The organism is Cognatilysobacter tabacisoli (assembly GCF_003586305.1).
Classification (GTDB): domain Bacteria; phylum Pseudomonadota; class Gammaproteobacteria; order Xanthomonadales; family Xanthomonadaceae; genus Cognatilysobacter_A; species Cognatilysobacter_A tabacisoli.
On sequence record NZ_QXJI01000001.1, the window covers coordinates 328,263 to 554,920 of the forward strand.

The 226,658-nt window shown below is 71.1% G+C and carries 205 protein-coding genes and 3 tRNA genes (1 of these 208 only partly in view); 133 read left to right on the forward strand and 75 right to left on the reverse strand.

The window, feature by feature from the left end:
- The first annotated feature begins 64 nt into the window (after nt 1-64).
- Nucleotides 65-1,882, forward strand: a complete 1,818-nt coding sequence (locus tag D3A60_RS06155; RefSeq protein ID WP_407062773.1) for a formylglycine-generating enzyme family protein — start codon at nt 65-67, stop codon at nt 1,880-1,882.
- A gap of 37 nt (nt 1,883-1,919) precedes the next feature.
- On the forward strand, nt 1,920-2,852 hold the full coding sequence (locus D3A60_RS06160; protein ID WP_119717849.1) for a M48 family metallopeptidase: 933 nt from the start codon (nt 1,920-1,922) through the stop codon (nt 2,850-2,852).
- A gap of 21 nt (nt 2,853-2,873) precedes the next feature.
- Here the strand turns inward: D3A60_RS06160 and phbB (D3A60_RS06165) are convergent, their stop codons facing one another.
- From phbB (D3A60_RS06165) to gluQRS, 4 genes are all read right to left on the reverse strand, one after another.
- Nucleotides 2,874-3,614, reverse strand: coding sequence for an acetoacetyl-CoA reductase (gene phbB, locus D3A60_RS06165; RefSeq protein WP_119717850.1), 741 nt, complete (start codon nt 3,612-3,614; stop codon nt 2,874-2,876).
- An 86-nt stretch (nt 3,615-3,700) separates the two neighbouring features.
- Nucleotides 3,701-4,204, reverse strand: coding sequence for a polyhydroxyalkanoate synthesis repressor PhaR (gene phaR, locus D3A60_RS06170; protein ID WP_119717851.1), 504 nt, complete (start codon nt 4,202-4,204; stop codon nt 3,701-3,703).
- Between the two features lie 140 nt (nt 4,205-4,344).
- Entirely contained in the window at nt 4,345-5,085 is a 741-nt protein-coding gene (gene phbB / locus D3A60_RS06175) for an acetoacetyl-CoA reductase (protein WP_119717852.1), read from the reverse strand.
- Between the two features lie 37 nt (nt 5,086-5,122).
- Nucleotides 5,123-6,037 carry a tRNA glutamyl-Q(34) synthetase GluQRS gene (gene gluQRS / locus D3A60_RS06180; protein ID WP_119717853.1) on the reverse strand — a complete coding sequence of 305 codons (915 nt, stop codon included), beginning with the start codon at nt 6,035-6,037 and terminating at the stop codon, nt 5,123-5,125.
- Nucleotides 6,038-6,136: 99 nt separating this feature from the next.
- On the opposite strand from gluQRS, the gene htpX reads away from it, so the two are divergent.
- On the forward strand, nt 6,137-7,045 hold the full coding sequence (gene htpX, locus D3A60_RS06185; RefSeq protein WP_119717854.1) for a protease HtpX: 909 nt from the start codon (nt 6,137-6,139) through the stop codon (nt 7,043-7,045).
- Between the two features lie 145 nt (nt 7,046-7,190).
- On the opposite strand, the gene D3A60_RS06190 is transcribed toward htpX, so the two are convergent.
- Nucleotides 7,191-9,266 carry an EAL domain-containing protein gene (locus D3A60_RS06190; RefSeq protein ID WP_119717855.1) on the reverse strand — a complete coding sequence of 692 codons (2,076 nt, stop codon included), beginning with the start codon at nt 9,264-9,266 and terminating at the stop codon, nt 7,191-7,193.
- Nucleotides 9,267-9,330: 64 nt separating this feature from the next.
- Nucleotides 9,331-10,347, reverse strand: a complete 1,017-nt coding sequence (gene epmB / locus D3A60_RS06195) for an EF-P beta-lysylation protein EpmB (protein WP_119717856.1) — start codon at nt 10,345-10,347, stop codon at nt 9,331-9,333.
- A 121-nt stretch (nt 10,348-10,468) separates the two neighbouring features.
- Between epmB and efp the strand changes: the two genes are divergently transcribed.
- From efp to D3A60_RS06230, 7 genes are all read left to right on the forward strand, one after another.
- On the forward strand, nt 10,469-11,035 hold the full coding sequence (efp, locus tag D3A60_RS06200; RefSeq protein WP_119717857.1) for an elongation factor P: 567 nt from the start codon (nt 10,469-10,471) through the stop codon (nt 11,033-11,035).
- 153 nt (nt 11,036-11,188) lie between these two features.
- Nucleotides 11,189-12,532: a TRZ/ATZ family hydrolase gene (locus tag D3A60_RS06205; protein WP_119717858.1), complete on the forward strand. Its 1,344-nt coding sequence runs from the start codon at nt 11,189-11,191 to the stop codon at nt 12,530-12,532.
- 21 nt (nt 12,533-12,553) lie between these two features.
- A complete protein-coding gene (gene ubiG / locus D3A60_RS06210; protein ID WP_119717859.1) occupies nt 12,554-13,279 on the forward strand; it encodes a bifunctional 2-polyprenyl-6-hydroxyphenol methylase/3-demethylubiquinol 3-O-methyltransferase UbiG in 726 nt (241 codons plus the stop codon).
- Nucleotides 13,276-13,959 (forward strand): phosphoglycolate phosphatase, encoded by a 684-nt coding sequence (locus D3A60_RS06215; protein ID WP_119717860.1) that lies wholly within the window; start codon nt 13,276-13,278, stop codon nt 13,957-13,959. Before ubiG ends, D3A60_RS06215 begins: the two co-directional genes overlap by 4 nt.
- Nucleotides 13,956-14,678, forward strand: coding sequence for an isoprenoid biosynthesis enzyme family protein (locus D3A60_RS06220; protein WP_157981410.1), 723 nt, complete (start codon nt 13,956-13,958; stop codon nt 14,676-14,678). Before D3A60_RS06215 ends, D3A60_RS06220 begins: the two co-directional genes overlap by 4 nt.
- Nucleotides 14,679-14,766: 88 nt before the next feature.
- Entirely contained in the window at nt 14,767-15,696 is a 930-nt protein-coding gene (gene folE2 / locus D3A60_RS06225) for a GTP cyclohydrolase FolE2 (RefSeq protein ID WP_231120424.1), read from the forward strand.
- 97 nt (nt 15,697-15,793) lie between these two features.
- Entirely contained in the window at nt 15,794-17,482 is a 1,689-nt protein-coding gene (locus D3A60_RS06230; protein ID WP_196778667.1) for a sensor domain-containing diguanylate cyclase, read from the forward strand.
- A 549-nt stretch (nt 17,483-18,031) separates the two neighbouring features.
- On the opposite strand, the gene D3A60_RS06235 is transcribed toward D3A60_RS06230, so the two are convergent.
- Genes D3A60_RS06235 through yidD form a run of 3 tightly spaced genes read right to left on the reverse strand, consistent with a single transcriptional unit; the run spans nt 18,032 to nt 20,501 of the window.
- A complete protein-coding gene (locus D3A60_RS06235) occupies nt 18,032-18,913 on the reverse strand; it encodes a M23 family metallopeptidase (protein ID WP_119717864.1) in 882 nt (293 codons plus the stop codon).
- Nucleotides 18,910-20,268 carry a dihydroorotase gene (locus D3A60_RS06240; protein ID WP_119717865.1) on the reverse strand — a complete coding sequence of 453 codons (1,359 nt, stop codon included), beginning with the start codon at nt 20,266-20,268 and terminating at the stop codon, nt 18,910-18,912. The genes D3A60_RS06235 and D3A60_RS06240 overlap by 4 nt, the downstream gene beginning before the upstream one ends.
- Nucleotides 20,265-20,501 carry a membrane protein insertion efficiency factor YidD gene (yidD, locus tag D3A60_RS06245; protein WP_231120425.1) on the reverse strand — a complete coding sequence of 79 codons (237 nt, stop codon included), beginning with the start codon at nt 20,499-20,501 and terminating at the stop codon, nt 20,265-20,267. The genes D3A60_RS06240 and yidD overlap by 4 nt, the downstream gene beginning before the upstream one ends.
- Nucleotides 20,502-20,762: 261 nt before the next feature.
- Between yidD and dksA the strand changes: the two genes are divergently transcribed.
- Complete coding sequence (gene dksA, locus D3A60_RS06250) at nt 20,763-21,812, forward strand: RNA polymerase-binding protein DksA (RefSeq protein ID WP_119718995.1); 1,050 nt, start codon at nt 20,763-20,765, stop codon at nt 21,810-21,812.
- Between the two features lie 218 nt (nt 21,813-22,030).
- Here the strand turns inward: dksA and D3A60_RS06255 are convergent, their stop codons facing one another.
- From D3A60_RS06255 to cysS, 3 genes are read right to left on the reverse strand one after another with little or no spacing between them, the layout of a single operon-like run.
- Nucleotides 22,031-23,290 (reverse strand): MFS transporter, encoded by a 1,260-nt coding sequence (locus tag D3A60_RS06255; RefSeq protein ID WP_119717866.1) that lies wholly within the window; start codon nt 23,288-23,290, stop codon nt 22,031-22,033.
- Complete coding sequence (locus tag D3A60_RS06260; protein ID WP_196778668.1) at nt 23,287-23,727, reverse strand: SufE family protein; 441 nt, start codon at nt 23,725-23,727, stop codon at nt 23,287-23,289. The genes D3A60_RS06255 and D3A60_RS06260 overlap by 4 nt, the downstream gene beginning before the upstream one ends.
- A gap of 22 nt (nt 23,728-23,749) precedes the next feature.
- The gene (gene cysS, locus D3A60_RS06265; protein WP_119717868.1) at nt 23,750-25,129 is read right to left on the reverse strand and encodes a cysteine--tRNA ligase; all 1,380 of its coding nucleotides are present in this window, start codon (nt 25,127-25,129) and stop codon (nt 23,750-23,752) included.
- A 117-nt stretch (nt 25,130-25,246) separates the two neighbouring features.
- Between cysS and D3A60_RS06270 the strand changes: the two genes are divergently transcribed.
- From D3A60_RS06270 to D3A60_RS06310, 9 genes are all read left to right on the forward strand, one after another.
- Nucleotides 25,247-25,735: a hypothetical protein gene (locus D3A60_RS06270; RefSeq protein ID WP_119717869.1), complete on the forward strand. Its 489-nt coding sequence runs from the start codon at nt 25,247-25,249 to the stop codon at nt 25,733-25,735.
- Between the two features lie 268 nt (nt 25,736-26,003).
- Entirely contained in the window at nt 26,004-27,026 is a 1,023-nt protein-coding gene (locus D3A60_RS06275; protein ID WP_119718996.1) for an N-acetylornithine carbamoyltransferase, read from the forward strand.
- 49 nt (nt 27,027-27,075) lie between these two features.
- Complete coding sequence (locus D3A60_RS06280) at nt 27,076-28,287, forward strand: argininosuccinate synthase (protein WP_119717870.1); 1,212 nt, start codon at nt 27,076-27,078, stop codon at nt 28,285-28,287.
- A 1-nt stretch (nt 28,288) separates the two neighbouring features.
- Nucleotides 28,289-29,377, forward strand: coding sequence for an acetylornithine deacetylase (locus D3A60_RS06285; RefSeq protein WP_119717871.1), 1,089 nt, complete (start codon nt 28,289-28,291; stop codon nt 29,375-29,377).
- A 5-nt stretch (nt 29,378-29,382) separates the two neighbouring features.
- Complete coding sequence (locus D3A60_RS06290) at nt 29,383-30,720, forward strand: acetylglutamate kinase (protein WP_119718997.1); 1,338 nt, start codon at nt 29,383-29,385, stop codon at nt 30,718-30,720.
- 32 nt (nt 30,721-30,752) lie between these two features.
- Nucleotides 30,753-31,697 carry an N-acetyl-gamma-glutamyl-phosphate reductase gene (gene argC, locus D3A60_RS06295; protein WP_119717872.1) on the forward strand — a complete coding sequence of 315 codons (945 nt, stop codon included), beginning with the start codon at nt 30,753-30,755 and terminating at the stop codon, nt 31,695-31,697.
- A 165-nt stretch (nt 31,698-31,862) separates the two neighbouring features.
- Nucleotides 31,863-33,152, forward strand: coding sequence for an argininosuccinate lyase (gene argH / locus D3A60_RS06300; RefSeq protein ID WP_119718998.1), 1,290 nt, complete (start codon nt 31,863-31,865; stop codon nt 33,150-33,152).
- Nucleotides 33,152-34,306 carry a glutamate 5-kinase gene (gene proB, locus D3A60_RS06305; RefSeq protein WP_119717873.1) on the forward strand — a complete coding sequence of 385 codons (1,155 nt, stop codon included), beginning with the start codon at nt 33,152-33,154 and terminating at the stop codon, nt 34,304-34,306. The genes argH and proB overlap by 1 nt, the downstream gene beginning before the upstream one ends.
- 8 nt (nt 34,307-34,314) lie before the next feature.
- On the forward strand, nt 34,315-35,595 hold the full coding sequence (locus D3A60_RS06310) for a glutamate-5-semialdehyde dehydrogenase (protein WP_269203661.1): 1,281 nt from the start codon (nt 34,315-34,317) through the stop codon (nt 35,593-35,595).
- A 72-nt stretch (nt 35,596-35,667) separates the two neighbouring features.
- Here D3A60_RS06310 and D3A60_RS06315 read toward each other — a convergent pair.
- Nucleotides 35,668-35,744: transfer RNA gene (locus tag D3A60_RS06315), tRNA-Pro, on the reverse strand.
- A gap of 145 nt (nt 35,745-35,889) precedes the next feature.
- Between D3A60_RS06315 and hisS the strand changes: the two genes are divergently transcribed.
- Entirely contained in the window at nt 35,890-37,281 is a 1,392-nt protein-coding gene (gene hisS, locus D3A60_RS06320; protein ID WP_119717875.1) for a histidine--tRNA ligase, read from the forward strand.
- Nucleotides 37,278-39,176 carry an HAL/PAL/TAL family ammonia-lyase gene (locus D3A60_RS06325; RefSeq protein WP_119717876.1) on the forward strand — a complete coding sequence of 633 codons (1,899 nt, stop codon included), beginning with the start codon at nt 37,278-37,280 and terminating at the stop codon, nt 39,174-39,176. The genes hisS and D3A60_RS06325 overlap by 4 nt, the downstream gene beginning before the upstream one ends.
- Before the next feature lie 61 nt (nt 39,177-39,237).
- Here the strand turns inward: D3A60_RS06325 and D3A60_RS06330 are convergent, their stop codons facing one another.
- The gene (locus D3A60_RS06330; protein WP_119717877.1) at nt 39,238-41,064 is read right to left on the reverse strand and encodes a sensor domain-containing diguanylate cyclase; all 1,827 of its coding nucleotides are present in this window, start codon (nt 41,062-41,064) and stop codon (nt 39,238-39,240) included.
- A 250-nt stretch (nt 41,065-41,314) separates the two neighbouring features.
- On the opposite strand from D3A60_RS06330, the gene D3A60_RS06335 reads away from it, so the two are divergent.
- The 11 genes from D3A60_RS06335 (at nt 41,315) to D3A60_RS06385 (ending at nt 51,247) form a co-directional block, all read left to right on the forward strand.
- The gene (locus D3A60_RS06335; RefSeq protein ID WP_119717878.1) at nt 41,315-41,626 is read left to right on the forward strand and encodes a YerC/YecD family TrpR-related protein; all 312 of its coding nucleotides are present in this window, start codon (nt 41,315-41,317) and stop codon (nt 41,624-41,626) included.
- A gap of 55 nt (nt 41,627-41,681) precedes the next feature.
- On the forward strand, nt 41,682-42,596 hold the full coding sequence (gene hisG, locus D3A60_RS06340; RefSeq protein WP_119717879.1) for an ATP phosphoribosyltransferase: 915 nt from the start codon (nt 41,682-41,684) through the stop codon (nt 42,594-42,596).
- Nucleotides 42,593-43,894: a histidinol dehydrogenase gene (hisD, locus tag D3A60_RS06345; protein ID WP_119717880.1), complete on the forward strand. Its 1,302-nt coding sequence runs from the start codon at nt 42,593-42,595 to the stop codon at nt 43,892-43,894. The genes hisG and hisD overlap by 4 nt, the downstream gene beginning before the upstream one ends.
- Nucleotides 43,891-44,988 carry a histidinol-phosphate transaminase gene (gene hisC / locus D3A60_RS06350; RefSeq protein WP_119717881.1) on the forward strand — a complete coding sequence of 366 codons (1,098 nt, stop codon included), beginning with the start codon at nt 43,891-43,893 and terminating at the stop codon, nt 44,986-44,988. Before hisD ends, hisC begins: the two co-directional genes overlap by 4 nt.
- Before the next feature lie 20 nt (nt 44,989-45,008).
- Entirely contained in the window at nt 45,009-46,082 is a 1,074-nt protein-coding gene (gene hisB / locus D3A60_RS06355) for a bifunctional histidinol-phosphatase/imidazoleglycerol-phosphate dehydratase HisB (protein ID WP_119718999.1), read from the forward strand.
- Nucleotides 46,083-46,158: 76 nt separating this feature from the next.
- Entirely contained in the window at nt 46,159-46,758 is a 600-nt protein-coding gene (hisH, locus tag D3A60_RS06360; protein WP_119717882.1) for an imidazole glycerol phosphate synthase subunit HisH, read from the forward strand.
- Entirely contained in the window at nt 46,755-47,519 is a 765-nt protein-coding gene (gene hisA, locus D3A60_RS06365; RefSeq protein ID WP_119717883.1) for a 1-(5-phosphoribosyl)-5-[(5-phosphoribosylamino)methylideneamino]imidazole-4-carboxamide isomerase, read from the forward strand. The genes hisH and hisA overlap by 4 nt, the downstream gene beginning before the upstream one ends.
- Nucleotides 47,513-48,289: an imidazole glycerol phosphate synthase subunit HisF gene (gene hisF, locus D3A60_RS06370; protein WP_119717884.1), complete on the forward strand. Its 777-nt coding sequence runs from the start codon at nt 47,513-47,515 to the stop codon at nt 48,287-48,289. Before hisA ends, hisF begins: the two co-directional genes overlap by 7 nt.
- Nucleotides 48,279-48,908 (forward strand): bifunctional phosphoribosyl-AMP cyclohydrolase/phosphoribosyl-ATP diphosphatase HisIE, encoded by a 630-nt coding sequence (gene hisIE / locus D3A60_RS06375; RefSeq protein ID WP_119717885.1) that lies wholly within the window; start codon nt 48,279-48,281, stop codon nt 48,906-48,908. The genes hisF and hisIE overlap by 11 nt, the downstream gene beginning before the upstream one ends.
- A gap of 82 nt (nt 48,909-48,990) precedes the next feature.
- A complete protein-coding gene (locus D3A60_RS06380) occupies nt 48,991-50,640 on the forward strand; it encodes a calcineurin-like phosphoesterase C-terminal domain-containing protein (RefSeq protein ID WP_119717886.1) in 1,650 nt (549 codons plus the stop codon).
- A gap of 4 nt (nt 50,641-50,644) precedes the next feature.
- Complete coding sequence (locus D3A60_RS06385) at nt 50,645-51,247, forward strand: YdeI/OmpD-associated family protein (protein WP_119717887.1); 603 nt, start codon at nt 50,645-50,647, stop codon at nt 51,245-51,247.
- A gap of 19 nt (nt 51,248-51,266) precedes the next feature.
- Here the strand turns inward: D3A60_RS06385 and mtnC are convergent, their stop codons facing one another.
- The 4 genes from mtnC to D3A60_RS06405 all read right to left on the reverse strand — a co-directional run bounded on the left by mtnC (nt 51,267) and on the right by D3A60_RS06405 (nt 54,870).
- Nucleotides 51,267-51,974, reverse strand: a complete 708-nt coding sequence (mtnC, locus tag D3A60_RS06390) for an acireductone synthase (RefSeq protein WP_119717888.1) — start codon at nt 51,972-51,974, stop codon at nt 51,267-51,269.
- Nucleotides 51,974-52,531, reverse strand: coding sequence for a 1,2-dihydroxy-3-keto-5-methylthiopentene dioxygenase (locus D3A60_RS06395; protein WP_119717889.1), 558 nt, complete (start codon nt 52,529-52,531; stop codon nt 51,974-51,976). The genes mtnC and D3A60_RS06395 overlap by 1 nt, the downstream gene beginning before the upstream one ends.
- Nucleotides 52,528-53,166: a methylthioribulose 1-phosphate dehydratase gene (locus tag D3A60_RS06400; RefSeq protein WP_119717890.1), complete on the reverse strand. Its 639-nt coding sequence runs from the start codon at nt 53,164-53,166 to the stop codon at nt 52,528-52,530. Before D3A60_RS06400 ends, D3A60_RS06395 begins: the two co-directional genes overlap by 4 nt.
- 138 nt (nt 53,167-53,304) lie before the next feature.
- Nucleotides 53,305-54,870 carry an amino acid permease gene (locus D3A60_RS06405; protein WP_196778669.1) on the reverse strand — a complete coding sequence of 522 codons (1,566 nt, stop codon included), beginning with the start codon at nt 54,868-54,870 and terminating at the stop codon, nt 53,305-53,307.
- Between the two features lie 171 nt (nt 54,871-55,041).
- Here D3A60_RS06405 and D3A60_RS06410 point away from each other — a divergent pair, with 171 nt between their 5' ends.
- Nucleotides 55,042-55,605 (forward strand): NUDIX hydrolase, encoded by a 564-nt coding sequence (locus D3A60_RS06410; RefSeq protein WP_119717892.1) that lies wholly within the window; start codon nt 55,042-55,044, stop codon nt 55,603-55,605.
- A gap of 9 nt (nt 55,606-55,614) precedes the next feature.
- On the opposite strand, the gene serA is transcribed toward D3A60_RS06410, so the two are convergent.
- Complete coding sequence (gene serA, locus D3A60_RS06415) at nt 55,615-56,853, reverse strand: phosphoglycerate dehydrogenase (protein ID WP_231120493.1); 1,239 nt, start codon at nt 56,851-56,853, stop codon at nt 55,615-55,617.
- Nucleotides 56,854-57,103: 250 nt separating this feature from the next.
- Between serA and D3A60_RS06420 the strand changes: the two genes are divergently transcribed.
- Nucleotides 57,104-58,489: an FAD-binding oxidoreductase gene (locus tag D3A60_RS06420; RefSeq protein WP_119717894.1), complete on the forward strand. Its 1,386-nt coding sequence runs from the start codon at nt 57,104-57,106 to the stop codon at nt 58,487-58,489.
- 73 nt (nt 58,490-58,562) lie between these two features.
- Here D3A60_RS06420 and yeiP read toward each other — a convergent pair whose 3' ends face one another.
- The 7 genes from yeiP to D3A60_RS06455 form a co-directional block, all read right to left on the reverse strand.
- On the reverse strand, nt 58,563-59,129 hold the full coding sequence (gene yeiP / locus D3A60_RS06425) for an elongation factor P-like protein YeiP (protein ID WP_119717895.1): 567 nt from the start codon (nt 59,127-59,129) through the stop codon (nt 58,563-58,565).
- Nucleotides 59,130-59,242: 113 nt separating this feature from the next.
- Nucleotides 59,243-60,013, reverse strand: a complete 771-nt coding sequence (locus D3A60_RS06430) for an SDR family NAD(P)-dependent oxidoreductase (protein WP_119717896.1) — start codon at nt 60,011-60,013, stop codon at nt 59,243-59,245.
- A 68-nt stretch (nt 60,014-60,081) separates the two neighbouring features.
- Nucleotides 60,082-60,570 carry a GNAT family N-acetyltransferase gene (locus D3A60_RS06435; protein WP_119717897.1) on the reverse strand — a complete coding sequence of 163 codons (489 nt, stop codon included), beginning with the start codon at nt 60,568-60,570 and terminating at the stop codon, nt 60,082-60,084.
- Between the two features lie 34 nt (nt 60,571-60,604).
- Nucleotides 60,605-63,124, reverse strand: coding sequence for a sensor domain-containing protein (locus D3A60_RS06440; RefSeq protein ID WP_119717898.1), 2,520 nt, complete (start codon nt 63,122-63,124; stop codon nt 60,605-60,607).
- Nucleotides 63,125-63,186: 62 nt separating this feature from the next.
- A complete protein-coding gene (locus D3A60_RS06445) occupies nt 63,187-64,080 on the reverse strand; it encodes a hydroxymethylglutaryl-CoA lyase (RefSeq protein WP_119717899.1) in 894 nt (297 codons plus the stop codon).
- Nucleotides 64,077-66,086, reverse strand: coding sequence for an acetyl/propionyl/methylcrotonyl-CoA carboxylase subunit alpha (locus D3A60_RS06450; RefSeq protein ID WP_119717900.1), 2,010 nt, complete (start codon nt 66,084-66,086; stop codon nt 64,077-64,079). Before D3A60_RS06450 ends, D3A60_RS06445 begins: the two co-directional genes overlap by 4 nt.
- Nucleotides 66,086-66,871 carry an enoyl-CoA hydratase-related protein gene (locus D3A60_RS06455; protein ID WP_119717901.1) on the reverse strand — a complete coding sequence of 262 codons (786 nt, stop codon included), beginning with the start codon at nt 66,869-66,871 and terminating at the stop codon, nt 66,086-66,088. Before D3A60_RS06455 ends, D3A60_RS06450 begins: the two co-directional genes overlap by 1 nt.
- 132 nt (nt 66,872-67,003) lie before the next feature.
- Between D3A60_RS06455 and D3A60_RS06460 the strand changes: the two genes are divergently transcribed.
- The 3 genes from D3A60_RS06460 to D3A60_RS06470 are packed head-to-tail and all read left to right on the forward strand — an operon-like array spanning nt 67,004 to nt 69,352.
- Nucleotides 67,004-67,261, forward strand: coding sequence for a FeoA family protein (locus D3A60_RS06460; RefSeq protein ID WP_119717902.1), 258 nt, complete (start codon nt 67,004-67,006; stop codon nt 67,259-67,261).
- Nucleotides 67,258-69,108, forward strand: a complete 1,851-nt coding sequence (gene feoB, locus D3A60_RS06465; RefSeq protein ID WP_119717903.1) for a ferrous iron transporter B — start codon at nt 67,258-67,260, stop codon at nt 69,106-69,108. Before D3A60_RS06460 ends, feoB begins: the two co-directional genes overlap by 4 nt.
- A gap of 1 nt (nt 69,109) precedes the next feature.
- A complete protein-coding gene (locus D3A60_RS06470; protein WP_119717904.1) occupies nt 69,110-69,352 on the forward strand; it encodes a DUF6587 family protein in 243 nt (80 codons plus the stop codon).
- Between the two features lie 93 nt (nt 69,353-69,445).
- On the opposite strand, the gene D3A60_RS06475 is transcribed toward D3A60_RS06470, so the two are convergent.
- From D3A60_RS06475 to D3A60_RS06510, 8 genes are all read right to left on the reverse strand, one after another.
- Nucleotides 69,446-69,817 carry a hypothetical protein gene (locus tag D3A60_RS06475; protein ID WP_119717905.1) on the reverse strand — a complete coding sequence of 124 codons (372 nt, stop codon included), beginning with the start codon at nt 69,815-69,817 and terminating at the stop codon, nt 69,446-69,448.
- A complete protein-coding gene (locus D3A60_RS06480; protein WP_119717906.1) occupies nt 69,814-70,368 on the reverse strand; it encodes a bactofilin family protein in 555 nt (184 codons plus the stop codon). The genes D3A60_RS06475 and D3A60_RS06480 overlap by 4 nt, the downstream gene beginning before the upstream one ends.
- A gap of 166 nt (nt 70,369-70,534) precedes the next feature.
- Nucleotides 70,535-72,145 carry a carboxyl transferase domain-containing protein gene (locus D3A60_RS06485; protein ID WP_119717907.1) on the reverse strand — a complete coding sequence of 537 codons (1,611 nt, stop codon included), beginning with the start codon at nt 72,143-72,145 and terminating at the stop codon, nt 70,535-70,537.
- A gap of 151 nt (nt 72,146-72,296) precedes the next feature.
- A complete protein-coding gene (locus D3A60_RS06490; protein ID WP_119717908.1) occupies nt 72,297-72,674 on the reverse strand; it encodes a hypothetical protein in 378 nt (125 codons plus the stop codon).
- A 160-nt stretch (nt 72,675-72,834) separates the two neighbouring features.
- Nucleotides 72,835-73,188, reverse strand: a complete 354-nt coding sequence (locus D3A60_RS06495; RefSeq protein ID WP_231120426.1) for a hypothetical protein — start codon at nt 73,186-73,188, stop codon at nt 72,835-72,837.
- A 129-nt stretch (nt 73,189-73,317) separates the two neighbouring features.
- The gene (locus D3A60_RS06500; RefSeq protein ID WP_119717910.1) at nt 73,318-74,493 is read right to left on the reverse strand and encodes a thiolase family protein; all 1,176 of its coding nucleotides are present in this window, start codon (nt 74,491-74,493) and stop codon (nt 73,318-73,320) included.
- A gap of 213 nt (nt 74,494-74,706) precedes the next feature.
- Entirely contained in the window at nt 74,707-75,864 is a 1,158-nt protein-coding gene (locus D3A60_RS06505) for an isovaleryl-CoA dehydrogenase (RefSeq protein ID WP_119717911.1), read from the reverse strand.
- A gap of 285 nt (nt 75,865-76,149) precedes the next feature.
- On the reverse strand, nt 76,150-77,253 hold the full coding sequence (locus tag D3A60_RS06510; protein WP_119717912.1) for a Glu/Leu/Phe/Val dehydrogenase dimerization domain-containing protein: 1,104 nt from the start codon (nt 77,251-77,253) through the stop codon (nt 76,150-76,152).
- A 291-nt stretch (nt 77,254-77,544) separates the two neighbouring features.
- Between D3A60_RS06510 and D3A60_RS06515 the strand changes: the two genes are divergently transcribed.
- From D3A60_RS06515 to D3A60_RS06535, 5 genes are all read left to right on the forward strand, one after another.
- Nucleotides 77,545-78,213, forward strand: coding sequence for a cupredoxin domain-containing protein (locus D3A60_RS06515; protein WP_119717913.1), 669 nt, complete (start codon nt 77,545-77,547; stop codon nt 78,211-78,213).
- The gene (locus tag D3A60_RS06520) at nt 78,210-79,337 is read left to right on the forward strand and encodes a hypothetical protein (RefSeq protein WP_119717914.1); all 1,128 of its coding nucleotides are present in this window, start codon (nt 78,210-78,212) and stop codon (nt 79,335-79,337) included. The genes D3A60_RS06515 and D3A60_RS06520 overlap by 4 nt, the downstream gene beginning before the upstream one ends.
- 120 nt (nt 79,338-79,457) lie before the next feature.
- Nucleotides 79,458-79,838 carry a COG4315 family predicted lipoprotein gene (locus D3A60_RS06525; RefSeq protein ID WP_119717915.1) on the forward strand — a complete coding sequence of 127 codons (381 nt, stop codon included), beginning with the start codon at nt 79,458-79,460 and terminating at the stop codon, nt 79,836-79,838.
- A gap of 136 nt (nt 79,839-79,974) precedes the next feature.
- Nucleotides 79,975-80,922 carry a DUF3034 family protein gene (locus D3A60_RS06530; RefSeq protein ID WP_119717916.1) on the forward strand — a complete coding sequence of 316 codons (948 nt, stop codon included), beginning with the start codon at nt 79,975-79,977 and terminating at the stop codon, nt 80,920-80,922.
- 20 nt (nt 80,923-80,942) lie between these two features.
- Nucleotides 80,943-81,443 (forward strand): group I truncated hemoglobin, encoded by a 501-nt coding sequence (locus tag D3A60_RS06535; RefSeq protein WP_119717917.1) that lies wholly within the window; start codon nt 80,943-80,945, stop codon nt 81,441-81,443.
- 111 nt (nt 81,444-81,554) lie between these two features.
- Here the strand turns inward: D3A60_RS06535 and D3A60_RS06540 are convergent, their stop codons facing one another.
- Both D3A60_RS06540 and D3A60_RS14480 read right to left on the reverse strand, forming a co-directional pair.
- Nucleotides 81,555-82,823 (reverse strand): 2OG-Fe(II) oxygenase, encoded by a 1,269-nt coding sequence (locus tag D3A60_RS06540; RefSeq protein ID WP_231120427.1) that lies wholly within the window; start codon nt 82,821-82,823, stop codon nt 81,555-81,557.
- 49 nt (nt 82,824-82,872) lie between these two features.
- Nucleotides 82,873-83,022, reverse strand: a complete 150-nt coding sequence (locus D3A60_RS14480) for a hypothetical protein (RefSeq protein WP_157981411.1) — start codon at nt 83,020-83,022, stop codon at nt 82,873-82,875.
- A 353-nt stretch (nt 83,023-83,375) separates the two neighbouring features.
- On the opposite strand from D3A60_RS14480, the gene D3A60_RS06550 reads away from it, so the two are divergent.
- From D3A60_RS06550 to D3A60_RS06570, 5 genes are all read left to right on the forward strand, one after another.
- On the forward strand, nt 83,376-86,900 hold the full coding sequence (locus tag D3A60_RS06550) for a methylmalonyl-CoA mutase family protein (protein ID WP_119717919.1): 3,525 nt from the start codon (nt 83,376-83,378) through the stop codon (nt 86,898-86,900).
- Nucleotides 86,901-86,982: 82 nt separating this feature from the next.
- On the forward strand, nt 86,983-88,770 hold the full coding sequence (locus D3A60_RS06555; RefSeq protein ID WP_157981412.1) for a CPBP family intramembrane glutamic endopeptidase: 1,788 nt from the start codon (nt 86,983-86,985) through the stop codon (nt 88,768-88,770).
- Between the two features lie 346 nt (nt 88,771-89,116).
- Nucleotides 89,117-90,322 (forward strand): DUF262 domain-containing protein, encoded by a 1,206-nt coding sequence (locus tag D3A60_RS06560; RefSeq protein WP_157981413.1) that lies wholly within the window; start codon nt 89,117-89,119, stop codon nt 90,320-90,322.
- Nucleotides 90,319-91,773, forward strand: coding sequence for an ATP-dependent nuclease (locus tag D3A60_RS06565; protein WP_119717922.1), 1,455 nt, complete (start codon nt 90,319-90,321; stop codon nt 91,771-91,773). Before D3A60_RS06560 ends, D3A60_RS06565 begins: the two co-directional genes overlap by 4 nt.
- Nucleotides 91,774-92,079: 306 nt before the next feature.
- A complete protein-coding gene (locus D3A60_RS06570) occupies nt 92,080-92,565 on the forward strand; it encodes a hypothetical protein (RefSeq protein ID WP_119717923.1) in 486 nt (161 codons plus the stop codon).
- Between the two features lie 485 nt (nt 92,566-93,050).
- Here D3A60_RS06570 and D3A60_RS06575 read toward each other — a convergent pair whose 3' ends face one another.
- Together D3A60_RS06575 and D3A60_RS06580 are read right to left on the reverse strand one after the other, a co-directional pair.
- Nucleotides 93,051-94,436 (reverse strand): hypothetical protein, encoded by a 1,386-nt coding sequence (locus D3A60_RS06575; RefSeq protein WP_119717924.1) that lies wholly within the window; start codon nt 94,434-94,436, stop codon nt 93,051-93,053.
- Between the two features lie 14 nt (nt 94,437-94,450).
- Nucleotides 94,451-95,035 (reverse strand): hypothetical protein, encoded by a 585-nt coding sequence (locus D3A60_RS06580; RefSeq protein WP_196778670.1) that lies wholly within the window; start codon nt 95,033-95,035, stop codon nt 94,451-94,453.
- 520 nt (nt 95,036-95,555) lie between these two features.
- Between D3A60_RS06580 and D3A60_RS06585 the strand changes: the two genes are divergently transcribed.
- Nucleotides 95,556-96,500: a hypothetical protein gene (locus D3A60_RS06585; protein ID WP_157981414.1), complete on the forward strand. Its 945-nt coding sequence runs from the start codon at nt 95,556-95,558 to the stop codon at nt 96,498-96,500.
- A 148-nt stretch (nt 96,501-96,648) separates the two neighbouring features.
- The gene (locus tag D3A60_RS06590; protein WP_119717927.1) at nt 96,649-97,221 is read left to right on the forward strand and encodes a CIA30 family protein; all 573 of its coding nucleotides are present in this window, start codon (nt 96,649-96,651) and stop codon (nt 97,219-97,221) included.
- 304 nt (nt 97,222-97,525) lie between these two features.
- On the opposite strand, the gene D3A60_RS06595 is transcribed toward D3A60_RS06590, so the two are convergent.
- Complete coding sequence (locus D3A60_RS06595; RefSeq protein WP_157981415.1) at nt 97,526-98,872, reverse strand: alpha/beta fold hydrolase; 1,347 nt, start codon at nt 98,870-98,872, stop codon at nt 97,526-97,528.
- A gap of 286 nt (nt 98,873-99,158) precedes the next feature.
- Between D3A60_RS06595 and D3A60_RS06600 the strand changes: the two genes are divergently transcribed.
- Nucleotides 99,159-100,766, forward strand: a complete 1,608-nt coding sequence (locus D3A60_RS06600) for an amidohydrolase family protein (protein WP_119717929.1) — start codon at nt 99,159-99,161, stop codon at nt 100,764-100,766.
- A 163-nt stretch (nt 100,767-100,929) separates the two neighbouring features.
- On the opposite strand, the gene D3A60_RS06605 is transcribed toward D3A60_RS06600, so the two are convergent.
- From D3A60_RS06605 to D3A60_RS06615, 3 genes are all read right to left on the reverse strand, one after another.
- Nucleotides 100,930-101,424, reverse strand: a complete 495-nt coding sequence (locus tag D3A60_RS06605; RefSeq protein ID WP_157981416.1) for a cupredoxin domain-containing protein — start codon at nt 101,422-101,424, stop codon at nt 100,930-100,932.
- Between the two features lie 285 nt (nt 101,425-101,709).
- Complete coding sequence (locus tag D3A60_RS06610) at nt 101,710-103,020, reverse strand: APC family permease (protein WP_196778671.1); 1,311 nt, start codon at nt 103,018-103,020, stop codon at nt 101,710-101,712.
- Between the two features lie 54 nt (nt 103,021-103,074).
- Nucleotides 103,075-103,461 carry a VOC family protein gene (locus D3A60_RS06615; RefSeq protein ID WP_119717931.1) on the reverse strand — a complete coding sequence of 129 codons (387 nt, stop codon included), beginning with the start codon at nt 103,459-103,461 and terminating at the stop codon, nt 103,075-103,077.
- 211 nt (nt 103,462-103,672) lie between these two features.
- Between D3A60_RS06615 and D3A60_RS06620 the strand changes: the two genes are divergently transcribed.
- Entirely contained in the window at nt 103,673-104,125 is a 453-nt protein-coding gene (locus D3A60_RS06620; protein ID WP_119717932.1) for a hypothetical protein, read from the forward strand.
- A 156-nt stretch (nt 104,126-104,281) separates the two neighbouring features.
- On the forward strand, nt 104,282-104,710 hold the full coding sequence (locus D3A60_RS06625) for a VOC family protein (protein ID WP_119717933.1): 429 nt from the start codon (nt 104,282-104,284) through the stop codon (nt 104,708-104,710).
- Nucleotides 104,711-104,749: 39 nt separating this feature from the next.
- Here D3A60_RS06625 and D3A60_RS06630 read toward each other — a convergent pair whose 3' ends face one another.
- A complete protein-coding gene (locus D3A60_RS06630; protein ID WP_119717934.1) occupies nt 104,750-105,070 on the reverse strand; it encodes a hypothetical protein in 321 nt (106 codons plus the stop codon).
- Nucleotides 105,071-105,270: 200 nt separating this feature from the next.
- Here D3A60_RS06630 and D3A60_RS06635 point away from each other — a divergent pair, with 200 nt between their 5' ends.
- From D3A60_RS06635 to D3A60_RS06655, 5 genes are all read left to right on the forward strand, one after another.
- On the forward strand, nt 105,271-105,870 hold the full coding sequence (locus tag D3A60_RS06635; RefSeq protein ID WP_196778672.1) for a hypothetical protein: 600 nt from the start codon (nt 105,271-105,273) through the stop codon (nt 105,868-105,870).
- Nucleotides 105,867-106,184, forward strand: coding sequence for a hypothetical protein (locus D3A60_RS06640; protein WP_196778673.1), 318 nt, complete (start codon nt 105,867-105,869; stop codon nt 106,182-106,184). Before D3A60_RS06635 ends, D3A60_RS06640 begins: the two co-directional genes overlap by 4 nt.
- A 364-nt stretch (nt 106,185-106,548) precedes the next feature.
- Nucleotides 106,549-107,790 carry an FG-GAP repeat domain-containing protein gene (locus D3A60_RS06645; RefSeq protein WP_157981417.1) on the forward strand — a complete coding sequence of 414 codons (1,242 nt, stop codon included), beginning with the start codon at nt 106,549-106,551 and terminating at the stop codon, nt 107,788-107,790.
- A 79-nt stretch (nt 107,791-107,869) separates the two neighbouring features.
- Entirely contained in the window at nt 107,870-110,539 is a 2,670-nt protein-coding gene (locus D3A60_RS06650; protein WP_119717936.1) for an excinuclease ABC subunit UvrA, read from the forward strand.
- 103 nt (nt 110,540-110,642) lie between these two features.
- Nucleotides 110,643-110,933 carry a hypothetical protein gene (locus tag D3A60_RS06655; RefSeq protein WP_119717937.1) on the forward strand — a complete coding sequence of 97 codons (291 nt, stop codon included), beginning with the start codon at nt 110,643-110,645 and terminating at the stop codon, nt 110,931-110,933.
- Nucleotides 110,934-110,983: 50 nt separating this feature from the next.
- On the opposite strand, the gene D3A60_RS06660 is transcribed toward D3A60_RS06655, so the two are convergent.
- Complete coding sequence (locus D3A60_RS06660; RefSeq protein WP_119717938.1) at nt 110,984-111,727, reverse strand: DNA-formamidopyrimidine glycosylase family protein; 744 nt, start codon at nt 111,725-111,727, stop codon at nt 110,984-110,986.
- A 202-nt stretch (nt 111,728-111,929) separates the two neighbouring features.
- Here D3A60_RS06660 and D3A60_RS06665 point away from each other — a divergent pair, with 202 nt between their 5' ends.
- Together D3A60_RS06665 and D3A60_RS06670 are read left to right on the forward strand one after the other, a co-directional pair.
- The gene (locus D3A60_RS06665) at nt 111,930-113,159 is read left to right on the forward strand and encodes a dipeptidase (protein ID WP_157981418.1); all 1,230 of its coding nucleotides are present in this window, start codon (nt 111,930-111,932) and stop codon (nt 113,157-113,159) included.
- Between the two features lie 72 nt (nt 113,160-113,231).
- Nucleotides 113,232-113,597: a DUF6164 family protein gene (locus D3A60_RS06670; protein ID WP_119717940.1), complete on the forward strand. Its 366-nt coding sequence runs from the start codon at nt 113,232-113,234 to the stop codon at nt 113,595-113,597.
- A 331-nt stretch (nt 113,598-113,928) separates the two neighbouring features.
- Here D3A60_RS06670 and D3A60_RS06675 read toward each other — a convergent pair whose 3' ends face one another.
- Nucleotides 113,929-116,478: a DUF305 domain-containing protein gene (locus D3A60_RS06675; protein ID WP_196778674.1), complete on the reverse strand. Its 2,550-nt coding sequence runs from the start codon at nt 116,476-116,478 to the stop codon at nt 113,929-113,931.
- 416 nt (nt 116,479-116,894) lie between these two features.
- On the opposite strand from D3A60_RS06675, the gene D3A60_RS06680 reads away from it, so the two are divergent.
- Nucleotides 116,895-117,743, forward strand: coding sequence for an amidohydrolase family protein (locus D3A60_RS06680; protein ID WP_119717941.1), 849 nt, complete (start codon nt 116,895-116,897; stop codon nt 117,741-117,743).
- 165 nt (nt 117,744-117,908) lie between these two features.
- Here D3A60_RS06680 and D3A60_RS06685 read toward each other — a convergent pair whose 3' ends face one another.
- Complete coding sequence (locus D3A60_RS06685) at nt 117,909-118,601, reverse strand: hypothetical protein (protein ID WP_119717942.1); 693 nt, start codon at nt 118,599-118,601, stop codon at nt 117,909-117,911.
- Nucleotides 118,602-118,788: 187 nt separating this feature from the next.
- On the opposite strand from D3A60_RS06685, the gene D3A60_RS06690 reads away from it, so the two are divergent.
- Both D3A60_RS06690 and D3A60_RS06695 read left to right on the forward strand, forming a co-directional pair.
- Complete coding sequence (locus D3A60_RS06690) at nt 118,789-119,475, forward strand: DUF5666 domain-containing protein (RefSeq protein WP_157981419.1); 687 nt, start codon at nt 118,789-118,791, stop codon at nt 119,473-119,475.
- 470 nt (nt 119,476-119,945) lie between these two features.
- Nucleotides 119,946-120,128 carry a YgaP family membrane protein gene (locus tag D3A60_RS06695; RefSeq protein WP_119717944.1) on the forward strand — a complete coding sequence of 61 codons (183 nt, stop codon included), beginning with the start codon at nt 119,946-119,948 and terminating at the stop codon, nt 120,126-120,128.
- An 85-nt stretch (nt 120,129-120,213) separates the two neighbouring features.
- Here the strand turns inward: D3A60_RS06695 and D3A60_RS06700 are convergent, their stop codons facing one another.
- Nucleotides 120,214-121,362, reverse strand: a complete 1,149-nt coding sequence (locus tag D3A60_RS06700; RefSeq protein WP_157981420.1) for a serine hydrolase domain-containing protein — start codon at nt 121,360-121,362, stop codon at nt 120,214-120,216.
- Nucleotides 121,363-121,560: 198 nt separating this feature from the next.
- Between D3A60_RS06700 and D3A60_RS06705 the strand changes: the two genes are divergently transcribed.
- The 3 genes from D3A60_RS06705 (at nt 121,561) to D3A60_RS06715 (ending at nt 123,750) form a co-directional block, all read left to right on the forward strand.
- Nucleotides 121,561-122,142, forward strand: a complete 582-nt coding sequence (locus D3A60_RS06705; RefSeq protein WP_119717946.1) for a DUF6151 family protein — start codon at nt 121,561-121,563, stop codon at nt 122,140-122,142.
- Between the two features lie 157 nt (nt 122,143-122,299).
- Nucleotides 122,300-123,178: an acyltransferase gene (locus D3A60_RS06710; protein ID WP_119717947.1), complete on the forward strand. Its 879-nt coding sequence runs from the start codon at nt 122,300-122,302 to the stop codon at nt 123,176-123,178.
- Between the two features lie 86 nt (nt 123,179-123,264).
- Complete coding sequence (locus D3A60_RS06715; RefSeq protein ID WP_119717948.1) at nt 123,265-123,750, forward strand: VOC family protein; 486 nt, start codon at nt 123,265-123,267, stop codon at nt 123,748-123,750.
- Between the two features lie 61 nt (nt 123,751-123,811).
- Here the strand turns inward: D3A60_RS06715 and D3A60_RS06720 are convergent, their stop codons facing one another.
- Nucleotides 123,812-124,543 (reverse strand): ABC transporter permease, encoded by a 732-nt coding sequence (locus D3A60_RS06720; protein ID WP_119717949.1) that lies wholly within the window; start codon nt 124,541-124,543, stop codon nt 123,812-123,814.
- Entirely contained in the window at nt 124,540-125,472 is a 933-nt protein-coding gene (locus tag D3A60_RS06725; protein ID WP_119717950.1) for an ABC transporter ATP-binding protein, read from the reverse strand. Before D3A60_RS06725 ends, D3A60_RS06720 begins: the two co-directional genes overlap by 4 nt.
- 334 nt (nt 125,473-125,806) lie before the next feature.
- On the opposite strand from D3A60_RS06725, the gene D3A60_RS06730 reads away from it, so the two are divergent.
- Nucleotides 125,807-126,625 (forward strand): CPBP family intramembrane glutamic endopeptidase, encoded by an 819-nt coding sequence (locus D3A60_RS06730; protein ID WP_157981421.1) that lies wholly within the window; start codon nt 125,807-125,809, stop codon nt 126,623-126,625.
- Between the two features lie 71 nt (nt 126,626-126,696).
- Here D3A60_RS06730 and D3A60_RS06735 read toward each other — a convergent pair whose 3' ends face one another.
- The gene (locus tag D3A60_RS06735; protein ID WP_119717952.1) at nt 126,697-127,905 is read right to left on the reverse strand and encodes a PQQ-dependent sugar dehydrogenase; all 1,209 of its coding nucleotides are present in this window, start codon (nt 127,903-127,905) and stop codon (nt 126,697-126,699) included.
- Nucleotides 127,906-128,293: 388 nt separating this feature from the next.
- Between D3A60_RS06735 and D3A60_RS06740 the strand changes: the two genes are divergently transcribed.
- From D3A60_RS06740 to D3A60_RS06750, 3 genes are all read left to right on the forward strand, one after another.
- On the forward strand, nt 128,294-128,812 hold the full coding sequence (locus tag D3A60_RS06740; RefSeq protein WP_119717953.1) for a cytochrome b: 519 nt from the start codon (nt 128,294-128,296) through the stop codon (nt 128,810-128,812).
- A 307-nt stretch (nt 128,813-129,119) separates the two neighbouring features.
- Nucleotides 129,120-130,004, forward strand: coding sequence for an ABC transporter ATP-binding protein (locus D3A60_RS06745; protein ID WP_196778675.1), 885 nt, complete (start codon nt 129,120-129,122; stop codon nt 130,002-130,004).
- Complete coding sequence (locus D3A60_RS06750; protein ID WP_119717954.1) at nt 130,001-131,530, forward strand: hypothetical protein; 1,530 nt, start codon at nt 130,001-130,003, stop codon at nt 131,528-131,530. The genes D3A60_RS06745 and D3A60_RS06750 overlap by 4 nt, the downstream gene beginning before the upstream one ends.
- Before the next feature lie 78 nt (nt 131,531-131,608).
- On the opposite strand, the gene D3A60_RS06755 is transcribed toward D3A60_RS06750, so the two are convergent.
- Nucleotides 131,609-132,208 carry a short chain dehydrogenase gene (locus D3A60_RS06755; protein ID WP_119717955.1) on the reverse strand — a complete coding sequence of 200 codons (600 nt, stop codon included), beginning with the start codon at nt 132,206-132,208 and terminating at the stop codon, nt 131,609-131,611.
- 98 nt (nt 132,209-132,306) lie between these two features.
- Between D3A60_RS06755 and D3A60_RS06760 the strand changes: the two genes are divergently transcribed.
- Entirely contained in the window at nt 132,307-133,233 is a 927-nt protein-coding gene (locus tag D3A60_RS06760; protein ID WP_119717956.1) for a LysR family transcriptional regulator, read from the forward strand.
- 132 nt (nt 133,234-133,365) lie between these two features.
- The gene (locus D3A60_RS06765; RefSeq protein WP_119717957.1) at nt 133,366-133,923 is read left to right on the forward strand and encodes a DUF3228 family protein; all 558 of its coding nucleotides are present in this window, start codon (nt 133,366-133,368) and stop codon (nt 133,921-133,923) included.
- Nucleotides 133,924-134,025: 102 nt separating this feature from the next.
- On the opposite strand, the gene D3A60_RS06770 is transcribed toward D3A60_RS06765, so the two are convergent.
- Nucleotides 134,026-134,208: a hypothetical protein gene (locus D3A60_RS06770; protein ID WP_119717958.1), complete on the reverse strand. Its 183-nt coding sequence runs from the start codon at nt 134,206-134,208 to the stop codon at nt 134,026-134,028.
- A 334-nt stretch (nt 134,209-134,542) separates the two neighbouring features.
- Between D3A60_RS06770 and D3A60_RS06775 the strand changes: the two genes are divergently transcribed.
- The 3 genes from D3A60_RS06775 (at nt 134,543) to D3A60_RS06785 (ending at nt 136,583) form a co-directional block, all read left to right on the forward strand.
- On the forward strand, nt 134,543-135,475 hold the full coding sequence (locus D3A60_RS06775) for a VOC family protein (RefSeq protein WP_119717959.1): 933 nt from the start codon (nt 134,543-134,545) through the stop codon (nt 135,473-135,475).
- A gap of 69 nt (nt 135,476-135,544) precedes the next feature.
- Nucleotides 135,545-136,078: a riboflavin biosynthesis protein RibA gene (locus D3A60_RS06780; RefSeq protein ID WP_119717960.1), complete on the forward strand. Its 534-nt coding sequence runs from the start codon at nt 135,545-135,547 to the stop codon at nt 136,076-136,078.
- A 121-nt stretch (nt 136,079-136,199) separates the two neighbouring features.
- Nucleotides 136,200-136,583, forward strand: a complete 384-nt coding sequence (locus D3A60_RS06785; RefSeq protein WP_119717961.1) for a VOC family protein — start codon at nt 136,200-136,202, stop codon at nt 136,581-136,583.
- A 45-nt stretch (nt 136,584-136,628) separates the two neighbouring features.
- Here D3A60_RS06785 and D3A60_RS06790 read toward each other — a convergent pair whose 3' ends face one another.
- A complete protein-coding gene (locus D3A60_RS06790; protein ID WP_119717962.1) occupies nt 136,629-137,504 on the reverse strand; it encodes a sensor domain-containing diguanylate cyclase in 876 nt (291 codons plus the stop codon).
- Nucleotides 137,505-137,532: 28 nt separating this feature from the next.
- Entirely contained in the window at nt 137,533-139,395 is a 1,863-nt protein-coding gene (locus D3A60_RS06795; RefSeq protein ID WP_119717963.1) for a DUF885 domain-containing protein, read from the reverse strand.
- A 211-nt stretch (nt 139,396-139,606) separates the two neighbouring features.
- On the opposite strand from D3A60_RS06795, the gene D3A60_RS06800 reads away from it, so the two are divergent.
- On the forward strand, nt 139,607-140,602 hold the full coding sequence (locus D3A60_RS06800; RefSeq protein WP_119717964.1) for a YihY/virulence factor BrkB family protein: 996 nt from the start codon (nt 139,607-139,609) through the stop codon (nt 140,600-140,602).
- Entirely contained in the window at nt 140,602-141,354 is a 753-nt protein-coding gene (locus D3A60_RS06805) for a DUF72 domain-containing protein (RefSeq protein WP_119717965.1), read from the forward strand. The genes D3A60_RS06800 and D3A60_RS06805 overlap by 1 nt, the downstream gene beginning before the upstream one ends.
- 30 nt (nt 141,355-141,384) lie before the next feature.
- Here D3A60_RS06805 and D3A60_RS14635 read toward each other — a convergent pair whose 3' ends face one another.
- Nucleotides 141,385-141,705, reverse strand: a complete 321-nt coding sequence (locus tag D3A60_RS14635) for a hypothetical protein (RefSeq protein ID WP_119717966.1) — start codon at nt 141,703-141,705, stop codon at nt 141,385-141,387.
- 427 nt (nt 141,706-142,132) lie between these two features.
- Here D3A60_RS14635 and D3A60_RS06815 point away from each other — a divergent pair, with 427 nt between their 5' ends.
- From D3A60_RS06815 to lnt, 5 genes are all read left to right on the forward strand, one after another.
- Nucleotides 142,133-142,756: a trimeric intracellular cation channel family protein gene (locus tag D3A60_RS06815; protein ID WP_119717967.1), complete on the forward strand. Its 624-nt coding sequence runs from the start codon at nt 142,133-142,135 to the stop codon at nt 142,754-142,756.
- Between the two features lie 84 nt (nt 142,757-142,840).
- Complete coding sequence (locus D3A60_RS06820) at nt 142,841-144,157, forward strand: aminotransferase class V-fold PLP-dependent enzyme (protein ID WP_196778676.1); 1,317 nt, start codon at nt 142,841-142,843, stop codon at nt 144,155-144,157.
- A gap of 219 nt (nt 144,158-144,376) precedes the next feature.
- Nucleotides 144,377-145,465: an SGNH/GDSL hydrolase family protein gene (locus D3A60_RS06825; protein ID WP_119717968.1), complete on the forward strand. Its 1,089-nt coding sequence runs from the start codon at nt 144,377-144,379 to the stop codon at nt 145,463-145,465.
- A gap of 23 nt (nt 145,466-145,488) precedes the next feature.
- Nucleotides 145,489-146,154, forward strand: a complete 666-nt coding sequence (locus tag D3A60_RS06830) for a hypothetical protein (RefSeq protein WP_196778677.1) — start codon at nt 145,489-145,491, stop codon at nt 146,152-146,154.
- Nucleotides 146,155-146,191: 37 nt separating this feature from the next.
- Entirely contained in the window at nt 146,192-148,645 is a 2,454-nt protein-coding gene (lnt, locus tag D3A60_RS06835; RefSeq protein ID WP_196778678.1) for an apolipoprotein N-acyltransferase, read from the forward strand.
- Between the two features lie 311 nt (nt 148,646-148,956).
- Here lnt and D3A60_RS06845 read toward each other — a convergent pair whose 3' ends face one another.
- Nucleotides 148,957-149,799, reverse strand: a complete 843-nt coding sequence (locus D3A60_RS06845; RefSeq protein WP_119717970.1) for a class I SAM-dependent methyltransferase — start codon at nt 149,797-149,799, stop codon at nt 148,957-148,959.
- A gap of 221 nt (nt 149,800-150,020) precedes the next feature.
- Here D3A60_RS06845 and D3A60_RS06850 point away from each other — a divergent pair, with 221 nt between their 5' ends.
- From D3A60_RS06850 to D3A60_RS06870, 5 genes are all read left to right on the forward strand, one after another.
- Complete coding sequence (locus D3A60_RS06850; protein ID WP_119717971.1) at nt 150,021-150,572, forward strand: CHRD domain-containing protein; 552 nt, start codon at nt 150,021-150,023, stop codon at nt 150,570-150,572.
- Between the two features lie 229 nt (nt 150,573-150,801).
- Nucleotides 150,802-151,359, forward strand: coding sequence for a hypothetical protein (locus D3A60_RS06855; protein WP_119717972.1), 558 nt, complete (start codon nt 150,802-150,804; stop codon nt 151,357-151,359).
- 68 nt (nt 151,360-151,427) lie between these two features.
- On the forward strand, nt 151,428-152,366 hold the full coding sequence (locus tag D3A60_RS06860; RefSeq protein ID WP_119717973.1) for a M14 family metallopeptidase: 939 nt from the start codon (nt 151,428-151,430) through the stop codon (nt 152,364-152,366).
- 27 nt (nt 152,367-152,393) lie between these two features.
- Nucleotides 152,394-153,311 (forward strand): 2-hydroxyacid dehydrogenase, encoded by a 918-nt coding sequence (locus D3A60_RS06865; RefSeq protein WP_119717974.1) that lies wholly within the window; start codon nt 152,394-152,396, stop codon nt 153,309-153,311.
- Between the two features lie 99 nt (nt 153,312-153,410).
- Entirely contained in the window at nt 153,411-154,013 is a 603-nt protein-coding gene (locus D3A60_RS06870; RefSeq protein WP_119717975.1) for a DUF6445 family protein, read from the forward strand.
- Between the two features lie 131 nt (nt 154,014-154,144).
- Here D3A60_RS06870 and D3A60_RS06875 read toward each other — a convergent pair whose 3' ends face one another.
- Together D3A60_RS06875 and D3A60_RS06880 are read right to left on the reverse strand one after the other, a co-directional pair.
- Nucleotides 154,145-154,594, reverse strand: coding sequence for a DUF2147 domain-containing protein (locus D3A60_RS06875; protein ID WP_119717976.1), 450 nt, complete (start codon nt 154,592-154,594; stop codon nt 154,145-154,147).
- Nucleotides 154,595-154,764: 170 nt separating this feature from the next.
- Entirely contained in the window at nt 154,765-157,689 is a 2,925-nt protein-coding gene (locus D3A60_RS06880) for a TonB-dependent receptor domain-containing protein (protein ID WP_196778679.1), read from the reverse strand.
- A gap of 242 nt (nt 157,690-157,931) precedes the next feature.
- On the opposite strand from D3A60_RS06880, the gene apbC reads away from it, so the two are divergent.
- The 3 genes from apbC (at nt 157,932) to dcd (ending at nt 161,243) form a co-directional block, all read left to right on the forward strand.
- Nucleotides 157,932-159,017, forward strand: a complete 1,086-nt coding sequence (apbC, locus tag D3A60_RS06885) for an iron-sulfur cluster carrier protein ApbC (RefSeq protein WP_231120428.1) — start codon at nt 157,932-157,934, stop codon at nt 159,015-159,017.
- A 115-nt stretch (nt 159,018-159,132) separates the two neighbouring features.
- The gene (locus tag D3A60_RS06890; protein WP_119717978.1) at nt 159,133-160,488 is read left to right on the forward strand and encodes a S8 family peptidase; all 1,356 of its coding nucleotides are present in this window, start codon (nt 159,133-159,135) and stop codon (nt 160,486-160,488) included.
- Nucleotides 160,489-160,673: 185 nt separating this feature from the next.
- On the forward strand, nt 160,674-161,243 hold the full coding sequence (dcd, locus tag D3A60_RS06895; RefSeq protein ID WP_119717979.1) for a dCTP deaminase: 570 nt from the start codon (nt 160,674-160,676) through the stop codon (nt 161,241-161,243).
- Nucleotides 161,244-161,309: 66 nt separating this feature from the next.
- Here dcd and pcp read toward each other — a convergent pair whose 3' ends face one another.
- The 8 genes from pcp to D3A60_RS06935 all read right to left on the reverse strand — a co-directional run bounded on the left by pcp (nt 161,310) and on the right by D3A60_RS06935 (nt 167,298).
- Complete coding sequence (pcp, locus tag D3A60_RS06900) at nt 161,310-161,945, reverse strand: pyroglutamyl-peptidase I (RefSeq protein ID WP_231120429.1); 636 nt, start codon at nt 161,943-161,945, stop codon at nt 161,310-161,312.
- Nucleotides 161,946-162,011: 66 nt separating this feature from the next.
- The gene (locus D3A60_RS06905; RefSeq protein ID WP_119717981.1) at nt 162,012-162,965 is read right to left on the reverse strand and encodes a DUF979 domain-containing protein; all 954 of its coding nucleotides are present in this window, start codon (nt 162,963-162,965) and stop codon (nt 162,012-162,014) included.
- Nucleotides 162,962-163,666, reverse strand: a complete 705-nt coding sequence (locus D3A60_RS06910; RefSeq protein ID WP_119717982.1) for a DUF969 domain-containing protein — start codon at nt 163,664-163,666, stop codon at nt 162,962-162,964. Before D3A60_RS06910 ends, D3A60_RS06905 begins: the two co-directional genes overlap by 4 nt.
- The gene (locus D3A60_RS06915) at nt 163,663-164,466 is read right to left on the reverse strand and encodes a 5-oxoprolinase subunit PxpA (protein WP_119717983.1); all 804 of its coding nucleotides are present in this window, start codon (nt 164,464-164,466) and stop codon (nt 163,663-163,665) included. The genes D3A60_RS06910 and D3A60_RS06915 overlap by 4 nt, the downstream gene beginning before the upstream one ends.
- A 50-nt stretch (nt 164,467-164,516) precedes the next feature.
- Entirely contained in the window at nt 164,517-165,470 is a 954-nt protein-coding gene (locus D3A60_RS06920; RefSeq protein ID WP_196778680.1) for a 5-oxoprolinase subunit C family protein, read from the reverse strand.
- Nucleotides 165,467-166,192, reverse strand: coding sequence for a 5-oxoprolinase subunit PxpB (gene pxpB / locus D3A60_RS06925; RefSeq protein WP_119717984.1), 726 nt, complete (start codon nt 166,190-166,192; stop codon nt 165,467-165,469). The genes D3A60_RS06920 and pxpB overlap by 4 nt, the downstream gene beginning before the upstream one ends.
- Entirely contained in the window at nt 166,192-166,620 is a 429-nt protein-coding gene (locus tag D3A60_RS06930) for an HIT family protein (protein ID WP_196778681.1), read from the reverse strand. The genes pxpB and D3A60_RS06930 overlap by 1 nt, the downstream gene beginning before the upstream one ends.
- Before the next feature lie 9 nt (nt 166,621-166,629).
- On the reverse strand, nt 166,630-167,298 hold the full coding sequence (locus D3A60_RS06935; RefSeq protein WP_119717985.1) for a dienelactone hydrolase family protein: 669 nt from the start codon (nt 167,296-167,298) through the stop codon (nt 166,630-166,632).
- A 190-nt stretch (nt 167,299-167,488) separates the two neighbouring features.
- On the opposite strand from D3A60_RS06935, the gene rimO reads away from it, so the two are divergent.
- The 5 genes from rimO (at nt 167,489) to D3A60_RS06960 (ending at nt 176,074) form a co-directional block, all read left to right on the forward strand.
- On the forward strand, nt 167,489-168,859 hold the full coding sequence (rimO, locus tag D3A60_RS06940; RefSeq protein ID WP_119717986.1) for a 30S ribosomal protein S12 methylthiotransferase RimO: 1,371 nt from the start codon (nt 167,489-167,491) through the stop codon (nt 168,857-168,859).
- Nucleotides 168,860-168,929: 70 nt separating this feature from the next.
- A complete protein-coding gene (locus tag D3A60_RS06945; protein WP_119717987.1) occupies nt 168,930-172,178 on the forward strand; it encodes a sensor histidine kinase in 3,249 nt (1,082 codons plus the stop codon).
- Complete coding sequence (locus D3A60_RS06950; protein ID WP_119717988.1) at nt 172,159-172,812, forward strand: response regulator; 654 nt, start codon at nt 172,159-172,161, stop codon at nt 172,810-172,812. The genes D3A60_RS06945 and D3A60_RS06950 overlap by 20 nt, the downstream gene beginning before the upstream one ends.
- Before the next feature lie 170 nt (nt 172,813-172,982).
- Nucleotides 172,983-173,624 (forward strand): hypothetical protein, encoded by a 642-nt coding sequence (locus D3A60_RS06955; protein ID WP_119717989.1) that lies wholly within the window; start codon nt 172,983-172,985, stop codon nt 173,622-173,624.
- Entirely contained in the window at nt 173,624-176,074 is a 2,451-nt protein-coding gene (locus D3A60_RS06960; RefSeq protein WP_196778682.1) for a matrixin family metalloprotease, read from the forward strand. Before D3A60_RS06955 ends, D3A60_RS06960 begins: the two co-directional genes overlap by 1 nt.
- A gap of 108 nt (nt 176,075-176,182) precedes the next feature.
- Here the strand turns inward: D3A60_RS06960 and D3A60_RS06965 are convergent, their stop codons facing one another.
- The 5 genes from D3A60_RS06965 to D3A60_RS06985 all read right to left on the reverse strand — a co-directional run bounded on the left by D3A60_RS06965 (nt 176,183) and on the right by D3A60_RS06985 (nt 179,987).
- Nucleotides 176,183-176,710 carry a GNAT family N-acetyltransferase gene (locus D3A60_RS06965; RefSeq protein ID WP_119717990.1) on the reverse strand — a complete coding sequence of 176 codons (528 nt, stop codon included), beginning with the start codon at nt 176,708-176,710 and terminating at the stop codon, nt 176,183-176,185.
- Complete coding sequence (gene greB, locus D3A60_RS06970; RefSeq protein WP_119717991.1) at nt 176,700-177,203, reverse strand: transcription elongation factor GreB; 504 nt, start codon at nt 177,201-177,203, stop codon at nt 176,700-176,702. The genes D3A60_RS06965 and greB overlap by 11 nt, the downstream gene beginning before the upstream one ends.
- Before the next feature lie 156 nt (nt 177,204-177,359).
- On the reverse strand, nt 177,360-177,869 hold the full coding sequence (locus tag D3A60_RS06975) for a copper resistance protein NlpE (protein ID WP_119717992.1): 510 nt from the start codon (nt 177,867-177,869) through the stop codon (nt 177,360-177,362).
- Between the two features lie 31 nt (nt 177,870-177,900).
- Nucleotides 177,901-178,446 (reverse strand): GNAT family N-acetyltransferase, encoded by a 546-nt coding sequence (locus D3A60_RS06980; RefSeq protein WP_231120430.1) that lies wholly within the window; start codon nt 178,444-178,446, stop codon nt 177,901-177,903.
- Nucleotides 178,447-178,457: 11 nt separating this feature from the next.
- Nucleotides 178,458-179,987: a helicase HerA-like domain-containing protein gene (locus tag D3A60_RS06985; RefSeq protein WP_119717993.1), complete on the reverse strand. Its 1,530-nt coding sequence runs from the start codon at nt 179,985-179,987 to the stop codon at nt 178,458-178,460.
- Nucleotides 179,988-180,126: 139 nt separating this feature from the next.
- Between D3A60_RS06985 and D3A60_RS06990 the strand changes: the two genes are divergently transcribed.
- Complete coding sequence (locus tag D3A60_RS06990; protein WP_119717994.1) at nt 180,127-181,671, forward strand: transglycosylase SLT domain-containing protein; 1,545 nt, start codon at nt 180,127-180,129, stop codon at nt 181,669-181,671.
- A 112-nt stretch (nt 181,672-181,783) separates the two neighbouring features.
- Here D3A60_RS06990 and asd read toward each other — a convergent pair whose 3' ends face one another.
- Nucleotides 181,784-182,641 (reverse strand): archaetidylserine decarboxylase, encoded by an 858-nt coding sequence (gene asd / locus D3A60_RS06995; protein WP_119717995.1) that lies wholly within the window; start codon nt 182,639-182,641, stop codon nt 181,784-181,786.
- Entirely contained in the window at nt 182,638-183,288 is a 651-nt protein-coding gene (locus tag D3A60_RS07000) for an SCO family protein (RefSeq protein ID WP_119717996.1), read from the reverse strand. The genes asd and D3A60_RS07000 overlap by 4 nt, the downstream gene beginning before the upstream one ends.
- Before the next feature lie 96 nt (nt 183,289-183,384).
- On the opposite strand from D3A60_RS07000, the gene prmB reads away from it, so the two are divergent.
- From prmB to D3A60_RS07055, 11 genes are all read left to right on the forward strand, one after another.
- Nucleotides 183,385-184,323 (forward strand): 50S ribosomal protein L3 N(5)-glutamine methyltransferase, encoded by a 939-nt coding sequence (gene prmB, locus D3A60_RS07005; RefSeq protein ID WP_119717997.1) that lies wholly within the window; start codon nt 183,385-183,387, stop codon nt 184,321-184,323.
- 152 nt (nt 184,324-184,475) lie between these two features.
- Nucleotides 184,476-185,600, forward strand: coding sequence for a chorismate synthase (gene aroC / locus D3A60_RS07010; RefSeq protein ID WP_119717998.1), 1,125 nt, complete (start codon nt 184,476-184,478; stop codon nt 185,598-185,600).
- A gap of 141 nt (nt 185,601-185,741) precedes the next feature.
- On the forward strand, nt 185,742-186,758 hold the full coding sequence (locus tag D3A60_RS07015) for an aspartate-semialdehyde dehydrogenase (RefSeq protein WP_119717999.1): 1,017 nt from the start codon (nt 185,742-185,744) through the stop codon (nt 186,756-186,758).
- Nucleotides 186,759-186,852: 94 nt separating this feature from the next.
- Nucleotides 186,853-188,757 (forward strand): motility hub landmark protein FimV, encoded by a 1,905-nt coding sequence (locus D3A60_RS07020; RefSeq protein ID WP_231120431.1) that lies wholly within the window; start codon nt 186,853-186,855, stop codon nt 188,755-188,757.
- Nucleotides 188,758-188,826: 69 nt separating this feature from the next.
- The gene (truA, locus tag D3A60_RS07025; RefSeq protein ID WP_119719015.1) at nt 188,827-189,606 is read left to right on the forward strand and encodes a tRNA pseudouridine(38-40) synthase TruA; all 780 of its coding nucleotides are present in this window, start codon (nt 188,827-188,829) and stop codon (nt 189,604-189,606) included.
- Nucleotides 189,607-189,613: 7 nt separating this feature from the next.
- On the forward strand, nt 189,614-190,270 hold the full coding sequence (locus D3A60_RS07030) for a phosphoribosylanthranilate isomerase (protein ID WP_119718000.1): 657 nt from the start codon (nt 189,614-189,616) through the stop codon (nt 190,268-190,270).
- Nucleotides 190,271-190,408: 138 nt separating this feature from the next.
- Nucleotides 190,409-191,653 (forward strand): tryptophan synthase subunit beta, encoded by a 1,245-nt coding sequence (trpB, locus tag D3A60_RS07035; protein ID WP_119718001.1) that lies wholly within the window; start codon nt 190,409-190,411, stop codon nt 191,651-191,653.
- A 112-nt stretch (nt 191,654-191,765) separates the two neighbouring features.
- Nucleotides 191,766-192,566 (forward strand): tryptophan synthase subunit alpha, encoded by an 801-nt coding sequence (gene trpA, locus D3A60_RS07040; RefSeq protein WP_119718002.1) that lies wholly within the window; start codon nt 191,766-191,768, stop codon nt 192,564-192,566.
- 109 nt (nt 192,567-192,675) lie between these two features.
- Complete coding sequence (gene accD / locus D3A60_RS07045) at nt 192,676-193,578, forward strand: acetyl-CoA carboxylase, carboxyltransferase subunit beta (RefSeq protein ID WP_119718003.1); 903 nt, start codon at nt 192,676-192,678, stop codon at nt 193,576-193,578.
- A complete protein-coding gene (gene glmM, locus D3A60_RS07050; protein WP_119718004.1) occupies nt 193,575-194,930 on the forward strand; it encodes a phosphoglucosamine mutase in 1,356 nt (451 codons plus the stop codon). The genes accD and glmM overlap by 4 nt, the downstream gene beginning before the upstream one ends.
- 68 nt (nt 194,931-194,998) lie before the next feature.
- Nucleotides 194,999-195,940: an isopenicillin N synthase family dioxygenase gene (locus tag D3A60_RS07055; RefSeq protein ID WP_119718005.1), complete on the forward strand. Its 942-nt coding sequence runs from the start codon at nt 194,999-195,001 to the stop codon at nt 195,938-195,940.
- 6 nt (nt 195,941-195,946) lie between these two features.
- On the opposite strand, the gene D3A60_RS07060 is transcribed toward D3A60_RS07055, so the two are convergent.
- Nucleotides 195,947-196,456, reverse strand: a complete 510-nt coding sequence (locus D3A60_RS07060) for a DNA-deoxyinosine glycosylase (RefSeq protein ID WP_231120432.1) — start codon at nt 196,454-196,456, stop codon at nt 195,947-195,949.
- A 20-nt stretch (nt 196,457-196,476) separates the two neighbouring features.
- Nucleotides 196,477-197,304, reverse strand: coding sequence for an SDR family NAD(P)-dependent oxidoreductase (locus D3A60_RS07065; RefSeq protein WP_119718007.1), 828 nt, complete (start codon nt 197,302-197,304; stop codon nt 196,477-196,479).
- Between the two features lie 71 nt (nt 197,305-197,375).
- Between D3A60_RS07065 and tpiA the strand changes: the two genes are divergently transcribed.
- From tpiA to D3A60_RS07195, 26 genes are all read left to right on the forward strand, one after another.
- The gene (gene tpiA, locus D3A60_RS07070) at nt 197,376-198,128 is read left to right on the forward strand and encodes a triose-phosphate isomerase (RefSeq protein ID WP_119718008.1); all 753 of its coding nucleotides are present in this window, start codon (nt 197,376-197,378) and stop codon (nt 198,126-198,128) included.
- Between the two features lie 20 nt (nt 198,129-198,148).
- On the forward strand, nt 198,149-198,589 hold the full coding sequence (gene secG / locus D3A60_RS07075) for a preprotein translocase subunit SecG (RefSeq protein WP_119718009.1): 441 nt from the start codon (nt 198,149-198,151) through the stop codon (nt 198,587-198,589).
- 136 nt (nt 198,590-198,725) lie between these two features.
- A tRNA-Leu gene (locus D3A60_RS07080) sits at nt 198,726-198,810 on the forward strand.
- Nucleotides 198,811-198,938: 128 nt separating this feature from the next.
- A complete protein-coding gene (locus D3A60_RS07085) occupies nt 198,939-199,295 on the forward strand; it encodes an NADH-quinone oxidoreductase subunit A (RefSeq protein WP_119718010.1) in 357 nt (118 codons plus the stop codon).
- 34 nt (nt 199,296-199,329) lie between these two features.
- Complete coding sequence (locus tag D3A60_RS07090; protein WP_407062774.1) at nt 199,330-199,872, forward strand: NuoB/complex I 20 kDa subunit family protein; 543 nt, start codon at nt 199,330-199,332, stop codon at nt 199,870-199,872.
- 1 nt (nt 199,873) lies between these two features.
- Nucleotides 199,874-200,620 (forward strand): NADH-quinone oxidoreductase subunit C, encoded by a 747-nt coding sequence (locus D3A60_RS07095; RefSeq protein WP_119718012.1) that lies wholly within the window; start codon nt 199,874-199,876, stop codon nt 200,618-200,620.
- Complete coding sequence (locus tag D3A60_RS07100; protein ID WP_119718013.1) at nt 200,617-201,918, forward strand: NADH-quinone oxidoreductase subunit D; 1,302 nt, start codon at nt 200,617-200,619, stop codon at nt 201,916-201,918. Before D3A60_RS07095 ends, D3A60_RS07100 begins: the two co-directional genes overlap by 4 nt.
- 48 nt (nt 201,919-201,966) lie before the next feature.
- On the forward strand, nt 201,967-202,494 hold the full coding sequence (gene nuoE, locus D3A60_RS07105; RefSeq protein ID WP_119718014.1) for an NADH-quinone oxidoreductase subunit NuoE: 528 nt from the start codon (nt 201,967-201,969) through the stop codon (nt 202,492-202,494).
- 13 nt (nt 202,495-202,507) lie between these two features.
- A complete protein-coding gene (nuoF, locus tag D3A60_RS07110; protein WP_119718015.1) occupies nt 202,508-203,872 on the forward strand; it encodes an NADH-quinone oxidoreductase subunit NuoF in 1,365 nt (454 codons plus the stop codon).
- Complete coding sequence (nuoG, locus tag D3A60_RS07115; protein WP_119718016.1) at nt 203,869-206,109, forward strand: NADH-quinone oxidoreductase subunit NuoG; 2,241 nt, start codon at nt 203,869-203,871, stop codon at nt 206,107-206,109. Before nuoF ends, nuoG begins: the two co-directional genes overlap by 4 nt.
- Nucleotides 206,110-206,156: 47 nt before the next feature.
- Entirely contained in the window at nt 206,157-207,221 is a 1,065-nt protein-coding gene (gene nuoH / locus D3A60_RS07120) for an NADH-quinone oxidoreductase subunit NuoH (protein ID WP_119719016.1), read from the forward strand.
- A 20-nt stretch (nt 207,222-207,241) separates the two neighbouring features.
- Complete coding sequence (gene nuoI, locus D3A60_RS07125) at nt 207,242-207,745, forward strand: NADH-quinone oxidoreductase subunit NuoI (RefSeq protein WP_119718017.1); 504 nt, start codon at nt 207,242-207,244, stop codon at nt 207,743-207,745.
- Nucleotides 207,746-207,752: 7 nt separating this feature from the next.
- Nucleotides 207,753-208,394 (forward strand): NADH-quinone oxidoreductase subunit J, encoded by a 642-nt coding sequence (locus tag D3A60_RS07130; protein WP_119718018.1) that lies wholly within the window; start codon nt 207,753-207,755, stop codon nt 208,392-208,394.
- Nucleotides 208,395-208,399: 5 nt separating this feature from the next.
- Nucleotides 208,400-208,711, forward strand: a complete 312-nt coding sequence (gene nuoK, locus D3A60_RS07135; protein WP_119719017.1) for an NADH-quinone oxidoreductase subunit NuoK — start codon at nt 208,400-208,402, stop codon at nt 208,709-208,711.
- A gap of 13 nt (nt 208,712-208,724) precedes the next feature.
- Entirely contained in the window at nt 208,725-210,845 is a 2,121-nt protein-coding gene (gene nuoL, locus D3A60_RS07140; RefSeq protein WP_119718019.1) for an NADH-quinone oxidoreductase subunit L, read from the forward strand.
- 18 nt (nt 210,846-210,863) lie between these two features.
- Nucleotides 210,864-212,375 carry an NADH-quinone oxidoreductase subunit M gene (locus D3A60_RS07145; RefSeq protein WP_119718020.1) on the forward strand — a complete coding sequence of 504 codons (1,512 nt, stop codon included), beginning with the start codon at nt 210,864-210,866 and terminating at the stop codon, nt 212,373-212,375.
- A 78-nt stretch (nt 212,376-212,453) separates the two neighbouring features.
- Nucleotides 212,454-213,899 (forward strand): NADH-quinone oxidoreductase subunit NuoN, encoded by a 1,446-nt coding sequence (nuoN, locus tag D3A60_RS07150; protein ID WP_119718021.1) that lies wholly within the window; start codon nt 212,454-212,456, stop codon nt 213,897-213,899.
- A gap of 98 nt (nt 213,900-213,997) precedes the next feature.
- Nucleotides 213,998-214,074: transfer RNA gene (locus tag D3A60_RS07155), tRNA-Met, on the forward strand.
- Between the two features lie 279 nt (nt 214,075-214,353).
- The gene (locus D3A60_RS07160; protein WP_119719018.1) at nt 214,354-214,956 is read left to right on the forward strand and encodes a ribosome maturation factor RimP; all 603 of its coding nucleotides are present in this window, start codon (nt 214,354-214,356) and stop codon (nt 214,954-214,956) included.
- A gap of 4 nt (nt 214,957-214,960) precedes the next feature.
- A complete protein-coding gene (gene nusA, locus D3A60_RS07165; protein ID WP_119718022.1) occupies nt 214,961-216,448 on the forward strand; it encodes a transcription termination factor NusA in 1,488 nt (495 codons plus the stop codon).
- A 91-nt stretch (nt 216,449-216,539) separates the two neighbouring features.
- The gene (infB, locus tag D3A60_RS07170; protein ID WP_119718023.1) at nt 216,540-219,149 is read left to right on the forward strand and encodes a translation initiation factor IF-2; all 2,610 of its coding nucleotides are present in this window, start codon (nt 216,540-216,542) and stop codon (nt 219,147-219,149) included.
- 2 nt (nt 219,150-219,151) lie between these two features.
- Nucleotides 219,152-219,532 carry a 30S ribosome-binding factor RbfA gene (gene rbfA, locus D3A60_RS07175; protein ID WP_119718024.1) on the forward strand — a complete coding sequence of 127 codons (381 nt, stop codon included), beginning with the start codon at nt 219,152-219,154 and terminating at the stop codon, nt 219,530-219,532.
- A gap of 126 nt (nt 219,533-219,658) precedes the next feature.
- A complete protein-coding gene (gene truB, locus D3A60_RS07180) occupies nt 219,659-220,612 on the forward strand; it encodes a tRNA pseudouridine(55) synthase TruB (protein ID WP_119718025.1) in 954 nt (317 codons plus the stop codon).
- 233 nt (nt 220,613-220,845) lie between these two features.
- Nucleotides 220,846-221,106: a 30S ribosomal protein S15 gene (rpsO, locus tag D3A60_RS07185; protein ID WP_119718026.1), complete on the forward strand. Its 261-nt coding sequence runs from the start codon at nt 220,846-220,848 to the stop codon at nt 221,104-221,106.
- Between the two features lie 149 nt (nt 221,107-221,255).
- A complete protein-coding gene (pnp, locus tag D3A60_RS07190; RefSeq protein ID WP_119718027.1) occupies nt 221,256-223,364 on the forward strand; it encodes a polyribonucleotide nucleotidyltransferase in 2,109 nt (702 codons plus the stop codon).
- A gap of 293 nt (nt 223,365-223,657) precedes the next feature.
- Nucleotides 223,658-226,658: the 5' portion of a HAMP domain-containing protein gene (locus D3A60_RS07195; protein ID WP_196778683.1), read on the forward strand. 2,468 nt of this gene lie beyond the right edge of the window; the window shows 3,001 of its 5,469 coding nt (coding positions 1-3,001); it begins with the start codon at nt 223,658-223,660; its stop codon lies off the right edge, out of view.

Sequence of the window (226,658 nt, forward strand, 5' to 3'; positions counted from 1 at the left end):
GGCGGGCCCGGCGCCCGGCGCCGGCCCCCTTGGAGGACGATTGCGCGCGAAGCTGTGTTCGGCGATAGCGCTGCTGGCCCTCGCCGCGGCCTGCGCCCGCCAACCCCCGCACGACCCTGCCTCGCCCGGCGAGGCGCGCGCCCGCGCGCCCGTCGTGACCGTGTCGGCCGACCAGGCCGTCTCGCCGGTGGCGCCATGGCGTGCGCCGGCGATCGAGGTGACGCCCGAATCGGCCGCGGCCCTGCGCCGCCAGGCCGACGAGGCGCTGCAGGAAGGGCGGCTGTTCGGCAGCGACGCCGACGCGATCCCGCTGTACCTGGCGCTGGCGCGGCAGTCGCCCGACGACCCCTCGCTCCAGGCCGCGCTGGCCCGCGCGCGCGCGGCGCTGATCGAGCAGGGCGACGCGGCGATCGCCGGCATCGACGACGATCCGCTGCAGCTGCGCCGCGCCCATGAGGCGGCCGCCGTCGCGCGCGTGCTCGCGCCGTCCGATCGCGACGTGCAGGCGTACCTCGACCGCGTCGACCGGGCCGACGAGGCGCAGGCCGCCAACCGGATGGGCGAGCGCGAACTCAATGCGGGCCGCATCGATCCGGGTTCGGCAAACGGTGCGATCGCGTGGTTCGGCAAGGCGCTGGCGCTGCGTCCGGACGACGCCCGGGCGCTGCAGGGCCTGGCGGCGGTCGAAAGCGCGCTGATCCGCCGCGCCGAGCTGGCCGCCGAGCAGGGCGACTACGCGCAGGCCGAGCGGCGGCTTGCGCAGGCGGCGACCGTGCGACCCGGCACGACCGCGGTCGAGGATGCGCGCGGGCGGATCGCGCTGCAGCGCGCGCTGCGGATCAACGCGCTGCGCGATGCCGGCCTGGCTGCGCTGGCCGACCCCGACGACGGCATCGATCGGGCCCGTGCCCAGCTGGCGGCCATGCTGCGCATCGCGAAGGCCGGCGATCCCGCGGCGGTGGACCTGCGCGAGCGCATCGAACTGGCGACCCATTACGGGCTGTTCCGGCCGGGCCAGGTGTTCACCGACGGCCTCGGCGCCGGCGCGCGCGGGCCGGTGCTCGTGGTGATTCCGCATGGCGCGTTCCGGATGGGCGCGGCCGACGGCGAGGCCGACGCAACCGACGCCGAGCGGCCGGCGCGCAACATCCGCTTCGACCGCGGCCTGGCGATGTCGCGCACCGAAGTCACCGTCGCCGAGTTCGCGCGCTTCGTCGCCGCGACCGGCTACCGCACGCGCGCCGAGCGGCGCGGGTATTCGATCGCGTACGACGAGCGCAGCGGCAACCTGACCCGCCGCAGCGGCGTCGACTGGCGCAGCGACTACGCCGGCAACCGCGCGGCCGACGACCAGCCGGTGATCCACGTCAGCGCCAAGGACGCGTTCGCCTACGCGGACTGGCTGTCCGAACGCTCGCGCCAGACCTACCGACTGCCGAGCGAGGCCGAGTTCGAGTACGCCCTGCGCGCCGGCAAGGCCGGCCGCTACCCGTGGGGCGACGGCGCGCCGCCGGCGCGGGCCGGCAACGTCACCGGCGGTGCCGACGCGTCGCCGAGCGGGCGCCGCTGGACCAACGCGTTCGCCGGTTACGCCGACGGCGCGTGGGGCCCCGTCCCCGTGGGCCGCTACGCGCCGAATGCATTCGGCCTTCACGACCTCGCCGGCAATGTCAGCGAATGGGTCGCGGACTGCTGGCACGACACCTACCGCCGCGCGCCGCGCGACGGCGAGGCGTGGGTCAATCCGGGCTGCCGTTCGCGCGTCGTGCGCGGGGGCTCCTGGGCCAGTTCGCCGGCGCAGACGCGTTCGGCCTGGCGGATCGCCAGCGACGCGGACACCACCAACGCTCGCGTCGGCTTCCGGGTCGTGCGCGAGCTCTGACGAACGGCGCGATGCGCCCGAGGGGAGACGCACCGTCATGAGGATCGATCCGATGTCGGCACAGGGCCAGGGCGCACCGCGCCGGCGAATGGGATTCGGCGGGCTGCGGCTGCTCGTGCTGGTGGGCTTCGCGATCTACGCCGCGATTACCTGGTTCGGCAGCGCCAAGGTCGACCCCTACACCGGCGAGAAGGCGCGCTACGGCGCAACGCCGGAGGAGGAGGCGCAGCTCGGCGCGCAGGCCTACCAGCAGGTGCAGGGCGACGCCGCCGCGCAGGGCGCGCTGCTGTCCCCGGACGCGCCGGAGAGCAAGCAGATCCGCGAGATCGCTTCGCGCCTGGTGCAGAAGGTTCAGCCGGTCGCCGCCGACCTGGCCGCGGCGAACCAGCAGCAGGCACCGGTCGACTTCCAGCACTTCAACTGGGACGTCAGCGTCATCGATTCGCAGGAGGCCAACGCGTTCTGCCTGCCGGGCGGAAAGATGGCGGTCTACACCGGCCTGTTCCCGGTCGCGCAGAACTCCGACGCGATGGCGGTGGTGATGGGCCACGAGATTGCCCACGCGCTGCTGCGCCACGGTTCGCAGCGCATCGCCCAGCAGAAGCTGGTGCAGGTCGGCCAGATGGCGGCCGGCGTCGCGCTCGGCGGCATGGACCCGCAGCAGCAGCAGGCGATGATGGCCGCGCTCGGCGCCGGCGCGCAGTACGGGTTCATCCTGCCGTACGGCCGCAGCCACGAAACCCAAGCCGACGAAGTGGGGCTGATGCTGGCCGCCGCGGCGTGCTTCAATCCGCGCGAGGCGATCCCGCTGTGGGAGCGCATGTCCGAACTCGGCGGCGGCGCGCGCCCGCCGGAGTTCGCGTCCACCCACCCGGACCCTGCCAACCGCATCCAGACGCTGCAGTCGCTGATGCCGCAGGCCGAGGCGTTCTACGCCAAGTACTGCGCGGGCCAGCCGCCGCTGCGCTGATGCGCGGCGGCGTCGCGCCGCTCAGAAGCTCATGAACAGACCGCCGTTGACCGGCAGGTTGACGCCGGTCAGGTAGTCCGACGCATCGGCCGTGAGGAACGCGACCGCGCGCGCGATGTCGTCCGGCTGGCCCATGCGCCCGGTCGGGATGCCGGCGACGATCTGCTCGCGCACGTCCTCGCGGATCGCACGCGTCATCTCGGTGTCGATGTAGCCCGGCGAGATGCTGTTGACGGTCACGCCCTTGCGCGCGACCTCGCGCGCCAGCGACATCGTGAAGCCGTGCATTCCGGCCTTCGCGGCGGCGTAGTTGGTCTGCCCGAACTGGCCGGTCTGGCCGTTGATCGAGCTGATGTTGACGATACGCCCGTGGCCGCGCGCGGCCATGCCGTCGACCACGTGCCGGCACAGGTTGAACACGCCGTCGAGGTTGACGCTGAGCACGTCGTCCCAGGCGCGCTTGTCCATCTTGACCAGCCGCGCGTCGCGCGTGATGCCCGCGGCGTTGACGAGGATGTCGATGCCGCCGTGCTCCGCCTCCAGCCGGGCAACCAGCGCGCCGCAGGCGTCGAAATCGGTGACGTCGAGCGGCGCAAACGACACGTCCAGCCCGTCGAGCGCGGCGTGGAACCCGGCGACGCGCTCGTCGCGTCCGCCGAGGTCGACGGCGATGACGCGATGGCCGGCATGGGCGAGGGCGCGGCAGATCGCCGTGCCGAGCCCGCCGATGCCGCCGCTGACGAGGGCGATGCGCTGGGTCATGGTCGAAGGTCCTGCGGAGGGTCCGCGCACGCCGACCCGCGGCCGTGCGCCGCGCGGGGTGCGGAAGAGGGCGGGAGCGGCGGAGGTCAGCGCCCGCGCTTGGTGTCGGGCTTGCTGTCCGGCTTGGGACGCGCCGTCGTCGGCGTCTGGCCGACGCTGCCGGCGAGGTTGTTCTGGAAGTCCTTCCACATCGCCAGGTTGCGCTCGGTGAGCTGGTTCATCATCGTCCAGGGCGTCTGGCCGATCAGTCCGCCCATCTGGTTGCGGAACTGCGCCTGCTGCTCGAGGAAGATCTGCATCGAGCGCTCGAGGTAGTTGCCCATGAAGCCCTGCAGCGAGTCGCCGTAGAACCGGATGATCTGGCTCAGCAGCTGCGTCGACAGCACCGGCTCGCCGTCCTGTTCGTGCTCGGCGATGATCTGCAGCAGCACCTGACGGGTCAGGTCGTCGCCCGAGCGCGCGTCGCGCACTTCGAACTCCTCGCCGTCGACGATCAGCTGGCGCACGTCCTCGATCGTGATGTAGCTCGAGATCTCGGTGTCGTACAGACGGCGGTTCGGGTACTTCTTGATGACGCGCATCGAGGGCATCGAGCTGGCGCTCTAAATCGTGGTGCCCCGCAGCATGGCGCAGGCCGGGAAGGCATGCAACTTGCGTCTAAAGGCGCCACCGCACGCCACGGCGGGCCGCCGGGACCCGACCGAGGGGCCGGCCCCGGGGTCGCCCGCATTCACCAACCCATGTACTGGCCGCCGTTGGCCGACAGGTTGGCGCCGGTGATCCACGCGGCCTCGTCGGGGATGAAGAACGACACCGCGTAGGCGATTTCCTCGGGCGTGCCGAGCCGGCCGGTCGGGATCTGCGCGACGATCTTGTTGCGCACCTCCTCGGGCACGGCCATGACCATGTCGGTGCCGATGTACCCGGGCGAGACGGTGTTCACCGTGATCCCGAAGCGCGCGTTCTCCTGCGCCAGCGAAATCGTGAAGCCGTGCATGCCGGCCTTGGCCGCGGCGTAGTTCGCCTGGCCGTACTGGCCCTTCTGCCCGTTGATCGAGCTGATCTGGATGATCCGCCCCCACTTGCGCTCGCGCATGCCCTCGATCACCGGGCGCGTGACGTTGTAGCAGGAGCCCAGATTGGTCGCGATGACGTCGTTCCACTGGGTCGGCGTCATCTTGTGGAAAGTGGTGTCGCGGGTGATGCCGGCGTTGTTGACCAGGATATCGATCGGCCCGAGCTGGCGCTCGAGGTCGCGCACCATCGACTCGGCACTCTCGGCCGAAGACACGTCGCCGTGCGCCAGGGCGACGTCGACCCCCGCCGCCTTCATCGCCGTCTGCCACGCGCGCGCCTTGCCCTCGTCGCGGTAGTTGGTCGCGACCTTGTGGCCCATGCTGGCCAGCTTGAGCAGGATCGAGCTGCCGATGCCGCCGGTTCCTCCGGTGACGAGTGCGACGCGAGCTTGCATGCAGGATTCTCCTTGCCGCGGGGTGCGGCCGTTGATTCTAGGGACGATTGGCGTCGCCACCGTTGTGCGCTGCCGCGATGGAAGGGAAACGCGACGCGGGGATGCGTTCGGCCTCGAACGCGCGCCGCGCCGCAGCGAGGGCGCCGGCGGCATCGGTCGCGTCGTCGAGTGCGCCGTCGCGCTGGCCCAGCGCGCGCCACGCGGCCCGCAGCGCCGGCAGCGGGCGTGCCGGATCGAGCGGGTGCGACGCGTCGGACTTCGACAGCTTGCGGCCGCCGGCGTCGAGCAGCAGCGGCAGGTGCGCGTGCCGCGGCGTCGGCACCCCGAGCGCGCGCTGCAGCAGGATCTGCCGCGGTGTCGAGTCGAGCAGGTCGGCCCCCCGCACGACGTCCGTCACGCCCTGTTCGGCGTCGTCGACCACGACCGCCAGCTGGTAGGCCCAGTAGCCGTCCGCGCGCCGCAGCACGAAGTCGCCGGCGTCTCGCGCGACGTCCTGCCGCTGCGGGCCGCACACGAGGTCGTCGAACGCGACGACGCTGCCGTCGGGCACGCGCAGGCGCACGGAGGGGTCGGCGCGGCGCGCGCGCGCCACGCAGCGGCGGTGGACGCCGCCGCTCGCGGCCAGGTCGCTGCGGCTGCAGTGGCACGCGAACGCGGCGCCGCTCAGCAGCAGCCGGTCGAGCGCGGCGCGGTACAGGGCGTCGCGGTCGCTCTGCCGCACGACCGGGCCGTCCGGCACCAGGCCGAACGCGGCCAGTGCGGCCAGCTGGCGCCCGGCCGCCCCGGGAACTTCGCGCGGCCGGTCGAGGTCTTCGATCCGGACCCACCACTCCCCGCCGGCGTGTCGGGCCATCAGCCAGCTGCCCAAGGCGGCGAGCAGCGATCCGGCATGCAGGTCGCCGGTCGGCGACGGGGCGAAGCGGCCCCGGTACGGCGCGGCGGCGGGCGTCATGCGGAAAGGCGCACGGGTGGGGAGAGGTTCACTTGAATTCCGCGCGAGGCTGCCACACTTTCGTGTCATCCGCGCACGGTGCGCGGGCAGGAAATCCACATGTTCAAACGCATCGCACTTTTCCTGGCCACCAACCTCGCGGTGCTGGCCCTGTTGAGCATCGTCATGGCGGTGCTGCAGAACGTCTTCGGCATCACGCTGGGCAACAACGGCCAGCTGCTGGTGTTCGCCACGGTGTTCGGTTTCGGCGGCTCGCTGATCTCGCTGCTGATCTCCAAGTGGATGGCCAAGCGCACGACCGGTGCGCACGTCATCGACCAGCCGCGCAACGAGTCGGAGCAGTGGCTGGTCGCCACGGTGCGCCGCCAGGCCGAAGCCGCCGGCATCAAGATGCCGGAGGTGGCCATCTACGACGCGCCGGAGATCAACGCCTTCGCGACCGGTCCGAGCCGCAACAACTCGCTGGTCGCGGTGTCGACCGGCCTGCTGCGGGCGATGAACCGCGACGAGGCCGAGGCCGTTCTGGCCCACGAGGTCAGCCACGTCGCCAACGGCGACATGGTCACGATGGCGCTGATCCAGGGCGTGCTGAACACGTTCGTGATCGTGCTCGCCCGCGTCGTCGGCCGGGTCGTCGACGGCTACCTCAACGGCAACCGCGACGGCGCGCCGGGCTTCGGCTACTACGTGATCGTGTTCGTGCTGGACATGGTGTTCGGTCTGTTCGCGAGCATGATCGCGATGTGGTTCTCGCGGTACCGCGAGTTCCGAGCCGACGCCGGCGGCGCCCGCCTGGCCGGTCGCGACAAGATGGTCGCTGCGCTCGAGCGGCTGTCCCAGACGTACGGCGAGAGCACGCTGCCGAAGCAGGTCGCCGCGTTCGGCATCAGCGGTGGCGTCGGGCACGGCCTGAAGAAGCTGCTGATGAGCCACCCGCCGCTCGCCGAGCGCATCCAGGCGCTGCGCAACGCGCCGGTGGAGGCCGTCCGCGGTCGCGTGGTCACCTGATCGCGTCGGCGCTGTTCCACAGCGAAAGGCCCGCCGGAAGGCGGGCCTTTCTTTTTGCGGCGTGCGGTGGGGCCGTGTCGGTGGGCAGGACGTCGGAGCGGTTTCCCGCCGGTCGCGCCGCCGTGCCGGCGCCGAGGCCGCGCGCCTAGAACTCGTAGTCCATGTCCGCGCTGGCCGGCGCCAGGAAGTGACCTTGCGCGTAGTCGATGCCGGCGCTGAACAGGATCGTCATGCTGGCGGCGTCCTGGACGAACTCGGCGATCGTCTGCTTGCCGAGCTCCCGCGCCTTGGCGGCGATTTCGCGAACCCGCGCCTGGTGCTCGGCGCTGGTCGGCAGGTCCTGCATGTAGCCGCGGTCGATCTTCAGGTACTGGGCGTCGAAGTGGGTCAGCAGCTGGAACGAGTTCAGGCCGGCGCCGAACTGCTCCAGCCCGATCCGCACGCCCGACTTCGCCACCGCCGCCTGGAACGCCTGCGCCGCGCGCAGGTGGGTGAACACCTTGGATTCGGGCAGCTCCAGCACCAGCAGGCTGCCGTCGGCGCCGGTGCGCGCGACCTGCTCCTGGATGTGCTGGGCGAGGGTGTCGTCCTGCAGCGACATCTGGGTGATCTTGACCAGCAGCGTCGTGCGTGTGCCGGCGCGCTGGCGGTCCGCGATGACCTGCAGCGCCCGACCGACGACCCAGCGGTCGATTTCCCACATCAGGCCGTGTTCCTCGGCGATCTGCAGGAACGTCAGCGGCTGCACCAGCTCGCCCGGGTCGCCCTGCATGCGCAGGAACGCCTCGTACATCTCGCCCGGTTCGCCGTGCAGGTTGACCAGCGGCTGGAAGTGCATCAGGAAGCGGTCGGTGTCGAGCGCCTCGCGGATGCGCGCCACCCAGGCCGCGATGCGCTCCTGCTCGACGCGGTCGACCGCGCCGGGGTCGAACAGCTCGATCCGGTTGCCGCCGACGCCGATCGTCGACAGCACGCACTGGTTCGCGCGGCCGAGGATCGCGGAAATGCTGGCGATCTTCTCGCCGACTTGCACGCCGCCAACGCTGACGGTGGCGTTGAGCGAGCGTTCGCCCAGCTCGAGCACGTCGCCGGCGAACGCCGCGCGGATCTGCTCGGCCAGCGCGATGCTGTGCGCGTGGTCGCTGTTGCGGCTGAGCACCGCGAACTGGTGCTCGCCGAAGCGGGCGAGGACGTCGTCGCTGCCGACCGACGACTGCAGGCGCTTGGCCACCGCCGCGATCAGCTCGTCGGCGGCGTCCAGGCCGATGTCCTGCATCAGCTGCGCGTAGTGGTCGGGCTCGATCAACAGCAGCGCGTGCGGCGTGGCGTTCTGCGCCGTGTCGGCGACCGCCGCCTCGAGCGCGCGCAGGAAGGTCGCGCGATTCAGCAGGCCGGTGACCTGGTCGCGCTGGCGCAGCTCTTCGACCTCCCGCGCCAGCGCCGGGTCGGCGTCCTGCTTGCGCAGGATCAGCTGCAGGCAGGTCTCGCCCTCGTACGACGCCGGGGTGAACTCCATCACCGCGGGGAACTGGCTGCCGTCGAGCGCGCGCGCCTGGGTCTCGTAGCGCGGCGGGGCGGTTTCGCCCTTCGACAGCTGCTTGAGCAGGGTCTTGAACGCGGCCACCTGGGCCGGCGCGACCAGGTCCAGCAGCGACATGCCCTCGATGTCCTCGAACGAGTCGAACCCGAACATCTCCAGGTACGCCGCGTTGGCGCGGATGTGCATGCCCTCGTGGATGTACGCGATCGGGTCGCGCGAGGAGTCAATCAGGGCGTCGCAGCGGCGCTCGGTCTCGCGCACCTGGCCCTTGAGGCGGCGCAGCGCGCGCCGCGATTCGAGGTCCGACCACTCCGCCCGGACCACCGCCTGCACGTGCTCGACGCGGTCGCGCAGCACCACGGCCCGGGCGCCGACCTGCGCGACCTCGAGCAGCTTGGCCGCGTCGATCGTCTCGTGGACCACCAGCACCGGCAGGTCCTTGCCGCTGGCGTCGACCACGGCCATCACGCGGTCGAGCGGCACCGAGCGGGCGCCGTGGGCGGCCAGGACGAGTTCGAAGGTCTGCTGCTGGACGAGTTCGGCCAGCTCGTCTTCCTTTTCCGGACGCGAGGGGCGCACCGCGATGCCGCTGTTGCGCAGGCCGCTGACGATGGCTTCCGCCGCCTCGACACTGTCGTCGACGACCAGCAGGCGCAGCACCATGTCTTTGCCGAATTGCATCAAGCCACCTCCCGTGGGCGTCGTTTATGACATGAACGGCGCGCGGCCGTCCACGCCGCGCCGCTCACAACGGACGCTTGCCGCTGTCGCCGGCGACTTCGCGCACCAGCCTCGGCACGAGGTATCCCGACAGCCGCGCCGCCAGCGCGGCGTGAAGCGCGCGTGCCCGGTCGTCGGGCACCTCGAAGTGCGCCGCGCCGTGGACGCGGTCCAGCTGGTGCAGGTAGTAGGGCAGCACGCCGGCGCGGTGGCCGCGCTCGGACAGCTCGGCCAGCGCGTCCACTGAATCGTTCACGCCGCGCAGCAGCACGGCCTGGTTGAGCAGCATCGCGCCGGCGTCGCGCAGCCGGCGCAGCGCGGCGTCGACGTTCGCGTCGAACTCGCGCGCGTGGTTGGCGTGCAGCACCACCGTCACCGGCCACGGCAGCCGGCCCAGCCACGACAGCAACTCGTCGTCGACCCGCTCGGGCAGCACCACGGGCAGGCGGGTATGGATGCGCACGCGCCTGAGGTGCGCGACGTCCGCCAGCGCGTCGGTCAGTTCGGCGAGCTTCGGCGTCGACAGCGACCACGGGTCGCCTCCGGACAGGATCACCTCGTCGATCGACGCGTCCCCGCGGATCGCCTCGATCGCCTCGCGCCAGCCCGCGGCCGCGGCCGTCTCCTCGGCATACGGAAAGTGCCGGCGGAAGCAGTAGCGGCAGTGGATCGCGCAGCTGCCGGTGGTGACCAGCAGCGCGCGGCCGCGGTACTTGCGGATCACGCCGTGGCCGGCCTTGGCCGCCGCGTCGCCGACCGCGTCGAGGCTGAAGCCCGGCACGGGGCGCATCTCGTCGTCGAGCGGCAGCACCTGGCGCAGCAGCGGGTCGGCCGCGTCGCCATGGCGCATGCGCGCGACGAAGCCGCGCGGCACGCGCAGCGGGAACTGCGCGGCGGCGGCGGCGGAGAGCGCCGGCACGCGGCCGTCGAGGCCGAGCAGCGACAGCAGCTCGCGCGGGTCGCGGACGGCGTCGCGCCACAGCGCCTGCCAGCGAGGCGGGGCGGGGGCGGGCTGCAGGGGCAGGGGGGCAGCGGGTATCATGGCGGACCGGTTTTCCTTGCGTGCGGGCCCGCGGCCCGTCGCAACAGCCCGACATTCTAGCCTTCGCCGCCCTCGCGGCGGCCCGGCGCCACACCCAACACTTTCCGCAGGAGCTCCACCCATGGCCAGCCTGGGCATGAACGACGTCAAGACCGGACAGAAGATCCTGGTCAACAACGACCCGTGCATCATCACCGAGACCGAGTACGTCAAGCCGGGCAAGGGCCAGGCCTTCACCCGCATCAAGTACCGCAGCATCAAGTCCGGCCGCGTGGTCGAAATGACTATGAAGGCCACCGACAGCGTCGAACAGGCCGACGTGGTCGACACCGACATGCAGTATCTCTACTCCGATGGCGAGTACTGGCACTTCATGCAGCAGGAGACGTTCGAGCAGGTCCAGGCCGACAAGGCCGGCATGGCCGGCGCCGAGAAGTGGCTCAAGGGCGAGGAGGCCTGCGTGGTCACGCTGTGGAATGGCACCCCGATCGCGGTGACGCCGCCGAACTTCGTCGAGCTGAAGATCGTCGAGACCGATCCGGGCGTCCGCGGCGACACCTCGGGCGGCGGCGGCAAGCCGGCCACGCTGGAGACCGGCGCGGTCGTGCGCGTGCCGCTGTTCGTGGCGCAGGACGAGATGATCAAGGTCGACACCCGCTCGGGCGAGTACGTCAGCCGCGTCAAGTAAGCGCGGCGAGGCGGGCCCGCGCCCGCCGCACCCGCCGGCGGTGGCGGCGCTCGCCGGTTGCCGAACGGCGGCCGGGCACGCGGCATGCGCCCGCCCGCACACCCGGCGCCGCGCATGGGGCGCGCGCCGACAGGCCAGAACGAAGGACACCGCATGACCCACGACACCGCGCGCCAGCCCTGCGACCTGCTGATCGAGGCCGGCTGGGTGGTGCCGGTGGAGCCGCATGCAGTGGTCCTCGAGGACCATGCGGTCGTGGTCACCGGCGGAGCGATCGTCGCGGTGCTGCCGACCGACGAGGCCCGGCTCCGCTACGCGCCGACCGAGACCGTCGCCCGCCCGGGCCACGCGCTGATCCCCGGCCTGGTCAACGCGCACGTGCACAACCCGATGACCCTGCTGCGCGGGGTCGCCGACGACCTGCCGCTGATGCAGTGGCTGCAGGGCCACATCTGGCCGATCGAGGCCGAGGTGATCGGGCCGGAGTTCGTCGCCGACGGCATCGCCCTGGCCATTGCCGAGATGCTGCGCGGCGGCACCACCTGCTGCAACGAGAACTACTTCTTCCCCGACGTGCAGGCCGCGGTCTACAAGCGCCACGGCTTCCGCGCGCGGGTCGGCCTGCCGGTGATCGACTTCCCGACGGCGTGGGCGAAGTCGTCGGACGAGTACTTCGACCGGGCCGGCGAGGTCCACGACCAGTGGCGCGGCGACCCGCTGGTGGCGATGGCCTTCGCCCCGCACGCCCCGTACACCGTGTCCGACGCGAACTTCGAGCGCATCCGCATGCTCGCCGACCAGCTCGACGTGCCGGTGCACTGCCACATCCACGAGACCGCGCACGAAGTGGCCGAGTCGCAGCAGCTGCACGGCCAGCGGCCGCTGGCCCGGCTCGACCGACTCGGCCTCGTCAACGACCGCCTGATCGCCGTGCACATGACCCAGCTGACCGACGCCGAGATCGAGCTGTGCGCCCAGCGCGGGGTCAGCGTGGCCCACTGCGCCGAATCCAACCTCAAGCTCGCCTCAGGCTTCTGCCCGGTCGGCAAGCTGGTGAAGGCCGGCGTGAACCTGGCGATCGGCACCGACGGCTGCGCCAGCAACAACGACCTCGACATGGTCGGCGAGATGCGTACGGCCGCGCTGCTGGCCAAGGCCGTCGCCGAGGACGCGTCGGCGCTCGACGCGGCCACCGCGCTGCGCGCGGCGACGCTCGGCGGGGCCAAGGCGCTGGGATTCGAGGCGCAGGCCGGCTCGATCGAGGCCGGCAAGCAGGCCGACCTGGCGTGCATCGACCTCACGGCGCTCGAGACCCAGCCGCTGCACCACGTGCTGTCGCAGCTGGTCTACGCGGCCGGCCGGCACCAGGTCAGCGACGTGTGGATCGCCGGCCAGCCCAAGCTGCGCGAGCGCGCGCTGGTCGACATCGACACGGCGGCGCTGGTCGCCAACGCCGAACAGTGGCGCCGCCGCATCGCCGCGATCCGCGTCTCGTAAGCGAACCCGACAGGCCCCCCGATGACCGGACCGAACGACCAGAATTTCAGCCAGGCCGAACTCGACAAGTTCGGTGCGCTCGCCAACCGCTGGTGGGACCCGGAAGGCCCGCAGAAGCCGCTGCACGCGCTGAACCCGGCGCGGCTGGGCTATGTCGCCGAGCGCGTGGCGCTGCGCGGCGCGCGCGTGCTCGACGTCGGCTGCGGTGCCGGCCTGCTCAGCGAGGCGCTGGCCAGCGCCGGTGCGGACGTGACCGCGCTCGACCTGGCGCCGGAGCTGATCAAGGTGGCCAAGCTGCATCGGCTCGAAACCGGCGTGCAGGTCGAGTACCGCGAGCAGTCGGTCGAGTCGCTGGCCGAGCAGGCGCCGGCGAGCTTCGACGCGATCACCTGCATGGAAATGCTCGAGCACGTGCCGGACCCGGGCTCGATCATCCGCGCGTGCGCCACGCTGCTGAAGCCCGGTGGGCGGCTGTTCCTGTCCACGCTCAACCGCACCCCGGCGGCGTTCGCGCTGGCCGTGGTCGGCGCGGAGTACGTCGCGCGCCTGCTGCCGAAGGGCACCCACCAGTACCGGGACTTCATCAAGCCGTCGGAGCTCGCCGCGTGGCTGCGCGCCGCCGGTCTCCAGCTCGAGGACGTGAGCGGGCTGATGTACGAGCCGTGGCGCAACGCCGCGCGCGTGATCGCGCGCACCGACGTCAACTACCTGGCCTGCGCGCGCAAGCCGGAGGCGTCGGGCGAATGAGCGGGATCGCGTCGTCGTTCCCGAAGGGCGTGCTGTTCGACCTCGACGGCACGCTGCTCGACAGCGCGCCGGACTTCGTCGCCACCGTCAACGTGATGCGCGCCGACCGGGGTCGCGGGCCGATCGCGCTGGACGCGCTGCGACCGCACGTGTCGAAGGGCGCGCGCGCGATGACCGCGGCCGCGTTCGCCGATGTCGATCCGGCCGAGCGCGACGGCTGGATCCCGGAGTTCCTCGAGGTGTATCGCCGCGAACTCGGTCGCCACGGCGGGCTGTTCGACGGAGTCGCGACGATGCTCGAGCGGCTGGAGGCCGCCGGCACGCCGTGGGGCATCGTCACCAACAAGCCCGAGGGGCTAGCCGCGGCGCTGATGCCGCTGCTGGGGTGGGAGCAGCGCTGCGCGGTGCTGATCGGCGGCGACACGCTGCCGGTGCGCAAGCCCCACCCGCTGCCGCTGACGGTCGCGGCCGAGCGCCTCGGCGTCGCGGCCGCCGACTGCGTTTACGTCGGCGACGACGAACGCGACATCGAGGCGGCGCGCGCCGCCGGCATGGCGTCGATCGTCGCGCTGTGGGGCTACCGGCTGCCCGACGACGCGCCGGAGGCCTGGGGTGGCGACGTCCTCGTCGAGCACCCGGACCACCTGCACGCCGCCGACGCGTGGCCGTCGCGCCCGTGACCGACGCCCCGCCGCGGTCCGACGACCCGGTCGATGCGTTCATCGACAAGTGGCGCGCGCGCTGGCCGGAGTGGCAGATCGCCGAGGTGTTCGTGCCGGCCGGGCAGCGACTGCCGGCGCTGGCGTGGGGCAGCCTGCAGCAGGAGCTGCTCGACGCCGCCTGGGGCGGCAGCGACCCGCGCCCCGGCGACGCCAAGCTCGCGTGGTGGCAGGAAGAGTTGAACGGCTGGGCCGGCGGCGCGCGTCGCCACCCGCTCGGCGCGGTGCTGCAGCGATCGGCGGCGCCGTGGCGCGACCTCTCGGCGGCGCTGCCGTCGTTGCGCGCCGCACGCGAGCGTCCGGTCGATGCCGACGAGGCCGCGGGCTCGCTGCGGCCGGTGGCGCTCGCGATGGTTCGGATCGACGCGGCGCTGTTCGCCGGCACCGCCGTCGATCCGTCGGCGATCGATCTGGCGCTTCGGCAGCTGCAGCACCACCGGGTGCTCGTCGACGCGCCCACCGCGGTCCCGCTGTCGGTGCTCGCCGCCGTGGGTGAAGCGGGCGGGGCGGCCGAGTGGTCGGCGCGACTGCTGGCCGATTGGCCGGTCGCGCCGGCGGCGGCCGTGCCGCGGCGGGTGCACGCGGCGATCGTGCGCGCCCGGCTGCAGCGCGGCGCGGCCGCTCGGCCGCTGCCGGCCTGGGCGGCGCTGTGGTCCGCGTGGCGCGTGGCCCGCAACTGACCGTTGCAGGGCCCGGGCCGGCCGGCGCGGGCCCGGCCGCTAGAATGGCGGCGTTGCGAAATCCCCCGCTGCCCCCATCCAGGCCGACGTGACCCCGATCTCTCCCGTTCCGCGCCGCCTTCCCGACGTCGCCCATGACGCGCCGGCGGCCGCGCGTCCGCTCGACTGGGTCGGCATGTCCAACATCGCGCTGCCGGTCCGGGTGGCCACGGCCGGCGGCGACCCCATCCAGGTGGCTGCGTCGGTCGACGTCGCGGTCGACCTGCGCGACGCGGCCGCGCGCGGCATTCACATGTCGCGCCTGTACCTGCAGCTGCAGCACGCGTTCGCCAGCGAGGCGGTGACGCCCGCCGGGCTGCGCCGCGTGCTGCAGAACCTGGTCGACACGCAGGCCGGGCTGTCGTCGAGCGCGCGGCTGGTGCTGCGCTACGAGCAGCTTCTGCTGCGCAACGCGCTGGCCAGCGACAACGCCGGCTGGAAACGCTACCCGGTCGAGATCGACGCGAGCCTCGTCGACGGCCACCTGCATCTCGCACTGCGCTTCAGCGTCGAGTACTCCAGCACGTGCCCGGCCTCGGCCGCGCTGTCGCGCCAGCTCAACGCCGACCGTTTCGCCCAGGACTTCGCCGACGCCCGCCCGCTCGCCGCGGCGGTGCACGACTGGCTGTCGTCCGAGCGTGGACTGGCGGCGACCCCGCATGCGCAGCGCAGCCGCGCCGACGTGCGCGTGGAATTGAGGCCGGCGTTCGACGAACTGCCGCTGGTCGCGCTCATCGACGCGCTGGAAGACGCGCTGGCGACGCCGGTCCAGACCGCGGTCAAGCGCGAGGACGAGCAGGCCTTCGCCCAGCTCAATGCGGCGAACCTGATGTTCTGCGAGGACGCCGCGCGCCGCGTCGCCGCGGCGCTGTCCCGCGACGCCCGCGTGGCGCGCTTCGAGGCGACGGTTGCCCACTTCGAAAGCCTGCACGCGCATGACGCCGTCGCGACGGTGCGGGGCGAGGGCGCTCCGGTCTAGCTGGCCCATCGGCCTGCGGCGACGGTCGGCCCCCCGCGGTCTTGACGGCCGTCACATTCGGCTATGCTCGCCCGGACACGGTGTCGGAACGGGCGGAATGGGGAAGCCCCTGCGTCGAGGATGGCTCGTGCTGGCCGCATGGCTGGCACTGACGGGCGTGGCTGCGGCGCAGTCGCCGTTGGCCCTCGCCCGCCTGTCCGGCGACCCGCCGCCGGGGCAGGTGGTCAGCGGAGCCCTCGATGAGCAGTTCGAACGCGTCGAAGGCCCAGCGGTGCTGGAACCGGCCGAGCCCGGGCCGCACTGGTGGCGCCTCACCGCGACCCGCGACGTGGCGCCGAACGGCGCGCCGCAGCTGGTGATCGCCAATCCGCATCTGAATCGCCTCGAGGTGTGGCGGCCAGGCCAGGGCACGCCGGACCAGCGCGCCACGGTCGGCCGGCACGCGGATCCCAGCTTCTCCGCGCGTGCGCTGGTGGTCGCGCTGCCCGACGGGTTGTGGGCCGGGCAGCACGTCTACCTGAGGATGCAGGTGCGCACGCCGGCGGCGATGCCGGTCACCGTCGAGCCGCTGGCGCAGGTCCACCGCAGCGACCTGGTCCACGTCGCGTGGCGCACGGCTGTGCTCGTGACGATGCTGGTGCTGGCCGTGCTCGCGCTGGGCTTCTGGCTCGGCGGCGGCGAGCGCGGGTTCGCGTACCTGATGGTGTCGCTGCTCGCGCACGTGGGATTCCTCGTCGCCGACGGCGGCGAGATCCGGCTGCTGCCGTGGCTGGCCAACCTGCTCGGCCAGGACCTGCGCGCCGGACGCCTGTTCGGCGCGATCGGGGCGATCGCCGGGATCGGCTTCCTCAACTTCTACCTCGATCTGTCGGCGCGCCAGCCGCGGGTCATGCGGATCCTCAAGGCCTGCAGCGTGACGATGGGGCTGGTGCTCGTCGCGACCTTCTTCACGATGGCGCCGGCGGTTGCGGTCGGTGCCAACGTGGTGGTGCTCGTCGTCGCCGCCGCCATGCTGTGGGCCACGATCACCGCCGCACGCCGGCGCGAGCGCGCCGCGCTGTTCCTGGCCGTGTCGTGGACGCCGCTGCTGGCGGTGCTCGCCGTGCGCATCGGCGGCCTGCTCGGCGCCTGGCCGGTGCCGGCGTGGATGGCCTACGCCTTCCCCGCCAGCTTCGCGCTGGCCGGGCTGGTGCTGACGATCGGCTTCGCCGACAAGATGCAGCAGCTGCGCCGCGACCGCGACCGCGCCAGCCAGCTGGCGTCGTTCGACGGGCTTACCGGCGCTGCCTCGCGCCAGATGATAGAGGAGCAGCTGCTTGCCGCCGTGGCCGCGGCCCACCGCCAGGGCCAGCCGCTGTCGGTGGTGTTCTTCGACATCGACCACTTCAAGCGTATCAACGACGAGCACGGCCACCTCGTCGGCGACCACTGCCTGCGAGTGATCGCCCTGCGCACGCGCAACCGGCTGCGCACCTACGACCGGCTCGGCCGCTACGGTGGCGACGAGATGCTGGTGATCCTGCCGGACACGCGGCTGGGCGAGGCCTTCGGCGTGGCCGAAAACCTTCGCGCGGCGGTCAACTGCCGTCCGCTGTCGATCAACGGCGCCCGCATCCACGCCAGCCTCAGCCTCGGCGTGGCCGAGTTGGCCGCCGGCGAATCCGCCCACGACCTGCTTCAACGCGCCGACGCCGCGCTGTATGCAAGCAAGGCGCAGGGGCGCGACCGGGTCAGCGCGGACGCCACCGTCGCGCCCGAGCCCGCGGCCAGCGCCGAAGTGGCCTGATCGGTCGGCGAGCGCGCGGGCCGGACGTAGCAGGCGCGCGAGCGGGGGCCTCCAGACGCGCGGTGGATGCCAACGCGCCGCCGCGCGCGACGCTGGGGTGCAACGGCGCCTTGGAAGAGAGGGCTATGGTTTCCGCTCGAGCACCAGCAGCGGATCGATGCGGACGTCGAACCGCGCCAGGTGCCACCAGACGCGCGGCCGGTTCCAACGCGCCGCCGCGCGCGACGCTAGGGTGCAACGGCGCCTCGAAGCGACCGCTAAGGTTTCCGTTCGAGCACCAGCAGCTGGTCGATGCGGACGTCGAACCGCGCCAGGTGCCTCCAGACGCGCGGCGGGTTCCAACGCGCCGCCGCGCGCGACGCCGGGGTGCAGCGGCGCCTCGAAAGAGACGGCTATGGTTTCCGCTCGAGCACCAGCAGCGGGTCGATGCGGACGTCGAACCGCGCAAGGTGCCACCAGACGCGCGGCCGGGTCCAACGCGCCGCCGCGCGCGACGCTGGGGTGCAACGGCGGTGCGGGAAAGAGCGCTACGCCTCGAAAGCGACGGAACTACGGCGTCCGCTCGAGGACCAGCAGCGGGTCGATGCGGACGTCGAACCAGTTCATCCCCCAATGCAGGTGCGGCCCGGTCGCCCGCCCGGTGGCGCCGACCGCGCCGATCACCTGGCCCTGCTCGACGCGATCGCCGACCGCGACGTCTAGCCGCGACAGGTGCAGGAAGTTCGAGCTGACGCCGTGGCCGTGGTCGAGCAGCACGGTGCCGCCGGTCAGGTACAGGTCGGGCGCAGCGAACGTGACCGCGCCCGCGGCGGGCGCGCGCACCGGCGTGCCGCCGGGCGCGGCGATGTCCATGCCCGAGTGGGCCGCCCCGGGCTCGCCGTTGTAGACGCGCTGGTTGCCGAAGCGTCCGCTGACGCGGCCCTCCACGGGCCACGCGAACGGCTGGGCGAAATCGGTGCGGGCGTCGTCGCGCTCGCGCGCCGCCGTCACCAGCGCCTGCTCGCGGCGGATGCGCTCGGCGATCGCCGGCGGTGGCTTGACCGTCGCCGGCGGCACGCCGCGCACCTGTTCGACCGGCCAGTCGCGCGGCGTTACGGCGATGCCGTGCCGCTGGGTCGCGCCGTCGGGCAGCCGCACATCGACCTGGAGCGGCCCGCGCTCGTCGCGACCGACACCGAATACCGCCGTCCCATAGCCGGTGACGCGCAGCGCCCGTTGTCCGACGCTCACCGTGCTGCCCGGCGGCACCTTGCCGACCACCAGCGCGCCCTGCGGCACAGACGTTGGAAAGACAACGCGGCTGTCGACGGCGGCCGGCGCGCCGGCTGCCGCGGCGTCGGGCGCGGCCGGCGTCGCACCGAGCGGCCGCACCGCCTGGCCCGCGCACGCCGCCAGCAGCAGCGCCGCGCCCAGTGCCGCCAGCGGCCTCATCGATCGAAGGCCAGCCGCTGCCCGTTCGGCGTGCCGACCAGCTGGCTCCCGTCCCAGGCCAGCGCGCCATTGACCCACACCGCGCCGATGCGCGCGTGGAACGTCATGCCCTCGAAGGGCGACCAGCCGCACTTCGACAGCACGTCCTCGCGCCGCACGGTGGTCGGCGTGTCGTCGACCAGCACCAGGTCGGCGGCATGGCCTTCGCGCAGGAACCCGCGGCCGGCGACGTCGAACAGCTGCGCCGGCGCATGCGCGAACTTCTGCACCACCTGCGCGGTGGTGAGCTTGCCCTCGTGGACCAGCTCCAGCGACGCCAGCAGCGCGTATTGCACCAGCGGCAGTCCGCTCGGCGCGCCGGTGTACGGCCGACCCTTTTCCTCGAGCGTGTGCGGCGCGTGGTCGGTGGCAAGCACATCGATCACGTCGTCGGCCAGGGCGGCGACCAGCGCTTCGCGGTCGCCCGCGTCCTTGATCGCCGGGTTGCACTTGATCAGGTGGCCCAGGCGCGCGTAGTCGGCCCGGTCGAAGCGCAGGAAGTGCACGCAGGTCTCGGCGGTGATGCGCTTGCGCGAGCCGTCGGCGCGCACCAGCGGGCCGGGCTCGAACAGCGCGAGCTCGTCTGCGGTGCTGATGTGCAGCACGTGCAGGCGGGTGCCGTGCTGGCGCGCCAGCCCGATCGCCAGCCGGGTCGACTTGATGCAGGCCTCGCGCGAGCGGATGTCCGGGTGGCACTCGGCCGGGATGTCGTCGCCGTAGCGGGCCTTGTAGTCGGCCAGCAGCGCGTCGATCGTCGGCGTGTCCTCGCAGTGGGTGATGATCGGCGTCGGCGCGTCGCGGAAGATCGCGTCGAGCGTGTCCGGGTTGTCGACCAGCATGTTGCCGGTCGACGCGCCCATGAAGACCTTCAGGCCCGGCGTCGCCCGCGGGTCGATCGCGCGGATCGCCTCGAGGTTGTCGTTGCTGGCGCCCATGTAGAAGCCGTAGTTGCCCCACGCGCGGCCGGCCGCGCGGCGGTACTTGTCCTCCAGCGCGGCGGCGTCGAGGGTCGGCGGGTTGGTGTTGGGCATGTCCATGAAGCTGGTCAGCCCGCCGGCGACGGCCGCGGCCGACTCGGTCGCGATGTCGGCCTTGTACTCCATGCCCGGCTCGCGGAAGTGCACCTGGTCGTCGATCATGCCGGGCAGCAGGCGCCGGCCCGCCGCGTCGACGACGGTCTCGCCGGCGCGCGCCGACAGGCCGCTGCCGATCTCGACGATCAGGCCGTCGGCGATGCGCAGGTCGCCGTCGAATTCGCGCCCCTCGTTGACGAGGCGGGCGTTGACGATCAGCGTCGGAGGCGGGGTCGTGGTCATCGGGCGGTTCCGTTCGGGGGATCGGGCACGGGATCGTGCCCGCCGGGGTGGAGAGGATGGCAGCGGGCGATGCGGCGCAGTGCGAGCCAGCCGCCGCGCAGCGCGCCGAAGCGGGCGATCGCCTGCATCGCGTATTCGGAACAGGTCGGGTGGAACCGGCAGCGCGGGCCGAGCAGGGGGCTGATCCAGCGCTTGTAGAGGCGGAGCGCGGCGATGAGCAGTCGGTCGATCACGGTACCTTCATGTGCGCGCAGCACCCTGTGCACCGGGACGCGTTGTGGATGCCGACCGGTGCCGTGATTCGGACGCCGGGGCGTCGCTCCAAGGTGGCCGCGACACGCCGTTCGGACTCGCAAGTGCTTGATTCCGGGACGCGATGTGGCTGCTGCGAAGGCCTTGCGGGGCTTCGTCGTGGTGCGGTTGCCGCAGGTGTCGGCGCAGGGTATAACAGCGCGCTTTCCCGTCACAAGGGAATGAAAAAGGACAAGCCGCTCGTGGCAGTGAAGAAACCCGCGAAGAAGGTCGCCAAGGCGGCCAAGAAAGCCGCCAAGCCTGCTGCAAAGAAGGCTGTCGCGAAGAAGCCCGTGGCCAAGAAGGCTGCGGTGAAGAAGCCGGCGGCCAAGCCGGCGCCGAAGAAGTCGACGGCGAAGCCGACACCTGCGAAGAAGGCCCCGGCAAAGAAGGCCGCCGTCGCGAAGAAGCCCGTTGCAAAGAAGCCGGCCCCGACCAAGGCCGCCGCCAAGAAGGTCGTCGCCAAGAAGGTCGTCGCCAAGAAGCCTGCGCCGAAGCCGGCGCCGGCGAAGAAGCCCGTCGTCGCCAAGGCGCCGGCCGTGCCGGCGAAGAAGCCTGCGGCGGCTCCGGCGGCCAAGCCCGCGCCCGCCCCGGCGCCGGCCAAGCCGAGCATCGCCAAGAAGCCCGCTCCGCGCCCGGCGACCAAGACCGCACCGGTCGCACCGCAGACTCCCCCATCCGCTGCGCGCCCCGGCGCCGCACCCCCTGCCGCCAAGCCGGCGACGCCGACCGCACCTCGCCCGACCGGCAAGGTCGCGGTGGCCGTCGCAGCCAAGCCGCAGGCCCCCGCGCCGAAAGGCAAGGTGAAAGTCGTGCCGTACAAGACCGAAGCGGGCTCCGGCCGCCCGATCGTGCCCCAGGGTTACCGTCCGTCGCCGGAAGAGGAGTACATGAGCCCGCTGCAGCTCGAGTACTTCCGGCAGCGCCTGCTGAGCTGGCGCGCCGACCTGGTCGAAGAGTCGAAGCAGACCATCGAGAACCTCAAGGACGAAGTGCGCGACGTCGGCGACGAGGCCGAGCGCGCGACCCGCGAGACCGAGAACTCGCTCGAGCTGCGCACCCGCGACCGCTACCGCAAGCTGATCAGCAAGATCGACAGCACGCTGAAGCGCGTGGACTCGGGCGATTACGGGTACTGCGTCGATACCGGCGAGGAGATCGGGCTGGAACGCCTGGAGGCGCGCCTGACCGCCGAGCGCACGATCGATGCGCAGGAGCGCTGGGAGCACCTGCAGAAGCAGATGGGCGACTAGCCCGCCGCCGAAGCAGAGCCAACGAAAAGCCCCGCATGCGCGGGGCTTTTCGCTTTCAGGCCGACCGTCGGCGGCGCGGTGCCAGTGCAGCCGACGGATCGTCGTCGGGCGCCATCGGCCTGGAAGGCGGTGTGGGGGCGCTGGGCGGTTGCGCCGGCGTGCCACCCCCGCAGTCTGCCATGCGGCCAAGCGCGAGCGCGTTCGTGCGATGCCTCGGGTCAGTGCAGGTCGGCGAGATCGAGCCGTCTGAGCTTCGGAGCAAGCTTGGCCGTCGCAGCGACCACGCCAAGGGTCATGCAGCCGCCGAACACCACCGACGGCACCAGCCCCATCAGCCGCGCCGCGACGCCGGACTCGAACGCGCCGAGTTCGTTCGACGAGCCGATGAAGATCCCATTGATCGACGACACGCGGCCGCGCAGGTGGTCGGGCGTGGCCAGCTGCAGGATCGTCGAGCGCAGCACCACCGACACGCCGTCGCACATGCCCGACAGCATCAGCATCGCCGCCGACAGCCAGAACGAGCGCGACAGCGCGAAGCCGATGATGCACAGCCCGAACCCGGCCACGGCCAGCAGCAGGATCCGCCCGGCGTGCTTCTGCAGCGGCCGTCGCGCCAGCCACAGGCCCACGAGGACCGCGCCGGCCGCCGGCGCCGCGCGCAGCACGCCGAGCGCCTCCGGGCCGTAGTGCAGGACCTCGGCGATGAAGGCCGGCAGCAGGGCGACCGCGCCGCCAAACAGCACCGAGAACATGTCCAGCGCCTGCGCGCCGAGCACGATCTGGTGGTTGAACACGAAGCGCAGCCCCTCACCGATGCTCTTGAACACCGGTGCGCGTTCGGGCGGCGGAGGCGGCTCGGTGACGCGAAGGCTCACCACGGCGATCGCGGCCGCCAGCGCGAAACCGGCAGCCACCAGGTAGGCCATGGTCTTGCCGCCGAACGCGATCAGCAGGCCGCCCATCGCCGGGCCGATGACGAGGCCGGCCTGCATGACGACGCTGCCCACGCCAGCGCCGCGGGCGAACTGCTCGCGCTGCAGCACGCGCGCGAACAGCGCGTTGTAGACCGGGCCGAGGAACGCGCGCACGACGCCGTTGAGGGCGATCGCGACGTACAGCATCCCGGTCTTCCAGCCGCCGATCGCCGCGGGCACCACCCCGGCGGCGATGCCGGCCAGCAGCAGCGTCGACAGCAGCAGCCCGAGGCACGCGAACATGCCGAGCTTGCGTCGCCGCAGGTGGTCGACGGCGTACCCGGCGAACAGCGCGAAGCAGAAGTACGGGATGACCTCGGCCAGGCCGATCAGGCCCAGCGCCAGCGCGTCGCGGGTCAGCTCGTAGACGTGCCAGCCGACCGTCACCGCGACGATCTGGTACGACAGCATCGCCAGCAGCCGGTAGCCGAGCAGGCCGGTGAAGCCGCGGTTCCGCAGCAGCGCCGCGACGCCGGGGGCGGCGGGCGCCGGGATGCTCACGGCGCGAGCGCGCGCGCCCGGTCGCGGATGAAGCCCAGCAGCGCGGTCAGGCCGTTGGAGCGGGTCGGGGACAGGTGCTTGGCCAGGCCGATGTCGGCGATGTAGTCGGCCTCGGTGCTGGCGATTTCGGCGGCGCTGCGGCCGGAATAGACGCGCAGCGCGAGGTAGATCAGGCCCGAGACGATCGCCGAGTCGCTGATGGCATGGAAGTCGAGGCGATCGGCATCGCCGTCGGCGACGATCCACACCATCGACTGGCAGCCGTGCAGGCGGTTGGCCTCGGTCTTCCACTCCTCGGGGAAGGCGGGCAGCTTGCGGCCGAGGTCGATCAGGTACTGGTAGCGCTCGGCCCAGTCGCTGAAGAACGCGAATTCCTCGCGGATCGCGGACTGTGCGTCGGCGATGGTCGGTTCGAGCGGGAAGAGGGGGGCGGTCACGTCGTTCGATTCGTCGATGGGGTCAGGCACGGCGCCAGCGCACGCCCTGCGCGGTGTCCTCGAGCAGCACGCCTTCGCCGGCCAGCTCGTCGCGGATCGCGTCGGCGCGGGCGAAGTCGCGCGACTGCTTCGCCGCATTGCGCTCGTCGACCAGCGCCTGGATGCGCGCGTCGTCGCCGTCGCCACTGCCGCGGGCGAACCACGCCGCCGGGTCCTGCTGCAGCAGCCCGAGCGCGAAGCCGGCGCCGAGCAGCTCGCCGCGCAGCCGGGTGCGCTCTTCGGCGGTTCCGGCCTTGCGCGCCTCCCCGGCGATGCGCGACAGCTCGGCCAGCGCCTGCGGGGTGTTGAGGTCGTCGTCGAGCGCGGCTTCGATGCTGGCCGGGATCGTCGGCTCGCCGTCGCCGTCGCCGTCGACGGCGCCAAGGTCGCGCAGCGTGCCGTACAGCCGGTCGAGCGTGCGCACGCTCTGCTCGATCAGCGCGTCGGACCAGTCCAGCGGCTGGCGGTAGTGGGCCGACAGCAGCGCGTAGCGCAGCGCTTCGGCCGGGTGGACCTGCAGCAGGTCGTGGACCTTCTCGATGTTGCCCAGCGACTTGGACATCTTCGCGCCGGAGAAGGTCAGCATGCCGTTGTGCAGCCAGAACCGCGCAAACGGCGCGCCGCCGTGCGCGCACTCGCTCTGTGCGATCTCGTTCTCGTGGTGCGGGAACTGCAGGTCGACGCCGCCGGCATGGATGTCGATGGTCTCGCCCAGGTGCGCGGCGGCCATCGCCGAGCACTCGATGTGCCAGCCCGGCCGGCCGCGGCCCCACGGCGAGTCCCAGCCGGGCAGGTCGTCGGTCGACGGCTTCCACAGCACGAAGTCGCCGGGGTCGCGCTTGTACGGTGCGACTTCGACCCGGGCTCCGGCGAGCATCTCGTCGGCGTCGCGGCGCGAGAGCTTGCCGTAACCGCCGAAGCTGGCGACCGAGAACAGCACGTGGCCGTCGGCGGCGTAGGCGTGGCCCGACGCGATCAGCCGTTCGATCATCGCGACGATGTGCGGAATGTGGCCGGTCGCTTCCGGCTCGATGTCCGGCGGCTTGACCCCGAGCGCGCCCATGTCCTCGCGGTAGATCGCGGCGAAGCGGTCGGTGATCGTGGAGATCGGCACGCCCTGTTCGCGCGCGGCCGCATTGATCTTGTCGTCGACGTCGGTGATGTTGCGCGCGTAGTCGAGCCGGCCGAAGCGGCGCCGCAGCAGGTCGGCGAGCACGCCGAACACGACCGGGCCCCGGGCGTTGCCGATGTGGGCGTAGTTGTAGACGGTCGGCCCGCACACGTACATCGTGGTGCGGCCGGGGTCTTGCGGCGCGAACGGCTCGGCCCGTCGCGTCAGGCTGTTGTAGAGGTGCAGGGCCATGGGGGAGGTCGCGTGGAGTCCGGTCATTCTAGCGGTCGGGGCCGACGCGGCGCGGGTCGCGCGCCGGCTATAACAGGGGTTCAGGCCTCGGCGCCGCCCGCCACTTACACTTACGCCATGCGTTCCTTCCTGCGCGCGGCTGCCCGCGCCCTCCCGACCCGGCGTGTGCCCGCCCTGATCGCCGTGCTGGCGCTGTCGGCCCCCGCCGCGTGGGCGCAGAACACGGTCATCCAGCAGGAGAACGTCCGCTACGACTACGCGCAGGTGCTGCGGGTGACCCCGGTCTACCAGACCCTGCGGGCGACGCGGCTCGAGCAGCAGTGCGAAAGCACGACGACGACTGCGCCGGCGAAGGACTCGCGCCTGTCGCGCGTGGTCGGGGCGGTGAAGGGGGCGCTGGGGCGTGACGACGAGGCGCCGCCTGCCGCCACGGTGGATTGCCGGCCGGTGCAGGTCGAGCGGGAGTTCCGCCGCCCGATCGCCTACGACGTCGACTACGTGTACCGCGGCGCCAAGTTCCGTTCGCGCCTGCCGGACGACCCCGGCAACCGCCTGCGCATCCGCATCGCGGTGTCGCCGGTCGTGGCCGATCCGCGCTCGCGCTGAGCCCGCCGGCCTTGCACCGTCGCCCCCTGCGTGCGAGCATGCGCGCCTCCATGAACGCCCGTCACGCCGACGCCGATATCCTGACCTCCGCCTACATGGCGGCGGGCATGACCTCGCGCGCGCGCCGACCGTACCCCCGACAACTGGCTGGGTAGGCGGCACCACCGCCGTTCGTGCGCTGTAACGACACACGAAAAGCCCAGCCTCCGCGCTGGGCTTTTGCGTTTCCGGGCCCGGCAGTTCCCCTCCCCGAGCCATGGACACCGCGATGCAGCCCTCCGCCCCCCGGCACTTCCTCAACACCCAGGACTGGTCGCGCGCCGACCTCGACGCCCTGCTGAGCCAAGCGGCCGAGTTCAAGCGCAGCAAGCTTGGCGACCAGCTCAAGGGCAAGTCGATTGCGCTGGTGTTCTTCAACCCGTCGATGCGCACCCGCACCAGCTTCGAGCTCGGCGCGTTCCAGCTCGGCGGCCACGCCGTGGTGTTGCAGCCGGGCAAGGACGCGTGGCCGATCGAGTTCAACCTCGGCACGGTCATGGACGGCGACACCGAGGAGCACATCGCCGAGGTCGCGCGCGTGCTCGGCCGCTACGTCGACCTGATCGGCGTGCGCGCGTTCCCGAAGTTCGTCGACTGGGCGACCGACCGCGAGGACATCGTGCTGAAGTCGTTCGCCAAGTACTCGCCGGTGCCGGTGATCAACATGGAGACGATCACCCACCCGTGCCAGGAGCTGGCGCATGCGCTCGCGCTGCAGGAGCACTTCGGCACCTCCGACCTGCGCGGCAAGAAGTACGTGCTGACCTGGACCTACCACCCGAAGCCGTTGAACACCGCCGTCGCCAACTCGGCGCTGACGATCGCCACGCGGCTGGGCATGGACGTGACCCTGCTGTGCCCGACGCCGGAATACGTGCTCGACCAGCGCTACATGGACTGGGCCGCGCAGAACGTCGACGAGGCCGGCGGCTCGCTGCGCGTCAGCCACGACATCGCCAGCGCCTACGCCGGCGCCGACGTGGTCTACGCCAAGAGCTGGGGCGCGCTGCCGTACTTCGGCAACTGGGGCCCGGAAAAGCCCATCCGCGACCAGTACCAGCACTTCATCGTCGACGAGGCCAAGATGGCCCTGACCAACAACGGCGTGTTCAGCCACTGCCTGCCGCTGCGCCGCAACGTCAAGGCCACCGACGCGGTGATGGACTCGCCGCAGTGCATCGCGATCGACGAGGCCGAGAACCGCCTGCACGTGCAGAAGGCGATCATGGCCACGCTGGTCGGGCGCGCCTGACGCACGCGGTTACCTCCCCCTTTCGAATCGATCCTGGACTGCCCCCACCATGAGTAAAGACATCGTCCTCGCCTTCTCCGGCGGACTCGACACCAGCTTCTGCGTTCCGTACCTGCAGGAGCGCGGCTGGAACGTGCACACCGTGTTCGCCGACACCGGTGGCGTCGATGCCGACGAGCGCGCCTTCATCGAGGGCCGAGCGGCCGAGCTCGGCGTCAGTTCGCACGTCACCGTCGATGGCGGCCCGGCGATCTGGGACGGCTTCGTCAAGCCGTTCGTCTGGGCCGGCGAGGGCTACCAGGGCCAGTACCCGCTGCTGGTGTCGGACCGCTACCTGATCGTCGACGCGGCACTGCAGCGCTGCAACGCGCTCGGCACCAAGGCGATCGCGCACGGCTGCACCGGCATGGGCAACGACCAGGTGCGCTTCGACCTCGCGGTCAAGGCGCTGGGCGATTACGAGATCGTGGCGCCGATCCGCGAGATCCAGAAGGAGCACACCGCGGTGCGCGCCTACGAGCAGAAGTACCTCGAGGACCGCGGCTTCGGCGTGCGCGCCAAGCAGCAGGCGTACACGATCAACGAGAACCTGCTCGGACTGACGATGTCGGGCGGCGAGATCGACCGCTGGCAGGCGCCGGGCGAAGGCGCGGTGGGCTGGTGCAAGCCGCGGGCCGAGTGGCCGGCGCAGCCGCTGCGCGTGCGCATTTCGTTCAAGCACGGCGAGGCGGTCGCGCTCGACGGCCAGCCGATGGCGGGGCACGAGATGCTGGCCCGGCTCAACGGCCTGTTCGCGCAGTACGGCGTCGGCCGCGGGCTGTACACCGGCGACACGACGATCGGGCTGAAGGGCCGCATCATCTTCGAGGCGCCGGGCCTGACCGCGCTGCTCGCCGCGCACCGCGCGCTCGAGGAGACCGTGCTGAGCAAGCAGCAGAACCGCTTCAAGCCCGAGGTCGCGCGCAAGTGGGTGGAGATGGTCTACGAGGGCTTCTTCCACGACCCGCTGAAGACCGACCTCGAGGCCTTCCTCGCTTCGAGCCAGGCGACCGTCAACGGCGACGTCGTGCTCGAGACGCACGGAGGCACGGTCACCGCCGTGGCGATCGAGTCGCCGCACATCCTCAACGCCAAGGGCGCGACGTACGCGCAGGCGGCGGACTGGGGCGTGGCCGAGGCCGAGGGCTTCATCAAGCTGTTCGGCATGAGCAGCACGCTGTGGGCGGAAGTGAACCGCAGCGGCGAGGGCGGGAAGGCCTGACGTGCTGCCGACCGTCCTCCAGCACCTCGACGCGCTGGTGTCGTTCGACACCCGCAACCCGCCGCGCCTGATCGGCACCGGAGGGATGTTCGACTACCTGCGCGCGCAGCTCCCGGGCTTCCGCGTCACCGTCACCGACCACGGCGAGGGCGCGGTGTCGATGCTGGCCGTGCGCGGCCGGCCGACGCGCGTGTTCAACGTGCACATGGACACGGTGCCGTCGTCGCCGGCGTGGAGCGCCGACCCGCACGTGCTGCGCGTCACCGGCGGCCGCGCGATCGGGCTGGGCGCCTGCGACATCAAGGGCGCCGCGGCCGGGCTGCTGGCCGCCGCGGCCGTCACCGACGGCGACGCCGCGTTCCTGTTCTCGACCGACGAGGAGGCCAACGACGCGCGCTGCATCGCGGCGTTCCTCGGCAGCGACCACGGCTTTGCCGAGGCGGTCGTCGCCGAACCGACGCAGTGCGAGGCGGTGCTCGCGCACCGCGGCATCAGCTCGGTGCTGATGAAGTTCCGCGGCGCCGCCGGGCATGCGTCCGGCGCCAACGCGATGCACGCCAGCGCACTGCACCAGGCGATGCGCTGGGGCAACCGTGCGCTCGACTTCGTGGAATCCGAGGCGCACCAGCGCTTCGGCGGCCTGACCGGACTGCGCTTCAACATCGGCCGGGTCGAGGGCGGGATCAAGGCGAACATGATCGCGCCGAGTGCGGAGGTGCGCTTCGGCTTCCGCCCGCTGCCGTCGATGTCGATCGACGGCCTGCACGAACGCTTCGGCACGCTGGTCGAGCCCGGCGCGGTCGAACGCTACGAGGAGACCTTCCGCGGGCCGTCGCTGCCGGCCGGCGACGTCGCCGCGGCCGAACAGCGCCGGCTCGAGGCGCGCGACCTTGCCGACGCGCTCGAGCTGCCGATCGGCAACGCGGTCGACTTCTGGACCGAGGCCTCGCTGTTTTCGGCCGCGGGCATGACGGCGATCGTCTACGGCCCGGGCGACATCACCCAAGCGCACACCGCCGACGAGTGGGTCGCGCTCGACCAGCTCGACCGCTACGCCGGATCCATTGCCCGGATCCTCGGCCAACGATGAACACCATGACCAACGTCCACGACATCCAGACCCGCCAGACCATCGTCCGACTGCTGTCGAGCATGGCCAGCGCGAAGGAGATCAGCCAGTACCTCAAGCGCTTCTCGCAGCTCGACGCCGCGCGCTTCGCCGTGGTCAAGGTCGGCGGCGCGGTGCTGCGCGACGACCTCGACGCGCTGACCTCGTCGCTGTCGTTCCTGCAGGACGTCGGCCTGACGCCGATCGTCATCCACGGCGCCGGTCCGCAGCTGGACGAGGCGCTCTCGGCCGCCGGCATCGAGAAGCACACCGTCGACGGCCTGCGCGTGACCTCGCCGGAGGCGCTGGCGATCGTGCGCCGCGTGTTCCAGGCGCAGAACCTCAAGCTGGTCGAGGCGCTGCAGGCCGCCGACGCGCGCGCGACGTCGATCGTCTCGGGCGTGTTCGAGGCCGAGTACCTCGACCGCGACACCTACGGGCTGGTCGGCGAGGTCAAGGGCGTGCACCTGGCACCGATCGAGGCCGCGCTGCACGCCGGGTCGATTCCGGTGATCGCCAGCCTTGGCGAAACCCCCGGCGGCCAGATCCTCAACGTCAACGCCGACTTTGCGGCGAACGAGCTGGTGCAGGTGCTGCAGCCGTACAAGATCGTGTTCCTGACCGGCACCGGCGGCCTGCTCGATGCCGAGGGCCGGCTGATCGACTCGATCAACCTGTCGACCGAGTACGAGCACCTGATCGCGCAGCCGTGGATCAACGGGGGCATGCGCGTGAAGATCGAGCAGATCAAGGACCTGCTCGACACCCTGCCGCTGACGTCGTCGGTGTCGATCACCCGCCCGGCGGAGCTGGCCAAGGAGCTGTTCACGCACAAGGGTTCGGGCACGCTGGTGCGCCGCGGCGAGCGCGTGCTGCAGGCCGCGACGTGGTCCGAGCTCGACCTGCCGCGGCTGAAGGAGCTGATCGAGTCCGCGTTCGGGCGCACGCTGCTGCCGGACTACTTCGAGCGCACCGCGCTGAAGCGGGCGTACGTGAGCGAGAACTACCGCGCCGCGGTGATCCTGACCGACGAACAGGCCGATGGAAGCGGGGGCTACACCTACCTCGACAAGTTCGCCGTGCTCGACGAAGCGCAGGGCGAGGGCCTCGGGCGCGCGGTCTGGCAGGTGATGCGCGAGCAGAACCCGCGGCTGTTCTGGCGCTCGCGCCACGGCAACCCGGTCAACCCGTTCTACTACGCCGAGTCCGACGGCTGCCTCAAGCTCGAGCACTGGAAGGTGTTCTGGTTCGGGCTGGCGTCGTTCGACGAGATCCGCGACTGCGTCGAGTTGGCGCGGCGCCGCCCGCCAACGCTGGAAGGCTGACCCGTCATGCCCATCCGCACCGGAGCAAACGCATGAGCATCTCGATCGGCCTGGTCGGCGCGCGCGGCTACGTGGGCACCGAACTGATCCGCCTGCTCGATGCGCACCCGCGTTTCGAACTGGCGTTCGTGTCGTCGCGCGAGCGCGAGGGCCAGCGCGTCGCCGACCACGAACCGGCCTACCGCGGCGATCTGTCGTACGTCGCCTACGGGCCGGAGCAGGCGGCCGGGCAGGGCGTCGACGCGCTGGTGCTGGCGCTGCCGAACGGCAAGGCGGCCCCGTTCGTCGCGGCGATCGACGCCGCCGCGCCCCGCACCCTGCTGCTCGACCTGTCAGCCGATTACCGCTTCGACGACGGCTGGTACTACGGGCTGCCGGAACTGTCGCGCGCGCGCTACGACGGCCAGCGGCGGATCAGCAATCCCGGCTGCTATGCGACCGCGATGCAGCTGGCGATCGCGCCGATGTGCGACGCCCTGGACGGTCCAGTGCAGTGCTTCGGCGTCTCGGGCTATTCCGGCGCCGGCACCACGCCGTCGGACAAGAACGACCTCGCCAAGCTGCGCGACAACCTGATGCCGTACGCGCTGACCGGCCACGTGCACGAACGCGAGGTCACCCGCCAGCTCGACCACCCGGTCGAGTTCATGCCGCACGTGGCGCCGCACTTCCGCGGCCTGACGATCACCGCGAACCTGCACCTGACGCGCGCGTTCGAGCGCGCCGAGGCGGTCGCGCGCTACCGCAGCATCTATGCCGGCGAGCCGCTGGTGCGGGTCGGCGACGAGGCGCCGTGGGTCAGCGCGATCGCCGGCGCGCACCACGTTGACCTCGGCGGCTTCGCCGTGGCCGACGACGGGCGCCGTCTGGTGGTCGTCGCGACCGAGGACAACCTGCTGAAGGGCGCGGCGACCCAGGCGCTGCAGAACCTCAACCTCGCATTCGGCTTCGACGAGATGACGGGTATTCCACGCTAGGGCGGGCCGCGAACCGCCACGGCGGGGCACGCGACGGCGGTGCAGTTGTCCGGTGCAAGCGCCGTCGGAGCAGTACCCGCCGTACGGGTCGCCCCGGAAGCGCGCATGGTTTCAACGGTTTGGATTGAACCCGCGGGCATCGGCCCGCGACGAAGGATGAAGACGATGTCCGATCTGCTCTGGCAAAAATCCGGCGTCAAGGTGGACGCGCGCATCCAGCAGTTCCTCGCCGGCGAGGATGTGGTGCTCGACCGCGAGTTCTTCCTGTTCGACATCGACGCCAGCCGCGCGCATGCGCAGGGGCTGCAGCGGATCGGCATCCTGTCGGCCGACGAGCTGGCGTCGCTGGAGCGCGAACTCGCCGCGCTGGCGGACGACTTCCGCAGCGGGGCGTTCGTGCTCGACGATCGCTTCGAGGACGGGCACTCGGCGATCGAGGCGCGGCTGACCGAGCGGGTCGGCGACGCCGGCCGCAAGATCCACACCGGGCGCAGCCGCAACGACCAGGTGCTCGTCGCCACGCGCCTGTGGCTGAAGGACCGGCTCGCGCGCGTCGCCGCGCTGTGCCGCGAGAGCGCGCAGGTCGCGCTGGCCCGCGCCGGGGCCGAGGCGGCGCTGCCGCTGCCCGGCTACACCCACCTGCAGCGTGCGGTCGTGTCGTCGGCCGGCATGTGGTGGGCGGCGTGGGCCGAAGGCTTCATCGACGACGCGGTGCGCGCCGGCGACACGCTCGCCTGGGTCGACGCCAACCCGCTCGGCAGCGCCGCCGGCTACGGCGTCAACCTGCCGCTGGACCGCGACCACACCACCGCGGCGCTGGGCTTCGGCCGGCTGCAGGTGTCCGCCGCGTACGCGCAACTGTCGCGCGGCAAGTTCGAAATGGCGGCGATCGAGGCGCTTTCGTCGGCGCTGCTCGATCTGCGCCGGCTGGCGTGGGACCTGAGCCTGTTCACCAGCGCGGAGTTCGGCTTCGTCGCGCTGCCGGCCGAGTACACGACCGGCAGCTCGATCATGCCGAACAAGCGCAACCCGGACGTAATCGAGCTGATGCGCGCCAGCTACTCGGCCGCTGCGGCCGCGCGCACCGAGGTCGAGCAGCTGCTGTCGCTGCCGTCGGGCTATCACCGGGACCTGCAGTTCTCCAAGGGCGCGATCTTCCACGCATTCGGCCGCGGGCTGGCTGCGCTCGAGCTGCTGCCGGACCTGCTGCGCAACCTCGAGTGGAGGCCCGACGCGATGCGCGCGGCGCTCGAGCCGTCGATGTACGCCACGGACCTGGCGATCGACCTCGCGCGCGAGGGGCTGCCGTTCCGCGAGGCCTACCGCCAGGCCGCCGATCCGGCGCGCTGGGCGCAGGTCGATCCCGAGGCCAGCCTCGCTGCGCGCGTGTCGCCCGGCGCAGCCGCCGAGCTGCGGCTCGACGCGCTGCAGCGACGGCTGCAGGCGCTGGGCTGATGGCCGCGCCTGCCGACTTCGCGGCGCAGCCGCTGCCCCCGTGGCGGCGCGCGGTGCTGAAGGTCGGCAGCAGCCTGCTGGCGCAGCCCGGCGGCGGCCTCGACGACGCCCACGCGCGCGCGCTGGCGGCGTTCATCCAAGCCGCGCGCGCGAGCGGGCGCGAGGTCGTACTCGTGTCGTCCGGCGCGGTGGCCGCGGGGCGCGGGCGGGTCGGCGACGGCGGCGAGGGACTGGTCCTGCGGCAGGCGCTCGCGGCGCTCGGCCAGGCCGCGCTGATCGGTTTCTGGCAGGGGCTCACCGACGCGCCGGTCGCGCAGGTGCTGCTGTCGCACGACGACCTGCGCAACCGCCGCCGCTACCTCAATGCGCGCGCCAGCCTGCGCGAGCTGCTGCGGCTCGGCGCGTTGCCGGTGGTCAACGAGAACGACACGGTCGCCGTCGACGAACTCAAGCTCGGCGACAACGACAACCTCGCCGCCGCGGTCGCGTCGCTGGTCGATGCCGACCTGCTGCTGATCGCCACCGACATCGGCGGCCTGTACAGCGCGAATCCGGCCAGCGATCCGACCGCCGTCGCGATCACGCGCGTCGAGCAGGTCACCCCGGCACTGCTGCAGTCCGCCGGCGGCGCCGCCGGCTCGCTCGGCACCGGCGGCATGCGCACCAAGCTCGAGGCGGGCGCGAAGGCCGCCGCCGCCGGCATCGGCACGGCGCTTTTCTGCGGACGCGATGCCGACGTCGTGGCGGCGCTGGGCGAGGGCCGGCTGGTCGGCACGCTGGTCGCGCCGCTCGGCAGCCGGCTGCGGGCGCGGCAGCAGTGGCTGCGGCATGCGCCGGCGTCGGGCGTGCTCGAGATGGACGCCGGCGCGGCGTCGGCGCTGGGCGCGCGCGGCGCGTCGCTGCTGCCCGGCGGCATTTCCGCGGTGCGCGGCGATTTCCTCCGCGGCGACGTCGTCGACCTGGTGGCCGGCGACGCGCTGCTCGGCCGTGGCCTGGTCCAGTACAGCGCGCACGAGGTCCGGCGCATCGCCGGCCGCCACAGCCGCGAAATCGAGTCGCTGCTCGGGTTCCGCTATGGCGAAGCGGTGGTCCACCGCGACGACCTGGTGCTGCTCGACGCGGTGTCCGCACACGCTGCGGGCGCGGCGCCATGAGCGGCGACGTGAACGGGGCGGGCGGCGTGCGGGCGCTGGCGGTCGCCGCCCGGGACGCGTCGCGTCGCATGGCGGCGACCGACGCCTCGACCCGCGACCGGCTGATCGAAAGCATCGCCGGGCAACTCGACCGCGCGCGCGCCGACGTGCTCGCCGCCAACGGCCGGGATGTCCAGCGCGCCGCCGAAGGCGGGAGCACGCCGGCGCTGCTGGACCGGCTGCGGCTGGACGACGCGCGCATCGATGCGATCGTCGCCGCGCTGCGCGACATCGCCGCGCAGCCGGATCCGCTCGCGGCCACCGCCACGCCGCAGCGACGACCCAATGGGCTGACGATCGAGCGCCAGCGGGTTCCGCTGGGCGTGATCGCGATGATCTACGAGGCGCGGCCGAACGTGACCGCCGACGCCGCAGCGCTGTGCCTGAAAGCGGGCAACGCGGTGATCCTGCGCGGTGGTTCGGAAGCGCGCGACAGCAACGCCGCGATCGCCGCCTGCGTGCACGCCGCGCTGCGCGGGCAGGGGCTGCCGGAGGCGGCCGTCGCCGTCATCACCGACCCGGCGCGCGAGCGCATGCTCGAACTGCTGCAGCAGGCCGACCTCATCGATCTGGCCATCCCGCGCGGCGGCGAGGGCCTGATCCGCTTCGTCGCCGAGCACGCGCGCGTACCGGTGATCAAGCACTACCGCGGCGTCTGCCATCTGTACGTCGACTGCGCGGCCGACGCGGTCCTCGCGACCCGCCTGCTGCTCGACGGCAAGGCGTCGCGGCCGGCGGTGTGCAACGCGCTGGAAACGCTGCTGGTGCACGCGGACATCGCGCCGGCGCTCGTGCCGGGCGCGGTCGCGGCGCTGGCGGCGCGCGGGGTCGAGGTGCGCGGCTGCGCACGCACGCAGGCGCTGGCGAGGGGCGTTCGTCCCGCGGGCGACGACGACTACGCCGCCGAGTTCCTCGACCTGGTGATCGCGGTCCGCGTCGTCGACGACCTGGAGGCTGCGCTGGCGCACATCGCCCGGTACGGCTCGGACCACACCGAGGTCATCGCCACGCAGGACCCCGTCGCGGCCGAGGCCTTCGTCCGCGGCACGCGCAGCGCCGCGACGATGGTGAATGCGTCGTCGCGCTTCAACGACGGCGGCGAGCTCGGCCTGGGCGCGGAGATCGGCATCTCGACCACGCGCCTGCACGCCTACGGCCCGATGGGCGCGGAGTCGTTGACCATTGAGCGCTACGTGGTCCGCGGCGACGGCCAGGTGCGGCACCCCGGCCTGCTCGACGGCGCGTCGTGAGCGCGGCACCGGCGCGGGCACGCTCCGAAAACGAAAAAAGCCGGCGCGAGGCCGGCTTCTTCGTCGATCTGTTGGTCGGGGAGACAGGATTTGAACCTGCGACTTCTACGTCCCGAACGTAGCGCTCTACCAGGCTGAGCTACACCCCGACTGCGAGCCGCGAATTCTAGCGGCCCGGCCCCGGTCGAGGCAAGGGGTTCGGCCCGCCGACCGCAGCGCTGGCCCGGGCGGACGGTGGCGGTCCGTTAAACTGTGCGCATCGCGCCACGGCGCCGACCGCACCGGAGTCCCACCTTGATCAAGCCGCGAACCCCGCCCGGGGTCATGGAGCTGCTGCCTCCTGACCAGATCGCGTTCCAGCGCATGCTGGACACGATCCGCCGCAACTTCGAGCGGTTCGGCTTCCTGCCGGTGGAAACCCCGGTCATGGAGCTGTCCGAGGTGCTGCTGACGAAGTCGGGCGGAGAAACCGAGCGGCAGGTGTACTTCGTGCAGTCGACCGGCGCGCTGGCCAAGACTGCCGACGGCGCGGGCGAGGGCGTGCCGGAGCTGGCGCTGCGCTTCGACCTGACCGTGCCGCTGGCCCGCTACGTGGCCGAGCACGAGCACGAGCTCGCGTTCCCGTTCCGCCGCTACCAGATGCAGCGCGTCTACCGCGGCGAGCGCGCCCAGCGCGGGCGCTTCCGCGAGTTCTACCAGTGCGACATCGACGTGATCGGCAAGGATGCGTTGAGCGTCCGCCACGATGCCGAACTGCCGGCGGTCATCTACGCGGTGTTCTCCGAGCTGGCGATCGGCGCGTTCACCATCCAGCTCAACAACCGCAAGCTCATGCGTGGGTTCTTCGAAGCGCAGGGCGTCGCCGACGGCGAGTTGCAGGCGCTGGTGCTGCGCGAGGTCGACAAGCTCGACAAGCGCGGCGAGGACTACGTCCGCGAGACGCTGGCGGGCCAAGGTTTCGGCCTGCCCGCCGATGCCATCGGCCGCATCCTCGATTTCGTCAAGGTGCGTTCGACCTCGCACGGCGACGCGCTGGCGCGGCTGGCCGCGCTCGGCGACGGCAACGAAGCGCTGCGCCAAGGCGTGGCCGAGCTGCGCGAGGTGCTGGAGCTCGTGCGCGCGATGGGCGTGCCGGAAACGCACTACGCGCTGAACTTCTCGATCGCGCGCGGGCTCGACTACTACACCGGCACCGTCTACGAGACCACGCTCAACGACTACCCGCAGATCGGCTCGATCTGCTCGGGCGGCCGCTACGAGGACCTCGCCGGTCACTACACCAAGTCGAAGCTGCCCGGCGTCGGCATTTCGATCGGGCTGACGCGGCTGTTCTGGCAGCTGCGCGAGGCCGGCATCGTCGACCGCGCCAGCAGCACCGTGCAGGTGCTGGTCACGCAGATGGACGAGGCGCACCTGCCGCACTGCCTCGCGGTGGCCAGCGAGCTGCGCCACGGCGGCATCAACACCGAAGTCGTGATGGAGCCGTCCAAGCTCGGCAAGCAGTTCAAGTACGCAGACCGCGCCGGCATCCGCTTCGTCGTCGTGCTGGGCGAGGACGAGATCGGCAAGGGCACGGTGACGGTCAAGGACCTGCGCCGCGAAGACCAGTTCGAGGTCGCCCGCAGCGAGCTGGCGCGCACGCTGCGCGTCGAGCTGGCACAGGCCGCGGCGCTGGTGTCGGCATGAAGCGCGTCCGCCTCGACGGCCGCTCGCTGACCCGCGCGCAGCTGGTCGCCGTCGCCCACGGCGCGCAGGTCGAGCTGGCCGAGGACCAGCTGCCCGCGGTCGCGCGCGCGGCCGATTTCCTCGCCGAGCAGGTCCGCCGCGAGGAACCCATCTACGGCGTGTCGACCGGCTTCGGCAGCAATGCCGACCGCCTGCTCGGCGGCCACCACCTGCGCGACGAGCTGCCCGGCGCGACGCGTTCGGCCGAGGGCCTGCACGAGGAGCTGCAGCGCAACCTGATCGTGACCCACGCGGTCTGCGTCGGCGAGCCATTCGCGCCCGAGGTGGTCCGCGCGATGGTGTGCATCCGCATCAACACGCTGATGCGCGGCCACTCCGGCATCCGCGTGCAGACGCTGCAGGCGATGGCGGCGATGCTCAACGCCGGGATCGTGCCGCTGGTGCCGCAGCTGGGCTCGGTCGGCGCGTCGGGCGACCTGGCGCCGCTGTCGCACCTGGCGATCGTGCTGCTCGGCGGTGGCGAAGCGTTCTACCAGGGCGAGCGCGTGGCGGGCGCCGTGGCGCTGGAGCGTGCGGGCCTGGCGCCGGTGACGCTGTCGTACAAGGAAGGGCTCGCCCTGAACAACGGCACCGCGCAGATGCTGGCCTGCGGCGTGCTGGCGCTCGCGCGCCTGGAGGAGCTGCTCGACACCGCCGACCTGGCCGCGGCGATGACGATCGACGCGTTTGCCGGCCGGCTCGGCGCGTTCGCGCCCGAGGTCCATGCGCTGCGCCCGCACCCGGGCCAGGTCGCCGCCGCCGAGCACATCCGCACGCTGCTGGCCGGCTCAACGCTGGCCGACATCCCGTACCACCTGGTGCCGCGCTTCCGCCCGTGGCTGCCGACCAGCTGGGACACCCACGAGGCGCAGGCGCTGCGCTTCGACATCGGCTGGGACTGGGTGCCGCTGACCCAGCGCCACGGCCGCGAGAAGTTCTACCAGCGCTTCCGTCCGTTCCGCGGCGGCAAGAAGCACCAGCCGCAGGACAGCTACTCGCTGCGCTGCACGCCGCAGGTGCACGGTGCGGTGCGCGATGCCGCGGCGCAGGCCGCGCGCGTGCTCGAGGTCGAGCTCAACGCGCTGACCGACAACCCGATCGTGTTCCCGGACGCGCAGGCCGAGCACGTCGAGCAGCAGGTGATCTCGGCCGGCCACTTCCACGGCATGCCGCTGGCGCTGGCGATGAGCTACGTCAAGGCGGCGATCCCGGTGCTGGCGAGCATCTCCGAGCGCCGGCTCAACAAGCTGGTCGACCCGGCCACCAGCGACGGCCTGCCGGGCTTCCTGATCGGCAACGAGGACGCGACCGAATCGGGTCACATGATCGTGCAGTACACCGCCGCGGCGATCGTCAACGACCTCGCCAGCCGTGCGCACCCGGCCTCGGTGTACTCGATCCCGACCAGCGCCAACGCCGAGGACCACGTGTCGATGGGCGCCAACGAGGCGCGCCACGTGCTGGCGATGGTCGACGACCTCGGCAAGGTGCTCGCGCTCGAGCTGTACACCGCCGCACAGGCGCTGGACCTGCGCCGCGACATGATCAACGCCGCGCGCGCGCTGGCCGGGCGTGCCGATGCGGCGGCGCTGGCGACGAAGGTGGCCGGCGGCCCGGCACCCGACGCGGCGGACTACCCGGTGTTCCTGGCCGAGGTCGAAGCGCTGCGCGCCGAGCTCGCCGCCGCCGACGCGTTCCGTCCCGGCCACGCGATCGCCGCGGCGCACGCCGCCATCCGCGCCGAGATCGCGTTCCTGGACCGGGACCGCGCGATGGACGGCGAAGTCGCCACCGCCGTCCGGCTGGTCCGCGACGGCGTGGTGCTCGCGGCAGCGCGCACGGTCGAGCGGGGCTGAGGGTCGCCGGCGGCGCGCGACGCGCCGTCGGCGCGATCGCACCGCAGCGCAGAAACGCGGCTCAGGCTGGCACGGCGCCCGACGTGCGGACGCGGTCGCGTCCGTCGGCCTTGGCGTGGTACAGCGCCTGGTCGGCCTGCTTGAACGCGACGTCGATGCCGTCCTTGCTGCCCGCGCCGAGCGCGTGCACGCCGATGCTGACCGACATGCTGACAACCTGTTCGCCGCAGTCGCACGGCGCACCGGCCACCGCGGCGCGCACCTGTTCGGCGATCTGCGCCGCACGCGCCAGGTCGGCGCCGGGCAGGGCGGCGACGAACTCCTCGCCGCCGAAGCGGGCGAGCAGCGCCTGGTGCGGGCGCAGCGCCTGGCCGATGGCGTGCGCGGCCGCGCGCAGGCACTCGTCGCCGGCGAGGTGGCCGTAGCGGTCGTTGATCGCCTTGAAGTGGTCCAGGTCGATCATCAGCACGGCCAGCGGCCGCCCGGTGTGGCGCGACTGCTCGAGCAGCGGCTCGAACGCCTCGTGGAAGTACTTGCGCGTGTGCAGGCCGGTCAGGCCGTCGCGCTGGCTGGTCTCGCGCAGCCGCGCGTGCGCATCGCCGAGCTGGGCCAAAGCGGAGCGCAGCTCCGAGGTGCGCTGCTCGACCTTGTGCTCGAGCTGCAGCTTGGCCTCGCGCACGATCCGCTCGTTCTCGGTGCGCAGCGCGGCGTAGCGGTAGCTCAGCGCGACCGACAGCAGCAGCATCTCGAGCGCCGAGCCCATCTGCACGCCGTACTCGGTGACGAAGTTCTTCGGCACCGCGCCGAACGCGACCGCGGTGAACATGCCGGTACCGAGCAGGAACATCGCCCACGCCAGCAGGAACAGCCGGGCCGGCTTGTAGCCGCGGCGCATCGTCACGACCGCCGCTATGGCGATCCAGGTGATGCTGATGAACACCGCCGCCGCCGCGATCGGGGTCGACAGCTCGTACGGCAGCCAGATCGACGCGACGCCGAGCAGCACGAAGAACACGATGAAGCCCATGCCGACGCGGTCGCCCAGCGTCCAGCGGGTGCCCAGGTCGAGGAACACCCGCGCGAACTGCTGCATGCCGACCTGCGCCAGGCAGATCGACAGCGGCACGGACTTGTCGGCCAGCCAGGCCGAGTTGGGCCACAGGTATTCGAAGCCCAGCCCGTTGAGCGTAAACAGCACCAGCCCGAACGCGGAGATGTGCAGCAGGTACCAGAAGTAGCTGGCGTCGCGCAGGGTCAGCCACAGCACCAGGTTGTAGAAGAACAGCGCGATCAGGATCCCGTAGTACAGGCCGATGCCGAACTGCGCGTCGCGCGCGAGCTCGGCGAACGCGCTCGGCGTGTACAGCACCAGCGGCACCTGCATCGAGCTCTGGCTCTCGACCCGGACGAACAGGTCGACCGGCGTGTCGTACGGCAGGTCGAGCTGGAAGTTGGGATGGCGGTAGCGGATGCTGCGCGCGCTGAAGGGCAGGGTGTCGCCGCCGGCCTGGTGGGCGATGCGCCCGTCGCCGTAGCGCACGTAGGTGTCGATCTGGTCGCTGAGCGCGTACTGCTGCACCAGCAGCCAGCGCGGCTGGTCCGAGGCGCGATTGACCAGCGGGACGTGGAACCAGAACGCGCCGGCCTGGAAGCCGAACGACGAACTGCCGCCCGGCAGCGGGGCGAACCCGCCCTGCGCGAGGCGCTGGTCGATGTCGACCAGGTCCATCCGGCCGCCGGGGTCGTGCAGGTAGCGCACGTGCGGCGACAGCGGCACCTGGCTGGCGGCGCGGGTCAGTTCGACCGGCGTCTGCGCGTGCGCGGGCAGGCCGGCCAGCGCCAACGCGCCGCCGAGCACCGTCGCCCACACCGTCCGCCAGACCCCCATCCGCGACTCCCGTCCGCCATTCCCTCGCGGCTCTGCGGACCGAGTGTACTGCACCCGTTCAGCGTCCAATGCCACCTGCGTGGACGCCGCGGCTGGCCGCTACGGGCCGCCGCGAGGCGCCTCCCGGCGGGTCGACCCCGCGTGCAGCTTGACGGCCGGACGGGTGCATCGTTAATGTATTAGCGCATTAATACATTGGTTCGCACTCCGACGCCCCCAGGGCGCCCGGACCTCGCCACGGAATCCAGCCATGAAGCGACGCAGCGCCGACATCGAGGGGAACGACGACGCCATCGACCGGCTCGCGGCCGCATTCGCCGGGCTGCGCACGGCCGAGCAGGTGCGCGCCTTCCTCGAGGACCTGTGCACGCCCGCCGAGCTAGAGGCCATGACCGACCGCTGGCGGGTGGTCCCGCTGCTGGCCGAGGGCGTGCCGTACCGCGAAATCCACGACCGCACGCTGGTCAGCGTGACCACGATCGGGCGCGTCGCCCGGACCCTCGAGCGCGGCGCCGGCGGCTACGCGGCCGCCCTGCGCAAACGCCCGGCGCGCGCCGGGTGATCCCGCGGCCGCTGGCGACCGTATTCCCACCGATTTCCTTCGAGTAGCCCCCCCGATGAGTCCTGCGCCCCCCGTCGCCTCGCGCGACCGCCTCCGCATCGCGATCCAAAAGTCCGGCCGGCTGGCCGAACCGGCGCGCGCGCTGCTGGCCTCGTGCGGCCTGAGCTGGCGCGAAAGCCGCGACCGGCTGTTCTGCTACGGCGAAACGCTGCCGGTCGACCTGCTGCTGGTGCGCGACGACGACATCCCCGGCCTGATCGCCGACGGCGTCTGCGACCTCGGCGTGGTCGGCCGCAACGTGCTGCTCGAGCAGGACGGCGACCGCCGCGGCGCGGGCAAGCCGGCCGCGTTCCGCGAGCTGCGCGCGCTCGGCTTCGGCGGCTGCCGGCTGATGGTCGCGGTGCCGGACGGCTGGAGCTGGGACGGCCCGGCGCAGCTGGCCGGCAAGCGCATCGCGACGAGCTACCCGGCGCTCACGGCGCAGTGGCTGGCGCGCAACGGCGTCGACGCCCAGGTCGTGCTGCTGTCGGGCTCGGTCGAAATCGCACCGAAACTCGGCCAGGCCGACGTCGTCTGCGACCTGGTCTCCAGCGGCGCGACGCTGGCGGCGAACCAGCTCAAGCCGGTCGAGACGCTGCTGCAGAGCGAGGCGGTGCTGGCCGGGCCGGTCGGCGAGTTCGACGACGTGCGCGGCGAACTGGCCGACCTGCTGCTGCGCCGCCTCGACGGCGCGCTGCGGATCAAGCACAGCAAGCTGCTGATGTTCCAGGCCTCGCGCGAGCTGCTGCCGTCGCTGCTGCCGCTGCTGCCCGACGCCGAGGCGCCGACGGTGATGCGCATCGACGGCGAAGACGGGCTGGCGCTGCAGGCGCTGTGCCACGGCGCGGTGACGTGGCAGCGACTCGAGGACCTCAAGCGCGCCGGCGCGCGCGGGCTGATGGTGCTGCCGGTCGAGGGGATGCTGGCATGAAGCGCCTCGACTGGAATGCCCTCGACGCCGACGCGCAGGCCGCCGCGCTGCGCCGCCCCAGCCAGGTCACCGCCGCCGAGACCAGCGCGGCGGTGTCGCGCCTGATCGAGGCGGTGCGCGCGCGCGGCGACGACGAACTGCGCGCGCTGACGCAGCGCTTTGACGGGGTTGAACTCGCCGCCCTGCAGGCGTCGGCCGACGAGATCGCCGCCGCCCCGGCGCAGTTGAGCCCGGCGCTGCGCATCGCGATCGACGACGCGGCCGCGCGCATCGAAACCTTCCACGCCGCCGGCATGACCCGCGCGTATGCGGTCGACACCGCGCCGGGCGTGCGCTGCGAGCGGATGCTGCGGCCGATCCCGCGCGTAGGCCTGTACGTGCCGGCCGGTTCCGCGCCGCTGCCGTCGACCGCGCTGATGCTGGGCGTGCCGGCCCGGCTGGCCGGCTGCCCGGAGGTGGTGCTGTGCACGCCGCCGCGCGCGGACGGCAGCGCCGACCCCGCGGTGCTGTACGCGGCCGCGCGCTGCGGCATCGGCACCGTGTTCAAGCTCGGCGGCGCGCAGGCGATCGCCGCGATGGCGTTCGGCACGCGCAGCGTGCCCAAGTGCGACAAGCTGTTCGGGCCCGGCAACGGCTACGTCACCGAAGCCAAGCGCCAGGTGTCGATGCTCGACGGCGGCGCGGCGATCGACATGCCGGCCGGCCCATCCGAGGTGCTGGTAATCGCCGATGCCGGCGCGAACCCGGCCTTCGTCGCCGCCGACCTGCTGTCGCAGGCCGAGCACGGTCCCGATTCGCAGGTGATCCTGCTCAGCGACAGCGACGCGCTGCTCGATGCGGTGGACGTGGAGCTGCGCACGCAGCTCGACACGCTGTCGCGCGCCGGCGTCGCCACCCGCGCGCTGGACGCGTCGCGAGGCATCCGCGTGGCGTCGATCGGGCAGGCGCTGGAGGTCAGCAACCGCTACGCGCCCGAGCACCTGATCCTTGCCCTGCGCGACGCGCGCGTGTGGCTGCCGCAGGTCGCCAGCGCCGGGTCGGTGTTCCTCGGCGACTGGGCGCCCGAGGCGCTCGGCGACTACTGCAGCGGAACCAACCACGTGCTGCCCACCAGCGGGGCGGCGCGCTTCACCGGCGGGGTCAACGTCGCCAGCTTCCAGGTCGCGATCACGGTGCAGGAGGTGACGCGCGAAGGCGTCGCCGCGATCGGCCCGTGCGCGGTCGAGCTGGCCAACGCCGAGGGTCTCGACGCGCACCGCCAAGCGGTCGCACTGCGGCTGCAGGCGGTGGCGGCATGAGCGCGCCGGTGGCCGGGGTGATCGACCTCGTTCGCGAGGACCTCCGCGCGTTCGGCGGGTACCGTTCGGCACGCAGCGAGCGTGTCGACGGGCAGGTGTGGCTCAACGCGAACGAATCGCCGTGGGCGAATCCAGCCGACGCCGACGCCACGGCGCGGCGCTATCCGGACCCGCAGCCGGCCGACCTGCGCGCGGCGCTGGCCGCCCTTTACGGCTGCCGGCCCGAGCAGCTGCTGGCCGGGCGCGGCAGTGACGAGGGCATCGACCTGCTCGTGCGCGCGCTGTGCACGCCGGGGCAGGGCGCCATCGTCGTCACCACGCCGACCTTCGGCATGTACGCGGTGGTCGCGCGGGTGCAGGCCGCGCGGGTCGTGGACGTGCCGCTCGACGACGGCGCCGACGGATTCACCTGCGACTTCGATGCGGTCGCCGAGGCGGCCGAACGGGCCCAGGCGCGGCTGGTGTTCCTGTGCTCGCCGGGCAATCCGTCGGGGACCGCGCTGCCGCTGCCGCGCATCGCCGCGCTGGCGCGGCGGTTGGCCGGACGGGCCGTGGTCGTCGTCGACGAAGCCTACGGCGAGTACGCGAGCGGACCGTCCGCGGTCACCCTGCTCGATGCGCACGACAACATCGCCGTCCTGCGCACGCTGTCGAAGGCGCACGCGCTGGCCGCGGCGCGCGTCGGCGCGGTGATCGCGCACGCCGAGCTGATCGCCGTGCTGCAGCGCTGCCAGGCGCCGTACCCGCTGCCGCAGCCGTGCGTGGCGCTGGCCATGCAGGCGCTGTCGCCGCCGTCGCTGGCGACCACGCGCGAGCGCATCGTCACCACGATCATGGAGCGCGACGCGCTGCGCGTCGCGCTGTCGGCGACGCCCGGCGTGCGCCGCGCGTACCCGTCGCAGGCCAACTTCGTCCTGGCCCGATTCGACGACGCGCAGGCGGCGTGGGACGCGCTGCTTGCGTCCGGCGTGGTGATCCGCGACTTCCGCGCGACGCCGCGTCTCGGCGACGCGTTGCGGATCACCATTGGCACGCCCGAGCAGAACGCGCTCGTGCTCGAGACCCTGCGCGGCGTGCGCGAGGCCGCCGCATGAATGCCCTGACGTCCACCGCGCTGCGGCCGATCCTGTTCGTCGACCGAGACGGCACCCTGATCGAGGAGCCGACCGACTTCCAGATCGATGCCTTCGAAAAGCTGCGCTTCGTGCGCGGCGTGATCCCGGCGATGCTGAAGCTGCGCGACGCCGGCTACGAGTTCGTCATGGTGACCAACCAGGACGGGCTGGGTACCGCGTCGTACCCGCAGGCGAGCTTCGACGGCCCGCACGCGCTGATGATGCAGGTGTTCGAGAGCCAGGGCATCGTGTTCCGCGATGTGCTGATCGACACCAGCTTCCCGGCCGACAACGCGCCGACGCGCAAGCCCGGCATCGCGCTCGCGGTGCCGCTGCTGCAGGACCGCTCGATCGACTGGAAGCGCTCGGCGATGGTCGGCGACCGCGAGACCGACAACGGCTTCGCCCGCAACCTCGGCATCCGCGCCTTCCAGCTGCGCACCGAGCAGTTCGGCGGCGAGTGGGACTGGGCCGGCATCGCCCACGCGCTGGCCGACGCGCCGCGCACGGCGTCGATCCAGCGCAACACGCGCGAGACGCGGATCCGCGTCAGCGTCGACCTCGACCGCGCCGCCGAACCGGCGGTGCAAACCGGGCTGGGCTTCTTCGACCACATGCTCGAGCAGCTCGGCAAGCACGGCGGCTTCGCGCTGGAGCTGCACTGCGACGGCGACCTGAAGATCGACGAGCACCACACGATCGAGGACTGCGCGCTGGCGCTCGGCCAGGCGCTGCGCGAGGCGCTCGGCGACAAGCGCGGCATCGGCCGCTACGGGTTCACGCTGCCGATGGACGAAACGCTCGCGAGCGCGGCGGTCGATCTGTCCGGGCGCCCGTACTTCGTCTTCGACGGACAGTTCCGCCGCGAGCGCGTCGGCGACCTGCCGACCGAGCTGGTGCCGCACTTCTTCCGCTCGCTGTGCGACACGCTGGCGCTGAACCTCAACCTGAGCGTGCGCGGCGACAACGACCACCACCAGGTCGAGGCCTGCTTCAAGGCCGTCGCGCGGGCGCTGCGGCAGGCGTTCCGCCGCGAGGGCAGCGAGCTGCCGAGCACCAAGGGCGTGCTGTGAGCGCGCCTGTCGTGATCAAGCGCGCCGCGTGTCGGGTGCTGCGGTGGAAGGCAATCGACCAGGGAGCGGCGGCGTGATGGACGTGGTGATGATCGACGCGGGCGGGGCCAACATCGGCTCGGTCCGCTACGCGCTCGAGCGCCTCGGCGTGCGCGCCGAACTGAGCGCGGACCCGGTGCGCATCGCCGCGGCCGACCGGGTGATCCTGCCCGGCGTCGGCGCGGCCGGCGCCGGCATGGCGCGGCTGCGCGAATTGGACCTCGTCGACCTGGTGCGCGGGCTGAAGCAGCCGCTGCTGGGCATCTGCCTGGGCATGCAGCTGCTGTTCGACGCGTCCGACGAGAACGACACCGAATGCCTTGGGCTGATCCCCGGGCGCGTGCGGCGGATGCCGTCGGCCCCGGGCCTGCGCATCCCGCACATGGGCTGGAACGGCCTGCAGGTCGAGCGCGACGACCCGCTGCTGGCCGGGATCGCCGACGGGGCGCAGGCGTACTTCGTCCACGGCTACGCCGCGCCGCCGGGCGACTACACGCTGGCCAGCGCCACGCATGGCGAACCGTTTTCCGCGGTCGTCCGACGCGGCCGCTGCTGGGGTGCGCAGTTCCATCCGGAGCGCTCGGCGGCGGTCGGCGCGCGGCTGCTCGGCAACTTCCTGTCGGAGCGACTGGCATGAGCGCGAACGAGACCCGCGCCTTCACCCTGCTGCCGGCGATCGACGTGCGCGACGGCCGCGTGGTGCGCCTGCGCCAGGGCGACTACGCGCAGGAGACGCGGTACGACGCGGCGCCGCTGCAGGTTGCCCAGCAGCACGCCATGGCAGGCGCACGCTGGCTGCACCTGGTCGACCTCGACGCGGCGCGCGGCGGCGGCTACACGCTGGCCGCGCTGCTCGACGCGATCAAGGCCACGACCGCGCTGCAGGTGCAGACCGGGGGCGGCGTGCGGCGCGACGCCGACGTCGCGGCGATCCTCGAGGCCGGCGCCGACCGGGTCGTGGTCGGCTCGCTCGCCGTGCGCGAGCCCGATCGCGTCATCGACTGGCTGCAGCGCTTCGGCCCCGAGCGCATCACCGTCGCTCTCGATGCGCGGCAGGACGACGGCGGCCGCTGGCGACTGCCGACGGCCGGCTGGACCGAAGACAGTGGCGTCGAGCTCGACCCGCTGCTGGTCCGCTACGCCGACGCCGGGCTGCGCCACCTGCTGTGCACCGACATCGAGCGCGACGGGATGCTCTCCGGCCCCAACCTCGACCTGTACCGCCGCATCGTCGCGCTGGCCCCGGACGTGCAGCTGCAGGCGTCGGGCGGCATCCGCGGGCTCGACGACATCACTGGCGCGCGCGCGGCCGGCTGCCGCGGTGCGGTGCTGGGCAAGGCGCTGCTCGACGGCCGCTTCGACCTGGCCGATGCGCTGGCGGAGGAGGTCGCATGCTGAGCCGCCGCATCATTCCGTGCCTGGACGTGCGCCATGGACGAGTGGTCAAGGGCGTGCGCTTCCGCGACCACGTCGACATGGGCGACATCGTGTCGCTGGCGCTGCGCTACCGCGACGAGGGCGCCGACGAGCTGGTGTTCTACGACATCACCGCGAGCCCCGAGGGTCGCAGCGTCGACCGCGAGTGGGTCGAACGCGTCGCCCGCGCGATCGACATCCCGTTCTGCGTCGCCGGCGGCATCCGCAGCGTCGACGACGCGCGCGCCGTGCTGCATGCCGGCGCGGACAAGGTGTCGGTCAACACGCCGGCGCTGGACCGGCCGGCGCTGGTCGCCGAACTGGCGGACGCGTTCGGCGTGCAGTGCGTCGTCGTCGGCATCGACAGCCTGCGCGACGACGACGGGCAGTGGCGCGTGCGCCAGTACACCGGCGACCCGTCGCGCACGCGCGCACTCGCGCGCCGCACGCTGGACTGGGTGGTGGAGGCGCAGTCCCTCGGCGCCGGGGAGATCGTGCTGAACTGCATGGGCAGCGACGGCGTGCGTGCCGGCTACGACCTCGAGCAGCTGCGGGCGGTGCGGGCGCTGTGCGACGTGCCGCTGATCGCCTCCGGCGGCGCCGGCGCGATCGAGCACTTCAGCGCGGTGTTCCGCGAGGCCGACGTCGACGGCGCGCTGGCGGCGAGCGTGTTCCACTCCGGCGCGATCGCCATCCCCGAACTCAAGCGCGCCCTGCGCGCCGACGCCATCCAGGTGCGCGATGTCGACTGAAGCCTCCCCGCAAATCGCCTTCGATGCCGACGCCCTGGCCTGGGACAAGCAGGACGGCCTGCTGCCCGCCGTCGTGCAGGACGCCGCCACGCTGCGCGTACTGATGCTCGGCTACATGGACCGCGCCGCGCTGCAGGCGACGCTGGCGAGCGGCCACGTCACGTTCTACAGCCGGAGCCGGCAGCGGCTGTGGACCAAGGGCGAGTCGTCCGGGCACGTGCTCGAGGTGGTCGCGATCGAGGCCGACTGCGACGCCGACACGCTGCTGGTGCGCGCCCGTCCGCACGGCCCGACCTGCCACCTCGGCCGCGCGAGCTGCTTTCCCGACGCGCCGGGCGACTTCCTTGCCGAGCTCGACGGGCTGGTCGCGCGGCGCGAGCGCGAGCGCCCGGCCGGCAGCTACACGACGTCACTGTTCAACGGCGGCGTGCGGCGCATCGCCCAGAAGGTCGGCGAGGAGGGCGTCGAGACGGCGCTGGCCGCGGTCGCGCAGGACGACGCGGCGCTGCTCGGCGAGGCGGCTGACCTGGTCTACCACCTGCAGGTGCTGCTGCGCGCGCGCGGCCTGTCGCTGGCCGACGCCGTCGCGGTGCTGCGCGAGCGCCATCGTCCGGGCTGAGCCCGCGCAGCCGCGGACCTCGCGCAGGCGGCCGGACGGCGCCGTCGCCGCGCCATAATCGGGCCTCGTACCGGGAGGCCCGATGCACCCTGCACTCACGACCGTTCTCGTCGCGGCGGCGATCGCGCTGTCGCTCGCAGCCGGCTCCGCCCGCGCCGTGCCGCCGCCGTGCAACGCGGGCACTGTGTTCGAGGACCGCAACGGCAACGGGGCGCTCGACGGCGGTGAGCGCGGGGTGCCCGGCGTGCAGGTGTCCGACGGCGTCGCCATCGTCCGCACCGATGCGCGCGGCCAGTACATCCTGCCGGTCGTCGACGGCCGCACCACGTTCGTGATCAAGCCGGCCGGCTACCGCGCCTCGCGCCGTGCCGACGGCCTGCCGGACGTGTGGCGGAACGTCCGGACCGCGGCGGGGCCCGCGCTGCGTTTCGGCGGGATTCCGGCGGAATCCCCGGGCTGCCGCAACTTCGGCCTGGTCCGCGACGCTTCGGCATCGGCCCGATCGCGTCCGCTCGAGGTGGTCCTGTTCGCCGACCCGCAGACGAAGTCGATGCGCGACGTCGACTACTACCGGCGCGACATCATCGATACGGTCAGGCGCGAGCGCGCGACACCCGGCGCGCCGGACCGCGGGCATCCTCCGGCTGGCGCGGCCGACCTCGGCCTGAGCCTGGGCGACATCACCGACGACGACCTCGCCCTGTACCCGGCGCTGATCGAGGCGACGGCGAGCCTCGGCGTGCCGTGGCTGCACGCGGCGGGCAACCACGACCTCGATTTCGACGCCGCGCGCGACGAGGACTCGCTGCTGACGTTCCGCCGCCACTTCGGGCCCGACACGTTCGCGTGGGAGGAGCCGGAGGCGACCTTCGTCGTCCTCGACGACGTGGTCTACCGACCGGGCGCATCGCCGGCCTACGTTGGCGGTCTGCGTGACGACCAGTTCGCGTTCCTGGAGAGCTACCTGCCGACCGTGCCGACCGACCGGCTGCTGGTCGTCGCGGTGCACATCCCGTTCTTCGACGCGGCGCCGGGGCGCGAGACGTTCCGCCGCGCCGACCGCGAGCGGCTGTTCGCGCTGCTGCAGCGGTTCCCGAAAGTCCTGCTGCTCAGCGGCCACTCGCACACCCAGCGGCACGTGTTCCACGATGCCGCGTCGGGTTGGCGCGGCGCCGCGCCGCTGCACGAGTACAACGTCGGCGCGGCCTGCGGGGCGTTCTGGTCCGGGATCAAGGACGCCGTCGGCATTCCCGACGCGACGATGGCCGACGGCACGCCGAACGGGTACGCGCGCCTGCGCGTCGCGCGCGGTGGCGACTACCGACTGTCGTGGCACCCGGCGGGCGAGCCGGGGACCGCGATGGCGCTGCACGCCCCGAAGGTGCTGCGCCGGGGCGCGTACCCGGCCTGGGGCGTCTACGCGAACGTGTTCATGGGCCGCGACGACACGCGCGTCGAGTTCCGCATCGACGACGGCCCGTGGCAGCCGATGCGCCGGGTCGACCGCCCGGATCCGCGCATGCAGATCGAGAACGCACGCGACGACCAGGCCGATGCACTGCGCGGCTTCGACCGGTCACCGGAGGCGACGCCGTCGGCGCACCTGTGGCGCGGCGCGCTGCCGACCGACCGGGCCGCCGGCACGCACCGCATCGAGGTGCGCGCGTTCGACGCCTGGGTCGGCGAGCAGCGCGCGACGACGACCTACCGCCTCGACGAGATCGGGGAGTAACGCGATGACGACCGCGCCGAAGGCCCCGCCCACCGACCTGCCAGTCGAGCAGTTCGACGGCCCGGCCGAGTTCGAGCGCTGGATCGAGGCGCGGACGGCCGACGGCCGCACGCGCGGCGCGTGGCTGAAGATCGCCAAGAAGGGCACCGGCGTGACCACCGTGACCTACGCCGAGGCGCTCGACGTCGCGCTGTGCCACGGCTGGATCGACGGCCAGCTGCGCGGCCTCGACGACACCTTCTACCTGCAGCGGTTCACGCCGCGGCGGCCGCGCAGCCTGTGGTCGAAAATCAACATCGGCAAGGTCGAGGCGCTGACCGCGGCGGGCCGCATGCGGCCGGGCGGCCTGCGTGAGGTCGAGGCGGCCAAGGCCGACGGCCGCTGGGACGCCGCCTACGCCGGCTCGCGCGAAATGGACGTGCCGCCCGAGCTCGCCGCGGAACTGGCTCGCAACGCCAAGGCGCGTCGCTTCTTCGAGGGGCTAGACCGGACCAACCGCTACGCGTTCTGCTGGCAGGTGCACACGGCGAAGAAGGCCGAGACCCGGCTGGCGCGGGCGAAGAAGTTCGTCGCGATGCTCGCCAACGGCGAGAAGCTCCATGCCTGAGCGCGGCCGCCGTGGCGCGCTAGTCGATGACGACGTCGGCGAACGACTCGACCCGCGCGTGGCCGTGCGTGGCGTCGCCGGTGCGCGGCGCCGGGTAGTCGTCGCGGCGGTCGACCAGCACCGTCGCCATGCCGGCGTCGCGCGCGGCGTCGAGCTCCTCGACGACGTCCGACAGGAACAGCACCTCCGACGGCTCGCGATCCATCAGCGCCGCGATGCGCCGGTAGCTGTCGGCGTCGCGCTTGCCGCCGACCTCGGTGTCGTACCAGCCGGAGAACAGCCCGGTCAGGTCGCCGGCATCGCTGTGGCCGAAGAACAGCCGCTGCGCGGGCACGCTGCCGGACGAGTACACGTGCAGCGGCAGGCCCACGGCGTGCCACGCACGCAGCGCGTCGCCGGCGTCGGGGTACAGGTGCGCGGTGAAGTCCGCCGACTGGTAGCCGTCGGCCCAGACCATGCCCTGCAGCGCCTTCAGTGCGGTGTGCTTGCGGTCCTCGTCGATCCAGCCCTGCAGCACCTCGACGACCATGCGGTCGTCGCACATGCCGCCGTTCTCGGTCGCGACCGCGTCGAGCCACTTGCGCACGGCCGGGTCCTTGCCGCGCGCGGCGACGAAGCCGGGCAGGGCGCGTCGCGCGTACGGGAACAGCACGTCCTTGACGAACGAGATGCTCGACGTGGTCCCCTCGATGTCGGTGAGGATCGCCCGGATGCGGGAGTCGCCCATCAGCCGGCCTGGCCCGGTTCGTAGCGCGGGAAGCGCTTGGCGATCTCGGTGCCGGTGAAGTGGCCGACCCAGCCGTCCGGCTCGGTGAAGAAGCGGATCGCGACGAAGCTCGGCTCCGGCCCCATGTCGAACCAGTGCAGCGTGCTGTCCGGCACCGAGATCAGGTCGCCCTGCTCGCACTTGATCTCGTAGACCTTGTCGCCCACGTGCAGCGTGAACAGCCCCGAGCCGGCGACGAAGAATCGCACTTCGTCTTCCTTGTGGTAGTGCTCGTCGAGGAACTTCGTCCGCATCGCCTCGCGCTGCGGGTTGTCCGGCGCGATGCTGACCACGTCGACGGTCTTGAACCCGCGCGCGGCGACGATCCGGTCGATGTCGGCGCGGTATGCGGCCATGATCGCTTCGGGCGCGTCGCCGGGCTGGACAGGATGGGCGGCCTGCCACTGCTCGAAGCCGACGCCGATGGCCTCGAGCTCGCGCGCGATCGCGTCGCGGTCGCCGGTGTTGACGTGCGGCTGGGACGGGTTGTCTTCGGTGAAGATCCGCAGGCGGCTCATCGGTGCAGTCTCCTCAGGTCGAGCTCGCAGCCGAGCAGGAATTCGAACGCGTCCAGGTGGCGGCGCGCTTCGGGCATGTCGCGGCCCCACGCGTACAGGCCGTGGCCGTCGATCAGGTAGCCCCACAGCGTCTGGCGGTCGAGCAGCGCGTCGACCTGCGCGGCCAGCGTGTGCATGTCCTGGCTGTTGGGCAGCACCGGTACGTCGATCTCGACGTCGTGGGTGGTGTTGCCGGCGAACGCTTTCAGCAGCTCGTAGCCTTCCAGGTGCACGTGCCCGGCGCCGGCGAACAGGCGCGACGCGACCGTCTGCGTGCGCGAATGCGTGTGCAGCACGCAGCCGATGTCCGGGAAGCGCTTGTACAGCTGGGTGTGCAGCAGGGTTTCGGCCGATGACTTCTGAGTCGTCGCGACCGGGTTGCCGTCGAGGTCGACGACCATCACGTCGCCCTCTGTCAGCCGGCCCTTGTCGCGGCCGGACACCGTGATCGCCACGTTGTGGTCGTCGATCCGCCGCGAGAAGTTGCTGCTGGTGGCCGGGGTCCAGCCCAGCGCGGCCAGCTCGCGGGTGTTGACGATGATCTCGGCCGCGCACTGCGCGAAGCGCTGCGGGTCGTACGGCAGGGGGGTGCTCATGGGCAAAGTGTAGCGGCAGCCCGGTGATGGAAAAACCTCGCCGGTGGAACGCGCCGGACGCGCTGGCGGGGCGGCACGGCGCCGGAAACGACAACGGCGCGGTTGCCCGCGCCGTCGTCATCCAGCCGGAAGCTGTGTTCAGTTTCCGGGTGCGTCTTCCTTGTAGACCGGCAGGTCATGCGGGGAGGCGCTCATATTTCCCTTGTGGAGTTGGGAATTACGCATGCCGTAGACGAAATACAGAATGATCGCCGCCAATGCGTACCAGCCAAAGAAGACGAGCACTCGCGTCTCAACCGTAAAGATCAGAGCAAAGCAAGCCACGATTCCCAGAGCCGGGAGAACTGGGTACAGCGGAACTCGGAAGCCACGCGGCAGCTCCGGGTGGGTGCGGCGCAGCCACATGACTGCGAGGCACACGATGCCGAATGCCGCGAGCGTCCCGACCGAGGTCATGTCGCCCAGCGTGTTGATATCGAAGAATCCGGCGGCCGTGGCAGTGATCAGTCCGACCAGGATGGTGTTGACCCACGGCGTCTTGAATTTTGCGTGCACGTTCGCAAAGACGCGTGGAAGGAGGCCGTCGCGGGCCATGGTGTAGAAGATGCGGGTCTGGCCGTACATCAGCACCAGGATGACCGACGTCAGGCCGATGATCGCGCCGATCTTGATCGTCTTCGCAAACCACGCCCACGACGGGCCCAATGCATCGACGGCAACGGCAACCGGGTCGGGAACGTTCAACGACTTGTAGTTGACGATCAGCGTCATCACGATCGATACGAGGATGTACAGAACGGTGCAAACCAGCAAGGAGCCGATGATGCCGAAGGGTAGGTCGCGCTTGGGATTCTTGGCCTCTTGTCCTGCGGTCGAAACCGCCTCGAAACCGATATACGCGAAGAAGACAATCGACGCAGCGCGCAGGATGCCGCTCCAGCCGAACTCGCCCTTCTCGCCAGTGGGCTCCGGAATGAAGGGTTGCCAGTTCGCGAGGTAGGTATCGAGGTCCTGCATCACGTACCAGCCAACGATGACGATGAACGCGATGATCACTGTCATCTTGATCGCGACGATGACGTTATTGACCTTGGCACTCTCGGAGACCCCGATCACCAAAAGGGCAGCCAACGCGAGGCAGATGAGGAAGGCAGGCAGGTTGAACAGCGTGGTTACAGGATTGCCCGCGGCATCCAAGACTGCAGCGCCATCGCGCACGAGGGCATGGCCAGCAGGGCCGGTTAGCTCGAGGGGCACCTGGATTCCCCAGTCACCAAGCAGGCTGACCATATAGCCCGACCACCCCACGGCAACAACCGATGCCGCCAGCCCATACTCGAGCAACAACAGCGCGCCCATGATCCACGCTGCAAACTCGCCGATCGTCGTGTAGCTGTACGTGTAGGCGGAGCCTGAGACCGGGAGCGTGGAGGACAGCTCCGCGTAGCAAAGACCCGCCAGAGCACAGACCGCACCGGCGATCAGAAAGGAGAACAGGACGGCCGGTCCGGCGTGAAGTGCCGCTGCGTTGCCGGTGCGAACGAAAATGCCCGCACCAATGATGCAGCCGATGCCGAGAAATACTAGGTTCCAAGGCCCCAGTGTCCGCTTAAGCTGACTGGTTTCGGTTTCCTGTTGCACTTGGGCGACGCTCTTTCGCGCCAGCATGCGAGCCAAGAGACCGCGATTGGGAATGCTTGCCATGAAACCTCGCTTCCAGTATTTGCCGCTTTGGCCTTGCGGCCGGACGCCTGCGGGGCGGGACCCGTCGCCGGCTACGTTAAGATCGCGTGACCATAGCCGGGCACGCGGGCGCACACAAGACGCGGCGCGGCGTGCGCCCCCGTACAGATTTCTTTTTGCCCTCGGTGAGCCATGACGGTACAGGGTGTTCAGCCGCTCGCGAACGAACCCCTGCGAACGGCGCTCCGGGAGTACGCAGGCCGATTGCCCGCTGAGGCGGCGCTGGTCGAGGCGTTTCTCGAGCTGCTTGACGGGCCCGAAGACCCGTTCGTCCGCCAGCGCGACGCCGGTCACTTCACCGGCTCGGCCTGGCTGGTCGACCGCCGCGGCGAGCGCGTGCTGCTGACCCACCACCGCAAGCTCGACCGTTGGCTGCAGCTCGGCGGCCACGCCGACGGCGACCGCGACCTGGCGGGCGTCGCGCTCAAGGAGGCCGAAGAAGAATCGGGCTTGACCGGGCTGCGCGTGGAGCCGGCGATCTTCGACCTCGACCGCCACTGGATCCCCGCCCGCGCGGACGTGCCCGGACACTGGCATTACGACGCCCGCTACGTCCTGCACGCCGGCGACGATGAAAACTTCGTCGTCAGCGACGAGTCGCACGCGCTGGCGTGGCGCGAGATCGCGCCGATCGCGCGCGACGCCGACGAATCGATGCGGCGCATGGCCGCCAAGTGGCTGCAGCGCCGGCGCTAGTCGCGAAGGTCAGTACAGGACGCGCGTGCGCAGGGTGCCGGGAATTTTCGCCAGCTGCTCGCGGACCTCGTCGGCCTGGTCCTGCGTCGCGGTGATGTCGATCACCACGTAGCCGACCTTCGCGTGCGTGCGCAGGAACTGGCCGTCGATGTTGACGCCCAGCCGCGAGAACACCTCGTTGACCTGCGACAGCACGCCCGGCACGTTGCGGTGGATGTGCAGCAGGCGGGTCGAGCCGGTGTGCTCGGGCAGGGTGACCTCGGGAAAGTTCACCGCCGACAGGGTCGAGCCGTTGTCGCTGTAGCGGATCAGCTTGGCGGCGACTTCGAGCCCGATGTTGTCCTGCGCCTCGAGCGTGCTGCCGCCGATGTGCGGGGTCAGCAGCGCGTTGTCGAGGCCGACCAGCGGCGATTCGAATACGTCGGCGTTGCCCTGTGGCTCGACCGGGAACACGTCGACCGCGGCCCCGCCGACGTGGCCGGACTTCATCGCCGCGGCCAGCGCGTCGATGTCGACCACCGTGCCGCGCGACGCGTTGATCAGGTGAGCGCCCGGCTTCATCCGCGCGATCTGCCCGGGGCCGAACATGCCCTGCGTGGCCGGCGTCTCCGGCACGTGCAGGGTGACGACGTCGCTGCGCGCGAGCAGGTCGTCGAGGCCGGCGGCCGCGCGCGCATTGCCGAGCGACAGCTTCGCCTCGATGTCGTGGAACAGCACCTGCATTCCGAGCGCCTCGGCGATCACGCCGACCTGGGTGCCGATGTGGCCGTAGCCGATGATGCCGATCGTCTTGCCGCGCACCTCGTGGCTGCCGGCGGCCGACTTGGACCAGCCGCCGCGGTGGCACTGCGCGTTCTTCTGCGGGATGCCGCGCATCAGCATGATCGCCTCGGCGACCACCAGCTCGGCGACGCTGCGGGTGTTCGAGTACGGCGCGTTGAACACCGGGATGCCGGCCACTTCGGCGGCCTCGAGGTCGATCTGGTTGGTGCCGATGCAGAACGCGCCGATCGCGATGACCCGGCGCGCGTGCGACAGCGCCTCGGCGTCGAGCTGCGTGCGCGAGCGGATGCCGACCAGGTGCGCGTCGGCCAGTTCGCGGTGCAACTGCTCGACCGGCAGCGCCTTCTCGAATGTGCGCACCTGGCTGTAGCCGGCCGCACGGAAGCTCTCGACCGCGGTGGCGCTGACGCCCTCCAGCAGCAGGACGCGGATGTCGGACTTCGGGAACGAGGTCGGCTGGCTCACGGCGGTGGCGGGCACGCGGGGGAGGGCGTTCGACTGTGCCAGAAACGCACGCGGTTTGCTGCACTGCATCAGGCGGTGCTATAGCTGTCCGTGCCCGGTCCGGCACGCGCCGCGGGGCGTGCGTGGACGGCGTGCGCGCCGCGGCGTCCCATGCCTGCACGGCCGATGTCGCAATATCGAAAATCCCGCGCGCCGCGAGGCGTCCGCGTCCCGCAGGCTCCCCGTTCGTCCCCCCAACGATGCCCCGCCCATGACCGATGCCCTGATCCGACTCCGCGACCGCTTGCCCGGCCTGCGCCTGAGCACCGACCCGGGCGACCTGGAGCACTACGGCCGCGACTGGACCCGGCGCTGGACGCCGGCCCCGCTGGCGGTGGCGCTGCCTGCGTCGGTCGACGAGGTGCAGGCGATCGTGCGCTGGGCGAACGACGAGGGTGTCGCCGTCGTGCCGTCCGGCGGCCGCACCGGGCTGTCTGGCGGCGCGGTGGCGGCCAACGGCGAGCTGGTGCTGAGCCTGGAGCGGATGAACCGCGTGCTCGACTTCGACGCGATCGACCGCACGCTGACGGTGCAGGCCGGGGCGCCGCTGGAGGCGGTGCAGAACGCGGCCCGCGAGCGCGGGCTGGCCTACCCGGTCGACTTCGCCGCGCGCGGCTCGTGCTCGATCGGCGGCAACATCGCCACCAACGCCGGTGGCATCCGGGTGATCCGCTACGGCAACACGCGCGAGTGGGTCGCCGGGCTGAAGGTCGTCACCGGCGCCGGCGACGTGCTCGAGCTCAACCGCGCGCTGGTCAAGAACTCCTCGGGCTACGACCTCCGCCACCTGTTCGTCGCGTCCGAAGGCACGCTCGGCATCATCGTCGAGGCGACGCTGCGGCTGGCCGACCCGCCGCCGCCGACTAGCGTGATGCTGCTGGCGATCCCGTCGTTCGAGCACCTGATGCAGGTGTTCGCCGCGTTCCGCGAACGGGTGACGCTGGAGGCGTTCGAGTTCTTCACCGATCGCGCGATTGAACACGTGCTGGCGCACGGCGGGCAGAAGCCGTTCGACGATGCGCACCCGTTCTACGTGGTCACCGAGTTCGCCGTCGACGAGGAGGCGTCGATGGCCGCCGCGATGGCGGCGTTCGAGCACTGCGTCGAGCACGGACTGGTCAGCGACGGCGTGATCAGCCAGAGCGACGCCCAGGCCGCGCAGCTGTGGCGGCTGCGCGAGGGCATCACCGAGTCGCTGGCGAAGCATGTGCCGTACAAGAACGACGTCTCGGTGCGGATCTCGGCGATGCCGGCGTTCCTGGCCGAGACCCAGGCGCTGCTCGGCGAGGCCTATCCGCAGTTCGAGGTCGTGTGGTTCGGCCACATCGGCGACGGCAACCTGCACATCAACGTGCTCAAGCCCGACGGCATGGCCAACGCCGCGTTCGTCGCCGACTGCGAGCAGGTCACCCGGCTGCTGTCCGACGCGCTGGTGCGCCACGGCGGCAGCATCTCGGCCGAGCACGGGATCGGCCTGGTCAAGAAGTCGTACCTGCTCGGCACCCGCAGCGCCGGGGAGGTCGCGTTGATGCGCGGCATCAAGCGCGCGCTCGACCCGAACGCGCTGATGAACCCCGGCAAGGTGTTCGACGCCTGACGCGCGCGACCGGGTCGGAAACGACACAGCCGCCCGGAGGCGGCTGCGGTCGCGATGCCTGGCGGACGCCGCGTCAGTCGGCGCGGCCGGCGAACTCGCCGGTGGTCGTGTTGACCAGCACGCGCTCGCCGTTGCCGATGTACTCCGGGACCATGATCTCGATGCCGGTCGACAGCTTGGCCGGCTTCGGTCGCTTGGTGGCGGTGCCGCCCTTGAGTTCCGGCGGGGTCTCGACGACCTCGATCGCCACGCTCTGGGGCAGCTGCAGGCCGACCGGGGCGTCGTCGATGATCTGCACGTAGCAGCCCGCGAGGTCCGGCACCACGTAGCCGGCCATGTCGCCGACCACGTCGGCGTCGAGCGCGTACGGCGTGTAGTCCTCGTCGTCGAGGAACACGAAGGCGTCGCCGTCCTTGTACGAGTACGTGGCCTGGCGCCGGCTCAGCTCGACCTCGCGCAGGTCGTCGTCGCCGTCGAAGCTGGCATCGAGCTTGTTGCCGCCCGGCACGCTGTACATCGTGAAGCGGAAGCGCACGTTGCCGCCGCGGCCCTGCGGCGAGCTGCGCTCGATGTCGCGGATCTGGTAGACGCCGCCGTTGTGTTCGACGACGTTGCCCTTCTTGATGTCGTAAGCCTTCATGGGTCAGCCGGAGTTCGTGATTCGGTGGAGGTGATCGGAGCGGCGAAGCGGGCGTGGATCGGGTGCGGCAGGCGTTCGTCCGATCGCGGACGAATCGCCCCCCGGTCAACGCGTTATTTCGGCGCCAAGCGCGTCGCGCCGTCGAGGCGGATCACCTCGCCGTTGAGGTAGGCGTTGCCGAGGATGTAGGCGACCAGGTCGGCGAACTCCTGCGGCTGGCCGAGCCGCGACGGGAACGGGATCGACGCGGCCAGCGACTGCTGCACGGACTCGGGCATGCCGTCGACCATCGGCGTCCAGAAGATGCCCGGAGCGACGGTCATCACCCGGATGCCGAAGCGGGCGAGCTCGCGCGCCATCGGCAGGGTCATGCCGACCACGCCGCCCTTCGACGCGGAGTACGCCGCCTGGCCGATCTGGCCCTCGTAGGCCGCCACCGAGGCGGTGTTGACGATCACGCCGCGCTCGCCGTCGGCGTTGGGTTCGTTGTGCTGCATCAGCGCCGCGGCGGCCTTGGCGACGTTGAAGCTGCCGACCAGGTTGACCATCACCGTGCCCTGGAACTGCGCCAGCGGCATCGGCGCGTCCTTGCCGAGCATGCGGCCGGCGCCGAGGATGCCGGCGCAGTTGACGACGGCGTTGAGACCGCCGAGGAACTCGCGCGCGGCGGCGACGTTGGCGGCGACGCCGTCTTCGCTGGTGACGTCGGTCTTGAAGTAGCGGGCGTTGGCCTCGCCAAGCGCGGCCACGGCCTCGGCGCCCTTGGCGTCGTTGACGTCGAACAGTGCGACCTTGCCGCCGTGTGCGACCAGGTGCTGGGCCACGGCCAGGCCGAGGCCGGAGACGCCGCCGGTGACGACGGCGCGGACAGTGTCGAGTTGCATGGGGGGCGGCCTGCGTGCGGAAAGCCGCGATTTTAACGTAGGGCGGGCGGGGAGGGCCGGGGCCCGCTCTACAGCGTGAGCACGTAGAAGGTGTTGCAGCCGCCGTGGCCGGTGGCGCCCAGCGGTGCATCGATGCGCTGGAAGCCGGTGCGCTCGTACAGCTTCATCGCCCCGTCCATGCCGGTGAGCGTCTCGAGGTAGCAGCGCTCGAAGCCGAAGCCGCGCGCCGCGTCGAGGCATCGCGCCATCATCGCCGCGCCGGCACCGAGTCCGCGCGCGGCCGGCAGGAAGTACATCTTGCGCAGCTCGCACGTGCCTTCGTCGCCGCCGACCAGCGGCGCGACGCCGCCGCCGCCGATCACCTCGCCGTCGCGCTCGACGACGAAGTAGGCGCTGCGCGGCTCCGCGTAGGCGCGGCTCATCCAGTCGACCTCCGGGTCGGCGATCGCGAAACCGCAGCCGACCGCGCCGAACTCGGGCATCACCGTGCGGATGATCTCGGCCATGCGCGCATCGTCGCGCGCTTCGATCGGTCGGATGGACAGGCTGGCGTGCATCGGGTCGTCGGGCTCGTCCGGCTGGGCCGCCAGCTTACTGCGGCGCGACCAGGATCGGCGTGCCGTACTGCGCGCGCAGCTCCTGCGGCGACTGCCCGGCCGCGAACAGGAAGCCCTGGCCGATCGGCACGCCGAGCCGCAGCAGGAACGCGCGCTGGGCCTCGGACTCGACGCCTTCGGCGACCACGCACAGGCCCAGGCTGTTGGCGATGCCGGTGACCGCCTGGCAGACCGCAACGTCGGACTGGTTAGACGGCACGCCCTGCACGAACAGCTGGCTGAGCTTGAGCCCGTGGATCGGCAGCCGGCGCAGGTAGTTCAGGGCGCTGTAGCCCTCGCCGAAATCGTCGATGGTCAGGGTGACGCCGAGGTCGCGCAGCGCCTCGAACGTGCGCAGCGTCTCCGGCGCGTCCTCGATCAGCACGCGCTCGGTGAACTCCAGCTCCAGCGCGCTGCCGGGCAGCCCGGCTTCGGCCAGCGCGGCGCGGACCGACGTGGCGAGGTCCTCGCCGATGAACTGCCGGTACGACACGTTGACCGCGACGCGCTCGATCGGCAGGCCGCCGTCGCGCCAGCGGCGCAGCTGCCGGCACGACTCGCGCAGCACCCAGCCGCCGATGCCGACGATGTCGCCAGTGGTTTCGGCGTGGTCGATGAAGCGGTCCGGGCGCATCTCGCCGAGCGCGTGGTGGCGCCAGCGCAGCAGCGCCTCGGCGGCAATCAGGCTGCCCGATGCCAGGTCGACCTGCGGCTGGTAGACCAGGTGGAACTCGTCGTTGCTGACCGCGCGGCGCAGGTGGGTCTCCAGCTGCAGGCGCTGCAGCTGCTGCTCGGCCAGTTCGGAGGTGAACAGCTGCCAGCCGTTGCGGCCGCGGCGCTTGCTGTCGTACATCGCCACGTCGGCGCTCTGGATCAGCTGCTGCGAGCGGCGGCCATCGGTCGGTGCCTGGGCCACGCCGATGCTGGCGGTGATGGAGAACTCCTCGCCGTCCATGCGGAAGCTGTCGCCGAAAATGTCGAGGATCGCCTGCGCCAGCCGCTGCGGGCGGTTGCGGTCGTCGTGGGTGGAGCAGATCACCAGGAACTCGTCGCCGCCGAACCGCGCGATCAGGCCTTCGCTGGCGATCGCGCGCTGGATGCGGCGCGCGGCGGCCGCCAGCAGCCGGTCGCCAGCGGCGTGGCCGAGCACGTCGTTGACGATCTTGAAGCGGTCCAGGTCGATGTACAGCACGGCCAGCGACAACTGCACCGGGTCGTCGAGCCGGTTGTCCAGTTCGCGCAGCACCGCGTCGCGGTTCAACAGCCCGGTCAGCGGGTCCGTGCGCGCCTGCACGCGCAGGTAGTCCTCGGACAGCTTGCGGGTGGTGACGTCCTGCAGGGTGCCGGTCAGCCGCGAGGCGACCGCGTCGCCGACCTCGGGCTCGCCGATCACGCGCACCCAGAACGACTTGCCGTGCGCCTGCTGGCCCTGCAGCTCGAGGTCGATGCCGCGGCCGGCGGTCGTCGCCAGTTCAATGGCGTCGCGCAGCTTGCGGCGGTCGGGCTCGCGCAGCGCGGCGAGCAGGCCTTCGATGGTCGTCGGCGCCGTCGCCTGGCCGAGGATGCGCTGGGCCTCGCGGGTCAGGTACAGCTCGTTGCGCGCGATGTCCCACTCCCAGCCGCCGATGTGCGCCAGCGCCTGCGCGCGGTCGAACAGCGCGCTGTCGCGCTTGAGCGCGGTCACGTCGGAGAACAGCGACAGCACCTGGTGCACGCGGTCGGTGCCGGCGAGGAACTGAGGCACCGCGGTCACCGACACCCACATCAGCTGCCGTCGCTGGCGGTGGTAGTAGCCGAGCACCGTGCTCGCGACGAGCTTGCCGGTGCGCAGCGCGCGCATGGCCGGCAGCTGGTCCTCGGGCAGCTCGTGGCCGTCCTCGTCGACGATCAGCCAGTGGTCGGGGTGCAGCATGTGGTCGACCCGCTGGCCGGGCTCGACGCCGAACAGCCGCATCGCCGCGGCGTTGGCCTGGACGATGCGGCCGGTGCCATCGCGGACCAGGATGCCCTTGTCGATCGTCTCCATCAGCTCGCGGTAGCGCAGCTCGGCGTCCTGCCGGCCGCTGAGGTCGCGCGCGACCGCGACGATGCGCTTGGCCCCGTCCTCGACGAAGCCAGCCGAGTGCACTTCAACCGGAAAACGGGTGCCGTCGGCGCGCATGTTGGTGACGTGCACGACAAAGGTCTCGTCGCGCTCGAGCGCCTCCCACACCGGCGCCATGTGCTCGTCGGGCAGCTCCGGATTGAGCACGTGGATCGGCTGGCCGACGATCTCCTCGCGCGGCCGCTGGTAGGCCGCGATGCCGGCGCGGTTGAGGTCGAGCACGGTGCCGTCCCACGCGATGATGCTGACCGGGTCGGGCACCGCGTCGAACAATGCGTGGTAGCGGTTGCGTTCGACGTCGGCCGCGGTGGCCGCGTCGCGCAGCGCGTCGCGCGCTTGCTGCAGCACGTCGCGCAGCGCCGCCGGCGTGCCGGGATCGGCGAGCGCGCGCTCGAGATCGGCCAGCACCATCGATACGTCGCCCGGGCCGTCCGTCGACGGCGTGGCGGGACGTTCCGACGGCGCCGGAGCGTTCACGCGGTGGCCAACGCCCTGCCGACCTTGCTGCCGGACTCGCGGCCGAGCAGCGCCGCCAGCCAGCGCCCGGTGTCGGCTAGCGCCGGCAGGTCGACGCCGGTGTGCAGGCCGAGCCCGTGCAGCATGTAGACGACGTCCTCGGTCGCGACGTTGCCGCTGGCGCCCTTCGCGTACGGACAGCCGCCGGTGCCCGACACCGCCGCGTCGACCACCGCGACGCCTTCCTCGAGGCAGGCGAGCACGTTCGCCAGGGCTTGGCCGTAGGTGTCGTGGAAATGCACGGCCAGGTGCTCGACCGGCACCTCCGACGCGACTGCCTTCAGCATCGCGCGCGCCTTGCCCGGCGTGCCGACGCCGATCGTGTCGCCGAGCGACACCTCGTAGCAGCCCATCTCGCGCAGCGCGCTCGCGACGCGCACGACGTCGGCCAGCGGCACGTCGCGCTGGTACGGGCAGCCGAGCACGGTCGAGACGTAGCCGCGCACGCGCACGCCGTCGGCCGCGGCGCGCGCCATCACCGGCGCGAAGCGCGCCAGCGACTCGTCGATCGAGGCGTTGATGTTCCGGCGGTTGAACGCTTCGGACGCGGCGGTGAACACCGCGATCTCCTCGACGCCGACCGCGCGCGCGCGCTCGTAGCCCTGTTCGTTCGGCACCAGCACCGGGTAATGCACGCCGGGCCGGCGGGCGATGCCCGCGTACACGTCGGCCGCGTCGGCGAGCTGCGGCACCCACTTGGGGCTGACGAAGCTGGTCGCCTCGATGCTGGTCAGCCCGGTGGCCGACAGCCGGTCGATCAGCGCGATCTTGTCGGCGGTCGCGATCGTCGCCGTCTCATTCTGCAGCCCGTCGCGCGGGCCGACCTCGACGATGCGGACGGTTGGCTTCATGGCTCCAGGGTCACCAGCACGGCGTCGGCGTCGACGAAGTCGCCCGCGACCGCGCGCACCTGCGCGACCGTTCCGGCGCGCGGCGCCTTCAGGCTGAGCTCCATCTTCATCGCCTCGATCACCAGCAGCTCCTGGCCCATCGCCACCGCATCTCCCGCGGCCGCCTTGACCACCACCACGCGGCCCGGCATCGGTGCCTGCACGCGGTCCCCGCCGCCCGCTCCGGCGACGCTCTCGTGACGATACATCGCGACGGGTTCCAGCCGAAGTCGACGCTCGCCGTCGTGGGCGGTCAGCTGCCCGCCCTCGTCGCGCACGCGTTCGTCCACGATCCGGAACCGACGTCCCCTGCCGTCGATACGCAGGCTCAGCGCCTGATCGGCCAGCCGGGCGCCGTCGATCGCGTGGGTCGCGCCTGCGTGCTCGATGCGGTAGTCGCCGCCGCTGCCGTGCGCGTGCAGCTCCAGCCGCTCGCCCCGGTGCACGAACGCCAGGCTGCGGCGGCCGCCGTGGCCGAGACGCCACCCATCGGCGATGGCCCACGGGGAATGGGGGTCGTTCGACCCGGCCGCCTGGGCGTTCGCCTCGCGCTCCTGCGCGATCAGGCGTGCGACGGTCGCGGCCAGCAGCAGGTCCGGATCGGTCTGCGCCGCGGGCATGAACTCGTCGAGGTGGCGGTCGAGGTAGCCGGTGTCGATCGTCGCGTCGACGACGACGCGGTGGCGGACCAGCCGCTCGAGGAATTCGATGTTCGACTTGGGCCCGACGATCTCGCACTGGGCCAGCGCATCGCGCAGGCGGGCGAGGGCTCGCGGCCGGTCGGCGTCGTGGACGATCAGCTTGGCGATCATCGGGTCGTAGAAGATCGTGACGGTGTCGCCCTCGACCACGCCTGCATCGATGCGCACGTGCGCGTCCGGCGCCGGCAGGCGCAGGCGGTCCAGCCGGCCGGACCCGGGCAGGAAGCCGGCGTCCGGATCCTCGGCGTAGAGGCGCACCTCGATGGCGTGACCGTTCTGCGCGATCGCGTCCTGCGCCAGCGGCAGCGGTTCGCCAGCGGCGACGCGCAGCTGCCACTCGACCAGGTCCAGCCCGGTCACGCATTCGGTCACCGGATGCTCGACCTGCAGCCGGGTGTTGATCTCCATGAAGTAGAAGCCGCCGTCCTGGCCGACGATGAACTCCACCGTGCCGGCATTGACGTAGTCGATGGCGCGCGCGGCCAGCACCGCGGCTGCGCCCATCGCCTCGCGCAGGTCGGCCGTCAGGAACGGCGACGGCGACTCCTCCAGCACCTTCTGGTAGCGGCGCTGCGCCGAGCACTCGCGTTCGTTGAGGTGGATCGCGTTGCCGTGGCTGTCGCCGAACACCTGGATCTCGATGTGGCGGGGGCGCTCGACGTAGCGCTCCAGCAGCACGCGGTCGCGCCCGAACGCGCCGGCGGCCTCGCGCTGGCAGCTCTCGAGGTTCGGCAGGAACTCGGCCGACTCGCGGACGATGCGCATGCCCTTGCCGCCGCCGCCGTGCGCGGCCTTGATCATCAGCGGGTAGCCGATCGCATCGGCCTCGCGCTGCAGCACGTCCGGCGACTGGTCCTCGCCGGTGTAGCCGGGCACCACCGGCACGCCGGCGGCGTGCATCAGCTCCTTGGCGCCGGCCTTGCTGCCCATCCGCCGCATCGACGCGGCCTTCGGGCCGATGAAGACGATCCCGGCGGCCTCGACCGCCTCGGCGAAGTCGGCGTTCTCGCTGAGGAAGCCGTAGCCCGGGTGGATCGCCTGCGCGCCGCACGCGCGCGCGACCGCGATGATCGCGTTGCCGCGCAGGTAGGACTCCTGCGGCCGGGCCCCGCCGATGGGGAACGCCTCGTCGGCCAGCCGCACGTGCTGGGCGTCGGCGTCCGCATCGGAGTACACCGCGACGGTGCGGATGCCGAGCCGGCGCGCGGTGCGGATCACGCGGCAGGCAATCTCGCCGCGGTTGGCGATCAGGATCTTGTCGAACATCAGCGGGTGGCCCAGCGCGGCGTGCGCTTGTCGAGGAAGGCGGAGAGCCCTTCCTGGCCCTCCGGCGAAACGCGCAGCGCGGCGATCAGTTCGGCGTTGGCAGTGTCGATGCCGTCGCGATCTCCGGCCGCGCCGACCCGGCGCACCAGCGCTTTTGCCGAGGCGGCGGCGATCGGGCCGGCTTTCAGCAGCAGGTCGAGCTGGCGCTGTACGGCGGCGTCGAGCGCATCGGCCTCGACGACTTCGTGCAGCAGGCCGAGTCGCTGCGCGGTGGCCGCGTCGAAGGTTTCGGCGGTGGCGAACCAGCGGCGCGCCTGGCGCGTGCCGATCGCGGCGATCACGTACGGCGATATCACCGCCGGCAGCAGGCCGAGCCGGCTTTCGGTGAGGCCGAACTTCGCCGCCGGCGTGCCGATGGCGATGTCGCAGCACGCGACGAGGCCCACGCCGCCGCCAAACGCCGCGCCGTGCACGCGCGCGACGGTCGGCTTGGGCAGTTCGTCCAGCGTGCGCATCAGGCGGGCGAGGGCGAGGGCGTCGTCGCGATTGGCGTCCTGGCTGGCCCGGGCCATGCCGCGCATCCAGTGCAGGTCGGCGCCGGCCGAGAACGATGCGCCGTCTGCTTCGAGCACGACCGCGCGAACCGATGGGTCGTCGCCCAGCTGCTGCAGCGCGCCGGTCAGCGCCGTGATCAGGTACGGATCGAAGGCGTTGTGCAGTTCCGGACGGTTCATCCGCAGCCTCGCGACGGCACCGTCGCGCAGGCTCAACAGGGCTTGGGTCATCGGGCGCTCGACTGGGCCGCGATCGCGGCGTGCGGGCCATTCTAGCCGCTGCCGCCACGCCCCCGGACGCGTCGGGGCCGGTGCTACAATTGCGAACGATTCCTATTTGTCGCCTGGCGACACGGTACGGACTTGAAGCTTTCCGAACTGCCGCGACGCGTCGCCGCCATCGTCGACGCCGTCGAGGACCTGCATCCGAACGACGGCGTCGCCCGGCGCCTGCGCGAGCTCGGCTTCGTCGGCGGCGAGCGCGTCGAGATCGTGGCCGCGGGGCCGGTGTCGGCCGAGCCGCTGCTGGTGCAGGTCGGCTTTACCCGCTTTGCCCTGCGCCGCGTCGAAGCGGCGCGCGTGCGCGTGCGCGAAGAGTCCGCGCAGGGGCAGCCGGCATGAGCGCGGTCGCCGCGACCCGCGTCGCCTTGGTCGGCAGCCCGAACTGCGGCAAGACCGCGCTGTTCAACCTGTTGACCGGCAGCCGGCAGAAGGTCGCCAACTACGCCGGCGTGACCGTCGAGCGCAAGGAAGGACGCCTGCACGCGCCGTCCGGCCGCCAGTACGCGGTGCTCGACCTGCCGGGGGCGTACAGCCTGCATGCGGCCAGCCTCGACGAGGCGGTCACGCGCGACGTCTGCCGCGGCTTCTACCCGGGCGAACCGGGCCCGGACGTCATCGTCTGCGTGGTCGATGCGACCAACCTGCGCCTGCACCTGCGTTTCGCGCTGGAAGTGCGCGAGCTCGGCCAGCAGACCGGCAAGCCGGTGGTCCTGGCCGTCAACATGATGGACGCCGCGCGCCGGCGGGGGATCGACGTCGACCTGGCGGCGCTCGAGCGCGAGCTCGGCGTGCCGGTCGTGCCGACCGTGGCCGTGCAGCGCCACGGCGCGCGTGAGCTGGTCGCGCTGCTCGACGGCGTGGTGACGGCGCCGCACGCGCCGAAGGTGCAGCTCGCTGCCGACGCCGACCTGCACGCGGAGACCCGACGCCTGCTGTTGGTCGCCGTATCGATGCCGCGCCGCACCGCCGCCGTCGACGACACGCTCGACCGCTGGCTCCTGCACCCGGTGTTCGGCCTGCTCGCGCTGGGGGTGGTGATGTTCCTGATCTTCCAGGCCGTCTATGCCTGGGCCACGCCGCTGATGGACCTGATCGAGGCGGGCACCGCCGCGGTGGGCGGCGCCGTCGCCGCCGCGCTGCCGGAAGGTCCGCTGGCAAGCCTGCTCGTCGACGGCGTCATCGCCGGGCTCGGCGGCGTGATCGTGTTCCTGCCGCAGATCCTGATCCTGTTCGCCTTCATCCTCGCGCTCGAGGAATCCGGCTACCTGCCGCGCGCGGCGTTCCTGCTCGACCGCATGATGGCCTCGGCCGGGCTGTCGGGCCGCTCGTTCATCCCGCTGCTGTCGAGCTTCGCCTGCGCGATCCCCGGGATCATGGCGACACGCTCGATCCAGGATCCGCGCGACCGGCTGGCGACGATCCTCGTCGCGCCGCTGATGACGTGCTCGGCGCGATTGCCGGTGTACGCGATGCTGATCGGCGCCTTCATCCCGCAGCGCTCGGTGGCCGGCGTGCTGAACCTCCAGGGCCTGGTGCTGTTCGCGCTGTATGCCGGCGGCATCCTCAGCGCGCTGGCGGTGGCGTGGGTCATGAAGAAGTGGCGCCGGGACAAGGGCGAGCACCCGCTGTTGCTTGAGCTGCCTTCGTACCGCGTTCCGCACCCGCGCGACCTTCTGCTGGGCCTGTGGGAGCGCGCATGGATCTTCCTGCGCCGGGTCGGCGGGATCATCCTCGCGCTGACCGTGCTGCTGTGGTTCATGCTGAACATCCCGGCGGGCGTGGGGATCGAGGACAGCGTCGCGGGCCGCATCGGCCGCGCACTCGCGGTGGTGTTCGAGCCGCTCGGGTTCGACTGGCGCATCAGCATCGCGCTGATCCCGACCATGGCCGCGCGCGAGGTGATGGTCTCGTCGCTGGCAACGGTCTATGCGGTCGCGGCTGCGAACGACGAAGTCGCCGGCGACGTGCTGCGCGGCCTGATCGCGCAGGACTGGTCGCTGGCGACCGGCCTGTCGCTGCTGGTGTGGTTCATCTACGCGCCGCAGTGCATTTCGACGCTGGCGACGATCCGCCGCGAGACCCACTCGTGGAAGCAGGTCGCGATTGCCACCGGCTACCTGTTCGGGCTGGCCTACCTGGCATCGCTGCTGACGTACCAGGTCGCGGTTGCGCTGGGGGCGGGCTGACGTGGACGCCGCGCTGCTCGCCCAGTACCTGGTGATTGCGCTGGCCGTGTCGGCCAGCGCCGGCTACGTGGCGCGCCGGCAGTTCCCCGACGCCGTGCGCCGCCTCCGGGTCAGGTTGGCAGTCCCGCTGCTGCGCGCGCAGCAGCCGGGGTGGCTGCACCGCCTCGGAGTTCGGATTGCGCCCGCACCGCGCGCGGCGCAGGACGGCTGCGGCACGTGCGGCGGCTGCGGCCCCGCGCACTGACGCGAGGCGTCTCGGGATCGAAGTGGCCGGCGCGCCGCAGTGCGCGCGCCGCCGCTTGGACGCATGCACTCCGCCAGTCCCGGGCGGGCCCGGCTAGAAGCGGCCGCGCCCCTTGCCGGCGCGGTAGCCGCGCACTTCCACCGCCTCAACGGCCAGCGTGAACGTGCGCTCCTGCGTATCGGTCAGCGCGCCGACCCCGACGACGTGGCGCGCGATCTCATCGCCGCGTTCGTTGCGGATCGCCAGCACCATCGTGTATTCCCACGCGCCGTCGCCGGGCGGGCGACGGATCGTGCCTTCCACGTTGAGCGCCGAGAACTTCTCGGCCTTGCCCGCCGCGGTGTCCGGATCGAAGCGCAGGTGGTGCTTGCACGCCGGGCAGACGCTGGCGCTTTCGAGAATGGTGGCCTTGCAGTGCGGGCACGTCCGGGTGGCTCCGGGCGCGCCCTGGCGCACGGCGTTCATGCGCCGGCGCCGTTCTCCGTCTTGGCGCCTGGCTTCTTGCCGCCGTCCTTGTCTTCCCAGCCGAACTCGACCTGGCCTCGCATGCGCGCGCCGGAGGCGACCACGACGGACCCCGCCTTGACGTCGCCGACGATCACGCCGCTCTCGAGCAGTTCGACGCGCTGCGCGCTCTCGACGTTGCCCTCGAGTTCACCGGCGACGACGACCTTGCGCGCGCGCACGCCGCCGTTGACCTTGGCGCCCACTTCCACCGTCAGGTCGCCGTCGACGTGCACGTCGCCCTTGAACTTGCCGGCGATGCGGATGTGCCCGGCGCCCTGGATCTTGCCCTCGATCGTCAGGTCGGACGCGATCAGAGACTCCTTCGCCATCGGCTCGGCCGACGGGGCGGTGCGGGCGGCGGTCACCGGAGCGGGGGCCGCGCTCTGCGCGAACGAGAATTCGTTGGCCGGGTCGGGTTCGCGCTTGAGCGCGGACTCGGGTTGCGCCGGGCTGGGCGGCATCGGCGCGGGGTCTTTCTTGGGCGTGGCAGGCTGGTTGAAGATCGCCATGGTCGAAGCTTCCTCGTAGGGGGATGGACGGGATGCGAGTCCATCGAGGCTAGCACCGCAGTCAGCGGGCGTTGTGACTTCGACCACTGATCCGGACCGTGACCCGGCTGGCGTTCATCCCGCGATCACGTAGCTGTCTGCGCGGCGCGCAAGCGCCTCGGGACGCTTACATGCGGAAGACGCCGAACCGGGTGCGCTCGTCGATCGGCGCATTGAGGCTGGCCGAAAGACCCAGCCCGAGCACGCGACGCGTATCGGCCGGATCGATGATCCCGTCGTCCCACAGGCGCGCGGTGGCGTAGTAGGGATTGCCCTGCGTCTCGTACTGGTCGCGGATCGGCGCCTTGAAGGCTTCCTCCTCGTCGGACGTCCACACCTTTCCCGCGGCCTCGATGCCGTCGCGACGGACCGTCGCCAGCACGCTGGCGGCCTGCTCGCCGCCCATCACGCTGATGCGCGCGTTCGGCCACATCCACAGGAACCGCGCGCCGTACGCGCGCCCGCACATCGCGTAGTTGCCGGCGCCGAAACTGCCGCCGATGACGACGGTGAACTTCGGCACGTGCGAGCACGCCACCGCGGTGACCATCTTCGCCCCGTCCTTGGCGATGCCGGCCTGCTCGTACTTTTTGCCGACCATGAAGCCGGTGATGTTCTGCAGGAACACCAGCGGAATGCCGCGCTGGTTGCACAGCTCGATGAAGTGCGCGCCCTTGAGCGCGCTCTCGGCGAAGAGGATGCCGTTGTTGGCGACGATGCCGACCGGGTAGCCGTGCACGTGGGCGAAGCCGGTCACCAGCGTCTTTCCGTAGCGCGCCTTGAACTCCTGGAACTCGCTTGCGTCGACCACCCGCGCGATCACTTCGCGGATGTCGAACGGCCGGCGCGTGTCCTTCGGCACGATGCCGTAGAGCTCGTCGGCGGCGTACAGCGGCTCGCGGGCGGGGCGCACCGACACCGGCAGGACCTTGGTGCGGTTGAGGCTGGCGACGATGTCGCGCGCGATCTGCAGCGCGTGGCGATCGTCCTCGGCGAAGTGGTCTGCCACGCCGGAGATGCTGGTGTGCACGTCGGCGCCGCCGAGCGTCTCGGCATCGACCACTTCGCCGGTCGCCGCCTTCACCAGCGGCGGGCCGCCGAGGAAGATCGTGCCCTGTTCCTTGACTATGACGCTCTCGTCGCACATCGCCGGTACATACGCGCCGCCGGCGGTGCACGAGCCCATTACGACCGCGATCTGCGGGATGTTCTCCGCGCTGAGGCGCGCCTGGTTGTAGAAGATCCGGCCGAAGTGCTCCCTGTCGGGAAACACCTCGTCCTGCAGCGGCAGGAACGCGCCGCCGGAGTCGACCAGGTACACGCACGGCAGGCAGTTCTCGCGGGCGATCTCCTGCGCGCGCAGGTGCTTCTTGACCGTCATGGGGAAGTACGTGCCGCCCTTGACGGTGGCGTCGTTCGCCACGACGACGACTTCCTGCCCCATCACGCGGCCGATTCCGCAGACCATGCCGGCCGCGGGCGCCGCGTCGTCGTACATGCCCTCGGCCGCCAGCGGCGCGATCTCGAGGAACGGCGAGCCCGGGTCGAGCAGGGCGGTGATGCGGTCGCGGGCGAGCAGCTTGCCGCGCTCGGTGTGCCGCGTGCGGGCCTTCTCGCCGCCGCCGCCGGCGGCGCGCGTCAGCCGGGCGTCGAGTTCGTCGACCAGCGCGCGGTGGTACGCGACGTTGTCCTGGAACTCGGTCGAACGCGGGTCGAGCTTGGACAGGATCGCGGGCATTGCGTCATCGGCGGCGGGGACGGCCCGGCATCAAAGCACATGCGCTGGGTCGAGGCCAGACGACCGCGCGTTGCCGGATGGCGGAGGCGCGCGCCGAGAAAAAGAAAGGCCCGCTTGCGCGGGCCTTCCGGATCCATATGACGCTGGAGGATCAGTCCTTCTTCTCGGCGTCGGCTTCGGCCTCGGCCTCGGCCGATTCCTGCTTCATCGAGTCGGCCACGTCCTGGGCGGCGTTGCCGACGGACTCGGCGGCGCTCGCCTTGCCTTCCTCGTACGCCGACTGCACCGGATCAGCGGCGGCGTCGACGGTCGCGGCAGCAGCGCCAGCGGCGGCGGCAGCAGCGGCGCCAGCAGCTTCGGCACCGGCGACAGCGGCTTCGCCGGCGGCGTCAGCGGCCTGGGCGGCTTCGGCACCGGCGACTTCGGCGTTGGCCTCGGCCTCGGCAGCCTTCTGGTCGGCAGTCGGCGAGTTGCAGGCGGTCAGCGCGAAGGCAGCGGCGGCGGCGAGCACATAGAGCTTGGTGTTCATGGGGTATCTCCGAAGGGCGTGGCGGGGATGACACTGTGGGAGCAGCGAAGCCGGCGTGAAATTCCCTCCGGCCACACGGCTCGGATTATCCGACAACACATATGACGAAGCCGTCGGAGGTCCGACGGCTTCGCCAGGTAACGCACCAGCTAGAGCGGAATTACTTCTGCTCGGTCGAAGCAGCGGCCTCTTCAGCCGAGTCCTTGGCCTGCTCGGCGGCGTCGGCAGCGTTCTCGGCGGCGTCAGCAGCGTCGTCAGCGGCGGTCGCGGTGCCCGAAGCGGCAGCGGCGTCAGCCGAGGTGGCGGCGGCGTCGGCAGCGGCAGCAGCCGTGTCGGCAGCAGCCTGGGCAGCGTCGGCCGAAGCGGCGTCGCCGCCGGCAGCAGCGGCGTCGGCAGCAGCCTGGGCCTCGGTCGCCTCGGTGGCGGCCTCAGCGGCCGAATCCTCGGCCTGCTGCTGGTTCGAGCAGGCGGCCAGGGCGAAGCCCAGGGCCAGGGCGATCAGCGCCTTATTCATGGTCATGATGCGGTTTCCTCGTCGTTTAGTTAGGCAACGCGCTAGTGCGCGCCAATAACATGATGACAAGCCGGTGACGCGTGTCAAGCGGCTTGTCCGGTATTTTTATCCCTACACGTTTTTAACCTTTCAGCCAATCTCGACTGCAATCGCAGTCGCCTCGCCGCCTCCGATGCACAGCGAGGCCACGCCGCGCTTGCTCCCACGTGAACGCAGGGCGTTCAGCAGCGTCACCACGAGGCGGGCGCCGCTCGTTCCGATCGGGTGGCCCAGCGCGCAGGCGCCGCCGTTGACGTTGATCTTCTCGTGCGGAATGCCGAGGTCCTTCATCGGCGCCATCGCGACGCACGCGAACGCCTCGTTGATCTCGAACAGGTCCACGTCGGCCACCGACCACCCGGCCTTGTCGAGCACGTTCTGGATCGCCTTGACCGGCGCGGTGGTGAACCACTCCGGCGCCTGCGCGTGCCCGGCGTGCGCGACGATGCGCGCCAGCGGCGTGAGCCCGCGTCGGGCCGCTTCGTCGGCGCTCATCAGCACGGTCGCGGCGGCCCCGTCGGAGATCTTCGACGACGAAGCCGCGGTGAGCACGCCGTCCTTGCCGAAGGCCGGCCGCAGCGTCGGAATCTTCGAGGCGTCGATCTTGCCCGGTTCCTCGTCGGTGTCGACGACCACGTCGCCCCTGCGGCCCTTGACGGTCACCGGGACGATCTCGTCCTTGAACGCTCCGCCGGTGACCGCGGCCTGCGCGCGCCGCACGCTCTCGGCCGAGAACGCGTCGAGCGCTTCGCGGTCGAGGCCGTAGCTGGCACAGGTGGCGTCGCCGAACACGCCCATGGCCTTGCCGTCGTACGGGTTGGTCAGGCCGTCCCACGCCATGTGGTCGAGCATCTCGGCGCTGCCATAGCGGATGCCCGTGCGCGAATTGTTGAGCACGTGCGGGGCGTTGGTCATCGACTCCATGCCGCCGGCGACGACGACGGCGGCCGAGCCGGACTTGATCAGGTCGTGGCCGAACATGATCGCCTTCATGCCCGAGCCGCAGACCTTGTTGATCGTGGTGCAGCCGGCCGAGGTCGGCAGCCCGGCGGCCAGCGCCGCCTGGCGCGCCGGCGCCTGGCCGAGGCCGGCCGGCAGCACGCAGCCCATGATCACCTCGTCGACCTGATCGGCGGCCACGCCGGCATGCTCGAGCGCGCCGGTGATCGCGGCGGCGCCCAGCGTCGGGGTGGGCACGCCGGTGAACTGGCCGAGGAAGGAACCGATGGCGGTGCGCTTGGCACCGACGATGACGACGTCGCTCATGGGGTGCTCCGTGGGGCGGGCCGACCGCGGGGTCGGAATTTCCCGATTATGCGACTGCATGCTGCGCCGCCGCAAACCGGCCCGCGGCTGTCCCCATGGGCTGCGTGGGCCTGTGTCGGCCTGTCCCGCCGCCGCTGGGTACCGACGCTCGGTCCACGAGTAAAAAAGCCGCCGGGCGGCCCGGCAGCTCGGTGGACACAATTCGTGCGGGCCTCAGCTCTTTCCGTCGAACAGCTCGCGGCCGATCAGCATGCGGCGGATCTCGTTGGTGCCCGCGCCGATGGCATACAGCTTGGCGTCGCGCAGCAGGCGCCCGGTCGGGTACTCGTTGATGTAGCCGTTGCCGCCGAGAGACTGGATCGCTTCGAGCGTGACCTGGACCGCCGCGTCGGAGGCGTGCAGCAGGCACGCGGCGGCGTCGATGCGGCTGCGGTGGCCGGCGTCGTAGTCGCGACCGACCTGGTAGGCGAACGCGCGCGCCGACTGCAGCGCGGTGTACATGTCGGCGACCTTGGCCTGCATGATCCCGAACGTGCCGATCGCGGCATCGAACTGCTTGCGCTCGCGCACGTACGGCAGGGTGATGTCCATCGCCGCCTGCATCAGGCCGAGCGGACCGCCGCTGAGCACCAGGCGCTCGGTGTTGAGGCCGCTCATCAGCACCTTGACGCCGTGGTGGACTTCGCCGAGCACGTTCCCGGCCGGAATCTCGCAGTCGGCGAACACGAGCTCGCAGGTGTTGGAGCCGCGCATGCCGAGCTTGTCGAGCTTCTGCGCGGTGCTGAACCCCTTCATGCCCTTCTCGACGATGAAGGCGGTCATGCACTTGCTGCCCGCCTCCTTGCCGGCGGTGCGCATGTAGACGACCAGCACGTCGGCCTCGGGGCCGTTGGTGATCCACATCTTGTTGCCGTTGGCGACCCAGACGTCGCCGCGCAGTTCGGCGCGGCACGACATCGAGCCGACCACGTCCGAGCCGGCACCCGGTTCGCTCATGGCCAGCGCGCCCTTCCACTCGCCGCTGCACAGCTTCGGGAGGTACTTCGCGCGCTGCGCCTCGTTGCCATTGGCGTAGAGGTTGGACACGCACAGGTTCGAGTGCGCGCCGTAAGACAGGCCGACCGAGCCGGATGCGCGCGAGATCTCTTCCATCGCCACGAGGTGGGCGAGGTAGCCCATGTCGCTGCCGCCGTACTCTCCCGGCACCGTCAGGCCGAGCAGCCCCATCTCGCCGAGCTTCGGCCACAGGTCCTGCGGGAACGCGTTGTCGTGGTCGATCTGCGCCGCGCGCGGGGCGATTTCGGCATCGGCGAACCGGCGCACGGCCTCGCGCAGCGCATCGATTTCTTCACCGAGGGGAAAAGGGCGCATGCAGGTTCCTGTAGTGGCAGGGACGGGCGGCGACGCCGCCGTCGTGAGTCGAAAATTCTAGCGCGTCGCCCCACCCGGGGCCGGACACGAAAAACGCCCGCTGATACGGGCGTTCTTCAAGCCAGGATGCGCCGTGCACACCTCTGCGCCGCGGATCGTGCCTCCAGCCCCCCTTGAGTCAAGGGGGGCGCCGCGACAGCGGCGGGGGATGTGGAGGCCGTGACTCGGGGCCCAAGGTTTTGCGGAGCACAACCTTGGGGATTCATCAGTCGCAGGACTGATGAATCAGTGCCCGCCGCGAATCCGCCCCTGGAAGCGCGGCTGCGCACGGCCCAGCGGCAGCTTCAGCTTGCCGATCGCGCTGATGCGCTCCTCGGCGAGGCGGTCGGCGGCCTTGTAGGTCGGGATCGCGTCGCGCTCGGCGATCTCGAAGATGCGCGCGAGGTTGTGGTAGATCGTCCGCATCATGCGCATCGCGCGCTCGCGGTTGTAGCCGTCGAGCTCGAGCGCCACGTTCATGACGCCGCCGGCGTTCACCGCGTAATCGGGTGCGTACAGGATGCCGCGACGCGTGACCTCGTCGCCGATGGCGTTGTTGGCCAGCTGGTTGTTGGCCGCGCCGCAGATGACCTTGGCCTTCAGGCGGGGCAGGGTCTGCTCGTTGACGGTGCCGCCCAGCGCGCACGGCGAGTAGACGTCGGCCGGCACGTCGTAGATCTCGTCCAGGCCCACGGCCTCGGCGCCGAACTCGTTGACCGCCCGGTCGACCAGGCCCTTGTTGATGTCGGTGACGAACATCTTCGCGCCGCGCTCCTTGAGCAGCTTCACGAACTCCATGCCGACATGGCCGAGGCCCTGCACGGCGTAGGAGTACTTGCCGACTTCCTCGTCGCCGAAGCGCTTGTTGAGCGTCGCCATCAGGCCCTGCAGCGTGCCGTAGGCGGTGAACGGCGACGGGTCGCCCGAACCGCCGTGGACCTGGTGCACGCCGGTGACGTACTCGGTCTCGCGGTACACGTATTCCATGTCGTTGACGTCGATGCCGACGTCCTCGGCGGTGATGTAGCGCCCGCCGAGCGATTCGACGAACTGGCCGAACGCGCGGAACAGCGCCTCGGACTTGTCGACCGCCGGGTCGCCGATGATCACGGCCTTGCCGCCGCCGATGTTCAGGCCGGCCACCGCGTTCTTGTAGGTCATGCCGCGCGACAGCCGGAGGACGTCGTTCAGCGCGTCGGCCTCGGTCTTGTACGGCCACATGCGCGTACCGCCGAGCGCCGGACCGAGCACCGTGTTGTGGATCGCGATGATGGCCTTCAGGCCCGCGTCCTTGTTGTGGCAAAACACGACCTGCTCGTGGCCGAAGGTGTCCAGGGTTTCGAAAATCATCGGGTGCTCCGCGTCGGCGTAACGGAATGCGCTTTGCGCGTTACGCTGGCTTTGATTGACAAGTCATTGAATCCGAACGGATTTGCGTCTGCGGGGCGCGATGGGCGGCCGGCGCAGGGGCGGTAGTCTAAAGCAACTGGCCGATACGGCACGGTATGCAGTCCGGCCCATTCCCCCGGAGTTGCGCGTGCATCCGCGTCGGAACGCGCCCCGTAAAAGTGGGCGTTGGATCGCAGTTTTACCCGGACGCCTGACGCGTCTGCCTGCCGATCCGCGCCGACAGGGGACCCGATGACTCGTTCGAACCGCACCGCGCCGCCGCGCGTGGCCCTGGCGCTGGCCGCCTGCGCCGTGTTCGCCGGCCTCGCGCCGGCCCATGCCGCGCAGCGCCTCAGCGGCCGCGTCGACCTCGTCGCCGGGCCCCGCCAGACCGTCGTGCCCGGCGAGGTCGGCGAGGGCGTCGTCTATTTCCTGCCTCAGGCCGCCGCCGGCGCCCGCGCGCGCCCCGGTCGCTACTCGATCGACACCCACTCGAAAGGCTTCGCGCCGTCGACGCTGGTGGTGCCGGCCGACAGCACGGTGGCATTCCCGAACCGCGACCAGATCCTGCACAACGTCTACTCGAAGTCGCCCGGCGCCACCTTCGACCTGGGGACCTACGGCCCCGGCGAGGTCCGCGAGGCGCGCCTGCCGCGCGCCGGCCTCGTGCAGGTCAACTGCAACGTCCACCAGGGCATGCGCGCGACGGTGCTGGTGCTCGACACGCCGTACTACACCCGCCCGATGGCCGACGGCCGCTTCGACCTCGCCGGCGTGCCCGATGGCCCAGGCACGCTGGTGTTCTGGCACCCGCGCGCGCGCGCCGAGTCCCGGCCCGTCACCGCCCGCCCGGGCGACTACGCGATCCAGCTGCGCGCGCTGCGGCCGCGTGCCGGTGCGCCGGCGGGGGCGCGGCCGTGATCGCGATCGCCGCGGGACAGCGCCGGCTGTGGCTGGCGATCGCGCTGCTGGCGCTCGCGCTCGCTGCAATCATCGGCTGGCAGTACCGGCTCACGTTCGACGCTAGCGTCGCCCGCCAGCGCGAGGCCGGCCTGGCCGCGCAGCGGCTGGTCGAGCAGCAGCACCGCGACACCCTGAAGCTGCGCGCGCAGACCATCGCCGGCAGCCAGGCGTTCGTTGGCTACGTCGCGCAGGCGCTCGGCGGCGCGCTGCCGGGCGTGCCGGTCGACACCACGTCGATCCTCGACCTGCTCGAGGAACGGCGCGACCAGCTCGGCCTCGGCGACGCCGCGGTGCTGGACGGGCAGGGCGTCGGCATCGTGTCCACGCGTGCGTTCGCGGCCGGCCGCGACCTGTCGGTCGATCCGCTGGTGCTGCGCGCGATCGAGCAGCAGGCCTTCGTCGCCGGCCTCTGGCGCGACGACAGCCGGCTGCTGCACGTCGGCATCCTGCCGCTGTCTGAGGACGGCTCCAGTGAGGGCTACCTCGTCGTGGCGCTGCCGGTCGACGGCGCCCTTGCGCGCGAGATCGCAGGTGTCAGCGGCCTCGGCGTGGCCACCGTCGGCCTGCTGGCGGACGGCGCGCGCGTGTTCGGTTCCTCGCTGCCGGCGGCACCGGAGCGCGAACTTTCGATTGCGCTGCGCGCGGCCGGCGTCGAGGCCGATCGCGTCGACGTCTCCGGCACTGCGTTCGAAGTGGCGGCGACGCCGCTGCTCGGCGCGCCCGATGCGCGCTGGCTGATGCTCGCGTCGGTCGACGCCGCGCGGCGCGCGGCCCTGCCGCAGCTGCTGCCGACGGTACTGGTCGCATTCGCGCTGTGGGCGCTGTGCGTGGTGCTCGCGCTGCGCTGGCGCTCGCAGGTCGTCGCACCGGCGCAGGCGCTGCTGGCGCTGTTCGACCGTGCGTCCGGCGGCGACATGCACCTGCACGCCGTGCCGCACGGCGCGGCGCCGCTGGCGACGCTGGCCGCCGCCTTCAACGTGATGTTGCAGGGGCTGCGCCGGCCGATGCCGGGCGACGCGGTGCGCGCGGAGAACGCGAATCAACCGCCGACGTGGCGCGCGTGGGACCCGCCCGCCAATTGAAGGCTGCAATCGGAGCAGCGGAATCGATCACTGCAGAGGCAACGCGCGCGTGCCTCTGCGCACGCAGCCCTGGCGTAGCTCTTGCAGCGTCGGTCACCTCGGCCGACGGGAGCGGGGCGCATGAGAACCAAATTGAAACGCAGGGCCTCGACCGCCCTGCTGGCCCTGAGTCTGGGGATGGCCGGCGTCTGCGCCCATGCAGGCGGGCCGCCGGTCAACCGTGCGCCGGGCTTCCTGGCCGACACCGCCGGCCGGGCGCTCTACACCTACGACAAGGACACCGCCGGCACGAGCAACTGCTACGCGCAGTGCGCGGTCCTGTGGCCGCCCCTGCTGGCCGGTGACGCCGACGCGCCGACCGGCGACTTCACCCTGGTCGTGCGCAAGGACGGCCGCCGCCAATGGGCATTCAAGGGCATGCCGCTGTACTACTGGGTCAGCGACCGCCCTTCCGCCGCGCCGACGGGCGAAGCGGTTGCCGGCTGGCACCTCGTCCGCTGATCCCCATCGAACCCACGTTCGTCGTCCGCTCCGGTTCGCCTGCATCTGCGCCGGCATGGAGCGCGTAAAGCAACCCGAACGCGCCGACCCCATCAACGGCGATTCCAACAGTCGTACCACTAGAGGGGAGTCTGCAATGCAATCCAATCCAACGGTCGCCGCCCGGCGACTGCTGCTGTGCCTCGCGCTCGCGTCGGCAAGCCTGGCGGCCCACGCGCAGGACGCCGACGCGCTCAACGCGATGGATCCGGCCGAAGAAGAAGTCGAAGCCGACACCGCCGCCGGCCGCAGCGGCAAGCTGCTGCTGACCGGCGGCGTGACCCAGGTCGAAGGCGCCGCCGGTGGCGGGCTGACGCCGTGGGCCGTGATCGGCGGCTACGGCACGCGCGACCAGATCGGCGCCAACGCGTTCTACACCCGCGTCGGCGTCGACGACTACACGCTCGACAGCTTCGGCGCGCTGGTCGGCTTCTACGACCGCGTCGAGCTCAGCTTCGCGCGCAACGAGTTCGACACCGAAAACGTCGGCGCCGCGCTCGGCCTCGGCCAGGGCTTCACGATCAAGCAGGACGTGATCGGCCTGAAGGTGCGCATCGCCGGCGACGCCGTGCTCGAGCAGGACTCCGCGCTGCCGCAGATCGCGATCGGCGTGCAGCACAAGCGCAACGACCAGGGCGCGCTGGTGCGCGCGATCGGCGCGCAGGACGACAGCGGCACCGACGTCTACATCAGCGCCACCAAGCTGTTCCTCAACCAGAGCCTGCTGCTCAACGGCACCGTGCGCTTCACCGAGGCCAACCAGTTCGGCATCCTCGGCTTCGGCGGCGACAAGGACGATGGCTACCAGGCGCAGTTCGAAGCCTCGGCCGCGTACCTGCTGACGCGCAACCTCGCGATCGGCGCCGAGTACCGGACCAAGCCGGACAACCTCAACATCGCCGTCGAGGACGACGCGTACGACGTGTTCGTCGCCTGGGCGCCGGTCAAGAACGTCTCGCTGACGGTCGCGTACGTCGACCTCGGCAACATCGTCATCGCCGACAACCAGCGCGGCGTCTACGCCTCGCTGCAGGTCGGCTTCTGAGCCCCACGGAGACCCCAACGATGAAACTGCACACGATTGCGCTCGCCGTGGCCCTCACCGCCGCCTCGCTCACCGCCCACGCCCAGTCGATGGACGCCCCGGCGCCCGCCGCCGAAGCCGCGATGGACCCGACCGCGCCGAATCCCGCGCCCGTGCACCCGGAGCTGGTCGGCGTGTTCGAGGACTTCGGCGGCATGCCGGGCATGACCGCGCTGATGGACGACTTCATGGCCATCATGCTCGAGGATGCGCGCCTGCGGCCGTTCTTCGAGAACACCGACCAGGTGCGGATCAAGCGCCAGCTCGCCGAGCAGTTCTGCGCGATCCTCGGCGGCGGCTGCACCTACAGCGGCCGCGACATGAAGTCGTCGCACGCGGCGTTCGCGATCGACCGCGCCGACTTCAACGCGCTGGTCGAGGCCCTGCAGGTCGCGATGAACCGCAAGGGCATCCCGTTCCGCTCGCAGAACAAGCTGCTGGCCGTGCTGGCGCCGATGCACCGCGAGGTCATCACCCGCTGACGCGAATGCGCCAGTGCTGCACACGACGCGGCGGCCTCCGGGCCGCCGCGTTCGTTTCGGGAAGTTGAATCGACCGCCGCGTCGCCACGTCACCGCGTTGCCGCGCCGACGTCAGAACCCGCGGTACTGGCCCTGGCGGATCCACAGCGTCGCCAGCCACTTCTCGCCGCGCTGCACCGGCGCGCCGGCGTGCAGCGAGTCGACATCGGGCGAGCCGTCGTCGTGCAGGTTGTCGAAGATCACCGCGCGCCCGGCCTGCGGCTGCACGCGCACGCCGGCGACGGGGAACTCCGTCTCGCCGCCGGCCTCGACCTCGTTGAGGTACACGCAGATCGTCCGCGCGCGGTTGCCGGCTTCGGGGTGGTCGCGCTCGATCGCGCCGGGCGGGCAGTAGTCGCGGTGCGGGCGGTACTCCTGCCCGGGCTGGTAGCGCAGCACGACGAGGTGCTCGGCGTTCGGCAGCGGCAGGCGTGCGGCGTGCGCCATGCGCACCTGCACCAGCCGCAGCGACAGGTCCTCAGTGACCGGGTCGAACGCGGCGTCGTGGCTGGTGCGCAGCTCGATCGCGCGCGGCAGCCCGGTCTCCGGGTCGACCGTGCGCGACGGCCGCAGCATCGGCTCGGCGCACGCGGCCAGCAGCCGGCACTCGTCGGCCGACAGCAGCCGGTCGACCTGCATCACCTTCGGCCGCGCCGACAGCAGCTGCACCGGCGGCAGGTCGAGGTGCTCCTCCAGCGCCAGCCGGCGCGCCGGCCGACGGTCGGGCGGCGGCAGCGGCACGGCGATGCGCGGCAGCGGGCCGATCCCGCGCTGCGCCAGCTGCACGCGCAGCTGCGCGGCGGCCTTGGGCTGCGGCGCGCAGCCTTCGCCGCGGTCGAGGCGCTCGGCCAGCAGCCGCGCCGACACCGCGTCGCCGCGCTCGGCGGCGCGCTCGAACAGCTGCAGGCTGGAGACCTGGTCGGCCTCGTTCGGCTTGCGCCCGAAGTGGATCGCCGCCGCGCGCAGCGCCGGCGGGTAGTCGGCCTGCATCGCGGTGAACAGCCGCTCGTTGATCCGCGAGTCGTTCGGCATCGCGGTGCCGCCGAGCGCGATCAGCGCCAGGAAGTACCCGGCGATCGGGCTGCCGGCCTGCTCGGCGCGCAGCAGCCAGCCGATCGCGCCCACCACGTCGGTGTCGGTGCCGACCCCGTACATCAGCATCCGCGCCGTTTCGATCTGCGCGTTCGCCAGCCCGGCCTGCGCCGCGCGCAGGTGCCAGGAGTAGGCCTCTTCCATCTGCTGGCGCGCGACCAGCGCCGAGCCGAGCGTGAACCACGCCGTCGGCACCTTGGCCGCGGCGGCCAGGCGCAGTTGGTGCAGTTCGGGGTCGTGGACGGTCATCGCGGCGCAGCGTAACCGAGCCGCCGGCGGCCCCGCACCCCGCGGCCGGTCAGCGCGCCATCAGCACGAACGCCCCCAGCAGCACGACCTTGAACAGCACGAGCGCGACGATCAGCGCGCCGTGCAGCAGCGCGGCGTACCGGTCGGCGCGTCGCGAGGTCGGGGCGGGGCGGTCGGGCATCGCGCGGGAGTCGGGCATCGCGGGGTGGAGGCGGGTGGGTGCGGACCGGGATCGGCCCACAGCATGCCCCGGTGCGGCGCGCAGCGCGGAAAAAAGAAAAACCGGGCCGCCACAAGGCAGGGACGGCCCGGTCGTGTCACGTCGACGGCCATCCCGGGACAGGAGGGAGGGAGGGGGACCGTCGCGGACATCGCCAGCAGAGAGAGCACGCAACCCTTGCCGGTTGCGTGGTGGATTACGCGCGCGGCAGACGCTCGGATGCACGCCGCGCGCGGCCGGTTCACGCGCGCGGCGCAGGCGCGTCCGGCCGGGCGGCGCGCCCGCCGCGCTACAATCCGGTATCAGCTGAAACCGTATTGAAAGGCCGCGCCATGAGCACCCCCGCGAGCAACCTCCCCGACGTGCAGGCAGAGACCAGCCCGCTGCGCTTCGTCACCGCCGCCAGCCTGTTCGACGGCCACGACGCGGCGATCAACATCATGCGCCGGCTGATCCAGGGGCAGGGCGCCGAGGTCATCCACCTCGGCCACAACCGCTCGGTCGAGGACGTCGTCCGCGCCGCCCTGCAGGAAGACGCCGACGGCATCGCGCTGTCGAGCTACCAGGGCGGCCACGTCGAGTACTTCAAGTACATGGTCGACATGCTGCGCGAGCGCGGCGCCGGCCACATCCGCGTGTTCGGCGGCGGCGGCGGCACGATCACTCCGGAGGAAATCCGCGAGCTGCAGGACTACGGCGTCGAGCGCATCTACCACCCCAACGACGGCATGCACATGGGGCTGGTGGCGATGATCGAGGACGTCATCCGCCGCGCCGGCGAGGGCCGACGCAACGCGGCCGACCCCAAGGCCACGCCCGACATCGACGACGAGATCACCATCGGCCGCACCCTCAGCGCGATCGAGGAGGGCGTGTTCGACGAGGCCCAGCTCGCGCACCTGCGCAAGCAGTGGCAGCTGGCCGGCGGCAAGACCCCGGTCATCGGCATCACCGGCACCGGCGGCGCCGGCAAGTCGTCGGTCACCGACGAGCTGCTGAACCGCTTCCTCGCCTCGTTCCCCGACATGCGCATCGCGGTGATCTCGGTCGACCCGACCCGCCGCCGCACCGGCGGTGCGCTGCTCGGCGACCGCATCCGCATGAACACCCTGCGCTCCAAGCGCGTGTACATGCGCTCGATGGCGACCCGCCGCCAGCACGTGGCCACCAACGCGGTGCTGAAGGATTGCGTCGGCTTTCTCAAGGGGCTGGGCTACGACCTGGTCATCGTCGAGACCGCCGGCATCGGCCAGTCCGACTCGGAGATCGTCGACCTCGTCGACTTCCCGATGTACGTGATGACCAGCGACTTCGGCGCGCCGAGCCAGCTCGAGAAGATCGACATGCTCGATTTCGCCGAGCTCGTCGTGCTGAACAAGTTCGACAAGCGCGGCGCCGAGGACGCGCTGCGCGACGTGCGCAAGCAGTGGAAGCGCAACCGCGTCGCCTTCCAGACGCCCGACGAGGACGTGCCGGTCTACCCGACCATCGCCAGCCAGTTCAACGACCCCGGCATCAGCTGGATGTTCGCCAACCTGTGCCGGCTGCTGCGCGAGAAGCTCGGCCTGCCGGCCGAGAAGTGGACCCCGCACCTCGACACCAGTCTGCGCGAGCCGCGCGCCACGGTGCTGATCCCGGGCAGCCGCGTGCGGTACCTGGCCGAGATCGCCGAGCAGGGCCGCGGCATCAACCGCCAGATCGAGACCCAGGCCGAGGTCGCCGACCGCGCGCAGTCGCTGTGGCAGGCGCTGCACGAACTCGGCGACGCGAAGCTGCCGAAGGCGCTCGACCTGTACGACAGCGCCGACGTCACCCCGGGCGCCGCCGCGCCGGTCGCGCCTGCGGGCACGAACGTCCCCGACAGCCCGTCGCCTGCAGTCCCCGTGCCGGCCGACGCCGCGCCGGACCGCAGCCTGCTGACCCTGCGCCAGCGCTACAACGACGCCGTGCAGACGCTCTCGTCCGAAGCGCTCAAGCTGCTGCGCGAGTGGCCGGCCCGGCTGAAGTCGATCACCGACGACGTCAACGAGTACCAGGTCCGCGACAAGACCATCCGCGTCGAGAACTACCGCGAGTCGCTGAGCCACCAGAAGATCCCGAAGATCGCCGCGCCGAAGTTCAAGGGCTGGGGCGAGCTGCTGACGTTCCTGCAGAAGGAAAACCTGCCCGGCTACTACCCGTACACCGGTGGCGTGTACCCGTACCGCCGCACCGGCGAGGACCCGATCCGCATGTTCGCCGGCGAGGGCACGCCCGAACGCACCAACCGCCGCTTCCACTACCTGTCGGTCGGCCAGCCGGCCGCGCGCCTGTCGACCGCGTTCGACTCCGTCACGCTGTACGGCGAAGACCCGGCGCCGCGCCCGGACATCTACGGCAAGATCGGCAACTCCGGCGTCAACATCGCCACGCTCGACGACATGAAGAAGCTGTACTCCGGCTTCGACCTGTGCGCGCCCAGCACGTCGGTGTCGATGACGATCAACGGCCCGGCGCCGATGATCCTGGCGATGTTCATGAACACCGCGATCGACCAGCAGGTCGAGAAGTACCTGCGCGCCGACCAGGCCCGCTGGGACGCCGCCCACGACAGGATCGAAAGGATGTTCGAAGGGCGCGTGCGCCCCACCTACAGCGGCATGCTGCCGGAGACCAACGACGGCCTCGGGCTGGGGCTGCTCGGCGTCACCGGCGACCAGGTCGTCGAGCGCGACGTCTACGAGAAGATCAAGGCCGAGACCCTGCGCACCGTGCGCGGCACCGTGCAGGCCGACATCCTGAAAGAGGACCAGGCCCAGAACACCTGCATCTTCAGCACCGAGTTCGCGCTGCGGATGATGGGCGATATCCAGCAATACTTCGTCGACAACGGGGTGCGCAACTTCTACTCGGTGAGCATCTCCGGCTACCACATCGCCGAGGCCGGGGCGAACCCGATCAGCCAGCTCGCCTTCACCCTGAGCAACGGCTTCACCATCGTCGAGTACTACCTCGCGCGCGGGATGAAGATCGACGACTTCGCGCCGAACCTGTCGTTCTTCTTCAGCAACGGCATGGACCCGGAGTACACCGTCATCGGCCGCGTCGCCCGCCGCATCTGGGCCCGCGCCATGCGCGAGCGCTACGGCGCGTCCGCGCGCAGCCAGATGATGAAGTACCACATCCAGACCAGCGGCCGGTCCCTGCACGCGCAGGAGATCCAGTTCAACGACATCCGCACCACGCTGCAGGCCCTGTACGCGCTGTTCGACAACTGCAACTCGCTGCACACCAACGCCTACGACGAGGCGATCACCACGCCGACCGAAGAGAGCGTGCGCCGCGCCGTCGCCATCCAGATGATCATCAACAAGGAGCTGGGGCTGAACTTCAATGAGAACCCCTGGCAGGGCAGCTTCGTCGTCGACCAGCTCACCGACCTGGTCGAGGAGGCCGTCTACAAGGAGTTCGAGGCGATCAGCGAGCGCGGCGGCGTGCTCGGCGCGATGGACACCATGTACCAGCGCGGGAAGATCCAGGAAGAGTCGCTGTACTACGAGCACAAGAAGCACGACGGCAGCCTGCCGCTGATCGGCGTCAACACCTTCCTGCCGAAGGACCACGGCGGCGACATCGTCACCGAGATCGAACTGATCCGCTCGACCGAAGGCGAGAAGGGCCAGCAGATCGAGAACGTCGCCGGCTACAAGGCCAACCGCAACGCCTTCGCCGCCGACGGCCTCAAGCCGCTACAGGCCACCGCCCGCGAGCGCCGCAACGTGTTCGCCAGCCTGATGGACGCGGTGAAGACCCACAGCTTGGGCCAGATCAGCCATGCCCTTTATGATGTGGGCGGGGAGTACCGCCGCAACATGTAACGCGACTGGCAAGGGTCGCGAGAAGAGGCGTGCCCATCGGGCGCGCCTTTTTTGTTATCCACCATGCGCAACAGGGAGTCGCATGACCATCCGCACCGCGCTTTGGCGCCTGATCGCGTCGGCCGCCTTCGTCACCGTCAGCAGCGCCGCGTTCGCGCAGGCCGCCCCGGATCCGCAGGAATCCGTTGAGCTGGTCAAGGCACGGAAGGCCGATGCCTACCGCGAGGTCCTCCAGCGCTTCGACGCCGCCCTGCAGGCCGCGCCGAAGGACGCCGCGCTCGCGGTGAAGCGGTGCGAATACATCGCCGCGTTCACCGACGAGGAGTACGGCGAGTGGGTCGAAGGCGCGCCCGCGGAGCTCGAGGCCTGCCAGCAGCACCTCACCACCGCGCATCCCAGGTCGCCCGAGGCGCGCCTCTACCTGCAGCAACAGCTGTGGGGCGAGGAGGCCGTCGAGGCGGGCGAGGCCCTTTTGAAACAGGCCGATGCCTGGGCGCCTGCGCTGCGCGCGAAGCTGCTGGCGCACCTGTCGGAAATGCACGGCTACGAGGACAACGACGCGCGCGCGGGCGAGCTCGCGGTGCAGTCCGTCGGCCTGGGCGATCGCACGCGCCTGGCCACTGCGGTGGAATACCACGCCAGCCAGCAGGAGTACGCCGCGGGTGCCCGGCTGCTGGCACAGGCGCCGCCGGCCGATGAACGCTGGATCGCCGAAGGGCGCATCAAGGCCGCCCTCGCACTGCCGGACGGGCGCGTGGCGCTGGGCGAGCTGCGCCGGTACGCGTCGGCGAAGTTCGAGATCAACGACGACCTGGCCGGCCGCGTGCACCTGCATGCCGGCGACCTCGCCAGCGCCGCGCGCCTGCTGAAGGCGTCCACCGGCAAGGGGGCCGAGGTCAAGCAGGCCCGCTTCGACGTGGCGCTGGCGACGGGCAATTACGCCGCCGCGGCGGACCTGGTCGACCTCACCGACGGCGACAACCTGCCGGAGAACGCGCAGCGGTTCGCCCAGGTGCTGACGGCAGCCCCGCACATGCTGCTCATCAAGCCGTCGATGCTGGCGGGCGTGATCATGGCCGGCGCGATGCTGCTCATGCTGGCGCTGCTGCCTGCCGTCATCCTCGTGCCGGTGCACTACCGCGGCCTCACCCGACGCCTCGCGGGCCGCGTGCCGGTGCCGCTGTTCGAGCGCGTCGGCCTGCGCCACGCGTGGTTCGGCATGGCGGTGTTCCTGGTCGTGCCGTTGGCCGTGGGCGCCATGGTCGAACCGGGTGCCGTCGTGAGCCAGCTCGGCGAAGGCGATGTCGGCGACCCCGGGGCGATGTTCCGCGTGATGCTGTGGGGCACGACGGCCGGGTTGGCCTGCCTGCTCCTTGGCGCGCGCGGCATGGGCCTGCGGCACCTCATCGGCGGCGCGCCCACGTGGGGCTCGACGGGGCGGGTGCTGCTGGCGTGGATGGGCCTGTTGGCCATCGGCAGCCTGCTCGGCTGGTTCCACAGCGGCGCGGGTGGGGCCGAAACGCAGCAGACGCAGATGGTCCAGGCCTTGGCCAAGGGCGGCGCGAGCGAGGCGGGCCTGGCGGTCACCCTGCTGCTGATGGCGGTGGTGGCCCCGGTGGCGGAAGAGATCGTGTTCCGTGGGCTGCTGCTGGGCGGGCTCAGCCGGCACATCGGCTTCGCGTGGGCCAACCTCCTGCAGTCGGCGCTATTCGCCGTAAGCCACAACGACTGGCCGCGGCTCCCGTTCTATCTGGCGATGGGCCTGCTGGGCGGTTGGCTGGTGCGCCGCAGCGGCTCCCTGGGCTCGGCGATCGCGCTGCATGTGCTCAACAACATGCTGGCGGTGATCCTGGTGATCCACTACAACTGACGCCGCAGCACTTGGTCCGGCGAAAAGAACAAAGCGTAAAGGGGCAGGCTTCACAGCCCGACCTGGTGTCGATGTCGAGCCGATCCGGTCGACCGAACGCGAGAAGAGCCAGTAGATCGAGAGCGTCCAAGGCCACCAAGCCCACCGCAACGCGTTCTTCGCCGATGGACTCCCGCCGCCAAACAAGGCGACCGCCCGCAAAAAAGCCGCAATGTATTCGTCAGTCCGAGGAACGCGGTGAAGACGCACTCGTTCGAGCGGATCAGCCATGCGTTGTACGATGTGCGCGGGGAATGCAGGAGGAACATGTGATTGTCCCGGTCGCCAAAATGAAGGAATCCATCCGATGCGCTTGATTCCTAGCGATCCAGATATTGAAACGCTGGTTAGGCGGATCGATAGCGATGAGATTGATCTGCAGCCGGAGTTCCAACGGGGGGATATCTGGCCTGTCGGAAAGCGTCAGCGCTTGATAGACAGCGTGCTCCGCGACTGGCATGTGCCTCCGATCCATTTGATTCTCGAAGAGGACAGTCAGAAGCTCTCAGTCTTGGACGGGCAGCAGCGACTTTCGGCGATCCGCGGATTTATTCATGACGAGTTCGCGATTGATGGTCGAATTCAGCCGTTCTCACCCATTACGTGGGGCATGCATGGGCAGCGGTTCTCTCAGCTTAGTCATGAGCAGCAGCGAAGGTTTCTTCGATTCTCTATCCGCATATTCACCCTTGTGGACTTTGAGCCTGCCGAGCCTGGAGAGCTTTTCTATCGACTCAATCACTTGTCATCATTGACAGCCGCTGAGCAACGGAACGCGTTCTTCGGCGAAACAAGGCGACAGGTTAAGCGCCTGGTAGATCAGTTAGAAGTGCTGGGCCTTGCGGGTGGAGTTTTCGGGTTTTCAAATGCGCGGATGGCTTATGACGACGTACTGGCCCGTGCCCTTTATGTCTTGGAGTCGCGCACTTTAAGGGTTAAAGCTACATCGAGTGCGCTCGCAGATCGATACCGGAAAGGCGAGGAGTTTTCAGAGAATTCGGTTGCCGCCGTTTCGCGGGCGCTTGTAGTAATGGCTGAGTCGCAGCGAAGGGCTGACATGCCTCTTCGTCTGAACAAGGCGACGGCGCAGTCATGGCTCGTTTTCTTCTCGGTCGCGATGCGCGAAGCATCCGTCTCGAGCAATACTCTCTCCTCCTTTATGGAAGAGTTCGAGCAGAAGCGAGAACAATTTGTCGCGCGTGGTCTATCCGGAGAAGGAGGTCTAGAATTTATCGCAGAGGGCGTGATACGAATTCCGCCGTCCTTGTCGGCCGACGCGATGTATACCTATGTCGATCGATCGACATCAAGAGTTGCAGACGTCATGTCCGTGACACTCAGGGACTTGGTGATCTGGTTGTTCTTCTTCGACTTCCTCGAGAGTCGTTACATTCGCTACTCATCTGATAACGCTTCGCGCCAGCAGCTCTATCAGCTGGTTAATTCTGGTTGCGAGGGTGTGTTCTCCGTAGATCACCTTGCATTCGGTCTCGACTGGGGGGTTGAGCTGTGAAGCGAGCTCACATCCCTGACATCTGGAAGGTAGCTCGAAAGACTCTGCGGCGTCCCATACGAAGGATTAATGTTGAGTGGAGCGGCGTTTCAAGGCTTTCAGATGGTGAGTTCGCGTTCTTCAAGCCGTTTACCTTGTTGTGCGGCGAGAACGGTGCAGGGAAATCCTCCCTGCTACATCTCATTTACCACGCCCTTTCCCCAGATGGTTCTATTGCTCAACGTGGTAACTATAGTCGGCCCCACGGTGGTCAAGTCGTTCGCGTAAGCGTTGAGATTGCCGGGCAGGAGGCCGGAGCTCCTTCGACCGAGTTAACTAGCTCAGTAGAAATCGCTGGTCATTTTTGTCCAGCGGATGGTGTTCGTAAGGTGTCGCTCGTAGATGCCGGTATGCATATTCCCGCATTGCTCGAGTTCATAAAAAATGACGCAAACTTTAACGACTATCTGGAGGGAGTTGAGCCTGCGCGGTTCTCAGCACCCGATTCAGAGGCCGTCGCGTATATAGTTGGGCGAACCTATCAGGAGATCCTTGTTTTTGAGTTGGAGGATACGGCATTCGGTTGCACTGTGCCGTACTTTCGGGTGCAAGCTTATGGGGTTACGTACGACTCTCCAGATATGGGCTACGGGGAGCTCGCTGTCCTGTACTTGATTTGGCTGTTCGGCCGTATGGAGATTGGCTCGCTTGCTCTGGTGGAAGAGCCCGAAGCATTTTTGTCTCCGCGGGCTCAGGTGGCTTTGGTGGACACGCTTGCGAGGTTTGTGGCTGAACGTGGGATCACACTCATTATGACTTCTCATTCTGGAGCGATTGCCACGCGACTTGAAAGTAGCGAGATTGTCTATGTTGCCCGCTCCGCAGGCAGTGTCGTTATGCAAAGTCCGCCCCGGACGTCCGATCTGATTTCACGGCTCGGGTTGATCTCCGACAGATCTTTCGTTTTCTTTGTCGAGGACTTGGCGGGAGAGATCATCTCTAGAACTCTCGTCGATCGCTACTCTAATCGCCTTTCTGGCCTGGTTGAATATGTTATCAGTAGGGGTGAGTCGAATGTTCTGCGGGCGCTTGAAGTGCTCCCGCAAAGCCTACGCTCGGTGGCGCATGTTGGGGTGCTTGACGGAGATCAGAGGGCGCGAACTCTACAGGACGAGCGAGTAATCTATCTCCCAGGAGATGTTCCTCCCGAGCGCTTTCTGAGAAATTTTTGCGACAATTCAGATCCGAAGGATATTGCGGCTTGTCTTCGTGTGGAGGTCAGTCGCTATCAAATGGCATTTGGGCAGGCGGATGGGTGTGACCATCACGACTGGCCGTATTCACTGGCCGCAGCGTTGGGCATTCCCTATTCGGATCTCATTCGGATGCTTGCTCTTGGCTGGGCCGAGCGTAACGAAGGTGAGGTTGAGGCGTTCGTTAAAGACGCAGAAAGATTTAGCTTGGCAGTATAAGCCAAGTAACAGAACAGGGTTCAGGTTCACCGCTGATCCCAGCAACAGCACTGGTAGGGCACACTGAGATTGCGGCATCGTTTGTCTGAGCCGATAGATTCGCTAATTGGATTCGGCGAATGCGCCTACGAGTCGGCGCTTGGGGAAGCACAGATTGGGCCCCCTTGGCGACCGCATGCCATCTCTGCCAAAGTCACCCCCGCTCCGATCGCCCGTCAGCGATCAACCGCCCACGGACGATGGCGGAGCAAGGACGCATCCGGCGCTGCCGGTGCATGCACACACGGAAAAACAACGGAGGTTGCTGTGTCAGTCAATCGCATCACGTACGTCATTACCCCCGAACAGCGCCAGGCGGCGACGGCCGGACTCGCCCAGGCCCGCGCGGCGCTGCCGCCGATGGCCAAGCTGCAGCCGGGCGAGCTGCGCGAGCTGCACGGGTTCGGCGCCAAGAACGAGGTCTTCAGCCGCAACGTCCTGCGCGCGCTGCAGGCCTACCCGCACATCGTGCCGGCCACGCTCGACGTGCCCGGCGCGCAGGCCGACCTGGACGCGCTCGACGCCCTGCGCCCGCTGCTCGAGGCCGTGCGCCTGCTGCACGCGGAGCTGGAGGACACCGTGGCGCTGCTCGGCCACGACGTCATGGACTTCGCCTACGACGGCTACCAGCAGCTCAAGCTGGCCGGCAGCGCCGACGACGCGCTCGACACGATGCGCCGCGACATCGGCGCGCAGTTCACCCGCAGCCGCCGCCGCCCGGCCGCAACCCCGGCGCCGGCCCCGGCCGCCTGAGGCCCCGCGCCGCACCACCAAAGCCGCCTCCGGGCGGCTTTTTTTGTTGGGTCGGGGAGGGCATCGATGGGGTGCACGACCCCATCGCATGGGGTCGGCGACTGCCTCGACGGGGTCCACGACCCCATCGCATGGGGTCGACGACTGCCTCGATGGGGTGCGCGACCCCATTGCATGGGGTCGGCGACTGCCTCGACGGGGTCCGCGACCCCATCGCATGGGGTTGGCGACTGCCTCGATGGGGTCCGCGACCCCATTGGATGGGGTCGGCGACTGCCTCGATGGGGTGCGGGACCCCATCGCATGGGGTCGACGACTGCCTCGATGGGGTGCGCGACCCCGTCGCATGGGGTCGACGACTGCCTCGATGGGGTTCGCGACCCCATTGGATGGGGTCGACGACTGCCTCGATGGGGTCCGCGACCCCATCGCTGGGTTTGGCAGGGCGCTGTCCACTCTGCCCCCGGGTTTTCCGGTGGCGCCTGCTAACCGCAGGTCGCGCGAGTCATCTCGATTCTGACCTGATCGGCGGAACAGGACATTTGTCCGATCTGGATCGCATCTCCGATGCCCATGCAGCTACCGCCGACATAGTTGTTCTGTCCGAAGCTGACGCCGTTGCCCGGCTGGGTGGCCGGGCAACGCGCTTCGAACTGGACGTTGCAGCCCAGCTTGGGTGGCCTGGAGGTCTGCAGGTACAGGATGCCGCTGCCGCCGCCGGCACAGGTCGTCGCGCGGCCCTGGAAAGCGGTTCGCAGCGCCGCCTCGTCCTGGCGCTTCTGCTGCTCGCGGCGTTGTCTCTCCTCGGCGATCGCCTTCTCGCGCGCGGCAAGTTCCTCCGCTCGTCTCCGCGCTCTTTCCGCCTCGGCTTCTTCTGCCTTTCGCTGCTGTTCCGCGATGCGTCGCTGCGCTTCCTGGCGTGTGCGCTCGGCGTCGGCCCTGGCCTTTTCGGCGGCCATGGCCTCGCGCCCCGCTTGCTGCTGCGCGGCCTGCTGCGCATCCAGCTGTTGCTGCTGCGCGGCCTGTTGCGCGGCCAGTTGTTGCTGCTGCGCGGCCAGCTGTTCGGCTTCAGCGCGCTGCTGGGCCTCGCGCCGCTGGCGGTCGGCCTCAACCTGGGCGTTGATGTTGTCCATGAAGGCCTGATGCTGCGCCTGCTGCCGCTGCTGCTCGGCCATGGCCTCGTGCATGGCGCTCTGGAATTCCGGGCTGGCGGCGACTTCAAGGGCGACACCGGCGACCTGGCCCACGCCCTTGGCCACGGCGACGGTGCCTTCGAGGGTGGCTACGAGGCCGCGTTTCATGACGACGCCGACCTTGCATCCCAGACTCGAACCCGTGCCCAGCTCGCTCCGGACGCCGTTTTCCAGCGCGGCGGCCTGTGCAGCGAACGCCCCGTCACCCTGGCCCTTGCGCAGTTCGAGCAGCAGGAACTTCAGGTTGCCGGACATCGCGCCATCCAGGTCGTTGTCCGAGCCGCTCGGCGGCGCCTGCGTGGTGATGCTGAACCGGTTGACTTCCCGTTCGCCGTCGAGGAGCCGATAGGTCAGCGCCAGCGTGCCGGGCGTGTTCTTGCAGCCTTTCTCGTCGGCCCCGCCGTCCTCGTAACCGCGCGTGATCTGCAGCCGCAGCCGCGGCGCGTCAGCGCGCTGGAAATAGTTCGCCCCGCGCAGCGTGGCGCGCAGGTCGCCCAGATACTCGAGCCAGTCGCCGCTGGTCCCCTCCTCGAATTCCACGACACCGAGGCGGTACGGCAGGAACGGCTCCGGCACGCGGACCGCTTCCAGCCACGTCTCTTCCGGCTGGTAGCGTCCGGCGCTGGCGAGCAGCGGCGCGGCGAGCAGGACCAGGCAGGTCGCGATGCGCGCGGACATGCATGCGCGCCGGCTCACTCGAAAGAGCCCTGGTCGATCCACAGGCGGATGACGCTGTCATGCGCACCGACCCGCGCCTTGTGCTTGGCGATGTCGGCGCCGCTGAGCTTGGACGAGGCCAGCGACAACAGTGACACCGGGTTCTTCCAATCGGCCGGCGTCTCGATGGCGTGGATGCGCTCCTGTCCTGACCAGAGCTCGTACTGGAAGTTGTTGCGGTAATCGAACACCGCGGGCACGGTCCCCAGGCTGAAGAGGGCGACACTGGCGCCTACCGCCCCCGTCCATTCCCCGGTGATGTCCTCGTCGGCGCCTTCGATCACCCGGATCCGGAAGTCTGCTGCGCCGCCGGTCTGCGGCTTGAAGCCATGGCCCACCAGCAACTGGTGGATTTCGTCCACGCGCTTGGCGCGCAGTGCCTCCATCTGGCCAGGTTTGGATTTTTCATTGGCGGGAAGGGTGTATTCGACCTGCACGGTCGCACCGCGTGCATCGAAACCGGAGGTGTCGGCGCCGCCCAGCTTGGGCGCCGAGGCACAGCCGGCCAGCTCCAGGCAGGCCGCCACCAGCAGCAATGCCGCCATCAGTCTTGTTTTCATGTTTTGTCCCCTGTGGTTGCGCATGGCTGCCCGCGAAGCCGTCCACGACCTGCGGGCATTTGTCGTTCTCGCATCTGTCCGTTCGCGGCCCCGCACTTCCCGAACCGAATTCGCGTGACGGAATCGATCGGAGGCAAGCGTCGCGGCCCGCTGGTTCCCCAACCAGTCAAAGCCTCACGGGCACCGCCCGCGTAATGTATGCCGGATCGCATGGGGATCATCGGACGACGTGATGCGGGATGCCGCGCAGGTCAAAGCGGGGGGAGGCGGGCCATGCGTGCAGCCCGGGACGCCGCTGCGGGCAGGCCATCCGTGCTGCGCCGGATCGGCGCGTCAGCGGAGTCTGGACATCACATAAGGAAGTGAACCTGACCCCGATCCCGGTCGGTGGCGGATCGCGGTCGCGACAGTGCGATCCTAGGGCGAATGCGACCGGCTGGGCCGACGCCACGGCCTGTCGGCACGAAGCGCCCAGAGAAGAAGCAACAGGGACAGCGTCGTCCATTCCCCGGAGGCCCCCATGCGCCAGTCATTGTTGATCGTCGCCCTGCTCGCCGGATGTGGCGGCACCGCGGATCCGCCCGCACCGGACGCCCGCGACCAGGCCCGCGCAGACGTGCGCGACGCGATTACCGACGCAACGCGCGAGTCGGCGCCCACCGGACCGGCGGGCGCGCAGCCGGGTTGGGACCTGCAGTCCAGCGGCGAGGGCGTGGCGCTGGTGGTCGCCGGCGCCACGGGCGGCACGGCGTTGCGGCTGTTCTGTCCGGCCGGCACGGGAACGTGGCTGGTCAACGCGCCCGGGTTCGACCCGATCGGGAGCGAAGAGCGGTTCTCGTTCGGCCACGCCGCCAATCTCGCGACGCTGGTGGCCGACACCGCCGGCGACGCGGCACGAGGCGGGGTCACGGGCCAGGGGCCGGTCCCGGTTGATCTGCGGGGCTTGCTGTCGAGCCCGGTGTCGGCCAGCTACGGCGCCCAGACCAGCGGCCCGCATGCGGCGCCGCCGGCGGCGCTCGTGGCCGCCTTCGTCGAGGCGTGCGGCGACGGCGCGCCGTCGTCGGCTGGCTCGGCCTCCGTTTCGGCCGCCGTCCCCGGCGAAGCCGCGTCCGGCGGGAAGCCTGCGACGCCGGAGTCGGCCGGTGCATGCCGAACGCAGGACGGCCGCGTGCTGCCCGCGAACGCGCTGCGCGCCGTGGGCACCGAGCCGTTCTGGGGCGCGCGCGTGGACGGCCGCTGCGTGACGTACACGCACCCCGAAGACCCGACCGGAACGCGGGTGTGGACGACCTTCTCGGGCACGGCGTCGGACGGCACCTGGACGGGCGCGCTGGGGGGACAGCCGTTCGTGATGCGCACGCGCGCTGAGCCATGCTCCGACGGGATGTCCGATACGCGCTATCCGATCGCCGTGTCGCTGACGACGGGCGGCGAGCAGCGCCGCGGGTGCGCGCAGCCGTTGTAGCCGGATGCGGCGGCGCCTCGCCCCGGTGCACGCTCGCCCGCACGCCCGAGCAGGCCGTGCACCGGACCCCGTCCCGCCGTCGGCGGATGCCGCGCCTTCGCGCCGCGACGCTCCTACACTGCGCCGACCCCTTCGACCGGCGAACCCCATGCGCCCGACGCCCTTCGCCGCCATCGCGCTGCTGTGCAGCCTCGCCGCGGCGGCGGCCAAGCCCCCGGAGCCCGACTTGCGACCCTTGATGAACTTCGACGGCAGCCCGCAGGAACCGCGCTGGGTGGCGGTGAACGACGGCGTGATGGGCGGGCGCTCGAGCGGCGGGCCGGCGGTGGTGGACGGGCGGCTCGAGTTCCGCGGCACGCTCTCGCTGGCGAACAACGGCGGCTTTTCCTCGGTGCGCAGCGTCGGCCGCGACTTCGATCTCAGCGAGGCATCGCACGTGGTGCTGCGGGTGCGCGGCGATGGCCGTCGCTACCAGCTGCGGCTGGCCACCGACGCGCGCTACCGCGGCATGCCGATCTCATACGGCGTCGAGTTCGACACCACCGCGGGCGAGTGGACCCGGGTGCGCCTGCCGCTGGCAGCGCTGAGGCCCACGGTGCGGGGCGATGCCCTGCCGGGCCCGCCGCTGGACCCGGCCCGGGTCCGCGAAATCGGCCTGCTGATCGCCGACCGGCGCGAAGGTCCGTTCGCGCTGGTCGTGGACTGGATCGCCGCCGAGTAAAGCGCGGCGGAAGACGCGGGTCGTCAGGCGCGTACCCGCTGGACCGCCGACTCGGTCGCCAGGGCAGCGCCACCACCCCGATCGCAGCGCCTTGAGCGCCGCATGGCCGCACGGCCCACCCGCGCTGCCCGGCACGGTGGGCCCGCGACCGCAAGCAGGCATCAGCAGTGGCAATGGCTGCGGTCGAGCACCCCGTCCCAGTGCAGCGCCGGGCCGTAGGCGTCGGCGAAGAACTCGATCGCCGCGACGGGACCGCGGCCCCATCCCCGGGGCTCATTCCCGCCCCATGCCCACCGGTGCGGGGCTACTTCGCTGCGGTGTCGAAGGGCCCGGGCCGCATCGACGCCACGCATCCGGTCTGGATCGCGCTGGGGTCGGGCTTGGCGGCGAACGCCAGCACCATCGTGTCGATGCACTCCATGCCCGACAGGCCGTCGGGGAAGTGGCCGAGGAACGGGACCGGGACGACGCGGCTGCGCGGGAACCGCGACGCGACGGCGTTCGCCCAGGCCACCGGCGTCACGTAGTCGCGCTCGCCGGCGACGAACAGCACCGGGACGTCGGACCCGCCCTGCGGGTAGGGCACCTTGCGCCGCGGCACGTCCCAGATCGCACACGCGGCCGCCTGGCGGTCGATCCGGTAGCTGCCGAGAAAGGTGCCGGCGGTGGCGGCGGCGCGGTCGGCGGGCGCGATCCACGGCACGTCCTCGGCGCACGTCACCGAGAGGTACAGGCCCTCGGCGATGGGCGGCCCGGCCGGTGCGGCGGCCGCGGGCGGCCCGGCGGCGGCCATCTGCGCGATGCGCAACGGCAGCGAGCGCAGGCCCGGCGTGGCGACCATCGAGGAGCGCATGCGCTCGCGCGCCGCGCCGTCGAAATCGGCGCGGGCCAGCAGCGTCTCCCAGTCGCGCGCCAGCGTCGGGTGGGCGGCGGTGCAGGCGGCGTCCGCGCGGCAGTCGGCGAAGACCGCGTCGAGGGTGTCCTGCGCGTGCCGGGCGTGCCACAGCGGCACGCGAGCGTCCTCCGGCACGGTGCCGAGCAGGACGGCCGAGCGGATCGCGCCCGGTTCGGCCGCGATCCACGCCAGCGCGAGCCGGGTGCCGTAGGAGATGCCGAACAGGTCCACCTGCTTGTGCCCGAGTGCGGCGCGCACGGCCTGCAGGTCGGCGACCGTGTCGGCGGTGGTGTAGCGCGACAGGTCGGCCTGTTTGGCCAGCCGTTCGCGGCACGCGCGGACGGCCGCGTCCGGGTAGGTGGTGCCGGTGCCGGCGAGCTCCGGGCAGGCGAGCGGCGCCGACGCCCCGGTGCCGCGCTGGTCGACCAGCACGATGTCGCGCGCCTGCCGGTACGCCTGGCCGGCCGTCAGGTAGAAGTCCGCACCGCCGGTCGCCGCCAGACCCGGCCCGCCGGCCAGGTCGTAGAGCGGCGCCATCGCCGGATCGGGCTTGACCGCCGGGATCACGACGACCCGCAGGTCGATGCGTCGACCGTCCGGCCTGGACCGGTCCTCGGGGACGGAGACGCTGCCGCAGCGCACCGGCTCGGTGCTGCCGGGCACGGTGCACGGCTCGAGTCGCGCGGCGGGCGATCCGGCGGCGGCGGGGGTGCCGACCGCGAGCAGCACGGTCGAGAGGACAGCGGCAACGGGCATGTCGGACTCCTGCGGGAAGGGCGGGCGCTTCCCGTGCGAACGCGGAAATGGCCGACCCGGGGACGCGGGCGCCGGCCGTCGTCGATCCGCGGCCGGTGCAGCCGGGTGCTGCCGGGGCGCGTGCGTGATGCAAGGCCGATTGGCTGCATGGCAGCCGCGCACGCGCGTGGCGCCCTTGTGCGGGGAACGCCACGATCCCGGTGGCAGGCCGAAAGTCGCCGTGCCGCCCGGCAGGTGTTCGCGCGCGGGGCGGCGGCTACGGTCGGCGACAAAAGGGAGCACGCCGATGGATGACAGGACGCCACGACCGCGCCGTTCGACCCGCCGCCGGCCCGCGTGGCCGCGGCGGCTGCTGACGCTCAGCCTGGGCCTCTCGGCGACGCTCGCCGTCTTCGTCGCCGCCGCGCTCGCGTGGCCGATGCCGGACATGCCGCGCGTCGGCGCGGGCGGCGACGTTGTCGTGCGAAACGTCGCCGTCGTCGACGTGGTCGGCGGGCGCACCGTGCCGGGCCGCGACGTGGTGATCCGCGCCGGCCGCATCGCATCGATCGCCGCCTACGACGCGCGCAACGCGTACGCGGGCCTGGTCGCGGTGGACGGGCGCGGCCGGTTCCTCGCGCCGGGCCTGTGGGACATGCACGTCCACTCGCTGAAGGTCTCGCCGCAGTACACGCACCCGCTGTCGATCGCCAACGGCGTGACCGGCGTGCGCGAGATGTGGGGCTGCGCCGGGCTGCCGGACCCGCTGGTCGCGTGCGGCGACGACATCGCGCGCTGGCGCGCGGCCCTGCGCGACGGCAGCCGGCTGGCGCCGCGCTACATCCAGCGCAGTAGCTACGCGGTCAACGGCCCGCGCGGCGTGCCGGCCGACTCGCCGGCGTACTTCCGCGCGTCGACGGCCCGCGAGGCGCGCGCGCTGGTGGCGCACCACGCCGCCGACCGCGTCGACCTGATCAAGACCTACACCGAGCTGTCGCCGGCGGCCTATGCCGCGCTCGCTGCCGAAGCGCGCACGCGCGGCGTCGTTTTCGCCGGGCACCTGCCGGTGCGCGTGCCGCTGTCGCAGGCGCTCGCCGCGGGGCAGGGCACGATCGAGCACCCGCGCGTGTTCCTGCTCGAGTGCTACCGCGACGCGGCCGCGTTCCGCGCGCTGCCCGAGCCGATGCGCGCGTACGACACCGCGATGCGCGCGCGGCTGGTCGACCGCCACGACCGCGCGCACTGCGCCGGCGCGATGGCGGCGATGGCGCGGTCGCGCACGTGGTGGACGCCGACGCTGCAGGTGCTGCGCATGGAGGCGCGCGCCGGCGACGCGGCGTTCCGCAACGACCCGCGCCTGCGCTACGTGCCGTACGTGCTGCGCGCCGGGCTGTGGGCGCCGGACGCCGACGCGTCCGCGCAGCGGGCCGCCGAAGTGCCCGGCCGCGACGTCGCCGGCGAGCTGTACGCGCTGGCAATGCGCACCGTCGGCGACGCGCACGCGGCCGGCGTCGGCATCCTCGCCGGCACCGACGCGGGCGACACCTACGTGTTCCCCGGCTTCGGCATGCACGACGAACTGCGCGAACTCGTGCACGCCGGCCTGTCGCCGGCCGACGCCCTGCGCAGCGCGACGATCCGCCCCGCGCAGTTCAGCGGCATGGACCGCGACTTCGGTTCGGTCGACGTCGGCAAGGCCGCCGACCTGATCCTGCTCGACGCCGACCCGCTGGCCGACATCGCCAACACCCGCCGCATCGCCGCGCTGCTCTTCAACGGCCGCTACCTCGACCGTCCCGCGCTCGACGCGCTGCTCCACCACGCCGATCGCCAGGCCGGCAGCGTGCGCATGAACCTGCAGCTGCTGTCGGCCGCGCTGCGCAGCCCGATCATCCGCGCGCAGGCGGCGGATTAGGGGCGGGCAGCCCGGGGTCGGAGAACTTGACGCTCGGCAATCAGGCCCAAAGCAGCGGCACGGGGCCAGCCGCGGCCTCACGCTTCGGCGCATCGCCGATTGGCCCGCGCGAAGGCCCGCGCACGCGGGCCTTCGCGTTGCCCCGGGTTGCGATGCCGGCCCGTTACGGCACGACTTCGACGTACCCGTACATGCCCATGGCGAAGTGCGGGACGAGGGTGCAGATAACCAGGAAGCTGCCCGGTTCCGGGAAGTGGACCACTTCGACGCGGTCGAACGTCGGCGGATTCGGCGCGACGCCGCGATAGGTCCGGTTGGTGGCGTCGTTGATCAGTGGGGGCAGCCCGGGGACGATGATCGTGTTGGCGACGTTGATGTCGCTCGGCAGGGTGCCATCGTCGTAGACCGCGATGTTGTGTGCGCCGGACACGATGAAGTTGACCGTGCCCCCGGCTTTGATCCTGACCACGTTCGGCGTCATGGTGCGGATCATCTGGCTGGGCGCGAAGCCGGTGGTCAGTCGATCCAACGGGGTCGAACTGGCGTTCATCCAGGCGCCGAAGCTGACGGTAGCGGTACGGTCGGCGGCCTGCGCCGGCGCGAGCGAGGCCGCAGACAACGCAGCGGCAAGGCCCAGGGCAAGACGTAAAGTATTCATCGGGCGTGCTCCATGGACGGAAGTGCGCAATCGTGCGCGCACAAGCCAACGCGCCCGGTGCACGGTGTCGGTCACGCCGGAACGGAAAGAGATGGGGGACACCCGAAGACGGGGTCGCGAGAAGACCGGAGCGGGTTTCACCTGAGGTCCGCGCGCCCGGGGGGGGTGGGGTTAACCACGGCCAGCGGCCACCGTCCGCTTCGATGAATTCGTCGGCGGGCCCGCGAGAGGGGCCCCGCATGGGCGCGCTGCTGTTCGCCGGATCGCCGGGCGGCACGCCCGGCGTCATCCGCCTGCGGAGCCCGTCGCGCGACCCCGCCGGCGCGCGACGGCGTACAGCCCCGACCCGACGAGCAGGAACCCCATCGTCAGCAGCGCGGATTTCAGGCTGACCTGCAGCATCAGCCAGCCGCAGGCGGCGATGCCCAGAAGCGGGATCGCCGCGCCCATCGGCAGCACGAAGCCGCCGTCGCCGCGATGGCGCGGGCGCAGCAGCGGCACGGCGGCGCAGGTCAGGCCGTACAGAAGCAGGCGCGAGACGACGCTCGACGCGGCCAGCCACGCGAACGAGCCGAACACGGCCATCGCGAACGAGATCGCCCCGTACATCACGATCGAATTGGCCGGCGTCAGGTGGCGCGGGTGCACGCGGCCGAACCACGCCGGCAGGCTGTCGTCGAGCGCGAGCGAGTACGACACGCGCGGCGTCGAGAAGCTGGTGCTGACCAGGTTGGCGCCAACCGACGCGACCACGCCGAACATCAGCACGGCCGCGCCGACCGGGCCGAGTAGCGCCGCGGCGACGTCGAGCAGCGGCGTGGTCGAGGTGGCGATGCCCGGCACCGCCGCCATGCTGACCAGCTGGATCGCCACGTACAGCAGCGCGACGGCGAGCAGGCCGAGCAGCAGCCCGCGCGGCATGTCGCGGCGCGGGTTGCGGGCCTCGCCGGCCGGCACCACGGCCGACTCGAAGCCGACATAGGCGTAGACCAGCAGCAGCACGGCGGCGCCGAGGTCGCTCCCGGCCGGCGGCACGATGCTCACCATCGGGACAGCGCCGCCGCCGAGCACGGCCACGCCGGCGACCACCACGCCGACCAGCACCGCGAACTTCAGCACCGTCAACGCCGCGAGCGAACCGATCGCGCGCGTCGCGCCGATCACGTTGATCAGGGTCATGCCGCCGCAGATCAGCGCGAGCATCGCGATCCGCGTCGCGCCCTCGCTGGCCGCCGGCCAGAAGTAGCCGACGCTGTTGACCAGCAGCACGGCGTTGGCCGAGAACGCGATCGCGCGCGCCACGTAGAACAGCCAGCCGGCCTGGAAGCCCAGGAACGGGCCGAAGGCCTCGGTCGCGTAGCGGATCGGCCCGCCGGTGGCGCGGAAGTAGCTGGCCAGTTCGGCGAAGCACAGCAGCACCGGCAGGATCAGCAGCGCGCATAGCACGTACACCAGCGGGCTGAAGGCGCCGGCGGCGGCGACCGCGCCGCTGGGCAGGCCGAAGATGCCCGCGCCGATCATGCCGTTGACGACCAGCAGCCAGATCCCCCATGCACCCAGGCTGCGCGGCAGCTGTTCCGGTCGATCGTCGGCCACGTCGCTCCTTCGGGTCACACCAGGCCGCAACGCGGCCTTCGCTGGGATGGACGATCAGTCCGCACTCTGGCGGAGCTGGAAGAGGTTGCCTTCGGGGTCCCAGGCATTACGCACCACGAACCCGGGGCCGTGCCACTGCTCTGCAAGGACATCGCCGCCCATGGCTCGGGCGGACGCCTGCGCGACCGCGAGACTGGGGACGGTGCAGAAGAACTTGATGGCGGCGCGGTCGCGAAGCTGCGGCGGGTCGGTGATGACGACCTGGGCCGCGGCCTGCGGCGGCATGGCATGGACGATCAGCTGCAGGTCCGGTGAGCGCACCACGATCATCTGGTCGGTCCGATGCGCGGCGGTCAGGCCAAGCACCGACTGATAGAAGCCGGCGAGCCGACCCGTGTCCTTGGCGTAGAGGAAGATGCCGGCGCGAGCGGGTGCGGACACGATGACTCCTGGTGCGTGGGGCGGCGAAGGCGCCAGTGCGGCGCGTGGCGCGCCGACCGGCCCCGCAGTCTGGGTTCGGGCAGCGGCAAACGCAAAGGCGTGGCGGTGGCCAACGGCGGACGCGCCGCGCGCGGCGGGGTTTGGAAATCAACCCGTCGGCTTGGCAGACTCGGGGCGCTGCACTGACTGCAGCATTCGACAAGGACGTGCCATGGACCGGGAACCGACTTACGCCACCGCGCTGCTGCCGCCCGAGCGGCTGGCCGCGCTGGACCAGCAGCTGGCCTCGATGGAGGTCACCCTGACGCTGCTGCGCTTCGCCCCCGGCGACGCGCGCGGCGCCATCCCGTGGTCGCCGGCGCTGTCGCCGGCCTACTGCCGCCAGGTCGCCGCCGCGCTCGACCTGTACGGCAGCGAGGTTGACGACGACGACGGTAACGGCATCGACAGCGGCGAAGCGCACGAGGTGCTGACCGCCGAGCCCGCGCTGCTCGATCGCCTGCACGCGCAGTGCGACCGGCTGCGTCGCGTGCTCGCGCTCAGCGAGGAAGTGCTCGAGGCGGTCGGCAGCGACGTCATGGCGCTGGCGCTCGAAAGCCACGTCGCGCTCGAGCGCGTCGGCCGCGCCGACCGCATCACGCCGTGGTGGAAGCGCGGGTCGTAGGGTGGGGCATGGCCCATCGCGACGGAGCCGGGTCGGAAGTGCCGGATGGGCTTGAGCACGCCCCGGGTCTGCGCGATTGGCCCGCGCCACCACGCCGGACGTAACGGGGCCCGTGCTATCACCGGCCCATCGCAAACCGCCCATCGGAGGCGCCCCATGGAAGCCAATGAACTGCACCGCGGCCGATTGATCGACCACCTCCAGCTGGTCGTGCGCGACCTCGACGCCAGCCGCGCGTTCTACCGCGCCGTGTTCGACGCGCTGCAGGTGCCGATGGGCGGCGACGAGGCGGACTACTTCTGGGCCGACGAACTGTTCGTGTCGACCGCCGACAGCGAGGCCGCGCAGGGCGAACTGACCGGCCGCACCCACCTGGCGTTCCAGGCCGCGGACCGGGCGATGGTCGACGCGTTCCATCGCGCGGCGCTGGCCCACGGCGGCACCGACAACGGCGCGCCCGGTGAGCGCCCCTACCACCCGGGCTACTACGCGGCGTTCGTGCTCGATCCGGACGGCAACAACATCGAGGCGGTGTTCCACGGCGAAGCCAAGCGCAGCGCCGCGTCGGTGAAGGTCACGTTCTAGGCGGACGCGTCCCGCGCGAAGTGGCGGCCCCGCGCGGAGTCAGTCGTTCCACTCGCGCTCGTATTCGTCCAGGGCCTTGCGGACCTCGCGGTCGCGCTCGGCGCGGACCTTGAGCCACTCGTGATAGGCCTCGCGCTCGGACTTGTCGCGCTCGCGCCAGTACTCGGCCTCGGCCTTGGCCGACTCGCGTGAGCGCTCGTCCTCGAGCTTGCGCTGCTCGCGCAGCCACTCGTCGTGGCGCTTGGCGTCCTCGCGCGCCCACTCGGCCCACTTCTTCTGCTGCTCGTAGGGGTCGTCGGCCAGCGCCGCGGCGGGGGCGGCCAAGGCGAGGGCCAGCGACAGCATCAGGACGGTTCGCATCAGGCGGCTCCATCGAGGGGTACGGCATCGTCGGCCGGCCGCACTGAACCGGCCCGCAACCCGCGCCGCACCGGCGGGGTGCAGACTTCATACCCACTTCACCGTCGGGCCATCGGCGCTTCATGGCGGCGCGGCACGCTGTGGCCACGGTCGGCTGCCATGCGCCGACGACCCCCTTCCTCGATCCGCTGGAGAGACCCATGGCCACGCACCCGACCCCCGAACTGCGCCGCGGCGCCAACCGCTGGCGCCCGCTGATCTGGGGCGGCGCGGCCGGCCTGCTGCTGCTGCCGCTGGTGGCGATGCAGTTCACCGCCGAGGTCAACTGGACGGGCGGCGACTTCATCGCGATGGGCGCGCTGCTCGCCATCGCCTGCAGCCTCTACGAGCTCGGCGCCTGGCTCAGCGGCAACCCCGCCTACCGCGCGGGCTTCGCCATCGCGGTGCTGGCGGGCTTCCTGACGGTGTGGGTGAACCTCGCCGTCGGCATGTTCGGCAGCGAGCACAACGACCTCAACCTGATGTTCGCCGGCGTGCTGCTCGTCGCCGCGCTCGGCGCGCTGGCGGCGCGCTTCCGCGCGGCCGGCATGGCGCGCGCGATGGCCGCGACCGGCGTCGCCCAGCTGGTCGCGGCGGGCGTGGGGCTGGCGGTCGGATTGAACGTCGGCACGGATGAGGTCGCCGGCCCGAGCCTGTACCGCGAGGCCTTCCTGACCGCGTGCTTCGCCGTGCCGTGGTTCGCGTCGGCGTGGCTGTTCGAGCGCGCCGCGTCGCGCGCCGTCGACGGCGCGGCGCCATGAGCCGCGCGAATCGCGCGAAGAGCGCGCCGTCCGCGGCCGGATCCGCGCCCTTCGCGCGCGACCCGCTCGACACCCTCGTCGACGCCGTGTTCGGCACCGTCGTGTTCGCGATCGGCGCAGCCAACCTGTGGCTCGTCCACCCCGTGCCCGGCGCGATCGGCCTCGTGCTGTCGCTGGTCTATGTCCGGCCGGTGCGGCGCGCGCTCGAGCGCACGCTACGGCTGCGGATTCCGCGCGTCGTGCGCATCGCGCTCGGCGTCGCGGTCGTGTGGTTCACCCTCGGCGTCAGCGACCTGGGCGACATGATCGATTGAGCGGCGCTGCGCGATCCGCCTTCCGGCGATCCGCCCGGCACGGAGCTCTGTGACCGCCTGTACGATTGGCAGCGAGTCGAAGGGCACCGTCCGCACGCGACTGGACGATCGAAGCCACAGGGAGAGCGCAGTGAGACAAAGGGTCGGCATACGTTGGGCAAGCACGCGCCTGTCATCGACATTCAAGCTGTTTGCGCTGGCGACTCTAGCGGGCAGCGTGTTCCTGTGGGGGCGATTCATTCCAGACGGGACCCGTGCCGGGTCCGAAAGGGCGTCTCGCTCCGTGCTTCATACACACGAGAGCCTGAGGGGTCTGGCCCCGATCCCGCAGCCCGCTGCGTCGGCGGACGCCTACGAGTTGCTTGTGACGTCGATCTACCGGCTTCCGCCTCCTTGGGACTACTTGGGGAACGGCAGCAGCGAGCTCCAGCCCACGTATGTCGCGAGCGAGGTCGCGGATTTCACCGGTGACGGACGGAACGATGTCCTGACCATCGCATACGAGATGCCGAGTCCGGGCAACGTACGTGCCTTCGTCTTGCCGCAAACGCCTGCGCAATCGCTGGGCACGCGCCTGGAGTTCCTTTTCCCGGATGGGTGGCAAACGTACGGCTCGCACGTCGGAACTGAAGTGGCCGACCTCAATCGAGACGGCGTGGCGGATCTGGTCCTGACCCGAACGTACTCGATTAACGTGATGCTCTCCGATGGGCGCGGCGGATGGACGGGGTCCAATCTCACCTGGTCCAACGACTACCTCGCCGACGCACCGGCGGTCGCGCTTGACTTGAACAGCGACGGCAAGTTGGATCTCGTGACTCACCTCAGCAAGGCGTCCTCCACCTTGCCGCAGGATCCGCGCAGCCATTTTCTCGTGGTTTCCGGCGATGGGGCGGGGGGGCTGGGGGAGCAGCGGAGGTTGTTTACCGGTATGACCCACCACTACGACATCCGTAAAGTGAAGTCCCTCGCCGCCGGGGACTTTAACGGGGACGGCAGGCGCGACGTCGCCGTGCTCATGCAGGAGTACGACTACGCGAACGCGGCGGCGGGCAGCCGTTATCCGGTCAAGGTGTTCACCAATGGCGGGGCAGGCGAGTTCGCCGAGCCGTACGTCGTGACCATCGATTTCACGCGGAATGGATTGGTGGCGGGAGACTTCAATGGCGACGGCGCGACCGATCTCGCCGCGGCGCACGAATCCGCGGGCGACTCCACGATTAACGTGTACTTGCAACGCGACGGCAAGGTGCAGGACAGCGGGATTCGATACCCTACCTACTCGTCGCCTGCCAGTCTCGACGCCGCGGATCTGGATGGGAACGGCAAACAGGATCTGGTCGTGAGTTACGACGGACAGCAACGTACGGAGTATTACCTGCAGGAGAGCGGCGTGCTGCGCGCGCCGGTCTACATATGGATCAACCACCATCCCTCTGCTCGAGTGGGTCGGACCGCGCAGGGCGTGAACGATTTCACCGGCGACCACTGCCCCGATGTCGCAATCGCGCTCACGTACGGCGCGTTGTGGCTGCTCGAAGGGCGCAACTGCCAGTTCGTCGCTCCGTCGATGTCGGCACCGCTACCTCCGCTTCCGGTAGATTGAGCTCGCGAACACCGGCGCCTTCGCGTACCACGCGTTCACACCGCTGGACTAGCGTATAGCTTTCCCGAAGGCGCCTCGCATGCCGCGCAAGTCCGAAGCCAGGCGTCCGCCGAAGCCGCCCACCGCCACGCCCGCCCGCACCATCGCGCCCGACACCGGCTTCGTCCGCGTGCGCGGGGCGCGCGAGCACAACCTGAAGGACGTCGACCTCGACGTACCGCGCGACCGATTGGTCGTGTTCTCTGGCGTGTCGGGTTCGGGCAAGTCGTCGCTGGCGTTCGGCACGATCTACGCCGAGGCGCAACGGCGGTACTTCGAGTCCGTTGCGCCGTACGCGCGGCGGCTGATCGACCAAGCCGGCGTGCCGGACGTCGATTCGATCGAGGGCCTGCCGCCGGCGATCGCGCTGCAGCAGCAGCGCGCCGCCAGCAACGCGCGCTCAAGCGTCGGCAGCGTGACCACGCTGTCGAGCCTGGTGCGGATGATGTACTCGCGCGCCGGCGCCTACCCGCCGAAGCAGGCGATGCTGTACGCCGAGGACTTCTCGCCGAACACGCCGCAGGGCGCGTGCCCGCGTTGCCACGGGCTGGGCCACGTGTACGAGGTGACCGAGGCGCTGATGGTGCCGGACCGCTCGCTGAGCATCCGCGAGCGCGCGATCGCGAGCTGGCCGCCGGCGTGGCACGGGCAGAACCTGCGCGACATCCTGGTGACGCTCGGGTACGACGTCGACACGCCGTGGAAGGATCTGCCGAAGAAAGACCGGGAGTGGATCCTGTTCACCGAGGAGACCCCGACCGTGCCGGTCTACGCCGGCTTCACTCCGGCCGAGACCCGCGCCGCGCTGCGCCGCAAGACCGAACCCAGCTACATGGGCACCTATACGGGCGCGCGCCGCTACGTGCTGCACACTTTCGCCACCACCCAGAGCGCGCTGATGAAGAAGCGCGTGTCTCGCTTCCTTGAAGGCCGCATGTGCCCGCAGTGCGACGGCAAGCGGCTCAAGCGTGAGGCGCTTTCGGTGACGTTCGCCGGCGTCGACATCGGCGCTCTGTCGCAGATGCCGCTCGACCGCGTCGCAGAACTCCTGGAGCCGATCGCACGCGGCGAATTCGATGCGCACGCAGGCGGCGAAACCGTCGACACCGCAGCGACCAGGCGCGACCGCGCCAAACGCGCCGCGGCCAAACAGGCCACCCACGCCGCCGCGCCCGACGTGCGCCGCACGCCGGCGCTGTCGGAGGAGAAGCGGCTGGCCGCGCAGCGTTTGGCCGAGGGAGTCGTCGCCCGCCTGCACACGCTGCAGGCGCTGGGGCTGGGCTACCTGTCGCTCGACCGCACCACGCCGACGCTGTCGCCGGGCGAGCTTCAGCGCCTGCGCCTGGCCACCCAGCTGCGCTCGCATCTGTTCGGCGTGGTCTACGTGCTCGACGAACCATCCGCCGGCCTGCACCCGGCCGACAGCCAGGCGCTGTACGACGCGCTGGAGCAGCTGCGCGACGCCGGCAACTCGGTGTTCGTCGTCGAGCACGACCTCGAGCTGATGCGCCGTGCGCAGTGGCTGGTCGACGTCGGCCCCGACGCTGGCGAACGGGGCGGGCAGGTGCTGTACAGCGGCCCGCCGGACGGGCTCGCCGACGTGCCCGACTCGCGCACCGCGCAGTACCTGTTCGGGACCACGCCGATGCCGGCCAGCCGCGAGCGCACGCCGTCGGGCTGGCTCGAGCTGCGCGGGCTGCACCGGCACAACCTGCACGGCCTCGACGCGCGCGTTCCGCTCGGCGTGCTGACCGCGGTCACCGGCATCTCCGGCTCGGGCAAGTCCAGCCTGATCGCGCAGGCGCTGGCCGAACTCGTGCGCTTGCACCTCGGTCACGAGCCGGAGGACAGCGACGACGACGCGCCCGACGCGCCGACCGCGATCGAGCGCACGCGCGGCCACCTGGCCGGCGACGTCGACGCGGTGCAGCGGCTCGTGCAGGTCGACCAGAAGCCGATCGGCCGCACCCCGCGCTCGAACCTGGCCACCTACACCGGCCTGTTCGACCACGTGCGCAAGTTGTTCGCCGCCACCCCCGACGCGCGCCGCCGCCGCTTCGACGCCGGGCGCTTCTCGTTCAACGTCGCCAAGGGCCGCTGCGCCACCTGCGAAGGCGAGGGCGTGGTCAGCGTCGAGTTGCTGTTCATGCCGAGCGTCCACGCCCCGTGCCCGACCTGCCACGGCGCGCGCTACAACGACGCGACGCTGCAGGTGCAGTGGAACCGCCGCAACATCGCCGAGGTGCTGCGGATGACGGTCGAGCAGGCCGGCGAGTTCTTCGCCGGCGAGGACGCCGTCGCCCGCCCGCTGCACCTGCTGCGCGAGATCGGCCTGGGCTACCTGCGCCTCGGCCAGCCGGCCACCGAGCTGTCCGGCGGCGAGGCCCAGCGCATCAAGCTGGCGACCGAACTGCAGCGCAGCCAGCGCGGCCGCAGCCTGTACGTGCTCGATGAACCCACCACCGGCCTGCACGCCGCCGACGTCGACCGGTTGATGCTGCAGCTGCATCGGCTCGTCGATGCCGGCAACACCGTCGTGGTGATCGAGCACGAGATGCGCGTCGTCGCCCAGGCCGACTGGGTCATCGACATGGGCCCGGGCGCGGGCGAGCGGGGCGGAAAGGTCGTGGCGGAGGGGAGGCCGGCCGAGGTCGCCCACGTGCGCGGGAGCCCGACGGCGGGGTATCTGGCGGCGACGCTCGCCGGCTGAGCCACGAGGGAGCGGCCAGAAGTGCCACCAACCCCCCTCGCGGCCACCTCAAGCCTGGCCAGCCGAGGTAGCCTTAGGTGCTTTCGATAGCAGGACTCAATGGATGACCGTCTCCCCCAAAGCCACCGTCGTCGGTCTCGTGACGCCGCACCTGCTGCGGATCGTCGAACTTGCCAACAACGCTGAGAAGGGCGCGACGGTGGACTGGCACGTGCGCGACGCCGTGGCCAAGTCGATGGCCGAGATGGGCGACCAGTACAACGCTGCTGCGCTGGTCGCGGCGTATGTGGAGGGGCTGGAGAACGCGGCCGCACGGGCTCCCAGGGCACACCAGCTGTACGTGGGCGTGCTCCGGTCGGCGGCCGAGTCGGCGCGTCGTCTCCGGCGCGATTGACCGGGGGGGGCGCCCGGATCGCGCTTGCGCGCCGGAGCGCGCGATGTCGCTCAGCCGGCCCCGTAGCGCCGCTGGCACGTGTCGCACCAGAACGCGCGCCGCTTCGCCTGGCCCAGCTGCTTGCGGTAGCTCAGGCGCGTGCCATCGCGCGGGCACAGCTGCCTGGTGTGCACCTGGTAGTGCTTGCGCAGCACGTAGGCCCTCTTCCAGCGGTAGAAGTCGAAACTGTACTCGCGCGCCTGCGCGACGAGCTCGGCGAGCTTGCGCGCCGGCAGGGCGCCGGCGCGGCTCTCGGGGTGGACGCGGATGCGGTGCAGCACCTCGTTCTTGATGATGTTGCCGACCCCGGCGAACAGGTCCTGGTCGAGCAGGGCGTCGGCGACCAGCGTCTCGGGGCGCGCGCGCAGCTTGCGGCGCGCGGCGGCCGGGTCCCAGTCGTCGGCCATCACGTCAGCGGTCCAGTCGTAGTGCTCGTCGAGGTCGCCCTCAAGGAACTTCACCGAGCACGCGTAGAAGTTGAGCGCCTCGCCCTTGCTGAACCCCAGCGACAGCCGCGCCGGCGTGCCCTTGTCCTCGTCGATGCGGTAGCTGCCGAACAGCAGGAAGTGGATGCGCACGCTGAAGCCGCTGAACTCGAGCAGGAAGTGCTTGCCCCAGCTGCGCACCGCCTTCAGCGTCCTGTTTCGCAGCCGGTCGATGTCCTGCTTCGTGTTGCCGGACACGCGCAGCACCTTGCGGCCGGCGAACTTCGCCGCGGCCTCGCGCAGGATGACGATCGACGGACCCTCGGGCATGGCCGCACCATCGCGGTCCGGGCATGAGGCAGGCGTCAATGCGCGGGCCCGTGGCCGACGGGCACGGGAGGCGGCGGCGGACCTCCGCCGACGCCTCCTCGTGGTCTGTTGCGGCGAAGGGCAGCGACCCTCCGACTGGCCGCCCACCGGATCGGGAAACGTAACCTTACCGGCGGTGCTCCGCCGTCCAGAGGAATTCGCCATGGCTCGTCCCGTCATTGCAGCCGCTTCGGTCTTGCTTCTCGCCGCGTGTGCCTCTCTGACGGAGCGTGGAGGGGATATCCGCACCGCCGCCGCGCCGGAGGAGCGCATCGCGCGCCTGCTGCGGGCCAATCCGCTGGTCGATGGGCACAACGACCTGCTGGGCAGGTACCACGCCTGCGGAAGGGACTGTCCACGCGGGCTGGAAGGCTACGACATCCGCGCGGATGCGGCGGGCGATACCGACATTGCGCGCTGGCGCGCCGGTGGCGTGGGCGGCCAACTGTTGAACGCGGGATGGCGGGCCGACGAGCCGGGCCTCGATGGCACCTTGAAGGGACTGGCTTTCGCGCGCGCCTTGGTGGCCCGCCACCCCGGCGATCTGGCATTGGCCGTTACCGCCGCCGACGTGCGTGCGCGTCATGCCGAGGGCAGGATCGCCGTGCTGCTGGCGCTGGAGGATCCCGGGCGTCTGGGCCGTGACGAGGGCACCGTGCAGCGCCTGGCGGGCGAGGGGGTTCGCGCCAACCTGCTCGCGTATTCCGCAGCCACCGAGTTCGCGGACGGTCACGCCGGTCCGCCTACCCATGGCGGGCTGTCGGCGGAGGGCGTGGCGATGGTCGGATGGATGGAACGCGCGGGCATGCTGGTCGACCTGTCCCATGCCTCGGCCGACACGGCCCGCGACGTGCTGGACGTCGCGCGGGCGCCGGTCATCTTCAGTCACTCCAATGCGGCCGCTTTGGCCGACGTCCCGCGCAATGTTCCGGACGACGTGTTGCGTCGCCTGCCCGCGAACGGTGGGGTCGTCATGGTCGGTTTCGTGCCGTATTTCGCCAGCAAGCCCTTCGCCGAGTGGATGGCGCGCGGTGATAACCAGTGGGAGACACTGCTCTCACGCCACGGCGGCGATCGGGCGAAGGCTGGCGCCGAGATGGCGCGATGGGAGGCCGATCACCCACCCCCGCGCGTCGCAATTGCCGACATCGCCGACCACATCGAGCACATCCGCGACGTGGCCGGCGTCGACCACGTGGGCCTCGGTGCCGATTTCGACGGGGTCGCGTTCAAGGTCGAGGGGCTGGAGGACGTGGCCAGCTACCGGCGCCTGCTCGTCGAACTCGCCCGCCGCGGATGGAGCGACACCGACCTCGCAAAACTGGCCGGCGGAAACTTCCTGCGCGTGCTCGCAATTGCGGATGCGCAGCGGGTGGCGATGTCGCCGCGTTGACAGGCCGATCCGGGCGGCACGACCCGCGCCGGGCGCTGCGGCGCCCGGGCTGGCCGCCGCTATCATCCCGACATGGCCAAACTCCTGCTCAACCTGCGGCACGTGCCCGACGACGAAGCCGACGACGTGCGCGCCATGCTCGAGGCGGCGCGCATCGACTTCTATGAAACCCCGCCGAGCGTGTTCGGCATTTCGGCCGGGGGGATCTACGTCAGGGAGAACGACGACGTGCCCGAGGCCAAGCGACTGATGGCCGACTACCAGGCGCAGCGTGGCGCGCGCGTGCGCGCCGAGCGCGAGGCCGCGGTGCGCGACGGCACCGCGGAGACGTTCTGGACCGTGCTGCGCGCCGAGCCCGTGCGCGTGGTGCTGACGGTGCTCGCGATCCTGTTCCTGCTCGGCCTGGTGGGTCTGCCGTTCGTCCTGTTCAACGGCTGAGGCCGCGCCGCGCAGTCGTGGGTCGGTTCACCTAAGGGCGCAGCGAGAATGCGCATCGGCGATGGGTGTCGCTTTCGGCTCGACCCATCCTACGCAGGCGCCACGGAAGCTCGCGCGGCCTAGCGGCGCGACCGCGCGCTGGGCGATGGGTATCGCCTTCGGCTCGACCCATCCTACGCAGGCTCCACGGCAACTCGCCCAATCAAGCGGCGCCGTAGGAAGCGTTGTGCGCAAGCGACCCACCGCCGCGGCATCGGGCGGATGGGATCGCCGAGGGTTCATCCCATCCTGACGCGCTGCGGATCCGCGTCCGGCGCCAGGCCTCGTGCACCTACCGCAGCTGCGCCGCCAGGCCGTCGAGCGCCGCCGACAGCTTCGCGTGGCGCTGGGCGTTCGGGCCCTTGGCGCCGGCGGCGGTGTTGACCGACGTGGCCAGCGCGCCGAGGCGGCCGGCCAGCGCGGCCTTGTCGCCCGACGCGGCAGGCTGCGCGAGCGCGCTGCGGGCGGCATCGAGCGCCGCGCGCAGGTCGCGCTCGAGTCCGGCGTCGAGCGCGCCGCCCCGCGCCAGCTGGTCGACGTAGGCCGCGGCGACGACCGGCGCATCCGGCCAGCGCACGGCGAACTGCTGCTGCGGGTTGAACACCGCGCCGCCGGTGGCCAGCGCGGCGGCGGCGATTTCATTGGCGGTGATGAACTCACTCGGCTGCAGCGCCAGCACGTCCAGCCCGCGCGTGATCTCCGAGCCGTAGATCCGGCCGCCGTGGTAGTACGCGGACCAGAAGCCGCCGGTGACCAGCTTCTCGGCGTTGATCGGCCCGCGGTCGAAGTAGGCGATCTCGAACGGGTTGGCCGAATCGGTGAAGTCGATCAGCGACAGCCCGCCCTGGTACCAGGCCTGCACGAACACGTCGCGGCCCGGCACCGGCACGACCGAGCCGTTGTGCGCGACGCAGTTCTCGGTCACCGCCTGCGGTGCGGGGATCTTGTAGTAGCTGCGGAACACCAGCTTGCCGTCGACGATGTCGTAGATGGCGTTGGCCCCGTAGTTGCGCGGGTCCGACGCGCGGCAGCGCGGGCGCGTGCCGCCGCCCCATTCGTCGGTGAAGATCACCTTGGTGCCGTCGTTGTTGAAGGTCGCCGAGTGCCAGTACGCGAAGCCCGGGTCGATCACCGCGTCCAGGCGCCGCGGTTTCATCGGGTCGGTGATGTCGAACAGGATGCCGTTGCCCGAGCACGCGCCGGCCGCGATCCGGCGCTCCGGGAACACGGTGATGTCGTGGCAGTGGTCGGTCTTGTTGGTCTTCTGCGTGCGCTCGCCGTGGTCGCCGCCGCGCCACAGGCCGGCCAGCGTGCCGGTCTCGGGGTCGGCGAACACCGCCGGGCTGTCGACGATGCGCGCCTTCGACGGGTCGGCGAGCGGGATCTCGATGACGTCGATGCGGAACAGCGCGGTGCGCTCGTCGCCGGGCAGGTCGTCGATGCAGCGCTCGAGCTCCTTCTGCTTGCGGATCGAGCTGGTGCCCGAGTTGTAGACGACGATGCGGCGGTCGTCGCTGGACACCACCGAATGCGTGTGCGAGCCGCGGCAGGTCTGCACCGCGGCGACCTGCTTCGGCCGCGCCAGGTCGCTGATGTCGAACACGCGCAGGCCGCGGAAGCGCTCCTTCGAGACGTCCTCGAGCACGCCCTGCAGGCCGCAGTCGAGCCGGCCGCGGGTTTCCTCGACCGACATCAGCAGCAGGTTGCCGACGATCGACACGTCGCCCTGGCCGCCGGGGCAGACCACCGAGCTGACCAGCGTCGGCACGCCGTTGTCGTCCATCCGGTACGCGTTGAAGCCGTGATAGTTGCCGACCACCAGCACGTCGCCGGAAAACGCCATGTCGGTGTTGGCGAAGCTCAGCAGCCCGCTGCGGCCCTTGCCGGTGGACTCGCCGCGGAAGCGCTTGAGCGCCTGCTCGCGCTGCTGCTTGGCGCGCGCCTCGGCGGCCTTCTTCTTGTCCTTGTCCTCGTCCTTCTTCTCGTCGTCGCTCGGCTCCAGCGGGAGGCCGGCCGGGTTCTCGGGGTCGAAGAAGCCCGGCGGCTTCGGCAGCGACGCCACCCGGCGCAGGTTGGCGATGGCTTCCTTGGCGTCGCGGAAGCCGGCGGCCAGGCCGGTGCGCGGATCGCCGCTGACCGTCGCCAGCAGCGCGGTCATGCGCTCGATCTCGGCGGCCTGGTCGTTGCCGACGTCGTCGACGAACTCCATCAGCGTCGGGTCGTACGCCGAGCCGGACTGCTCGAGCAGCTTCTCGACCATCGTCAGCGCGCCGGCGTGGTGGTTGATCATCAGCTGCAGGAAGCGCCGGTCGAAGTCCGTGCCTTCGGCCGCGGCCAGCGCCGCCATTTCGGCGGGCGTGGCCATGCCGGCCATCGTGTGCGATGCGCTCGGCGCGTTCGCGGCGTCGCCATGCGCGGCATGCATGCCGGCATGGGCCTGCGGGTCCGGCGCGGTTTCGCCGCGTGCGGCCAGCCACTGCCGCATGAACGCGATCTCGTCGCGCTGCGATGCCTCGATGCGACCGGCGGCCTCGACCACGCCGGGCGAGTTGGTGCGCGTGCCGACCAGCGCCGCCATCTCCAGCGCCTGCTGGTGGTGCGGAATCATGTCGCGCATGAAGCGCACGTCGGCGGCCGAGTAGCGCGACGCGGCGATCTTCACCGCCTCGTCGGGCGACAGGCTGCGCGGGGCCGCGCCCGGCGCGCCCGGGTTGACGATGCTGACCTGTGCCGCGGCCGGCGCGATCGGCACGGCCAGCAGCGCGGCGAGCAGCAGCGTCGGGCGCATGCGCGTCGCGCGGGCCGGGGTCGAGGCGGGGCGTGGCGTGCGCAGACGGGTCATCGGTACGATCCTGTGGACGGTGGGTCGAACGGCGCACCACGCGCCGCGGCCCGCGAACGTAGCAGAACGGCACGCGCGAAAAACGCGCTGTCGACGACCGATTCCGGAACGCAGCGGTCGGGATTCGCGTGCACTTCGACGCGACGATTGATCGCGTCAATGGCGGGCGGCGGAGCACGGGCGCAGAGGATGCCGCTTCCAGGCGATGCAGGTGAGCGTCGCAAGCTCCTGGCGCGCACTGCGCGGTCAATGCAATGGGTTCGGTCGGCAAAATCAGCGAGAGCCGACACGCCGGTGCTGAGCACCACACGCCTGGGCGCGACCAAATCGAAGGCCGCGCGTTTGCCGGTTCCCGGACACCGTACTGCGCATCCGGCTCGGTAGACTTCGGGTTTGCCGCCACGGAGCCGCGACCGATGCAGCGCATTCTTTTCATCATGTGCAGCCTGCTGGCTTTCGCCGCGCCCGCCGCGTCGGCGCAGCAGCCGGTCTTCGACACCCACGTCCACCTGCGCGACGGCGAGGCGTCGTTGCGCGAGTACCGTGCCGACGTCGCCAAGTCGGGCGCCGCGCTGTCGGGGCTCGCGGCGATGTGGTTCGGCGGCCCGCACCAGGCGTTGCAGGGGCAGCTCGACAAGGTGCGCGCCGGCAACGATTCGATCATCGCGCTGGCCGCGAAGCACGCCGACGTGGTGCCGGTGGCGACGGTGCATCCGTATGACGGGCAGGCCGCGCTGGACGAGGTCACGCGCGTCGCCGCGCGCGGCGTCCGGGTGCTGAAGATCCACCCGCATACGCAGCGCTTCGACGCCGCCGACCCACGCGTGCTCGCGCTGGTGCGCCACGCCGGGGCCAGCGGCATGGCCGTGCTGATGGACAACGCCAACATCCTGCCGGGCGACAGCGAGCGACTGTTCAACCTGGCGCTGCAGGCGCCGAAGACGAAGTTCATCTTCGCCCACATCGGCGGCATGAACTTCCGCTTCTGGAACATCCTCGCGCTGGCGCGCACCGCCGACGGCCTGTTCGCCAACAACATCCACTTCGAGGTGTCGGGCGCCGTGGTGCTGGCGGCGGACTCGCCGATCGAGGACGAGTTCGTCTGGACGCTGCGCAACGTCGGCATCGACCAGGTGATGCTCGGGTCCGACTACCCGCAGATGGGCCTGGGCCAGGCCGCCGATGCGCTCGAGCGGCTGGACCTCACGGACGACGAGAAGGCGAAGATCCGCTCGGGCAACGCGCGCAAGCTGTTCGGCCGGTAGGGCGTGTCGCCCGTCGGCCGGGTGCCGCCGCGGCCGTGAGTTTGCGACGCCCGGCGCGCGCCGGCGGCGCGCAGCGGCGCGAACGACTCGACGGGTCCGAGGCCGCAGCAGCCCAGGCCCCCATCACCCGCGCCCCCCAAGCCGCCGGGGTGCGCTCGAGCCGGATCAGTCGCCGCGCACGAAGGCGTCGGGAATCTCGTAGCGTTCGCTGCCGATCGTGGCGACGGTGGTGTCGCCCTCGCGGCTGGACGCGATCGGCATTGCGGCCGTGCCGTCGGCCTCGGCGGTCGAGAACGACAGGAAGCTGCCGTCGGCGTTGAAGAAGATCGTGCGGGTGCGGCCGTCGGGCAGTGCGACCTCGACGTAGGTTCCGGTCTCGGTGCCGCGCACGACGCCGGCCTCGCACATCCCCGCCGCCGCGCCGCGGTAGCCGGAGCAGCGCACCTGCGCGGTCGCGTGGTACGGGGTGCCGGCGACCTTGGCGTCGCCCTGGCCGTCTCCGTCGCCCGGCACGGCCGCGCGGCCCGGGACGGATACCAGGGTCACGCCATCGACCGTGGCGACGACGGTGCCGCCGAGCGCGGCCGCGTCGTCGGCGGACAGGCAGCCGGCGAGCGCGGCGCTGTCGTCGAGGAAGGTCGCCGTCGCCGCGCTTTCGCCGATGCGGCGGCAGGGATCGCCCGGGTTCGGGAAGCCGTCGCCGACGACGACCAGGCTGGCCGGCCATGCCGATGCCGCGGCGGCGGCGCTTGCGGCTGGGGCGGCCGTTGCCGGCGCGGGATCCGCTGGCTTCTGGCACGCGGCAAGCGACGCGGCGACGGCGATCGACAGCACGGCGGTGTGGGCAATGGCGCGCATGGTTCGGCGACTCCCGGATCGTGGGTAGGCGAGGGCGGCTGCGGCGGACTGTAGCGCGCGGTCGCGGCGGCGGACCACCGCGGGCGGGCCCCACGGCCCTGCGCCGCCACGGCGCTGGATTCCCCTCCGCCACTGTGCGCTCACGCCCCGAGGCGCATACGGGAAGCCCAAGCTCCGGGAGCCTGCCGTGAACCCGTTTACTCGCGTATTCGCACTGATGGTCGCCACCAGTGCCGCCCTGCTGCTCGCCGGCTGCGTCACGCCCGGCGGCTACGGCGGCTATCCCGGTGGCGTCGGGCAGCCGGCCCCCGGCTACCCGTCCGGCGGCTACCCGCCGGCCTATGGCAGCCAGATGGAAGGCACGGTCGCCGGCGTCGATCCCGGCTACGGCCGCATCCTCGTCGACGTGTACGACCCGCGAAGCGGCCGCATGCAGCAGATGGAAGTGCGCTACGACCAGCGCACGCGGCTGTTCTACCAGGGCCGCGAGCTGGCAGTCGAAGGCCTGGAGCGCGGCGACGTGATCCGCTTCGACGCCGTGCAGTCGGGCCGCGAATGGTGGGTGCGCCAGATCGAAGTCGTGCGCGACGTGCGCCAGGGCGGGTCGGGCTACGGCGGTGCCTACGGCAACGACCTGCGTGGCTCGGTCGCCTACGTTGACACGCGCAACCGCACGATCCGCCTCGACGGCGCCGTCTACGGCAGCAACACGCAGGTGATCTATGACGCGCGCACCATGGTCGAGTACCAGGGCCGCAGCTACCGCCCGGAAGACCTCGAACGCGGCGACCTCGTGCGCATCCAGGCGCGCCAGATCGGCAGCAACCAGTGGCTGGCCGAACGGATCATCGTGGAGCGCTCCGTCCGGTATTGACCGGTACGTGGAAGCGGGGCGATTGCGGGACGTCGCGCTTCGGCGCACCGACCTGCCAGCGCTCGAACGTAGAGCGCGGCGGCTCGCCCAATCGCGCTTCGAGGCAGAGGCGCGGAGCCCTCACGGTCCAGGGTTCGACCCTCCCGGGTCCAGTCGCGACCCTTGGGGGTCGACGCGCCGACCTTGGGGCGCGGGAGGCGGGGCCCAACGCTCGGGGCGCCGGGCCTCGGGGATTCGAGCGCCGACTCGGGAGCTCGGCGCCTCGACCGTGGACGGTCGACGCGCGGCCCCCGGCGGGGTGACGTCCGCACCCCCACCGCTCTAACCACCGAGCGGCTTGCCCGACCCGTGCACCCCGCCACGTCCACGCGCGCCGGGTCGCCGTGCGGATACCGCCGGCCGTTTGACCCCGATCAAGCTCGCGCGCCACCAACGCGCGACGCTGGACTCCCATCGCCGGAGGCAGCGCCATGAACGCCAACGTAGGTCGCATCGACAAATGGTTCCGCATTGCACTCGGGCTGGGCCTGATCGCCTGGGCCGTCAGCGGCGGGCCGGCGTGGGCGTGGATCGGCGTCGTGCCGCTGGCCACGGGCCTGTTCAACTTCTGCCCGCTGTACCGGCTGCTCGGCATCAATACCTGCGGGCGCTAGCCCGTCGCCGTGCGCGGCGGCTGCGCATGGCCCCGGCCACCGGTGCAGCTGCCGGACGCGCGGGTCGCTTGCAACCGTGCAGCCGCTAGCGCGCGCTGGCGCCCGCCCGGAAGAAGCGCGCGGCCAGCTCGTTGGCGAAGCGGCCGATCGCGCCCGGTGGCTGGTCGGCGTTGGCCAGCACGACCACGGTCACCCCGTGGTCGGGGAAGTGGGTGAACGCCGTCGAGAAGCCGAGCCCGCCGCCGCCCATGTGTCCGTAGCGCGCGTGGCCCTCGTAAGGAGTCACGCCGAGGCCGAAGCCGTATGTGGTGGCCGTGCCGTCGGTGAGCACGGCCGGCTGCCACATGCGCTCGCGGTGGCCGCGGTCCAGCACCGCGTCGGTGGTGAACGCCCGCAGCAGCCGCGTCATGTCGTCGAGCGTCGAGACGAGGCCGCCGTTTGCGAATTCGTCGAGCTCGAAGCGCGGCGCGTTGGCGAAGCCGTCCGCGACCGGTGCGTAGCCGTCGACACGCTGCGGCAGCACGGCGCGGTAGTCGAGCACGCCGGTGGCGGTCATGCCGAGCGGGCCGGTGATCCAGCGCGCGAGCGCGTCCTCGTAGCGGCCGTTCGACGCGCGTTCGACTAGCAGCCCGAGCAGGTAGTAGCCGGTGTCGCCGTAGGCCCAGTCGCTGCCGGGCGCGAATTCGAGCGGGTGGCAGGCCACCTCGCGCAGCACGTCGCCGCGGCGGTAGTCGGCGACGGCCTCGTTCGGGTTGCAGCGGCGCCCGGCGTGCGCGCTGAAGCTGGGGATGCCGCTGGTGTGCGACAGCAACTGCGCGACGGTGATGCCGCGCCACGCCGCCGGGAGCGAGGCGAGGTGGCGCTCGATCGGATTGTCCAGCGCCAGCTTGCCGTCCTGCACCAGCCGCATCACCAGCAGCGCGGTGAACGTCTTGCTGATCGAGGCGATGTTGAAGTTCGAGCGCGTGGTGACCGGCGTGCCCAGTTCGAGATTGCCCACGCCGTATCCACGCGCATGGACGACCTCGCCATCGACCAGCACCGCGACGGCGAGCCCCGGCAGGCGACGCGCCTGCAGCTGCGAGGCAAGGTAGGCGTCGAGCCCGACGGTTCCATCGCGTCGCGGCGCGGCGACGGCGTCGCCGGCCGCCTTCGCCCCGGGCGCTTGGGCGCGCAGAACGGGCGGAACCGTGACGAGCACCAGCAGTGACAGGCACAGCGCAAGACGGCGCATGGGCGACTCCCCGGTGGATCGGCGACGAGTGTCGCACGCGGGCGGCGGGCGCCGTCGGCGACGTTGCGCCGTGACGGGGGTGGGAGGGCAGCCTCGGCGTGCAGGCGCACCGGTGACTGCGTGCGACGGCATAGGTCGCGGCCCGACCTATCATCGGCAACTCCAGCCGATGCTGGCCGATCATGAGGAGTCGCACCGATGACGATCCCGCTGCAATGCCGCTGCGGCGCGGTGCAAGGCACGCTGGACCTCGACCGCGCGTACGCGCGGGCGACGTGCTACTGCAAGGACTGCCGTGCGTTCGCGCGGTACCTCGGCGCGGCCGAGGTGCTCGACGCCGCCGGCGGCACCGACATCGTGCCGGTGGCGCCGTCCGCGGTGCGCATCACCGACGGGGTCGAGCACGTGGCCTGCATGTCGTTGAGCCCGAAGGGCCTGCTGCGCTGGTACGCGTCGTGCTGCCGGACGCCGCTGGCCAATACGCCGCGCGAATCGAAGCTGCCGTACGTCGGCGTGGTGGCGGCGTGCCTCGATGCCACCGCGCCGGCCTTCGACGCGGCGCTGGGGCCGCGCGGCCGCGTGGCGATCGCGGCGCCGTCGGCAACCGCGCCGGTCAAGCCGACGCCGCTGGCGTACGCGCTCGCCGTCGCGCGCATCGTGGCCGGCGTGGCGGGCGCGCGGCTGCGCCGCGACCGGGTGTCGCCGTTTTTCGATGCCAGTGGCCGGCCGCTCCGCGCGCCGCACGTGATCACCCGCGAGGAGCGCGCGGCTCTGCAGTAAAGGCCCGGCGCGTCCCGCCACGGGGGCGCCGTCTGCCGGGGCCGCGGCTCGGAAGCGGGGTTGGCGCAGGGACGTCCGTCGCGCGGGCACGCCTCGCTGCGTCCTGCGCCCGGCGCCAATCCGCGACAATGGGCCTCCACTTCGAGCCGGCCACGCCATGCCCCCACTGCGCGCGATCCTGATGTTCCTGCTGCTCGCGGCCAATACCGTGCTGCACGTCGTGCCGCTGCTGCTGGTCGCACTGGTCAAGGCGCTGCTGCCGTCCGATCGCCTGCGCCGCGCCGCCGACCCGCTGCTGACCGGGATCGCCGAGAGGTGGATCGGCATCAACAGCGCGATGCTGGACCGCTTGACCGGCACCTGCGTGCACGTGCAGATGGATGCGTCGCTGCGCCGCGACGGCCACTACCTGGTGCTGGCCAACCACCAGAGCTGGGTCGACATCGTCGTGCTGCAGAAGGTGTTCAACCGGCGCATCCCGTTCATGCGCTTCTTCCTCAAGCGCCAGCTGATCTGGGTGCCGCTGCTCGGGCTAGCGTGGTGGGCGCTGGATTTCCCGTTCATGGGCCGCTACACGAAGAAGCAGATCGCGCGGCGACCGGAGCTGGCCGGCCGCGACATCGTCGCCACCCGGCGCGCATGCGAGAAGTTCCGTTCGATCCCGGTGTCGATCATGAACTTCGTCGAGGGCACGCGTTTCACGCCGGCCAAGCACGCCAAGCAGGGCGCGCCGTACCGCCACCTGCTGAAGCCCAAGTCCGGTGGCGTCGCGTTCGTGCTCGACGCGATGGGCGACGGCCTGCACGCGATCGTCGACGTGACCATCGCGTACCCGGGCGGACGGCCGTCGCTGGTCGACCTGGTTGCCAATCGCGTGCCGCAGATCCGCGTGCAGGTGCGCGAGCGGCCGATCCCCGTCGAACTGCTTGGCGGCGACTACCAGAACGACCGCGCGTTCCGCGTGCGCTTCCAGCAGTGGATGAACGCGCTGTGGCAGCAGAAGGACGAGGACCTGGCGCGGCTGTTGGGGGAGTAGGGCGCCGGACGATCCGCCCGCCGGTGTTCACCGGCTGCTTCCGCGCTCGGGCATAGGGTCACCCGACCCCCGAGGGAGGACGACCGATGATCGCGAAGATCCAGCCGTGCCTGTGGTTCGACGGCAACGCGGAAGACGCCGCGCGCTTTTACGCCGACACCTTTCCTGACACGCGCATCGGCGCGGTCATGCGCGCGCCGGGCGACTACCCGGCCGGCCAGCAGGGCGACGTGCTGACGGTGGAGATGACGCTGCTCGGCATGCCGTTCCTGCTGTTGAACGGCGGGCCAGAGTTCACGTTCAACGAAGCGGTCAGCTTCCAGGTGGCGACCGACGACCAGGCCGAGACCGACCGCTACTGGGACGCGATCGTCGGCAACGGCGGGCAGGCAAGCGTGTGCGGCTGGTGCAAGGACCGCTTTGGGCTGTCGTGGCAGATCACCCCGCGCCGCCTGACCGAGTTGATGGCCGCCGGCGGCGACACCGCCGCGCGCGCGTTCAAGGCGATGATGGAGATGACGAAGATCGACATCGCCGCGCTCGAGCGGGCGGTGGCCGGCACCGGCGCGTAACTCCCAAGCGCGGCTAGCGCGCAGGATCGGCGGCGCGAATGGGACCGCGGACCATCGTCTGCTAGTGCCAATCCCGCCGCGCCAGCCACCAGCAGCCGGCGATGAGCACCGCGACACCGCCGACCGCGCCGGACAGCGTGGCCTGCAGCGCGCGGTCGCCCTCCGCGGCGAGGATGTTGACCGGCAGCAGCCACGGGAAGTAGATCCCCGCCTTGGCCGACGTCGCGGCCACCGCGAAGAAGGTGCCGGTGATGCCGACGATCACCGGTGCGGCGAAGTTGGGCGTGGCCATCGCCACGACGAACTGGATCGCCACGACCAGCAGGCCGGCCAGCCACATGCGCCCGAGCACGCTGGCGAGCAGCGCGGCCGGGATCGGGCCGGTGGGCGCGGCGTCGGCGTCGAGCGCGCCGGACAACAGCCCGCTGGCGAGGATCGCGGCGCCCAGCAGCACCGAGATCACCGCCATCAGCGCGACGGCGAGCAGCGCCTTGGCGGCGAACACGCGGTCTTTCGGAATCGGCATCGACAGCAGCGACGACCACGCGCGCGGCCCATGCTCGATCTGCGCGAGCAGGGCGGTGAGCGCGGTCGCGGTCAACGGCAGCAACAGGAACGCCCAGATCGCCGCGCCGCTCAGCGCGTGCCGCTCCCAGTCGGGCGCGGCGTGGCCCGACAGCCGCATGAAGCACTGCATCACCAGCACCATCGCCGGGATCGCGAGCACGATCACCAGGCTGAGCGAGCGGCGCAGCTTCATCAGGTCGGCCTGCACCAGTCGCCACAGGCTCATGCCGGGACCTCCGATGCGCGGGTCATCTGCAGGAACAGCGCCTCGAGCCCGGGCCGGTCGACGCTGAGCCCGCTGACGCCGACGCGCGCGTGCACCAGTGCGGCCGTGAGCGCGGCGCGCTCGCCGGCGTCGAGGTCGGCCAGCGCGTGCACGCTGTCGCCGTCGGCCACCGCTTCGAATCCGCGCTCGCGGAACCACGCGAGCGTCGTGCCGGGGTCGTCGGTTTCGACCCGGATCCGCGGCGTCGCGCGCTGCAGCAGGCGGTCGAGCGGGCCCTGGTAGACCAGCCGGCCGGCGTCGACCAGCGCGCAGTGGTCGGCAGTCTGTTCGATCTCCGACAGCAGGTGGCTCGACAGCAGCACCGTGGTGCCGAAGCGCGCCGGCAGCTCGCGGATCAGCGCGCGCATCTGGGTGATGCCGGCCGGGTCCAGACCGTTGGTGGGCTCGTCGAGGATCAGCAGTCGCGGCTGCCCGACCAGCGCGCGCGCCAGCGCGAGCCGCTGGCGCATGCCGAGCGAGTAGCCGCGCACCGGCCGGTCGGCGGCATCGCGCAGCGCCACCAGCGCGAGCAGCTCGTCGACGACGGCCGCCGGACGCTGCAGGAGGTGCGTGCCGACCCGCAGGTTCTCGCGGCCGGTGAGGTTGGGGTACAGCGCGGGCGCCTCGACGATGGCGCCGACGCCCGACAGCGCCTGGGCGCGCTCGCGGTGCAGGTCGTGCCCGGCCAGCTCGATGCGCCCGTCGTCGGGCCGCACCAGCCCGAGCAGCAGGCGGATCGTGGTGGTCTTGCCGGCGCCGTTCGGGCCGAGGAAGCCGAACACCGAGCCGGCCGGCACGGCGAGGTGGAGCCCGTCGACGGCGGCGACCGCGCCGAACGATTTCGCGAGCGCGTGCGTGCGCACGGCGTGGGTCGGGGACGGTGACGGCATGGCGGCCTCGGCAGCGGACGGTCCCTTGTAGCCCGCGGCGCGCCCGCCCGGATGCGCCGGAAGTCAGTGTGCCGGCGCGCCTGCGCGCGTGGCGAGCGGGGGAGGAGCGCGCCGCACGGTGTGTCGACGGCCATGCGCCGGGGCGGGAATCGCGGTGGAGTCGCCGCGGAATGCACAGGCGCACGCCTCGCGCCCTGCATGTGCCTGCCGCGTCGACCCTGCCGATCGTTGGCTGACTTCCGGGCGCTCCGCGCGTGCGCGCTCGACCCGACAATGCACCCACGTTCTTCGAAGGGGAGCCGTCGTGACGGCGTCGTTCGTCCCGCATCCATCGGTGCGCTCCCCGTGGCCGGCGCTGCTGCTGCTGGCCGCGTGGATCGGCGTCGCCGGCCCGTGGTTCGTCTCGCCGATGTTTCCGATGGAGACGCTGCGGCAGTGGCAGCAGGCCAGCGGCGGCTGGGTGCCGGTGACGCTGGTCGCGTCGGTCGGCATCGGGCTGGTCCAGCTGGCGATCGTGTTCGGGCCGGGCCGGCAGTCGTTCTCCGACGTCGGCTGGCGCGCCCGCGCCTTGCTGCCCGCGCTGCTGGCGACGGCGCTGCTGTGGGCGCTGATGCAGGGCGCGACGGTACTGTCCGCCGCGGCGTCGGGCACGCCCCTCGTCGCGGCGCCCGCGTGGGCGCGCGGGCTGGGGATCGCGCTCGGGCCGCTGCTCGCCCAGCTGCTCGGCACGGCGCTGATGGAGGAGACCGTGTTCCGCGGCTACCTGTGGCCGCAGTTGGCGCTATGGCTGCGGACGCGGCTGTCGTCGACGCCGGCGGCGGTCGTCGCGCTGCTGCTGTCGCAGGCCTTGTTCGCGCTGGTCCACGTGCCGGTGCTGCTGTACGCCGGCACCGACGCGGCCGCGCTCGGCGGACCGCTGGCGATGCTGTTCGTCGTCGGGATCGTGTTCGCGCTGGTGTACGCGGCCACCGGCAACCTGTTCGTCGCCGTCGGCGCGCACGCGCTGGGCAACGCCACCACGCTGCTTTACCAGCCGCAGGGCCCGGCGCCGACGCTGGTCATGCTGGCGGCGCTCCTCACCGTCGTGACGACGGGATGGCTGTTTCGACGCCAAGGCCAGGCCGCGATGCGCGGCATGGAAGCGATGCCGTGACCGTGCCGGGCCCGCGCCAGTGCCGCCCCAGGCTGCGCCGGTGAGGCCCGAGCGTCGCGCCGGGATCGCGGTCAGGCCTTCGGCGTCAGCTTCATCAGCCGGCCGTTGCTGCCGCGGTTGCCGTCCTCGAGCAGCCACAGCGCGCCGTCGGGGCCCTGTTCGACCTCGCGGATGCGCGTGCCCATGTCGAAGCGCTCGGCCTCGCGCGCGCTGGTGCCGTTGAACTCGACGCGCACCAGCGCCTTCGACGACAGGCCGCCGATGAAGCCGCTGCCGTTCCACGCCGGGAACTGGCTGCCGCTGTAGATCACGAAGCCGGCCGGCGAGATCACCGGGTTCCAGGTGATCACCGGCGCCGGGAATTCCGGGCGGGTCGGGTGGTCGGGGATCACGCGCCCGTCGTAGTGGTCGCCGTTGGAGACGATCGGGTAGCCGTAGTTGGCGCCCTTGGTGACAAGGTTCAGCTCGTCGCCGCCCTTCGGACCCATCTCGTGCGCCCACAGCCGGCCCTGCGCATCGAATGCGACGCCGAGGATGTTGCGGTGGCCGAGCGACCACACCTGCGCGGCCACGCCGCCGCGGCTGGCGAACGGGTTGTCGGCCGGCAGGCTGCCGTCGTCGTTGAGCCGGATCATCTTGCCGAGGTTCGACGCCATGTCCTGCGCGGGGTCGAACTTCTGCCGCTCGCTCGAGCTGATCCACAGCTTGCCGTCGCGGTCGAACGCGATGCGGTAGCCGAAGTGCCCGCCGCCGGTCTGCTTCGGCACCTGGCGCCAGATCGTCTGCAGGTTCTCCAGCCGGCCGCCGTCGCCGTCGAGCACCAGCTTCGCCCGCGCGACCGCGCCGCCGAACAGCTCGCCATCGCCGGGCTCGACGTAGCTCAGGTACACCAGACCGTTGCGCGTGAACTGCGGGTGCAGCACCACGTCGCCGAGACCGCCCTGCGAGACCTTCTGCGTGGCCGGCGTGCCGGTCACGGTGCCGGTGCGTTTGCTCGCCGGATCGAACACCTTCAGCGCGCCGGCCATTTCGGTCACGAGCAGGCGGCCGTCGGGCAGGAAGGTCATCGCCCATGGCAGGTCGAACTTCGCGAACTCGGTCGCGTCGAACGGCGCGCCGGCCGGCGCCAGCGACGGGCTGCCGGACGTGCCTGCCGATGCCGTGGCGGCCGGCGCGCTCGCCGGCGGGGCATCGGCCGCGCCCACGGCGGCGGCGCCGGCGCAGGCGGACAGCAGGCCGGCGGCGGTGCCGGTGACGAACAGACGCGTGAAGCGGACCATGGCGACTCCTTGGGCGGTCGGGACAGAAGGCGAACCCGCCGACGTTAGCGCGGCGGTTGTTAGCGGGGTTTGCACGGTCCGTCAGGTTCGCAGCCGCGGGCCGTCGGGATGCGGCCGGACGCGAATTGCGCCGGGCGCGCGCGCCGATCGAGCCGCGAAAACACACGGCGCCGAGGCCAGGGATCACGCGCGCGATGCAGGCGAGTGACCGGCCACACGCGCGGGAAGCGTCCGGGCGTCGACGGTGGTGTTCGCGCAGACCGCGTTACCGCCGCGGGCCCCACGTCGTGCCGACCGGCGGCCGTCGCATCACGCCGTGCTTGACCGCGATCAAGGCGTGGGGGCGAGCGCAGCCCAGACTGGCACCGTCACCTGAAGGAGACGCACCGTGGCCACGCCGAGTCCCTTCCGCTACTCCGCGCCGGTGCGCTGGATCCACTGGCTCACCGTGCTGCTCGTCGCCGTCGCCTACCTGACGTCTGAGTCCGCCGAGGAGCTAGGCGACGGCGGTGGAGGGCAGTGGCACGTGTTCGCCGGGCTGGTGCTGCTGCTGGTGTTCGTGCCGCGATTGATCGTGCGGCTCGGTTCCGCGCACCCGCCGGCGCCCGCGTCGGTGTTCGAGGTGTGGTCGGGGCGCCTCGTCCACGTCGCGCTGCTGCTGTTCGTCGTCGTGCAGCCCCTGCTCGGCGTGCTGATGGTATGGGCGGAGGGCGACGCGCTGCCGATTCCGTTCACGGCCTGGCAGCTGCCGCCGCTGGTGGTGCTCGGCGAGGCGTGGGGCGAGTCGCTCGAGGAGATCCACGAGTCCGTCGGCAACGCCTTCTACGCGGTGATCGCGCTGCACGCGCTGGCGGCGCTGTGGCACCAGTTCGTGCGTCGCGACGGGCTGCTGAGGCGCATGGGCTGACACGCGACGGGGCCACGTCGCGCCTTGGTCGCACAGCGCCGACCGCGGCCGGGGAGGCGCACCGCGCCGCGCACCTTGTGTCAGCACCGCGATGGGGTCGGGCGGCGGTCGCCGGAGGCCCGCGGCCCCGGATCAGAGCGGACAGAGGCTGCGCCCGGACGCGTGACACGCCTCTGAGGGGATCCACTGCGGGACAAGCGAACCTCCGGGCGCCCGCGATCCGGGGCCTACCCCTGACGACCGGCCTAGAGACCTTAGGTGTGCTACATCACTACACTACCAGCACGATTCGGACGGAGCGTGCGGGATGAGCGTCGAGCTGGTGATGGAGTCGGTCGGATTCGCCTACCCGGGCGGGCACCGCGCGGTGGACGGCGTCGGCATGCGGCTGGGGGCGGGCGTGGTCGGCCTGCTCGGCCCGAATGGCGCCGGCAAGTCGAGCCTGATGCGGGTGCTGGCGACGCTGGCCCGCGCCAGCAGCGGCAAGGTCTTGTGGCGCGGCGAGGACATCGCGCGCCGGCCGGACGCACTGCGCGCCGAGCTGGGCTACCTGCCGCAGGACTTCGGCGTGTACGACGCGCTGTCGGCGCGCGAGTTCCTGGCGTTCCTGGCCGCGGTCAAGGGCGTGCCGTCGCGCCGGGTCGGCGAGCGCGTGGCCGAGTGCCTGGCGCAGGTCGGGCTGGCCGAGGTCGCCGACCGTCGCCTCGGCGGCTTCTCCGGCGGCATGCGCCAGCGCGTCGGCATCGCCCAGGCGCTGCTCAACGACCCGCGGCTGCTGATCGTCGACGAGCCGACGGTCGGCCTCGACCCCGAGGAGCGCGTGCGCTTCCGCCACCTGCTGGCCGAGCTGGCGGCCGACCGGCTGGTGATGCTGTCGACGCACATCGTCTCGGACATCGAGGCCAGCGCCGGCGAGCTCGCGGTGCTGGCCGGCGGCCGGCTGCGCTTCCACGGCACGCCGGAGGCGCTGATGGCCCAGGCCGACGGCCACGTGTGGTCGTGGACGGTGCCGTCGGAGCGCCTCGCCGAGGTGCGCGCGGCGCACCGGATCAGCCGCGCGCAGCGCCGCGCGGACGGCGTCGAGGTGCGCGTGGTCGGCGAGTGCGTCCCGTCCGCCGACGCGCGCGCGGTCGCGCCCGACCTCGAGGACGCGTACCTGTGGCGCCTGCACCGCGCCGAGCTGGCCGCATGAGCGCGCTGCGCATCGTCGCCGCGATCGGCCTGGCCGACCTGCGCCAGCGCCTGCGCGCGCCGCGCACGTGGGTGCTGCTGGCGGTGCTCGCCGCCGCGTCGTGGTGGAGCTTTCCGCCGGTCGACGCCGACTACCTGACGGTGTCGTTCGGCGACGGCGCGCGGGCGCGCTACTCGAGCGCGTGGATCGGGCTGGTGATCGCGTCGATCTACGGCGCGCTGCTGTCGCTGGCCGGCTTCTACGTGGTGCGCGGCACGGTGGTGCGCGACCTCGAGACCGGCGTGTGGCAGCTGCTGGTCGCCACGCCGATGCACCGGGCCGGCTACCTGCTGGCGAAGTGGGCCAGCCACATGGCGGTGTTTGCGCTGGTGCTGGCCGCGGGCGTCGGCGTCGGCGTCGTCGCGCAGTTCGTGCGCGGCGAGGTGCAGGCGTTCGACCCGGTCGAGCTGCTGAAGCCGATCGCGGTGGTGGCGATGCCGGCGCTGGCGCTGAGCGCGACGTTCGCGGTGTGGTTCGACCTGGTGCCGTGGCTGCGCCGCAGCGTCGGCAACGTCGCGTACTTCTTCGCGTGGGTGTTCCTGATGGCCGGCGGCATCGGCCGCGGCGAAGGCTGGCCGGGCGACCCGCAGGGCATGCTCGCGGTCGAGCGCGCGCTGGCCGACGGCGCGGGCGTGCCGAGGCAGTTCGGCAAGGGCGGGCTGAGCGTCGGCTCGCAGGCGCTGGAGGGCGCGGCACCGGTGCTGTTCGATTGGACGCAGTGGAACGTGGCCATCGACGTGCTGGCCGCGCGCGGCTTCTGGTTCGCGCTGGCGCTGGTCGCGCTGCTGGCCGCCGCGCCGCTGCTGGACCGCTTCGCCGCGCACCGCGGCGGCGCGCGCGCGGCGTCGACCGAGGGCCGCGACCTGCGCTGGCTCGACGGGCTGCTGGCGCCGCTGCGGCGCACGGCGTTCGGCGCGCTGGCCAGCGCCGAGGTGCGGCTGGCGCTGCGCCCGCGGCGGCGGCGCTGGTTCGTCGCGATGGCCGCGGTGTTGGTGGCGCAGGCGGTCGCGCCGGACAAGGGCCTGGTCGCGGCGATCCTCGCCGGCTGGCTGCTGTCGATGGACGTGTTCGCACGCGCCGTGCTGCGCGAGCACGACACCCGCACCGGCGGGCTGGTGTTCACCGCGTCGGGCATGCGCCACCGGCTGCTGGCCGCGCGCGTGCTGGTCGGCGTCGGCTTCGCGTGGCTCGTCGTGCTGCCGGCGCTGCTGCGGCTGGCGGTTCAGCAGCCCGCGGCGGCGCTGGCGCTGGCGGTGGCCGGCGTGTCGGTCGCGCTGTGGGGCATGGCGCTCGGCGCGCTGTTCCGCAACGCGCGGCCGTTCGAACTGGCGCTGGTCGGCGCGGCGTACATCAGCGTGCAGGGCGCACTGGTGCTCAACACGCTGGTCGCGCCGGCGCAGACCCTAACCGGGCATCTGCTCGCGATGCCGCTGGCGCTGCTGGTGCTCGGCGCGGCGTGGCGGCCGCTGACGCAGCGGGCGCGCTGAGCGCCGGCGGCACCCCGGCGGGCCGCATCGACGACGGGCCGCGCGCGGGCCTGGCGCGCGCCCCGGAGCGCCGCGCCATCAGTGCACCGCGTAGACCTGTCCGGTGTCGGCACCTTCGACCGAGCGGCTGTAGCCCAGCGCCACCCGCGCCGACGGCACCGGTTCGAAACCCCGGAAGAACGGACCCAGCGCGTCCATCGATTCGAGCAGCACGCCGGGGCTGACCGCGTTGATCCGGATGCCGCGGGGCAGTTCGATCGCGGCAGCGCGCACGAAGGCCTCGATGCCGCCGTTGGCGAGGCTCGCCGCGGCGCCATAGGGCACGGGCTGGTCGCGAAGCACCCCCGAGGTCAGCGTGATCGAGCCGCCGTCAACGAGGAACTCCTGGCCGACCAGCGCCAGGTTGACCTGGCCCATCAGCTTGTTGGCGACGCTGAACGCCCACTGGTCCGGCGTGAGTGCCAGCAGCGGCGCCCAGCCGACCTGGCCGGCCGCGCTGACGATCGCGTCCAGCGGCCCGAGCGCGGCCAGTGCACGGCGCAGGCCCGCGGGGTCGGCGAGGTCCAGGGTCACCTCCCCGCCGGTGCGGCCGGCGGCGATGACCTCGTGCCGCGTGCCCAGTTCGGCGGCCACGCCGCGTCCGACGGTGCCGCGCGCACCGATCAGCAGGATCTTCATCGTTGGAGCTCCGTTTTGCCCGGATTGGTCGTGACGGAGACTCTAGTCCGGCCGATTCGTCGGAATCATCGGCCTCGGAGTTGATAGTCTGTTCACGCATGGAAACAAACAGCGGACGATTCGACCAGGCCCTCGCCCTGCTCACGGTGGTCGAGTGCGGCAGCTTCACCCGCGCCGCCGGCCGGCTCGGCGTGTCCAAGGCGCTGGTCAGCAAGCAGGTGCAGGCGCTGGAGGCCGCGCTCGGCGTGCGGCTGCTCCACCGCACCACGCGCCGCATCGCGCTGACCGACGCCGGCCGGCTGTACCTCGACCACGTGCGCCAGGCGCGGGACCTGCTCGGCGACGGCGAGCGTGCGGTGTCGGCAGTGCGCACCGAAGTCGACGGGCTGCTGCGCCTGACCGCGCCGACCTCGTTCGGTGACGCCTTCCTGGTCGACCTGCTGGCCGACTTCCGCGCGCGCCACCCGCAGGTGCGGTTCGACATCGATCTCTCGATCGAACAGCGCGACCTGGTCGGCGAAGGCTTCGATTTCGCCCTGCGGATGGCGCGCACGCACGACCCGTCGTTGATTGCGCGCCCGCTCGGCGTGGTCCGCGAACGCATCGTCGCCAGCCCGGATTACCTGGCCCGCCACGCGCCCGGCGGCCTCGACGATCCGGTACAGCTTTCATCGCTCGAGGCCCTGCGCAACCGCGCGTTCCGCGACGAGGGCCAGTGGACGCTCCAGCGCGGCGAGGACAGCGTCACCGTGCCGGTGCACGGCGGGCTGGCGATCAACCACTTCATCGGCATGCGCCGCGCGGCGCTGCGCGGCGTCGGCATCGCCCGGCTGCCGAGCTACCTGGTGATCGATGAGCTCGCCAGCGGCCGCCTGGTGGCGCTGCTGCCGGACTGGCAGTTGCCCACCGCGCCCGTCGCGCTGGTGTACCCCGGTCGCGAGCACCTCCCGTTGCGCGCGCGCGCATTCCGCGACTTCGTCGTCGCGTGGTTCGACGATCCGGCCCATGCGGCGCTGTTGCGCTAGCGCCGTGCCGGCGCTGCGCGATGGCGCGCGCGGCGGTCTGCCGGCGCCGCCGCGGGGACGTGCCCGCGGCGGTTTCCCCGCGTGCTCGACGCGCTTGGCTCGATAATGGGCGACCCACCGCCGGCCCGCTGCATGTCCATCGTCCTCACCGAATTCGCCCGCGCCCGCCTGTTCCCGCGTGAGCCGCGGCGCAACACGATCCAGGACTGCACGCCGGCGCAGTTCGAGCGCCACCTCAACGAGGTGGCGCCGCTGCACGTGCTCGACGGCTACGCGCCGTTCTGCAAGCTGCACGTGCATCGCAACTGGACCTCCACGCGGTGCCTGGCGCTGCCGATCACCGACGCCAACAGGGCCCTGCTGCGCTCCGACTACGAAGCCCGCACGCGCGACGAACTGCCGGTGCTCGTGCGCTGGTTCGAGGGGATCGAGCCGCCGGTGGCCGACTACCTGATCGCCATCCTCTACAGCCGCGAGCAGCTGGCGAAAGAGGGCAGTGCCATCACCGCCGAATGGGGCGTGGTCGGCTGCATGTACACCGCGGAGCCGGTCGAGACCCCGATGGCGCCGGTCACGATGATGCGCAATGCGCTCGGCGTTGCGGAAGGTGGTTCCGGCGTGTCGCTGGATCGCGACGCCTACCGTCGAAGCGTCGAGTTCTGGCGCACGCACGCGAACTGGCGCGGCTGAGCGCGGCTGTGCGTGCTGCGCGCGCCGCCGATACGTGAAAAGGCCCCGCATGGCGGGGCCTTTTCGTGTGGGCTTGCGCGGGGGAAAACCCGGCGTCGACCGTCAGCGGCGCGCGTCGCCCGTGCGGATGCGGCTGTTGAGCAGGGCGATGATGTCCTCGGCCTTGCTGGCCGATGGCGACGCGGCGCGCTCGAAACGGGGCGTGGTGGGGGCCGCGGCGTGGTCGGGGCCGTGCGAGCTGCGTGGGTAGGCGTCGTCATGGCGGGCGTCGGTGCGATGCATCATCGGTGACTCCTGAGAAGTGCCGTCATCCGGCGGTAGGTCGACCTTCGCCGAGCGCGTGTTAGCGATCCATGACTGGCGCGCGCGTCAGTTCAGGAAGTCGAACGCTTGGCAAACGCGATGTGCCCGCGTTGCGCATCCGCCGGCTGGCGCCGCCACGGAGCGCCCGCCGGGCGATGCGCGCCCTACGATCGACGCGCACTACGCTCGACGTACATGCGGAGCGCAGCCGCGACGCTGCACGGCGCGGCGCGCGTGTCGATTCCGCCACGTCGGTTTCGTCGGGTAAGGACCGACCGTCCTTCCACGGCCCGTGGCCCACACCAGGAGCGTCGTCATGTCCCTCGTCAAGCCGATCACCCCGCACCTGTGGTTCGACACGCACGCACGCGAAGCGGCCGAGTTCTACTGCACGGTCTTCCCCGGCTCGCGCATCGAGTCGGTCGTGCGCCTGCACGACACGCCGTCGGGCGAGTGCGACGTGGTGTCGTTCGTGCTGCACGGCCAGCCGTTCATGGCGATCAGTGCCGGGCCGATGTTCACGTTCAATCCGTCGGTCTCGTTCATCGTCACGTTCGACCCGTCGCGCGATCCGCTCGCGCGCGAGCAGCTGGATGCGGCGTGGGCGCGGCTGTCCGACGGCGGGCAGGCGCTGATGCCGCTGGACGCGTACCCCTTCAGCCCACGGTACGGGTGGGTGCAGGACCGCTACGGCCTGTCATGGCAGCTGCGGCTGGCCGATCCGGCCGGCGAGCCGCGGCCGGCGATCCTCCCGGCGCTGATGTTCACCGGCGACGTGCACGGCCGGGCCGAGGAGGCCGGGGAGTTCTACCGATCGGTGTTCGACGGCTCGCGTGCGGGCCAGCTGGTCCGCTATCCGGACGGCACGCCGCCGGACGCGGCCGGGGCGGAGATGGCGGGCCGCGTGATGTACTCGGACTTCCGGCTCGACCAGACCTGGTTCGCCGCGATGGACAGCGGCGCGATGCACCCGTTCGGCTTCAACGAGGCGGTCTCGTTCGTCGTGACCTGCCGCGACCAGGCGGAGATCGACCGCCACTGGGCACGGCTGTCGAGCGTGCCGGAGGCCGAGCAGTGCGGCTGGTGCAAGGACCGCTACGGCCTGTCGTGGCAGGTCACCGCGCTTGCGCTGGAGCGGTTGATGACGTCGGGCGACCGGGCACTCGTCGACCGGGTCACCCAGGCTTTGCTCGGCATGCACAAGCTCGACGTCTCCGCGATCGAGTCGGCCGCGAGGCGCGACGCGTAGCCGGCACGCTCACGCGTCGGAGACCGGCGTTCTGCAAACCTGCCGTCATCGCAGTCGTGGAGAAGGTCCATGTCGGAAACCTCCCCGATCACCGGCGAGTTGTCCAACAGCAAAGTCGCCGCCGTATTCCCGTTCGAGGCCGCCGCGCGCGATGCCGCACAGGCCGTCGCGGCCACGCTGTCGCTCGGCGCCGCGCAGGTGCACGTCATCACCCCGGACGACAAGCATCCCGGGCGCAAGCTGGAGCCGGAGTCGCACGGCATCTGGCGCACGATCGTGGTCGCGCACGTCCGCCTCGGTATCGCGGGCGCCGTCGTCGGTCTGCTCGCGTTCGCGGCGCTGTATGCCAGCGACATCCTGTTCATCGTCAACTCGCCGCTGGCCGCGGCGCTGGTGCTGCTGTTCTTCGGCGCGGTCGCCGGGCTGATGCTCGGCGGACTGGTGTCGCTGCGGCCGGACCACGACCGCTACGTCGAGGCGACGCGCGACGCCATGGGCGCCGGCGACACGACCGTCGTCGTGCACGCATTCTCGGCAGAGCAGGCCGACCAGGCCGCCGCGTTTCTGCGCGCGCAGGGCGGCGTCGTGACCTCGACCCTCTAGCCGCGCCGCGGGTGGGTCCGACGCCCGGCGGACGGCGCGGCGGTTTTGTCCGGCAGCGGCGTCGCGCGGCTTGCTAACGTCGGCGCCGTGGCCGCCCCGCAGGCGCGCCGGAGCCCAGCCGATGACCCCCCTCGCCGCCACCGACCTGCGCCCCTTCATTCCCGCCCGTGACTACGGTCTGAGCAAGCGGTTCTACGCCGCGCTCGGGTGGGAGACGCGCGACGTCGCCGACGGCATGGCGCTGGTCACGCTCGGGCCGCAGCAGCACTTCTACATCCAGGACTACTACCTCAAGGAAGTCGCCGAGAACGCGATGCTGCACGTCACCGTGGACGACGCGCTCGCATGGCACCGGCACGTCGCGTCCGCGCTGTCCGGCGACGCGTTCCCCGGCGCCCGCGTGCAGCCGCCGACGCCGCAGTCCTACGGCGCGCTGGTCACCTTCGTGCACGATCCGTCGGGCGTGCTGCTGCACCTGTGCCAGTGGTTGCCGACAGCACCCTGACGGTCGATCGCGCGGGGAGTGCGCCGGCGCGCCGACGGATGCGGGTCAGCGGGCCTGCGAGCGCGTGTCGAGCTGGCGGCCGCGGCGCTTGGAGGCGTACATCGCGCGATCGGCATGCGTGAGCAGCGCGTCGGGGTCGGTGCCGTCGTCCGGGTAGGACGCGACGCCGATGCTGACGTCGAGGTGGATCGCTCCGTCCGGCAGCAGGACGGGCGGGTGCAGCGCCGCGCGCAGCCCGTCGGCGATCAGTTGCGAGGCCGCGGCGTCGCGGCACCCCGGCAGCAGGACGACGAACTCGTCGCCTCCGACGCGCGCCACCAGGTCGCCCTGCCGCAGCGATTGCTGCAGGCGCTGGGCCACGTCCCGCAGCACCCGGTCGCCGACGTCGTGGCCGGCTCGGTCGTTGACCTGCTTGAAGCCGTCGAGGTCCAGGTACAGGACCGCCAGCCCGCCGCCGGTCTGTTCGGCGTGGGCGATGGCCTGTCCGAGTTCGCGCTGGAGGCGGTGGCGGTTGGGGAGGCCGGTCAGCGCGTCGTGGCTGGCGCGGTACTCGAGCTCGCGCTCCGCCCGGCGCAGTTCGGTCACTTCGCGCGCCACGCCGATCCGCACGCCGTACTGGGGCAGCCAGTGCGCCGACCACTGGATGTCGACGGCGTGACCGTCGCGGTGCACGTAGCGGTTGCGGAAGTGGCGCTGGGGGACGCCATCGGTTACCGCGCGGGCCTGCCGCAGCGTTTCGTCGCGGTCCTCGACATGGACCAGGTCGAAGATCAGGCGGCCGACCACGTCGGCGGGCGGGTAGCCGAGGATCCGTTCGAAGCTGGCGCTGGCGAACAGCAGTCGGCCGTCCACGTCGACGATGCAGACGGCATCCGGCAGCAGGTCCAGCACCTCGGCCAGCGGCGGCAGCGTCGACGTCATGGGGGTCCCGGCGTTGGCGCGCGCGTCGTCAGCGGCGCGCCGTCGCGCGCGGCTGCCGCCCGATCCACGCGTCGACTTCCTTCTCGAGCAGCGTCAGTGGCACGGTGCCGGTGAGCAGCAGCAGGTTGTGGAACTCGCGCGGGTTGAACCGGTCGCCGAGCGCCGCGCGGGCCTTGTCGCGCAGCCGGATGATCTCGAGCTGGCCGATCTTGTACGACGTGGCCTGGCCCGGGTTGACGACGTAGCGGTCGACCTCCGACGGCGGGATGCCGTAGTCGATCGCCTGCTGGCGGGTCCAGCGCTTGGCGTGCAGGCCGGTGTCGACGACCAGCCGGCGGGCGCGGAACAGCTCCGCGTCGAGCTGCCCGAGCAAGCCTTCCGGATCGCCGGCGTACCAGTCGTTCTCCTTGGCGATGCGCTCGGCGTACAGCGCCCAGCCTTCGCTGAAGGCCGAGATGCCGCCGAACGCGCGGATCTGGCGGAACGCCGGCAGCGCCTTGTTCTCCACCGCAAGCGCGCCCTGGAAGTGATGGCCGGGCACCGTCTCGTGGTAGACCAGCGTACGCAGGCCGAAGCGGGTCAGCCGGTCCTTGCGCAGCGGCATCTGGTACACGCCCGGACGCGACCCGTCGAGCGGCGGCGCGGTGTAGCTGGCGGCGGCCGAGGCCCAGCGGTACTCGGGGTAGGGCCGGGCGATGACCGGGGTTTTCGGGCGGATGTCGAACAGCGCGTCGGCGCGCTTCTCGGCGTCGCGGATCATCGTGTCGATGTCGGCCATGATCGCCGCGCGGCCCGCGTCGGTTTCCGGGTACGCCAGGTCGGCTTCGAGCTTTTCGACCCGCTGCTGCACGGTGCCGTCGGTGCGGCCGATCGAACGCAGGATCGTGTCCATCTCCGCCTCGATCCGCGCGACCTCGCGCAGCCCCAGCGCGTGGATCTGTTCGGCGTCGAGCGAGGTCGAAGTGAACTGGCGCAGGCGATGCGCGTACACCTCGGCGCCGTTGGGCAGGCGCCACAGGCCGGCGTCGTCGGTCGACTTGGGCAGCTGCTGCTCGAGCGCCGCGATCGCCTCGCGCCACGCCGGGTACACGCCGTCGCCGACGATGGCGGTGGCCTCGGCGACCAGCGCCTGCCGACGCGCGGCGTCGACGTCCTTCACCGCGCCGAGCTTCTCGGCCAGCGTGGTCACCAGCGGATTGGCGCCCGGCGCCGGCGCGATGAACTGGCGCATCTGCGCGATCGTGGCCTGCAGGATGAAGCGCGGCGGCAGGATGCCCTTGGCGGCCTGCGCGCGCGATTCGGACACGGCCTCGGCCATCCGCTCGTCGAACAGCGCGAGGCGGGCGACGTAGTTTTCCGCGTCGCGCGCGCTGCCGACCGGGTGGATCACCGTCATCAGGTTCGGCAGGTTCACGTTGGCCCCGCCGAACTGGTTCAGCGGGAACTGGGTGTCGTCGTAGCGCTCGCCGTCGACCAGCATCTGCAGCTGCCACTGCATCAGCTCGGCCGACACGCGCTCGGTGTCGCTCATCGCGGCGCGGTCGAACGTGGCGAGCCGGGCCAGTCCGCGGCGGGCGAGGGCGACCGTCTCGCGCTCGTAGGCGTCGGTTCGGGGCGTGATCTGGCGGTCGAGCGCGTCCTGCACGTCGCCCTTGAAGTACCGGCTCGCCCCGGCCGAAGACGGGTTGCGGCGCATCCACTCGTCGGTGAACTCGTCGAAGAAGGCTGCGACCGTGGCGGCCTCGCGCGTGGCCGCGGCCGGCTCGGAGGGCGGCGTCGAGGCCGTGGGCCCGGTGCCGGCGCATGCGGCCAGCAGCGCGGTCAGCAGCACCGCGGGGATCGCCGGCGCGATCCGCGATGGCAGGGAGGCAGGGCGGTCGGACTGGGCCACGGGCGTCTCGCGTTCGGCGTCGGGGCCTCGATTCTAGTCAGCCGGCGCGCGGCGCAGCGCGGTGGGGGCGGCGCGGGGCGGGCGCGTGGGGCGGGGCAGGCCTACGTGAGGCACGCGCAAGCGGGGCCGGTCCGTCCGCGCCGGCGCCCGACGACGGCACCGCGACGCCGCACCGGGCACGGTGGACGCCCCGCAACGACGCGAGCCCGTGATGCCCAAGCGTCCGTCACGCAAAGCCGGCACCGGCGCGTCCCGCACAAAGGCCCCCGCGGCGGCCCCAGCGACCGCGCTGAAGAAGCCGCTGGCGAAGCTCGACCCGACCAAACCGCGCGCGTCGCGTGCAGCCAGCGGCCGGTCCGCGCGCAAGCCGGCGATCGAGGCGTTCATCCGCCGCGCGCAGGGCAGCCTGCCGGTGGCGCTGTTCCGGCGCTTCGTCGATGCCGACCTGCTCGCGCAGGCCGCGGCGCTCGCGTTCTACGCGGTGCTGTCGCTGGCGCCGCTGCTGCTGATCCTGCTGTGGCTGACCTCGCAGGTGCTGCCGGTGACCCAGGACGCGCTGATGCAGCAGATCGCGCTGCTGGCCGGCGGCGACGCCGAGCGGCTCGCGCGGGCGATCGTCGACAACGCGCGCGACCGGCCCGACACCGGCTCGATCGCCGGCTGGTGGAGCCTGGCGCTGCTGTTCGTCGGCGCGACCGCGGTGTTCGCGCAGCTGCAGGACGTGCTCAACAAGATCTTCCGCACCGACGCGACCCGGCTGCCCGGCATCGTCGCGTGGCTGCGCAAGCGGGTGTTTTCGTTCGGGCTGGTGTTCGCGCTGGGCTTCCTGCTGCTGGTGTCGATGACGATCAACACCGTGCTGCAGCTCGCGTTCGCGCGCTTCGAATGGATGCTGCCGCTGGTGGCGCAGCTGGCGGCCGGGCTCGTGTACGCGCTCGGCTTCGGGCTGATGTACCACTACCTGCCGGACCGCTCGGTCGGCTGGCGGCGCGCGCTGGCCGGCGGCGCGGCGACGGCGGGGCTGTTCCTGCTCGGCCGTGCGGCGATCGGCTGGTACCTGGCGCGCGCCGATCCCGGCTCGGCGTACGGCTCAATGGGCAGCCTGGTGCTGGCGCTGGTGTGGGTCTACTACGCGGCGCTGATCGTGTTCGTCGGCGCGATGGCGACGGCCGTCGTCGACGAGCGCGCCAAGGCGCCGGCGAAATGATGACGACGCGTCGCCCCACGGTGCGCGTCGGCTGTGCGGGGTGGTCGATCCCGTCGCCGCACGCGCACCTGTTCGGCGACGGCGACAGCCACCTGGCGCGCTACGCGACGCGCTTCGACGTCGTTGAGATCAACTCGACCTTCCACCGCCCGCACCGCCGCGAGACGTTCGAGCGGTGGGCGGCGATCGTGCCGGCGCGGTTCCGGTTCTCGGTGAAGCTGCAGCGCGCGATCACCCACGACGCGCGACTGCGCGGCACCGGCGACGCGCTGACGGCGTTCTTCGACCAGGTCGCCGGGCTCGGCGCCAAGCTCGGCGGCGTTCTGGTGCAGCTGCCGCCGAGCCTGGCGTACGACGCGCGCGTCGCCGAGACGTTCTTCGCGATGCTGCGCCGGCGCAGCGCGGCGCCGGTGGCGTGCGAGCCGCGCCATGCCAGCTGGTTCGCACCGGCCGTCGATGCGCTGTGGGCGCGGCACGCCATCGCCCGCGTGGCCGCCGACCCCGCGCGGCTGCCGGAGGCTGCACGGCCCGGCGGCGCCGGCGCGCCGGCACGCTGGCGCTACTGGCGCTGGCACGGCTCGCCGCGGATCTACTACAGCCGCTATGACGACGAGGTGCTGCGCGACCTCGCCCGGTCGCTGCGCGTGCACGCGATCGGGCGGGCGCCGTCGTGGTGCATTTTCGACAACACCGCCCACGGCCACGCGATGGCCGACGCGGCGCGCCTGCAGGCGCTCATCGACGCGCGCTGAGTCGATCCGACGGGGCGCGCGCCCAGGGCGCTAGTCGATTCCGGCGCGCTCGCGCAGGTAGCCCGGCACCTCGTCGTCGGCGCAGCGCCGGAATCCCGCGCTGCCTCCGTCGGTGGCCAACGTGAACGCATGGGCATCGTGCACGGTGATCGTCTGCGCCTCGACCGTGCGCGGGCCGTCGCCGCGCGGCGCGTCGATGCACGACTGTTCGATGCGGAAGGTGTCGGCGTCGGTCGAAAGCACCGTTGCCACGCAGTCGTGTGTCGCGGTGCCGCTGATGCCACGGCCGTCGTAGAAGCGCAGGCCGGCGTTGGATGGCGCGCGGCAGTCGGCTCCCGCGAGGACGTACACCCCGGGCGCCAGCGGCAGCGGGCCGGCGGGGCCGGGCCTGGCTTGCGAAGGCCCGGTGGCGGCCACCGGTTCAGTTGCCGGCGCGGGCGCGGAGGCCCCCGGCGCCGCCGCGGCGGCACGTGCTTCGGGCGGGCTCGAAGCCGCGGGCGCCCGCGTCGACGGCTCCGGGGTGCACGCGGCGGCCAGCAGTGCGGTGGCCATCGCAAGTGCAGTCGTCGTGCGGAACATTCGTGCGACTCCTGTCGGGGTGGGCGTTCGGTCCGCGGTCCACATGGCCGGGGCGGGTCCACGCTAGGCGACGCCCGGCGACGGCGGCGTCGTCTTGCCCGCCGCCCCGATGCGCGGCTTGCGCGTGCCCGGTCCTCACCCGTGGCCACGCGCGGCGCGGTCGCATAGGCTCGATCGCAGCCCGCATCGACGCCGCCCCATGACCGCCGCCTTCGTCATCCTGCTCGACTTCATCGGCACGTTTGCGTTCGCGATCAGCGGCGCGCTCGTCGCGGTGCGGCACCGGCTCGACCTGTTCGGCGTGCTGGTGCTGTCGTTCGCGGCGGCCACGGCCGGCGGCATCGTGCGCGACGTGCTGCTCGGCGCGACGCCGCCGGTCGCGCTGGTCGACTGGCGCTACTTCGGCGTGTCGGTGATGGCAGGGTTCCTGACGTTCTACCGGCACGCGCAGGTCGAGCGCATGCGCAACCCGGTGCAGCTGTCGGACGCGGTCGGCCTGGGCCTGTTCGCGGTGCTCGGCGCTGACAAGGCGCTCGCCGCCGGCCTCGGCCCGGTCGCGGCGGTGATGCTTGGCGTGTTGTCCGGCGTCGGCGGCGGAATCGCGCGCGACGTGCTGGTGGCGCAGGTGCCGAGCGTGCTGCGGCGCGAGCTGTACGCCATCGCGGCCTTGGCCGGCGCGGTCGTGGTCGTCGTGGGCGACGCCCTCGCGCTGCCGGCGGCGCCGGTTGCGGTCGCGGGCGCCGCGCTGTGCTTCGCGCTGCGCTGGCTGGCAATCCGCCGCGGCTGGCGGTTGCCGGTGGCGGGTGGCGGCGCCCCGACGTAGCGCGCACAGGTTGACCGGCCGGGGGACGCAGGCGCGTTGGCCCTGCAGACGGGCTGCCCCCGGCCCGAGCTCCGGAGCGTCGCCATGGCCATGACCCGTCGCGGGTTCCTCGCTGCACCGCCCGCGCTGGCCGCGATGGCGCTGATGCCGTCGCCGCTGCTGGCCGCCGTCGCCGCGCAGACGCCGGCGCTGCCGGACCTGTCCGACTGGGAGGCGGTCCGCGCCCAGTTCACGCTCGATCCGGCCTACATGCACTTCGCCAGCTTCTTCATCGCCAGCCATCCGGCGCCGGTGCGCGACGCGATCGAGGGCTACCGGCGCGCGATCGACGCCAATCCGTTCCTGGTGATCGAGCGCGGGCTGTTCGAGGACGAGGCCCACAACGTCCCGCTGCAGGTTCAGACCGAAATCGCCGACTACCTGGGTGGACGCGCGGCGGACGTGTGCCTGACGCCGAACACCACCACCGGCCTGGCGCTGGTCTACCACGGCCTGCCGCTGACGCCGGGCGACGAGGTGCTGTGCACGACGCACGACCACTATTCGCACCACGAATCGATCCGTCTGGCCACCGAGCGCGCCGGCGCGAGCATGCGCAAGATCCCGCTGTTCACCGACGCGGCGACCGCCAGCACCGATTCGCTCGTCGACGCGCTGCTAGCCGGCATCGGGCCGAAGACGCGCGTGGTCGGCCTCACCTGGGTGCACTCGGCCAGCGGCATCCGCCTGCCGATCCGCGAGCTGGCCGCCGCGCTGCGCGCGCGCCGCGGCCCGCCGCTGCTGCTGGTCGTCGACGGCGTGCATGGGCTGGGCAGCACCGACGAAACGGTGGCCGAGCTGGGCTGCGACTACTTCTGCGCCGGCACTCACAAGTGGATGTTCGCGCCGCGCGGCACCGGGCTTGTATGGGCGAACGCCGAAAACTGGGCACGGCTGAGCCCGACGGTGCCGAGCTTCAGCGACTTCGACCAGTACGACGCTTGGGAGAAGGGCACTGCGCCGGCGTCGCCGACCAACGCCAACCGCGTGAGCCCCGGCGGCTTCGTCGCGTACGACCACCAGTGGGCCACCGCGGCCGCGTTCCGCATGCACCGGCAGATGGGCAGGGCGCGCGTGGCCGCGCGCATCCGCGCCCTCAACGACCAGTGCAAGGCCGGGCTGGCCGAGAACCGCAAGGTCAAGCTGCACACGCCGATGCCGGGCGAACTGTCCGCGGGCCTGGTTGCGTTCGAAGTCGAAGGGCTGAGCCCGGCGCAGGTCGTCAAGCAGCTGCTGGCACGCAACATCATTGCCAGCACCAGCCCGTACGCGGTGACCTACGCGCGCTTGGCGCCAAGCCTGGTCAACACGCCGGAGCAGGTCGAACGCGCCGTGCGCGCCGTGCGCGAAGTATCGGGCTAGCGGCGTCGCGGCCCGACCCGATCGGGTGATCCGCACGCGCACGCCGCTGCTGCACCGCAGATTGCGCCGTGCGGGACCGTACGCTAGCGTCCGGCGGGCGATGACAGGGAAGGGTCGCCCCGGGCGTTACGGGCGTCCCCATCGCGAGATTGGTTTCGTCGCTTTCCGTCGGGCACCGGCCGGTGCCCATGGCGCACACCATTTCGAAGGGGCATCAGGATGAAGACTCTGTTCCGAAGCATGGCCGGCCGGTGGCTGTCGGCAGTGGCGATGCTGGCGCTCGCGGCACCGTCCGTGGCCAGCACCATCAACCAGAACGTGTCGTGGACGATCGACCGCGCCGGCACGACCGCCAAGTACCGCGTCGTGGCCTACGGCGACTCGATCTATGCCGGCTACAACGGCTCGATCAGCAACGCCGCGCGCTACTCGGCGCCGACGGTCGACGCCGAATACCTCTCCGCGCGCTGGAACGCCGACATCGAGAGCGTGCGCCGGGCCAAGTCGGGCGCGGTCGCGCGCGACGTCTACGAGAACAAGATCGTCGCCGAGCGCTCGTACATGCAGGCGACATCGACGCGCGTGGTGACGTTCGAGATGTGCGGCAACGACGGCCTGCAGGCGCGCTCGAGCTTCAAGTCGCAGACCGGCACCTGCAGCTACGGCGGGCTCGACGCGGCGGTTAACTCGTGCAAGACCTACGTGGCCGCGGCGATGGACTTCATCAACGCCAACGCGCATCCGAACACCCGGCTCAAGGTGATCTCGAATCTGTACTACCCGGGCTACAACGCCGACAACGTGCAGAGCTCGTGCCGCGACGCGACCACCGGACAGACGGTCAACCTGCGCGACCGCTTCCTGCCGGCGCTGGCGAAGATGAACTACTGGATGTGCGAGTACGCGCGCCAGAAGGGCTTCCAGTGCACCGACAGCTTCGCCCAGTACATGGGCGCGGACTACGACAGCAACGGCGACGGACTGGTCGACTCCGACGCGCTGCGCTACGTCGCCGGCGAAAGCGAGGCCAGCTACCTCAACCGCACCACCGTGACGCTGCGCTCGACGCTGCGGGATGCGAACGCGAAGTTCGTGACTTCGTCGAGCACGTTCGACTACATCCAGTCCGACGACGTGCACCCGACCTACACCGGCGGCACGGTCACGGCCGGGATCTGGGGCGGCAGCAGCGGCACCGGCGCGCCGCGCTACACCAGCTTCACCGACGGCAAGAGCCCGGTCTGGAATCGCTACGGCCACGACCGCATGGGCTGGGCGCTGTCGGTCTACAACCCCGCGAGCCCGTGAGCGCCGGACGGGCGGACTGAGCAGTGGCCACGCCGCGCGAATCCGATGCCCCGCCGTCCGGTCCGGACGGCGAGGGCGTGCGCGTCGTGCGCAAGTCGGGAGGGGCGCGCGCCCGCGCGTGGCCATGGGCGCTGGCGGCGATCGCGGTCGTCGGCGTCGTCGCGTGGTGGCTGCGCGTGCCGGCGATGCGCGGCGGCGATGCCGTCGCGTCGGCGGCCCCCCGGGACGGCGCGAACGTGTCGGGCCCCATCGGCCCGTCCGCATCGGCGGATCCGTCGCGGCCGCCGGTGTCGCACCACAAGCAGGCGCCGATGCCCGGCGACGACCCGAACGACCTGGCCTCGTACATTGGCCCCGGCGACCCGGAGCCGACCGGCGCCGAAGTGATCGAGGCGCTGCACGAGGCCGGCGTGCGCACCGGCATCGGCGCGTTCAATCCGCCGGGCACGAGTCCGCCGCTGGTCGGCCTCGCCGTGCCCGACGACTTCGATCTGCCCGAGGGCTACGTGCGCCACCACCAGGTCACCGACGAGGGCGTTCCGATCGAACCGATCCTGATGTTCTCGCCCGACTTCACCCTGTACGACGACCGCGGCCGACCGGTCGCGATGCCGTCCGACCGCGTCGTGCCGCCGTCGCTCGCGCCGCCGGGACTGCCGCTGCGGCGTATCCAGATCCCCCCGCGCTGACGCGGCCACGGAGCGTGTCGATTTGACCACGGAGCGGTTGTCCCTCCGCCGCGGGCTGAGCCTCGTCGGCATCCTCGTCAGTGCGTTGCTGTTCGGCCTGTACGCCCGCGGTGGCATGGCGTGGCCGTTGGGTTTCGTCGCGCTGGTGCCATGGCTGCTGGGGCTCGATCGCGGCGTCAGCTGGCGCGCGGCGCTGTGGAGCGGCGTGCTGATGAGCGTCGCGTTCGCCGCGGCGGTGTTCCACTGGTTCGGCGCGGCGATCGGCGCGTACACCGGCGTGGGCGTGATTCCGGCCACCGTCGCGCTTCTGGTGCTGGCGCCGCTGCTGCAGCTGCCGTTCGTCGCGTTCGCGCTGGTGCGCCATGCGGTCGGTGTTCGCCACGGCCCGGTGCTGCGCGCGCTGGCCGCGGCCTCGGCGTGGGTGGCGTGCGAGTGGGCGGTGCCGAAGCTGCTCGGCGACACGCTCGGGCACGGGCTGTACCCGTCGTCTGTGCTGCGCCAGGCGGCCGATCTCGGCGGCGCGGCCGGTCTGACCTTTCTCCTGCTGCTGGTCAACGAGGCGGTGGCCGCGGCGCTCGGCCGGCGCGAGCGCGGCTGGCGCGCGGCCGCGCAGCCGATGGCGCTGGCCGTGGCGGTGGTTGCCGGCGCGGCGGCGTACGGCTTCATGCGGCTGTCGGGGCTGCAGGCGCCGCCGTCCGACGATGCGGCGACGCTGCGCGTGGCGATGGTGCAGGCGAGCATCACCGACTACGAGCGGCGCCGGCGCGAGCAGGGCGCGTACGCCGTCGTGCGGCACGTGCTGGACACGCACTACGCGCTGTCGTGGTCGGCCATCCGCGACCACGGTGCCGACGTGCTGCTGTGGTCGGAGACGGTCTATCCGACCACGTTCGGCAGTCCGCGCAGCGAAGACGGCGCCGCGCTCGACGCCGAAATCCAGGGCTTCGTCGACGCGGCCGGCGTGCCGCTGGTGTTCGGCACGTACGACCGCGACGCCGACGGCGAGTACAACGCGGCCACGTTCCTCGAGCCCGGACGCGGCCGGCTCGGCATCTACCGCAAGACCCACCCGTTTCCGCTGACCGAGTTCGTGCCGGCGTGGCTCGACGGCCCGTGGCTGCGCCGCGCGCTGCCGTGGGCCGGCACGTGGCGCGCCGGCGACGGCGCGCGCGTGCTGCCGCTGCGCAGCGCCGACGGGCGCGAGGTCAACGTGGTCCCGCTGATCTGCCTCGACGACGTGCGCACCGGCCTGGCCATCGACGGCGCGCGCCTCGGTGCGCAGGCGATCGTCGGGATGTCGAACGACTCGTGGTTCACGGGCTATCCGCTCGGCGCGCGACTGCACCTGTCAGTGGCCGCGTTCCGCAGCATCGAGACGCGGCTGCCGCAGGTGCGCGTCACCACCAACGGCCTGAGCGCGATCATCGACGACACCGGCCAGGTGCTGGCCAGCACCGGGATGGGCGACCAGGCGGTGCTGACCGCGTTCGTCAGCGCGCGCGATCCGGCGCCGACGCTGATGGTGCGCTGGGGCGACTGGGTCGGGCGGGCCGGCGCGGGGTTCCTGCTCGCGCTGGCGATCGTCGCCGGGTGGCGCGCGCTCGGTCGCCGCGCGGTGACGGTCGACGCACGCACCGAGGCGATGCTGCCGGTTACCGTCCTGCCGCGCGCGTGGCGCGCCGCGGCCGGCGCGCTGCGCGTCGTGGCCGGCGCCGGCCTGGCGTGGCTTGCCGCGGAGATGCTGCTGCGCGTCGGCTGGCAGGTGCAGTCGCTGTCGCAGCTTAGGGGGTTCGGCCTCGCCGTCGTGGCGCCGCTCGCGCTCGCGTGGGTGATCCGGCGCGCATTCGCGGGTCAGGCCCGCGCGGAAGGAGGCGCGCTCGTCCTCGACCAGCGCCGGCAGCGCATCGAGGTTCCGCTCGCCTCGATTGCCGCGTTGCAACCGTGGCGCGTGCCGCTGCCCGGCAGCGGCGTCGACCTGCAGCTGGCGTCCGGACGCCCGTGGAGCCGCGGCGTCGCCATCGACGATCCGCTGGCGCTGCAGCGGCTGCTTCGCGCCGGCGGCGCGCGCGCCGAGCTGCAGGGACCGTTCGCCGCAGGCCTGGCCCGCGTCGCGCAGCTGCGCGCCGCCACCCGGCGACCGTGGCTCGACCATCCGCTGGTCAAGTTCATCGCCTTCCCGCTGCTGCCGGCGCTGGTCGCATTCCGCCTGCACCAGGTGATCGCGTTCGGCGGGCCGTTCGGCGAGTACTACAGCTACGGATTGGGCGCGTACCTGACCGGCCTGCTGATCTGGTGGGCGTCGTGGTCGATCGGCCTGATGCTGTTTGCCGCGGCGCTGCGCATCGGGATCGAAGCGGCCGCGGGACTGGCCGCGTGGCGGTCCCCTTCGCGCGCGCTGGCGCTGCGAGACGGACTGGAATGGCTGGGCCGGGCGGCGTACTACGTCGGCGTGCCGGCGTGGCTGGTGCTTCGGCTGGTCGCGGCGGGGTGACGTGGTGATCGTGCTTGCGCGTTGGTGACGCCGGTGCGCCGGCGGCGTCGCGTGCCCGCGGGACGGGGCTGCAGCCCGGGCGGTGATCCCGGGCGGCGCGCGTCAGACCGGGGCGAAGCCCTTGGTCGACTTCTTCTCTTTCTTCTCGGCCTTCTTTTCCTTCATCGTCTTGGCCGGTTTCTTCTTCTGCTCTTTCTTCTGGTCCATGCCCTTGCTCATGTGCCGCTCCTCGCTGCGTGTGGTGTGGGCCGCTGCGGTTGCAGTCGGGCCAGGCAAGTATGCGCCCGATGGCGCGCGGCACGCGCCGGCCGTCAGCGCCGGGTGGCGAGCACCCCGTCCAGCGCGAGGTGCGCGCGGAAGCCGGCCTTCTCCAGGCGCTTGAGCACTTCGCGCGGGACATCGCGGCCGCTGGTCAGCTTGTTCGGGCTGCCGGTGTAGTGGAACAGCCGCCCGCCGCGCCGCAGCACCCGGGCGAGCTGCTCGTAGAAGGCCTGCGAATACAGCTCGCCGGCGATGCCGAAGCGCGGCGGATCGTGGAGCACGGCATCGAACGAGGCATCGGGAATCGCCACGATGGCGTGCGACACGTCCGCGTGCTCGAGCCGCAGGCGCCCGCCGTAGTCCGGTGCGTCGGGATCGGGTGACCACGGATTCAGCGTGCGCAGCCACAGCACGTCGGCGTTCTTCTCGAACGACTGGATGTGCGCGACGCCGGCGTCGAGGCAGCACGCGGCGAAGTAGCCGAGCCCACCGCAGGTGTCGAGCACGGCCTTGCCGCGGGGCTCGACCAGCGCAACCTTGCGCCGCGCGTCGTCGACCGGCGACTCCTTCGACGTCGGCAGCATCTTGATGCCGTCGATCTCGAACGTCGGCGCACCCCAGGCGGTCGGGATCAGCTTGATCAGCGCGCCGCTGTAGCGCGACACCGCGGCGAATTCGTCGCCGTCCCAGTGGTAGATCGTGCGGTCCTTGAGCTTGCCGGGGTACGGGTACCGCACTCCGCGCCACCCCCAGTCCTCCGGCCCGAGCTCCGCGGCGCCCGAACTGCGGCCGAGGTCGAGCGACCCCGTCCACGCGGCATCGCCCCGCGAGCGCGCGGCCAGCAGCGCCTCGGCGGCATCGCGGGTGAGCAGGGGGCCGGCGTAGTGCGACACGGAGGATTCCTGGTGGGCGCCGGGTGGAGGGCGCGAATGACCGCCATTGTCGGTCACCGGCGCGCCGATGCGCCGGCTGGCGGGCGCGCGCAAGCAGGCAGCGGCTGCATCCGCGCGATGGACGCCGGCGTAGCCACTGCTGAAGCCTGCCCCGACCGCCATCCCTCGCCCATCCGGCCGACTGCCGTGGCTTCGCCCACTCTTCAACATGGAGTTCCGAGATGACATCCCCTGTCCAGAAGGTAGGTCTGCCCGTCGTCCTCGCCGCACTGCTCGCGTCTCCCGCCGCAATGGCCGGTCACCTCAACGTGGTGCTCGAAGCCGACCTCAGCGGGCGGCAGGAAGTGGGGCCCGGCCCCGACAGCCGGATCGCCGGCGATCCGAACGGCCGCGGCGAGGCGTACGTGTTCGGGATCGACGGCAGCGCGACGACGTTCTGCTACGTGCTGCAGGTCCAGGGCATCGGCGAGCTCGACCAGGCCCCCGGCAACGGTCGCATGGCGCACATCCACCGCGGCGCGCCGGGCCAGAACGGACCGGTGGTCGTCACGCTGGCGTGGCCGCAGGACGGCGCCTCGGCCGACTGCATCGACGAGAGCCGGATCCTGCCGAACGGCGCGCCGGCCTTCGCGCGCGACCCGGCCACCGGCGCGCTGCGCGCGACCGCGCTCGAGATCCTCACCGAGCCGGGCGAGTACTACGTCAACGTGCACAACGCCGAGTACCCGTCGGGCGTCGTGCGCGGTCAGCTGCGCGACGCACTCGAGCCCTGACCGACGTGATCGGCCGCGCCGGGGCCACGGCCCCGGCGCGGCATCGACCGTCTGCACAACGTCCCCGGCCGCGCCGCGCCGATCGGCAGGGTGCCGCTTGGCAGGTTCGCCCCGCGTCCGCCCGACTAGCATGTCGGGTGAGCCACGGCGGTCGTCGCCGTGCAGGCGGCAGGTCCGCCAGGACGGGAGAAAGCGCGTGCGCGGATCGAAGTCGAACGGGACGCACCGAATGCGCCTGCGCTGGATGGGAACCGCGGCCGTCGCTGCGTTCGTCTGGGCGCTGCTCGCATGGGAGTACACCCACGGCGGCGTGGTGACGCACCGGATCATGGCGCGGGACGACCTGCCGGGCCTGTCGAACGCCTGGGGCGGGGTGCTGCTGCCGGCGCTGGCGTGGTTCCTGCTCGGCCGCATGCAGCGGCGCCTTGGCGCGGGCCGCGATGCGCGGCACCGGTCGGGCCGGGCGATGCTTGCGGCGTTCATCGGCGCCGCGGCCTACGGCGCGGCGATCGCGTACACCTTCACCCGCGGCCCGGCGGAGGCGCCCGGCGTGCTCGCCCAGGCGCTGCCGGTGATCGCGCTGCTGCTGCCGATCTACCGCGCCGAGTACGTGCTCGGCTTCGTCCTGGCGATGGCGTACACCTTCGGCGGGATCCTGCCGGTGGCGTTCGCCTGCGTCGTCGCGCTGCTCGCGTTCGTGATCCACCACTGCGCGCGGTGGACGCTGCGCGTACTCGGCGCGCGGATCGGACGGCGCCCGCGCGCGTCGGCCCATTCGCTGCACTGATCGGAGCGGGCACCGGCGCCGCCCGGTGCTAGAGTCGGCGCCCCACCGCACCGCCCGAGGCGAACGACGTGAGCACGGCCAACTACCTACCTGCCATCGGTGTCCCCGGCACGCCGTGGGGCGACGCGGAACGCGCGCAGTGGCGCTCGCAGCGCACGCGCCAGCGCAGCCATGCCGACGACGTGGTGGCCGCGATCGATCGGCTGCGCGAGCGCTTCGACGTGGTCCAGTACGGCGAGCTCGACTACCCGCCCGACCGCTACCCGCTGCTGGCGATCCGCAGCCGCGACTGGCGCGACGACCTCCCGGTGGCGCTGGTCACCGGCGGCGTGCACGGCTACGAGACCAGCGGCGTGCACGGCGCGCTGCAGTTCGCTGACCAGCGCGCGGCCGACTACGCCGGCCGCGTCAACCTGATGATCGTCCCGTGCGTCAGCCCGTGGGCGTACGAGCGCATCCAGCGCTGGAATGCCGACGCGATCGATCCGAACCGCTCGTTCCGCGACGGCAGCCCGGCGCAGGAATCGGCCGCGCTGATGCGGCTGGTCGCGCCGATCCGCGACCGCGTGCTGCTGCACATCGACCTGCACGAGACCACCGACACGGACGAATCCGAGTTCCGCCCGGCCCTGGCCGCGCGCGACGGCAAGCCGTTCGAGCCCGGCACCATTCCCGACGGCTTCTACACCGTCGGCGACACCCGCAATCCGCAGCTCGATTTCCAGCGCGCCGTGATCGCGGCGGTCGAGCAGGTGACCCACATCGCGCCGCCCGATGCCGGCGGCGAGATCATCGGCTCGCCGGTGGTCGCCCACGGCGTGATCCTGTACCCGCTGAAGGAACTGGGCCTGTGCGCCGGGCTCACCGACGCCCGCTACACGACCACGACTGAGGTCTATCCGGACAGCCCGCGCGCGACGCCAGCGCAGTGCAACGCCGCGCAGGTGACCGCCGTGTGCGCCGCGCTCGATCACTCGCTGGCGCATGCCGGCGCCACCGCGTCCTGAGTCCGCGCGCGGGGTAGGGCGAGCCGCATGGACGTCGTGATCTGCACCGCCGTGGTCCAGGACGCCTGGCGCGAGGCGCTGGCCGAGCACCTGCCCGAGGCGCGCATCCACATCGGCGCGGACGCGCCGCCGAGCGATTACGCCGTCGTGTGGAAGCCGCCGGCGGAGTTCTTCGCGCGCCAGCCGCGCCTGAAGGCGCTGTTCTCGCTCGGGGCCGGCGTCGACAGCCTGCTCGCGATTCCCACCTTGCCGCGCGACGTGCCGCTGGTGCGGATGGAAGACGCCGGCATGGCCGACCAGATGGTCGAGTACGCGCTGTACGTCGCGCTGCGCGAGTTCCGGCGCATGCCCGAGTACGAAGCGGCGCAGGCCGCCGGCCGCTGGGCGCCGCGCCACGCGCGCACGCGCGGCGGGTTCACCGTCGGCGTGCTCGGACTCGGCGTGCTCGGCGGCGAAGTCGCGCGCGCGCTGTCCGCGTTCGGCTTCGATGTCGCGGGGTGGAGCCGCGCGCCGAAGACTATCGACGGCGTCCACACCGAGCATGGCGAGGCCGGGCTCGACGCCGTGCTGGCCCGCAGCCGCGTGCTGCTGTGCTTCCTGCCGCGCACCCCGCACACCGAGCGCATCCTCGACGCCGCCCGCCTCGCGCGCCTGCCGGCCGGTGCGGCCGTCGTCAACCTCGCGCGCGGCGAGCTGATCGACGACGCCGCGCTGCTCGAGGCGCTCGACCGCGGCCACGTGGCCCGCGCCTACCTCGACGTGTTCGCGCAGGAGCCGTTGCCGGCCGACCACCGCTACTGGCACCACCCCGGCGTCCACATCACGCCGCACGTCGCGGCGCTGACCGACGTGGCGATCGCCAGTGCCCAGGTCGCCGACAAGATCCGCCGGTTCGAAGCCGGCGAGGCGGTCGGCGGCATCGTCGATCCGGGGCGGGGCTACTGATCGGTTCCCGCGACCGCCGTGCGCGGTCGCGGGCGTGGGACGCGGCGTCCCCGTGTACGCTGGCGGCTGCCTTAGACCGCACGACCCACACGAGTTCCGATGCCGACGTCACTGCTGGTGGTAGACGATTTCCTCGACCAGCCGCAGGTGCTGCGCGAAGCCGCGCTGCAGCTGGAGTACCCCGAGCAGCAGGGTGCATTTCCCGGCCGCAACTCCGAGGAGCGCATCGAGCTCGACGGGCTGCTGCCGCACGTGTCGCGGCTGGTCGGCGAGCGCCTGAAGCCGATCGAGCCGTCCGGCTCGCACGCCAAGTTCCGGATCACGCTGGCCTCCGACGTGGGGCGCGGCAAGGTCCACGTCGACCCCGGCTACTGGTCCGGCGTGCTGTACCTGAGCCGGCCGGAGGACTGCCGAGGCGGCACGGACTTCTTCCGGCATCGGCGGACCAACACCGATCGCCGTCCGATGAACCCGCAGGAGCTGGCGGCGCTGGGCTATGCCTCGATCGACCAAGCGCATGCCGACATCGTCGAGCGCGATGGCCTCGACGAGCGCTGCTGGGAAACCACGATGAGCGTGCCGATGCGCTTCAACCGGCTGGTCCTGCTGCGGCCGTGGCTGTGGCACACCGCGGGCGCCGGCTTCGGCGACCGCCTCGAGAACGGACGGCTGGTGTACCTGATGTTCTTCGCCGCCGGCTGACGGCCCGACTCGGCGACTGGGCCCGACGTCCGCGAACCAGAACGCCGCGGCGTCGCGCAAACGAGAACGGCCCGGACTAGCCGGGCCGTTCGAGCGTCACTGTCACTCGCCGCGAGCGCGGGAGCGTGGCGTTACTGGCGCGTCCACACCTGCGTGCGGCCCAGCAGCGAGAAGCCCATGAAGCCGCGGACTTCGAGCTTGCGGCCGCCGTCGATCGGACGGACCTTCACCGAGTACACCTTGCCGGTCGCCGGATCGAGGATCTGGCCGCCTTCCCACGAGTCGCCGACCTTCTTGATGCCCCACAGGATCACCATGCCCTTGACCGGCTTGCCCTTGCGGTCGCCAGAGCACTTGTCGCACACCGGGTTCGGGCCGCGGTCGGAGCTGAGCACCTCGGTGACGCGACCGCCGAGGGCGCCGTTGCTCGACTCGTAGATCTCGACCACCGACTTGGGCTTCTTGGTCTTGTCGTCGATCGTGGTCCAGGTGCCGACCGGCGTGTTCTGCGCGAACGCGGCCGTCGACGCGAAGACCAGCGGCAGGGCGAGCAGCAGCAGGGCGAGCAGTTTGTTGCGCATGGTTCCCTCCCGGGGATACGTGGAATCGCGCCCGTCATCGCGCGCGGCCGGGCTCCTTTATAGCGGCATCCGCAGGGGTACGGAAGCGGCGCGCATTACCCGTTCAGCTGCACGGACAAAAAAAGAAGCCCGGCTTTCGCCGGGCTTCCAGTCTGGTGCGACTGCGTGGATCAGAAGTTGTAGCTGACGCTCACGAAGAAGCGGCGGCCCAGCGGATCCGCACCCAGGAACGGGTTGAAGAACGGATAGCCGGTCAGGCTGTTGTCTTCGCGGTACTGGTTGTTGGTGACGTTGACGATCGTGAAGTCCGCACGCAGGTTCTCGCCGAAGCGCTTGCCGACCTGGACGTTGTAGAGCATCCACGGCGCCAGGCGACGGCCGTACTCGCCACCGGCGGCATTGCGGCCCGGAACGGCGGCGTTGCTGTAGGCCGAACCGTAGCGCGTGCCGAACACGGTCGCGTTCCAGTCACCCTTGCTCCACGAAACCGAACCACGCGCGCGGCTGCGTTCGACGTAGTAGAACGTCGGCGGCAGGTCGCGGTAGTCGATCAGGGGATCGGCCAGCAGCAGCTTGTACTTGTCGGTCAGGGTCAGCGAGTAACCCAGGTCCGTGCTGAAGGTGCCGTAGCGGTCGGTGTCGAGGCGGTAGCGGAAGTTCGCATCGATACCGCTGAGGTCGCGCAGCGCGGTGTTGATGTAACCGTCGTTGATGGCCTCGATGCGGCCGTCGAGCGGCGAGCCCGGCGCGTTGGTGCGGGTGACCAGGTTGGCGACGCTGGCGCAGAACGCGTCGGTCGGAACCGGGCGGCCGTCGGAGTAGCTGCCCAGGCGGCAGGCGGCTTCCGAACGCAGGATGAAGTCCGAGCCGAGCTGGTCGGCGGCGTCCTCGAGCTTGATGCGGTAGTAGTCGACCGACATGTTCATGCTGTCGGTGATGTCCCACACGAAGCCGGCGGTGAACGACTCGCCTTCTTCTTCCTTCAGCTGCGAGTTGCCGGCGATGCGCGTCTGCACCGTGTAGATCGTCGGGTCGCCCGCGACGTTGCACTGGGTGCGCGTACGCGGACCGGCCGCGGCGCCGGCGCCGGTGCCCGAACGGCAGGCGTACTCGTCGAGCGCGCCGGCGAACGACGCGGCGCCCTCGGCGTAGACGAGCTGCAGGTCGGGCGCGCGGAAGCTGGTGGCCGCCGAGGCGCGCAGCAGCAGGCTGTCGAACACGCGCCACTTCAGGCCGAGGTTGTACGTGATCGCGTCGTCGACCTGGGTGATGTCGTCGTACTTGTCGTAACGCGCGGCCAGCTGGGCGTCGAAGTTCGTGAACACCGGCACCGCGAACTCGACGCCGACGGCGTAGCGGTCGCGCTCGCCCTGCGTGCGGCCCGAGCTGACCAGGTTGTAGACGGTCTGCTCATCGGCCGGACGCAGCGGGTTGGTGCGCGGATCGCTGCGCAGGTCGACCGACTGGCGGTTGGCCTCGAGCACGCCGGCGAAGCCGACGCTACCGGCCGGCAGGTCGAACAGGTCGCCGGCCACGTTGAAGTTCATCGACGACGACTCGGTCGTGCCCTCGTTGATCACGCGGGTCGAGACGGCCTTGTACTGCTCGGCGGTGAACGGCGTGGTCCAGCGGTTGAGGTCCAGCCGGTGGATCGGGAAGTTGCTCGTGCTCAGGCCCTGGACGCCGGTGTTCGTGGCGAAGCCCAGGCGCGGTCCAAGGAAGTAGTCGTGCACGGCCTTGGCGAGCAGGCGCGGGCGATCCTGGGTGTAGTCGTACTCACCGTGCTGGATCGACGCTTCCCAGTCGAATCGCTCGCCGAACACGCCGGTGGCGCCGGCCTGCAGGTCGAAGGTCGACTCCTCGAAGATCGTCGTCACGGCCTCGGCGCCGCCGAGCTCGAACGGGTTGAACACGCGCTGCAGCTGGATCAGCGAGCCGAACTGCGGGTCGTAGTAGAACGCCGTCGTGCCGCCGGTGCGCGTGGTGTTGAAGCGATCACCCGACGTGCCCCAGAACTCCGTGCCCGAGCTGGCCTTGGCCTCGCTGTCGTAGTACGTGGCGCTGGCGAACAGCTGGGTCGTGTCGGTCAGGTCGAACGTGCCGTAGCCGTAGGCCGAGTAGTACTGGTTCTTGTTCGAGATCGAACGCGAAGCCGGCTGGGTGAACGAGCCGCAGTAGGTGCCGCGCGCGGCGGTGGTGCGGGTCGTGTAGCCGAAGCGGTCGCAGACGGCCTGGCCCGGGTAGTACGCGTTCTGGTTGACCAGGCCGTTGGCGGTCGTGTTGCCGCGGATGGCGATCAGCGACAGCGCCGGATTGGTGAAGTCCGGGCCCAGCGGCCCCTTGCGCGTGTCGGAGAGGAAGTCGCGCTGCGAGGCGAACACCGGCTCGTTGTTGCCGTACTGGAAGGCGTACGTGGTGCTCCAGCGGTCGCCGCTGCGGCCGCCCGTGTACTCGAGCTTGACGCTGTCGCCGCCGCCTTCGGCCGTCGTGCCGACGGTGCCGCGCAGGTTGTTGCCCTCGTAGTTCTTGCGCAGGACGATGTTGACCACGCCCGCGATCGCGTCCGAACCGTAGATCGCCGACGCGCCGCCGGTGAGCACTTCGACGCGCTCGATGATCGACGACGGAATCGCGCGCACGTTGACCACGTTGTTGTCGCGGTTGTACGGCTGCGGGTACTGCGCCGGGCGACGGCCGTTGATCAGCGTCAGCGTGTAGCCCGGGCCGAGGTTGCGCAGGTTGACCACCTGGGCATTCGGGGTGAAGCCGGTGACCGCGAGGTCGCCAGTGAACGAGCTGTTGGTGTTCTGGGTCAGCGTCTGCAGCATGTCGCCGACGGTCTGGAAACCTTCGCGGTCGATGTCGGCGCGCGTGATCACGGTGACCGGTGCGGGGCCTTCGATCTCGGCGCGCTTGATGCGCGAGCCGACGACGGTGACCTTGTCGATATCGGTGGGCTGGCTGGACGACGGCTGCGGCTGGGTCTGCGTTGCCGCGTCCTGCGCCAGCGCCACGCCCGCGAAGGGCACGACCATGGCAGCGAACAGCGCAGAGCTGAGGCGGCTGCGACGCAGCCGGATCTGGGTGTCACTCATCGGTTTGGAATCCCCTGATTGCAAAGAAAGACAAAAGTTGCGCGGCCTTCCTGGACTGTCGTTGTCAACCCCCTGACGACCCGACATTAACATGCACTTAACGCAGTTGTCGCACGGCCGTCACAATGATTTCGGTGATAGCTCACGCCTATGGATGCTGCCGTTGGACAGGCATCGGCCCGCCGCGCGCGTACCATTCGCGCCCTGGCCGCGGCATGCGGCGCGCACGAGAGAGGACAACGTTGAACGACTCCCTGCAGGCCCGGATCGGCGCGCTGGTTCTTCCCGGCACCGACACCCGACTCGACCAGACCGGCGCGCGGATCCGGATCGCGCGCGCGCCCGCAGGCGTCGCCGTCGACATCGTGCTCGGCTTCCCGTCGGCGCCGTGGACCGCGTGGCTGCACGACCAGGTCGCGGCGCTCGCGGGCGCCGACGGCACGGCGCTCGGTGCGCTGGCGGTGAGCCACCGGATCGCCAGCCATGCAGTGCAGGGCACGCTTGCGCCGCTGGCCAGCGTGCGCAACGTCATCGCCATCGGCTCGGGCAAGGGCGGCGTCGGCAAGTCCACGACCGCCGTGAACCTGGCGCTGGCGCTGGCGGCCGACGGCGCACGGGTCGGTGTGCTCGATGCCGACATCTACGGCCCGAGCATCCCGATGATGCTCGGGCTGCACGGGCGTCCGGACAGCCCGGACGGCAAGTCGATCGAGCCGATGCGCGCGCACGGGGTCGAGGCGATGTCGATCGGGCTGCTGGTCGAGGCGGACACGCCGATGATCTGGCGCGGGCCGATGGCGACGTCCGCGCTGACCCAGCTGCTCAACGACACCCGCTGGGGCGGCGATGAGGGGCAGGGGCTGGACTACCTAGTCGTCGACCTGCCGCCCGGGACCGGCGACATCCAGCTGACCCTGGCGCAGAAGATCCCGGTCGCCGGCGCGGTGATCGTCACCACGCCGCAGGACGTGGCCACGCTGGACGCGCGCAAGGCGCTGAAGATGTTCGAGAAGGTCGAGGTGCCGGTGCTCGGCCTCATCGAGAACATGGCCGTGCACACGTGCCGGCAGTGCGGGCACGTCGAGCACGTGTTCGGCGAGGGCGGCGGCGAGCGGATGGCCGCGCAGTACGGCGTCGCGATGCTCGGCAGCCTGCCGCTGGAGCTGGGCATCCGTGAACAGGGGGACGCGGGAGTGCCGATAGTCTCGGCGCGCCCTGAATCGGCCACCGCCCATGCCTATAAATCGGCCGCCCGTCGGCTATCGATCGCGCTTTCGCGGCGCCCGCCCGTCGCAACTCCCCTTTCCGTCTCGCTTTTGTCTCCCTGAGGCGGTTCGCGGCTGCTGCGTCGCAGCATGGAACGCAAGGACTGTGCCACTTAGATTCGACGGGCGCGGTCGTTCGGCCGCGTTTCATTGCCATCTATTTCGGGGAGTTGTGTAGATGAAGCATCCGTTCCGTACCGCGGCGCTTGCTGGCGCCGTCATCGCCACCCTGGGTCTGTCGTCCGCCGCGTTCGCCGGTGGCCGTCCGGACCTCGTGCTGTCGGGCCTCAATGCAGGCCGCGCGCACCAGGCGGGCGAACTGCTGGTGAAGTTCCGTGATGGCTCCACCGCCGCCCAGCAAAGCGCCGTGCGCCGCGGCATCGGTGCCCAGAAGCTCGACAGCGTCCGTGGCAACCTCGAACTCATGAGCCTGCCGGCCGGCAAGGGCGTCGCCGCCGCCGTGCGTGAGCTCAGCGCCAACCCGGCCGTCGAATACGCCGAGCCGAACTGGGTCTACACCCACGCCGCCACCTCGAACGACACGTACTACACGAACGGTTCGCTGTGGGGCATGTACGGCGACGCGTCGTCGCCGGCCAACCAGTACGGCTCGCAGGCGGCTGAAGCCTGGGCCGCTGGCCACACCGACTGCTCCAACGTCATCGTCGGCGTGATCGACGAGGGCATCTACTGGCAGCACGAGGACCTGACGGCCAACATCTGGACCAACCCGTACGATCCGGCCGACGGCGTCGACAACGACGGCAATGGCTATGTCGACGACACCCGCGGCTGGGACTTCGACGGCGGCAGCAACAACATCAACTCCGGCGGTGCGGGCGACGACCACGGCACGCACGTGGCCGGCACGATCGGCGGCGTCGGCGGCAACGGCAAGGGCGTCGCCGGCGTGTGCTGGAGCGGCGTCAAGATGATCAGCGCCAAGTTCCTCGGCCGTCGCGGCGGCACCACCGCCAATGCGGTCAAGGCGGTCGACTACTTCAACGACCTGAAGGCGCGCCACGGCCTGAACATCGTCGCCACGAACAACTCGTGGGGCGGCGGCGGCTTCTCGCAGGCGCTGTCCGATGCGATCACCCGCGCCAACAACGCCGGCATCCTGTTCGTCGCGGCGGCCGGCAACTCGGCCTACGACAACGACGCGCAGGCCAGTTACCCGTCGAACTACCCGCAGGCGAACATCATTGCCGTGGCGTCGACGACCAGCAGCGGCGGCCTGTCGAGCTTCTCGCAGTGGGGCCGCACGACGGTCGACATCGGTGCGCCGGGTTCGGGCATCTGGTCGACCGTTCCGGTCAGCTCGAAGGGCGCGATCGCGTCGGGCTACGCCAGCTATAACGGCACCTCGATGGCGACCCCGCACGTGACCGGCGCCGCGGCGCTGTACGCGTCGTCGCACCCGGGCGCCTCGGCGGCCGACATCAAGGCGGCGATCATGGGCGCGGCCGTGCCGACCCCGTCGCTCAACGGCAAGGTCGTCAGCAACGGTCGCCTGAACGCCAGCGGCTTCTGATCGACCCGGCAACGCTTCCTCGTGGTACTTCGAAGGCCCGGTTTCGACCGGGCCTTCGTCGTTTCGGCGCGCCGGCGCCGGCCACCGCGTCGACGCCGCGCCGATGCCGCGCAGGGCGCGCGGCGCGGCCCGGCCGTCGTGCCCGCTAGAATTGACGACCACGAACCCTGGGACGCCACCCCCGCATGAGCATCAAGTCCGACCGCTGGATCCGCCGGATGTCCGAGCAGCACGGCATGATCGAGCCGTTCGAGCCCGGCCAGGTCAAGACCGCCGCCGACGGCCAGCGCATCGTCAGCTACGGCACCTCCAGCTACGGCTACGACGTGCGCTGCTCGCGCGAGTTCAAGGTGTTCACCAACATCAACTCGACCATCGTCGACCCGAAGCACTTCGACCCCGGCAGCTTCGTCGACATCGAGAACGACGTGTGCATCATCCCGCCGAACTCGTTCGCGCTGGCGCGCACCGTCGAGTACTTCCGCATTCCGCGCGACACGCTGGTGGTGTGCCTGGGCAAGAGCACGTACGCGCGCTGCGGCATCATCGTCAACGTGACGCCGCTCGAGCCGGAGTGGGAGGGCCACGTCACGCTGGAGTTCAGCAACACCACGCCGCTGCCGGCGCGCATCTACGCCAACGAGGGCGTCGCCCAGATGCTGTTCTTCCAGTCCGACGAAGTCTGCGAGACGTCGTACAAGGACCGCGGCGGCAAGTACCAGGGCCAGACTGGCGTGACGCTGCCGAAGACCTGAGTCGGCCGGGCCCCCTCGCGCGGCGGCCCTGCTGCCCGCGGCTGACCGCCGCCTTGCCGCGCGCGGTCAGTGCTCGGCGCCGCCGGTGATCCGGGCGTCTTCTCCCGATTGCAGGGCGACGCGCAGCGCGAGCCGCAGCGCGTCGACGACCCGTTCCACCGGAAGGCTCGGCACGCCGGGGCGATCCGCGACCTGCGTCGGCGCGTATGGAATGTGGACGAATCCGCCGCCGACACCCGGCTGCTCGCGGAGCGCGTGCATCAGACCGTAGAAGACGTGGTTGCACACGTAGGTGCCGGCCGTCTGCGACACCTCGGCCGGAATGCCCGCGTCGCGCAGCGCGACGAGCATCGCCTTGATCGGCAGGGTCGTGAAATACGCGGCGGGGCCGTCGTCGGCGATCGGCGCGTCGATCGGCTGGGTGCCGGCGTTGTCGGGGATGCGCGCGTCGTCGACGTTGATCGCCACGCGCTCGAGCGACAGGCGCTCGCGGCCGCCGGCCTGGCCGACGCACATCACCAGCGCCGGCTGCAGTTCGTCGATCGCCGCGCGCAGCGCGTCGAGCGAGCCGCCGAACGTCACCGGCAGCTCGCGCGCGACGACCAGGTGGCCGGCGATGCGCTTGCCATGCAGCGCCCGCACGGCCTCCCAGCTCGGGTTGGTGGTTTCGCCGCCGAACGGGGCGAAGCCGGTCAACAGCACCCGCGGCGCCCTGCTGCGGCGGCGTGGCGTCGCGGAATGCGTGTGGGAGGCCGCGCGCGCCATCGCTCAGCGGAACGCGATCAGGTACATCAGCGCGATGTTGCACGCCAGCAGCAGCGCGCCGGTCGCCCACTGCGCGCGGATCACGCCGTAGGGATCCTTGAGCTCGAGCAGCGCGGCCGGGACCAGGTTGAAGTTGGCGGCCATCGGCGTCATCAGCGTGCCGCAGTAGCCCGACAGCATGCCGATCGCCGCCAGCGAGGCGGGCTCGGCGCCGTGCAGCTGCACCAGCAGCGGCAGCGCGATGCCGGCCGTCATGACCGGGAACGCGGCGAACGCGTTGCCCATGATGATCGTGAACAGCGCCATGCCCAGCGCGTAGGCGACGACCACGACGAACGGGTTGTCGACCGGAATCACGCTGCGCACGACGCCGGCCACGGCCTGGCCGACGCCGGCCGCCTCGAACACGCTGCCGAGCGTGGCCAGCAGCAGCGGCAGCAGCGCGGCCCAGCCGATCGCATCGACCAGCCGGCGCGACTGCTCGACCGCACTCCACGGCGACTGCCGGGTCAGCCGGCACGCCGCGGCCAGGGCCACGGTGCACGCGATCGCGAGCGACACGAGGGTGACGTTGGTCGGCTCCAGCAGCGGCGTGCCGCCGAATGCGACGTGCTTGAGGCCGAGCGCGCCAAGCAGGGTGACCGCGGGAATCAACAGCGCCGGCCAGAACAGCCGGTTGCCGAGCCGCGCGGCCTCGGCCCGCTTCTCGTCGACGCCGCTCTCGGCGTAGCGGCCCATCCTCAGGCCGCCGAAGCCTGCCAGCAGCGCCAGCGCGACGACGACCACGCCGACCGCGCGCGGCGGCAGGTGTTCGGCGCCGAACAGCATCAGCGCGAGCAGGCCCCAGAACAGCGCGGTGGTGTGCCGGCGCGGGTTGCCGCGGTCGCGCCAGCCGCGCACGGCGAGCGAGGCGAGGTAGGCGCCGAGCAGCCAGTACACGTGGGTCAGCGTGATCATGCGTCGCCGCCCGGCTCGGCGGCCTGCGTCGCCGCGCGGCGACGCGCAAGCGCGCGTTCGAAACGCATCACGCGCACCGAGTGGATGGCGAACGCGCAGATCGCGGTCGGGATGCCCCACAGCGCGATCTGCAGCGGCTCGAGCACGATGCCGTTCTCGGCGAAGAAGCCCTGGATCAGCAGGACCGCGCCGAACGCGATGAAGATGTCCTCGCCGAAGAACAGGCCGACGTTGTCGGTGCCGGCCGCCATCGCGCGGATGCGCTGGCGCTCGTCGTCCGGCAGCGCGCCGTGGCGCGTCTCGGCCGCGCCCTCGGCCATCGGCGCCAGCAGCGGGCGCACGGTCTGCGGGTGGCCGCCCAGGCTGGTCAGGCCGAGCGCGGCGGCGAGCTGGCGCATCAGCAGGTAGGCCACCAGCAACCGGCCCATCGTCGCGCCGCGCAGCCGCGCGACCCAGGCCTGCGCGTGTTCCTTCAGGCCGTGGCGTTCGAGGAGTCCGATGACCGGCAGCGTCAGCAGGAACAGCAGCAGATAGCGCTTGTCGGTGAACGCGCGCCCGAGCACGTCGAGCATCTCGAGCGGGTCCAGCCCGGCCGCCGCGCCGGTGATGAAGCCGGCCACGACGACGACCATCGCCGGGTTGAGCCGCAGCACGAAGCCGAGCACCACTGCGGCGACGCCGAGCAGCGGCCAGTAGTTCATGCGGCGTGTCCCGAAACGTTGCCGCGTGCGGCGAGGGCGGTGACCTGCACGCCGTCGGCGTCGAGCGCTGCGCGCAGGGCGCGCGCGAACGCCGCGGCGTCGGCGCGGTCGCCATGCAGGCACAGGGTGTCGGCGCGCAGGTGCAGCGTGTGGCCGTCGGCGGTGGCGACTTCGCCGCGCGTCGCCAGCCGCCGCGCCTGCGCGACCGCGCCGTCGAGCGATTCGATCACCGCGCCCGGCGTGCCGCGCGGCAGCAGGCGGCCGTCGGGGCCGTAGCCGCGCTCGGCGAAGACCTCGTGGGCCACGCGCAGGCCGGCGCGTGCGCCCGCCTCGGTCAGCGCGCTGCCGGACAGGCCGAACAGCACCAGCGATGGATTGAACGCGGCCACGGCGTCGGCGATCGCGCGGGCGACGTCGGCGTCGCGCGCGGCGAGGTTGTACAGCGCGCCGTGCGGCTTGACGTGCGCCAGCGGCACGCCTTCGTCGGCGGCGATCGCGGCGATGCGGCGCAGCTGCGCCGTCACCGTGGCGGCGATCCCGGCCGGCGGCAGCGACAGCTCGCGCCGGCCGAAGTGGTCGCGGTCGTCGAAGCTCGGGTGCGCGCCGGCGGCGACGCCGTGGGCGCGGCACAGCCGCAGCGTCGCGCGCATGGTGGCCTCGTCGCCGGCGTGGCCGCCGCACGCGATGCTGGCCGAGGTGATCAGCGGCAGGATCGCGGCGTCGTCGCCGCAGCCTTCGCCGAGGTCGCAGTTGAAGTCGATGCGCGGCGCGGACCGCCGCGGGGTCGGGGTGGTGATCATGGAAGCGCCAGCGTAGCGTAGGCCACGCTCGTCACGGGCGCTGGGGCGCGTCAGCGCGATCGCTGCGCTGCGGCCAGCGCTGCGCGTGCATGGCGATGCCGGCGTGCCAGCAGCAGCGCATGCGCCGCGTCGGCATCGATCGGGGTGAACCGCAGCGCGTCGCCGGGGCGGCACTGGGCCAGCCGCGGCAGGTCGGCCGACGCGACGTGGCCGAGCCGCGGATAGCCGCCGACGGTCTGCGCATCGGCGAGCAGCACGATCGGCTGGCCGTCCGGCGGCAGCTGGACGGTGCCGGGCGCCACCGGCGCGGACACTCCGTCGGGTGCATCGGCCGCCAGCGCCGTGCCGGCCAGCCGCAGGCCCTGGCGGTTGCTGCGCGCGTCGACGCGCCACGCGCCGCGGGCGAGCGCGCCGCTGGCGGGGTGCAGGCTCGCCACGTAGCGGATCGGCGCTTCGCGCGGTTCGTCGGCATCGGGGTCGACCCACCACGCCGGCAGCTGCACGGCGGTTGCGTCGTGCTGGCGCGCCGTGCCCAGCGGAAGCTCGTCTCCACGCTGCAGCGCGCGGCCGTTGCAGCCACCGAAGCCGCCGCGCAGGTCGGTGCTGCGGCTGTCGAGGACCACCGGCACGTCGATGCCGCCGTCGATCGCCAGCCATGCGCGCGCGCCGCCGCGCACCGGGCCGAGCATCAGTTCGCCGGGCGGCAACGCGATCGGGCGCCGCGTGGCGAGCGCGATCGTTTCGCCGCCGGCCGGGCGGAAGGCGGCGTCGACGTCTGCGCCACAGATCGCAACGCGGCTCGTCCGGTCGATGGCGAGCGTGGGCCCGTGCAGGGTGAACTCGAGCACCGCGTCTCCGGCGGCGTTGCCGACCAGCCGGTTCGCCAGCGCCGCCGCGTCGGGATCGAGTGCGCCGGCCTGTGCGACGCCGAGGTGGCGCCAGCCGTGGCGGCCGAGGTCCTGCACCGTGGTCAGCGGCCCGGCGGCGAGCACGCGCAGGCTCACTTCGCGCCGTCCGTTCGCACGGTGAGCGCGTCGAAAGTGGTCGCGTCGACGGGGCGGAACCGCACCCGGTCGCCCGGGAACAGCAGGCTCGGCGCCGCGCGCTGGGGGTCGAACAGCACGCAGGGGGTGCGGCCGATCAGCCGCCAGCCGCCCGGGCTTTCGCGCGGGTAGATGCCGGTCTGCGCGCCGCCGATCGCGACGCTGCCGGCCGGCACGCGCGTGCGCGGCGTGGCCAGTCGCGGCAGCGCCAGCGCCGGGTCGAGTCCCGACAGGTACGGGAATCCGGGGGCGAACCCGATCATCGCGACGGTGTAGATCGGCGCGGCGTGCCGTGCGACCAGTTCGTCGGCGTCGAGGCCGAGTTCGCGCGCCGCGGCGGCGAGGTCCGGGCCGGCGTCGCCGCCGTACAGCACCGGGATCTCGATCGCGCTGCGCGCTCCGCCGGTCCCTGGCGCGGCGACCGCGCCGGCGGCGACGTGCGTGGCGACCCAGTCGCGGGCGGCCGGAGGATCGATCTGCAGCGGGTCGACGAACACCGCCAGGCTCGCGTACGCCGGCACGACGTCGCGCAGCCACGGCGGCGCGTTGCCGCGCAGGCGCGCGGCGAGTGCGTGCACGGCGGCGTTGGTGGCCGCGTCGATGGACGTGCCGAGCGTCACCAGCCACGCGTCGTCGGCCAGCGCCTCGATCCGCGGCGGAGAGGCCGGCACGGCGTTGCCCATCAGGCGAATGCGGCGCCCAGGCGCTCGATCGTCCGGATCAGATGCTCGGGCTCGTACGGCCGCGCGGTGGCCATGCCCCACACCGGCCGGGGCCAGGCGATGTCGTCGCGGAACCGGGCAATCACGTGCACGTGCAGCTGCGGCACGAGGTTGCCGAGCGCGGCGACGTTGAGCTTGTGCGGCTCGAACAGCTGCTGCAGCACGCGGCTGGCGGTGGCGATCTCGGCCATCAGCGCGGCCTGCTGGTTCGGGTCGAGATCGATCAGTTCGGTCGCGTCGACCACGCGCGGCACGAGGATCAGCCACGGGTGGTTGCTGTCGTCCATCAATCGCACGTCGCACAGCGGCAGGTGCGCGACCGGGTGGGTGTCGTCGGCCAGCTGCGGGTGGAGCTCGAAGCGGCCGGCGGGCGGGGTCTGCAGGGTCACGGCGGGGCCTCAATAGGCCGGGCGCAGCGCCCGGCGCAGGAAGGACAGGGTGCGCTCGAGCGCGAGTTCGGCGCTCGTGCGGTGGTAGTCGTCGCGCTGGTCGCAGTTGAAGCCGTGCCCGGCGGGGTACACGTGCAGCTCGGCTTCCGGGTGGCGCTCGCGGTGCAGGTCGACGACCGACGCCGGGATGCTGGGATCGTGCTCGCCGAAGTGGAACAGCATCGGCGCGTCGAGCGCTTCGTCGATGAACTGCGCGGTGCGCGCCCCGTAGTAGCTGACCGCCGGCAGCGACAGCCGGGTGTTGGCCAGGTACGCCGCGGTGCCGCCCCAGCAGTAGCCGACCACGCCGACGCCGCCGTCGGCCTGCAGCACCGCGGCCGCCGCGGCGATGTCCTCGAGCGCGCGCTCGAAGCCCAGCCGGTCGACCAGATCCTTGCCGCGGCGGACGCCGTCGGCGTCGTACGCCAGCTGCACGTCGTGCTCGAAGTGGTCGAAGAACGCCGGCGCCAGCGCCACGTAGCCGTGCGCGGCGAACTCGGTGCAGACCGCGCGGATGTGGGCGTTGACGCCGAAGATCTCCTGCACGACCACCAGCGCGCCCTTCGGCGGGATCGCCGGGTCGGCGCGCCAGGCGCGGATGCGCCCGGTCGGGGTCTCGAGCGACAGCCACTGGCTCATGCCGATGCACCGCGGGGGGATGCGCGGATGGTACGCCTGACGCCGGTTACCCGGCAGCCGGCGGGGCGGTCGGCGCGGCCGGTATAATCGCGCGCTTTCCCGCCGACGCCGCCCGGGCCCGCCCACGCTGGCCAGCCCCGGCGCCGCCGGCTGCCTGCTGTCCCGCGCCCCAGTCGTCCGGTCGTCCCCCATGTCCCTGCAGAACAAGCCGTTGAACGTCGGCAAAGTCGGCTTCGTCAGCCTCGGTTGCCCGAAGGCGCTGGTCGATTCCGAACGCATCCTCACCCAGCTGAAGGTCGAAGGCTACGACATCGTGCCCAGCTACGACGACGCCGACGTGGTCGTGGTCAACACCTGCGGCTTCATCGACTCGGCGGTGGCCGAATCGCTCGACGCGATCGGCGAGGCGATGGCCGAGAACGGCAAGGTCATCGTCACCGGGTGCCTGGGCAAGCGCGCCGAGCTGATCCGCGAGACCCACCCGGGCGTGCTGTCGATCAGCGGCCCGCAGGACTACCAGAGCGTGATGGGCGCCGTGCACGTGGCGCTGCCGCCGAAGCACGATCCGTTCGTCGACCTGGTCCCGCGCCGCGCTGCCGACAACGACGCCGACATCGGAATCAAGCTGACGCCGAAGCACTACGCGTACCTGAAGATTTCCGAGGGCTGCAACCACCGCTGCAGCTTCTGCATCATCCCGTCGATGCGCGGCGACCTGGTCAGCCGCCCGGTCGACGAGGTCCTGCGCGAAGCCGAGAAGCTGGCGATGGGCGGGGTCAAGGAGCTGCTGGTGATCTCGCAGGACACCTCGGCCTATGGCGTCGACCTGAAGTACGCGCCGCGCACGTGGCGCGGTCGCGAATACCAGACCCGGATGAAGGCCTTGTGCGAAGGGCTGTCCGAGCTTGGCCTGTGGACGCGGCTGCACTACGTGTACCCGTACCCGCACGTCGACGACATCATCCCGCTGATGGCGGACGGCAAGCTGCTGCCGTACCTCGACATCCCGTTCCAGCACGCCAGTCCGCGCGTGCTGAAGCTGATGAAGCGGCCCGGCGCGGTCGACAAGACGCTCGAGCGCATCCAGCGCTGGCGCGCGACGTGCCCGGAGCTGACGATCCGCAGCACGTTCATCGTCGGGTTTCCCGGCGAGACCGACGCCGAGTTCGAACAGCTGCTCGACTTCCTCGACGAGGCCCAACTCGACCGCGTCGGCGCGTTCGCGTACTCGCCGGTCGACGGCGCGACCGCCAACGCGCTGCCCGACCCGGTGCCGGAGGAGGTCAAGCAGGAGCGCCTGGCACGCTTCATGGAGCGCCAGGCCGACATTTCGGCCGCGCGGCTCGAGGCCAAGGTCGGCACCGTGCAGCGCTGCCTCGTCGACGCACTCGACGGGGAGCTGGCGATCGCCCGCTCGATGGCCGACGCGCCGGAAATCGACGGACTGGTGCAGGTCCAGAACGGCTTCGAGGCCGGGCTGAGGCCGGGCGAGTTCGTCGACGTGACGATCATGGGCAGCGACGAGCACGACCTGTACGGCGAGGTCGATTTCCGCGACTGAGGTCGCGCTGCGGCACGGCGGCGAAGCGCCGCCGGTGGCAAACCGCGCCGTTCGTGGTACATCGCTGCGCATGCCGACAATCCCCCGCCGCTGGCTGCCTGCCCTGCTGCTCGCCGCCTGCGCATGCGGGTGGGCGAGCGCGCAGGCGCCGGTATCGAACGCGCCCGCCGGGGCGGGACGTGCTCCCGCGGCGGCGCCGGAGTTCCGCTCGCTCGGGCAGAGCCGCACGTTCCAGAGCGAGGTCGTCACCGAAGTCCTGCGGGACCGGGTCGGCTTCCTGTGGGTCGGCACGCGCGAGGGTCTGTTCCTCCACGACGGCCAGCGCTTCCGCAAGTTCGAGCACGCCGTGCAGGACGACACGTCCCTGTCGAGCAACGGCGTGCGCTCGCTGTTCGAGGACGACCGCGGGCGCCTGTGGGTGGCGACGATCACGGGCGGGCTGAACCTGCTCGATCGCGCAAGCTGGCGCTTTCGCCACTGGCGCACCGACGCGCCCGCCGGCCGCGGGCCCAGTCACGACGGGGTGTTCGCGCTCGCGCAGGGCGACGGCGGTCGCCTGTGGGTCGGGACGCAAGCCGGCCTCGACCTCTTCGACCCGGCCACGGACCGCTTCCGGAAGGTGGCGCTCGGCAAAGGCGGCGAGTTCGTGATGGCGCTGCTGCGCGACCGTCGCGGACGGCTGTGGGTCGGCACGTTTGGCGGCGGCCTGTTCCGAAGCGATGACGGCTCGCGTTTCGTCCGCGTCGATCGCAGCGCCGATGGCGCGCCGGTGCCGACCGACGTGTTCACGCTCGAGCAGGACGTGCGCGGCCAGGTGTGGGTCGGTACCCGAGGCGGCCTGTACCGGGTCGGCGCGGACGGGGCGACACTGCATGCGGCGGCGTTCGAACCGGTCGCGACGACGCAGACCTTGGTCAACGTCACCGAGATCGAGCCGACCGCGGACGGGGGCCTGTGGCTCGGCACGTTCGGAGTCGGGCTGTACCGCGTCGATGCCGCGCAGCGGCGCATCGAGTACGTGCCGCTCGGCGTCGAGGGCCCCGGCGGACAGCACGTCGACCAGGGTGCGCTGGCGCTGGACGCACACGGCGGTCTGTTCGTCGGCACGTTCGGCGCCGGGCTGCTGAAGGCCCGGGATGCAGCGCTGTCGATCCGCCGCTGGCGCGAGGAGGGCGAGTCCGGCAGCGGGCTCGCGTCCGAAGACGTCTACGCGGTGCAGCCGGACGGGCAGGGCCGCCTGTACGCGGGCTCGTTCGGCGGCGGCGTCGACGTCATCACGCTCGCCGACGGTGGCGTGCAGCCGCTGTCGCTTCCCGTCGAGCCTTCGCTGGCCGGCCAGATCAACGGCGTGCTCGACCTGCTGCGGGATCCAGACGGCACGCTGTGGGCGGCGTCGTCGCGCGGCGTGTACCGCTACCGTCCGGACGACCGCGCGTTCCGCCACTACGTCCACCCGGACGCCGCCACCGCGTACACCTACGCGCTGCTGCGCGACCGCGCGGGTCGGCTGTGGGCCGGCACCGGCGGCGGCGGGCTGCTGCTGCACCGGCCAGCGCAGGACGACTTCGTCCAGTTCAAGCCCCGCGCCGACGACCCGACGTCGCTGTCGAGCGACTTCGTCACCGCGATGCTGGCCGACCGGCGCGGCCGGCTGTGGGTCGGCACGCGCTCGGGCGGCGTCAACGTGTGCACGCTGCGCGTCGAGCAGCTGCGATGCGAGCGCATCGGTGCGGGCGGCAGGCTCGGGCTGAGCCATTACCACGTGACCTCGCTGCGCGAGACGGCGCAGGGCGATGTGCTCGTCGGCACGGCCGGCGGCGGCCTCAACCGCCTGCGGCTGGACGCTGCGGGCCGCGTCGCGGCGGTCGATCGCTGGTCGCGCGGCGATGGGCTGATGGACGACAACGTGATGGCGATGGCCTACGCGCCGGATGGCGCGCTGTGGCTGGCCACGCGCGGCGGCTTCACCCGGCTGGACGCCGGCCTGCGCACCATCGAGAACTACGGGCCGGTCGACGGACTGCCTACGACGGTGTTCAACCCGAAGGCGGTGGCGTCGATCGATGGCCGTTTGTACTGGGGCACGCAGCAGGGTGTCCTGGCGATCGATCCGGCGGTGCGGCCGCCGCGCCGCGTCGCGCCGGCGACGGTGATCGCGTCCGTCAATGGCCTGCCGCCGGCGCTGCAGCCGCGCGTGCCCGCGTGGGAAATGCGCTCGCTGGAGTTGCCGAGCGGGCAGCCGTTCTCGCTCGAGTTCGCGGTGCTCGGCTTCGACGGCGGCGACCCCGAGTACCAGTACCGGCTGGCCGATTCGGAGCCGTGGACGGGGCTGGACGAGCGCGGCCAGCTGACGCTGCACGCGCTCGCGCCCGGCGATTACGCCCTGCAGGTGCGCGGCCGGCGCGCCGGCAGCGCGTGGACCGGCGCCGCGCCGGTGGCGCTGTCGATCGTGCCGCCGTGGTGGCAGCGCACGGCGGTGCAGCTGGGTGCGGTGGCGCTGGTGCTGGCGGCGGTGGTGGCCGGGTTCGCCCTGCGCGTGCGGCGGCTACGCCGGCGGAACCGGGAGCTGCGCGCGATCCAGGCCCAGCGCGAGCAGGCGCTGGCCGCCGCGCGCGACAGCGGCGCGCGCCTCGAGGAGGCCTACGCCACTCTCCGCGGGCTGACCATGCGCCTGGAGGCGGCCAAGGAGGAGGAGCGCAAGCACCTGGTGCGCGAGCTGCACGACGAGTTCGGCCAGGCGCTGACTGCAGCCAAGATCAACCTGCGGCTGGCGCTGGTGGCGCCGGGCGAGCCGGGCGCCACCGAGCGGCTGGTCGAGACGGTCGCGATGGTCGACCGCCTCATCGCGCAGGTGCGCACGCTGTCGTTCGACCTGCGCCCGCCGCTGCTCGACGAGATGGGGCTGGTGCCTGCGCTGCAGGGCTACCTCGACGGGGTCGCGCACCGCAGCGGCGTGCCGATCGACGTGTCGCTGCCGGCCGCGCTGCCGCCGCTGGGCACCGACCGCGAGATCATGGTGTTCCGCATTGTGCAGGAGGCGGTGACCAACGCGCTGCGGCATGCCGGTGCGGACCGGCTGTCGGTGGCGCTCGCAGTGGAGGACGGGGGCTTGCGCGTCGGCGTCCGCGACGACGGCCGCGGCTTCGACCCGCAGGCGCCGGTCGAGGCCGGCCACGGCTTCGGCCTGTTCGGCATGCGCGAGCGAGTGCGCGAACTCGGCGGCCGGTTCGATCTCGACGCCGCGCCCGGCGCCGGCACGCGCGTGGGCGCGTTCATTCCGCTCGATCCGGAGGTGGACCATGCGCGTCGTGCTGGCTGACGATCACCAACTCGTTCGCGCCGGACTGCGCGCGCTGCTGCAGTCGTTCGGCGACGTGCAGGTGCTGGCCGAGTGCGGCGACGGCGCCGAAGCGCTGGCGCTGGTCGATCGCTGGCAGCCGGACGTGCTGCTGCTCGACGTGACGATGCCGGGACTCAACGGGCTCGAGGTGGCGCGGCGCGTCCCCAAGGCCAGCCCGAACACGCGGGTGCTGATCCTGTCGATGCACACGGGCGCCGAGTACGTCGCCCAGGCCCTGCGCGCCGGCGTCGCCGGCTACCTGATCAAGGATTCGGCCGTCGACGAGCTGCGCGTGGCGCTCGATTCGATCCGCGCCGGCCGCCCGTACCTGAGCCCGGCGATCTCGCAGACGGTGCTCAGCGGCTTCCTGCGCACCGGCGACACGCCGGCCGAGCGCGCGCAGCTCGACGTGCTGACGCCGCGCCAGCGCGAGATCCTGCAGCTGGTGGCCGAAGGCCACGGCACCCGCGAAATCGCCGCGCGGCTCGGGCTCAGCGTCAAGACGGTCGAGAGCCACCGCAGCCAGCTGATGGACCGGCTCGGGATCCACGACGTGCCCGGCCTGGTGCGCTTCGCGATCCGCGTCGGACTGGTCTCGGCTGACCGCCCCTGAGCGTGGTCGCGGCCGGCGCGTGAGCGCCGTCACGGACCGCGGTCCGACTCAGGGAATCCCCTAGTCCTCCCTCGGGTGGCACCCGATTCAAGCCGCGCGGACGCGCCGTTAGCGTGCACCTGTCGCTACAGGGGGCGGCAATCCACCACCACCTCGAGGGGAGTCACCAGATGAAGCCGTTGTCCGTCGTCGGACGGGTGTCGCGCAGCGCGTTGTTGGCGCTGGCGGTCCTTTTCCTGGCCGTGCCGTCCGCGCACGCCACCAAGCTCAAGCAGCAGAACCTCACCCAGTTGATCCGCGACGCCGACAGCATCATCGGCGGCGTGGTCAAGGACGTGCACGACGGCGTCGACGACAAGGGGGTGCCGTACACCCAGGTCACGATCAGCGTCGGCACCTCGGCCAAGGGCCGGATTGCGGCGGAGAAGGACTACACGTTCCGCCAGTTCGGCCTGCTGCAGCCGCGCACCCTGCCGAACGGACACAAGCTGCTGGCGATGACGCCGGAGGCGTTCCCCCGTTGGCGCGAGGGCGAGTACGTCGTCGCCTTCCTGTTCCGTCCGGCCGCGCGCACCGGCCTGCAGACCACCGTCGGACTGGCCCAGGGCAAGTTGTCGATGGTCAACCGCACGCTGGTCAACGACTTCGGCAACAGCGGCCTGTTCGAGGGCGTGAAGATCGACGACGCCCTGCTGACCGGCGAAGAGAAGGCGATGCTGAAGTCGTCCGGTCCGGTCGACCTGGACACCTTCCTCGGCCTGGTCAACCGCGCCGTCGACAACCAGTGGGTCGAGAAGGGAGGGATGAAGTGATGAAGACCGCAATCAAGACGTCCCGCCTCAGCGTGATGCTGGCCCTGGCGCTGGCTTCCACCGCCGGGCAGGCCGGCGGCCCGCTGTACGTCACCGACGAGACCGGCACGCTGCAGCCGCTGAAGTGGGACACCAGCAAGGGCCCGATTCCCGTCTACACCGACGGTGGCGGCGCCTTCACCTACGACTTCGACGAAGTCACGCCGTTCATCACCATCGACCGCGCGAACGAGCTCACCGCGTTCGCGTTCAACGAGTGGAGCAGCGTGCCGACCTCGACGTTCCGCGCGGAGATCGCCGGCACGATCGCGTCGAAGACCGGCATCGCCGACGTCACCGGCGCGAACGCCAGCGACGTCTACGGCGTGCAGAACGGCTACGGCTTCTGGGTGCTGTACGACACCGACGGCAGCATCATGGAGGACTACTTCGGCGTGCCGCGCAACGCGGTGCTCGGCATCGCGTTCCCCGAGTTTTCCGACGGCAACGGCACGATCGTCGAGGCGACCGCGGTTATGAACGGCTGGGCGGTGCGCGCCAGCGACCCGACCGGCGAAAAGTACGCCGGTGTGTTCACCCACGAGTTCGGCCACGCGTTGAACCTGTCGCACTCGCAGGTCAACGGGCCGATGGTCTACTCCAGCTACACCTACTCGCCGCAGTACCCCGGCGTGAATGGATGCGTGGCGCCAGTGCACCGCTTCGACTATCCGGCCGGCTACGGTGCCAATCCGGCGAACCCACAGACGCTGGAAACGATGTTCCCGTTCATCAACCCGGACGGCGCGGCCGCCCAGGCGCAGTCGACGATCGACCACGCCGACGACCGTGCGGCCGTGTCAAACCTGTACCCGACCGCCGAGTACGCCAGTACCCGCGGCTCGATCACCGGCGTGCTGCGGCTGAAGGACGGCCGCACCGAGTACAGCGGCATCAACGTCATCGCCCGCAACGTCGACAACCCGATGGGCGACGCGGTGTCGGACATGACCGGCAGCCAGACCCAGGGCCAGATCGGGCCGGACGGCCGCTTCACGATCAACAACCTGACCCCAGGCCAGCGCTACGTGGTGCACATCGAGCAGATCACCTCCGGCGGCTACCCGACCCGCCCGCAGGCGCTGGTGTCGCAGCCGGAGTACTGGAATGCCGCCGAAAGCCGCGACCCCGCGGTCGACGCGAAGTGCGACGCCACGCCGATCCTGGCCGAGGCGGGCGTGGTCAAGCAGGCCGACATCACATTCAACGGGTATCTCGACGGCGTGCAGTTCACGCCGATCGTCTCGGCCAACCTCGTGCAACTCTCAAAGAGCGGGCGCAGGGCGTCGGGCATGGCCGGCACCGTTCCGTTCTTCTGGGACGAGAGCAAGGGCTTCGAGCTGCTGCCCGAGGGGTATTCCGTCAGCCACGGCGCGATGGACCGCAACGGCGGCGTCACGCTCGTTTCGGGCGATCCGGACGGCAACGGCATCCAGGAGCCGGTGATCTTCGGCAACAACCAGGCGATCGCGCTGGGCGACCTCAACGGCAACACCTGCGGCGGCAGTTCGGCCAGTGGCGTGGCCGCGGCCAGCGGCTGGGGACTGAGCGCGTCGGGCGACAAGGCCGTGGGCATCGGCTATGTCGACCGCGACGGCGACGGCCGCTGCCAGAAGTCGTTCATCAACGAGATCGTTCCGGTAGTGTGGGACGCGAAGGGTGGCATGCGCGAGCTGCACACGCAGTTCGACGTGATGCCGCAGTGGGCGCGCGCCAGCGGCATCTCCGGCAACGGCCGGGTGATCGTCGGCAGTGCGGGCCTGCAGCAGGCCCTGGCGTGGGTCGACGAGGGCAAGATGATCAACCTCGGCCAGCTGGTCGGCGCCCGCGACCTGTACGCGACCAACTTCGACGGCACGCGCACGCCGATGTACAGCCCCATCCGCAAGGCCACGGTGCTGTGGAACGCGACCAAGGGCACCGGCCCGGAGGCGTTCACCAACATCGGTGGACTGCGCTACTGCCGCGACGTGCCGCTGGTGCAGTTCGGCCAGGACCAGTGCGCGAAATTCGGCGAGCAGTACCTGTTCAACCAGCTCGGCTACGTCCCGATGAGCATCTCGTCGACCACCGACAAGGGCGACGTGCTGCTCGGTCGCGCCGGCAGCTTCCTGAGCGGGTTCGCCGGCGGCATGTGGATCGAGGGGATGGGCTGGATCACCACGCGCGAGTTCCTGCGCAGGCAGGGCGTGGTCGAGGCCGAGGCGGTTCCGTTCGAGAACCCGATCGCGATCAGCGCCTCCGGCAGCGAAATCGTCGGCGGCGTCCCCGGCGTGCAGTTCTCGTGGCTGATCAAGGCCGACCAGGTCTACGTCTGCCAGGCCGGCAAGTCAGTGCTGACGGGATTCCCGGGCGGCCTGCGCGACAAGATCGCCGCGGGCGCCACCTTCGGCCGCTGCGAGTTCCAGTAAGCCCATAGCCGGGGGCCGCCCCGTCGCTGCGGCCCCGCGGCTCCCGGTTCAGGACTTCGTGTCCCCCCCAAAGGCGGTGCTTCGGCACCGCCTCTTTTTTTTGCGGGCTCAGCGGCGCAAAAGCTGCATCGGGGTCGACGGGATCCCGAAGGCGGTGCATTCGGCGCCCGTCGGGATGAAGCCCATCCGCGCGTAGGCCGGCACGCCGACGCGCGAGGCGTTCAAGGTCAAGGCGCCGTCAGGCTGGTCGGCGATCCCGGCCACGACCGCCTCCAGCAGCGCGCGGGCCACGCCGCGACGCTGCACGTGATCGGCAACGAACAGGTGGTAGAGGTGCGCCGGAAGGCGCACGCACGCGACCCCGACGAGGGCGGCGGGCCCCGGCCCGGCCTCGACCTCGGCGACCCAGGTGCGGTGCCCCGATGCGAGGCGCTCGCGGGTGGGGCCGGGCTGCATCGCCGCGATCAGCCGCGCGCTGCCTTCGGCGCTGCAGTCGCCGACGATGTGGCGCTCGGCCAGTGCGGTGGTGAGTGCGCTGATGGCCTCCACGTCGGCCAGCGTCGCCGGACGCACGCGGATGCCGGTCGGCGCCGCGGCCGCTTGGCGGTCGTCGATGCCTGGTGGCTCAGTCGCCATACGCGACGTCGACGATCACGTACCGCTGCGGCCCGCCGGGCAGCTGCGCCTCGAATTCGTCGTCGGGCCGCTTCTTCAGCATCGCGCGCGCCAGCGGCGAGTCGATGCTGATGTGGCCCAGCTTCGCGTCGGTTTCGTCGGGGCCGACGATGCGGTAGCGCTGGCTGTCGCCGCTGACGACGTGCTCGACCTCGACGGTCGCGCCGAAGAACACCGCCTGCGGGTCGCTCGGCGCGGTGTCGACGACGCGCAGCGCCGGCACGCGCTTGCTGAGGTAGCGCACGCGGCGGTCGATCTCGCCGAGCTGCTTCTTGCGGTACGTGTACTCGGCGTTTTCCGAGCGGTCGCCTTCGGCGGCCGCGGCGGCCAGCGCCTTGACGACCTCCGGCCGCTTCACGCGCCACAGCTCGTCGAGCTCGGCCTTGAGCCGGTCGTGGCCGGCGCGGGTGATCAGCGCGGTGCTTTTTTCCGGAGGCGGTCGCCAGCGGCCCATCGTCGTCGATGCCGGGGGAAGGGAGCGGGGCGCCAGCATACGGCGCGGTGACGGTGTGCGCCGTCCCGTTCGCGCCACCCGGCCGCGCACGCGCGGCGCTAGAGACGACGCGGGCGACCCATCGCCGCCCGCGTCACGTGCGCGTGCCGAGTCCGATCAGGGCGTCGCGGCGCCGTCGCGCAGCAGGCTGTGCGGGTGCGTGTCCGGCAGCGGCTGGCCCTGCAGGTCGAGCGCCTTGAGCTCGCCGTTCGAGGCGATCGCGAACAGCCGGTCCTGCTCGGACTTCGAGTTCGGGTCCAGCCGCACGGTCTTGTCGCCGGCCTCGGTCGTCCACGTGCCGTCGGTCGAAAACGCGCCCGGCTTGCCCTGGTAGACGGTGTCGAGCGTGTAGGTGCCGTCCGCGTTCAACACCAGGGTCGTGTCGATGCCCGGGCAGTCCGCGCACGGCAGCGTGCCCTTGAACGTGCCGGCGAAGCCCTTCTGGTCGAACGGCAGGCTGGCCGGCATCGCGTCTGCGGCGGCAGGAGCCGGATCGACGGCGGCAGCGGCCGCGGGCTCCGTCGCCGGGGTCGATGCAGCCGGCTCCGCCGGCGCCTGCGGTTTGCAGGCGGCCAGCGCGACGGCGACGGAGAGGGCGAGGGCAAGGCGGGTGAGTGGGCGGTTCATGCGGGGTCCTCGGGTGCGGTGGGGCGGGGGATCAGGGCGGCGGCTGCGCGGCGGCGTCCGGGGCGGGCACGGAAGCGAGCTCGGCGACCTGCATCGACACCTGCTTGGCGCCGCCGTCGAGCCACTGGCGGCCGACTTCATGGAAGCCGAAGCGATCGTGGAAGCGTCGTGAGGGCTCGTTCGGCGGAATGACGTTGTACTCGCACGCGATCTGCGCGGCCCCGCGCTCTCGCGCGAACGCGAACAGGTCGACGTACAGCCGCGAGGCCAGGCCGAGCCCGCGGTGCTCCGCACCGACGACGATCCGGTCGACGTAGACGAAGCCGGGCGCGCGCGCGGCGAACCAGCCGAAATTGTCGTTGACGTACGCGCTGTCGTCGGCCATCGCGAGCAGGAACGCCGCGACCGCGCCGTCGACCGTCGCGACCCGGTGGTAAACCGACAGCGCGTCGAGCGCGTGCAGGCGCGCGGTGTCCATCGCGCTCGTGTGGGCCACGTCGGCCGCATTGAGCGCGACGATCGCGTCGAAATCCGCCGCGACCGCGTCGCGCAGCGCGATGGCCGGTGCCGGCTGCACGGGCGCGGGGCTCAGCGGCGCCCGCCGAACAGGCCGCCGAGCACGCCGCGCAGGATCTGCCGGCCGATCTGGCTGCCGACGGTGCGCGCGGTCTGCTTGGCCATGGTCTCGACCATGCCCTGCCGGCGCTTGGTGCCGAACACCGCGTCCTTGACGGCCTGGCCGAAGCCGCCTTCTTCCGCGTCGTCCTGCTCGCGCGTGCGCGCCGGCGGCGCCTTGGCCTGGACGGCGGTCGCTTCGGCCTTCTTCGCCAGCATCTCGGCCGCGGACTCGCGGTCGACGCGGGTGTCGTACTTCGCCCCGACCGGACTGCCGGTGCGCACCTGCGCGCGTTCGGCCTCCGTGATTGCGCCCATCCGGCAGCGCGGCGGCGCGATCAGGGTGCGCTCGACCGGCATCGGGATGCCTTTGTCCTGCAGCGTCGATACCAGCGCCTCGCCGGTGCCGAGCTGGGCGATGACCTCGGCCACGTCGAGCTTCGGGTTGGCGACGAAGGTCTGCGCCGCGGTCTTGACCGCCTTCTGGTCTCGCGGGGTGTAGGCGCGCAGCGCATGCTGCACGCGGTTGCCGAGCTGGCCGAGGATGTCGTCGGGCACGTCGTCGGGGAACTGCGAGCAGAAGTACACGCCGACGCCCTTGGAGCGGATGATCCGCACGACCTGTTCGACCCGCTGCTGCAGCGCCGGCGGCGCGTCCTCGAACAGCAGGTGCGCCTCGTCGAACACGAACACCAGCTTCGGCTTGTCGAGGTCGCCGACTTCCGGCAGCTGCTCGAACAGCTCCGACAGCAGCCACAGCAGGAAGCTCGAGTACAGGCGCGGCTTCAGGATCAGCCGGTCGGCGGCGAGGATGTTGACCACGCCGCGGCCGTTGGTCGTCGTGCGCATCAGGTCGGCGAGCTCGAGCGCCGGCTCGCCGAAGAACATCTCGCCGCCTTCGGCCTCCAGCCGCAGCAGCGCGCGCTGGATCGCGCCGATCGACGGCGTGCTGACCAGGCCGTAGCTGGTCGAGATGTCCTTGCGCTCGTCGGCGACGACGCCGAGCAGCGCGCGCAGGTCCTCGAGGTCGAGCATCAGCAGGCCGCGGTCGTCAGCGAGCTTGAAGACGATGTCGAGCACGCCGGACTGGGTGTCGTTCAGTTCGAGGATGCGCGACAGAAGCGTGGGGCCCATCTCGCTGACGGTCGTGCGGATCGGATGGCCGAGCGTGCCGAACAGGTCCCAGAACACCACCGGACTGGCTTCGTTCGCGTAACCCTCGACGCCGATCTCCGCGATCCGCGCCTGCAGTTTGTCGTTCATCGCGCCGGGCACGGCCAGGCCGGCGACGTCGCCCTTCACATCGGCGAGCAACACCGGAACGCCGATCCGCGAAAAGCCTTCCGCCAGCGTCATCAGGGTGACGGTCTTGCCCGTGCCGGTGGCGCCGGCGACCAGCCCGTGCCGGTTGCCGTAGCGGGGCTGCAGCCAGACCGGGCCGCCGTCGGCGGTGGTGACCGACTTGCCGACGAGGATCGCTGAACCGGGCGACGAGGCAACCATGGGCATCTCCTGAACGGGTCCGGCGATTCTATGCCAGCACCCTCGACGTGCCGGTGCGATGCACCGCACGCGTCGCGGCGGTTGCCGCTGTCGCAAGTGCGGGGCTACCCTGCAGGTCGACTTGCACCACTTGATGTCCATGCCCTCCTTGCTTTCTTGTTCCGCCGCGCGCGCCGTTGTCGTCATCGTGATGCTGTGCGCGTTCTCGTCTCCCGCCGTTGCGCAGTCCAAGCGCGACAAGGCCGCCGCCGACGTCCTCTACCAGCGCATGCAGGCCGCCGAAGCGAAGTACCGTGCCGCGCTGGTCGGCATCGCCAACGCCGACCCGGGCGCGCAGGCGGCCAGCGACGCGGCGCTCGAGGACATGGAGGACGTGATGGCGGCCTGCATGAAGCAGCGCGGCTGCCAGGCGCCGACGCTGCTGGCCACGTTCAAGCGCTTGCTGAAGGACGGCGCCGAAGGGCCGGCAGGCGAGGGCGACGACGATGTCGGCGAGGGCGGCGAGTACGGGCCGGCCGGCGCAGTGGCCGGAACGGTGGCGGTCGATGTGCCCGAGGCCGCGCGCGCGGCGCACCTGCTAGGCGAAGGCCACGGCTTCGACCGCATGGTCCAGTTCAATCCCGCGGTGCAGGCCGGCATCCGCCGCTGGCTGACCGACATGCGCCCGTCGCTGATGGATTCGTACGAGAACTACGAGTACATGCGCCACCTGATGTGGCCGCAGTTCGAGAAGGCCGGCCTGCCCGAGGCGCTGCTGTTCGGAATCATGGCCAAGGAGTCCAACGGCCGCGTCCATTCGACCTCGCGCGCCGGCGCGGCCGGGCCGATGCAGTTCATGTATGCGACCGGATTGCGCTTCGGCCTCGGCCCGGACGGCACCGGTTTCGACACGCGCTATGACCCGCGCGCGTCGGCGATGGCCAGCGCGGCCTACCTCAACGAGCGCATGGGACAGCTCAATCGCAACATCGAGCTGGCGCTGGCGGCCTACAACGGCGGCGAGGGCCGCGCGCTGCGGGTCTACCGCGGCGCCAACGGTGCGCCGTTCTGGGACGAGTCGGTCTACAACCAGTTCCCCGCCGAGACCCGCGACTACGTGCCGATGGTGATCGCGGCAGCGTGGCTGTACCTGCACCCGCGCGAGTACGGCCTGAAGTTCCCGAAGGTCGATGCGCGCCCGGCGACGTTGCGGCTGGCGCAGCCGACTTCGATCTACCAGCTGGCGATCTGCCTGGGCACCGGCGACACCCGCGACGGCTACATGCGCACGCTGCGCAACCTCAACCCGCGCTACCAGCCCGACGGGTACCTCGCCGCGGGCACGTCGCTGGCCGCGACGACCCGCATCGTCGGCCTGTACAACCGCTGGTGCACGCAGGGGCGCCGCGCGGAGCTGGCGCGCACGCTGGTCAACAGCAACGTCGCTAGCGCGATCGTGCGCACCGGCCGGGTCGAACTGGTCCAGCCCGAAGCGGCGGACGCCACCGCGGCCGTGACGCCGGCGCCGGCGGCCGTCCCGGCCAAGCCGCGCAGCTACCGCGTTCAGCGCGGCGAGACGTTGACGTCGATCGCGCGCAAGTTCGAATGCGACACCGGCGATCTTGCGGACGCGAACGGCATCAAGGCCCCGCGCTTCGCGATCCGTCCCGGTCAGCAGCTCGCGCTGGCCGGCTGCCGGCAGTAGCGCCGCCTGCGGCGGGCGACAGCCGCCGCATTCGCGTGGGCTGTCGCACCGGGTGCACGGTGACGCCGCGCATCCGGCGTGCACGACGCACGCGCCGCCGCGCGGCGCGCGACTAGCTCAGCGTCGCCAGCCGCTCGCCCAGCCGCACCGGCGACTCGGGGGTCAGCGACGGAGCCAGGGCCGCGACGCCCGCGGGCAGCAGCACGATCACGGTCGACCCGTAATTGAAGCGCGCCATCTCGGCGAAGCGCTCCAGCGTGACGTGCTCGCCGCGGTAGTCCTTGACCGTGACCGCATCGCCGTAGCGCGGGATCTCGACGCCGCTCCAGACCGTTTCCACGCCCGACACCAGCAGGGCGCCGACCATCACCATCGCCATCGGGCCGAAATCGGTGTCGAAGTGGCAGACCAGGCGCTCGTTTCGCGCGAACAGCCGCGGCACGGTGCGCACGGCGTCCGGGCCGACGCTGAACAGTCGCCCGGGCACGTGCACCGTTTCGCGCAGCTTTCCGGCCCACGGCATGTGCACCCGGTGGTAGTCCTTCGGCGACAGGTACACCGTCGCGAACAGCCCGCCGCGGAACGCGTCGGCGGCGTCGTCGTCGCCGAGCAGCTCGGCGACGGTGAACGACTGGCCCTTGGCCTGGAAGATCCGGCCGCCGCCGTCGGCGTCGGTCGTGATCGGCCCGCACTGGCTGATCCGGCCGTCGGCCGGCATCAGCAGCGCACGCGGGTCGTCGTCGGGCACGCGCGCGCCGGGGCGCAGTTCGCGAGTGAAGAACGCATTGAACGATTCGTACGCGCCCGGATCGGGCTGCGCCGCCTCGGACAGGTCCACGCCGAACTTCGCCGTGACGGTGTCGATCAGCCACCGCTTGACCGCCGGCTGGCGCGAGTAGGCGAGGGTGCGCGCCAGCGACGACAGCGCGCGGTGCGGCAGCACGTAGGTCAGGCGGGTCAGCAGGCTCATGGCGCGCTCGCCCGGGTCAGCGCGGCCAGGTCGGCGCTGATCGCGGCCGGATCGAGCGGCGGCTGAACGACGCCGGCCATTCGGCCCTGCGGGTCGAGCACCGCGAGCGTGGCGCTGTGGTCCATCGTGTACTGCTCCGGCGGCGCGCCGTCGGGCGCCGGCACCTTGGCGAACACCAGGCTCAGCGAGCGCGTGAACCGCTCCAGCGCCGGCACGTCGGCGGTCGCGGCCAGCGTGTCGCGGTGGAAGGCGTGGGCGTACTCGCCGATGCGGTCGGGCGAGTCGCGCTCCGGGTCCACCGAGACGAACAGCACGCGCGGGCGGGTCGACTCGGGCAGCGCCTCCCACTGCTTCTGCGCCCTGGCCAGTTCGGCCAGCGTGGTCGGACAGACGTCCGGGCAGTAGGTGAAACCGAGGAACACCAGGGTCCAGTGGCCCTTGAGTTCGCCCGGCACCAGCGGCGTGCCGTCGGACTGGCGCAGCGAGTAGGCCGGCAGCGTGCGCGCGGGCTCGAACAGCCGCACGGCCGTCGTCGCCGGCCACGCCGTCGCCGGCGGCGCCGCGCCGAAGTAGCGCTGCGAGGCCCACAGGCCGAGGCCGGCGGCGAGGGCGGCGACGAGGACGAGGAGGGTGGTGCGAGTGAACATGGTCGGTCCGGCGTGGGAGCGCGGCCATGATAGCGGCGACCGGCCCCGCCCACCGTGCACCGCTATAATCGCCGGCCGCCCACGCCCCGCGCCGTCATGACCCCCGCCAACGCTTCGCCTGTGTTCGAACAGGTCTCGATCATCGACCTGATCCGCTACGGTGGCAGCCGCTTCGCCGCGGCCGGGCTGACCTTCGGGCACAGCTACGACAATGCGCTCGACGAGGCGACCCAGCTGGTCCTGCACGCGCTGCACCTGCCGCACGACCTCAGCCCGGTCTACGGCGCCTCGCGCGTCACCGGCGAGGAGCTGGCGGCGGTGCTGGCGCTGTTCGAGCGTCGCATCAGCGAGCGCATCCCCGCTGCCTACCTGACCGGCGAAGCGTGGTTCGCCGGCCTGAGCTTCAAGAGCGACCCGCGCGCGCTGGTGCCGCGCTCGCCGATCGCCGAGCTGATCGAATCGGGCTTCGAGCCGTGGCTCGGCGGCCGCGAGGTCGAGCGCGTGCTCGACCTGTGCACCGGCTCGGGCTGCATCGCCATCGCCACGGCGCACCACCACCCGAACTGGGACGTCACCGGCGCCGACATCAACGACGACGCGCTGGCGCTGGCCGCCGAGAACAAGGCCCGCCTGCACGCCGACAACGTCACCCTGCGCAAGTCGGACCTGTTCGACCAGCTCGACGGCGAGGTCTACGACCTGATCGTCACCAACCCGCCGTACGTCACCCACGCCGAGACCGACGCGCTGCCGCCCGAGTACGCGCATGAGCCCGAGCTGGGCCTGCGCGCCGGCGACGACGGCCTCGACCTGGCGCTGCGCATCCTGCGCGACGCGCCGGCGCACCTGAGCGAGCACGGCCTGCTGGTGTGCGAAGTCGGCGAGGCCGAGCGCGCGCTGGTCGAGCTGCTGCCCGAGCTGCCGCTGGCGTGGGTCGAGTTCAAGGTCGGGCAGATGGGGATCTTCGTCGCCGAGCGCGCGGACCTCGTCGAGCACCACGACCGCATCAGACAGCTCGCCGACACGCGCGGCTGATCCCGGACCCGGCGCCGTCGCGTCGGTTCCAGCGGCAACGATTGCGCCGCAAGCCCGCCGTCTCGGGTAGATTCGCCCGCACACGCGTCATCCACGCTCACGTCCCCCACGCTCCTGTCCATGTCCTGCGCCCGATGGCGCCGAGGCCCGCGGTGTCCAGCAACACGTTCGGCAAGCTGTTCTCGGTCACGACCTTCGGCGAGAGCCACGGGCCGGCGATCGGCTGCGTGATCGACGGCTGCCCGCCGGGCATCGCGATCGCGCCGGAGGACTTCCGCGCCGACCTCGACCGCCGCGCGACCGGGCGCACCCGCCACACGTCGCAGCGCCACGAGGCCGACGAGGTCGAGATCCTCAGCGGCGTGTACGAGGGCGTCACCACCGGCACGCCGATCGCGCTGCTGGTCCGCAACGTCGACGCGCGCAGCAAGGACTACGCGAACATCGCCGCGCAGTTCCGCCCTGGCCACGCCGATTACACCTACTGGCAGAAGTACGGCATCCGCGACCCGCGCGGCGGCGGGCGCTCGTCCGCGCGCGAGACGACGATGCGCGTGGCCGCCGGCGTCATCGCCAAGAGGTGGCTGGCCGACCGGTACGGCGTGCGGGTGCAGGGTTTCCTCGCGCAGATCGGCACGGTGGTCCCCGACGCGATCGACCTGTCGGTGGTCGAGGGCAATCCGTTCTTCTGGCCGCACGCGGCGCAGGTGCCGGCGCTGGAGCAGTACATGGACGCGCTGCGCAAGTCCGGCGACTCGGTTGGCGCGCGGGTGGACGTCGTTGCGACCGGCCTGCCGCCGGGCTGGGGCGAGCCGATCTACGGCAAGCTCGACGGCGAACTCGCCGCGGCGCTGATGAGCATCAACGCGGTGAAAGGCGTCGAGGTCGGCGACGGCTTCGCGGTCGTCGCCCAGCACGGCAGCGAGCACCGCGACCACATGGGCCCGGACGGTTTCGCGTCTAACCACGCCGGCGGCATCCTCGGCGGCATCAGCACCGGCCAGCCGCTGCGCGTGTCGACCGCGTTCAAGCCGACGTCGAGCCTGCGCCTGCCGGTCGACAGCCTCGACGTCGACGGCAACGTGGTCGAGGTGGTCACCACCGGTCGCCACGATCCCTGCGTCGGCGTGCGCGCCACCCCGATCTGCGAGGCGATGGTGGCGCTGGTGCTGATGGACCAGGCGCTGCGCCACCGCGCGCAGTGCGGCGACGTCGGCGAGGTGTCGCCGCGTATTCCCGGCAGCGTCGACGCGGCCGCCAAACCGGGCAAACGCTAGCGGCCAGCCGCGCGCGCCGGGCCTGCCCGCGCCGACGTTGCAGCTGCGCCGCACCAGCGTCCCGATGCCCCCATCCAACCGGCGGGCCGCCGTGCCGCACAATTGCAGGCCGCCGCCCGCCCCGCAGCCCCAGGACATTCCATGAGCAAGACCGTGAACGTAGCCGTCGTCGGCGCCACCGGCGCCGTCGGCGAAACGATGCTGAAGATCCTCGCCGAACGGCAGTTCCCGATCGGCACCCTGACCGTGCTGGCCAGCGAGCGCTCGGCGGGCGGCAAGGTCGAGTACGGCGCCCGCCAGCTGGTGGTGCAGGACCTCGCCACGTTCGACCCGAACGGCATCGACATCGCGCTGTTCTCCGCCGGCGGCAGCGTGTCGAAGGAGTACGCGCCGAAGTTCGCCGCCGCCGGCGCAGTGGTGATCGACAACTCGTCGGTGTTCCGCGGCGACGCCGACGTGCCGCTGGTCGTGGCCGAGGTCAACCCGGAGGCCGCGCGCCACCGCCCGCGCGGGATCATCGCCAACCCGAACTGCTCGACGATGCAGCTGATGGTCGCGCTGGCGCCGATCCACCGCGCCGTCGGCATCGAGCGCATCAACATCGCCACCTACCAGTCGGTGTCCGGCACCGGCCGGCGCGCGCTCGAAGAGCTCGGCCGCCAGACCGCCGCGCTGCTGAACTTCCAGGACCCCAGGCCCGAGGTCTACCCGGTGCAGATCGCGTTCAACGTGATCCCGCACGGCGGCGATTTCCTCGACAACGGATACACCAGCGAGGAGATGAAGCTGGTGTGGGAGACCCGCAAGATCCTCGGCGACGACAGCATCCAGGTGAACGCGACGGTCGTGCGCGTGCCGGTGTTCTACGGCCACTCCGAGGCCGTGCACATCGAGACCCGCCGGAAGATCACCGCGGCCGACGCGCGCGCGCTGCTGGAGGCCGCGCCGGGCGTCGAAGTGGTCGACGAACGCGCCGCCGGCGGCTATCCGACGCCGGTGACGCACGCGTCGGGCAACGACCCGACCTACGTCGGCCGCATCCGCGAGGACATCTCCCACCCGCGCGGCCTCGACCTGTGGGTGGTGTCGGACAACATCCGTAAGGGCGCCGCGCTGAACGCCGTGCAGCTGGCCGAACTGGTGCTGGGCGAACGCTGAACCGCGACCGCGTTGCATTGCCCCTCCGGGCGGCGGCGGCTAGAGTCGCCGCTTGGGGAAGGCAGGGAAGTTCGATTCTGTGAAGCACGGCTCCGTGAAGCATTTCGCGACAAGCGCGCTCGCGGTGGCGCTGGCCCTGGCCAGCGGCACGGCGGCCGCGCTGGGCTTGGGCCAGATCGAGGTCAAGTCGAAGGCCGGCCAGCCGCTGGTGGCCGAAATCCCGATCATCTCCAGCGATCCGGCCGAGCTCGAAGCGCTGCAGGTCGGGCCGGCGTCGCCGGAAACCTTTGCGCGCATCGGCCTGACGCCACCGCAGGGCATGGTCGCGGACCTGCAGTTCATGGTCGCGCTCGACAGCGCCGGCAACCCCGTCATCCGAGTCACCAGCCAGCAGCCGGTGACACAGCCGCTGCTGACGTTCCTCGTCGAGGTCGATTCGATCCAGGGCCGGCTGGTGCGCGAGTACTCGGCGCTGATCGACACCCCGCAGACCGTGGCCGCGCCGCTGCAGCCGCCGGTCGCCGCCCCGGTGGTGTCGGCGCCGAACGTGATCGAGCGGCCGGCGGTTGCCGCCGAACCCCTGGCCGACGTCGCCGAAGACGCGCCGGACGAGACGGCCGCGCCGAGCGAGGAAGCACCGGCGGCCGATCCGGTCGCTGCGGCCGAGGCCCCCGCACCCGAGCCCGTCGCCGCCGTGCCCGAGCCGTCGTTCTCGCCGTCGCCGGCGACCGACGCGCTCAACGTCGAGCGCGGCGACACGCTGTCGGGCCTGGCCGGGCAGCTCGACATGCCGGGCATGAGCCTGGACCAGGCCATGATCGCGCTGCTGCGGGCCAACCCGGACGCCTTCATCGGCGGCAACATCAACCAGCTCAAGCAGGGCGCGGTGCTGCGCGTTCCGCCAGCCGGAGAGCTGGCGGCGGTCGACGCCGGCGAGGCCAGCGCGCTGGTGCGCGCACAGGTGCGCCAGTGGCGGCAGGCGCGTGCGCCGGCGCCGCAGCCGGTCGCATCGGGCGACGGCGTGGTCGAACGCGACCCATCGCCTGCCGCCGCCGCAGCGGCACCGCGCGCGGCCAGCGCGCGGCTGGAAATCGTCCCGCCCGGCGCCAGCCAGGCGAATCGCGCGGGCAATCAGTCCGGCATGAGTGCCGGCGGTGAGGGTGAGATGCTGCGACAGGAAATGCAGGTGACCAAGGAAACGCTGGCCGCTCGCGACGCCGAGGTGCAGGAACTCAAGACCCGCATCGCCGAGCTCGAGAAGCTCCAGCAGGACCAGCAGCAGCTGCTGTCGATGAAGGACACCGAGCTGGCCGCCGCGCAGCAGCGACTGGCCGCATCCAACGCCGCCGCGCCGAGCCAGCCGGCGCCGGACGGCGCGGCGAGCGCGTCGCTGCTGCCGTGGATCCTCGGCGGATCCGGCGTGCTGCTGGTGGCGCTGCTCGGCGGCTGGCTGATGCGCCGGCGCGCCGCCGACGCGCCGCGCTTCCGTCCGCCGATGGAGCCGGTGTCGCCGCTCGCGGCGGCGTTCCCGCCGGCCGCGTCGCCGCGCGACGACCTGTTCGGCAACCCGCCGGAGGCCGACGTGGCCGACGCCGAAACCGACGCCACCCCAGCGCCTGCGCCGGCGAGCGTGATCGCTCCGCCACTGCACGCGAAGGCCGCCCCGTCGTTCGCGACGACGGCGCCCGTCAAGCCGGCCGCGCCGGTGGTCGATCCCGCCGACGGCCTGTGGGATCGCCGCGAGCGCGCGCAGCTGCACGGCGGCCGCACTGCCGAGGCGGTCCAGGACGACGCGAACGCGGTTGTCGTGCCGGCCTGGCATGCGGGCGCGGCGGCGTCGGCGCCGGTGGCCGGCGGCGGCGAGCAGCTCGAGCTGGCGCGCGCCTACCTCGATCTGGGCGACCGCGACGGTGCCCGCCAACTGCTCAGCGAAGTGCTGCTGCACGGCGATCTGGAAGCGCGCCAGCGCGCCTCGCGGATGCTGCGCGACCTGGAATAGCCGGTGGCGGCAGGTCCTGATCCCGGCGACACGCCCGACGTGGCGGGACCGCCGCTGCGCCGCTACGCGATGGGCGTCGAGTACGACGGCAGCGCGTTCTCCGGCTGGCAGCGCCTGACCCGGCCCGGCGCCCCGGAGCGGCCGGACGAGCCGACGGTGCAGGGCGCGCTCGAGCGTGCGCTGTCGTTCGTTGCCGGCCGCCCGATCGACACCGTCTGCGCCGGTCGGACCGACGCCGGCGTGCACGGGGCGGGGCAGGTCGTCCATTTCGACGGACCGGCCGACCGCGACGTGCGCGGCTGGGTGCTCGGCACCACGTCGCAGCTGCCGCCGTCGGTGTGCGCGCGCTGGTGCGTGCCGGTCGCCGACGACTTCCACGCGCGGTTCTCGGCGCGCGCGCGGCGCTACCGGTACCGGATCCTCAACCGCACCGTCCGCCCGGCGCTGCAGCGCCAGTATCTGAGCTGGGAGCGCCGCCCGCTCGATGCCGACGCCATGCACCGCGCCGCCCAGGCGCTGCTCGGCGAGAACGACTTCTCGGCGTTCCGCACCGTGCACTGCCAGGCGCCGCACGCGCGCCGCGAGCTGCAGTACATCCACGTGCGGCGCGAGACGGACATTGTCGAGGTGGAAGTGCAGGCCAACGCGTTCCTGCACCACATGGTCCGCAACATCGTCGGCAGCCTGCTGGTGGTCGGCCGCGGCGACGCGGCGGAGGGCTGGATCGCCGAACTGCTCGCCGGCCGCGACCGCACGCTGGCCGGTCCCACCGCGCCGGCCGCGGGGCTGGTGTTCCTCGGGCCGCGTTACCCGGCAGAATGGGGCCTTCCCGCCGACGTCAGCCTGTGAGCCCGCCATGACCCGCCTGCCGTACCGCACCCGGATCAAGTTCTGCGGCCTGACCCGCGCCGGCGACGTGCGCCTGGCGAGCGAGCTCGGCGCCGACGCGGTCGGCTTCATCTTCGCCGAGAACAGCCGCCGCCGCGTCGCCGCCACGGAGGCGCGCGCGATGCGCCAGGCGCTGGCGCCGCTGGTCGACGTGGTCGCGCTGTTCCAGGACAACCCGGTCGACCAGGTGCGCGAGGTGGTGCGCCAGGTGCGCCCGAGCCTGCTGCAGTTCCACGGCAACGAAGACGACGCGTTCTGCCGGGCGTTTGGCGTGCCGTACCTGAAGGCGATCGCGATGGGCAGCGACGACCCGACGCCGACCCCGGGCCAGCTGATCGGCCGCTACCCGGCGGCGGCCGGCTTCCTGTTCGACAGTCACGGCGGCGGCCACTCCGGCGGAAGCGGCCAGACGTTCGACTGGCGGCGCCTGCCGAGCGGGCTGAACCGCCCGTTCCTGCTCGCCGGAGGACTGACGCCGGACAACGTCTTCGACGCGATCGTCGCGACGATGCCTTGGGGCGTGGACGTGTCCAGCGGCATCGAAAGCGAGCCGGGCATCAAGGACGGCGAGCGCATGCACCGGTTCGTCGCCGAGGTGCGGCGCGCCGACTGCCACGTCGACTGAGCGCCCACCGGCGCGCCGCGCATCGTTTCGCCCCGCGCCTGCGTACCTGTGGCTGCGCGACCGGCGCGGGACCTTTGGCCCTACACTCCAGAGTTCGCCGCCGCAGCGCGCGACCCCCTTCCCAGACGTGTCCGATCGATGTCCGCCCAGCCGCTATCCCCCGAGCCGCAGTCCGGCTCGATCACCGATTTCCACGCGTATCCCGATGCTGCCGGCCACTTCGGCCGCTTCGGCGGGCGCTTCGTCGCCGAGACGCTGATCGGGCCGCTGGAGGAACTGGCGACCGCCTACGATGCCGCGCGCGTCGATCCGGCCTTCATCGCCGAGTTTGATGCCGACCTGGCGCACTACGTCGGCCGGCCGAGCCCGATCTACCACGCGCAGCGGCTGAGCGAGCACGCCGGCGGCGCGCGCATCCTGCTCAAGCGCGAGGACCTGAACCACACCGGCGCGCACAAGATCAACAACACCATTGGCCAGGCGATGCTCGCCAAGCGGATGGGCAAGACCCGCATCATCGCCGAGACCGGCGCCGGCCAGCACGGCGTGGCGTCGGCCACCGTTGCCGCGCGGCTCGGGCTGGAGTGCGTGGTCTACATGGGCGCGACCGACATCCAGCGCCAGGCGATCAACGTGTTCCGCATGAAGCTGCTCGGCGCGACCGTCGTGCCGGTGACCAGCGGCTCGGCGACGCTGAAGGACGCGCTGAACGAGGCGATGCGCGACTGGGTGACCAACGTACGCGACACGTTCTACATCATCGGCACGGTCGCCGGCCCCGACCCGTACCCGCGCATGGTCCGCGACTTCAACGCCGTGGTCGGCCGCGAGGCGCGCGCGCAGATGCTGGCCGAGTACGGGCGGCTGCCCGACGCGGTCACCGCCTGCGTCGGCGGAGGCAGCAACGCGATCGGCATCTTCCACGCCTTCCTCAACGACCCGTTGGTGCGCATCGTCGGGGCCGAGGCGGCCGGCGACGGCATCGACACCGGCCGCCACGCCGCGTCGCTCGCGGCCGGCCGCCCGGGCGTACTGCACGGCAACCGCACGTACGTCATCTGCGACGACGACGGCCAGATCATCGAGACCCATTCGGTATCGGCAGGCCTGGACTACCCGGGCGTCGGACCGGAGCACGCGTTCCTGAAGGACACCGGGCGCGGCGAGTACGTCGGCGTGACCGACGACGAAGCGCTCGCCGCGTTCCACCTGCTGTGCCGCACCGAGGGCATCATCCCGGCGCTCGAGTCCAGCCATGCGATCGCCCAGGCGGTGAAGCTCGCCCGCGAGCTGCCGAAGGACGGCATCGTGCTGTGCAACCTGTCCGGCCGCGGCGACAAGGACGTGAACACCGTGGCGATGCGCGAGGGGCTGTCGCTCTGACGCCCGCACCGTGCGAACCGGCCCGCCGCGGACGGTTCGCGCGTCGAATCCACCCCGAGACCCCGCGCCACGCGTCGACACCGACGCCGCGCCCCAGACCCGAGTGCCTGCCTTGAGCCGCATCGACCGCCGCTTCGCCCAGCTCCAGTCCACCGGCCGCAAGGCGCTGGTCCCGTTCGTCACCGCGGGCGACCCCTCGCTGGACGCGACGGTGCCGGTCATGCACGCGCTGGCCGCGGCCGGCGCCGACGTGATCGAGCTGGGCGTGCCGTTTTCCGATCCGATGGCCGACGGCCCGACGATCCAGCGCAGCTCCGAGCGCGCGATCGTGCGCGGAGCGGGGCGGGCGTTCGTGCTCGAGGCCGTGCGCCAGTTCCGCGAGCGCGACGAAGACACGCCAGTGGTGCTGATGGGCTATCTGAATCCGGTCGAGATCCGCGGTGCCGAGCGTTTCGCCCGCGAAGCGGTGGCGGCCGGCGTCGACGGCGTGCTGCTGGTCGACCTGCCGCCGGAGGAGGCCGCCGAGTTCCGCGCGGCGTTCGCGCCGCACGGCCTGACCCTGATCCTGCTGGCATCGCCGACGACCAGTCCCGAGCGCATGGCGCTGCTGCAGGCGCAGGCCGAGGGCTACCTGTACTACGTCAGCTTCGCCGGCGTGACCGGCGCGTCGGACCTGCTCGACACCGGGGCGGCCGGCGCCCGCCTGCACGAGATCCGCGCCGGCAGCCGGGCCCCGGTCGTGGCCGGGTTCGGCATCAAGGACGCCGCCAGCGCGCTGGCGATGTCGCGCGAGGCCGACGGCGTGGTCGTTGGCAGCGCCTTGGTCGCGGCGCTGGCGGACGCGTCCGACCCGGCCCAGGCCGCGCGGGACTTCCTGGCCCCGCTGCGGGCGGCGCTCGACGGGGCCGCTTGACCCCTGCGCTAGACTGACGCGCTTCGGCCCGCGCCGCCCCACCGGCGCCGGCGGCCCAACGCTGTACGTCAGATGCCGGCCCCGCGCCGGACTACACGGGAATCACTGCATGTCGTGGCTCAAGAAACTCATGCCGTCCGGGATCCGCACCGGCATCCGCACCGACGCCGGCGCGACCAAGCGCCGCAGCGTGCCCGAGGGGCTGTGGGAGAAGTGCGACCGCTGCGGCGCGGTGCTGTACCGGCCCGAGCTCGAGGAGAACCTCGAGGTCTGCCCGAAGTGCAGCTTCCACATGCCGATCCGCGCCCGCGCGCGGCTGGCCTCGCTGTTCGACGCCGGCACCACCGCGGAAATCGCGGGCGACCTCGGCCCGGTCGACGTGCTGAAATTCAAGGACCAGAAAAAGTACGCCGACCGCATCAAGGCCGCGCAGAAATCCACCGGCGAGCGCGACGCGCTGGTCGCGATGCAGGGCAAGCTCAAGGGCCGCGACCTGGTGGCGGCGTCGTTCGATTTCGCGTTCATGGGCGGCTCGATGGGTTCGGTCGTCGGCGAGCGCTTCGCCCGCGCGGCCGAGACGGCCGCCGAGCTCGGCTGCCCGTTCGTGTGCTTCTCCGCCAGCGGCGGCGCGCGCATGCAGGAAAGCCTGTTCTCGCTGATGCAGATGGCCAAGACGTCGGCCGCGCTGGGCCGCCTGCGTGCGAAGGGCCTGCCGTACATCTCGGTGCTGACGCACCCGACCACCGGCGGCGTGTCGGCGTCGTTCGCGATGCTGGGCGACCTCAACATCGCCGAGCCCGAAGCCCTGATCGGCTTCGCCGGACCGCGCGTGATCGAGCAGACCGTGCGCGAGACCCTGCCGGAGGGCTTCCAGCGGTCGGAGTTCCTGCTCGACCACGGTGCGATCGACCAGATCGTCGACCGCCGCGAGCTGCGCGACCACCTGGCGCACGTGCTGGCGATGCTGATGAAGCAGCCCGTCCCCGAGGACGACGCCGAGGTGGCCGCGTGAGCCGCCGCTACTTCGGCACCGACGGCATCCGCGGACGGGTCGGCGACGGTCCGATCTCGGCCGACTTCGTGCTGCGGCTGGGCAACGCCTACGGCCACGCGCTGCGCGCGGCCAACGACGCGCGCGGCTGGCGCAAGCCGGTGGTGATCATCGGCAAGGACACGCGCATTTCGAACTACATGTTCGAGGCCGCGCTCGAGGCCGGGCTGGTCGCGGCCGGCGTCGACGTGCAGCTGATGGGCCCGATGCCGACCCCGGCCGTCGCCCACCTGACCCACTCGATGCGCGCCGACGGCGGCATCGTGATTTCCGCCTCGCACAACCCGCACCACGACAACGGCATCAAGTTCTTCTCGGCGATGGGCGAGAAGCTCGACGACGCGACCGAGCTGGCGATCGAGGCCGCGCTCGACCAGCCGTTCAGCACCGTGCCGTCGGAGCAGCTCGGCAAGGCGCTGCGCACCCGCGACGCGCTCGGCCGCTACATCGAGGCCTGCAAGTCGTCGGTGCCGAAGGGCTTCGACCTCGGCGGCATGCGCATCGCGATGGACTGCGCGCACGGCGCGACGTACCAACTCGGCCCGCTGGTGCTGCGCGAGCTCGGTGCGCGCGTCGATGCGATCGGCGTCGACCCGAACGGGCTGAACATCAACGACGGCGTGGGTTCGACCCACCCCGAGACGCTCGCCGCGCGCGTGCTGGAGACGAAGGCCGACCTGGGCATCGCGTTCGACGGCGACGGCGACCGGGTGCTGTTCGTCGACGGCGACGGCGTGGTCTGCGACGGCGACGACCTGCTGTACGTGCTGGCGACCGACTGGCAGGACACCGGGCGCCTGCGCGGCCCGGTCGTGGGCACGCTGATGACCAACTTCGGCCTCGAGCAGGCGCTGCAGCGCCGCGGCATCGGGCTCCTCCGGGCCAAGGTCGGCGACCGCTACGTGCACCAGCAACTGCACGCGAACGACGCCGTGCTCGGCGGCGAGACCTCCGGCCACCTGCTGTGCCTGGACCGCGCCAGCACCGGCGACGGCATCGTCAGCGCGCTGCAGGTGCTCGAAGTGCTGCGCCGTCGCGGCCTGAGTCTGAAGCAGGCCCGCGAAGGCCTCACCAAGGTCCCGCAGAAGACGGTGAACGTGCGCTACAACGGCGCCAGCAAGCCGGCCGAAGCGCCGTCGGTGCAGGCCGCACTCGCGGAGGCGCAGGCGGCCGTGGCCGGCCGCGGCCGCGCGTTCCTGCGCCCGTCCGGAACCGAGCCGGTGGTGCGGGTAACGGTCGAGGCCGACGACGCCGCGCTGATGCAGCGGACCGTCGACGCCCTCGCCGAGGCCGTCCGAAACGCCGCCGCCTGATCCGGATCAAGTCCCTCCCAGTCGCGTCAGACGACACTGACGCCTCGCCGCCTTTCCCAGTGAATGCCATGTCCCAGCCCCAGATCCCGACCCTCGACATCCAGCGCTTCGACACCGACCGCGACGCCTTCGTCGCCGAACTGGGCGCGGCGTACCGCGAGTGGGGCTTCGCCGGCATCCGCAACCACGGCATCCCGCAGGCACTGATCGACGACGCCTACCGCGTGTTCTCGGCATTCTTCGCGCTGCCGGAAGACGTCAAGCGCCAGTACCACGTTGCCGGCGGCGGCGGTGCGCGCGGCTATACGCCGTTCGGCGTCGAGACGGCGAAGGGCGCGAAGTACTCCGACCTCAAGGAGTTCTGGCACATCGGCCGGGAGATTCCGGCCGACTCGAAGTACCGCGACGTGATGCCGCCGAACCTGTGGCCGACCGAGGTTCCGGGCTTCCGCGAGACGGGCTACGCCCTGTACGAGGCGCTCGACCAGCTCGGCTCGCGCGTGCTGTCGGCGCTTGCGCTGCACATCGGCCTGCCGGCGGACTATTTCGTCGACAAGACCGACTCGGGCAACTCGATCCTCCGGCCGATCCACTACCCGCCAATCACCGCCGACGACATCCCGAACGTGCGCGCCGGCGCGCACGAGGACATCAACCTGATCACGCTGCTGGTCGGCGCCAGCGCCGCCGGCCTCGAGGTCAAGTCGCGCAAGCGCGAGTGGGTGCCGTTCACCGCCGACGCCGACACGATCGTCGTCAACATCGGCGACATGCTGCAGCGGCTGACCAACCACGTGTACCCGTCGACCACCCACCGCGTGGTCAACCCGCCGGGCGAGCAGGCGCGCCAGCCGCGCTACTCCACCCCGTTCTTCCTGCACCCGAACCCGGATTTTGTGATCGACGTGCTGCCGTCGTGCGTGTCGGCCGACAATCCGAGCCGCTACCCCGAGCCGATCACCGCGCAGGGTTACCTCGAAGAACGGCTGCGCGAGATCAAGCTGAAGTAGGCGGTCTCACCCGCGCACGGCGACGCCGGCGGCCTGCAGCGCCTTGCGCCAGGCCGCCGTTTTCGTTTCCAGCCGGTGCGACGCGTTGGCCGGGCTGGTCGACGGCAGCGCGATCAGGGTCGGCGATACGTCCAGCGACGGCAGCACGAAGCGGCGGAACGCGGCATGGGCCTTGCCGCCGTTCAGCAGCACGGTTCGCACGCCGGGGTGGGCCGCGAAGAACGCGGCGAAATCGTTGACCTGCGCCGTGGCGTCGACGATCGCGCTGTCGAGGCTGCCGGGCCGCTCGGCGCGCGCGAACACGTCCCACAGCGCGATCCGCGCGTCGACCAGCCGCTGCAGGCGCGCGGCGTAGGGCAGGGACGGGGCCGCGCCGACCAGTTCGCCCATGATCGGCCAGAAGGCGTTGCGCGGGTGGGCGTAGTACTGGACCGCGTGCAGCGATGCCACGCCCGGCAGGCTGCCGAGCACCAGCGCGACCGCGTCGGGGGCCGACGACGGGCCGAATCCGCTCACGTGCCGCGCGTCCATCGCCCTCAGTCCGCGTCGCGGAAGTCGCGCGCCTTGCTGGCGACCAGCGCGCGCGCCAGCGGTTCGGGCAGGTACTTGGCGAGCGCCGCGATCGTGCGGTTGACCGCCCCGGTGACGCAGCGCGCCTGCCCACGCTCGACCGCGTCGAGGCCTTCGCGCGCGACCGACGCGGCGTCCTGCCACAGCCAGGGCGGCAGGCGCGAGATGCGCTCGCGCATGCCGTTCACGTCGTGGAACTCGGTGTAGGTGAAACCGGGGCACAGCGCGGTCACGTGCACGCCATGAGGCTGCATCTCCGCGTGCAGGCACTCGCTGAAGCGGATCATCAGCGCCTTGGACGCACCGTAGAGCGTGTGGCCGGCCGACGCCGGCACGAGTCCGGCCAGCGACGCGACGTTGACGATCCGGCCATAGCCACGGGACTGCATGGCGGGCGCGAACCGGTGGGTCAGTTCCGCCGGCGACGCCACCAGCACCTGCAGGAAGTCGGCATGTGTGCGCCAATCGCAAGACAGGTAGCGTCCGGGTACCCCGTACCCGGCATTGTTGACGAGGTGCGCGACGTGCAGGCCGCGCTCATCGACTGCCGACTCCAGGGCCTGAGCGCTGCGCGGGTCGGCCAGGTCCGCGGCGACGACGTGCACGTCGACCTGCGGCCGCAGGGACTGGGCCAGCGATTCGAGCCGTTCGACGCGGCGCGCGGTCAGCACCAGCGGCACGCCGCGCCGCGCGTACTCGCGCGCAAATGCCGCGCCGATGCCGCTGGAGGCGCCGGTGACCAGCGCATGGCCGCGGGAGGAGGGCGGGATTGCAGCGGATTGGTGGGCCGTCATGCGGGGATTATTGCCGGTGATGCCGGTGCGCTGGGCTAGAATTCTCGCTTTCGGATGATTGGAGTGCGCCGATGCGTCGTCGGATCGTGGCGGGGAACTGGAAGCTGCATGGCGACCGCGATTTCGCGTTCAAGCTGCTCGACGAGGTCGTCGACGCGGCGGCGCCGGCGGGCGTCGAGCGGCTGATCCTGCCGCCGCTGCCGTACCTGGGCGAGCTGGTCGAGCGGTACGGACCGCGCGGCCTGAGGTTCGGTGCCCAGGACGTCAGTGCACATGCAAAGGGCGCGTTCACCGGCGAAGTGTCCGCGGCGATGCTCAAGGACGTGGGCGCGGTGTACGGCCTGGTCGGCCATTCCGAGCGTCGCCAGCACCACGGCGAAAGCAGCCACCTCGTTGCCCGCAAGTTCGTCGCGGCCAAGGCCGCGGGTCTCGTGCCGATCCTGTGCGTCGGCGAGAGCCTCCACGAGCGCGAGGACGGCCAGACCGAGTGGCGGATCGAGGAGCAGCTCGGCCCGGTGTTCGAGCTGGCCGGCGCCTCGGCCTTCGAAGGGGCGATCGTCGCCTACGAGCCGGTCTGGGCAATCGGCACCGGCCGCACCGCCACGCCGGAGCAGGCGCAGGCCGTGCACGCATTCATTCGTGGCGAAATCGGCGCGCGCGATGCTAGAATCGCGGACTCGCTGCCGATCTTGTACGGCGGCAGCGTGAAGGCCGATAATGCCGCGTCGCTGTTCTCGCAGCCCGACGTCGACGGCGGCCTGGTCGGTGGGGCCTCGCTGGTCGCGACCGACTTCATCGCCATCGCCCAGGCGGCGGCACACTAGGTAATTCACGGATTCTTTCGATGCTGCTGTTCGCCAACATCATCTACGTGCTGGTCGCCATCGCGATGGTCGCGCTGATCCTCATGCAGCGCGGCGCCGGTGCGCAGGCGGGCTCCGGCTTCGGCGGCGGCGCGTCCGGCACGGTGTTCGGCTCGCGCGGCTCGTCGAACTTCCTGTCCAAGGCCACCAAGTGGCTGGCGATCGCGTTCTTCGGCATCAGCCTGTTCATGGCGTGGAACCAGACGCGCCAGGCCCGCGAGGTTGCCCCGGCGGCGACCGACCTCGGCCTGATGTCGCAGGTGCCCGTCGCGCCGGCCGCAGGGCCGGCAGTTCCCGCGGCACCGGCGTCGAGCACGGCCCCGGCCGCTAGCGGCACGGTCCCGGCCGCCGCCCCGGCGCCGACGGACGTGCCGCCGGCCGCGCCGACGCAGGAACCGACGCAGCCCGCTTCTGGGGGCTGATCCGAACACGTATCATTCGTTTCACGCGCTGCGGCCAGGATGGCCGGAGCGTCGGCCCGCGGGTCACACCGCAGCGGCCGCAACGACCGGGATGGACGGTCCCGGTCACGGCCCAACGGCCGGATAAAAGTTTCATGCCCAGATGGCGGAATTGGTAGACGCACTACCTTGAGGTGGTAGCGACTTCGGTCGTGGGGGTTCGAGTCCCCCTTTGGGCACCATATCCAGCAACACCAGCTCCAAGAGTGGGCCCGCGCGGCGGGCCTGACGCGCGGCACGGACGGGTGCCGCCGAGCCAAGGCCGCGGTTGTCCGCGGCCGTCGCCTTGAGTGAAGCCGAGAGAACACACGTGCTGGCCGAATACCTGCCGACCCTGCTGTTCCTGATCGTCGCCGGCGGTATCGGCGTCGCCCTGCTGGTGGTGGGCCAGGTGCTCGGACCCAGGCGTCCGACCGTCGAGAAGCTCGCCCCGTACGAATGCGGCTTCGAGGCCTTCGAGGACGCGCGCATGCAGTTCGACGTGCGCTACTACCTCATCGCGATCCAGTTCATCATTTTCGATCTCGAGATCATCTTCATCGTCCCGTGGACGCTGGTGTACGCCGAGCTCGGCGCGCGCTCGCTGGTGACGATGGGCCTGTTCGTCGGGATGCTGCTGCTGGGGTTCGTCTACGTGTGGAAGAAGGGCGCGCTGGAATGGGAGTGATGCCGTGAGCCTCGTTCAGACCGTCTCCAACCTGATGCACAACCCGCTGCCCGAAGGGCGGCTGGACGACATCCTGCTGCCGGAAGCCGACAACCCGGTGATGCAGCAGGGTTTCGTGACTACGAACCTCGACACCCTGTGGAACTGGGCGCGCACCGGCTCGATGTGGCCGATGACCTTCGGCCTGGCCTGCTGCGCGGTCGAGATGATGCACGCCGGCGCCGCGCGCCTGGACCTGGACCGCTACGGCGTGGTGTTCCGCCCGTCGCCGCGCCAGTCCGACGTGATGATCGTGGCCGGCACGCTGGTCAACAAGATGGCCCCGGCGCTGCGCAAGGTCTACGACCAGATGCCCGACCCGAAGTGGGTCATCTCGATGGGCAGCTGCGCCAACGGCGGTGGCTACTACCACTACTCGTACTCGGTCGTCCGCGGCTGCGACCGCATCGTGCCGGTCGACGTCTACGTGCCGGGCTGTCCGCCGACCGCCGAGGCGCTGGTGTACGGCATCCTGCAGCTGCAGAAGAAGATCCGTCGCGGCACCAACTTCGGCGACCAGAAGCAGGGTGTGCGCTGACATGGCGGGCACCGTTGCGGCACTGATCGAGCGCCTGCGCGCGCGTTTCGCGGACGCGGCCATCCACGTGGCCGAGCCGCGCGGCGAGGTGACCCTCGAGGTCGCCGCGTCGGACTGGCTGGACGCCGCCACCGCGCTGCGCAACGAATTCGGCTTCGAGGTCTGTGTCGACGTCAGCGGCGTCGACTACCTCAGCTACGGAAGCGACGAGTGGGACACCGAGGTGTCCTCGGAAGGCTTCTCGCGCGGCGTGGAAGGCAAGAGCGCCGGCCGCTTCCGCTGGGGCGAGGCGGTCAACGCCTCGGGCCTGGTGCCGGCGCGCCGCTTCGCCGCGGTGGCCCACCTGCTGTCGTGCCAGCACAACCAGCGCGTGCGGCTGCGCACCTTCGCCGAGAACGACGACCTGCCGGTCGTGGCGTCGCTGACCGGCGTCTGGCCCGGCACCAACTGGTTCGAGCGCGAGGCGTTCGATCTGTACGGCATCATCTTCGACGGCCATCCGGACCTGCGCCGGATCCTGACCGACTACGGTTTCGTCGGCCACCCGTTCCGCAAGGACTTCCCGCTGATCGGCAACGTCGAGGTCCGCTACGACGCCGACAAGCGCCGCGTCGTGTACGAGCCGGTGACGTCTGTCGAGCCGCGCGTCGGCGTGCCGCGCGTGATCCGCGATGACGCGCGCTACCAGACCGCGGTGGCGGAAGGGCAGGCGCGCATGGCCGCCCACCAGGCGGAGGTGAAGAAGTGAACGCACCGCTGCGCCATGGCGCTTCCAGCACGTCCGGCCTGCTCAACGCCGAGATCCGCAACTACACGCTGAACTTCGGCCCGCAGCATCCGGCCGCGCATGGCGTGCTTCGCCTGATCCTTGAAATGGACGGCGAGGTGGTGCAGCGTGCCGACCCTCACGTGGGCCTGCTCCATCGCGGCACCGAGAAGCTGGCCGAGTCCAAGCCGTTCAACCAGTCGATCGGCTACATGGACCGGCTCGACTACGTCTCGATGATGTGCAACGAGCACGCCTACGTGCTCGCGATCGAACGGCTGATGGGGATCGAGGCGCCGGAGCGGGCGCAGTGGATCCGCACGATGTTCGACGAGATCACCCGCATCCTGAACCACCTGATGTGGGTCGGGTCGAACGCGCTCGACCTCGGCGCGATGGCGGTGTTCCTGTACGCGTTCCGCGAGCGCGAAGAGCTGATGGACTGCTACGAGGCGGTGTCGGGCGCGCGCATGCACGCCGCGTACTACCGCCCGGGCGGCGTCTATCGCGACCTGCCGGCGCAGATGCCGCGCTACAAGGAGTCGCCGTGGCGCAAGGGCCAGAACCTCAAGCGCTTCAACGAGTGGCGCGAGGGGTCGATGCTCGACTACCTCGAGCGCTTCACCGAGGACTTCCCGAAGCGCGTCGATGAATACGAAACGCTGCTGACCGAGAACCGCATCTGGAAGCAGCGCACCGTCGGCGTGGGCGTGATCCCGCCGGAGAAGGCGCTGGCGTGGGGCATGAGCGGCCCGATGATCCGCGGCTCCGGCATCGCCTGGGACCTGCGCAAGAAGCAGCCCTACGCGCGCTACGCCGACGTGGACTTCGACATTCCGGTGGGCACCAACGGCGACTGTTACGACCGCTACCTGGTCCGCGTCGCCGAGATGCGCGAGTCCAACCGCATCATCCAGCAGTGCGTGAAGTGGCTGAAGGCCAATCCGGGCCCGGTCATCATCGACAACTTCAAGGTCGCGCCGCCGTCCCGCGAGGGGATGAAGGACGACATGGAAGCGCTGATCCACCACTTCAAGCTGTTCTCCGAGGGCTATTGCGTGCCGGCCGGCGAGACCTACGCCGCGGTCGAAGCGCCCAAGGGCGAGTTCGGCTGCTACCTGGTGTCGGACGGGGCAAACAAGCCGTTCCGCGTGAAGCTGCGCGCGCCGGGCTTCGCCCACCTGTCGTCGATGGACGAGGTCGTCAAGGGCCACATGCTGGCCGACGTGGTGGCGATGATCGGCACCTACGACATCGTGTTCGGCGAGATTGACCGTTAAGGCGGAGCGCGCCGGCCAGCGTGCGGGCGCCGTTGAGGATTCGAGCGAATGAAGGCGACAGGCAATTTCGAGGCCACCCAGCACGTCGACCCGATGGTCGCGCTGAGCGACGCCACGCGTGCGCACATCGACCACTGGCTGGCGAAGTTCCCGCCGGACCGCAAACGGTCGGCGGTGCTGCAGGGCCTGCATGCCGCGCAGGAACAGAACGGCGGCTGGCTGAGCGACGAGCTGATCGCGGCGGTGGCCAAGTACCTCGGCCTGCCGCCGGTGTGGGCCTACGAGGTCGCGAGCTTCTACTCGATGTTCGAGACCCAGAAGGTCGGCCGCCACAACGTCGCGTTCTGCACCAACATCAGCTGCTGGCTCAACGGCGCCGAGGACCTCGTCGCCCACGCCGAGAAGAAGCTCGGCTGCAAGCTGGGCGAGTCCACCGCCGACGGCCGCATCTTCCTCAAGCGCGAGGAAGAGTGCCTGGCCGCGTGCGCCGGTGCGCCGATGGCGGTGATCAACGGCCACTACCACGAGAAGCTCGACGCGGCGAAGGTCGACGAGCTGCTCGACGGCCTGAAGTGAGGCGGACAATCGAATGAGCTCGCACTCGCACCACGACTACTCCAAGGGCTACGGCCCGGTCGGCCCGGCCCCGCAGGAGCACAACGTCGTCTACACGACGCTGCACTACGACACGCCGTGGTCTTACGAGAATTACCTGAAGACCGGCGGCTACGCGGCGCTGCGCAAGATCCTGACCGAGAAGATGGACCCGAATGCGGTCATCGACATGGTCAAGGCGTCGGGCCTGCGCGGCCGCGGCGGCGCGGGCTTCCCGACCGGCCTGAAGTGGAGCTTCATGCCGAAGGGCAGCGGCACCCAGAAGTACATCCTGTGCAACTCGGACGAGTCGGAGCCGGGCACCTGCAAGGACCGCGACATCCTGCGCTTCAACCCGCACGCGGTCGTCGAGGGCATGGCGATCGCCTGCTACGCGACCGGCTCGACGGTGGCCTACAACTACCTGCGCGGCGAGTTCCACCACGAGCCGTTCGAGCATTTCGAGCAGGCGCTGAAGGAAGCCTACGAGAACGGCTGGCTGGGCAAGAACGTGCTCGGCAGCGGCGTGGACATCGATATCTACGGCGCGCTCGGCGCCGGCGCATACATCTGCGGCGAAGAGACCGCGCTGATGGAGTCGCTGGAAGGCAAGAAGGGCCAGCCGCGCTACAAGCCGCCGTTCCCGGCCAACTTCGGGCTGTTCGGCAAGCCCACCACGATCAACAACACCGAGACCTACGCATCGGTGCCGGCGATCATCCGCAACGGCGCCGAATGGTTCCTCAACCTCGGCAAGCCGAACAACGGCGGGCCGAAGGTGTTCTCGGTGTCGGGCCACGTCAACAACCCGGGCAACTTCGAAGTGCGCCTGGGGACGCCGTTCTCCGAGCTGCTGCAGATGGCCGGCGGCGTGCGCAACGGCCGCACGCTCAAGGGCGTGATCCCGGGCGGCTCGTCGATGCCGGTGCTGCCGGCCGACGTGATGATGGGCTGCACGATGGACTACGACTCGATCCAGAAGGCCGGCTCCGGCCTCGGCTCGGGGGCGGTCATCGTGATGGACGACAGCACCTGCATGGTGCGCGCCTGCCACCGGATCGCGCGCTTCTACTTCAAGGAGAGCTGCGGCCAGTGCACGCCGTGCCGCGAGGGCACCGGCTGGATGTACCGCATGCTCGGCCGCATCGTCGACAAGCAGGCCACGCTTGAGGACCTGCACATGCTGCGCGCCGCCGCCGGCCAGATCGAAGGCCACACCATCTGCGCGTTCGGCGAGGCCGCCGCGTGGCCGGTGCAGGGTTTCCTGCGCCACTACTGGAACGAGTTCGAGTACGCGATCGTGAACAAGCGCTTCCTCGTCGACGACCAGGCCGCCGGGCTCGTGCAGGAGGCCGCATGAGCGACGTCGTGAATGCGCCGGCCGCGCCGGTCGTCCCGGAAGGCCACGTCGCGATCGAGATCGACGGCGTCGCGATGACCGCGCCGAAGGGCTCGATGATCATCCAGGCCGCCGACAAGGCCGGCATCCCGATCCCGCGCTTCTGCTACCACGACAAGCTGAGCATCGCGGCCAACTGCCGCATGTGTCTGGTCGAAGTCGAGAAGATGCCCAAGCCGGCGCCGGCCTGCGCCACGCCGGTGATGGACGGCATGAAGGTCGTCACCCGCAGCGACAAGGCGCTGAAGTCGCAGCGCAACGTGATGGAGTTCCTGCTGGTCAACCACCCGCTGGACTGCCCGATCTGCGACCAGGGCGGCGAGTGCGAGCTGCAGGACCTGTCGATGGGTTACGGCCGATCGGTCAGCCGCTTCGCCGAGCGCAAGCGCGTCGTGCCGGACGAGGACATCGGCCCGCTGGTCGCCACCGAGATGACCCGCTGCATCCAGTGCACGCGCTGCGTGCGCTTCACCGCGGAGATCGCCGGTACGTACGAGCTGGGCGGCATGTACCGCGGCGAGAACCTGCAGATCGGCACCTACGACGGCAAGCCGTTGACGACCGAGCTGTCGGGCAACGTCATCGACGTGTGCCCGGTCGGCGCGCTGACCAACAAGGTGTTCCAGTTCAAGGCCCGTCCGTGGGAGCTGGTCGCGCGCGAGTCGCTCGGCTACCACGACGCGCTGGGCAGTAACCTGTTCCTGCACGTGCGCCGCGGCGACGTGCTGCGCACGGTGCCGCGCGACAACGACTCGGTCAACGAGTGCTGGCTGTCCGACCGCGACCGCTACTCGCACCAGGGCCTGTACGCCGACGACCGCGCGATCGTGCCGATGATCAAGCTCGCCGGCGAATGGCGCGACGCCACGTGGGACGAGGCGCTCGCCCGCGCCGCGCAGATCCTGCGCGACAACGGCGGCGACAATCTCGGCATCCTGGTCCATCCGGCAACCTCGAACGAGGAGGGCGCGCTGTTGGCGGCAATGGCGCAGGGCCTGGGCACCGGCAACCTCGACCACCGCATTTCGCAGCACGACCTGTCCGATGCCGCCGTCGCCGCGCCTTTCGCGATGCCGGTCGCTGAACTCGAATCGGCCGACGTTATCGTCATCGTCGGCTCGAACCTGCGCCATGAACTGCCGCTGGTCCACCAGCGCGTGCGCAAGGCGGCGCTGAAGGGCGCCAAGGTGCACGTGGTCAACCCGGTCGACTTCGACGTGACGTTCGACGTGGCGTCCAAGCACCTCGTCGCGCCGTCGCAGCTGGCGGCCACGCTGGCCGGCCCGGCGATCGCCGAGGCGCTGTCGGGCGCCAGCCGGGCCGCGATCATCGTCGGCGCGCTCGCCGAGAACGGCGTGCACGCCGCGGCGATCCGCCAGGCGGCGAGCAATCTGGCGGCCGCGACCGGCGCCAGGCTATGCCGCGTCCCGCAGGGCGCCAACGCCGTCGGTCTCACCGACTATGGCGTCCTGCCGACCGCGCGCGACGCGCGCGACATGCTCGCGCAGCCGCGGTCCGGCTACGTGATCTACGGAATCGAACCCGGCCTCGACTTCGCCGACGCGGCCACCGCGAACCGCGCCCTCGGCGCCGCCCAGGTCGTTGCGTTCAGCCATTTCGCCTGCCGCTCGACCCGCGCCGTCGCCGACGTGATCCTGCCGATCGGCGCGCTGCCCGAGATCGACGCGACGTTGACCAACCTCGACGGCCGCCAGCAGTCCGCGGTCGCCGGCGGTAAGTTGCCGGGCCAGACCCGTGCGGGCTGGCGCGTACTCCGTGCCCTCGGTGGCGAGCTCGGCCTGCCGGGCTTCGATTTCGTCGATCTCGCCGGCGCGCGCGCCGCGATGGCGATGCGTGACGTCGCTCCGGTCGCCGGCAGTGCGCCGGCCACTGGAAGCGAGGGTCTCGAACTCGCCGTCAGCTCCGCCATCTACCGCACCGACGGCGTCGTCCGCCGCGCGGCCGCCCTGCAGTCGCACCCGCTGAACCTCGCCCCGCGTGCGGTGGTGCACCCGGACGACGCGCAGGCGCTCGGCCTCGCCGATGGCACGGTGGCCGGGTTTACCGCCGATGCCGGCACCGCCACGCTTCCGGTGTCGACCAGCGCCAAGGTCGCGCGCGGCACGGTGTGGGTCGAGGGTGGACATGGCGCGACCGCGCCGCTCGGCGCCGCACGCGTGCAGGCGGGGAGGGCATGAGCACCATGGAACTGCTGAACTCGATCCTCCAGGCCGGCGTGGGCCAGATGCTGACCACCAACGTCGTCGACCCGTTCCACGGCTGGCTGACGGGCTTCGGCGCCGTCGGCGCGCTGGCGTGGATCGTGGTGAAGATCCTGCTGATCGCGATGCCGGTGATCATCACCGTGGCGTTCTACGTGGTCTGGGAGCGCAAGCTGATCGGCTGGATGCACGTGCGCCACGGGCCGATGTACGTCGGCATGGGCATCCTCCAGGCCTTCGCGGACGTCTTCAAGCTGCTGTTCAAGGAAGTCATCCAGCCCACGCGCGCCGAGCCGTTCCTGTTCAAGCTCGCGCCGCTGCTGGCGCTGGCGCCGGCGTTCGCGGCGTGGGCGGTGGTGCCGTTCGACGCGCAGGTCGTGCTTTCGAACGCCAACGCCGGCCTGCTGTACCTGCTGGCGATGACCTCGCTGGGCGTGTACGGCGTGATCCTCGCCGGCTGGGCATCGAACTCGAAGTACGCGTTCCTCGGTGCGATGCGCGCGGCGGCGCAGGTGGTCAGCTACGAGATCGCGATGGGCTTCGCGCTGGTCGGCGTGCTGATCGCCTCGCGCAGCCTCAACCTCAGCGACATCGTCATGGCGCAGGCCGGCAACGCCGGCGCGTTCGAGTGGTTCTGGCTGCCGCTGCTGCCGCTGTTCGTCGTGTACTTCATCTCCGGCGTGGCCGAGACCAACCGCGCGCCGTTCGACGTGGTCGAAGGCGAGTCCGAGATCGTCGCCGGCCACATGGTCGAGTACTCCGGCTCGGCGTTCTCGCTGTTCTTCCTGGCCGAGTACGCGAACATGATCCTGGTCAGCTTCCTGACCTCGATCTTCTTCCTCGGCGGCTGGCTCAGCCCGTTCCACGGCCTGGGGATTCCGTTCCTGTCGGTCGACGGCTGGTGGTGGCTGCTGCTGAAGGTGTTCTTCTTCGCCAGCTGCTTCATCTGGTTCCGCGCCTCGTTCCCGCGCTACCGCTATGACCAGATCATGCGGCTGGGCTGGAAGGTGTTCATCCCGTTGACCATCGTGTGGATCGCCGTCACCGCGCTGATGGCCTTCTTCGACGTCTTCACGCCGGGCCGGTAAGCAAGGCAGCCAGGGCAGACATGAATCAGAACCGTAAATTCACGGTGGTCGGCTACCTCAAGAGCCTGCTGCTGATCGAGCTCGCACAGGGGCTTTGGCTGACGCTGAAGTACCTGTTCAAGCCGAAGTACACGCTGATGTACCCGATGGAGAAGACGCCGCAGTCGCCGCGCTTCCGCGGCATCCACGCGCTGCGCCGCTACCCGAACGGCGAAGAGCGCTGCATCGCGTGCAAGCTGTGCGAGGCCGTGTGCCCGGCGCTGGCCATCACGATCGACTCGGAGAAGCGCGCCGACGGCACCCGCCGCACGACGCGCTACGACATCGACCTGTTCAAGTGCATCTTCTGCGGGTTCTGCGAGGAGTCGTGCCCGGTCGACTCGATCGTGGAGACGCACATCCACGAGTACCACTTCGACCAGCGCGGCCAGAACGTGCTCACCAAGCCCAAGCTGCTGGCCATCGGCGACCGCCTCGAGGCGGAAATCGCCGAGCGCCGCGCCGCCGACGCGCCTTTCCGCTGAGGACGCCATGGATCCCGTCCACTTCGCCTTCCTCGTCTTCGCCGCCGCCGCGATCGTCTCGGCGCTCGGCGTCATCAGCCTGCGCAACCCGGTCCACGCCGCGCTGTGCCTGGTGCTGACCTTCTTCTCCGTCGCCTGCACCTGGATCATTTCCGGCGCCGAGTTCCTCGGAATCGCGCTGATCCTGGTCTACGTCGGCGCGGTGATGGTGCTGTTCCTGTTCGTCGTGATGATGCTCGACATCGACGTCGCCCCGTTGCGGGAAGGCTTCGTGCGCTACCTGCCGGTCGGGCTGCTGGTGGCGGTGGTGATGCTGGTCGAGATCGTCACGCTGATCGGGGTCAAGGCCAGTCTGGCCGCGCCGTTCGCCGAGAACGTCGCCAGCGGCGCCGATGTCCCCAACACCACGTGGCTGGCGCGTGCGCTGTTCACCGGCTTCCTGCTGCCGTTCGAGGTCGCTGCGGTGATCCTGACGGTCGCGGTGATTGCCGCGGTGATGCTGACGCTGCGTCGGCGCCCGGGCGCCAAGCACCAGGACCCGAGCGCCCAGGCGCGGGTCCGTGCCGGCGACCGCCTGCGCATGGTGCGCATGGACGCGGTCCGGCCGGCGCCGCCGGCGGCTGCGGCCGACCAGGAGACGACCCCGTGAACCTGATGGCTGGCGTGACCCTCGGCCACTACCTGGCCCTTGCCGCGGCGCTGTTCTGCATCAGCGTCGCCGGCATCTTCCTCAACCGCAAGAACGTGATCGTGCTGCTGATGTCGATCGAGCTGATGCTGCTCGCGGTCAACATCAACTTCGTCGCGTTCTCGCGCGAGCTGGGCGACCCGTCGGGGCAGGTGTTCGTGTTCTTCATCCTGACCGTCGCGGCCGCCGAGGCCGCCATCGGCCTGGCGATCCTCGTCACGCTGTTCCGCAACCGGCGCACGATCAACGTCGCCGAAATCGATTCGATGAAGGGCTGAGCCGATGCCGGGCATGGAGTTCGCGATTTCCAAGTCGGTGCTGCTGGCCGTGGTGCTCGCGCCGCTGCTCGGCGCGATCCTGGCGGGCCTGTTCGGCCGGCGGATCGGCCGGGTCGGCGCGCACAGCGTTACCATCCTCGGCGTGGCCACCAGCTTCGCGCTGTCGGCCTACGTGCTGTGGCAGCTGGTCGGGCAGGGCGCCGCGCCGTTCAACGAGAACGTCTACACCTGGTTCCAGGTCGGCAGCTTCGACGCGCACGTCGGCTTCATGGTCGACAAGCTGACGGCGATGATGATGGTCGTGGTGACCTTCGTGTCGCTGCTGGTGCACGTCTACACGATCGGCTACATGGCCGAGGACGACGGCTACCAGCGCTTCTTCAGCTACATCTCGCTGTTCACCTTCTCGATGTTGATGCTCGTGATGAGCAACAACTTCCTGCAGCTGTTCTTCGGCTGGGAAGCGGTGGGCCTGGTCTCGTACCTGCTGATCGGGTTCTGGTTCAAGCGCCCGACCGCGGTGTTCGCCAACCTGAAGGCGTTCCTGGTCAACCGCGTCGGCGACTTCGGCTTCCTGCTCGGCATCGCCGCCGTGCTGCTGGTGTTCGGTTCGCTCGACTACGGCACCGTGTTCGCCAACGCGCCGACGATCGCCGGCCAGACCATCTCGGTGTGGTCGGGCAGCGTGACGGTGTTCGGCAACAGCTGGCAGCTGGTTGAGCCGTGGACATGGTCGATCGCCACGCTGATCTGCATCTGCCTGTTCATCGGCGCGATGGGCAAGTCGGCGCAGGTTCCGCTGCACGTGTGGCTGCCCGACTCGATGGAAGGCCCAACCCCGATCTCGGCGCTGATCCACGCCGCAACGATGGTCACCGCCGGCATCTTCATGGCCGCGCGCATGTCGCCGCTGTTCGAGCTGAGCCAGACCGCGCTGAACTTCGTGCTGTTCATTGGTGCGACCACGGCGTTCTGGACCGGCCTGATCGGCATCGTGCAGAACGACATCAAGCGCGTGGTCGCGTACTCGACGCTGTCGCAGCTGGGCTACATGACCGTCGCGCTCGGCGTGTCGGCGTACAGCGCGGGCGTGTACCACCTGATGACCCACGCGTTCTTCAAGGCGCTGCTGTTCCTCGGCGCCGGCTCGGTGATCATCGGGATGCACCACGAGCAGGACATGCGCCGGATGGGCGGCCTGAAGAAGTACATGCCGATCACCTACTGGACCATGGTGCTCGGCACCCTGGCGCTGGTCGGCACGCCGTTCTTCAGCGGCTTCTACTCGAAGGACACGATCATCGAGGCCGCGCACCACGCGGCGAAGGTCGGCAGCGCCGGCTGGGTCGGCCAGTACGCCTACTGGGCCGTGCTGCTGGGCGCGTTCGTCACCGCGTTCTACAGCTTCCGCCTGCTGTACCTGACGTTCCACGGCAAGGAGCGCTTCCGCGACGCGCACGCCGACGGCCACCACGGCCATGACGCCCACGACGCGCACGGCCACGACGACCACCACGGCCCGCACGAGCCGCACGAGTCGCCGTGGGTCGTCACCGTGCCGCTGATCCTGCTGGCGATCCCGTCGGTGCTGATCGGCTACCTGACCGTCGGCCCGATGCTGTTCGCGACCGACATGTCCGGCCACCACCCGCAGCTGCCGTTCTTCCTCGGCGCGATCGACGTGGCCGCCGCGCGCGACACCGTCGCGCAGCTCGGCAAGGAGCTGTGGCACGGTCCGGCGAAGTTCGCGCTGCACGGCTTCCAGGCGCCGGCGTTCTGGCTGGCCTTCGGCGGCTTCGCGCTCGCCACCGTGATGTACCTGCTCAAGCCGGAGTGGCCGGCGAAGGCGCGGCACGCGATGGCGTGGCCGGTGCGCGTGCTCGAGAATAAGTACGGCTTCGACAGCCTGTGGATCGACGGCTTCGCCGGTGGCGGTGTTGCGCTGGGCAAGGCCTCGCGCCTGTTCGACGCCCGGGTCATCGACGGCCTGATCGTCAACGGCAGCGCCCGCGTCGTGGACCTGGTCGCGCGTCTCGCGCGTCGGGTCCAGTCCGGCTACCTCTACCACTACGCCTTCGCGATGATCCTCGGCCTGATCGTGCTGCTCGCCGTCGTCATCCGACACTGGCAATAACCCGACCGGAACCGTCCAGTGACCTCTTGGCCCCTGCTTAGCCTCCTCATCTGGCTGCCGATCCTCGGCGGCGCCCTGACGCTCGCCTTCGGCAACGGGCGCGCCAACGGTGCGCGCTGGTTCGCCACCGGCGTCGCGGTGCTGACCTTGCTGCTCAGCGTGCCGCTGTTCACCGGCTTCGACTTCGCCAACGCCGGCATGCAGTTCGTCGAGGACCGCGCGTGGATCCCGGCGTACGACATCCGCTACCACCTCGGCGCCGACGGCATTGCCGCCGCGCTGATCGGGCTGACGACGTTGACCTCGGTACTGGTGTTGATTGGCGCGTGGGGCTCGGTCGACAAGCGGGTGAGCCAGTACTACGCGGCCTTCCTCGTGCTCGAGGGCCTGATGATCGGCGTGTTCGCCGCGCTCGACTCGATGCTGTTCTACGTGTTCTTCGAGGGCATGCTGATCCCGATGTTCATCATCATCGGCGTGTGGGGCGGCCCGCGCCGCGTGTACGCGTCGGTGAAGTTCTTCCTGTACACGTTCCTCGGCTCGCTGTTCATGCTGGTCGGGCTGATCTACCTGTACCTGAAGGGCGGCAGCTGGCAGCTCGCCGACCTGTACGCGCTGCCGCTGACGGCCACCGAGCAGATGTGGCTGTTCTTCGCCTTCCTGGCGGCGTTCGCGGTTAAGGTGCCGATGTTCCCGGTCCACACCTGGTTGCCGGATGCGCACGTCGAGGCGCCGACCGCCGGTTCGGTGGTGCTGGCGGCGATCATGCTGAAGATCGGCGGCTACGGCTTCCTGCGCTTCACGTTGCCGATCGTCCCCGACGCCGGCCACGAGTACGCCTGGCTGGTGATCGCGCTGAGCCTGATCGCGATCGTCTACGTCGGCCTGGTCGCGCTCGCCCAGGACGACATGAAGAAGCTGATCGCGTACTCGTCCGTGTCGCACATGGGCTTCGTCACGCTCGGCACGTTCATCGCCTTCGGCCTCGTGCGGGACTACGGCAACGTCGACGGCGCGCGCCTGGGCCTGCAGGGCGCGATGGTGCAGATGGTCAGCCACGGCTTCGTGTCCGGCGCGATGTTCACCTGCGTCGGCGTGCTGTACGACCGCATGCACAGCCGCATGATCAAGGACTACGGCGGCGTCGCCAACGTGATGCCGTGGTTCGCCGCATTCGTCGTGCTGTTCTCGATGGCCAACGCCGGCCTGCCGGGCACGTCGGGCTTTGTCGGCGAGTTCATGGTGATCCTCGCCAGCTTCCAGAAGCATCCGCTGATCGCGTTCACCGCGGCCACCACGCTGATCGTCGGTGCGGCCTACACGCTGTGGCTGGTCAAGCGCGTGATCTGGGGCGAGGTCGGCAATGCCCACGTCGCCGAGCTCGAGGACATCAACCCGCGCGAGGCCTTCGTCCTGGGCGCGTTCGCCGTCGGCGTGCTGCTGCTGGGCGTCTGGCCGAAGCCGCTGACCGACCTGATGGAGCCGTCGATCGCGCAGCTCGCCGCGCAGATCGCCACGTCCAAGCTGTAAGCCGCAGGGCTTCAACCCGCTGGGCTGCAATACGCCAACCCCGGCCGAACCCGCCAGCACCACCCGGAACCGCCTTCGATGACCCCAATGATGCCGTCCGCCGCCGACCTGCTGCCGCTGCTGCCCGAGCTCGTGCTCGTCGGCGCGGCGTTCGCGCTGCTGATGCTCGACCTGTTCCTCGACGAGCGGCGGCGCGTCGTCACCCACGCGCTGGCGATCGTGTCGCTGCTGGTGGCCGCGGCGATGGTCGCCACCGGCGTGGGCGGGCAGGGCACCGTCATGAGCGGCATGTTCGTGCGCGACACCGCGGCCGACGTGCTGAAGGTCGCGATGTGCCTGGTCGCGGCGCTGTCGATGGTCTACACCTGGCCGTACCTGCGCCAGCGCGGCCTGTACAAGGGCGAGGTCGCGGTGCTGATGCTGTTCGCGACGGCCGGCATGATGCTGCTGGTCTCGGCCGGCAGCCTGGTGATGGTGTACGTCGGCCTCGAGATGCTGGCGCTGTGCTCGTACGCGCTGGTGGCGATCGACCGCGACAGCCCGCTCGCGTCGGAAGCGGCGATCAAGTACTTCGTGCTCGGTTCGCTGGCGTCGGGCCTGCTGCTGTACGGCATGTCGCTGGTCTACGGCGCGACCGGCACGCTTGACCTGGCGGGCATCGGCGCGGCGGCGATGGCGACGCAGTCCAGCGCGCTGCTGGTGACCGGCGTGGTGTTCCTGGTCGCGGGCATCGCGTTCAAGTTCGGCGCGGCCCCGTTCCACATGTGGCTGCCGGACGTCTATCACGGCGCGCCGACGCCGATCACGCTGTTCATCGGCTCGGCGCCGAAGCTGGCGACGTTCGGCATGGCCTACCGCCTGCTCGAGATGGGCGCCGGCGGCCTCGACGATCGTTGGCGCCTGCTGCTCGCCGGCCTGGCCGTGGCGTCGCTGGCGATCGGCAACCTGTCGGCGATGGTGCAGAGCAATCTCAAGCGCCTGCTGGCGTACTCGACCGTGTCCCATGTCGGCTTCCTGTTCATCGGCCTCGCCGGTGGCGGCGCGCAGGGCATGGCGGCGTCGATGTTCTATGCGATCAGCTACGCGCTGATGTCGGCCGCGGCGTTCGGCGCGATCGTGGTGATGTCCAGCCGGGGCTTCGAAGCCGACCGCATCGACGACTACAAGGGCCTCAACGCCCGCAGCCCGTGGATGGCTGGCCTGATCCTGTGCGTGATGGCGTCGCTCGCCGGCCTGCCGCCGTTCCTGGGTTTCTGGGCGAAGCTGGCGGTGCTGCGCGCCGCGCTCGACGGCGGCCTGATGTGGCTGGCCATCGTCGGCGTCGTGTTCGCGGTGGTCGGCGCGTTCTATTACCTGCGCGTGGTAAAGGCCATGTACTTCGACGAACCCGACGGGCAGGTTCCCGAGCCGGTCAACAACCGGCCGCTGCGCATCGTGTTCGGCGTCAATGCGCTCGCGCTGCTCGCGCTCGGCTTTGCCTGGAACCCGATCATGGCGTGGTGCCAGCAGGCCTTCGCGGTCTGATCCGGCCGCACGCCCGACGCGGAGTTGCGCTGTTTGGCAACGAAATGCTGAATCGGGCTTGCGGAGATTTCCGACGACCGTTATGATCGTCGGCCTGATGCGGGGTGGAGCAGTCTGGCAGCTCGTCGGGCTCATAACCCGAAGGTCGCAGGTTCAAATCCTGCCCCCGCTACCAGCTTCGATTTGAGACGGTTCGAACGAACCGGGTGGTGTCCCGAAAGGGGCGCCGTCTCAAGGAGGGGTCGGGCTTGGTAATCGCGCTCTGCTCGCGTGATTGCGCCGAAATCCAGTGGTAACGGACAAGGGGCCCGCCGGGCCCCTTGTTGTTTTCGCGCCTGCGGTTTGCCGCGGCCGCAGGCAACCGGCACGTGTTTTCCCGCTGTCTTCGTTATCCGTTCCAGCCGTCGTCCCGTCCGATCGCATCGTGACGTCGCATTCGCAGGAGGTTCCGCGCGTGACCGACAAAGCCACCGAGATCGCCACGCTGCTCGCCCCGACCGTCGCGTCGCTGGGCGTGGAGCTGATCGGCGCCGAGTACCTGCCCGCCGCGGGCAGCTCGGTGTTGCGCCTGTACATCGACGTGCCGGCCGGCGAGTCGAGCGAGCGGCTGGTGACGATCGACGACTGCGAGGCGGTGAGCCGCGAAGTCTCCGCGCAGCTCGATGTCGAGGATCCGATCAGCGGCAACTACACGCTGGAAGTGTCGTCGCCGGGCATCGACCGTCCGCTGTTCGGTGCCGCGCAGTTCGCGCGCTTCGTCGGCGAGACGGCCAAGGCGACCCTGCGCGTGCCGCAGGACGGCCGGCGCCGCCTGCAGGGGGAGATCGCGCGGGTCGACGGCGAAACGGTCGTGTTCCAAATCGAGGGCGCCGGCGGCGAGCCGGTGGAGCTGGCGGTGAATGCCGGCAACATCGACAAGGCGCGCCTGGTGCCCGACTGGGTCGCGCTCGGCATGGCGCCCGCCAAGGACAAGTCCGGTCGCGATGCGCGCCCGGGCAAGCAGTCAACCAAGAAACCAACCAAGAAGCCGGCGGCCAAGCCGTCCCGTGCGGAGTGAGCAGATGAGCAAGGAACTTTTGCTGGTGGTGGACGCGGTCGCCAACGAAAAGGGCGTCCCGCGCGAGGTGATCTTCGATGCGATCGAGGCCGCGTTGGCTTCGGCGGCGAAGAAGCGCTACCACGACGAAGACGTGCTGGTGCGCGTGTCGATCGACCAGAAGGACGGCAGCTACGAGACCTTCCGCCGGATGGAGGTCGTCGCCGACGACGTCGTCATGGAGTCGCCGGACCGCCAGATCCGCATGATGGACGTCATCGACGAGGTCGAGGGCGTCGAGGTCGGCGACTTCATCGAGGAGCAGATCGAGAACCCGGACTTCGGCCGCATCGCGGCCCAGGCCGCCAAGCAGGTGATCGTCCAGCGCGTGCGCGAGGCCGAGCGCCAGCAGGTCGTCGATGCGTGGAAGGATCGCGTCGGCGAGCTGGTCACCGGCATCGTCAAGCGCGTCGAGCGCGGCAACATCTACGTCGACCTGGGCGGCAACGCCGAGGCGATCATCCCGAAGGACAAGGGCATCCCGCGCGACGTGCTGCGCGCCGGCGACCGCGTCCGCGGCTATCTGTTCGACGTCCGCTCCGAGCCGCGTGGGCCGCAGCTGTTCATCAGCCGCGCCGCGCCGGAATTCATGATGGAGCTGTTCAAGCTCGAAGTGCCGGAAGTCGGCCAGGGCCTGGTGTCGATCAAGGGCTGCGCGCGTGACCCCGGCGATCGCGCCAAGATCGCGGTGCAGGCGCACGACAACCGCACCGATCCGATCGGCGCGTGCATCGGCATGCGCGGCTCGCGTGTGCAGGCGGTGAGCAACGAGCTCAACGGCGAACGCGTCGACATCGTGCTGTGGTCGGACAATCCGGCGCAGTTCGTGATCAATGCGATGGCGCCGGCCGAGGTGCAGTCGATCGTGGTCGACGAAGACAAGCATTCGATGGACCTGGCGGTCGCCGAAGACCGCCTGGCGCAGGCGATCGGCAAGGGCGGCCAGAACGTGCGCCTGGCCAGCCGCCTGACCGGCTGGCAGCTCAATGTGATGACCCAGGACCAGGTCACCGCGAAGTCCGAGGCCGAGCAGAACGCCGCCCGCCAGCTGTTCCAGGACAAGCTCGAGGTCGACGAGGAAATCGCCGGCATCCTGGTGGCCGAAGGCTTCAGCACGGTCGAGGAAATCGCGTACGTCCCGGTCGGCGAGCTGCTTGCCGTCGAGGGCTTCGACGAGGACATCGTCGAGGAGCTGCGTTCGCGTGCCCGCGACGCGCTGCTGAACGAGGCGCTGGCCGCCGAGGAGCAGCTCGAGGAGCACCAGCCGGCGGCCGACCTGCTCGAGCTCGACGGCATGGACGAGGCCACCGCGTACGCGCTGGCCGCCCGTGGCGTCGTCACCCGCGACGACCTGGCCGACCTGGCGACCGACGAGCTGACCGACATCGAGGGCATCGACGAGGAACGCGCCGCGGCCCTGATCATGGAAGCGCGCAAGCACTGGTTCGAATGAACACGGCAGCCGACGGGCCCCGGCGCCGCCGGGGCTAGAATGGCGCCACCACGCGCGGGCATGTCCCGCGCAACGAGGACACGGAATCCGAATGTCGCAGCAAACCACCATCCGCAAGCTCGCTGAACTGGTCAACACGCCGGTCGAGAAGCTGCTGGAACAGCTCGCCGAAGCCGGCATGAGCTTCAGCGGTCCCGACCAGGTCGTCACCAGCATCGAGAAGGTCAAGCTGCTCGGCTTCCTCAAGCGGTCGCACGGCAAGACCGAGCAGGCCGCCGAAGAGGTGGCCGCGCCGAAGAAGATCACGCTCAACCGCAGCCGCAAGCAGGAGCTGACGGTCGGCGGCGGCAAGAGCCGCTCGACGGTCGACGTGGTCGTGCGCAAGAAGGTGACGCTGGTGCGTCCCGTCGACGGCGGCGGGATGGACCCGGCCGACGAGCGCGCGGACATCCTGCGCAAGCTCGAGGAGTCGCGCGCCCGCAACCTGGCCGAGCAGCAGAAGCTGGCCGACGATGACCGTCGTCGCGCCGAAGCCGCCGAGGCCGCGCGCCTCGAGGCCGAGGACGCCGCTCGCCAGAAGGCCGAGGAAGCGCAGCGCGCGCTGCTGGCCGAGGCGAGCGCGGTGCTCGGCGACGAGGACGGCCCGCGCAAGGCGCCGGCCCACGGCCATGGCCACGGCCACCCGAAGCCGGCCCCGGCGCGTGTCGAGGCCGCCCGCCCGGGCGCCCCGGCGCACAAGAACCGCGGCTCGCACGCGATGGTCGCGACCGTCGAGGACGACGACCGCACCAACCGCTTCGCTGGCCAGATGCACCTGAGCGCGTCCGATCGCGCCCGTCGCACGTCGGTGACGCGCGGCAAGGCCAAGCCGCAGCGCCGCTCGTCCGAGCAGTCGCGTTCGGGCACCGGCAAGCACGCGTTCGAGCGTCCGACGGCGCCGGTCGTGCGCGAAGTGGCGATCGGCGAGACGATCACCGTCGCCGACCTCGCGCAGAAGCTCGCCCTGAAGGGCGGCGACGTCGTCAAGGCGCTGTTCAAGATGGGCGTCATGGCGACCATCAACCAGTCGATCGACCACGACACCGCGGTGCTCGTGACCGAGGAGCTGGGCCACGTGCCGGTCAAGGCCGACGCGGGCAGCGCCGAGGACGTGCTGCTGGCGCATGTCGAGGACCTGCAGGGCGACAAGGTCACGCGTCCGCCGGTCGTCACGATCATGGGCCACGTCGACCACGGCAAGACCTCGCTGCTGGACTACATCCGCCGCACCAAGGTCGCCTCCGGCGAAGCCGGCGGCATCACCCAGCACATCGGCGCGTACCACGTCGAGACCAATCGCGGCGTCATCAGCTTCCTCGACACCCCGGGCCACGCGGCGTTCACTTCGATGCGCGCCCGCGGCGCCAAGCTCACCGACATCGTGGTGCTGGTGGTCGCGGCCGACGACGGTGTCATGCCGCAGACGCGCGAGGCGATCCAGCACGCGAAGGCGGCCGGCGTGCCGTTGATCGTGGCGATCAACAAGATCGACAAGTCCGACGCCGACCCGCTGCGGGTCAAGAACGAGCTGCTCAGCGAGCAGGTCGTGGCCGAGGAGTTCGGCGGCGAGACCCAGATGGTCGAGCTGTCGGCCAAGACCGGTGCCGGCGTCGACAACCTGCTGGATTCGATCTCGCTGCAGGCCGAAGTGCTCGAGCTCAAGGCCGTGCCCGATGGCCGTGCCACCGGCGTCGTCATCGAGTCGTCGCTCGACAAGGGCCGCGGCCCGGTCGCGACGGTGCTGGTCCAGCAGGGCAAGCTGTCGAAGGGCGACTACCTCGTGTGCGGCGTGCAGTACGGCCGCGTGCGCGCGCTGTTCGACGAGACCGGTTCGCAGGTGGCCTCCGCCGGCCCGTCGATCCCGGTGCAGGTGCTCGGCCTGTCGGGCGTTCCGGACGCCGGTGACGACTTCGTCGTCGTCGACGACGAGCGTCTGGCCAAGGACGTCGCGCAGCAGCGCGACGCCAAGCGCCGCGAAACGCGCCTGGTCGCGCAGGCGGGCAACCGCATGGAAGACATCATGGCCCAGATGGGCGACGGTGCCGGGCAGCAGACGCTCAACCTGGTGGTCAAGGCCGACGTGCAGGGTTCGGTCCAGGCGCTGCGCGAGGCGCTGACGGCGCTGTCGACCGACGCGATCCGCATCAACGTGATCGGCGGCGGCGTGGGCGGCATCACCGAGTCCGACGCCACGTTGGCGGCGACGTCGAAGGCGACGATCATCGGCTTCAACGTCCGCGCAGACGCCTCGGCCCGCAAGGTCATCGAAGGCAACGGCGTCGACCTGCGCTACTTCTCGATTATCTATGACGTGATCGACCAGGTGAAGCAGGTCGCGTCCGGCATCCTTGGCGTCGAGATCCGCGAAGAGATCATCGGCATCGCCGAGGTCCGCGACGTGTTCCGCAGCTCGAAGTTCGGCGCGGTCGCCGGCTGCATGGTGGTCGAGGGCGTGGTCAAGCGCTCCAAGCCGATCCGCGTGCTGCGCGACAGCACGGTGGTGTTCGAGGGTGAGCTCGAGTCGCTGCGCCGCTTCAAGGAGAACGTCGACGAAGTGCGCAACGGCACCGAGTGCGGCATCGGCGTGAAGGCGTACAACGACATCAAGCCGGGCGACCAGATCGAGTGCTTCGAGCGCATCGAAGTGCAGCGCACCCTGTAACGATGGCCGGCAAGTCCTTCCATCGCACCGATCGCGTCTCCGCCCAGCTCCGCAGGGAGCTGGGCACCATCGTCCGCGAGGCCGTGCGCGAGCACGGCCTGCCGTCGGTCAGCGTGTCCGACGTCGAGATCAGCCGCGACCTGGCCCACGCCAAGGTGTTCGTCACTGCGCTGCAGGCCGAGCGGTCGCTCGAAGCGGTCAAGGCGCTCAAGGAGCTGGCGAAAGAGATGCGCTACCACCTGGGCAAGGCGATGAAGCTGCGGCACGTGCCGGAGCTGCATTTCCACTACGACGATTCGGTCGACCGGGGCGAGCGCATCGACAACCTGCTGCGCGAGTCGCCGGATGCGGCGACCGGCGAGGCGGGCGGGGCGGACGACTGATCCACTGGCGTCCATCGGACAAGCGTGACGGCGGCCTGGCCGCCGTCGTCGTTTCCGGCGCCCGATGACGGCCACCCCCGGCTCATCCATCACCCAGAACAATCGACACGGCACGCCGCCCACGCCATGACCCCCGAGCGCCCGAAGAAGCCCCGCACCGTGTTCCGTCCGCTGCACGGCCTGCTGCTGCTCGACAAGCCGGCCGGCCTCAGCTCCAACCAGGCGCTGCAGCAGGTGCGCCACCTGTTCCGCGCCGAGAAGGCCGGCCACACCGGCAGCCTCGACCCGCTCGCAACCGGCCTGCTGCCGGTTTGCTTCGGCGAGGCGACCAAGATCGCCGGGTCGCTGCTCGGCGCGCGCAAGGCGTATGAGACCGTGGCGGTGCTAGGCGCGACCACCGACACCGACGACGCCGACGGCGCGGTGCTGATCGAACGACCGGTGCCGGCGCTGTCGGACGCCGCGATCGAGGCTGCGCTGGCTCCGCTGCGTGGCCGCATCCGCCAGCGCGCGCCGGTGTATTCGGCGCTGAAGCAGGGCGGCGAGCCGCTGTACGCCAAGGCCCGCCGCGGCGAGGCCATCGAGGCGCCGGAGCGCGACGTCGACGTCCACATCCTCGAACTGCTCGAACGCGACGGTGCCCGGCTGCGCCTGCGGGTCGAGTGCGGGTCCGGCACCTACGTGCGCAGCCTGGTGCGCGACCTCGGGGAAGCGCTGGGCTGCGGTGCCCACGTCGAGACGCTGCGGCGGCTGTGGGTCGAGCCGTTCCGCGACCCGGAGATGTACACGCTGGACCGGCTGCGCGGCCTCGCGGCCGAGGGCGAGGGCCGGCTCGATGCGTGCCTGCTGCCGATCGAGGCCGGCCTGGCGCCGTTCGCGCGGGTCGAAGTCGATGCCGATCAGGCGGCCCGGCTCGGCCATGGCCAGCGCCTGCGACTCCCGCCCCCGGTCGCGCCGCGTGAGGTGGCGGTCTTCGGTCCGGACGGCCGCGCCCTAGGCCTGGCCGAGCTCGAGGCGGACGGTCGGCTGCAGGTCCGCCGGCTGTTCGCGTGGGCGTCGGCCTCGCCGCGGGGCGAATGAACAGGCCGCTGGCCAGGTGCCGGCCGCCCTGCAGGGAGCGCGCGGCCCGGTCGCATTCGGCCGGATCGGCTGCTACAATCGCGGGGCTTTTCAAGCACTTTCCGCAGTTCCATTCGCGGCCGTACCAAGCGCGTTCCATTCCATAGCAAGCGGCGGGCCAGGCGGTGCGTCGGAGCGGTCGATCCGCCCCGATCAGCGTTCTGCGGGCCCCGCGTCTACCAGAGAGCCCCACCATGTCGATCGACACCAGCAAGATCATTGAAGACAACAAGCGCGGCGCCAACGACACCGGTTCGCCGGAAGTCCAGGTCGCCCTGCTCACCGCCCGCATCGAGCACCTGACGGGCCACTTCAAGACCCACAAGCAGGACCACCACAGCCGGCGCGGCCTGCTGCAGATGGTCAACCGCCGCCGCAGCCTGCTCGACTACCTCAAGCGCAAGGACAACGAGCGCTACAAGAGCCTGATCGAGAAGCTCGGCCTGCGTCGCTGATCGAGATACCCGCCGCGGCGCAGTGATGCGCCGCGGTTTTTTTTGAGGTCGTCCGCGCGCGGGCGACCGGTACACCAGGCCGCCGTTGGCGGTCGACCGGCAGCGGCAAGGGCCCCGGCCGGAACGCATCGAACCGAGGAACATCCAACGTGGCAAAAATTACCAAGACCTTCCAGTACGGCAACCAGACCGTCACGCTCGAGACCGGTGAAGTCGCCCGCCAGGCCGGCGGCGCCGTCATGGTCACCGTCGACGGGACCGTGCTGCTGGTCACCGCGGTCGCCAACAAGACCGCGCGCGAGGGCCAGGACTTCTTCCCCCTGACCGTCGACTACCAGGAGAAGTTCTACGCCGGCGGCCGCATCCCGGGTGGCTTCTTCAAGCGCGAAGGCCGCCAGACCGAGAAGGAAACGCTGATCTCGCGACTGATCGATCGCCCGATCCGTCCGCTGTTCCCGGAGGGCTTCCGCAACGAGGTCCAGATCATCGCCACGGTGATGTCGATGAACCCGGAGGTCGACGGCGACATCCTGGCGCTGCTGGGCGCGTCCGCCGCGCTGGCGCTGTCGGGTGCACCGTTCGACGGCCCGATCGGCGCCGCCAAGGTCGGCTACAAGGACGGCCAGTACCTGCTGAACCCGACCGTCAGCGAACTCAAGGATTCCAAGCTTGAGCTGGTCGTCGCCGGCACCAAGAACGCCGTGCTGATGGTCGAGTCCGAAGCGCAGGAACTGTCGGAAGACGTGATGCTCGGCGCAGTGATGTTCGGCCACCAGCACATGCAGGTCGCGATCAACGCGATCAACGAGCTGGTCGCCGAAGCCGGCAAGCCCAAGTGGGACTGGTCGGCACCGGCCCGCCACGACGGCATCGTCGCCGCGCTGAAGGGCGCCATCGGCGACCGCCTCGGCGCTGCGTTCCAGATCCGCGACAAGGCCGCGCGCCGCGACGCGATCTCCGCGCTGAAGAAGGACGTGCTGGCGTCGCTGGCCCCGCAGTGCGAGGCCAACGGCTGGAACCCGGCGGAGCTGTCGAAGGAATTCGGCGAGCTGGAGTACGAGACCATGCGCGGCGCGGTGCTCAGCACCAAGGTCCGCATCGACGGCCGCGCCCTCGACACGGTCCGCCCGATCGCCTCGAAGGTCGGCGTGCTGCCGCGCGTCCATGGCTCGTCGCTGTTCACCCGCGGCGAGACCCAGGCGATCGTCGCCGTCACCCTCGGCACCGCGCGCGACGGCCAGATCATCGACGCCGTCTCGGGCGAGTACAAGGAACACTTCCTGTTCCACTACAACTTCCCGCCGTACTCGGTCGGTGAAGCCGGCCGCATGATGGGCCCGAAGCGCCGCGAGATCGGCCACGGCCGCCTCGCCAAGCGCGGCGTGCTCGCCGTCATGCCGACGATGGAGTCGTTCCCGTACACGATCCGCGTCGTCTCCGAGATCACCGAATCGAACGGTTCCTCGTCGATGGCCTCGGTCTGCGGCTCGTCGCTGGCCCTGATGGACGCCGGCGTGCCGATCAAGGCGCCGGTCGCCGGCATCGCGATGGGCCTGGTGAAGGAAGGCGACGACTTCGTCGTGCTGTCCGACATCCTCGGTGACGAGGATCACCTCGGCGACATGGACTTCAAGGTGGCCGGCACCGCCGAGGGCATCTCGGCGCTGCAGATGGACATCAAGATCCAGGGCATCACCGAGGAGATCATGAAGGCCGCGCTGGCCCAGGCCAAGGCCGGTCGCCTGCACATCCTCGGCGAGATGGCGAGCGCGCTGACCGCCCCGCGTGGCGAGCTGTCCGAGTTCGCGCCGCGCCTGCTGACGATCAAGATCCACCCGGACAAGATCCGCGAAGTGATCGGCAAGGGTGGCTCGGTCATCCAGGCGATCACCAAGGAGACCGGCACCCAGATCGACATCCAGGACGACGGCACGATCACGATCGCCTCGGTCAACGCCGCTGCCGGCCAGGCCGCCAAGGCGCGCATCGAGCAGATCACGTCCGACGTCGAGCCGGGCCGTATCTACGAGGGCAAGGTCGCCAAGATCATGGACTTCGGCGCGTTCGTGACGATCTCCCCCGGCAAGGACGGCCTGGTCCACGTGTCGCAGATCTCCAACGATCGCGTCGAGAAGGTCAGCGACGTGCTCAAGGAAGGCGACGTGGTCAAGGTCAAGGTGCTGGAAGTCGACAAGCAGGGCCGCATCCGCCTGTCGATGAAGGCCATCGAGGAAGGCGAGGGCGTCCCGGCCGAGTAAGCCGGGCGACGTCGCTGGACGCGAAAGAGAGCGGGCTTCGGCCCGCTTTCTTTTTGCCCGTTTGGCCGCGGGGCCGGATCGGGGGAACCGGTCGCATCGCTTGCCCGCTGGCTCGCCAAAGCCGTCGCGCGACCCCATCGGGCGGTCATGCAAGGCGCGCGATTCGTGACTGCCGGCGTGAAGAACCGCTCACACGCAAACACGTATTTTTCACATGTACGACCCGGTGCCACGGGATGGCCAGCCGCACCTGAGTGACGGCAGCCGCGGTCGATCTCGACGACGGGGGATCCGTGAATACCGAACTGAAACGCCGCAAATCCGCCGCCTCCCCGGCGGCGCCCGCCAGCGCACGCATCGCGCCGGACGATTGGCTCGAGCTGTTGATCGACCGGATGGGCGCCGTCCGCGACGGCGACTTCTCGGTCCGCCTGCCGCTGCACTGGCAGGGCATGGAAGGCCGCCTCGCCGAAATCCTCAACGACATCGTCAGCCAGAACCGCCGCCTGTCGGCCGAACTCGGCCGCGTCGGCCAGGCCGTCGGCCGCGAGGGCCAGATGCGCCAGCGCGTCGTCCCGACCAATGCGCAGGGCGAGTGGGCGGGCATGGAGCGCAGCGTCAACGCGCTGATCGACGATCTCGTGCGCCCGGTTGAAACGATGACCGAGGCGATGGCCGGCGTCGCCAAGGGCGACCTGACCCGCACCGTGCCGCTCGAGGCCGACGGCCGCCCGCTGCAGGGCGAGTTCCTGCGCTCGGCGACGATCGTCAACCGCATGATCGAGCAGATGGGCGAGTTCTCGTCCGAAGTGACCCGCGTCGCGCTCGAGGTCGGCACAGCCGGCCGCCTCGGCGGCCAGGCCAAGGTCAAGGGCGTCTCGGGCGTCTGGAAGGACCTGACCGACTCCGTCAACCAGATGGCGTCGAACCTGACCGCGCAGGTCCGTAACATTTCCGAGGTCACCATCGCGGTCGCCAACGGCGACCTGTCGCGCAAGATCACCGTCGACGTGCGCGGGGAGATCCTGCAGCTCAAGGAAGCCATCAACACGATGGTGGACCAGCTCAACGGCTTCGCCGCGGAGGTCACGCGCGTGGCGCGCGAGGTCGGCACCGAGGGGAAGCTCGGCGGCCAGGCGATCGTGCCCGGCGTGGCCGGCACCTGGAAGGACCTGACCGACTCGGTCAACGCGATGGCGTCGAACCTGACGTCGCAGGTGCGAAACATTGCCGAGGTGACCACCGCCGTGGCGCGCGGCGACCTGTCGCGCAAGATCACCGTGGACGTGCGCGGCGAGATCCGCGAACTCAAGGACACCATCAACACGATGGTGGACCAGCTCAACGGCTTCGCGGCGGAAGTGACGCGCGTGGCGCGCGAGGTCGGCACCGACGGCAAGCTCGGCGGCCAGGCCGAGGTGCCGGACGTCGCCGGCACGTGGAAGGACCTGACCGACCACGTGAACTCGATGGCATCGAACCTGACGCTGCAGGTGCGAAATATCGCCGACGTGACCACCGCGGTGGCCAAGGGCGATCTGTCGCGCAAGATCACCGTGGACGTGAAGGGCGAGATTCTCGAGCTGAAGAACACCATCAACACGATGGTCGACCAGCTCAACGGCTTCGCCGCGGAGGTCACCCGCGTGGCCCGCGAGGTCGGCACCGAGGGCAAGCTCGGCGGCCAGGCCCAGGTCCCCGGCGTCGACGGCACGTGGAAGGACCTGACCGACTCGGTCAACGCGATGGCGTCGAACCTGACGTCGCAGGTGCGAAACATCGCCGAGGTGACCACCGCGGTCGCGAAGGGCGACCTGTCGCGCAAGATCACCGTGGACGTGCGCGGCGAGATCCGCGAACTCAAGGACACCATCAACACGATGGTGGACCAGCTCAACGGCTTCGCCGCGGAGGTCACGCGCGTGGCGCGCGAGGTCGGCACCGAGGGCAAGCTCGGCGGTCAGGCCGAAGTGCCCGGCGTGGCCGGCACGTGGAAGGACCTGACCGACAACGTCAACTCGATGGCGTCGAACCTGACCGCGCAGGTGCGAAACATCGCCGAGGTGACCACGGCCGTGGCGCGCGGCGACCTGTCGCGCAAGATCACGGTGGACGTCAAGGGCGAGATTCTCGCGCTGAAGGACACCATCAATACGATGGTGGACCAGCTCAACGGCTTCGCCGCGGAGGTGACGCGCGTGGCGCGCGAGGTCGGCACCGAAGGCAAGCTCGGCGGCCAGGCGCAGGTGCCCGGCGTGGCCGGCACGTGGAAGGACCTCACCGACAACGTCAACTCGATGGCGTCGAACCTGACGACCCAGGTGCGAAACATCGCCGAGGTTGCAACCTCGGTGGCGCGAGGCGACCTGTCTCGCAAGATCGCGGTCGACGCGCAGGGCGAAATCCTGCAGCTGAAGAACACGCTCAACACGATGGTGGACCAGCTCAATGGCTTCGCCGCGGAGGTCACGCGCGTGGCGCGCGAGGTCGGTACCGAGGGCAAGCTCGGCGGCCAGGCCGAAGTGCCCGGCGTGGCCGGCACGTGGAAGGACCTGACCGACAACGTCAACTCGATGGCGTCGAACCTGACCACCCAGGTGCGTGGCATCGCCGCGGTCGTCACCGCGGTCGCCAACGGCGACCTCAGCAAGCGCCTGACGGTGGAGGCCAAGGGCGAAATCGCCGAACTGGCCGACACGATCAACGGCATGACCGAGACGCTGGCGATCTTCGGCGACCAGGTGACCACGGTGGCGCGAGAGGTCGGCGTCGAAGGTCGCCTCGGCGGACAGGCCAACGTGCCCGGCACGGCCGGCATCTGGGAAGACCTGACGGCCAACGTGAACCAGCTCGCCGCGAACCTGACCACCCAGGTGCGCGCAATCGCCGAGGTCGCCACCGCGGTGACCCAGGGCGACCTGACGCGTTCGATCACCGTCGACGTGCGCGGCGAAGTGGCGGACCTGAAGGACAACATCAACTCGATGATCGGCACCCTGCGTGCGACCACCGAGAGCAACCGCGAGCAGGACTGGCTGAAGACCAACCTCGCGCAGTTCAGCAGCATGATGCAGGGCCAGCGCGACCTGATCACGCTCGGCCAGATGCTGCTGTCCGAGCTGGCGCCGCTGGTGAACGCGCAGCAGGGCGTGATGTACATCGTCGAGGAGCACGTCAGCGGACGCCCGACGCGCCTGCGCCAGCTCGCCGGCTACGCCGACGTGCCGACGGCGGGCGAAGGCCGCACGCTCGCGTTCGGCGAGGGCCTCGTCGGCCAGTGCGCCGCGCAGGGCC

What these genes read in the sequence shown, in the direction of transcription:
- D3A60_RS06160 (WP_119717849.1), top strand. Translation starts at nt 1,920, where the DNA reads ATGAGGATCGATCCGATGTCGGCACAGGGCCAGGGCGCACCGCGCCGG.
- phbB (WP_119717850.1), bottom strand. Translation starts at nt 3,614, where the DNA reads ATGACCCAGCGCATCGCCCTCGTCAGCGGCGGCATCGGCGGGCTCGGC.
- phaR (WP_119717851.1), bottom strand. Translation starts at nt 4,204, where the DNA reads ATGCCCTCGATGCGCGTCATCAAGAAGTACCCGAACCGCCGTCTGTAC.
- phbB (WP_119717852.1), bottom strand. Translation starts at nt 5,085, where the DNA reads ATGCAAGCTCGCGTCGCACTCGTCACCGGAGGAACCGGCGGCATCGGC.
- gluQRS (WP_119717853.1), bottom strand. Translation starts at nt 6,037, where the DNA reads ATGACGCCCGCCGCCGCGCCGTACCGGGGCCGCTTCGCCCCGTCGCCG.
- htpX (WP_119717854.1), top strand. Translation starts at nt 6,137, where the DNA reads ATGTTCAAACGCATCGCACTTTTCCTGGCCACCAACCTCGCGGTGCTG.
- D3A60_RS06190 (WP_119717855.1), bottom strand. Translation starts at nt 9,266, where the DNA reads ATGCAATTCGGCAAAGACATGGTGCTGCGCCTGCTGGTCGTCGACGAC.
- epmB (WP_119717856.1), bottom strand. Translation starts at nt 10,347, where the DNA reads ATGATACCCGCTGCCCCCCTGCCCCTGCAGCCCGCCCCCGCCCCGCCT.
- efp (WP_119717857.1), top strand. Translation starts at nt 10,469, where the DNA reads ATGGCCAGCCTGGGCATGAACGACGTCAAGACCGGACAGAAGATCCTG.
- D3A60_RS06205 (WP_119717858.1), top strand. Translation starts at nt 11,189, where the DNA reads ATGACCCACGACACCGCGCGCCAGCCCTGCGACCTGCTGATCGAGGCC.
- ubiG (WP_119717859.1), top strand. Translation starts at nt 12,554, where the DNA reads ATGACCGGACCGAACGACCAGAATTTCAGCCAGGCCGAACTCGACAAG.
- D3A60_RS06215 (WP_119717860.1), top strand. Translation starts at nt 13,276, where the DNA reads ATGAGCGGGATCGCGTCGTCGTTCCCGAAGGGCGTGCTGTTCGACCTC.
- D3A60_RS06230 (WP_196778667.1), top strand. Translation starts at nt 15,794, where the DNA reads ATGGGGAAGCCCCTGCGTCGAGGATGGCTCGTGCTGGCCGCATGGCTG.
- D3A60_RS06235 (WP_119717864.1), bottom strand. Translation starts at nt 18,913, where the DNA reads ATGAGGCCGCTGGCGGCACTGGGCGCGGCGCTGCTGCTGGCGGCGTGC.
- D3A60_RS06240 (WP_119717865.1), bottom strand. Translation starts at nt 20,268, where the DNA reads ATGACCACGACCCCGCCTCCGACGCTGATCGTCAACGCCCGCCTCGTC.
- cysS (WP_119717868.1), bottom strand. Translation starts at nt 25,129, where the DNA reads ATGGCCCTGCACCTCTACAACAGCCTGACGCGACGGGCCGAGCCGTTC.
- D3A60_RS06270 (WP_119717869.1), top strand. Translation starts at nt 25,247, where the DNA reads ATGCGTTCCTTCCTGCGCGCGGCTGCCCGCGCCCTCCCGACCCGGCGT.
- D3A60_RS06275 (WP_119718996.1), top strand. Translation starts at nt 26,004, where the DNA reads ATGCAGCCCTCCGCCCCCCGGCACTTCCTCAACACCCAGGACTGGTCG.
- D3A60_RS06280 (WP_119717870.1), top strand. Translation starts at nt 27,076, where the DNA reads ATGAGTAAAGACATCGTCCTCGCCTTCTCCGGCGGACTCGACACCAGC.
- D3A60_RS06290 (WP_119718997.1), top strand. Translation starts at nt 29,383, where the DNA reads ATGACCAACGTCCACGACATCCAGACCCGCCAGACCATCGTCCGACTG.
- argC (WP_119717872.1), top strand. Translation starts at nt 30,753, where the DNA reads ATGAGCATCTCGATCGGCCTGGTCGGCGCGCGCGGCTACGTGGGCACC.
- argH (WP_119718998.1), top strand. Translation starts at nt 31,863, where the DNA reads ATGTCCGATCTGCTCTGGCAAAAATCCGGCGTCAAGGTGGACGCGCGC.
- proB (WP_119717873.1), top strand. Translation starts at nt 33,152, where the DNA reads ATGGCCGCGCCTGCCGACTTCGCGGCGCAGCCGCTGCCCCCGTGGCGG.
- D3A60_RS06325 (WP_119717876.1), top strand. Translation starts at nt 37,278, where the DNA reads ATGAAGCGCGTCCGCCTCGACGGCCGCTCGCTGACCCGCGCGCAGCTG.
- D3A60_RS06330 (WP_119717877.1), bottom strand. Translation starts at nt 41,064, where the DNA reads ATGGGGGTCTGGCGGACGGTGTGGGCGACGGTGCTCGGCGGCGCGTTG.
- D3A60_RS06335 (WP_119717878.1), top strand. Translation starts at nt 41,315, where the DNA reads ATGAAGCGACGCAGCGCCGACATCGAGGGGAACGACGACGCCATCGAC.
- hisG (WP_119717879.1), top strand. Translation starts at nt 41,682, where the DNA reads ATGAGTCCTGCGCCCCCCGTCGCCTCGCGCGACCGCCTCCGCATCGCG.
- hisD (WP_119717880.1), top strand. Translation starts at nt 42,593, where the DNA reads ATGAAGCGCCTCGACTGGAATGCCCTCGACGCCGACGCGCAGGCCGCC.
- hisC (WP_119717881.1), top strand. Translation starts at nt 43,891, where the DNA reads ATGAGCGCGCCGGTGGCCGGGGTGATCGACCTCGTTCGCGAGGACCTC.
- hisH (WP_119717882.1), top strand. Translation starts at nt 46,159, where the DNA reads ATGGACGTGGTGATGATCGACGCGGGCGGGGCCAACATCGGCTCGGTC.
- hisA (WP_119717883.1), top strand. Translation starts at nt 46,755, where the DNA reads ATGAGCGCGAACGAGACCCGCGCCTTCACCCTGCTGCCGGCGATCGAC.
- hisF (WP_119717884.1), top strand. Translation starts at nt 47,513, where the DNA reads ATGCTGAGCCGCCGCATCATTCCGTGCCTGGACGTGCGCCATGGACGA.
- hisIE (WP_119717885.1), top strand. Translation starts at nt 48,279, where the DNA reads ATGTCGACTGAAGCCTCCCCGCAAATCGCCTTCGATGCCGACGCCCTG.
- D3A60_RS06380 (WP_119717886.1), top strand. Translation starts at nt 48,991, where the DNA reads ATGCACCCTGCACTCACGACCGTTCTCGTCGCGGCGGCGATCGCGCTG.
- D3A60_RS06385 (WP_119717887.1), top strand. Translation starts at nt 50,645, where the DNA reads ATGACGACCGCGCCGAAGGCCCCGCCCACCGACCTGCCAGTCGAGCAG.
- mtnC (WP_119717888.1), bottom strand. Translation starts at nt 51,974, where the DNA reads ATGGGCGACTCCCGCATCCGGGCGATCCTCACCGACATCGAGGGGACC.
- D3A60_RS06395 (WP_119717889.1), bottom strand. Translation starts at nt 52,531, where the DNA reads ATGAGCCGCCTGCGGATCTTCACCGAAGACAACCCGTCCCAGCCGCAC.
- D3A60_RS06400 (WP_119717890.1), bottom strand. Translation starts at nt 53,166, where the DNA reads ATGAGCACCCCCCTGCCGTACGACCCGCAGCGCTTCGCGCAGTGCGCG.
- D3A60_RS06405 (WP_196778669.1), bottom strand. Translation starts at nt 54,870, where the DNA reads ATGGCAAGCATTCCCAATCGCGGTCTCTTGGCTCGCATGCTGGCGCGA.
- D3A60_RS06410 (WP_119717892.1), top strand. Translation starts at nt 55,042, where the DNA reads ATGACGGTACAGGGTGTTCAGCCGCTCGCGAACGAACCCCTGCGAACG.
- D3A60_RS06420 (WP_119717894.1), top strand. Translation starts at nt 57,104, where the DNA reads ATGACCGATGCCCTGATCCGACTCCGCGACCGCTTGCCCGGCCTGCGC.
- yeiP (WP_119717895.1), bottom strand. Translation starts at nt 59,129, where the DNA reads ATGAAGGCTTACGACATCAAGAAGGGCAACGTCGTCGAACACAACGGC.
- D3A60_RS06430 (WP_119717896.1), bottom strand. Translation starts at nt 60,013, where the DNA reads ATGCAACTCGACACTGTCCGCGCCGTCGTCACCGGCGGCGTCTCCGGC.
- D3A60_RS06435 (WP_119717897.1), bottom strand. Translation starts at nt 60,570, where the DNA reads ATGCACGCCAGCCTGTCCATCCGACCGATCGAAGCGCGCGACGATGCG.
- D3A60_RS06440 (WP_119717898.1), bottom strand. Translation starts at nt 63,124, where the DNA reads ATGGTGCTGGCCGATCTCGAGCGCGCGCTCGCCGATCCCGGCACGCCG.
- D3A60_RS06445 (WP_119717899.1), bottom strand. Translation starts at nt 64,080, where the DNA reads ATGAAGCCAACCGTCCGCATCGTCGAGGTCGGCCCGCGCGACGGGCTG.
- D3A60_RS06450 (WP_119717900.1), bottom strand. Translation starts at nt 66,086, where the DNA reads ATGTTCGACAAGATCCTGATCGCCAACCGCGGCGAGATTGCCTGCCGC.
- D3A60_RS06455 (WP_119717901.1), bottom strand. Translation starts at nt 66,871, where the DNA reads ATGACCCAAGCCCTGTTGAGCCTGCGCGACGGTGCCGTCGCGAGGCTG.
- feoB (WP_119717903.1), top strand. Translation starts at nt 67,258, where the DNA reads ATGAGCGCGGTCGCCGCGACCCGCGTCGCCTTGGTCGGCAGCCCGAAC.
- D3A60_RS06475 (WP_119717905.1), bottom strand. Translation starts at nt 69,817, where the DNA reads ATGAACGCCGTGCGCCAGGGCGCGCCCGGAGCCACCCGGACGTGCCCG.
- D3A60_RS06480 (WP_119717906.1), bottom strand. Translation starts at nt 70,368, where the DNA reads ATGGCGATCTTCAACCAGCCTGCCACGCCCAAGAAAGACCCCGCGCCG.
- D3A60_RS06485 (WP_119717907.1), bottom strand. Translation starts at nt 72,145, where the DNA reads ATGCCCGCGATCCTGTCCAAGCTCGACCCGCGTTCGACCGAGTTCCAG.
- D3A60_RS06490 (WP_119717908.1), bottom strand. Translation starts at nt 72,674, where the DNA reads ATGAACACCAAGCTCTATGTGCTCGCCGCCGCCGCTGCCTTCGCGCTG.
- D3A60_RS06495 (WP_231120426.1), bottom strand. Translation starts at nt 73,188, where the DNA reads ATGAATAAGGCGCTGATCGCCCTGGCCCTGGGCTTCGCCCTGGCCGCC.
- D3A60_RS06500 (WP_119717910.1), bottom strand. Translation starts at nt 74,493, where the DNA reads ATGAGCGACGTCGTCATCGTCGGTGCCAAGCGCACCGCCATCGGTTCC.
- D3A60_RS06505 (WP_119717911.1), bottom strand. Translation starts at nt 75,864, where the DNA reads ATGCGCCCTTTTCCCCTCGGTGAAGAAATCGATGCGCTGCGCGAGGCC.
- D3A60_RS06510 (WP_119717912.1), bottom strand. Translation starts at nt 77,253, where the DNA reads ATGATTTTCGAAACCCTGGACACCTTCGGCCACGAGCAGGTCGTGTTT.
- D3A60_RS06515 (WP_119717913.1), top strand. Translation starts at nt 77,545, where the DNA reads ATGACTCGTTCGAACCGCACCGCGCCGCCGCGCGTGGCCCTGGCGCTG.
- D3A60_RS06525 (WP_119717915.1), top strand. Translation starts at nt 79,458, where the DNA reads ATGAGAACCAAATTGAAACGCAGGGCCTCGACCGCCCTGCTGGCCCTG.
- D3A60_RS06530 (WP_119717916.1), top strand. Translation starts at nt 79,975, where the DNA reads ATGCAATCCAATCCAACGGTCGCCGCCCGGCGACTGCTGCTGTGCCTC.
- D3A60_RS06535 (WP_119717917.1), top strand. Translation starts at nt 80,943, where the DNA reads ATGAAACTGCACACGATTGCGCTCGCCGTGGCCCTCACCGCCGCCTCG.
- D3A60_RS06540 (WP_231120427.1), bottom strand. Translation starts at nt 82,823, where the DNA reads ATGACCGTCCACGACCCCGAACTGCACCAACTGCGCCTGGCCGCCGCG.
- D3A60_RS14480 (WP_157981411.1), bottom strand. Translation starts at nt 83,022, where the DNA reads ATGCCCGACTCCCGCGCGATGCCCGACCGCCCCGCCCCGACCTCGCGA.
- D3A60_RS06550 (WP_119717919.1), top strand. Translation starts at nt 83,376, where the DNA reads ATGAGCACCCCCGCGAGCAACCTCCCCGACGTGCAGGCAGAGACCAGC.
- D3A60_RS06555 (WP_157981412.1), top strand. Translation starts at nt 86,983, where the DNA reads ATGACCATCCGCACCGCGCTTTGGCGCCTGATCGCGTCGGCCGCCTTC.
- D3A60_RS06560 (WP_157981413.1), top strand. Translation starts at nt 89,117, where the DNA reads ATGCGCTTGATTCCTAGCGATCCAGATATTGAAACGCTGGTTAGGCGG.
- D3A60_RS06575 (WP_119717924.1), bottom strand. Translation starts at nt 94,436, where the DNA reads ATGTCCGCGCGCATCGCGACCTGCCTGGTCCTGCTCGCCGCGCCGCTG.
- D3A60_RS06580 (WP_196778670.1), bottom strand. Translation starts at nt 95,035, where the DNA reads ATGAAAACAAGACTGATGGCGGCATTGCTGCTGGTGGCGGCCTGCCTG.
- D3A60_RS06585 (WP_157981414.1), top strand. Translation starts at nt 95,556, where the DNA reads ATGCGCCAGTCATTGTTGATCGTCGCCCTGCTCGCCGGATGTGGCGGC.
- D3A60_RS06590 (WP_119717927.1), top strand. Translation starts at nt 96,649, where the DNA reads ATGCGCCCGACGCCCTTCGCCGCCATCGCGCTGCTGTGCAGCCTCGCC.
- D3A60_RS06595 (WP_157981415.1), bottom strand. Translation starts at nt 98,872, where the DNA reads ATGCCCGTTGCCGCTGTCCTCTCGACCGTGCTGCTCGCGGTCGGCACC.
- D3A60_RS06600 (WP_119717929.1), top strand. Translation starts at nt 99,159, where the DNA reads ATGGATGACAGGACGCCACGACCGCGCCGTTCGACCCGCCGCCGGCCC.
- D3A60_RS06605 (WP_157981416.1), bottom strand. Translation starts at nt 101,424, where the DNA reads ATGAATACTTTACGTCTTGCCCTGGGCCTTGCCGCTGCGTTGTCTGCG.
- D3A60_RS06620 (WP_119717932.1), top strand. Translation starts at nt 103,673, where the DNA reads ATGGACCGGGAACCGACTTACGCCACCGCGCTGCTGCCGCCCGAGCGG.
- D3A60_RS06625 (WP_119717933.1), top strand. Translation starts at nt 104,282, where the DNA reads ATGGAAGCCAATGAACTGCACCGCGGCCGATTGATCGACCACCTCCAG.
- D3A60_RS06630 (WP_119717934.1), bottom strand. Translation starts at nt 105,070, where the DNA reads ATGCGAACCGTCCTGATGCTGTCGCTGGCCCTCGCCTTGGCCGCCCCC.
- D3A60_RS06635 (WP_196778672.1), top strand. Translation starts at nt 105,271, where the DNA reads ATGGCCACGCACCCGACCCCCGAACTGCGCCGCGGCGCCAACCGCTGG.
- D3A60_RS06640 (WP_196778673.1), top strand. Translation starts at nt 105,867, where the DNA reads ATGAGCCGCGCGAATCGCGCGAAGAGCGCGCCGTCCGCGGCCGGATCC.
- D3A60_RS06650 (WP_119717936.1), top strand. Translation starts at nt 107,870, where the DNA reads ATGCCGCGCAAGTCCGAAGCCAGGCGTCCGCCGAAGCCGCCCACCGCC.
- D3A60_RS06655 (WP_119717937.1), top strand. Translation starts at nt 110,643, where the DNA reads ATGACCGTCTCCCCCAAAGCCACCGTCGTCGGTCTCGTGACGCCGCAC.
- D3A60_RS06660 (WP_119717938.1), bottom strand. Translation starts at nt 111,727, where the DNA reads ATGCCCGAGGGTCCGTCGATCGTCATCCTGCGCGAGGCCGCGGCGAAG.
- D3A60_RS06665 (WP_157981418.1), top strand. Translation starts at nt 111,930, where the DNA reads ATGGCTCGTCCCGTCATTGCAGCCGCTTCGGTCTTGCTTCTCGCCGCG.
- D3A60_RS06670 (WP_119717940.1), top strand. Translation starts at nt 113,232, where the DNA reads ATGGCCAAACTCCTGCTCAACCTGCGGCACGTGCCCGACGACGAAGCC.
- D3A60_RS06675 (WP_196778674.1), bottom strand. Translation starts at nt 116,478, where the DNA reads ATGACCCGTCTGCGCACGCCACGCCCCGCCTCGACCCCGGCCCGCGCG.
- D3A60_RS06680 (WP_119717941.1), top strand. Translation starts at nt 116,895, where the DNA reads ATGCAGCGCATTCTTTTCATCATGTGCAGCCTGCTGGCTTTCGCCGCG.
- D3A60_RS06685 (WP_119717942.1), bottom strand. Translation starts at nt 118,601, where the DNA reads ATGCGCGCCATTGCCCACACCGCCGTGCTGTCGATCGCCGTCGCCGCG.
- D3A60_RS06695 (WP_119717944.1), top strand. Translation starts at nt 119,946, where the DNA reads ATGAACGCCAACGTAGGTCGCATCGACAAATGGTTCCGCATTGCACTC.
- D3A60_RS06700 (WP_157981420.1), bottom strand. Translation starts at nt 121,362, where the DNA reads ATGCGCCGTCTTGCGCTGTGCCTGTCACTGCTGGTGCTCGTCACGGTT.
- D3A60_RS06705 (WP_119717946.1), top strand. Translation starts at nt 121,561, where the DNA reads ATGACGATCCCGCTGCAATGCCGCTGCGGCGCGGTGCAAGGCACGCTG.
- D3A60_RS06710 (WP_119717947.1), top strand. Translation starts at nt 122,300, where the DNA reads ATGCCCCCACTGCGCGCGATCCTGATGTTCCTGCTGCTCGCGGCCAAT.
- D3A60_RS06715 (WP_119717948.1), top strand. Translation starts at nt 123,265, where the DNA reads ATGATCGCGAAGATCCAGCCGTGCCTGTGGTTCGACGGCAACGCGGAA.
- D3A60_RS06720 (WP_119717949.1), bottom strand. Translation starts at nt 124,543, where the DNA reads ATGAGCCTGTGGCGACTGGTGCAGGCCGACCTGATGAAGCTGCGCCGC.
- D3A60_RS06725 (WP_119717950.1), bottom strand. Translation starts at nt 125,472, where the DNA reads ATGCCGTCACCGTCCCCGACCCACGCCGTGCGCACGCACGCGCTCGCG.
- D3A60_RS06735 (WP_119717952.1), bottom strand. Translation starts at nt 127,905, where the DNA reads ATGGTCCGCTTCACGCGTCTGTTCGTCACCGGCACCGCCGCCGGCCTG.
- D3A60_RS06745 (WP_196778675.1), top strand. Translation starts at nt 129,120, where the DNA reads ATGAGCGTCGAGCTGGTGATGGAGTCGGTCGGATTCGCCTACCCGGGC.
- D3A60_RS06750 (WP_119717954.1), top strand. Translation starts at nt 130,001, where the DNA reads ATGAGCGCGCTGCGCATCGTCGCCGCGATCGGCCTGGCCGACCTGCGC.
- D3A60_RS06755 (WP_119717955.1), bottom strand. Translation starts at nt 132,208, where the DNA reads ATGAAGATCCTGCTGATCGGTGCGCGCGGCACCGTCGGACGCGGCGTG.
- D3A60_RS06760 (WP_119717956.1), top strand. Translation starts at nt 132,307, where the DNA reads ATGGAAACAAACAGCGGACGATTCGACCAGGCCCTCGCCCTGCTCACG.
- D3A60_RS06765 (WP_119717957.1), top strand. Translation starts at nt 133,366, where the DNA reads ATGTCCATCGTCCTCACCGAATTCGCCCGCGCCCGCCTGTTCCCGCGT.
- D3A60_RS06770 (WP_119717958.1), bottom strand. Translation starts at nt 134,208, where the DNA reads ATGATGCATCGCACCGACGCCCGCCATGACGACGCCTACCCACGCAGC.
- D3A60_RS06775 (WP_119717959.1), top strand. Translation starts at nt 134,543, where the DNA reads ATGTCCCTCGTCAAGCCGATCACCCCGCACCTGTGGTTCGACACGCAC.
- D3A60_RS06780 (WP_119717960.1), top strand. Translation starts at nt 135,545, where the DNA reads ATGTCGGAAACCTCCCCGATCACCGGCGAGTTGTCCAACAGCAAAGTC.
- D3A60_RS06785 (WP_119717961.1), top strand. Translation starts at nt 136,200, where the DNA reads ATGACCCCCCTCGCCGCCACCGACCTGCGCCCCTTCATTCCCGCCCGT.
- D3A60_RS06790 (WP_119717962.1), bottom strand. Translation starts at nt 137,504, where the DNA reads ATGACGTCGACGCTGCCGCCGCTGGCCGAGGTGCTGGACCTGCTGCCG.
- D3A60_RS06800 (WP_119717964.1), top strand. Translation starts at nt 139,607, where the DNA reads ATGCCCAAGCGTCCGTCACGCAAAGCCGGCACCGGCGCGTCCCGCACA.
- D3A60_RS06805 (WP_119717965.1), top strand. Translation starts at nt 140,602, where the DNA reads ATGACGACGCGTCGCCCCACGGTGCGCGTCGGCTGTGCGGGGTGGTCG.
- D3A60_RS06815 (WP_119717967.1), top strand. Translation starts at nt 142,133, where the DNA reads ATGACCGCCGCCTTCGTCATCCTGCTCGACTTCATCGGCACGTTTGCG.
- D3A60_RS06820 (WP_196778676.1), top strand. Translation starts at nt 142,841, where the DNA reads ATGGCCATGACCCGTCGCGGGTTCCTCGCTGCACCGCCCGCGCTGGCC.
- D3A60_RS06825 (WP_119717968.1), top strand. Translation starts at nt 144,377, where the DNA reads ATGAAGACTCTGTTCCGAAGCATGGCCGGCCGGTGGCTGTCGGCAGTG.
- D3A60_RS06850 (WP_119717971.1), top strand. Translation starts at nt 150,021, where the DNA reads ATGACATCCCCTGTCCAGAAGGTAGGTCTGCCCGTCGTCCTCGCCGCA.
- D3A60_RS06855 (WP_119717972.1), top strand. Translation starts at nt 150,802, where the DNA reads ATGCGCCTGCGCTGGATGGGAACCGCGGCCGTCGCTGCGTTCGTCTGG.
- D3A60_RS06865 (WP_119717974.1), top strand. Translation starts at nt 152,394, where the DNA reads ATGGACGTCGTGATCTGCACCGCCGTGGTCCAGGACGCCTGGCGCGAG.
- D3A60_RS06870 (WP_119717975.1), top strand. Translation starts at nt 153,411, where the DNA reads ATGCCGACGTCACTGCTGGTGGTAGACGATTTCCTCGACCAGCCGCAG.
- D3A60_RS06875 (WP_119717976.1), bottom strand. Translation starts at nt 154,594, where the DNA reads ATGCGCAACAAACTGCTCGCCCTGCTGCTGCTCGCCCTGCCGCTGGTC.
- D3A60_RS06880 (WP_196778679.1), bottom strand. Translation starts at nt 157,689, where the DNA reads ATGAGTGACACCCAGATCCGGCTGCGTCGCAGCCGCCTCAGCTCTGCG.
- D3A60_RS06890 (WP_119717978.1), top strand. Translation starts at nt 159,133, where the DNA reads ATGAAGCATCCGTTCCGTACCGCGGCGCTTGCTGGCGCCGTCATCGCC.
- dcd (WP_119717979.1), top strand. Translation starts at nt 160,674, where the DNA reads ATGAGCATCAAGTCCGACCGCTGGATCCGCCGGATGTCCGAGCAGCAC.
- D3A60_RS06905 (WP_119717981.1), bottom strand. Translation starts at nt 162,965, where the DNA reads ATGATCACGCTGACCCACGTGTACTGGCTGCTCGGCGCCTACCTCGCC.
- D3A60_RS06910 (WP_119717982.1), bottom strand. Translation starts at nt 163,666, where the DNA reads ATGAACTACTGGCCGCTGCTCGGCGTCGCCGCAGTGGTGCTCGGCTTC.
- D3A60_RS06915 (WP_119717983.1), bottom strand. Translation starts at nt 164,466, where the DNA reads ATGATCACCACCCCGACCCCGCGGCGGTCCGCGCCGCGCATCGACTTC.
- pxpB (WP_119717984.1), bottom strand. Translation starts at nt 166,192, where the DNA reads ATGGGCAACGCCGTGCCGGCCTCTCCGCCGCGGATCGAGGCGCTGGCC.
- D3A60_RS06935 (WP_119717985.1), bottom strand. Translation starts at nt 167,298, where the DNA reads ATGAGCCAGTGGCTGTCGCTCGAGACCCCGACCGGGCGCATCCGCGCC.
- rimO (WP_119717986.1), top strand. Translation starts at nt 167,489, where the DNA reads ATGTCCCTGCAGAACAAGCCGTTGAACGTCGGCAAAGTCGGCTTCGTC.
- D3A60_RS06945 (WP_119717987.1), top strand. Translation starts at nt 168,930, where the DNA reads ATGCCGACAATCCCCCGCCGCTGGCTGCCTGCCCTGCTGCTCGCCGCC.
- D3A60_RS06950 (WP_119717988.1), top strand. Translation starts at nt 172,159, where the DNA reads ATGCGCGTCGTGCTGGCTGACGATCACCAACTCGTTCGCGCCGGACTG.
- D3A60_RS06955 (WP_119717989.1), top strand. Translation starts at nt 172,983, where the DNA reads ATGAAGCCGTTGTCCGTCGTCGGACGGGTGTCGCGCAGCGCGTTGTTG.
- D3A60_RS06960 (WP_196778682.1), top strand. Translation starts at nt 173,624, where the DNA reads ATGAAGACCGCAATCAAGACGTCCCGCCTCAGCGTGATGCTGGCCCTG.
- D3A60_RS06965 (WP_119717990.1), bottom strand. Translation starts at nt 176,710, where the DNA reads ATGGCGACTGAGCCACCAGGCATCGACGACCGCCAAGCGGCCGCGGCG.
- greB (WP_119717991.1), bottom strand. Translation starts at nt 177,203, where the DNA reads ATGGGCCGCTGGCGACCGCCTCCGGAAAAAAGCACCGCGCTGATCACC.
- D3A60_RS06975 (WP_119717992.1), bottom strand. Translation starts at nt 177,869, where the DNA reads ATGAACCGCCCACTCACCCGCCTTGCCCTCGCCCTCTCCGTCGCCGTC.
- D3A60_RS06985 (WP_119717993.1), bottom strand. Translation starts at nt 179,987, where the DNA reads ATGGTTGCCTCGTCGCCCGGTTCAGCGATCCTCGTCGGCAAGTCGGTC.
- D3A60_RS06990 (WP_119717994.1), top strand. Translation starts at nt 180,127, where the DNA reads ATGCCCTCCTTGCTTTCTTGTTCCGCCGCGCGCGCCGTTGTCGTCATC.
- asd (WP_119717995.1), bottom strand. Translation starts at nt 182,641, where the DNA reads ATGAGCCTGCTGACCCGCCTGACCTACGTGCTGCCGCACCGCGCGCTG.
- D3A60_RS07000 (WP_119717996.1), bottom strand. Translation starts at nt 183,288, where the DNA reads ATGTTCACTCGCACCACCCTCCTCGTCCTCGTCGCCGCCCTCGCCGCC.
- prmB (WP_119717997.1), top strand. Translation starts at nt 183,385, where the DNA reads ATGACCCCCGCCAACGCTTCGCCTGTGTTCGAACAGGTCTCGATCATC.
- D3A60_RS07015 (WP_119717999.1), top strand. Translation starts at nt 185,742, where the DNA reads ATGAGCAAGACCGTGAACGTAGCCGTCGTCGGCGCCACCGGCGCCGTC.
- truA (WP_119719015.1), top strand. Translation starts at nt 188,827, where the DNA reads ATGGGCGTCGAGTACGACGGCAGCGCGTTCTCCGGCTGGCAGCGCCTG.
- D3A60_RS07030 (WP_119718000.1), top strand. Translation starts at nt 189,614, where the DNA reads ATGACCCGCCTGCCGTACCGCACCCGGATCAAGTTCTGCGGCCTGACC.
- trpB (WP_119718001.1), top strand. Translation starts at nt 190,409, where the DNA reads ATGTCCGCCCAGCCGCTATCCCCCGAGCCGCAGTCCGGCTCGATCACC.
- accD (WP_119718003.1), top strand. Translation starts at nt 192,676, where the DNA reads ATGTCGTGGCTCAAGAAACTCATGCCGTCCGGGATCCGCACCGGCATC.
- D3A60_RS07055 (WP_119718005.1), top strand. Translation starts at nt 194,999, where the DNA reads ATGTCCCAGCCCCAGATCCCGACCCTCGACATCCAGCGCTTCGACACC.
- D3A60_RS07065 (WP_119718007.1), bottom strand. Translation starts at nt 197,304, where the DNA reads ATGACGGCCCACCAATCCGCTGCAATCCCGCCCTCCTCCCGCGGCCAT.
- tpiA (WP_119718008.1), top strand. Translation starts at nt 197,376, where the DNA reads ATGCGTCGTCGGATCGTGGCGGGGAACTGGAAGCTGCATGGCGACCGC.
- secG (WP_119718009.1), top strand. Translation starts at nt 198,149, where the DNA reads ATGCTGCTGTTCGCCAACATCATCTACGTGCTGGTCGCCATCGCGATG.
- D3A60_RS07090 (WP_407062774.1), top strand. Translation starts at nt 199,330, where the DNA reads ATGCACAACCCGCTGCCCGAAGGGCGGCTGGACGACATCCTGCTGCCG.
- D3A60_RS07095 (WP_119718012.1), top strand. Translation starts at nt 199,874, where the DNA reads ATGGCGGGCACCGTTGCGGCACTGATCGAGCGCCTGCGCGCGCGTTTC.
- nuoE (WP_119718014.1), top strand. Translation starts at nt 201,967, where the DNA reads ATGAAGGCGACAGGCAATTTCGAGGCCACCCAGCACGTCGACCCGATG.
- nuoF (WP_119718015.1), top strand. Translation starts at nt 202,508, where the DNA reads ATGAGCTCGCACTCGCACCACGACTACTCCAAGGGCTACGGCCCGGTC.
- nuoG (WP_119718016.1), top strand. Translation starts at nt 203,869, where the DNA reads ATGAGCGACGTCGTGAATGCGCCGGCCGCGCCGGTCGTCCCGGAAGGC.
- nuoH (WP_119719016.1), top strand. Translation starts at nt 206,157, where the DNA reads ATGCTGACCACCAACGTCGTCGACCCGTTCCACGGCTGGCTGACGGGC.
- nuoI (WP_119718017.1), top strand. Translation starts at nt 207,242, where the DNA reads ATGAATCAGAACCGTAAATTCACGGTGGTCGGCTACCTCAAGAGCCTG.
- D3A60_RS07130 (WP_119718018.1), top strand. Translation starts at nt 207,753, where the DNA reads ATGGATCCCGTCCACTTCGCCTTCCTCGTCTTCGCCGCCGCCGCGATC.
- nuoK (WP_119719017.1), top strand. Translation starts at nt 208,400, where the DNA reads ATGGCTGGCGTGACCCTCGGCCACTACCTGGCCCTTGCCGCGGCGCTG.
- nuoL (WP_119718019.1), top strand. Translation starts at nt 208,725, where the DNA reads ATGGAGTTCGCGATTTCCAAGTCGGTGCTGCTGGCCGTGGTGCTCGCG.
- nuoN (WP_119718021.1), top strand. Translation starts at nt 212,454, where the DNA reads ATGACCCCAATGATGCCGTCCGCCGCCGACCTGCTGCCGCTGCTGCCC.
- nusA (WP_119718022.1), top strand. Translation starts at nt 214,961, where the DNA reads ATGAGCAAGGAACTTTTGCTGGTGGTGGACGCGGTCGCCAACGAAAAG.
- infB (WP_119718023.1), top strand. Translation starts at nt 216,540, where the DNA reads ATGTCGCAGCAAACCACCATCCGCAAGCTCGCTGAACTGGTCAACACG.
- rbfA (WP_119718024.1), top strand. Translation starts at nt 219,152, where the DNA reads ATGGCCGGCAAGTCCTTCCATCGCACCGATCGCGTCTCCGCCCAGCTC.
- truB (WP_119718025.1), top strand. Translation starts at nt 219,659, where the DNA reads ATGACCCCCGAGCGCCCGAAGAAGCCCCGCACCGTGTTCCGTCCGCTG.
- rpsO (WP_119718026.1), top strand. Translation starts at nt 220,846, where the DNA reads ATGTCGATCGACACCAGCAAGATCATTGAAGACAACAAGCGCGGCGCC.